At 59.2% G+C, this 172335-nt stretch carries 136 protein-coding genes, 1 tRNA gene, 1 other RNA gene and 6 pseudogenes (1 of these 144 running past the window's edge); 68 read left to right on the forward strand and 76 right to left on the reverse strand.

Going from position 1 to position 172335, the window contains the following annotated elements:
• The 3 genes in view from G5533_RS02010 to G5533_RS02020 are tightly spaced (at most 11 nt apart) and all read right to left on the reverse strand, a layout consistent with a single transcriptional unit that may run on beyond the window.
• Nucleotides 1-756, reverse strand: the 5' portion of a protein-coding gene (locus tag G5533_RS02010) for an enoyl-CoA hydratase-related protein (protein WP_421309722.1). The gene continues 99 nt to the left of window position 1, outside the view; only the first 756 of its 855 coding nucleotides appear in the window; its start codon is at nucleotides 754-756; its stop codon lies off the left edge, out of view.
• 11 nt (nucleotides 757-767) lie between these two features.
• On the reverse strand, nucleotides 768-2369 hold the full coding sequence (locus G5533_RS02015; protein WP_421309723.1) for a carboxyl transferase domain-containing protein: 1602 nt from the start codon (nucleotides 2367-2369) through the stop codon (nucleotides 768-770).
• Entirely contained in the window at nucleotides 2366-3508 is a 1143-nt protein-coding gene (locus tag G5533_RS02020; RefSeq protein WP_421265763.1) for an isovaleryl-CoA dehydrogenase, read from the reverse strand. Before G5533_RS02020 ends, G5533_RS02015 begins: the two co-directional genes overlap by 4 nt.
• A 305-nt stretch (nucleotides 3509-3813) precedes the next feature.
• Here G5533_RS02020 and G5533_RS02025 point away from each other — a divergent pair, with 305 nt between their 5' ends.
• The 8 genes from G5533_RS02025 to ffs all read left to right on the forward strand — a co-directional run bounded on the left by G5533_RS02025 (nucleotide 3814) and on the right by ffs (nucleotide 11699).
• Nucleotides 3814-4971 carry an acyl-CoA dehydrogenase family protein gene (locus tag G5533_RS02025; protein ID WP_421309724.1) on the forward strand — a complete coding sequence of 386 codons (1158 nt, stop codon included), beginning with the start codon at nucleotides 3814-3816 and terminating at the stop codon, nucleotides 4969-4971.
• Between the two features lie 140 nt (nucleotides 4972-5111).
• Nucleotides 5112-5894 carry an enoyl-CoA hydratase gene (locus G5533_RS02030; protein WP_421230763.1) on the forward strand — a complete coding sequence of 261 codons (783 nt, stop codon included), beginning with the start codon at nucleotides 5112-5114 and terminating at the stop codon, nucleotides 5892-5894.
• A gap of 18 nt (nucleotides 5895-5912) precedes the next feature.
• Nucleotides 5913-7025, forward strand: a complete 1113-nt coding sequence (locus G5533_RS02035; RefSeq protein WP_441254370.1) for an enoyl-CoA hydratase/isomerase family protein — start codon at nucleotides 5913-5915, stop codon at nucleotides 7023-7025.
• A gap of 51 nt (nucleotides 7026-7076) precedes the next feature.
• Nucleotides 7077-7979, forward strand: a complete 903-nt coding sequence (gene mmsB, locus G5533_RS02040; protein ID WP_421309726.1) for a 3-hydroxyisobutyrate dehydrogenase — start codon at nucleotides 7077-7079, stop codon at nucleotides 7977-7979.
• A 52-nt stretch (nucleotides 7980-8031) separates the two neighbouring features.
• Entirely contained in the window at nucleotides 8032-8811 is a 780-nt protein-coding gene (locus tag G5533_RS02045; protein WP_224969948.1) for an SDR family oxidoreductase, read from the forward strand.
• Nucleotides 8812-9169: 358 nt separating this feature from the next.
• Nucleotides 9170-10606 (forward strand): arginine-ornithine antiporter, encoded by a 1437-nt coding sequence (arcD, locus tag G5533_RS02050; RefSeq protein WP_058057349.1) that lies wholly within the window; start codon nucleotides 9170-9172, stop codon nucleotides 10604-10606.
• A 105-nt stretch (nucleotides 10607-10711) separates the two neighbouring features.
• Nucleotides 10712-11500: a sulfite exporter TauE/SafE family protein gene (locus tag G5533_RS02055; RefSeq protein WP_219264012.1), complete on the forward strand. Its 789-nt coding sequence runs from the start codon at nucleotides 10712-10714 to the stop codon at nucleotides 11498-11500.
• A gap of 102 nt (nucleotides 11501-11602) precedes the next feature.
• Nucleotides 11603-11699, forward strand: an RNA gene (ffs, locus tag G5533_RS02060) — signal recognition particle sRNA small type.
• A gap of 320 nt (nucleotides 11700-12019) precedes the next feature.
• Here the strand turns inward: ffs and G5533_RS02065 are convergent.
• On the reverse strand, nucleotides 12020-13846 hold the full coding sequence (locus G5533_RS02065; protein ID WP_420939181.1) for an ATP-binding protein: 1827 nt from the start codon (nucleotides 13844-13846) through the stop codon (nucleotides 12020-12022).
• An 8-nt stretch (nucleotides 13847-13854) separates the two neighbouring features.
• Complete coding sequence (locus G5533_RS02070) at nucleotides 13855-14346, reverse strand: molybdopterin-dependent oxidoreductase (protein ID WP_421254768.1); 492 nt, start codon at nucleotides 14344-14346, stop codon at nucleotides 13855-13857.
• A 338-nt stretch (nucleotides 14347-14684) separates the two neighbouring features.
• On the opposite strand from G5533_RS02070, the gene G5533_RS02075 reads away from it, so the two are divergent.
• From G5533_RS02075 to G5533_RS02100, 6 genes are all read left to right on the forward strand, one after another.
• Nucleotides 14685-15035: an STAS domain-containing protein gene (locus tag G5533_RS02075; RefSeq protein WP_005333409.1), complete on the forward strand. Its 351-nt coding sequence runs from the start codon at nucleotides 14685-14687 to the stop codon at nucleotides 15033-15035.
• A complete protein-coding gene (locus G5533_RS02080; protein WP_019445317.1) occupies nucleotides 15032-15448 on the forward strand; it encodes a hypothetical protein in 417 nt (138 codons plus the stop codon). The genes G5533_RS02075 and G5533_RS02080 overlap by 4 nt, the downstream gene beginning before the upstream one ends.
• 18 nt (nucleotides 15449-15466) lie before the next feature.
• Nucleotides 15467-17572, forward strand: coding sequence for an SLBB domain-containing protein (locus G5533_RS02085; protein WP_441254371.1), 2106 nt, complete (start codon nucleotides 15467-15469; stop codon nucleotides 17570-17572).
• Nucleotide 17573: 1 nt separating this feature from the next.
• Entirely contained in the window at nucleotides 17574-18242 is a 669-nt protein-coding gene (locus G5533_RS02090; protein ID WP_005360129.1) for a tyrosine-protein kinase family protein, read from the forward strand.
• 23 nt (nucleotides 18243-18265) lie between these two features.
• Nucleotides 18266-19756 (forward strand): SpoIIE family protein phosphatase, encoded by a 1491-nt coding sequence (locus tag G5533_RS02095; RefSeq protein WP_441254372.1) that lies wholly within the window; start codon nucleotides 18266-18268, stop codon nucleotides 19754-19756.
• A gap of 80 nt (nucleotides 19757-19836) precedes the next feature.
• A complete protein-coding gene (locus G5533_RS02100) occupies nucleotides 19837-20838 on the forward strand; it encodes a glycosyltransferase family 4 protein (RefSeq protein WP_429115435.1) in 1002 nt (333 codons plus the stop codon).
• A gap of 293 nt (nucleotides 20839-21131) precedes the next feature.
• On the opposite strand, the gene G5533_RS02105 is transcribed toward G5533_RS02100, so the two are convergent.
• From G5533_RS02105 to G5533_RS02115, 3 genes are read right to left on the reverse strand one after another with little or no spacing between them, the layout of a single operon-like run.
• Nucleotides 21132-21767, reverse strand: coding sequence for a sugar transferase (locus G5533_RS02105; protein WP_005333398.1), 636 nt, complete (start codon nucleotides 21765-21767; stop codon nucleotides 21132-21134).
• Nucleotides 21764-22957, reverse strand: coding sequence for a glycosyltransferase family 2 protein (locus G5533_RS02110; protein WP_206901766.1), 1194 nt, complete (start codon nucleotides 22955-22957; stop codon nucleotides 21764-21766). Before G5533_RS02110 ends, G5533_RS02105 begins: the two co-directional genes overlap by 4 nt.
• A 31-nt stretch (nucleotides 22958-22988) precedes the next feature.
• A complete protein-coding gene (locus G5533_RS02115; protein WP_441254373.1) occupies nucleotides 22989-24140 on the reverse strand; it encodes a glycosyltransferase in 1152 nt (383 codons plus the stop codon).
• A 157-nt stretch (nucleotides 24141-24297) separates the two neighbouring features.
• Here G5533_RS02115 and G5533_RS02120 point away from each other — a divergent pair, with 157 nt between their 5' ends.
• From G5533_RS02120 to G5533_RS02130, 3 genes are all read left to right on the forward strand, one after another.
• Complete coding sequence (locus tag G5533_RS02120; protein WP_441254375.1) at nucleotides 24298-25713, forward strand: GumC family protein; 1416 nt, start codon at nucleotides 24298-24300, stop codon at nucleotides 25711-25713.
• A gap of 404 nt (nucleotides 25714-26117) precedes the next feature.
• Nucleotides 26118-27140 (forward strand): restriction endonuclease, encoded by a 1023-nt coding sequence (locus G5533_RS02125; protein ID WP_441254376.1) that lies wholly within the window; start codon nucleotides 26118-26120, stop codon nucleotides 27138-27140.
• Nucleotides 27141-27225: 85 nt separating this feature from the next.
• Nucleotides 27226-28014, forward strand: a complete 789-nt coding sequence (locus G5533_RS02130) for an HNH endonuclease (RefSeq protein ID WP_421204823.1) — start codon at nucleotides 27226-27228, stop codon at nucleotides 28012-28014.
• Between the two features lie 217 nt (nucleotides 28015-28231).
• On the opposite strand, the gene G5533_RS02135 is transcribed toward G5533_RS02130, so the two are convergent.
• Complete coding sequence (locus G5533_RS02135) at nucleotides 28232-29077, reverse strand: DUF1194 domain-containing protein (protein WP_216953720.1); 846 nt, start codon at nucleotides 29075-29077, stop codon at nucleotides 28232-28234.
• Nucleotides 29078-29244: 167 nt separating this feature from the next.
• Between G5533_RS02135 and G5533_RS02140 the strand changes: the two genes are divergently transcribed.
• Together G5533_RS02140 and G5533_RS02145 are read left to right on the forward strand one after the other, a co-directional pair.
• A complete protein-coding gene (locus G5533_RS02140) occupies nucleotides 29245-30012 on the forward strand; it encodes a hypothetical protein (protein WP_270658766.1) in 768 nt (255 codons plus the stop codon).
• Entirely contained in the window at nucleotides 29999-30445 is a 447-nt protein-coding gene (locus G5533_RS02145) for a hypothetical protein (RefSeq protein WP_429025999.1), read from the forward strand. The genes G5533_RS02140 and G5533_RS02145 overlap by 14 nt, the downstream gene beginning before the upstream one ends.
• Here G5533_RS02145 and G5533_RS02150 read toward each other — a convergent pair.
• The 4 genes from G5533_RS02150 to G5533_RS02165 are packed head-to-tail and all read right to left on the reverse strand — an operon-like array spanning nucleotide 30423 to nucleotide 35408.
• Nucleotides 30423-30896: a hypothetical protein gene (locus tag G5533_RS02150; protein WP_376887675.1), complete on the reverse strand. Its 474-nt coding sequence runs from the start codon at nucleotides 30894-30896 to the stop codon at nucleotides 30423-30425. The genes G5533_RS02145 and G5533_RS02150 overlap by 23 nt on opposite strands.
• Before the next feature lie 11 nt (nucleotides 30897-30907).
• Nucleotides 30908-33460 carry a hypothetical protein gene (locus G5533_RS02155; RefSeq protein ID WP_441254377.1) on the reverse strand — a complete coding sequence of 851 codons (2553 nt, stop codon included), beginning with the start codon at nucleotides 33458-33460 and terminating at the stop codon, nucleotides 30908-30910.
• On the reverse strand, nucleotides 33457-34656 hold the full coding sequence (locus G5533_RS02160) for a glycosyltransferase (RefSeq protein ID WP_441254378.1): 1200 nt from the start codon (nucleotides 34654-34656) through the stop codon (nucleotides 33457-33459). Before G5533_RS02160 ends, G5533_RS02155 begins: the two co-directional genes overlap by 4 nt.
• Nucleotides 34653-35408, reverse strand: a complete 756-nt coding sequence (locus G5533_RS02165) for an acyltransferase (RefSeq protein ID WP_368174096.1) — start codon at nucleotides 35406-35408, stop codon at nucleotides 34653-34655. Before G5533_RS02165 ends, G5533_RS02160 begins: the two co-directional genes overlap by 4 nt.
• A 299-nt stretch (nucleotides 35409-35707) precedes the next feature.
• Between G5533_RS02165 and G5533_RS02170 the strand changes: the two genes are divergently transcribed.
• Genes G5533_RS02170 through G5533_RS02185 form a run of 4 tightly spaced genes read left to right on the forward strand, consistent with a single transcriptional unit; the run spans nucleotide 35708 to nucleotide 40838 of the window.
• Nucleotides 35708-37027: a lipopolysaccharide biosynthesis protein gene (locus tag G5533_RS02170; protein WP_043819779.1), complete on the forward strand. Its 1320-nt coding sequence runs from the start codon at nucleotides 35708-35710 to the stop codon at nucleotides 37025-37027.
• On the forward strand, nucleotides 37015-38421 hold the full coding sequence (locus G5533_RS02175; RefSeq protein WP_441254379.1) for an O-antigen ligase family protein: 1407 nt from the start codon (nucleotides 37015-37017) through the stop codon (nucleotides 38419-38421). The genes G5533_RS02170 and G5533_RS02175 overlap by 13 nt, the downstream gene beginning before the upstream one ends.
• Nucleotides 38418-39689: a glycosyltransferase family 4 protein gene (locus G5533_RS02180; protein ID WP_441254380.1), complete on the forward strand. Its 1272-nt coding sequence runs from the start codon at nucleotides 38418-38420 to the stop codon at nucleotides 39687-39689. Before G5533_RS02175 ends, G5533_RS02180 begins: the two co-directional genes overlap by 4 nt.
• Before the next feature lie 12 nt (nucleotides 39690-39701).
• On the forward strand, nucleotides 39702-40838 hold the full coding sequence (locus G5533_RS02185; protein WP_441254381.1) for a glycosyltransferase family 4 protein: 1137 nt from the start codon (nucleotides 39702-39704) through the stop codon (nucleotides 40836-40838).
• A gap of 44 nt (nucleotides 40839-40882) precedes the next feature.
• Here the strand turns inward: G5533_RS02185 and G5533_RS02190 are convergent, their stop codons facing one another.
• The 4 genes from G5533_RS02190 to G5533_RS02205 form a co-directional block, all read right to left on the reverse strand.
• Complete coding sequence (locus G5533_RS02190; protein WP_441254433.1) at nucleotides 40883-41956, reverse strand: GGDEF domain-containing protein; 1074 nt, start codon at nucleotides 41954-41956, stop codon at nucleotides 40883-40885.
• A gap of 275 nt (nucleotides 41957-42231) precedes the next feature.
• Nucleotides 42232-45144, reverse strand: a complete 2913-nt coding sequence (locus tag G5533_RS02195) for an HD domain-containing phosphohydrolase (RefSeq protein WP_167556322.1) — start codon at nucleotides 45142-45144, stop codon at nucleotides 42232-42234.
• A gap of 239 nt (nucleotides 45145-45383) precedes the next feature.
• Entirely contained in the window at nucleotides 45384-47000 is a 1617-nt protein-coding gene (locus G5533_RS02200; protein WP_421254753.1) for a response regulator, read from the reverse strand.
• Nucleotides 46984-47343: a hypothetical protein gene (locus tag G5533_RS02205; RefSeq protein ID WP_069553965.1), complete on the reverse strand. Its 360-nt coding sequence runs from the start codon at nucleotides 47341-47343 to the stop codon at nucleotides 46984-46986. The genes G5533_RS02200 and G5533_RS02205 overlap by 17 nt, the downstream gene beginning before the upstream one ends.
• 30 nt (nucleotides 47344-47373) lie before the next feature.
• Between G5533_RS02205 and G5533_RS02210 the strand changes: the two genes are divergently transcribed.
• The 13 genes from G5533_RS02210 (at nucleotide 47374) to G5533_RS02270 (ending at nucleotide 63736) form a co-directional block, all read left to right on the forward strand.
• Entirely contained in the window at nucleotides 47374-47550 is a 177-nt protein-coding gene (locus G5533_RS02210) for a hypothetical protein (RefSeq protein ID WP_421222511.1), read from the forward strand.
• Nucleotides 47547-51575, forward strand: a complete 4029-nt coding sequence (locus tag G5533_RS02215) for an ATP-binding protein (protein ID WP_421254752.1) — start codon at nucleotides 47547-47549, stop codon at nucleotides 51573-51575. The genes G5533_RS02210 and G5533_RS02215 overlap by 4 nt, the downstream gene beginning before the upstream one ends.
• 954 nt (nucleotides 51576-52529) lie before the next feature.
• Nucleotides 52530-53663, forward strand: coding sequence for a hydrogenase 2 small subunit (hybO, locus tag G5533_RS02220; protein WP_047435203.1), 1134 nt, complete (start codon nucleotides 52530-52532; stop codon nucleotides 53661-53663).
• A 2-nt stretch (nucleotides 53664-53665) separates the two neighbouring features.
• Entirely contained in the window at nucleotides 53666-54712 is a 1047-nt protein-coding gene (gene hybA / locus G5533_RS02225; protein WP_159143598.1) for a hydrogenase 2 operon protein HybA, read from the forward strand.
• Entirely contained in the window at nucleotides 54705-55892 is a 1188-nt protein-coding gene (gene hybB / locus G5533_RS02230) for a Ni/Fe-hydrogenase cytochrome b subunit (RefSeq protein WP_421208417.1), read from the forward strand. The genes hybA and hybB overlap by 8 nt, the downstream gene beginning before the upstream one ends.
• Nucleotides 55893-55900: 8 nt before the next feature.
• Nucleotides 55901-57604 carry a hydrogenase 2 large subunit gene (hybC, locus tag G5533_RS02235; RefSeq protein ID WP_421254872.1) on the forward strand — a complete coding sequence of 568 codons (1704 nt, stop codon included), beginning with the start codon at nucleotides 55901-55903 and terminating at the stop codon, nucleotides 57602-57604.
• Nucleotides 57604-58134: a HyaD/HybD family hydrogenase maturation endopeptidase gene (locus tag G5533_RS02240; protein WP_407958744.1), complete on the forward strand. Its 531-nt coding sequence runs from the start codon at nucleotides 57604-57606 to the stop codon at nucleotides 58132-58134. Before hybC ends, G5533_RS02240 begins: the two co-directional genes overlap by 1 nt.
• On the forward strand, nucleotides 58116-58646 hold the full coding sequence (gene hybE / locus G5533_RS02245; RefSeq protein WP_421208419.1) for a hydrogenase-2 assembly chaperone: 531 nt from the start codon (nucleotides 58116-58118) through the stop codon (nucleotides 58644-58646). The genes G5533_RS02240 and hybE overlap by 19 nt, the downstream gene beginning before the upstream one ends.
• 140 nt (nucleotides 58647-58786) lie before the next feature.
• Complete coding sequence (locus tag G5533_RS02250) at nucleotides 58787-60409, forward strand: ABC transporter substrate-binding protein (RefSeq protein WP_441254383.1); 1623 nt, start codon at nucleotides 58787-58789, stop codon at nucleotides 60407-60409.
• Nucleotides 60394-61404: an ABC transporter permease gene (locus G5533_RS02255; protein ID WP_213389499.1), complete on the forward strand. Its 1011-nt coding sequence runs from the start codon at nucleotides 60394-60396 to the stop codon at nucleotides 61402-61404. Before G5533_RS02250 ends, G5533_RS02255 begins: the two co-directional genes overlap by 16 nt.
• Entirely contained in the window at nucleotides 61394-62209 is an 816-nt protein-coding gene (locus G5533_RS02260; protein ID WP_227340654.1) for an ABC transporter permease, read from the forward strand. The genes G5533_RS02255 and G5533_RS02260 overlap by 11 nt, the downstream gene beginning before the upstream one ends.
• Nucleotides 62203-62994 (forward strand): ATP-binding cassette domain-containing protein, encoded by a 792-nt coding sequence (locus G5533_RS02265; protein WP_227340653.1) that lies wholly within the window; start codon nucleotides 62203-62205, stop codon nucleotides 62992-62994. Before G5533_RS02260 ends, G5533_RS02265 begins: the two co-directional genes overlap by 7 nt.
• A 100-nt stretch (nucleotides 62995-63094) precedes the next feature.
• Complete coding sequence (locus tag G5533_RS02270) at nucleotides 63095-63736, forward strand: ATP-binding cassette domain-containing protein (protein WP_441254384.1); 642 nt, start codon at nucleotides 63095-63097, stop codon at nucleotides 63734-63736.
• Nucleotides 63737-64154: 418 nt separating this feature from the next.
• On the opposite strand, the gene hypB is transcribed toward G5533_RS02270, so the two are convergent.
• On the reverse strand, nucleotides 64155-65033 hold the full coding sequence (gene hypB / locus G5533_RS02275) for a hydrogenase nickel incorporation protein HypB (protein WP_441254435.1): 879 nt from the start codon (nucleotides 65031-65033) through the stop codon (nucleotides 64155-64157).
• On the opposite strand from hypB, the gene G5533_RS02280 reads away from it, so the two are divergent.
• Entirely contained in the window at nucleotides 64920-65324 is a 405-nt protein-coding gene (locus G5533_RS02280; protein WP_441254385.1) for a hypothetical protein, read from the forward strand. The two genes, hypB and G5533_RS02280, sit on opposite strands and share 114 nt — an antisense overlap.
• Here G5533_RS02280 and hypA read toward each other — a convergent pair.
• From hypA to G5533_RS02370, 18 genes are all read right to left on the reverse strand, one after another.
• Nucleotides 65302-65643, reverse strand: coding sequence for a hydrogenase maturation nickel metallochaperone HypA (hypA, locus tag G5533_RS02285; protein WP_005301911.1), 342 nt, complete (start codon nucleotides 65641-65643; stop codon nucleotides 65302-65304). The genes G5533_RS02280 and hypA overlap by 23 nt on opposite strands.
• A gap of 69 nt (nucleotides 65644-65712) precedes the next feature.
• A complete protein-coding gene (gene hypE, locus G5533_RS02290; protein ID WP_421309819.1) occupies nucleotides 65713-66717 on the reverse strand; it encodes a hydrogenase expression/formation protein HypE in 1005 nt (334 codons plus the stop codon).
• Nucleotides 66714-67826: a hydrogenase formation protein HypD gene (gene hypD, locus G5533_RS02295; protein ID WP_421254747.1), complete on the reverse strand. Its 1113-nt coding sequence runs from the start codon at nucleotides 67824-67826 to the stop codon at nucleotides 66714-66716. The genes hypE and hypD overlap by 4 nt, the downstream gene beginning before the upstream one ends.
• Nucleotides 67820-68071, reverse strand: a complete 252-nt coding sequence (locus tag G5533_RS02300) for a HypC/HybG/HupF family hydrogenase formation chaperone (RefSeq protein WP_043819819.1) — start codon at nucleotides 68069-68071, stop codon at nucleotides 67820-67822. Before G5533_RS02300 ends, hypD begins: the two co-directional genes overlap by 7 nt.
• A gap of 5 nt (nucleotides 68072-68076) precedes the next feature.
• Nucleotides 68077-70515 (reverse strand): carbamoyltransferase HypF, encoded by a 2439-nt coding sequence (gene hypF / locus G5533_RS02305; protein WP_441254386.1) that lies wholly within the window; start codon nucleotides 70513-70515, stop codon nucleotides 68077-68079.
• Nucleotides 70512-72407, reverse strand: a complete 1896-nt coding sequence (selB, locus tag G5533_RS02310; protein ID WP_421254745.1) for a selenocysteine-specific translation elongation factor — start codon at nucleotides 72405-72407, stop codon at nucleotides 70512-70514. The genes hypF and selB overlap by 4 nt, the downstream gene beginning before the upstream one ends.
• 4 nt (nucleotides 72408-72411) lie before the next feature.
• A complete protein-coding gene (gene selA, locus G5533_RS02315; protein WP_441254387.1) occupies nucleotides 72412-73890 on the reverse strand; it encodes an L-seryl-tRNA(Sec) selenium transferase in 1479 nt (492 codons plus the stop codon).
• Between the two features lie 315 nt (nucleotides 73891-74205).
• Nucleotides 74206-74297, reverse strand: a tRNA-Sec gene (locus G5533_RS02320).
• Nucleotides 74298-74510: 213 nt separating this feature from the next.
• Nucleotides 74511-75002, reverse strand: a complete 492-nt coding sequence (gene hycI, locus G5533_RS02325; RefSeq protein WP_139435284.1) for a hydrogenase maturation peptidase HycI — start codon at nucleotides 75000-75002, stop codon at nucleotides 74511-74513.
• Nucleotides 75002-75415, reverse strand: coding sequence for a formate hydrogenlyase maturation HycH family protein (locus G5533_RS02330; protein ID WP_187268520.1), 414 nt, complete (start codon nucleotides 75413-75415; stop codon nucleotides 75002-75004). The genes hycI and G5533_RS02330 overlap by 1 nt, the downstream gene beginning before the upstream one ends.
• The gene (locus tag G5533_RS02335) at nucleotides 75408-76223 is read right to left on the reverse strand and encodes an NADH-quinone oxidoreductase subunit B family protein (protein WP_441254388.1); all 816 of its coding nucleotides are present in this window, start codon (nucleotides 76221-76223) and stop codon (nucleotides 75408-75410) included. The genes G5533_RS02330 and G5533_RS02335 overlap by 8 nt, the downstream gene beginning before the upstream one ends.
• Complete coding sequence (locus G5533_RS02340; RefSeq protein ID WP_441254389.1) at nucleotides 76223-76780, reverse strand: formate hydrogenlyase complex iron-sulfur subunit; 558 nt, start codon at nucleotides 76778-76780, stop codon at nucleotides 76223-76225. The genes G5533_RS02335 and G5533_RS02340 overlap by 1 nt, the downstream gene beginning before the upstream one ends.
• 9 nt (nucleotides 76781-76789) lie before the next feature.
• Nucleotides 76790-78508 (reverse strand): hydrogenase large subunit, encoded by a 1719-nt coding sequence (locus G5533_RS02345; RefSeq protein WP_441254390.1) that lies wholly within the window; start codon nucleotides 78506-78508, stop codon nucleotides 76790-76792.
• A gap of 79 nt (nucleotides 78509-78587) precedes the next feature.
• Entirely contained in the window at nucleotides 78588-79541 is a 954-nt protein-coding gene (locus G5533_RS02350; RefSeq protein ID WP_441254391.1) for a respiratory chain complex I subunit 1 family protein, read from the reverse strand.
• Between the two features lies 1 nt (nucleotide 79542).
• Entirely contained in the window at nucleotides 79543-81414 is a 1872-nt protein-coding gene (gene hyfB / locus G5533_RS02355) for a hydrogenase 4 subunit B (protein ID WP_441254392.1), read from the reverse strand.
• Nucleotides 81414-82079 (reverse strand): 4Fe-4S dicluster domain-containing protein, encoded by a 666-nt coding sequence (locus G5533_RS02360; protein ID WP_441254393.1) that lies wholly within the window; start codon nucleotides 82077-82079, stop codon nucleotides 81414-81416. The genes hyfB and G5533_RS02360 overlap by 1 nt, the downstream gene beginning before the upstream one ends.
• Nucleotides 82080-82676: 597 nt before the next feature.
• Nucleotides 82677-84545 carry a low affinity potassium transporter Kup gene (gene kup / locus G5533_RS02365; protein WP_368192362.1) on the reverse strand — a complete coding sequence of 623 codons (1869 nt, stop codon included), beginning with the start codon at nucleotides 84543-84545 and terminating at the stop codon, nucleotides 82677-82679.
• Nucleotides 84546-85159: 614 nt separating this feature from the next.
• Nucleotides 85160-86092 (reverse strand): hypothetical protein, encoded by a 933-nt coding sequence (locus G5533_RS02370; RefSeq protein WP_441254394.1) that lies wholly within the window; start codon nucleotides 86090-86092, stop codon nucleotides 85160-85162.
• Between the two features lie 1039 nt (nucleotides 86093-87131).
• Here G5533_RS02370 and G5533_RS02375 point away from each other — a divergent pair.
• From G5533_RS02375 to fdhD, 5 genes are all read left to right on the forward strand, one after another.
• Nucleotides 87132-87731 carry a 4Fe-4S dicluster domain-containing protein gene (locus G5533_RS02375; protein ID WP_209298639.1) on the forward strand — a complete coding sequence of 200 codons (600 nt, stop codon included), beginning with the start codon at nucleotides 87132-87134 and terminating at the stop codon, nucleotides 87729-87731.
• A gap of 46 nt (nucleotides 87732-87777) precedes the next feature.
• On the forward strand, nucleotides 87778-89922 hold the full coding sequence (gene fdhF / locus G5533_RS02380; protein ID WP_081376060.1) for a formate dehydrogenase subunit alpha: 2145 nt from the start codon (nucleotides 87778-87780) through the stop codon (nucleotides 89920-89922).
• A gap of 252 nt (nucleotides 89923-90174) precedes the next feature.
• Entirely contained in the window at nucleotides 90175-90417 is a 243-nt protein-coding gene (locus G5533_RS02385; RefSeq protein WP_234784138.1) for a hypothetical protein, read from the forward strand.
• Between the two features lie 417 nt (nucleotides 90418-90834).
• On the forward strand, nucleotides 90835-92997 hold the full coding sequence (locus G5533_RS02390) for a sigma 54-interacting transcriptional regulator (protein WP_441254395.1): 2163 nt from the start codon (nucleotides 90835-90837) through the stop codon (nucleotides 92995-92997).
• Between the two features lie 20 nt (nucleotides 92998-93017).
• A complete protein-coding gene (gene fdhD, locus G5533_RS02395; protein WP_441254396.1) occupies nucleotides 93018-93851 on the forward strand; it encodes a formate dehydrogenase accessory sulfurtransferase FdhD in 834 nt (277 codons plus the stop codon).
• 105 nt (nucleotides 93852-93956) lie between these two features.
• Here the strand turns inward: fdhD and asd are convergent, their stop codons facing one another.
• The 4 genes from asd to G5533_RS02415 all read right to left on the reverse strand — a co-directional run bounded on the left by asd (nucleotide 93957) and on the right by G5533_RS02415 (nucleotide 98595).
• Complete coding sequence (gene asd / locus G5533_RS02400; RefSeq protein ID WP_040065702.1) at nucleotides 93957-95069, reverse strand: aspartate-semialdehyde dehydrogenase; 1113 nt, start codon at nucleotides 95067-95069, stop codon at nucleotides 93957-93959.
• 352 nt (nucleotides 95070-95421) lie between these two features.
• Nucleotides 95422-96717: a D-amino acid dehydrogenase gene (locus G5533_RS02405; RefSeq protein ID WP_257687000.1), complete on the reverse strand. Its 1296-nt coding sequence runs from the start codon at nucleotides 96715-96717 to the stop codon at nucleotides 95422-95424.
• A gap of 193 nt (nucleotides 96718-96910) precedes the next feature.
• Complete coding sequence (locus G5533_RS02410) at nucleotides 96911-98431, reverse strand: cryptochrome/photolyase family protein (protein ID WP_441254397.1); 1521 nt, start codon at nucleotides 98429-98431, stop codon at nucleotides 96911-96913.
• Nucleotides 98431-98595: a DUF2256 domain-containing protein gene (locus G5533_RS02415; RefSeq protein ID WP_438369405.1), complete on the reverse strand. Its 165-nt coding sequence runs from the start codon at nucleotides 98593-98595 to the stop codon at nucleotides 98431-98433. Before G5533_RS02415 ends, G5533_RS02410 begins: the two co-directional genes overlap by 1 nt.
• Before the next feature lie 460 nt (nucleotides 98596-99055).
• Here G5533_RS02415 and G5533_RS02420 point away from each other — a divergent pair, with 460 nt between their 5' ends.
• The gene (locus tag G5533_RS02420; RefSeq protein ID WP_421352278.1) at nucleotides 99056-100441 is read left to right on the forward strand and encodes a tryptophanase; all 1386 of its coding nucleotides are present in this window, start codon (nucleotides 99056-99058) and stop codon (nucleotides 100439-100441) included.
• A gap of 133 nt (nucleotides 100442-100574) precedes the next feature.
• On the opposite strand, the gene cdd is transcribed toward G5533_RS02420, so the two are convergent.
• The 3 genes from cdd to G5533_RS02435 all read right to left on the reverse strand — a co-directional run bounded on the left by cdd (nucleotide 100575) and on the right by G5533_RS02435 (nucleotide 102696).
• Nucleotides 100575-101459 (reverse strand): cytidine deaminase, encoded by an 885-nt coding sequence (gene cdd / locus G5533_RS02425; protein WP_337072188.1) that lies wholly within the window; start codon nucleotides 101457-101459, stop codon nucleotides 100575-100577.
• A 197-nt stretch (nucleotides 101460-101656) separates the two neighbouring features.
• Nucleotides 101657-102343 carry an LrgB family protein gene (locus G5533_RS02430; RefSeq protein ID WP_337072189.1) on the reverse strand — a complete coding sequence of 229 codons (687 nt, stop codon included), beginning with the start codon at nucleotides 102341-102343 and terminating at the stop codon, nucleotides 101657-101659.
• Nucleotides 102340-102696 carry a CidA/LrgA family protein gene (locus tag G5533_RS02435; protein WP_005333279.1) on the reverse strand — a complete coding sequence of 119 codons (357 nt, stop codon included), beginning with the start codon at nucleotides 102694-102696 and terminating at the stop codon, nucleotides 102340-102342. The genes G5533_RS02430 and G5533_RS02435 overlap by 4 nt, the downstream gene beginning before the upstream one ends.
• Nucleotides 102697-102861: 165 nt before the next feature.
• On the opposite strand from G5533_RS02435, the gene G5533_RS02440 reads away from it, so the two are divergent.
• Complete coding sequence (locus tag G5533_RS02440; protein ID WP_421309798.1) at nucleotides 102862-104571, forward strand: glycoside hydrolase family 36 protein; 1710 nt, start codon at nucleotides 102862-102864, stop codon at nucleotides 104569-104571.
• 77 nt (nucleotides 104572-104648) lie between these two features.
• Here the strand turns inward: G5533_RS02440 and G5533_RS02445 are convergent, their stop codons facing one another.
• Both G5533_RS02445 and sbcB read right to left on the reverse strand, forming a co-directional pair.
• Complete coding sequence (locus G5533_RS02445) at nucleotides 104649-105149, reverse strand: hypothetical protein (RefSeq protein WP_005360277.1); 501 nt, start codon at nucleotides 105147-105149, stop codon at nucleotides 104649-104651.
• 155 nt (nucleotides 105150-105304) lie between these two features.
• Complete coding sequence (gene sbcB / locus G5533_RS02450) at nucleotides 105305-106732, reverse strand: exodeoxyribonuclease I (RefSeq protein ID WP_421309797.1); 1428 nt, start codon at nucleotides 106730-106732, stop codon at nucleotides 105305-105307.
• A gap of 295 nt (nucleotides 106733-107027) precedes the next feature.
• Here sbcB and G5533_RS02455 point away from each other — a divergent pair.
• Nucleotides 107028-107447, forward strand: a pseudogene (locus G5533_RS02455) (hypothetical protein); the annotation flags it as partial.
• Nucleotides 107444-108106: a site-specific integrase gene (locus G5533_RS02460; RefSeq protein ID WP_441254398.1), complete on the forward strand. Its 663-nt coding sequence runs from the start codon at nucleotides 107444-107446 to the stop codon at nucleotides 108104-108106. The pseudogene G5533_RS02455 and the gene G5533_RS02460, both read left to right, overlap by 4 nt.
• 115 nt (nucleotides 108107-108221) lie before the next feature.
• Here the strand turns inward: G5533_RS02460 and G5533_RS02465 are convergent.
• Both G5533_RS02465 and G5533_RS02470 read right to left on the reverse strand, forming a co-directional pair.
• A pseudogene (locus G5533_RS02465) lies at nucleotides 108222-109261 on the reverse strand (IS481 family transposase).
• A gap of 135 nt (nucleotides 109262-109396) precedes the next feature.
• Nucleotides 109397-109541, reverse strand: a pseudogene (locus G5533_RS02470) (IS5-like element ISAs34 family transposase); the annotation flags it as partial.
• 220 nt (nucleotides 109542-109761) lie between these two features.
• Between G5533_RS02470 and G5533_RS02475 the strand changes: the two are divergent.
• The 5 genes from G5533_RS02475 to rplY all read left to right on the forward strand — a co-directional run bounded on the left by G5533_RS02475 (nucleotide 109762) and on the right by rplY (nucleotide 117055).
• Entirely contained in the window at nucleotides 109762-111039 is a 1278-nt protein-coding gene (locus tag G5533_RS02475) for an HD domain-containing phosphohydrolase (RefSeq protein WP_421254680.1), read from the forward strand.
• Nucleotides 111040-111160: 121 nt separating this feature from the next.
• Nucleotides 111161-111583 carry a CBS domain-containing protein gene (locus G5533_RS02480; protein WP_421208468.1) on the forward strand — a complete coding sequence of 141 codons (423 nt, stop codon included), beginning with the start codon at nucleotides 111161-111163 and terminating at the stop codon, nucleotides 111581-111583.
• 240 nt (nucleotides 111584-111823) lie between these two features.
• Nucleotides 111824-115723 (forward strand): ATP-dependent RNA helicase HrpA, encoded by a 3900-nt coding sequence (hrpA, locus tag G5533_RS02485; RefSeq protein ID WP_421309795.1) that lies wholly within the window; start codon nucleotides 111824-111826, stop codon nucleotides 115721-115723.
• 95 nt (nucleotides 115724-115818) lie between these two features.
• A complete protein-coding gene (locus G5533_RS02490; RefSeq protein ID WP_421223400.1) occupies nucleotides 115819-116652 on the forward strand; it encodes a hypothetical protein in 834 nt (277 codons plus the stop codon).
• A 115-nt stretch (nucleotides 116653-116767) separates the two neighbouring features.
• Nucleotides 116768-117055, forward strand: coding sequence for a 50S ribosomal protein L25 (gene rplY, locus G5533_RS02495; protein ID WP_441254399.1), 288 nt, complete (start codon nucleotides 116768-116770; stop codon nucleotides 117053-117055).
• A 106-nt stretch (nucleotides 117056-117161) separates the two neighbouring features.
• On the opposite strand, the gene G5533_RS02500 is transcribed toward rplY, so the two are convergent.
• Nucleotides 117162-117554: a MerR family transcriptional regulator gene (locus tag G5533_RS02500; protein WP_441254400.1), complete on the reverse strand. Its 393-nt coding sequence runs from the start codon at nucleotides 117552-117554 to the stop codon at nucleotides 117162-117164.
• A 122-nt stretch (nucleotides 117555-117676) separates the two neighbouring features.
• Between G5533_RS02500 and G5533_RS02505 the strand changes: the two genes are divergently transcribed.
• The gene (locus G5533_RS02505) at nucleotides 117677-118852 is read left to right on the forward strand and encodes a thiolase family protein (RefSeq protein ID WP_441254402.1); all 1176 of its coding nucleotides are present in this window, start codon (nucleotides 117677-117679) and stop codon (nucleotides 118850-118852) included.
• Here the strand turns inward: G5533_RS02505 and G5533_RS02510 are convergent.
• From G5533_RS02510 to G5533_RS02560, 11 genes are all read right to left on the reverse strand, one after another.
• On the reverse strand, nucleotides 118849-120072 hold the full coding sequence (locus G5533_RS02510; RefSeq protein WP_441254403.1) for an EAL and HDOD domain-containing protein: 1224 nt from the start codon (nucleotides 120070-120072) through the stop codon (nucleotides 118849-118851). The two genes, G5533_RS02505 and G5533_RS02510, sit on opposite strands and share 4 nt — an antisense overlap.
• A 116-nt stretch (nucleotides 120073-120188) precedes the next feature.
• Nucleotides 120189-121445, reverse strand: a complete 1257-nt coding sequence (locus G5533_RS02515; protein WP_441254404.1) for an OmpP1/FadL family transporter — start codon at nucleotides 121443-121445, stop codon at nucleotides 120189-120191.
• Nucleotides 121446-121697: 252 nt separating this feature from the next.
• Nucleotides 121698-122966 carry an outer membrane protein transport protein gene (locus tag G5533_RS02520; protein ID WP_421310139.1) on the reverse strand — a complete coding sequence of 423 codons (1269 nt, stop codon included), beginning with the start codon at nucleotides 122964-122966 and terminating at the stop codon, nucleotides 121698-121700.
• Nucleotides 122967-123368: 402 nt separating this feature from the next.
• Nucleotides 123369-124148, reverse strand: coding sequence for a DUF3379 domain-containing protein (locus G5533_RS02525; protein WP_421310138.1), 780 nt, complete (start codon nucleotides 124146-124148; stop codon nucleotides 123369-123371).
• Complete coding sequence (locus G5533_RS02530; RefSeq protein WP_005333245.1) at nucleotides 124141-124740, reverse strand: sigma-70 family RNA polymerase sigma factor; 600 nt, start codon at nucleotides 124738-124740, stop codon at nucleotides 124141-124143. The genes G5533_RS02525 and G5533_RS02530 overlap by 8 nt, the downstream gene beginning before the upstream one ends.
• Nucleotides 124741-124753: 13 nt before the next feature.
• A complete protein-coding gene (locus G5533_RS02535; RefSeq protein ID WP_441254436.1) occupies nucleotides 124754-126265 on the reverse strand; it encodes a hypothetical protein in 1512 nt (503 codons plus the stop codon).
• Between the two features lie 20 nt (nucleotides 126266-126285).
• Nucleotides 126286-127737: a VWA domain-containing protein gene (locus G5533_RS02540; protein WP_441254405.1), complete on the reverse strand. Its 1452-nt coding sequence runs from the start codon at nucleotides 127735-127737 to the stop codon at nucleotides 126286-126288.
• Nucleotides 127728-128720, reverse strand: a complete 993-nt coding sequence (locus G5533_RS02545; RefSeq protein ID WP_441254406.1) for a VWA domain-containing protein — start codon at nucleotides 128718-128720, stop codon at nucleotides 127728-127730. The genes G5533_RS02540 and G5533_RS02545 overlap by 10 nt, the downstream gene beginning before the upstream one ends.
• Nucleotides 128717-129256, reverse strand: coding sequence for a DUF4381 domain-containing protein (locus G5533_RS02550; RefSeq protein ID WP_227342814.1), 540 nt, complete (start codon nucleotides 129254-129256; stop codon nucleotides 128717-128719). Before G5533_RS02550 ends, G5533_RS02545 begins: the two co-directional genes overlap by 4 nt.
• A complete protein-coding gene (locus tag G5533_RS02555; RefSeq protein WP_421208476.1) occupies nucleotides 129241-130143 on the reverse strand; it encodes a DUF58 domain-containing protein in 903 nt (300 codons plus the stop codon). The genes G5533_RS02550 and G5533_RS02555 overlap by 16 nt, the downstream gene beginning before the upstream one ends.
• Nucleotides 130134-131084, reverse strand: a complete 951-nt coding sequence (locus tag G5533_RS02560; RefSeq protein ID WP_201902410.1) for an AAA family ATPase — start codon at nucleotides 131082-131084, stop codon at nucleotides 130134-130136. Before G5533_RS02560 ends, G5533_RS02555 begins: the two co-directional genes overlap by 10 nt.
• A gap of 182 nt (nucleotides 131085-131266) precedes the next feature.
• On the opposite strand from G5533_RS02560, the gene fadI reads away from it, so the two are divergent.
• On the forward strand, nucleotides 131267-132577 hold the full coding sequence (gene fadI, locus G5533_RS02565; protein WP_335854363.1) for an acetyl-CoA C-acyltransferase FadI: 1311 nt from the start codon (nucleotides 131267-131269) through the stop codon (nucleotides 132575-132577).
• Nucleotides 132577-134724, forward strand: a complete 2148-nt coding sequence (gene fadJ, locus G5533_RS02570) for a fatty acid oxidation complex subunit alpha FadJ (protein WP_441254437.1) — start codon at nucleotides 132577-132579, stop codon at nucleotides 134722-134724. Before fadI ends, fadJ begins: the two co-directional genes overlap by 1 nt.
• A 165-nt stretch (nucleotides 134725-134889) precedes the next feature.
• On the opposite strand, the gene G5533_RS02575 is transcribed toward fadJ, so the two are convergent.
• The 4 genes from G5533_RS02575 to G5533_RS02590 all read right to left on the reverse strand — a co-directional run bounded on the left by G5533_RS02575 (nucleotide 134890) and on the right by G5533_RS02590 (nucleotide 142145).
• Nucleotides 134890-136410 (reverse strand): SpoVR family protein, encoded by a 1521-nt coding sequence (locus G5533_RS02575; RefSeq protein ID WP_040065652.1) that lies wholly within the window; start codon nucleotides 136408-136410, stop codon nucleotides 134890-134892.
• A 9-nt stretch (nucleotides 136411-136419) separates the two neighbouring features.
• Nucleotides 136420-137691, reverse strand: a complete 1272-nt coding sequence (locus G5533_RS02580) for a YeaH/YhbH family protein (protein WP_421249828.1) — start codon at nucleotides 137689-137691, stop codon at nucleotides 136420-136422.
• A gap of 23 nt (nucleotides 137692-137714) precedes the next feature.
• The gene (locus G5533_RS02585) at nucleotides 137715-139637 is read right to left on the reverse strand and encodes a PrkA family serine protein kinase (RefSeq protein ID WP_005333223.1); all 1923 of its coding nucleotides are present in this window, start codon (nucleotides 139635-139637) and stop codon (nucleotides 137715-137717) included.
• Nucleotides 139638-140228: 591 nt separating this feature from the next.
• Entirely contained in the window at nucleotides 140229-142145 is a 1917-nt protein-coding gene (locus G5533_RS02590; protein WP_421310131.1) for a RecQ family ATP-dependent DNA helicase, read from the reverse strand.
• A gap of 355 nt (nucleotides 142146-142500) precedes the next feature.
• Here G5533_RS02590 and sstT point away from each other — a divergent pair, with 355 nt between their 5' ends.
• A complete protein-coding gene (gene sstT / locus G5533_RS02595) occupies nucleotides 142501-143751 on the forward strand; it encodes a serine/threonine transporter SstT (RefSeq protein WP_439983862.1) in 1251 nt (416 codons plus the stop codon).
• Nucleotides 143752-144301: 550 nt separating this feature from the next.
• Here sstT and G5533_RS02600 read toward each other — a convergent pair.
• The 3 genes from G5533_RS02600 to pabB all read right to left on the reverse strand — a co-directional run bounded on the left by G5533_RS02600 (nucleotide 144302) and on the right by pabB (nucleotide 147709).
• Nucleotides 144302-145600 (reverse strand): serine/threonine transporter, encoded by a 1299-nt coding sequence (locus tag G5533_RS02600; protein WP_005345325.1) that lies wholly within the window; start codon nucleotides 145598-145600, stop codon nucleotides 144302-144304.
• A 216-nt stretch (nucleotides 145601-145816) separates the two neighbouring features.
• Nucleotides 145817-146383 (reverse strand): CoA pyrophosphatase, encoded by a 567-nt coding sequence (locus G5533_RS02605; protein WP_005351753.1) that lies wholly within the window; start codon nucleotides 146381-146383, stop codon nucleotides 145817-145819.
• Nucleotides 146384-146425: 42 nt separating this feature from the next.
• The gene (gene pabB / locus G5533_RS02610) at nucleotides 146426-147709 is read right to left on the reverse strand and encodes an aminodeoxychorismate synthase component I (protein WP_441254408.1); all 1284 of its coding nucleotides are present in this window, start codon (nucleotides 147707-147709) and stop codon (nucleotides 146426-146428) included.
• A gap of 294 nt (nucleotides 147710-148003) precedes the next feature.
• Between pabB and G5533_RS02615 the strand changes: the two genes are divergently transcribed.
• Nucleotides 148004-149530 (forward strand): fumarate hydratase, encoded by a 1527-nt coding sequence (locus tag G5533_RS02615; RefSeq protein WP_005351759.1) that lies wholly within the window; start codon nucleotides 148004-148006, stop codon nucleotides 149528-149530.
• A gap of 204 nt (nucleotides 149531-149734) precedes the next feature.
• On the opposite strand, the gene G5533_RS02620 is transcribed toward G5533_RS02615, so the two are convergent.
• The gene (locus G5533_RS02620) at nucleotides 149735-150313 is read right to left on the reverse strand and encodes a PhnA domain-containing protein (protein ID WP_441254409.1); all 579 of its coding nucleotides are present in this window, start codon (nucleotides 150311-150313) and stop codon (nucleotides 149735-149737) included.
• Nucleotides 150314-150496: 183 nt separating this feature from the next.
• On the opposite strand from G5533_RS02620, the gene G5533_RS02625 reads away from it, so the two are divergent.
• Both G5533_RS02625 and G5533_RS02630 read left to right on the forward strand, forming a co-directional pair.
• The gene (locus G5533_RS02625; RefSeq protein WP_201988045.1) at nucleotides 150497-151717 is read left to right on the forward strand and encodes a methyltransferase; all 1221 of its coding nucleotides are present in this window, start codon (nucleotides 150497-150499) and stop codon (nucleotides 151715-151717) included.
• A gap of 306 nt (nucleotides 151718-152023) precedes the next feature.
• Nucleotides 152024-153487, forward strand: coding sequence for a chitinase (locus G5533_RS02630; RefSeq protein ID WP_421204879.1), 1464 nt, complete (start codon nucleotides 152024-152026; stop codon nucleotides 153485-153487).
• 125 nt (nucleotides 153488-153612) lie between these two features.
• Here the strand turns inward: G5533_RS02630 and G5533_RS02635 are convergent, their stop codons facing one another.
• The gene (locus G5533_RS02635) at nucleotides 153613-154167 is read right to left on the reverse strand and encodes a porin family protein (RefSeq protein WP_337072204.1); all 555 of its coding nucleotides are present in this window, start codon (nucleotides 154165-154167) and stop codon (nucleotides 153613-153615) included.
• A 371-nt stretch (nucleotides 154168-154538) separates the two neighbouring features.
• On the opposite strand from G5533_RS02635, the pseudogene G5533_RS02640 reads away from it, so the two are divergent.
• Together G5533_RS02640 and G5533_RS02645 are read left to right on the forward strand one after the other, a co-directional pair.
• Nucleotides 154539-154895 (forward strand): annotated as a pseudogene (locus G5533_RS02640) (GFA family protein); the annotation flags it as partial.
• A gap of 35 nt (nucleotides 154896-154930) precedes the next feature.
• A pseudogene (locus G5533_RS02645) lies at nucleotides 154931-155512 on the forward strand (histidine phosphatase family protein).
• Nucleotides 155513-155529: 17 nt separating this feature from the next.
• On the opposite strand, the gene smrB reads toward G5533_RS02645, so the two are convergent.
• A complete protein-coding gene (gene smrB / locus G5533_RS02650) occupies nucleotides 155530-156054 on the reverse strand; it encodes an endonuclease SmrB (RefSeq protein ID WP_441254410.1) in 525 nt (174 codons plus the stop codon).
• 82 nt (nucleotides 156055-156136) lie between these two features.
• Between smrB and prmB the strand changes: the two genes are divergently transcribed.
• Both prmB and aroC read left to right on the forward strand, forming a co-directional pair.
• The gene (gene prmB / locus G5533_RS02655) at nucleotides 156137-157072 is read left to right on the forward strand and encodes a 50S ribosomal protein L3 N(5)-glutamine methyltransferase (RefSeq protein ID WP_005345333.1); all 936 of its coding nucleotides are present in this window, start codon (nucleotides 156137-156139) and stop codon (nucleotides 157070-157072) included.
• Between the two features lie 12 nt (nucleotides 157073-157084).
• Nucleotides 157085-158173, forward strand: a complete 1089-nt coding sequence (gene aroC, locus G5533_RS02660; RefSeq protein WP_201951171.1) for a chorismate synthase — start codon at nucleotides 157085-157087, stop codon at nucleotides 158171-158173.
• Nucleotides 158174-158285: 112 nt separating this feature from the next.
• Here aroC and G5533_RS02665 read toward each other — a convergent pair whose 3' ends face one another.
• Nucleotides 158286-159116, reverse strand: coding sequence for a substrate-binding periplasmic protein (locus G5533_RS02665; protein ID WP_441254412.1), 831 nt, complete (start codon nucleotides 159114-159116; stop codon nucleotides 158286-158288).
• 358 nt (nucleotides 159117-159474) lie between these two features.
• On the opposite strand from G5533_RS02665, the gene G5533_RS02670 reads away from it, so the two are divergent.
• Entirely contained in the window at nucleotides 159475-160842 is a 1368-nt protein-coding gene (locus G5533_RS02670; protein ID WP_421235798.1) for a DEAD/DEAH box helicase, read from the forward strand.
• A gap of 113 nt (nucleotides 160843-160955) precedes the next feature.
• Here G5533_RS02670 and G5533_RS02675 read toward each other — a convergent pair whose 3' ends face one another.
• Nucleotides 160956-161342: an MAPEG family protein gene (locus G5533_RS02675; RefSeq protein ID WP_441254413.1), complete on the reverse strand. Its 387-nt coding sequence runs from the start codon at nucleotides 161340-161342 to the stop codon at nucleotides 160956-160958.
• A gap of 219 nt (nucleotides 161343-161561) precedes the next feature.
• Nucleotides 161562-162119 carry a hypothetical protein gene (locus tag G5533_RS02680; protein ID WP_106843351.1) on the reverse strand — a complete coding sequence of 186 codons (558 nt, stop codon included), beginning with the start codon at nucleotides 162117-162119 and terminating at the stop codon, nucleotides 161562-161564.
• A gap of 485 nt (nucleotides 162120-162604) precedes the next feature.
• Here G5533_RS02680 and G5533_RS02685 point away from each other — a divergent pair, with 485 nt between their 5' ends.
• Complete coding sequence (locus G5533_RS02685) at nucleotides 162605-163123, forward strand: transcriptional regulator (RefSeq protein WP_181222411.1); 519 nt, start codon at nucleotides 162605-162607, stop codon at nucleotides 163121-163123.
• Nucleotides 163124-163206: 83 nt separating this feature from the next.
• Here G5533_RS02685 and G5533_RS02690 read toward each other — a convergent pair whose 3' ends face one another.
• Together G5533_RS02690 and cra are read right to left on the reverse strand one after the other, a co-directional pair.
• Nucleotides 163207-164400: an aromatic amino acid transport family protein gene (locus G5533_RS02690; protein ID WP_441254414.1), complete on the reverse strand. Its 1194-nt coding sequence runs from the start codon at nucleotides 164398-164400 to the stop codon at nucleotides 163207-163209.
• A 558-nt stretch (nucleotides 164401-164958) separates the two neighbouring features.
• A complete protein-coding gene (gene cra, locus G5533_RS02695; protein ID WP_421249832.1) occupies nucleotides 164959-165945 on the reverse strand; it encodes a catabolite repressor/activator in 987 nt (328 codons plus the stop codon).
• A gap of 296 nt (nucleotides 165946-166241) precedes the next feature.
• Here cra and fruB point away from each other — a divergent pair, with 296 nt between their 5' ends.
• The 3 genes from fruB to fruA are packed head-to-tail and all read left to right on the forward strand — an operon-like array spanning nucleotide 166242 to nucleotide 170052.
• A complete protein-coding gene (gene fruB / locus G5533_RS02700; protein WP_441254415.1) occupies nucleotides 166242-167342 on the forward strand; it encodes a fused PTS fructose transporter subunit IIA/HPr protein in 1101 nt (366 codons plus the stop codon).
• Nucleotides 167342-168331, forward strand: coding sequence for a 1-phosphofructokinase (gene pfkB / locus G5533_RS02705; RefSeq protein WP_441254417.1), 990 nt, complete (start codon nucleotides 167342-167344; stop codon nucleotides 168329-168331). Before fruB ends, pfkB begins: the two co-directional genes overlap by 1 nt.
• A complete protein-coding gene (fruA, locus tag G5533_RS02710) occupies nucleotides 168328-170052 on the forward strand; it encodes a PTS fructose transporter subunit IIBC (protein ID WP_441254419.1) in 1725 nt (574 codons plus the stop codon). The genes pfkB and fruA overlap by 4 nt, the downstream gene beginning before the upstream one ends.
• A gap of 101 nt (nucleotides 170053-170153) precedes the next feature.
• Here fruA and G5533_RS02715 read toward each other — a convergent pair whose 3' ends face one another.
• Nucleotides 170154-170405: a DUF1289 domain-containing protein gene (locus tag G5533_RS02715; RefSeq protein WP_216953548.1), complete on the reverse strand. Its 252-nt coding sequence runs from the start codon at nucleotides 170403-170405 to the stop codon at nucleotides 170154-170156.
• A 149-nt stretch (nucleotides 170406-170554) separates the two neighbouring features.
• On the opposite strand from G5533_RS02715, the gene mltA reads away from it, so the two are divergent.
• A complete protein-coding gene (gene mltA / locus G5533_RS02720; RefSeq protein ID WP_421173214.1) occupies nucleotides 170555-171706 on the forward strand; it encodes a murein transglycosylase A in 1152 nt (383 codons plus the stop codon).
• Nucleotides 171707-171804: 98 nt separating this feature from the next.
• Here mltA and G5533_RS02725 read toward each other — a convergent pair.
• Nucleotides 171805-172335 (reverse strand): annotated as a pseudogene (locus G5533_RS02725) (IS3-like element ISAs31 family transposase); the annotation flags it as partial.

Here is a 172335-nt window from a genome sequence, read left to right on the forward strand (position 1 = left end):
GATGGTCTCGACGGTTTTTTCTTCGTGCAGGCGGGAAGGATGGGCTTCTATCGCCGCCAGCAGCCGTTTGGTCTCTTTCATTGCCTCCGGCCCGTTGCGGCACAGACGAAGGGCCTGCGCCCGCCCCTCCGCCAGCAGTTGATCCGGTTTGCAGAGTTGGTGTGCCACATTGAGCCGACAGGCGGTAATGGCATCGAACGGCTCGGCAGTGAGCATGTAGCGGCGCGCCTGACGCATCCCCATAGTGCGCACCACGTAGGGGCTGATCACCGCAGGCGCCAGACCCAGGCTCACCTCTGAGAGGCAGAAGCGGGCATCATCGCTGGCCAGCACCAGATCGCAGGCGCAGATAAGGCCGAGCGCCCCGCCATAGGCGGCCCCCTGCACCAGAGCTACCGTGGGGAAGGGGAGCTCGTCGAGGGTCTGCATCAGCCGGGCCAGTACCCGGGCGTCTTCGCGATTGTGTTCGAAATCGGCGTGGGCCAGATTACGCATCCAATTGAGGTCGGCGCCTGCGCAAAAGTGTTTTCCCTCGGCACGTAGCAGCAGGGCGTGAGGACGTTCGGCGAGATCATGACCATGGAGATGGGCCAGGTCATCGAGGCAGTCGAGCAGCCCCAGCATCAGGTCGGCATCAAAGGCGTTGTGACGGGCCGGGCGCGACAGCACCAGCTCGGCCAGCGGGCCATGCCGCTCCAGCCGAAACGGGCCCTGTGTTGAAGAGCCAAGTGCTGAGGAAGTAAGTGGATCTGACATAGGTTTGCTCCTTACATCCGGAAGATGCCGTACCGCTCGGGTTCAATGCGGGCACCCTGACAGGCGGCGAGCGCCAGCGCCAGCACGGTGCGGCTCTGGGCCGGGTCAATGACGCCATCATCCCAGAGGCGGGCGCTGGCGTAGTAGGGGTGACCCTGGCGCTCATACTGCTCGATCACCGGGGCACGGATGGCGGCCGCCTCCTGCTCGCTCAAATCTTTGCCCTCGGCAGTCAGCTTGTCCCGACGCACCTGCACCAGCACTCCGGCCGCCTGCTCGCCCCCCATGACGGAGATGCGGCTGTTGGGCCAGCTAAAGAGAAAATCGGGTTCATAGGCGCGGCCACACATGCCGTAGTTGCCGGCACCAAAGCTGCCGCCGACGAGCAGGGTGATCTTGGGCACCCGGCTGCAGGCCACCGCGGTGACCAGCTTGGCGCCGTGCTTGGCGATCCCCTCCTTTTCTGCGCTGCTCCCCACCATAAAGCCGGTGATGTTCTGCAAAAAGAGCAGCGGGATGGCGCGGCGATTACAGAGCTGGATAAAGTGGGCCCCCTTCTGGGCGCTGTCGCTGTGCAGCACGCCGTTGTTGGCTAGGATCCCCACTTCCATGCCGCAAATACGGGCAAAGCCGGTCACCAGAGTGGTGCCGAACAGCGCCTTGAATTCGTCAAAGTCAGAGCTATCCACCAGTCGTGTAATTAGTTCGCGGGCGTCGTAAGGGCGTTTGAGACTGGTGCCCACCAGACCATAGAGCTCCTCGATCGGGTAGCAGGGGGGCTCGTAGCCGGGGCTGCTCTCTATCGGCTCGTTACCCAGATGAGTAACCAGCGTGCGGGCGATGGCCAGCGCATGAGCATCGTCACGGGCCATATGATCAGCAACGCCGGAGTGGGCGCAGTGTACTTCGGCGCCACCCAGGGCTTCGGCGCTGATCTCCTCACCGGTGGCGGCCTTGACCAGCGGCGGACCCGCCAGAAAGATGGTGGCTTGCTCCCTGACCATGATGGATTCATCAGCCATGGCGGGCACATAGGCGCCGCCAGCGGTGCAGAGCCCCATCACCACTGCCAGCTGGGGAATGTTCTGGGCCGACATGCGGGCCTGGTTGTAGAAGATGCGGCCAAAGTGATCCCGGTCGGGGAACACCTCGTCCTGCATCGGCAAGAAGGCGCCGCCGGAATCTACCAGATAGAGGCAGGGGAGGCGCAGCCGCTCGGCGATGGCCTGGGCGCGCAGGTGCTTTTTCACCGTGAGCGGGTAGTAGGTGCCGCCTTTCACAGTGGCATCGTTCACCACCAGCATGCAGAGCCTGCCCGAGACCCGGCCGATGCCGGTGATGATACCGGCGGCGGGCACCGGCTCGTCATAGACCTGCCAGCCAGCCAGCGCCGAGAGCTCGAGAAACGGGGAGCCCGGGTCCAGCAGCTGATTGATGCGCTCGCGGGGCAGCAGCTTGCCTCGAGCCTGATGGCGGGCGTTGTTGGCCGCACCGCCGCCTTGGGCGATCTCGGCAATGCGGGCATTAAGATCATCGACCAGCCCCTGCATGGCGGCTCGATTGGCCGCATATTCCGGGCTCGCCGTGTCGAGACGGGAGTGGATACGACTCATGCATTTTCTCCCATCAGCTCGCGGCCGATGAGCCAGCGGCGGATCTCCGAGGTGCCGGCGCCGATCTCGTAGAGTTTGGCGTCCCGCAGTAGGCGGCCAGTGGGGTATTCGTTGATGTAACCGTTGCCGCCGAGCAGCTGGATAGCGTCGAGGGCCATCTGGGTGGCGTTTTCGGCGGCAAACAGTATGGCTGCGGCGCAATCTTTGCGGCTGGTGCGACCCTGATCGCAGGCGCTCGCCACCGAGTAGACCAGCGCCCGGCTGCTGGCGAGGCGGGTATACATGTCGGCGAGCTTGCCCTGCACCAGCTGGAACTCGCCGATGGCTTGACCAAACTGCTTGCGCTCGCGCACATAGGGCAGCACTACATCCATGCAGGCCTGCATGATGCCAAGGGGGCCCGCAGCCAGCACTACCCGCTCGTAATCGAGCCCGCTCATCAGCACCTTGACCCCGCCGTGCAGGGTGCCCAGCAGGTTTTCCTGCGGCACTCGGCAGTTGTCGAACACCAGCTCGCAGGTGCTGGATCCGCGCATCCCCAGCTTGTCGAGCTTCTGGGCGGTAGAAAAACCGGGAGTGCCGGCTTCAACGATAAAGGCAGAAATTCCTTTGGGGCCCGCACTGGTATCTGTCTTGGCATAGATGACTAAGGTGTCGGCATCGGGTCCGTTGGTGATCCACATCTTGTTGCCGTTTAGCACGAAGTGATCGCCCTCGCGCTCCGCGGTGAGGCGCATGCTGACCACATCGGAGCCTGCGCCCGGCTCGCTCATGGCCAGTGCCCCCACATGCTCGCCACTCACCAGCGGTGGCAGGTAGCGCGCTTTCTGTTCCGCCGTGCCGTGGCGGTGGATCTGGTTGATGCAGAGATTGGAGTGGGCGCCATAGGAGAGGCCGACCGAGGCGCTGGCGCGGCTTACCTGTTCCATCACCAGCACGTGGGCCAGATAGCCGAGATTCACCCCGTCATACTCCTCCGCCACCGTGATGCCGTGCAGCCCCAGTTCACCCATCCGGGGCCAGAGATCACGGGGAAAGGCGTTGCTCTGATCGATCTCGCTGGCGCGCGGGGCGATCACTTTCTGGCAGAAGGCCGCAACCTGTTCGGTCAGGGCATTCAGGGTCTCATCCATCTGCATCCATGCTCTCCTTACGGATATGACAGTCGGTTTGGAAGGTTGGTTCGACCGGCTGACTCGGCGTTACGGCTGGCAGTGGTCGGTCCATTTTGTACTTCACTTCTGCCACAAGTTTACGTTAGCGTAAACGTAAATCAATTGTTAATCTGTTGTGTGTCGATAAAGCGGTGGTAGTGAAAGAGTCATCAGCTACCACGACAACAGCGCCATAGTGGCAGATCCGACTGACGCAGCGTGTGGGCGCCGCGTCATAAAGCGCTAACTCAGGAAAATAAGCGCGGGGCAACAAGGGAGCGAACGACAAGATGGATTTTACCCTGACCGATGATCAACAGGCGTATGTGGAGGCGGCCGCCGCCTTTGCCGATGAGGCGCTCAAACCTCATGCCGCGCGCTGGGACAAGGAGCATGAGTTTCCGATCCCGACCATCAAGCAGGCGGCAGAGCTAGGTTTTTGTGGCCTCTATACCCCGGAGCCGTTTGGCGGATTGGGGCTGCCGCGCCTCGATGCGAGCCTCATCTTCGAACGCCTCGCCATGGGCTGTACCTCGACCACGGCGTATCTGACCATTCACAACATGGTGAGCTGGATGCTGGGTAGCTGGTTGCCCACCGTGGTTGCCAAAGAGTGGGTTCCGAAACTGGCTAGCGGCGAATTGCTGGGCTCCTATTGCCTCACCGAGCCGGGGGCGGGTTCCGATGCTGCGGCACTCAAGACCCGGGCGGTGCGCGAGGGTGATAGCTACCTCATCGAGGGAACCAAGGTCTTTATCTCGGGAGCGGGCAGCACTGACGTGCTGGTGGTGATGGCCCGTACCGGTGGTGAAGGTGCGAAGGGGATCTCTGCCTTTATGGTGCCGGCAGATAGCGCGGGCATCGTCTATGGCAAGCCCGAAGAGAAGATGGGCTGGAACAGCCAGCCGACCCGGGAAGTGGCGTTCAACGGAGTGCGAATTCCCGCCCGCTACCGGCTGGGTGAGGAGGGGGAAGGGTTCAAGTTCGCCATGCAGGCCCTCGATGGTGGTCGCATCAATATTGCCACCTGTTCGGTGGGCACCGCCCAGCAGGCGCTGGACGATGCGCTGGCCTATGTGCAGCAGCGCCAGCAATTTGGTCACCCGATCAGTGAATTCCAGAGCGTGCAGTTTCGCCTGGCCGATATGGCGACCGAGCTGGCTGCCGCCCGCTTGCTGGTACGTCAGGCCGCCGACAAGCTGGATCGCGGGGCACCCGACAAGAGTGCCTGGTGTGCCATGGCCAAACGGTTTGCCACCGATGTGGGTTATCGAATCTGTGATGAGGCTCTGCAACTCTTTGGCGGCTATGGTTATATCCGCGAGTATCCGCTCGAGCGCTATCTGCGCGATACCCGGGTACACCGCATTCTGGAGGGCACCAACGAGGTGATGCGACTCATCATCGCGCGCCGCCTGCTGGCCGATCCCGGCTTGTCGCTGGGCTAACCGGTGGTCGCATCAAGGGTGTGTTGCCTGCCACCCGATTTGCACCATGCCATGCCGGTTTCGGCTTCGTGAGCCAGCCACAGGTTGGTGTCATTCAAGCCTGTCATCATGGCGGCAGCTTCATCGACAAGGACAATGTTATGACAAGGTTCAGACTCGAATATCATGGCCACGTGGCCTATATCACCCTCGACCATCCCCCTGCCAACACCTGGACTCTCGCCAGCCTGCAGGCCTTTTTGCAGATGATGGTGGAGCTCGACAGTCGTCCCGATGTGGTGGCGCTGGTGATCCGCGGGGCTGGCGACAAATTTTTCTGCGCCGGTGCCGACCTCAATATGTTTGTCGAAGGGAATGTCGAGCTGGCCCGCGAAGTAGCCGAGGCCTTTGGCAAGGCCTTCGAGGCGCTGGCCCGCTTTCACGGCGTCAGTATCGCCGCCATCAATGGTTATGCCATGGGCGGTGGCCTGGAAGTGGCGCTGGCTTGTGATATCCGCATCGCCGAGCAGCAGGCGTTGCTGGGACTGCCGGAAGCTTCGGTGGGCTTGCTTCCCTGTGCTGGTGGCACCCAGCGTTTGACCGAGCTGGTGGGGCCGGGCTGGGCCAAGCGGATGATCCTCTGCGGTGAGAAGGTGAGTGCCTCGCTGGCCTACGAGATGGGGCTGGTGGAGGAGGTGGTGAAAACCGGTCAGGCGTGGGAGGCCGCGCACCAGATGGCCCATCTGGTGGAGCGCCAGAGCCCGAGCGCCCTGCGCGCCTGCAAAACCCTGATCAATCAGGGCCGCAGTGGCCCGCGGGATGCAGCCTTGCCCCTTGAGCGGTCGCTGTTTCTCGATCTCTTTAGCGATGCCAACCAGCGTGAAGGGGTGGCCGCCTTCCTGGAGAAACGCTTACCGCGCTGGCAATATGGCCCAACAGAGTAAATCCATACGGAGCCGTTTATGAGTGAGCCGGTCAAGGTTAGCTGTTATCCCACCGAAGATGGTCATCAGCTCGGGGTGTTGACCCTCGACAGCCCTGCGTCTCTCAACGCATTGAGCCTGCCGATGATCCAGATCCTGCAACAGACGCTGACCCGTTGGGAGCAGGATCCCGCCATCGTCTGTGTGCTGCTGCAGGGGGCGGGTGAGAAGGCATTTTGTGCCGGTGGCGATATCCGCTCCTTCTATTACCGCAAGCAGGAGGCAAGCGGATCGGAACTGTTCGAATATGCCCGCGACTTTTTCGAGCAGGAGTACCGGCTCGACCACCACATCCACTCTTACCGCAAGCCCCTTATCTGCGTGGCTGACGGTATCTGCATGGGGGGCGGTATTGGCCTGTTTGCCGGTGCCGATTTTCGGGTTGTCACCGAAAAGAGCCTGTTCGCCATGCCGGAGGTAACCATAGGCCTCTACCCCGACGTGGGAGCGAGCTGGTTTTTAAGCCGGATGCCGGGGCGGCTGGGGCTCTGGCTCGGTCTGACTGGCGCCCGCTTCAACGGGAGTGATGCCATCGGTCTTGGGCTGGCGGATCACGCCATCGCCAGTGGCGAGCGCAGTGCGCTGTTGTCACGCCTCGCCGTGCTCGAGTGGACTGGCAGTGGTGATCCCCGTGAGCAGATCGATCTGCTGCTCAGGGAATTGCACAGCGAGGTGGCGGCTCGCTTGCCTGCGCCTGTGCTGCTACCCCATCAACAGAGAATCGATACCCTGCTGGCGGGGCGCACGTTGCAAGGGGTATTGGCGCGGTTGTTCGAGGCTCAGTTCGATGAACAGGAGGCGGTACTCAGGCAGGCGCAGCAGATCTGCCGCACCGGCAGCCCCATCAGCCGTGCCATTTTGTGGCGCCAATATTGGCAGGCTCGCCGCAACTCACTGGCAGAGGTATTTGCCGAGGAGCTGACCCTCTCGGTCAACTGTGTGCTGAAGGGGGATTTTGTGGAAGGGGTACGGGCACTGCTGATCGACAAGGATAAAGATCCCCGCTGGCAACAGTTGCTACCGGAGGGGGAGTGGCTGGATGAGTTCTATCGCTGGCCGCAGGGGAGCAATCCGTTGGCCTGCAAGGAATAACATCATGGCAACCGGCGGACGCCGCCATCAGCAACGCAAGGAGCAAGCGGGATGACAAGGATAGGGTTTATCGGGCTCGGCAACATGGGGGGGCCCATGGCGGCCAATCTGGCCAGGGCCGGGCACACGGTGCAGGTGTTTGATCTGGTTGCCCAAAACATTGAGCGCGCCATCGCCGCTGGCTGTATCGCAGCGGGGGATGCCCGAGAGGCGGTGACCGGCTGCGAGGTGGTGATCAGCATGCTACCCGCGGGGGAACATGTGCGCGATCTTTGGTTGTCTGAGGGGCAGGATCTGCTGGCTGCCCTGCCGGTTGGTGCACTGGTGATCGACTGCTCCACTATCGATGTCGACTCTGCCCGTCAAGTCGGGGAGGCGGCCCGCGCCCGTGGTTTGCGCTTTATCGATGCCCCCGTATCGGGCGGTGTCGCCGGTGCGGTCGCCGGGACGCTCACCTTTATCGTTGGCGGTGACGTGGCGGATTTCGAGGCGGCGAAACCCCTGCTCGCCAGAATGGGGCAGAACCTGTTTCACGCCGGGACGCTGGGCGCCGGGCAGATCGCCAAGATGTGCAACAACATGCTGCTTGCGATCCATATGGCGGGTACCGCCGAGGCGCTGGCCCTCGGGGTGAAGGAGGGGCTGGATCCCGCCGTGCTCTCCACCATCATGGGCAAGAGCTCCGGCAACAACTGGAGTCTGGAGCGCTACAACCCCTGGCCCGGGGTGATGGAGAATGTCCCTGCCGCCCGCAACTATCAGGGGGGATTTATGACTCGGCTGATGGTGAAAGATTTGGGGCTGGCCATGGCGCTGGCCGAGCATGGCCACAGCGCTGTGCCCATGGGGGCGCTGGCCCGCAACCTGTTCAACCTGCATGCCGCTCAGGGGCAGGGGAGCCGCGATTTCTCCAGCATCGTCGAACTCTATCTGGATAAACAGGATCCCGCCTGACGGGCCACCTCTCTTCAAGGCATCTCTCTTCGACCAGCTACAAGGAGCATTGATGGATATCAAAGATAAGGTCATCGTTATTACCGGCGCTGGACGTGGCTTGGGACGGGCCATTGCGCTGGCTCTGGGCGCACAGGGGTCGACGCTGGCGCTGCTCGACATCAATCGCGCCGATCTGGAGGCGACCGCCGCCATGGTTCACTGCCAGAATGGTCAGTGCGATCAAGATAGCCAGTGCGAGCTGTTTGTCTGCAATGTGGCGAGCGAAGCCGAGGTTGAGTCGGTTTTTGCTGGCATCAAGGAGCGTTTTGGCGTGCTGCACGGTCTTATCAACTGCGCCGGCATTTTGCGCGATGGCATGCTGATCAAGGTGAAAGAGGGTGAGCTGGTGGAGAAGATGACGCTGGCCCAGTGGCAGAGCGTGATTGACGTCAACCTCACAGGTACCTTCCTCTGCGGTCGCGAGGGGGCGGCGCTGATGGCGCAAGGGGGGCAGGGGGGCGTCATCATCAACATCTCCTCTATCGCCCGCGCCGGCAATATTGGCCAGAGCAACTATGCCGCCAGCAAGGCGGGGGTTGCCTCGCTGGTGGTGACCTGGGCGCGGGAGTTGGCGCGCCATGGCATTCGGGTGATGGGGATTGCCCCCGGGGTGTTTGCCACCGACATGACGGCGGCGATGAAGCCGGAGGCGATGGCGCGGATGCAGCAGGCCATTCCGGTCGGCACCCTTGGCGAGGCGCAACAGCTGGCCGAGACGGTGAGCTTTATTTTTGCCAACGACTATCTGTCGGGGCGGATGATAGAACTGGATGGCGGTTTGCGTTTATAGGGATTTACATAATGGGCCCCGGTGTTTCCACCGGGGCTTTTTTATGCAGATTATTTATACAGAGAGCGCCTGAATGGCGATGCATAGGAACCATGCGAGTCAGGTTGTGTTGGCAGAAAAATGAGAAATATCAATGGGTCTTGGTTAATTTGAGCCAGCTCACAGGCCATATGGGTCAGTGCTGTAAAATTGCGCGCGGTCAAGGCGGTGCATGATTGACGGGACGAGGGATTGCGGTCGGAATAGTCATGCAATATAGTTGCCGCCTTTTTCACGGGGTCAGGATTCCCAGCCCCTCCCATATTGCGCGCAGTATGAATACGGACGCTCTGCCGCCGCCTAAATAAACAGGATTGAAATGGACAAGAAACTAGGGCTGGGCGCCCTCATTTCGCTGGTGATCGGCTCCATGGTCGGCGCCGGGGTCTTCAGTCTGCCACAAAACATTGCTGCACATGCCAGTGCCGGGGCGGTCGCCCTGGGTTGGGCCATCACCGGTCTGGGCATGATCTGTCTCGCGCTGGTCTATCAGAACCTCTCCATGCGCCGCCCTGATCTCGATGGCGGTATCTTCAGCTATGCCAAGGCCGGTTTCGGCGATTTCATCGGTTTCAACGCCGCCTGGGGTTACTGGCTCTGCCAACTGCTGGCCAACGTCTCTTACGCCATCGTGGTGTTTAGCGCCCTGAGCTACTTCTTCGATACGCCGGACAACGTCATCTTCGGTGACGGCAATACGCCGGTCGCCATCACGCTGGCCTCCATCCTGATCTGGTCGGTGCATGCGCTGGTGCTGCGCGGGGTGCAGGTCGCTGCGCTGGTGAATATCGTCACCACCATCGCCAAGATGGTGCCGCTCATCGTCTTCTGTGTCGCGATCCTGCTGGCCTTCAACATGGATACCTTCACTCTGGATATCTGGGGCCAGAACAACATGGAGCTGGGCTCCGTGATGGATCAGGTCAAGTCCACCATGAAGGTGACCCTCTGGGTCTTTATCGGGATTGAAGGGGCCGTGGTGGTTTCTGCCCGTGCCCGTCATCGCAAGGATGTGGGCCGTGCTACCGTGCTGGCGCTGCTCGGCGCCCTGACGCTTTACGTGATGGTGACCCTGTTCTCGCTGGGTGTCATGAGCCAGCCGCAACTGGCGGCGCTTAAAAATCCTTCGACCGCCATGATCCTTGAAGCCGTAGTCGGCCCCTGGGGCGCCTGGCTTATCAACATCGGTCTGGTGGTGTCGGTGATGGGGGCGCTACTCAGCTGGACCGTGCTGGCCGCTGAAGTGCCCTACATCGCAGGCAAGACCGGCGTCTTCCCGGGCTGGTTTGCCAAGGAGAACAAGAACGGCTCGCCGCAGGTATCCCTCTGGTGCTCTACCTGTCTGGTGCAGATCTTCCTGATCATCATCTACTTCCAGAGCAGCACCTATCTGGCGCTGGTCAACATTGCCACCTCGGCGGCGCTGGTGCCCTACGTTTTCTCCGGTGCCTATGGCCTGAAGCTGGCATTGAAAGGGGAGACCTATCAGGGTCAACCCCATCAGCGCAAGCGTGACCTGCTGCTGGCTCTGGTGGCGACCGTTTACGGCTGCTGGCTGGTCTACGCTGCCGGTGTGGAGTACCTGTTGCTGGTGGCGCTGCTCTATAGTCCGGGCATCTTCATCTACTGGAAGGCGCGTCAGCATCACGGTCTGCGTGGCCTTAACCGGCTGGAGCAGGGGATGACGGCGGCTCTGCTCGGCTGTGCCGTGCTGGCCTTCTACAAGGTGATGGACGGTACCATTCCGCTGAACTGAGCGGCACAATGAAGAGATGGCCCTCGCGCCATCTCTTTTTTTTCATGCTGATATCCACTGTTGCCCGGCCGTGTTGGCCGTTTATCGTTCAAAACAGGAATTTTTATGCTGTTTATGGGTTACCTCCTGCTGGGCGCCTTTGCCGGCATGCTGGCAGGGCTGTTCGGGATTGGCGGTGGATTGATCATTGTCCCCGTGCTGGTCATGACCTTTCGCGCTCAGGGTATCGACCCTGAAATAATTACCCATCTGGCCCTCGGCACCTCGTTGCCCACAATGATCTTTACCGGATTCAGCTCGCTTAGAGCACATCAGGAAGCGGGTGCCGTCGACTGGGTGATGATCCGCAGATTGGGGGCGGGCATGCTGGTTGGTGCCTGGCTCGGTGGTATGACGGCCAATCTGCTCAGTACCAGCACCCTCAATATCATTATCGGCTGCTTCGCCTGGACTATGGCGCTGCAGATGGGGCTTAACCTCAAGCCCAAGGCGGAAAGACACCTGCCAGGAGCGTTCGGCACCGGCATTGCTGGCACAGTGATAGGCTGGATGTCCGCGCTGTTTGGCATTGGCGGTGGCTCGCTCACCGTCCCTTACCTGAGCTGGAACTCGGTGCCGATGCGCAATGCGGTAGCGGCCTCTGCAGCCTGCAGCATGCCCATAGCGCTGGCGGGGAGCCTCAGCTACCTCTATGCGGGTTGGGATCATGCCGATCTGCCCGAGTGGAGTGTGGGCTACATCTATCTGCCCGCCCTGCTGGGCATTGTGCTGACCAGTACCCAGTTCGCCCGCATTGGCGCCAAGCTGGCACACCGCCTGTCACCCACACGCCTCAAGCAGGCCTTTGCCCTGCTGATGCTGCTGGTGGGGGCGAAATTTATGCTGTTTAGCTGATTCATTCGGCAGATTGTTGAAAAATAAGGCAAACGATCTGTTGGAGGGTAGAAAGCCGTTGCATTGAACGCCCAGTTTGCCTATTCTCCTCGCCGGTGGTCCTATTGGTCCTCTCGCATTGATAACCCGTCGACCTGGTCAGGACCGGAAGGTAGCAGCCAAGGCGGGGGACTCGAGTGCCGGGATGTGGCTGGTAGGGCCACCACTTGTTTCTGCAATTCAATAAGTTAGCTTCCTAAAGCCCTTGGTCATCCACTTTGTGTGGACGACGAGGAGCTCATCGATGAATCTCTGGCTCAGTCCCCACGGCATCTGGTATTACCGGAAAGTCACCACGCTCCCCTGTGGTCGCCGCAAAGAGATCAAAAAATCCCTGCATACCCGAGATAAGCCGACGGCCCGTGCAGCTGTTGCGAAGCTGCTTGCCTGCGTGCGTTCCAGACCCAAGCCCATTCAGTTGCCTGCAGACGTCAATGTTGCCCCACATGAGCAATCAGTAGCCAGGAATCAGGGGGGGGATTATTGCTTGGTGACACGCAGGGTGGCGTTGTATTTGAGCCGCCCATGGGAAATATGTCTGTTTATCTCGCTCAGTAGCGTCTCTTTATTGATGGGCTTGGTGATATATCCATTCATGCCATGGGAGAGATAGTATTGCTTGGATTCCGGCATCGCATCCGCCGTCAGGGCGATGATGGGGATATCTGCCCAAGGCATCTGGGAGGTGCGGATCCGGGTGGTGGCCACCAGGCCATCCATCACTGGCATCTGGACATCCATCAACACCAGATCAAATTCGGTGTGACCCAGTTTCTCCAGCGCCTCTTCTCCCTGAACGGCCAATGTGACCTGATGGCCCACGGAGTCGAGCATGGCGCCGATCACCTTGCGGTTGGTGGCATTGTCATCAACCAGCAAGATGCGATAGCTCTCCTGATCCAGCGGCTTGGACGGCAGGCAAACAATCGAGGGGGTCGTGGCTCTAGCGGGCCAGATGTAGGTAAAAGTACTGCCATGTCCCTCACTGCTCTCTACCGAGATATCGCCGCCCATCAGGCGTGCGAGGTTACGGGATATTTCAAGTCCCAGGCCCGATCCGCCATATTGGCGGGTGATCGAGACATCCGCCTGGGCGAAACGTTGAAACAGGTTCTTTAGCTGACTTTTGCTCATGCCGATCCCGGTGTCCTGGATCGAGATGCGTATCGAGTGGCGATCCTGCTCCAACAGGGTGCTATCAACATGGATCTTTACTTCCCCCTGATGGGTGAACTTGATGGCATTGCTCACCAGGTTGAAGAGAATTTGGCGCACCCTCAGCGGGTCGATCATCAACCACTCCGGCGTATCGGGGGCAACAGCCAGGGTCAGTTTGATCCCTTTTGCATCGCAGTTGCTCTGCATCAGGGCCCGGATATCCTCCAGCAACTGGGGCAAGTGATGGGGGGCCAGTTGCAGCTCGATCTTGCCCTCTTCCAGCTTGGATACATCCAGAATGTCGTTAAGCAGACCGAGCAGATGGTTTGCCGATTCGCGCGCCGTCTCCAGATAGTCTCGCTCCCTCGGATCCATATCCCGGTCGGCCAGCAGTGAGAGCATGCCGAGAATGCCATTCATGGGGGTGCGAATTTCATGGCTCATGTTGGCCAAAAAGCTGCTTTTGGCTCTTGTGCCTGCCTCTGCCGCCTGATTTGCCCGCAGCAGTTTGTCATTGAGCTGCTGCATCAGTTTGTGTTGCAGAAACGAGATATTCATTTGCCGCCAGATCAGCAGGGCGAGCACAAAGAGCAGCGCAAATTGCAGGGTCGCGATGAGTGTCGTCGTGATGATCTGCTCCCTCACGCTGTCGCGACGCGCCACATCAAACAGGGTCGCCTGCTGGTTCACCTCCAGAGTCAGCTGATGGAGCAGGGGGAGCAGGGAGGCAAGCTGTTGGCGCAGCTCCTGATGGGCAAGATTGTCGAGCGGCTTGGTGGCTTCCGGGCCGAGCCAGATATCCGCCAGAGAGATGTAGGATCGAATGGCTTTGCTTGCCTGCTGGTAGATCTCTGTTTGCTGAAGCAGGCTGCGATCCTTGCTCTCCAGCACCAGATCCATGCGGCTGACCAGAATATCGTATCTGAGCTGGAAGGTCGGTTGCGACTCATGGAGCAGCGAGCTTTGAAAACGCAGCGCTTCGTTATAGAGCTGGAAATAGTTCCACATCACGTTGTCTTCGCCCTGGCTGGTACTGCGCTGCAGATCCTGAAATTGCCGGTACTGAATGGTACCAATACCGGCAAAGGCTAGGAGCAGCACACAAAGCACCACAAACAAGAAACGTTGACTGGCCGCCATGGAACGCATGATGGGATCTACTCCACTTTTATCGCACTGATCTGCCAGATAGCCCGACCGTAATAGAGCTTGTTTTGCAGTTCGGGATATTTATCGAACGGATAGACAAGGAACAGCGGCCCTTTGTCACGCACCGACAGTGGCTTGCCATTGATCGTGCGGGCGAGGATGACCCGATACTGCTCGGCATCGCTTGTCGGCACCTGTACCGAGTAGTCATTGAGCGCGGTAATGGTGAGCTGTTTGCCGGTTGCCCCGACCTTGGCCAATACATCTTGCAGCAGCGGGCCGCGAAAGGTCTTGGCTTCGTCATACCAGGGGGTATGGGTTTTGATTTCGTGTACCGGTAGTTGATCCAGCATGGCGCTGTCCCACAGGGCCAGAGCCTGATGAGTGGGGCTGCTGATGGCGCCTTCAACCTTCAATACGGCACTGTCAGGGGTGGGGGCTGCGTATGCGGTGCCGCAAAGGGCTACCAGCAGTGGTGCGATGTAAAGGCCTGCTTTCATGATCTCTCCTTCCTGGAAAATGGCGGCATGGGTGCCGGGCCAACGGTGGCTTGTGAGCTGTGTCTAAGGGCAAGCAATAATCGGGCCCGGTGTAATGGGCTTGAATTATCAGTCATTTAGCCTGTTATCGGGCGATCTCGGCCCAGGTGAATTGCAGTTTGCAACGTGCGGGGGAGGTTAATTGCAATTTGGCAATCAAAACGAGGAGTGGGTGTCGGTGAATAAGGCGCAAAGAGTATCATTTGGAGAACAAGAGCCGTGGCACTGCCCGGCATAACATTTGCAACGTGCTGAATGCCGTGACAGCAAATAGTCTGAGAATCGACAAGGAGCTAGCGATGGAAAGCATGACTTACACCCTTAATGATATCCAGGTAGTGGTACTGGAAAACGAGTTTGACGCGATGGCCGTCAGTGAGCTCCGCCCGTTGTTTGAAACCCTCTCGACCCACCCGGGAGATATCCTGGCCGATATCAGCGATGTTCATTTTATCGACTCATCGGGGATCGGAGCCTTGGTATTTCTCTATAAAAGATTGATTATGAACGGGCATCAGATGGCCCTTGTCTGTGGACCCGGTCAACCTCATGACCTGCTGGAAATGCTGCATATCGACCGGGTGATCCCCTGCCATGAGAGCATCAAGGCCTATATGCGTTCCCGTGGCATGATGGCCGCTGCATCATGAAACGCTTTGGTATCCTGCTCTCGTCCATTCTGCTGTCGGGTTGTGCGCAGTGGCCGCCACAGGGGTATGGCGGCATGGCAGAGGCAAGACCCACCCGTATTCCGGTCAATGAGGATGAACGGCGGGTCTGGTCTCGTTATGATGAGCGTCAGAAGGAACTCGACTTGCAGCTGACGGAATTAAAGCAAGCGAGTCTGCAGGGGTGTATGCCTGCCGAGTTGAAACGACTACAATCTCAACGTATTGATATCGAACGGGATATGCACGGACGGCTCTGGTCGGATGTAGCCTGGCGTCAGACCGTGTTGGCACAATCACTACAACAAGTACGTTTGCGGCTGCAACAGACAACAGCGGATGGCTGTCGTGCTGATTGGTCAGGGCTCCCCTTACGCCAATGGGGGCAGACGTAACAGACGAAAAGGATGTCTATGAAACGGGGCGCTCTCGAAGGATTGATCTGTGTTCTCTTGCTGTTGTTCACCTGCCCGTTACTGGCCTCCACCTTGTTGGCTCCCGGTGATCGGTTGGCCATAGTGCAGCCCGGTGAGCCTGCTTTTGATCAGCCTTTCCAGATCAACAAGCAGGGGGAGATTGTACTGCCTGAAGTCGGCAACGTCGTGGTGGGGGGGAAGACCCTGCAACAGGCGGATGAGCTGATCCGCACCGCCCTCAAACCTGTTTACAACAACCTCTCTCAATTGACCGTCACCTTGCTGGAGAAGCGGCTGCTGATCAGCGTGATGGGCTATGTCAAAAAACCCGGCAGTTATGATCTGGCGCCCGATGGCAACGTGCAGATGGCCCTCGATGCCGCTGGCGGTCTGGTGCCTGGTGCCCAGCTCAACAATATGCAGGTGCGGCGTGGCAGCACGGTCTCTAGCTTCGACTACAAGCGTTATCTCGATACCGGCGATGCCAGCCTGTTGCCGCCATTGCAATCCCTTGATGTGGTGTTCGTGCCAGCATCCCCTTTGATCGGCAACGTGCAAATAGATTTTGATGCGGCAACCCTGGCGGCAGGCGGGGATGGCGATACCGGCAAGGCGATCAAGGTATTTGGCGAGGTCAACAGCCCCGGCGCCTTCAGTTTCAAGAGTGGCAACTCCATCGTGGATCTGCTGATGCGAGCCGGTGGGGTGACCCGCTTTGCCGGGGTGGAGCGGATCCGGGTGATCAATGGTGATGCTCCCGAGCTGTTCGATCTCAAAGCCTATCTCGACTCCGGCAACAACAAGTTGCTGCCCAATCTGGCGCCGGGCGCCACCATCTTCGTGCCCAAGGATGAAGAGCAGATAAAACGGGGGGCACGTACCATCTACATCATGGGCGAGGTGTTCAAACCCGGCGCCTATGAGGGGCGGGAAGGGGACTCCTTCCTCGATATTCTGGCCAATGCCGGTGGCCCGACCCGCTATGCCGAGAGTCGCCAGATCCGTTTGCTGCGCACCGATGGCACGATCGACCCCATCGACTTGCAGGCCTATACCGAGGGGATGCAAAAGGCGCTGCCCCAAGTCAAACCCGGTGATGCCATCTTTGTGCCGGAAAAGACCGATATCAACGAGAAGTCCTGGTTGAAGGTGGCCCCCGGGCGGGCGGTGATGGTGATGGGGGCGGTGCGGATCCCGGGCCGCTATGAATGGTCTGACGAAATGTCGTTGCTGGATCTGATCGCCCACGCCGGTGGCCCCAACGAGCGGGCCGATATCACCAAGGTGCAGATCCTGACCGCCGAAGGGGGGCAGGCCACGCCGACCCTGTTTGATCTAGACAAGTTTCTCCATCAGGGGGGGGCGCTCGCCAGCCTGCCAAAGATCCGGGCCGGATTCACCATCATGATCCCCGAGCTGCCCACCGATCCCAGTGACAACAAGTCCCAGTGGGTGCGCCAGTCACCGGACAGTTCCATCTATATCTTCGGTCAGGTCGGGGCCCCCGGTCGCTATGCCTTCAATGAGCAGATGGGCTTTATCGACATCCTGTCGGCCGCCGATGGTCCGACTGCGGCGGCGGATCTGCGCAATGTGCGCATCGCCCATCGCAGTGGCAGCACTGCGCGGGTCAGCAAGCTCGACCTTGCTCTCTACTTTGAAACCGGCGATGAAACCTTGCTGCCCAAGGTGCTGCCCGGCGACTCCATCTACCTGCCGGAGAAGAATCGCCCCTGGCTCGACGAGCCCAAGGAGAACACCATTCGGGTGTTGGGGGCGATTGCCCGTCCCGGTCGCTACCGCTTTGACTCCTCCATGACCCTGCTGGATCTGCTGGCCGAGGCGGGGGGCCCGACCAGCAGCGCCTATATCAAGAAGATTGTGGTGATCAACATGGCCACCAGTGGTCAGGGGGATCAGGCCCGCAGCTTCGATCTCGACGGCTTTGCCAAAGAGCCCGACTTTAGCCAGTTGCCGGTGCTGCGCGCAGGGGACACCGTCTTTATCCCTGACAGCAAAAGCAGCAACTGGGCCATCTTCATGGATGGCATGCGCGACATCCTGACCACGATCTCGGTGGTGGCCCTGGTCGGGACGCTTTGATATGAGCATCCCCATTCAATATCTGGAGCTCGAATCCCTCTACGCGGCGACGGTCGCCCGGGGGATCCGCTCGCTGGCGGTCACCTCGTCGGAAGGGGGAGAGGGGGTGAGCTCCATCTGCGATGCGCTGGCAAGGCGCTCGGAGGCGGATGGGCTGCGCACCCTGCTGGTGGATCTCAATCTCTATCACCCCGGCCGCGCCACGGCGGTTGCCTGGGGTCCCAATGATGTGCCCGAGCCGGTGGCCACTGGCCGCTCCTTGTCCTTGCTCCCGGCGCCGGGCAAGGATCTGATGGCTTTTCGCAACAAGGATACCTTGCGTCAGCTGCTGGTTCGCTGGCTCGAGCATTACGATGTGGTGATCTTCGATACCTCACCGCTCACGGCCCTCAATCGAGGCAATATTCCGGCCGATCAGGTGTGTGGGGCCTGTGAAGGGGCGCTGCTGGTGGTACTGGCGGGGGTGACCCCGACGACCGTGGTGCAAAGCGCAGTGGATAAACTGACCCGTGCCGAGGCCAATCTGATTGGCGCTGTCTATAACGACAAGCTCAACCCGGGGCTGGCCAGCGAGATCCTGCGCGAGCTCAACCGGCTGCCCAGTAACCGGGTGACCGAATGGCTCAAGCGCTGGTGTCGGCGCAGTGCCTTGCTCAATTTCCGGATCTGATCGCCCGCTGATGGAGGCCCGATATGGATGACTGGTTGCGATCTGCTCCGGCAACCTTGCAGGCGGTGCGCGAACTGCGCAACCGGCTGGCGCAGGGACTCTCCCTGTTTCAGGTCTCCCCAAAGGATCAAGCCAACTGGCTGCTCTGTTTCAGTGAGCTGGCCACCAATAGCGTCAAACACACAGCGCCTCCCGCGACCCGGCTCTGGCTCACTCTGAAAGAGGATGAAACGGGTTTGAGTCTGATACTGGAAGATGATGGAGGCCCGCAACCCGGTCTTGCCAGTGCGCCGTTACCCGATGAGCTGCAGGAGGGGGGATACGGGCTGGTGCTGGTGCACCAGCTGTTTGCCGAGGTGCACTTCTCTCGCGACGGTGATCGCAATCGCGTGACCCTTCGCCAGCAGGGCCCGGTCAACCAGCTGCCGGTGATCGCGGTGATCGACGATGACAAGGTGATGCGTGCCCTGCTCACCGCCTACCTTCATGAGCACTACCGGGTTGAAAGTTATGCCGACTCCCATGCTGCCTTGTTGGCGCTCGGAAAGCAGCCCCCCGCGCTGGTGCTCTCCGATATCGAGATGGAGGGGATCGATGGCTTTGGGCTGCGCCAGCAGTTGATGAGGGATCCCAAGATGAAGGGGGTGCCCTTTATCTTCCTGACCGGTCATCAGGATCAGTGGACCCAGAGTCGGGCAGGGGCGCTGGGGATCGATGACTTTCTGGTCAAACCCATCACCAAGCAGGACCTGTTGCTGGCGGTTTCGCGGGTGCTGCAACGCTCGCAGCAGCTCAAGTCGCAATGGGGCGAGCAGCTGGACCAGCGCATGACCTCGGCGCTGCGCCCGTTATTGCCTGCCACCTCCATAGGGGGATACCAGCTGGCGTTGCAAACCCGGGCCGCCACCGTGGGGGGCGGGGACTTTCTGCTGGTCAAGGATCGGGTGTTGTGGCTCGGGGATGTGATGGGCCACGACGCGGAAGCCAAGTTCTTTGCCCATGCCTATGCCGGTTATCTGCGCGGCTTGCTGACTGCCCACGATCTGGAGCGTGCCCCCGCCCGTTTGCTGACCATCTTGTCCAATGCGGTTCACAGTGATCCGCTCCTTGGGGCTACCCTGCTCACCACCCTCTGCATTGAACTCGGCAACGAGGGGCGGGTGCAGTGGGCCAGCGCGGGCCACCCTGCGCCCTGGCTGGTCGGGCCTGGTACCATCCGTCAGGTCGGCGTGACCGGCCCCTTGCCCGGTTTGCGCCCGGATCCCCACTTCGTGACCAATGAGCGTCAGCTCAAGCCCGGCGAGATCCTGCTGTTCTGGACCGACGGCCTGCTCGATAGCCGTGATGCAGAAGAGCGCCAGCGCTGGGAGTCGCAGCTAAAAGAGATCTGCCTGACCTCGGGGCCCGGTCTTGAGCAACTGGCTCATCGCATTGCCCGCTGGTTTGATGAGCGCATCAATGATGCCGCCCTCGATGACATGACCCTCTTGCTGGTCGCCTGTCCCGGCGCCTGATCCTGCCCCTCTTTGCCTGACTGGCCCGCTCTATGCAGCGCCTCATTTCAGGTGGCATGGAGCCACGGGAGGAGGGCCTTATGTTACCCATGCAGCAGATCTGGCTGGCCATCGATGCGCGTCAGGTCGGTGGAATAGAAGTTCACATTATCCACTTGGCCAACGATCTGCTGGCCAGAGGATTTCGCCCCACCATAGTGCTGGTGAGCAACCACGGCATGACCCCCTTTACGACCCTGCTCAAACAACAGGGCTTGCCCTACGAGGTGTGCCACAACAGCCGCGACTTTATGCGCCGTCTGGCCCGCCAGCCTGCCTCTGTGCTGATCCATACCCACGGTTACAAGGCCGGGGTGCTGGGGCGGCTGACGGCCTGGTTCACCGGTAAATCGGTGGTTTCGACCTTTCACAGCGGGGATGACGGGGAGGGTTTGCTGAAGTTTTACAGCTGGCTGGATCGCACCACAGCGCGTTTTGCGAAGTGTATTGCAGTGAGCGAGCCCATCGCTCGCAAATTGCCTGTGCCAAGCACGGTGATCAGCAACTTTGTCCCCATGCCGGCGACGCCGGCTGCGGTAACTGGCAACCGGATTGCCTTTGTCGGCCGCCTCTCGCCGGAAAAGGGGCCGGAGGCATTCTGCCAGCTGGCTGCCTTCTGCCCGGACGGGGCGTTTCATCTCTACGGGGATGGCCCCATGAAAAGCGCCTTGTTGCAGCAGTATGGTGATCGCGTCCAACTTCATGGTTTCCAGAACATGGCCAATGAGTGGCACAACATCGACCTGCTCTGCATCACCTCCCGCTTTGAAGGGTTGCCGCTGGTGGCCCTGGAGGCGATGGCTCACGGCATACCGGTTTGTACCTTTGCAGTGGGGGGCTTGGTCAATCTGATCGACCATAAATCCAATGGCTGGCTGGTGGAGCCCGGCCATGTGCGGGATATGGCGGAGCTGGTCAACTACTGGCTGCGCAGCGATGGGGTGGTGCGCAGCAAAATGAGTCAGGCGGCCCGCAACACCATAGCCCGCGGGTACAGCGTCAACAACAGAGTGACCGATATTCTGGCTGTCTACGGCGCCTGAATCACGGAGAAACCTGTCAAAACGAGTGGCCGCTGGCTACTCGTTTTTTTATGTGCCGGTGTTATGGGGAGCAGGGGGCGGATTGCTTCGGTGATCACGCAACGCTTGGGTTTCTGCTGTTGGTAAAACTGGCATCAGGCCTTTGGATGGATGGGGCCAGATGATGGCGATCAGATAGCTGACTTCTTTGTGATCACCATTGATGTGCCACAAAGATGCGCCATAAAAAAAGGCCATTGCAGTGGCAATGGCCTGATGGGCGTTGAGATATCGTTGAGGTCGGCGCGGCGGAATTAGCGCCCCTTCTTGCCAACCATGATGGCGATCGTCTTGCCAATGATATGTACATCCTGCACCAGCCAGCGCCAGGGGTGGAGCAGGGCGACCGAGTAGGCCAGATCGAACGCCAGCTTGCTGCGCACATCATCGAGCGACTCGTCGTAACCCTGATTGACCTGTGCCAGACCTGTAATGCCGGGGGCCACTTCATAGGTGCGTTCGATAAAGTACGGCACCGCATCTTCCAGCCGGTTGGCGATCCCGGGTCGCTCTGGGCGGGGGCCGATCAGCGACATCTCCCCCTTGAGCACATTGATAAACTGCGGCAGCTCATCGAGCCGGGTTTTGCGCAGAAAGTCGCCGCTGCGGGTGATCCGGCTGTCCCCCTTGCCACACCAGACCGGCCCGGTGGCCGCCTCGGCGTCGGCGCGCATGGTGCGAAACTTGATCATGAAAAAGAGCTCGGTATGGGTGGCGTGGCTGCGCCCGATCCGCAGCTGACGAAAGAACACAGGCCCCGGGCTATCGAGGCGGATGGCCAGCATGATCAGTGGCCACAGCGGCAGCGTCAGCAGCAGGCCAAGAGTGGCACCTAGCAGATCCATGCTGCGTTTGACCACCAGGGTCAATCTTGGAATGGGGTGTGTCATACGGCTTTCTCCTGTGACATGAAACGTATGGGGGCGCGCAGGCAGTAGCGCAGGGTGCCCATGCCGTTGTACCAGTGTCCGAGTACCAGATAGTGGATTTTGCGAAACAGATTGGGCCAGGGGTGCACAGGGGTCAGCTGGATCAAGATGACCAGCAGATACCCCAGCAGTTGCAGCCCCAGCAGCAGCTGAAACAGCAGGGATTGGGTGGCCAGCGGGATGGCGCAGAGCCACAGCAGGGTCAGGCAGAGCGGCATCAACACCCGCAGCCCCTTGCCACTGGCAAAGTTGAAGGCAACCCAGCCGAACTTGGGGTGCAGCAGGGGCAGCAACCGCAGCAGCTGCTGGGTGTTGCCGGCCCCGATCCGCTTGCGCCGTGTCGCCTCCAGCACGGCATCGGAAACTTCCAGCTCCAGTGCGGCGCAGCGATTGTCATAGACCGCCCGATACCCCTTGGCGATGGCCTGCATCGGCAGGATGAAATCGTCGTTGATGGTATCGGCAGCCAGCGGGGTGAGGCACTCCCGGCGCATCATGTAAAAGGCCCCGTGAGCACCCAGCATGCCGCCAAGGGCCGATTCGCAGAGCTTGATCTGGCTTTGATAGTGCCAGTAACTCTCCTCGCCCTGTGAGCCCGGTTGCCAGAAGCGGTACGCTTCCCCAACTACCCCTACCTTGGGATCGGCAAAATGGGCGACCGCCAGCAGCAGGCTGTCGATGGGCAGCAGGGCCGAGACATCGGTGAGGGCTACCAGATCGCTGTGCACCCGGGTCATGGCCTCGTTGAGCACGGCGACCTTGCCGCGATTGCGCGGGTGATCAAACAGCCTGATCTGCAACTGCTGCAGGGCGGGATCACCGAGCTGGCTGAGCGCAATGGGGTAGCTGTTGTCGCTGCAGCCGTCGAAATGTACATGCACCCACAGCTTGTCGGCGGGGTAATCGAGGCTGGCGAGGTTTTGCAGTTTGGCCGCGATGGTCGCCGCCTCGTTGTAGACCGGCATCAGCAAAGTGATGGTCGGCAGCGCCTCATCGGTGGCGTCTGTTTTGAACCCCCGATCCAGGGGGCGGGGCGGATTGGCGACCTTGCGCGCCTGCCGACCACCAAATTTGAGCAGCAGGGGATAGCCGACATGGTGGTAGACCACCAGTACAGCGCACAGCCAGAATACGATCATGATCCATTCCATGGGATGCTCCTCTGGTCATCGGGTCGCTTGATCAGCGGCTGTAAAGCTGCTGATAGGCCTGAGCCATCCGGCTCAAGCTGCTTTGCTGGCACACAAACTCACGGGTGACGGCACGCAGGCTATGGCACTGCAGCAACCCTTGTGCCAGAAGCTGGGCAAGGCGGCCGGGATCCCGCTCCGACAGGATATGGCCGCTGGCCTGGCAGACGATCTCTCTGGCCGCCCCCACGTCGCTCATCACCACCGGCACCCCGCAGGCCTGCGCTTCCAGCACGCAAAGCGGCATCCCCTCCGCCAGTGAGGGGAGGCAGAAGAGATCCAGCCCCTGATAGAAGCGCGGCATGTTTTCGACCAGCCCCAGAAAATGGACTCGATGGGCGATCCCCAGCTGCTGACACTGTTGTTGCAACGCATTTTGCAAACTGCCGACCCCAGCCAACGCAAGATGCACCTCCTCCGGCAGGGCGCGGATCGCCTCCAGCAGCAAGGTGTGACCCTTGACCGACTCAAGGCGGGCGGCGCAGCCAATCAACTTGACCCCTTGTGGCAGCCCCATCTCCTGACGGGCGAGGGCGGCGGCGCCCGGGGCAAAACGCTGCTCATCGATGCCGTTGGGGATCACGGTTGGCGACAGCTGGCCCAGCTTGGCCAGCAGCTGGTTGGCCACCGGCGTGGCATCGGCCACCAGAATGGGTTTGAAGGCGCGCAGCCCCCACAGGGCCAGCGTGCGCTGATGGGGATCATCGAGATACCAGGCATCGTGCTCTGTGTGTACCAGGGTGGGCACCCGTGCCAGCCGACTGGCCAGGCCGCCATAGAGCATGGGCCCCAGATGGTGGGTATGTACCGCGACGGGCTTGAGTTGGCGCAGCAGTCGGGTGAGCCGCCAGAGGGTCGACAGCGACCAGCCCGCGGGCTTTTCCAGACAGTGAATGTGGCCAGCAAAGGGATGCAGAGCGGGCCACGCCCTTAGCACATCCCCTTTGCACCCTTCGAGGGAGATGATATGCACCGGTTGCTCGGCCGGGCTTGCCTGAGTGAGGTTGAGCACCATGGTCTCCAGCCCGCCGGGCTGCAGGTGCTGCACGATTTGTACGACAGGTTGCACGACAGACTGAACGACGGGCTGGGCGCTGGCGCCCCTGCGGGGATGGGGTCTGTGCGACGGGGTTGATGACAACATGGTTCGCGCTCCGGCAAGGGAAGGGGTGACACCCCGGATAGCGGGAGAATGCGAATCTTGTACCACTCTTGCTATCTGCCCACAGAGGCGATCAGCTCCTGTAGTGGCACTGCCTTTGCATCGTGCCGGGGGAGGGCTTTTCTCAGGGAGTGATGCCATGCCTGTTCAGTTCTATTACAACCTCTACATCATTCTCTTTGCCGCCTGGCGCCGTCGTTATCTGCTGGTGATCCCGGTACTGGTGATGCCGCTGGTGGGCGTGACGGTCGGCCTGCTCACCCCCAAGGAGTATGAGAGCCGCACCACCTTTATGGTGCCGCAAGATGCCAACCAGACCCCGACCCTCAAGGATCTGATCACTCAGGAGAGTCTCAAGGATCGCTTTGCGGTGCTCGAAGCCCTGCTGCGCAGCCGCTATGTGCTCGATGGAGTGGCGCGGGATCGCGGTCTGGTCAATGACGAGACCCCGCCAGCCCAGCGCGATGCCATCATGGACTGGCTCTCGAGTGCCGTCTCGCTGCGGCTGATTGGCGATGAGGTGATCGAGATAAAGGTCAAGGCGGATTCGGCGGCCAACAGCGCCGGTTTGCTCGAAGCCATTTCACGACGTTTTTTCTTCAACCTGCTCAGCAAGGGGCGCCAGTCGGCGGAGTCGTCCGAACGTTTCCTGCAAAGCCAGCTCGACAGCCGCCGCAGCGAACTGCAAGCGGCCGAGCAGCTGCTCGCCGATTTTAAACGGGAGCATGCCAGCGCCTTGCCCCAGCAGCAGAGTACCAACGTCGCCCGTCTCTATGGTTTGCAGGAGCGTTATGCCGAGAGCCTGATCACCTTGCAGCAGGCCAAGGCACGGGTCGATCAGCTATCGCTGGGGCAAGAGAGCCAGCTGGCCCGCCAACTGGATGAGAAGCTGCAACTGATGCGCACCGAGCTGGTGTTGCTGCGGGCCCGCTACAGCGACGAGCACAGCGAGGTGCAGAGTCTGCGCTATCAAATTGATCAGTTGCAGCAGGAGTTCGAGCAGCTCAAATCCCAACCGGATATGGCCCGCGGGCCCGAGTGGCAGTTGGCCCAGACGCAGCTGACGGAGGCGGAGCAAAACACCGCCGGCCTGAAGAGTCAGCTGGATGGGCTGGACAAGGTGGTCGACTCCCAGGGAGATACCGAGCGCCAGCTCGCCGAGCTGGAGCGGGATCTGGCGGTCAAGCGCACCCTCTATCAGGATTTGCTGCTGCGCTATGAGAAGGCCAAGGTGACTGGCGATCTGGGCAACTTCGAGCAGGGGGAGCGGATCAAGGTGATCGACAAACCCTTTGCCCCCAGCAAGCCGAGCAACTACCCGCTCTGGCTGTTTCTGCTGGCTGGCATTGTTGGCGGGCTGGGGCTGGGCTGCGGTCTGGCGCTGGTGGCCGAACTGGCGGATGCCAGCCTGCGCCGCTCCGATCAGCTGGCCGCCCTGGTCAAGGCACCGGTGCTAAGCCGCATTCCCTACTGCGAGCCGGTGCTGGACTATCCATCCAATAGTGATCATGCGCTGGATGGGCAGGTGCTGCCCTTGTCACCAGAGCCGGGGTGATTGCCGTCAAAGCAGGCTGCCAGCCGGAATCTGGATATTTCTGAAAAGGCCTTGTGATAAGGCCTTTTTTATATCTCACAGATGGCTAACTATTTATTGTTACTTGCCTATAACAGATGGGTGTTGCTTTATATTACATACTGCAACTTATCTTATTATTTCTTGGCAAGGGTGATAGATGTTGCATTTTCTATTTTAGTTTCTTGACTGTAGCCTTACCTAATGGTAGTGGTAAAGCTAATGCAACTTTTATTTGCTCATGAACAAACTATGAGCTGATTGGCTCTGAAATCGTTATTTAAGTTATTTATTGATGTTGGTAAGACACTGTTTTGGTGAGGCTAGATGTAAGGGGTTGCTTACATATTTATAGTTTTTCTAATCAATTCTCTAGGTAAATAAAAATGGGTAAATGGGTAACAACAAATACAGCGTTCACTTCGTTTTTAAGTGACCGCGTTGGATACAAATCTGGATTGGCTCTTTCGAGAGACGAAATGGTCGATCTTTTAGATAAGAGTGATCCTTTGTTGAACATTATTAAAAATGATAATGAAAAACTTGTGCGTATACCGACAGATCAGATTGAAGATTCCTTTCAGATTATCTTGTGCCGATTGGGGGTCATAGAACAACCATTTGTTGGGCATGGTCCCACACTTCTCAAGTTTGAGTTTCTCAATAATCCTGAGCAGCAATTTTTACTTCAACAAGTGCTCCAGCATTTGGGTGAAAACCACTTCGATAGAGGCCACAAATCCATATTTGATAACTTTGACGAGCAACAGTTTTTTATAAAAATAAAAGAAAAATATGGGGTTATGGCATGTTCTATTAGCCAAAGATTGGTAAAATTGATAAAGGATAGTGAGGAAGCTAGTCCTTGGGATTGGCTTAGTGCAAGAGTTATGGAATGGAAATCTCCAATTGAACTAAAAGAGTTGTTTGAAAGTGAGTCTCTCAACGCACTGTATGGACGTTTTCTGGATCAGAGGTATATAAATTATCTGGCAGAGAATCCAGACAAGTTATCTAGTATGAATTGGAGAAAATTTGAGGCTCTAACTGCAGAGTACTTTGAAAGGTCTGGTTACAGAGTAGAGATTGGTGAGGGAAGAAATGATGGGGGCGTTGATATTAGGGTTTGGGGTCAGGTCGATAATAAAAGTCTCGCTCCTGTAACCTTAGTCCAATGTAAGCGTACTAAGTCTAAAATTGATAAAGTTCTTGTTAAATCATTATGGGCTGATGTTGTGGATGAAAATGCAAGTAGTGGGGTGATTGTTACTACATCATATTTTTCTCCGGGAGCAAGCCAGGTTTGCAAGGCCAGAAAATATCCAATTCGCGAAGCCAATAAAGATACAGTAATGAGTTGGCTGAAAGAGCTTAAAAAAACAGGCCGTGGTGTATTTATGGGGGAGTGATTCACCAAAAATACATTAAGAGTAATCGCTAACTCTTGATATTGTTAGCTCCTTGGCTGTAGGTTATAAGTGTAGAGGGATGTGTATGAATATATGGCGTCTGATAGCGCATCACCAAAATGCATTAGAATCAATCGAGCTCATGAAAGATGTAGGTTGTATTGCAATTGGTTGGTCGGATATTGGAGATCTATCGGAGATTAACCCAGGCAATCAAGCAGAAATAACAAATTTAATTAATATGAAATATCCTGAGTTAGGTAATGCCCATTTAGGTGGGCCAAGTCTATGGCATCTTTATAGAAAAATGGAGATAGGTGACTTTGTTATAGTTAATGCTCATAGTCGGCGTAATTGTGTGTTTGAGATATCAGGGGATTACTTTTTTAATATGAATGAACCTATCCTTGGATATATGCATCAACGTTCGGCAATTCTTACTGAAATCGATGCTGAAAAATTGTGGCAAGAATGTGGCGCAAATGTGCAGAAGGGGCAAAACATTCGTTGGACACTAGCAAGTTGTCATTTATCTACTAGTGCTGGGGAAATGATACTTGTTGAGGGTGCACGAGTTTCAGTATCATCAACAGCGATCGAGCGTAACCCAATAGCAAGGCGAAAATGCATCGAGCATTACGGATATACCTGTGCTGCTTGTGGGATTAACATGGAAAGAAAATATGGATTTATCGGTAAAGAATACATACATGTACATCATCGATCAGACTTAGCATTGAAGAATGGGGTTCATACAGTCGATCCGATCGAAGATTTAATTCCATTATGTCCTAACTGTCACGCAATGATTCACAGAGAAGTACCAGCAATGCCGTTAGAAAAACTTAAAAAAGCACTCACAGGAAATTCTTAGTATATGTCTCGAAAGGAATTTCAACGTGTAGCGTTCCTAATTCACAGTAGCCAAAGTGGTTCTTGTGTTGGGGGAGATATGTAGGCACCTTATCGACAATAACTTAGTTGTCAGATAGTGATCACTCAGGTTTTGATCATTTAGGATAGACAGGCCTTAGCCTCGGCAAAAAATCAGGGAGCCATAGCTCCCTAATCGCGACACACGGGGTGATAAATCAGCCGATGGCGGGTGCCAGTTGCCCGTTGGCGGGCTGCAGGCGTCCCTGATTACGGCGTTGATAGCGCCAGGCCAGCAGTAGCGGCATACCGAGCAGCAGCTGGGCGGCCAGCGGGATCTCCTCGATGGGGGCGGCCAGTGCACCTTCCGGAATAATGCCCCCCTCAATTTCGGCCGCCAGTTTGAGCTCCAGCGCATTGCCAAAGTCGGCGAAGGTGGTGGCATTGATCACAAACGCATCCTGACCGCCCGCCACGTTCTCCACATACCACTCTTGCAGCACCCCATCGGCATAGTCCTGACCTATGGTGATGCCGTTGATGGTATCGATGCCGGAGGCGAGCAGTTGATCCCGCACGGTAGAGGTATCCAGCCCGTTGTTCTGGATGCCGTCACCCGACACATCCATCACCTGGCGGGCAGCGGTGAAGTTGTTGGTATCAAACTGCTGGGCACCAAAGGCCATGGCCGAACCGGGGGCCGTCATCCCCGCATAGGGACGCACCAGGGCATCCAGGGTGGCGGCGAAGTTGTTGATGGAGGTCATGTCGTAGAGGTGGAACCAGTCGGTCATCAGACTTTGCTGGTTGCTGCTGCTCCACATGATCATCTGTACGGCGATGGACCCGAGTTTGCCGCCGCTGGTGTCGAGGATGGCGCTCTGTACATCCTGACTGTAAAAGGCGTCCACATAGCCCTGTAACTGCAAATTGAATTCCGATGAACTGACGCTGCCCGACACATCCATCAGCAGTTGCAGTTCGGTATCGACTTCGGTCAAGGCGTATGCGGGGGAGGTTACCAACAACATCCCCAGCAGCCCTGCCAACGGTTTGAGTTTCATTGCTCACTCCTTCTCCCTGGCGCTAGTGCCAGAAGGGGGAATGAATAAAGCGTGCCAGTTTTGTTGCATCCTCAGACTTGGCTTGATCCGGGTGAGGCCGGGCAGGCATGGAACTTGCGAGAACTTGCGACAGAGGTCAAAAGCGCTGATAACCGGCAGGAGTTGCGATGGAGATCCGTCCCTGGCAGTGGGCACCCAACTGGCTGCTACTTGGTTTGGCCAATCAGTGGGGCATGGTGTGGCTCAATATGGGCCACTTCAACTTGCTGGTGGTGTTGCTGATTGCTATCTGGTGGCAAATTGCATCGCGGGTTGCGCCGAGCTGGCGCCCGCATCCACTGGCGCTCGCCCTGTTTATCCTGCTGATCCTGATCCCCAGCGCCAGTTGCAAGGCGCTGGCCTGTCTGTTGCTGGTGGCCTCGCTATGGCGCCGTCATCAGAGTGGCGATGAGCGGGCGGTGTTGCAGATTGTGCTCGCCTTTACCGTGGCGGTGTTGTGGGGGCAGCAGGTGTTTGCCCTGCTCTCTGGCCCTGTGCTGGCGCTTGATGCCTGGGGGGTAGGCCAGTGGTTGCAGCTGCTGGGCTGGGAGACTCGCCTTGATGGCAATCGCATCGAGCGGTTGGGGGGCCATGCCCTGATTGTGCTCAAGGGGTGCTCCTCGTTTTCTCAACTCTATCTGGTGGTGCTCTCCTGGCTGGTCTCCTGCTGCTGGCTGGCGCCGGAGCGCCCCCTCTACCGGCAGTGGCCCATGTTGCTGCTGGTCTGCCTGCTCTATATCGGGGCCAATCAGCTGCGGTTGGTGCTGATGAGCCTGGATCTGCGCTGGTATGGCTGGCTGCATACCGGTTCGCTGGCCCAGCTCTACCAGTGGGCCATCATGTTGCTGGTGATGACCATCCTGTTTCTAAGGGGGCGCCATGATGCGTCTATCTAGGGGATATCTGCTGCTGTTGCTGGTGGCGCTGAGCAGTGCTGCCGCCATGGGCTGGCGTTATCAGAACCGGACGATCAATGAGGGGGCCAAGCCCATGCTGATGGAGCTGGTCCAGCTGGGATGGCGCTTGCGGGTGGCTACGCCGGTACTGGGCGGCACCTATGTCAGCTATCAGCTGGCCCATCCTCGTTGTGATGGTCTGCTGCAGGCCATGCTGGTGGCGCCGGATCGGGAGGCGATGTCAGTGACGCTGGCGGGTGAAGGGATGAGTCAGGGGGTGATGTTTTTAGGCGAGCTGCACCAGAGCCCGCCGCTGCTCTCGTACCGTCTGACCCAGGGTTGGCGCAAGTTGTGGGGGCTGACCCCTTATCCCCTCTATCGGGTGGCCTTGCCGACTTCTTGCATTGACCTTATTGCGCCGCCGCTGGGGTGACTGACCCCGGTTCACCGTTTGGCAGAATGCGGATCAGCAAGGTATTGGGGGCCAGCATGGGGTCATAGCGGGGCTCCAGTTCAATGGCGCGAGCTCCCAGCAAGCGGGTGAGTGCGGTCAGCCGCACGCTCGCCATCCGCGCACTCTCCAGCATGTCGGTTTGCAGCCCGGGGCCGCTTACCAGCGCAATCCGGGCCGGATCCTTGCGTCCCAAAAACTGATGCAGCAGTTGCTCCTGATCCGCTGGCAGTTGTGTCTCCGCTTGCTGGTACTGCAGTTGCAGCTGGGGCTGTTCGGCCATTTGCTGTTCCCGCAACTGGTTGAGGATCGGCAGGGTCTCATTGACCGGCTCCTGACGGGCGCAACCGGTGAGCAGCAGCGGCAGCATCAGGGGCAACAGGCGGCGCAGGGCGCTGTCTTTGGCTGTGGCGGGGGGAATCTGGTTGGCCATACGCAGTCACTTCAGGAGGATGAGTTGGCACCAGTTTGCAATGTTTTCAATCCCTTGGCCAGTTGTTCAATCTCGCGGCGCCACTGGATCCAGGCGGCAGAGGGCAGTTGCTCTGCCACCTGCCAGCGGGTCGGCAGCTGATCGCGCAGGCGCTCCAGCAGAAGGGCAGCCTCCACCTGATAGCGGGCCTCCTGCTCCAGCCAGGCGAGCCAGCGCAGATCTTCGATGGCTTGCTGCAACAGCAGCAGATCGTGGGAGAGGCGGTGCGCCTCGCAGGCTTGCGGGCCGAGCAGCATAAAGTCGCTCTCCCGCCCATCGGTGGGGTCATAGGGCAGGGCGGTGGGCATGCGGCCATGCCACTGCAAATAGCCCTCGGCGCCGCTTTGCCACAGATAGAACCCGGCGGCTCTCGGGGTGCCCAGATTGTAAAACCAGGGGGTGACCTTGTGCTGGCGTACCCGCGCCACATCGGCCTTGTCGGCGCCAAAGCCTGCGTTGATCAGGGCAATCTCCACCTCTGCCAGCAGACCAACCTGACCCGGATGATTGAAGTGACCTGCGCGGATCACCGCCGGATCCCGCCGTTTCATCTCCCGCGCCAGGGTGGTGATGGCGGGCAGGGTGGCAAGATCGGGCTCATCAAAGAGGCTCCATGCCAGCGGGGGCAAGCCGCTGGCGGTCAGCCCCTGTTGCCGGGCCTGCCACTGATCAAGCTGGCTGGCAGGGTCGCCCCCCCAGCGTTTGAGCGGGGTATAGGCCAGCAGGGGCGGCACAAAGCCGAGCCCGGCCGCCTCTCCCATGATCTCCCGCATCCCCGCTTCATCCTGTGGCAGGGCGGGTGAGAGGCCGCTGATCCCGAGTTTGGCAAGCCGCTGCAGATCGCAGCGACTGGCCTCGGCGATCTGCTCTTTTAACGCCTCGGGGTTGGGGCTCAGCCAGTTCAGATAGGGAGGCGCTTCGACATAGATGCCGACCGGCTTGTTGGCCGCGGGCAGAGTCATCGGCAGCACCTCGATAGTCAGCGGTAACTGCACCAGTTGCTGTTGGCTCAGCAGCTGAATATTGCCCAGATAGCGCCCCGCCGGCGCATCGCGGGGGATGGTGATCTGCAGCACCAGACGCCGAGGTACGTCTGCCAGCAGGGTGAGCCCGGCGATCCCCTCGACCAACTCCTGATCCGAGGGAGCCAGCAGGGTGCCGCTCGCCTGCGGGCGAACCAGATGCCACTTGCCGTAATAGGGGGTCAGCGCCAGCGGCGATCCTGCCTGCTCGGGGGGCTGGATCACCAGCAAGGGGGCCGGATCGTCGGTGGCGGCGTGGATGGCAAACTCCAGCAACAGCTGGCTGCCACGGGCGGCCAGCACGGGTTGCGCAGCCTGCTGCAACGCATCGGCCGCAGATAGCGGGGCGATCTGCAGGGTTGGGGCGGCATCCGTAATCGGCGTGAGGCTCAATTGCTGCGCAGCTGGGGCTGGGGCTGGGGCTGGGGTTGGGGAATAGGGGGCCAGAGTCCACTTTTCCAAAAACAGCTGGCGCTGCTTGGTCAGCACGCTTGCGGTAGCGTCAGCCAATACGGCGAGATCTTTTCCACTATTCGGGAGAGCCTCTTTGCGGGTGCTGGCCGGATAGGGGGCAAGCAGCAGCCCCGCCAGGTATTTGGCATCCGGTGAGTGACCCACCAATGTGATAGTGAGCGGGCCGCCGGGGTGGTTCAGGGTGACATGGACCGGGCCGCCCTGTCGTGCCCCGAACAGCTGCCAGGGATCCGGATTTGGCAGTGCCTCGCGAGATTGCCCCGCCAGATAGCGCCGCGTTAGCCACTCCTGCGGTTGCCACTGCTCGGCCCAGATGGGCTCGCCATTGACCAGCACGCTGCGCTCGAAGGGGTGGGGCAGGTACTCCCATTCACCTGGGTCATCCAGCCAGAGGGTGAGCTGGTAGCGTCCTTTGGCCAGGTCCAGCCGCACCCCGTCGAGATTGCGCAGCCCATCGCGCACAAGGGCATCGCCGGAGGGACGCAAGATGGGGGTGGGGTGGCCAATCAGCCGGGGATCCCCCGGGCTCAGGGGCTCAAAGCCGGTAAAGCGGGGCGCAGCCGCCGCCCCCAGATCCAGCGCAATGGTGCCCGCAGGCAGGGTCAGACCGGGTTCCCAGTACCAGCGGTGAATGGTCATTGAGGGGGCGTTATCGGCCATAAAGAGATAGAGCTTGGTGAGTTTGTCCAACGCCAGTGCTCTGGGCTGGCTGGTGCGCCACTCGCTCAAGGCAAAGCGCTGGGTGAAGGGGCCGGGTGCGACAATCCGCTCCAGATTGACCCGGCTGCGGTAGTTGACCGAGGCGTTATCGTCGATACGCAGGATCAGGGTTTGCGGGCGGGCGCTGGGGTTATGGCCCTCGATCACCAGTTCATCATCGCTGCCTATTGGCCAGTTGTGGGTGCTCAGATCGAGCCGCTGGGGTGTCTGGTTGTCTGTCAGGGGCAGCGGGGTCTGCCCCTCCAGCCGGGTGGTGGCCATTGCTGCATGGCAGCAGAGCAGGATAACCAGCCAGAGCCCTCTGCTCATCCGGGCAGCCCCTTCAACCAGTTGTTCAGCTCGGCAGCCTTGTGATCCCAGCTTTGCAGGGCAACCTGCTGTTGGCGTGTGTGGCGCCCTTCGCTGCGGGTGAGCCCCTCCCAGCCACTCTCCTGAAACCAGCCAGGATTGGATTGATCAAAGGCGGCCCGATTGATGGCCTGGGCCAGGCTCTCCCCATCGTGGGGGAGCTGGATCTGATCCCGATAGCCATCGAGGGCCGGAAAATCGGTGCTGACGATGGGTCGCCCTGCGGCCAGATACTCGCGCAATTTCAACGGATTGCAGGCACGGATCTGGGCGTTGTCGACAAAGGGCAGCAGACTCACCTGCCAGTGCTGGGCATAGGCCGCCAGCGTGTGATGGGGACGGGGCCCCAGCAGATGGATATTGGGGAGCCCCTTGAGGGGGGAGATATCGGTCTGGACCGGGCCAATCAGCACCAGATCCCAATGGGGCAGGGCGGCAGCCGTCTCTGCCAGCAGGGGGATATCAATCCAGTCGCTCAGGCTGCCGTAAAATCCGGCAATGGGACGGCCGGAGGGGAGATCCGCCGGACGCTCTCTGGGGGGCATAAACAGTTCGAGATCCACGCCGTGGCTGAGGAGCCGGGTTTTATGAGGGGGAAAGCGGCTGGCCAGCGCGGGGCTGGCGGCCAGAATGAGATCGGCTTTTTCCACCAGTCGGGCTTCGCAGTGAGCGATGGCTTGATGATCCACCCCCGCCAGCGCCGAGAAGTCATCGCCGCAGTAGTAGATCACCGCCCGCTCTTCGAGCTTGCCAATCAGATCGACGGCGCTGGGCAGGGAGATCCAGAGCAAGGGGCGATCCAGCTCGGGCAACTGGCGCCGGATCTGCGCCGCCAGCCAGTGGCCATTGATCTTGCCCGCCAGACGACTGCCCGGCAGCGGCAAGGCGAGCGGCGGCAGTACCCGAGGGCTGCTGACCTCTGATGGCGCAACCGACTGGCTGCCAGCATGGCGCGCACCGCGCAGCACGGCCCCCAGTTTGCGGACGATGCGGGTGAGATCATGAAGGGTAAAGCGGGGACAGCGCATGCCGATGGAGTTGACCCAGAGCACTTGATAATCGGGCATCAGACGCTTGATCAGGTGCTGGGTGCTGGAGGGGTGCTGGCCCCAATCCTCGCCCAGCACCACCAGTTGCGGCAGTGAGTGTGGTTTCATGCAAAGGTCTCCGAAGCGTGTGCGGGGTCGCTGTGATCCTGTGGCTGCAAGGTTCGCAGTACGGTGGCCGGTACACCCGCTGCCAGCACACCTGCAGGCAGATCCCGGGTGACGACGCTGCCTGCGGCGACAATGGTACCGGCGCCTATGGTGACACCGGCCATCACCATCACCCCGGTGCCAAGCCAGACATCCTGCTCCAGCACAATGGCCCCCACCTGTTCATCGCGATCCGGTTTGCCAAGGGCGCGATCGCGGGCGTTGATCGGATGCCCCGGGTAGCCCGCCAGAAAGGCACGCCCTGCAATCCGTACGTTATCCCCCAGCACTATCTTGCTGCCCACCGCCAGGGTGGTCTGCCAGCCAATCCCGACATTGCGGCCAATCACCAGCCTTGGCGTCTGGCTCGATGCCCGGCCGCTGATGGTCATGGCGGCGCTGAGGCGGCAGTCGGCCCCAATTTCGATGGTGACCGGACCGCTGATATAGGGGATGCCGCCATAGAGATAGAGGCGCGGGGCGGGGGCCGTCAGGCGAGATTGAAACAAGGGGGTCCACCAGAGGGTGCGGGTCAGGGTTGCCAGCGCGTTGCTGCCCAGCAGATAGAGCCGATAAAGCAGCCGATGCAGGGGAGGGATCACGGGGAATGACCAGTGGCGGGCACTTTTGGCCAGTCGCCATACCCGGCGAGCCAGTGGCGTTTCCCCCTGTTTGGCCCAGCTTTTCATCCGGTGCAGGTTGATGGTGTTCATGGCGACCTCTCCCTCTGGTGCAGTCCGTTGCTCGCTAAGCAGGAAGCAGGGATCGGGCCAACAGGACGGCCCCAGCTAGATCGGGCCAAATGGGGCTAAGAGGTGGGGCAGATTGCGCCGGTCGGTGCAATTTGCAGCCAGCGTTGTGCAAAACGCAAATGCCAGTCTCATTCTGGGCCTGTTTTGGACGGTTAAGCCGCACAGAGGGGCTATCGCTTCAGGGCGGGAGTGAGTGGCGTGGGCTTTGCATTAGCGGTAGCTGACCCGAAGCGGGATGCTTCGGGTGGCTGGGAGGCCCTATGAAACTTGGTGTGAACCAGATTGCCATGCTCTATTACGCCGGCGGCTTGCTCCTGATGAAGGGGATCTCCCTGCTGATGCTGCCGGTGTTGACCCATCAGCTGCTGCCTCGTGAATACGGCCAGCTGGAGGTGCTGCTGACCCTCATCAATCTGGGTTCCCTTATTTTGGGCTTCGGGCTGGTGGATGCCCTCTACCGCTTTGCCGGATTGGCGAAAGATGAGCAGGAGCGCCAGCAGGTGGTGGCCCGCATGTTTGGTCTGGTCTGGCTGATCGCCCTGGCCAGTCTGGTGCTGCTCTGGCTGCTGGCGCCTGTGGTGCAAGCCTGGCTGCCAGTGGAAACCCGCCTTGCGGATGTGCGCTGGGTGCTCTGCGCCCTGCCGTTTGAAGGGGTGATCGGCGTGCCGCTGGCATGGCTGCGGATGCGCAATCAGGCGCGGCTCTTTTTCGTGGCGACCGCAGGCAAGGCGGTGATCCAGTCGGTGCTGACCGGCTGGTGGCTCTGGCTCGGTTGGGGCGTGAGCGGGGTGCTGGCCTCCGGCACCCTGACCTGCGTTGCACTGGCGCTGCTGCTGAGCCTCTGGCAGTGGCGAGATAGCGGGATCCGCTTTGACTGGCAGCACTATCGGCCGCTGCTGCGCTATGGATTGCCCCTGGTGGTGAGCGGGCTGGCAGGTTTTGCCCTGAGCGGACTGGATCGCTGGCTGCTGGCCGATGTGGTGGGTGAGGCGCTGCTTGCCTACTACGCAGTGGCGGGCAAGCTAGCGTTGGCAGTGGGGTTGTTGCTGCAACCCTTTGCCCTCTGGTGGTATCCCCGCCGTTTCATGCTGCTGCGCGAGCCGGATGGACTGCGGCTCAATGCCCACTACAGCGTGATGGGGTCGGTACTGGGGTTTGTCACCGCGGGGATTGTCGGGCTCACTGCTCCCTTGCTCATTCGCTGGCTGACCCCGGAGAGCTATCACGGGGCGATCGCCTATATTCCGCTGCTGGTGCTGGGTATGGCGGTGCGCAATGTTTCGGACTTGCTCAATGTCGGCTGCTTTAGCGGCGAGAAGAGCAATGCCCAGATGGTGATCAATCTGGGCTGCAGCGCCCTTGGGGTCGCAGGCTTTCTGCTCGCCATCCCCCCCTTCGGGGTTGCCGGGGTGATCTGGACTCTGCTGCTGGTCTATCTGGTGCGGGCGCTCGCCTTTTATCTGGTGAGCCAGCGGTTGCTGCCACTGCCGTATCGCCTCTCGACCCTCTGGGCCAGTTCGCTTGGGGCGCTGGCGATGGTCTGGCTCGGCCAATGGTGGGCAGGATCATGGCTCGTCTAACGCCAGCCATCTGGGCAAGCGTCATCTGTCTGGTGCTGGCTCTACTCTGGTGGCGGCTGCCCCATCCCTTGCTGCTGCCGGTGCTCGGCCTTGCCATTCCCGCCATCTGGTTTGCCTTGCGCTGGCCCTTCTTGATGGTGCTGGGGTTTGTCACCTTCTCCTTCTTTCGACTGCATGAGGTGTTCCCCCAGCTCTATCCCCTCAAGATCCCGCTGCTCTTCTCGCTGGCCGCCATCGGCGCACTGGTCTGGCACATTTTGCTGACCGGCCGGATCAAGCCCTACTGGAGTCCAGCGCTGAGCTGGCTGACGGCTTTCTTTGTGATGGTCTCCATCGGTGTGCTGTTTGCCAGTAACCGGGGTGAGGCGATCGCCACCTGGACCGGCAGCTACAGCAAGATCTATCTGATGACCCTGGCCACCGCCTGGCTGGTGCGCACTCCGGGGGATTTTGCGCTGGCGGTGCGCACCTTCGTGGTAGCGGGCTGTCTGGTGGCGCTGGTGGCCCTCTACAACAAGGCGAGCGGGATCGGGCTGGTGGAGGGGACCCGGGTGACCATAGGGCGCGAGCTGGGCTCTGTGCTGGGGGATCCCAACGATCTGGCGCTGGTGCTGCTCTTTCCTGCCGGCTTTTCACTGAGCTTGCTGCTCAATCAGGGGAATGGGGGGGGGGGGCGTTTGCTGGGGGGGCTTGGCTTTGCGCTGACCGCCGCCGCCATTATCGCCACCCAGAGCCGCGGTGGTTTGCTTGGTGTGTGTGCGGTCAGTGGCCTGTTTGCCTGGCAGCGGGTGAAGTCGAAAATCCTGTTGATTTCGATGGGGATGGTCGCGCTGCTGGTGCTCTTTGCCGCCGCCGGGATCAGCGATCGGGCATCTGGCGGCGCCGCCGAGAGCGGGGTCGATGCCTCGGCCATGGGGCGGATCTACGCCTGGCAAGCGGCCTGGGGCATGGCGTTGGGCCATCCGCTGGTAGGGGTGGGCTTGTCCAATTTCTATTACAACTATTTCTTCTACAGCCCCCATTGGGATGGACTGAATCATGCGGTGCACTCCACCTGGTTCGGGGTGCTGGCTGAAACCGGCTTTGTCGGGTTGGCGCTGTTTATCGGCATGGTGACGGTGACCCTGCGCAGTTGCTGGCGTTGCCAGCTTGCTGGCATGCCTCCTGCAGTGATCACGGCGATGCAGGGGGTGATGGCCAGCATGGTTGGGTTTGTGATTTCGGGATCCTTCCTGACCCAGGGCTTTACCTGGCCCATCTATCTGGAATTGGCGCTGGCCGTCGCCGCCATCAAGTACGTGCAGCAGGCGGCCACAGAGGTGAAGGCCACCGCTGAGGATCATCAGGAGGCAACCCGGTTGCCGGCAGTGCCACCCAAGGGAGCAAGAGGATGAACGCAACCCCTGTTTTGCTGGTTCACTACGGAGAGGACTGGATCCGCGGCAGCGAACGCTGCCTGCTGGATCTGCTGGCCCACCTCGATCGCAGCCGGTTTACGCCGTTGCTCTGGTGCAATAGCCCAACGCTGGCGGCAGAGGCGGCCACCCTCGGGGTAGAAACCATGGTCGAGCCGTTCAGCCTGCTGCTGGGATGGCAGGCGCCCCGTTTTGATCTTGCGGCCCATCGGCGCCTCTCCCGGCGAGCCAGAGAGCTCATCACCGAGCGGCAGATTGGGCTGGTGCACGCCAACAGCGCGGCCCCTTGTCAGTGGCTGGTGGGTGTCTGTCGAGTGTTGCAGGTGCCGCTGGTGTGCCACCTCCATGCCCGTTACCAGCCAAGAGACAGGTTCAGCCTGCGGGTTCATCAGGCAAGCGTGCTGATCGGGGTGAGCGAGCCGGTGTTGACCGGCTGGCGCCAGGATGGCTGCGCGGCCGATCGGCTGATCCGGGTACCCAACGGGGTCGATGCCGCTCGCCTGAATGGCGGTGCTCACTGGCCGGTCGTCGGCATGCTGGGCTTGCCCCCGGGGGATATGATCATCGCCACCATCGGCTCCCTGATCAAACGCAAGGGGATTGATCTGCTGATCCGCTCGCTGGCTGCCCTGATGGCATCGGGGGAGGAGGCCCAATTGCTGATCATTGGCAGCGGCCCGGAGCGGGAAGCATTGATGGCGTTGGCTGTCGAACTCGGGGTGGCCGAGCGGGTCCACTTTTTGGGCGAGCGGCCGGACAGTGCCGCTATCTTGCGGGGCGGGGTGGATCTGCTGGTCTCCGGAGCCCGTGAGGAGGTGTTTGGTCTGACGTTGGCGGAGGCGAGCATGTTGGGGCTCCCGGTCAGTGCCTATCGGGTGGGCGGCATCCCCGAAGTGGTGGAGGAGGGGGGGACTGGCTTGCTGGCAACCCCGGGGGATTGGGCCGAGATGGCTGATCACTGGCGGCAATTGAGCAATCCGCAGCGCCGATGTGAAATGGGGCGGGCCGCTCAGTTGCGTGCCGCACAGCTGTTCACTGTGGCGCGCTACGTTGACGGGGTCACGGCGGTGTGGGACGCCGCGCTGGCTGGTCGTTGGCACGCAACGGCCCCCACACCCTTCCGACCACTCATTCATTGGGTGGGACAACGACTCCTTGCCAGAGGTCGCAATATGCTGGCGAGTGGGATGGCAAGAGTGGCGCAAAAAGTGCAACTGGGGTTTGGCCGCCGCAAGGTGCCAGAGTAAGGGAGCAGCAAGATGAGCATGCAAACTGAGCCGGTGTTTGGAAAGGTCATCGTCGTTGATCCCATCCCGTTTCGCGGGGGCTCCAAGGTTGCGACCGAAGTGCTGCTCGATGAGTTGGCCAAACGGATGCCCGGGCTCACATGCCATGTGTTGACCCAGGATCCCGACTCCTGGCGACGTTGTCAGCATCATCCCCTTTGGCTGCCCCACATATTGAAGGGGCGTGAGTCCGGCATCGGCTATCTGCTAAAACAGGGGTGGCAGACCCTGCTCATCCTCTGGCTGGTGTTGCGTCTGGGGGAGGTGAAGTGCCTGGTGGCGGCGTCCGGGCCGGGGGTGGATCTCTGCTGTTACTGGGCGGCCCGCTGGTTGCGGTGCCGGGTGGTTCAGCTGATCCATGGCCCTGTGGGGTGCTCGGGGCTCTCTGCTAGAGCATTGCAACGGGCGAGTTTTGTATTTTATCTCGAATCAACCCGCAGCTCCCTGGCGGCATTGCTGGCCCGGCTTGGCGAGACCGAGTTCCCGTCACACTGGCAGCCATTTACCAATGGGTTGAGCGAGATTGATTGGCCCAAAGCGACCCTGGGGGGGCCCCGTATTTTGTGGGCGGCCTCGTTGCTGCGCTGGAAGGGGCTGGAGACCATGCTGGCCGCCCATCAAATGATCCCTGATGCTCGCCCCGAGCTGATGGTGTGCTATCTGCAGCCCAAGGGCACGCTGCAACCCTGTAGCCAGCCTCAGCCACAGCTGCCAGACACGCACTGGTATGCCAACCCCGCCAATCTTGACGAGATCCGAGCTCAATGCGGTATTTTTGTCTCCACCAGTCATCAGGAACCGTTTGGCCTCTCCATTCTGGAGGCTATGGCGGCAGGATTATGTGTAGTGATCCCGGCCGATGGCGCCTGGTGGGACCGACACCTCACCGATGACGTGAATTGCCGCAAATATCAGCCAAACGATCCCGGCGATCTGGCGCGGGTGCTGGCCAGCCTCAATGCGATGCCCGACGTGGTCAAGCGACTTGGCCATCATGCTCGCCTGCATGCCATGGTCCATTACAACGCGGCAGATACCTATCAAAGCACACTGGATCAGTGGGAAGGCATGTTGCGATGGGATGCGTTGAGCCTTGCCGTGCATGGTTAGCGCGCAGTGGTTCCCCACGGGGAGGATGGTGGCGTATGAGGGACTTATGGGCAGACTGGTTGCGGGAGGCTGGGTGACTCCGCCACTCTGATGCAGTTACGGCCGGATGATTTGGCGGTGTAGAGCGCAGCATCAGCCAGTTTTACCAGTTCAGATGGCTGCCAGTGACTCGATGGTCTGAGGCTGGCAACACCCATGCTAACGGTCACCAGACCGGTGGCATTTTGTGCGTGTGGCTGCGCGAGTGCAAAAATCAGCCGCTGGATATGTTGGGCAATTTCATAGGCGGATTGACGCTCGACATGTGGCAACAGGATGACAAACTCCTCTCCGCCGTAGCGGGCCACCAACTCCCCCGAGCGGCGCCCGGATTGCGCCAGGGTATGGGCCAGCAATCGAAGGCACTCGTCACCGGCAACGTGGCCATAGAGGTCGTTGAACTGCTTGAAATGATCGATGTCGAGCATGATGAGCGCAATCGGCATCTCTGTCTGAATACAGCGCTCCCAGGCCTGGTTCAATGAGTTGTCGAACAGACGACGGTTGCCGATATTGGTTAGCCCGTCGGTATTGCTGAGCGCTTCCAGTTTCCGGTTCGCTTCCGCCAGCTCCCTGGTTCTGAGCTCGATAATGAGCTCCAGCTCATGTTGGCGCTCCTCCAGACTGGTCATCGGGTAAATTTCGCTTTCCCGAGCCGCACTGTAAGGGATGGAGATACTGCTGTGAGCAATTTTCCACGCCATGGCTTCGTGTCGAAAAATCAATACCAGTCTGGCGGTTCTGCGGGAGAGGATAGGTTCTGATTTCGGTAGATGGATATGAAAGAAGGCGGTGACCGCCACCACATCCGCGGCCAGATCTTGCAGGGTCACATTGAGTGTTTCCAGGCGGATCCTGCCCGGGATCTGGGCAAAATCGCGGCGGGTTATCCGGATCCACTCATCCCTATCGGTAACCAGAACATCACTGCTGCCGGCAAAACCGCTGAAATTGTCGCTAAACCGCGTGGTGAGCCGATCATCCCGTGATGAATACAGCTCGATGTACTCATCAAACAGTGAGCGGATCAACTGTTCCCGTTCAGTGGTCATTGCGCTGGGCCCATGAGAAGTGGCCACGTTTTTCAAACGTTCGATTGAACTATAGTCAATAATGTCATTTCATTTGGCTATCTATCTTGATTTTTATCGTTTTTTTATTCGATTACCGTTATTGGCAAGTGTCCGTAAGGTCAGTCAGAACAAGGCGCCATGGAGAGGATTAGCATGGCTGTCCGGTGCATATCCTCCCCATCTCTATTACGCATCGGGGTGACCACCGGTGACAAGACAGCGGGTCTGCATGCAGATCCCCAGACTGCAGGCATCAGGTAACCCAGAGTGCCTCGCGGCGATCAATGGCTGGCGAGATAGGGGCTGATATCCACCTCGTCAATGAGCTCCGGGCTCATGTAACGCTTGGCATAGCGCAGGTAGACGCCAGAGCGGAGAAAGAGCGCAAACAGCTCGGGGTCGATATGGTGATCCTGTTGCATGAATCCCATGATGCGGATGGCCTCCGAGAGAGATTTGGCTTTCTTGTAGGGGCGATCGCCGGCGGTCAGCGCCTCGAAGATATCGGCGATGGCCATCATCCGGGCAGGGATGCTCATCTCGTCCCGTTTCAGCCGCTTGGGATAACCAGTGCCATCCATCTTCTCATGGTGTCCCCCTGCGATTTCCGGCACCTGTTTCAGGTTGGCGGGGAAGGGGAGTTTTTCGAGCATGATGATGGTCTGGATCATGTGCTCGTTGATCTTGTAGCGCTCCTCATCTGTGAGGGTGCCCCGGCGGATGGCGAGGTTGTAGAGCTCGCCGCGGTTATAGAGGTATTCAGGGGTGTTGACCTGAAATCCCCAAGGGTTGTCAGGGGCAAGGCGGTCGCGGTTGCTGCGGGTGAAGAGGTGATCCGGGCGATCGGCCAACAAGGGTTCGGTGACCGGCAGCGGTGACTCCGCGGCCCGCTGCTTGCGCGCCAGTTCATCCTGAGAGATCCCAATCCGATCGGAGAGCGTGCGCTGCCAGGTGCGGCCCGCGATCTGCTGCAGCCTTGCAATATCCTCTGTGGCCATAAATTCGCCCCCTTCGTTGCAACGGGCGATAAAGGCAAACTCCTCATCCAGCTGTTGCCACTGCTGTTGCAGCGTGGCCTGTAACGCGGCCTCATCACCCCCATGGAGACGTGCCTGCCAGTAGGCAATCTCGGCATCCCGTTTCAGCACTTCAAAGCGCATCCTGACCTCGTGAATGCGATCGCACAGGGTTTCCAGCTTGGTGGCCTTGTCGACCACAAACTCCGGAGTGGTGACTTTGCCGCAATCGTGCAGCCAAGCCGCGATATGTATTGCTTCCCACTGTTTTTCATCGAGCGAAAAGTGTTGGAAGGGGCCCTCCTTGGCCTCACATGCCGCTTCTGCCAGCATCTTGGTCAGTTCGGGGACTCGCTGACAGTGGCCACCGGTATAGGGGCTCTTGGCATCGATGGCCCCTGCGATGAGCTGGATAAAGGCCTCCAGCAGATTGCGCTGCTCCTCCAGCAGCCGCTGGGTGGTGAGTGCCACGGCGGCGGTGGAAGAGAGCGCGTTGACAAATGCCATCCGCTGCGGGGTCAGGGACTTCTTCCGTTCATCGATCAGAAACACCAGGGTGCCGAGCAGTTGGCCATCACGGTTTTTCAGGGCAATCGGCCAGAAGGTCAGCGGCGTGTCGCTCTCCTCAATGTAGGGAAACAGGATCTGCAATTCGCTGGTGACCAACGCAACGGGTTCCAGTTCTACTCCTTGCAAGCTCTGGAACAGTGGATGTTTTGGCTGATTGAGGGTTCCGATACTGTGGATCGGCGTTTGCTCCTGCACCTCGCCATTCCAGCACAACCCTGCCAGATCCAGCGTCTTGTTGCCGCTATCGGAGAGGTAGAGCATGCAGCCTGTTGCACCGGTCAGTTGCTGCATTTCGGTGAGCAGCCGCACCAGCAAGCGGGGGAAACTGGTCTCGCTGGAGAGGGAGGTGGAAAGCTGCAAAAAGCGCTGAATGGTCGATTTCATGTCGCCCATGGCTCGGGAGAGATCGATGATTTCGGCAATATAGGTGTTGACCCTGACCGGGTCGTTGAAGTCGAAGCTGGCAATTTTCTCCGTCTCTTGCGTCAGGGCATCGAGGGGCCTGGCGGCGGTTCTGGCCAGCACGATGGCGGCGAAGAGGGCCAGGATCAGAAAGATCCCTGACAAAAAGAAGGTCTGATTGCGAATGGTGAAGGCGGTGGCCAGCAACTCATCGACAGGTGCTGCAATCCAGAGGGTTAATTTTGACCCATCGGCTTCCGGTAAAGTGATACGCATTCCTTGCCAATCATTGCCCTCTGATTTAAAGGAAAGACTATCTGCCTTCTGATTCTGACTGGCATTCATCAAGTGTTGGATCATAGGCAGGTCGGCTTCGGTCACTCTTGCAAGTCGATAAGCGCCATTTTCATGAATCACCATCCCACCTTTATGACTTGTCATTAGCTCGCCCTGCTCATTGACGATGGCTAGACGCATATTGGGGGTTATCTTGGCGGATTTGAGCAGGCGCTCGATAGCTCGGAGGTTCAGGCTCATCCCTATGACGCCAGCCCCATTTTGCATTGGTTCGGCAAAACTCAGGTACATCTCCTGAGTATCGTGCGAGATATAGAGAGGGGATTGCACCAGCTGTCCACTCTGCTTGGCCTGAATAAACCATGGATGCTCTATTGGATCAAAAAATTGTCCTGATTCCTCTTGCCGTTCAATGATGGTGAGATTGTCGGCCAGCGCGAAGGTCTCCGTAAGAGTGGTTGCCTCTTGATGCCGGATGCTCTTCACGATCCAGCGGGTATTGGCGGGCGGCGTTAGGTGTTGTACCTCGGTGTCGGCAGGCCAGCGCATGAGCCAGAATAGATCGCCGTTGTTGTAACCGGCATACACCGCGTTGGCAGAAGGTTGTCCTTTGAGCAGGGTTGTCATGTAGGGAAGGCTGGCCATTCGCTCTGACAGGGTCTTGGCTTCGGTCAGGCGCTGTTGGGCGAGCAGATTGACGCTTAAAGCTGAGGTGCTGAACAGCCCTTCTAAAGCCTGAGTGGTGATTTGGCCAATCAGGGTGAATCTGTCTTCCGCCTCTTTCATCAGCATGGTTTTGGTTTGCCGATATTGGTGACCAAGAGTGATCAAGGCAAACACCAGCAATAAACCCAGAAAAAGATGGGCAATATGAACATACAAGGGGATAACGCGGCGAATGAGACTCATGTTATCTCCTTAAATGGATGGGTTTGTTGAGTGGGGTATAAATGAGATAACCCAACAGGATAATGGGTAGCTTCATGGTGTTCGCCCTTGCTGCTTGCATTAAAGAGACCCCGTTGCGTAAACCACCAGATGACGATAAATGGAAAGGGGTGATAAATCCTTTTGTTTATTCACCCATCGCAGTAGCCAAAAATGATCCACGGCGATGTTACCGCAGAGTTCTGTGATCGTGATTCTTTTCACTCTGGATATGGATTGAAACCCTCTTTTTGTGGGAAGTACGCCGAGATATTCAGCAGCCTGGTTTCTTCATCCAGCGATACAGTAACGGTAGCGCCATGGGCTTCCAGCATGATTTTGCCATGATAGCCATTGTGACTGTGTGCTTCTTTGTTGTTATTAGAGGATGGGAATCTGTCGAACAGAGAGAGGACATTGTTGATATCCAGCAAGGTCGAGCTATCAATATTTAAAATAATGCTGTCGGGGAATTTCAGACAGACAATTTCCACGCAGGAGGAGGGCGCCGCATGCTCACAAGCGAGCCGTGTCAATATTTGAAACGCGGAATAACAGAGAAATTCGTCACCTGCGATGAATAGCTCGTCATAAAGGTAATTTTTGGGTTTGGTCAGCTTGATATCGAGCTTTTTCCCGGCATAGAGATTTTTGAATTGCACCGAAAGCCGGTTGAAAATATTAAAGAGCTGGACTTTACCCGCTTTCAAAACAAAGGTGCCGGTTTCAATCTGGTAAATCTCGCTGGCCAGCCGGGTCAATGCCAGCGCATCGCCTACAGATTTTCTGGTGATGGATAGCTGGGTTTTTTGGAGCATGTTGAGCGATGAGTCGGCCGCCAGCTCTTCCAGCAGGTGTAGCGCGTTGAGCAGGGGCTCCCGAATTTCATAGCGGATATTGAACTCGAGGCTCTCTTTGAGCGCATTGAGCTCAAGCATCTGATCGAACTCTTTTTGAAGATCTCTTCTGGCATGCACCAGCCGCATCAGATTGGCAATGCGAAAACGCAGCATCTCGATGTCGATCGGCTTGGTGATAAAATCGACGGCCCCCAGTTTCATCGCCCGTTTACGGGAATAGATATCATCCAGTGCCGTCATAAAGACGATGGGGATGTGCTCAGAGTGGGGATGTTCACGCAAAATTCTGGCGACATCGAATCCGTTCAGGTTGGGCATCATGATATCGAGCAGCACCAGATCGGGTGGATTATCCGATTGGCAGATCCTGATCGCTTTTTCGCCATCCTTGACCAACTTGAGATGAAACTCTTTGCGAAATACCGAGGTGATCAGCATCAAATTATCTGGAACATCGTCAACCACCAGAATGGTTGGACTATCCTGATTGCTGGCGACCAGATCGCTGTTGGAAAAACGGTGCAAACGACCGAATTCAAATTGTGAAAGTGGTGGCTGCGACTGGCTGGTTGCCAACAGTAGCCGAGTAATCCTGGTTTTAAGGGTATCGGGCTTGAGCGGGGTCAAGATAATGTCAGAGACTTTCGCCTGGACAAATTGTTCGATCAATGGGCGATCTGTCCCTGAGGTCAGGGTCAAAAAAGGCAGTGTGTGATGAGGTGCCCTACTGCGAATATTTTTCAGCAGCGTGAGCAAGTTTGCCGAATCGAGATCGATATTGCAGATGATCATGGCGGCAGGGCCATCAGCCACGCAACGTTCCAGCGCCTCGACACTCTCCACCACCGTAATCTGGCTTATGCCAATGGCTCGTAACTGATTGCATAGCGCATCGCTGTGCACATTATCTTTTTCCAGTACCAGCGTGGGGCCGGAAATTATTTTTGCTATGTCCATATGGCTATCTGATGTGCCCATCTGTCGCTGTATCCTGCCAGCTCATTTTGAGCATGATAATATAGGGTGCATGACCCTGGTCAACCGATACCTCTGCTACCTTGCGCTGGAAATATAAATCTGCAAGCTGGCTCATGACCCAACGTGATAAAGAGAGCAATCCGATATCATCATACCGTTGGTGCTGACCCATCTTCTGATGGTGTACAACCGCCATTACCCCATATCCACTTTTTCTTGTATCCGATTTATCCCTTGTGAGTTGCTGGCTCCTGTCGGGTTGTGCGCACATTTCAACCGGGTTGTCATGGCTGCCTGTCGGGGGATCCGTTATGGTGTGAGAAAGGTTGGCAGGGGTCGCCATCCTCCATCTTGGCAGGGAGAATCACGAGATATGGAACATCTTGCCCCGAGCGCGGCTCATCCTATGGTGCTGCTGGTTGATGATAAGAGTGGCTGCCACAATTTGATGAATACGCTGCTCGGTGAGTGCCTTTTATTGCACGTCTTCTCCTGTGAGGCGGTGCTGATGATGGTCAGGCAGAACGATGGAGCATGCTGTCAACCATGAAATCGCGTCTCTGGCACATTACTGCCGTGCTGTTGCTCTCCCTGATGTTGGCCACGCTGGTCGATGCCTTCTATCTGGAGCTGGAGCGGCAGGAGTATCGCCAGTCGCTGGATACCCGCATTCAGCGCGAGGGCGACAATCTGCAGCAACTGACCCTCTCAAGCAAGGGGATGGGGGCGGTGCAACTGGCTGGCCGCCTCAACCGCGAGATCCAGCAATCGTCACTGCTCGAGCGGGGGGAGCTGAGCCCGAGCGAAGCTCTGCAGGTGTTGGCGCAGGGGGTGAAGGCCAATCATGCCTTTGTTACCAATAAAGCAGGGGTGATTGTCCGTGATTGGGATGCGCTTGGCCGCCATGTCGTCGGGCAGGATGTGTCGTTTCGCTCCTACTTCAGGCAAGGGCTCAAGGGGCTGGAAACAGTAGATGCCGGGGTTAGCCTCAATACCGGCAAGCGGATGATCTATGTGGCGGCGCCAGTCTCTCACGATCGGGCGCAAGGAAGCGACATTACTGGGGTGGTGGTGGCGCGTTACGAGATGGCGCTGCTCGATACCTTTCTGGCCGGGTGGGGCGATACCATCGGTTTGCTGGTCTCGCCAGATGGAGTGGTGATGGCCAGCAACAAGAGCGATTGGCAAATGGCAGTGGTGGGGCCAAACTCTGCCGCCAGGCAACAGCAGCTCTTTGCCTCTCGCCTATATGGACACTACTTTGCCCCGGATCGCAAACCGGTGATCCTGCCTGCACTCGATGGCAGTGAAGTTCGGATAGGGAAAGATAGCTATCTGGTGAGCCGCATGCCTATCGAGTGGCACGATGCCAAAGGGCAGTGGACGCTGCTGCTGTTGGGCAATGTGGAACAGGCCGTGTCAGGATGGCGGCGAGTGGCCTTGTTCGGCACCGCCCTGTTGATATGTCTGAGCTCGGCCCTGCTCTGGCAGGGGCGGATGTTGCGTCGCCGCAGCATTCGCGAGCGCAACGAGCAGTTTGCCTTCCAGCAGGCGTTGATCGATACCCTGCCACATCCTCTCTTCTATACCGACAATCAGGGGCGCCTGCTGGGGGTGAATCGCGCCTTTACCAGCGCATTTGGTGGCGCCCGGCCGGTCGAAGGCAAGCGGCTGGCGGAGTTGCCGCAACTGGCCGGACTGGATGCGGTGGATGAGGGTAACACCTTGCAAAGGGTGGCGGGCAGTCAGGCCAGAACGCAGCATGAGGTGCGCCTGTTTTCGCCGGATGGCCGTCCTCTGGACATGCTCTATTTTCTCTCGGGGATCGAGCTTGCCGAGAGCGAGCGAAGCGGTGCGGTCGGCAGCTTGGTCGACATCACCCCGATCCGTGCCGCCGAGCAGGCCATGCGGGAGGCTCATGACCGGATAGCGGCAGATCGCCAGCGGCTGCACGAGAGCGAGCAGCGGATCCAGTCCATGGTGCGCAACGTACCGGGTATGGTCTATCGCTGCTTGCCTCATCATCCCTGGACCATGTTGTTCGTCAGCGACGAGGCGGAAAAATTAACTGGCTATCCCGCCAGCGATTTTGTCGATAACAGCCGCGATTTTGGTGACTTGATCCATCCTGATGACCTCGAACTGAGCAACCGCAATACCATCGATGCCATTGCCGAACATCGGCAATACATCAACGAGTACCGCATCTTCGATCGCTGGGGTCAGCTCCGCTGGGTCTACTCCATCGGACTCGCCACCTATGATGCCGAGGGTAAGGCCATCTATCTGGACGGGATCATCTTCGATTTCAGCGACCGCAAGCAGGCTGAGGCCGCCATGCTAGAAGCTAGGCAGATCGCCGAAGATGCCACCCGAACCAAGAGCGAATTTTTGGCCAACATGAGCCATGAGATCCGCACGCCAATGAATGCCATCATCGGCATGGCCCATCTGGTGCTGCAAACCAGCCTCTCCCCCGAGCAGCACAACTATGTGAGCAAGATAGACAGAGCGGCGAACAACCTGCTCGGGATCCTCAACGACATCCTTGACTTCTCCAAGATGGAGGCGGGCAAGCTGCAACTGGAACAGGTGGATTTCCGGCTCAACGAGGTGTTCGAGTGGCTGGCGGATCTTACGGCGTTTCGGGCGCGGGAAAAGGGGCTGGCGCTGCTGTTCGATCTGGCCGGTGATCTGCCTGACCGTTTACGCGGTGATCCCCTGCGACTTGGCCAGATCCTGCTCAACCTGACCAGCAATGCCATCAAGTTCACCGAGCAGGGAGAGGTGATTGTCCGGCTGGCACGCAGTAACGAGCGAGATGGCAAGATTTGGCTGCAGGGCAGTGTGCAGGATAGCGGTATCGGCATGACAGCCGAGCAGTGCCAGCGTCTCTTCCACTCCTTTGAACAGGCTGACAGCTCGACCACCCGCAAATATGGTGGCACCGGTCTTGGTTTGGCCATCACGCACAATCTGGTGCAACTGATGGACGGTGAGATCCGGGTGGAGAGCGCCCCGGGGCAGGGCAGCGAGTTCCACTTCCGTATCTGTCTCGCCACCCTGGCGGATCAGGGTAAGGAGAAAGAGCAACGTGTAGCCATGCCGCTGGCGCCGCAGCGTCTGCTGTTGCTGGAGTCGTGTCCTGCTTCGCGAGCGGCCATTCTCCACCAGTTGGCGGCGCTGCCTGTTGAGCTTGTCTGCGCGGACGAGCCCGCCGCGCTGCTGGCACTGCTGCATCAAGGCATCGCGGCGTGCAAGCCCTGTGATCGAGTTGTGCTGGGCTGGCTGGAGGGGGAGAGCTGGTTGTCAGAGGTGCTGCAGGAGGTTGGCACGCTGGCAGCGCCGCCCGCGATCTTGCTGATCACCTCGGGCGATCCCGCACCGCTTGCCAGCTATGTTGCTGCGCTGGGGTTGGCGCCGTGTGATGTGCTGGCCCATCCGTTTACCCCGCAGGCACTGTGTCAGGCATTGTGTAAGGCGCAGGGGGGCGATGCCGTGGGACGAGAGGCGTTATCGGATGCAAGCCCCCATCATCAGGTTGCGCTGCCCGCTCATGGGCTGGCGGGTGCTCGTCTGCTGTTGGTGGATGATAACGACATGAACCGGGAGGTGGCGCTGGCCCTGCTGGGCAAGGAGCAGATCTCCCTGGTCTGTGCTTGCGATGGGGCACAGGCGCTCGCCCTGCTGGCGCAAGATCGCGGGTTTGACGGCATCCTGATGGATTGCCAGATGCCGGTGATGGACGGGTACACCGCGACCCGGTTGATCCGCGCCGATCCGGCGCTGGCCCGGATCCCCATTATCGCCATGACAGCCAGCACCATGGTCGGGGATAAAGAGAAGGCGCTGGCGGCAGGCATGAATGACCACATCGCCAAACCCTTGAATATGCCGCTGTTGCTGGCGACCCTCTCGCACTGGATCACACCCGCCAGACCTCTGGCTGCCGCCAGCAAGTTGCAGGTGACTGACGATGCGACCCCTTGGCAAGGCGTGCCCGGCCTTGACGTGCAGCGGGGCATGGCCGTGATGGGGGGCGACAGTGCGCTCTACCGCAATATGTTGCAGCGCTTCTGTAACGGGCAGCAGGGGTTTGAAGCCAGTTTCCACTCGGTGTGGGTATCGGATGACAAGGTCACGGCCCGACGTCTGGCTCACACCCTCAAGGGCAGTGCCAGCACCATAGGGGCGACCGGTGTGGCGGATCAGGCGGCGCTGCTCGAGCAAGCCTGTGAAGAGGGGGATGATGCAGGGGTCGCAACCCGCTTGCCATCCCTGATGGCCGAGCTGAAGCCCCTGCTGTCTGGGCTGGAAGCCGCGCTGGCAGTGTCCCCTGTGACGATGGGCGCTTCCCGAGGCATCGATGCCGGGATGCTGGCGGCGCAACTCCAGCAGTTGGGGGCCTTGCTGGCACAGAGCGATGCCCAGGCGTTGGCGCTTTGTCAGCAGATTGAGGCTGATCTGGCTGGCAGTGCATTGCCGCTGCGTGCTGCATTTCAAGAGGTGAGTCGGGCGGTCAACGAGTTCGAGTTCGATAAGGCGCTGCAGTTGCTGGTACCACTGCTTGGGTGATGGTTAACACCCTTATCGCTTGTCATGTTCATCGTCATCCCAACTCATTTTTTAGGGTTGCCATTGAACAAGAACAATTATCATCTATATCGATAGAGATGGATATTTACGCTCTGGTTAATTACGCAGGGTGACGTGAAGGTAAATAGTGTGAATACGTGCAGTAACATCTGTAACCGGATGAGCGAATGTATCGCGAGTTAAATATGATCACTATGTTGAAGGCAGCCTTCCACCTTGCCTTTTCTCTTACCATTAATTTGAATGCAGATTCACGATGATGCGTAAACATATCCGTGAGTGCGATATTTTACTCACCAGCATCCAAGACAATAAAGAGTGGGGGGGAGCGTATTGATATGCATACCTCTGCGGCACCTTTTCATTAAGCGGTGTTAAACGGCAGGGAGGCCAAGCAGGGTTGTACTGCGTGGGCTAGCAGGAGCAATCATCGCCCTTCAGCGCAGGCAAGATGCAAGCAGATATCAAGCGACAGCAGGTAAATCGTGCCGTGCAGGCCGTGCTTGCTACCGGTGGTAGCTGGCCGTGAGACAGTTCTGGTATGGGGAGGCAAGTCAGGAGGTTGTCCCGTGGAGACTGTATGGAATATGCAATGAGATGAGTAAAGATATATTCAATGGATCATTTATTGGTGGGCATCAGTATTGTTAAATGAGCGGTATAGCCAAGATTTCAATCATGTTAATTTGGCTCACAGAGAAAGAGAGGATATGCGGTGATTAATTATTTACTATCCAATTAAGTTCATAAAATTTACGGGGCTGCTAAATATCTCTTTGGGGGTAATTAATTTCATTTGTGATGTGGCTCGCTATGAAAATAGGGGGGAGTCGGTCGAAATTGATAGAGATCAATACTGCAGGGTGGGTGAGTCCTTAGCATTTCCGCTATTAAGCATTTATCAAACAAGTGCTCACTACGGGAATAAGTAGAATGGTCGAGGATAATTTTTTATCGGCTCATGGGATTAATCGCCGTGATTTTATGAAATTGTGTGCCGGGATGGCCGCAACCCTGGGATTAAGTCAGCATGCCGTCGCCAAGATGGCCACTGCGCTCACCAGCCCCGAACGGCCGCCGGTGATCTGGATTGGGGCGCAGGAGTGCACCGGTTGTACCGAATCGCTGCTGCGCGCCACCCACCCCACCATCGAGAACCTGATCCTCAACACCATTTCGCTGGAGTACCACGAGGTACTCTCGGCGGCCTTTGGTCATCAGGCGGAAGAGAACAAGCACAACGCCATCAAGCGCTATAAAGGCAAGTATGTGCTGGTAGTGGATGGCTCCATTCCGCTCAAAGATGGTGGTGTCTACTGCATGGTGGCCGGTGAGCCTATCGTCGACCATATTCGCCGTGCCGCCAGTGATGCCGCTGCCGTCATCGCCATCGGCTCCTGCGCCGCCTGGGGCGGTGTGCCAGCCAGCGGCGGCAACCCGACCGGTGCCGTCAGTCTGGAAGAGGCGCTCGGCAATATCGGCACCCCGATCATCAATATCCCGGGATGCCCGCCCAATCCCCACAACTTCCTCACCACGGTTGCCTACTACATCACCTACGGCAAGCTGCCGGCGCTGGATAGCAAGAAGCGTCCGCTGTTTGCCTATGAGCGGCTGATCCACGAGAACTGCGAGCGCCGTCCGCACTTCGATGCAGGGCGTTTTGCCAAGGAGTTTGGCGATGAGGGCCACCGGCAGGGCTGGTGTCTCTACCACCTGGGCTGCAAAGGGCCGGAGACCTACGGCAACTGCTCGACCCTGGAGTTCTGCGATGTGGGCGGCGGCATCTGGCCGGTCGGCATCGGTCACCCCTGTTATGGCTGTAACGAGCAGGGGGTCGGTTTTAGCAAGGGGATCTTCCAGCTCGCCAAGGTAGAGAATCCGACTCCGAGGGTGGATAAACCCGATGTGAAGATCCAGGAGGGGGGCTATACCTCGCCCACCGCGACTGGCCTGATCGGTGGCGCCCTCGGGGTGCTGGTGGGGGTGAGTCTGATGACGGTGCGTGAACTCGGTCGCCAGCAGAAACGCCACGAAGCCGGGCAGCACCCATCACGGGAGGAGTAGCCGTGAACAGACGAAACTTCCTCAAATTTGCCTCCGTCGGTGCGCTGGCGGCGGGCACAGCCGTACCCGGCACCGCACTGGCGGCGGCCAAGAACAAGCCGCCCATTCCCGGCGCGCTCGGTATGTTGTATGACTCTACCCTTTGCGTCGGCTGTCAGGCCTGTGTGGCGGAGTGTCAGCGCCTCAACGGCAACCCGACCAACCCAGCCGGGGCGCAAACCTGGTCCAACAACGACAAGCTGACCCCTTACACCAACAACATCATTCAGGTGTGGAAGAGCGGCACTGGCGAGCACAAGGATCAGCTGGTGGATGGCTACGCCTACATCAAGAAGCAGTGCATGCACTGTGTCGATCCCAACTGCGTCTCTGTCTGTCCGGTGCAGGCTCTTAAAAAAGATCCCAAGACCGGCATTGTTCACTACGACCCGAGCGTCTGCACCGGCTGTCGCTACTGCATGGTGGGTTGCCCGTTCGATGTGCCCAAATATGACTATGACAACCCGCTGGGGGCGATCCACAAGTGCGAGCTCTGCAACCAGAAAGGGCTTGAGCGGATCGATCAGGGGAAATTGCCCGGGTGTGTCGAGGTGTGCCCCACCGGCGCTGTGATCTTCGGCACCCGCGAGGAGCTGATGGCCGAGGCCAAGCGTCGCCTGCTGGCGACCCCGGGCAGCGCATATGCCTATCCGCGCCAGACCCTCTCTGCCAACGACCCTTACCTGCACGAGGTACCCCACTACCAGCCTTACGTCTATGGCGAGAAGGAGGGGGGCGGCACCCAGGTGCTGGTGCTGGCCGGGGTGCCCTATACCAAGCTCGATATGCCCGATCTGCCGGAGCTCTCCTCCGGTGCCCGCTCCGAGCATATCCAGCACACCCTCTACAAGGGGATGGTGCTGCCCATGGTGGTGCTGACCGGCCTTTCGGTGCTCATTCGCCGCAACACCAAGAATGGTCACGAACACCATCATGACGATGGCCATGATCAGGGGAGTGCGCAGATCAAGGATCAGGGCACCACAAAGGGAGGCAAGGATCATGAGTAATCACAAGGCGTATCCCCTCGGTGGCAAGCTGGTCAGCTGGCCTGTACTGGTGCTGGCCCCCTTTGCCGTGCTGTGCGGCATGTTGATTTTAAAACGCCTCGTCTTCGGGCTGGGCTCGGTCACCGATCTGAATGGCGGCTACCCCTGGGGGCTCTGGATCTCGTTTGATCTCTTGATCGGTACCGGTTTCGCCTGTGGCGGCTGGGCGCTGGCCTGGGCTGTCTATGTGTTCAACCGGGGCGAGTATCACCCGCTGGTGCGACCGGCCCTGTTGGCGAGCCTGTTTGGCTACTCGCTGGGCGGCCTCTCCATCACCATTGACGTCGGCCGTTACTGGAACCTGCCGTACTTCTACCTGCCCGGTCACTTCAACACCTCCTCGGTGCTGTTCGAAACTGCGGTCTGCATGACCATCTATATCGGGGTGATGGCGCTGGAGTTCGCTCCCGTGCTGCTGGAGAAGTTCGGCTGGAAGGCGTCACTTATTCGCCTCAACAAGATCATGTTCTTCGTGCTGGCGCTGGGGGCGTTGCTGCCCACCATGCACCAGTCCTCGATGGGCTCATTGATGATAGTGGCAGGGGAGAAGATCCATCCGCTCTGGCAAAGCTACGAGCTGCTGCCGGTCTTTTCGCTGCTGACCGCATTTATCATGGGCTTCTCCATTGTGGTGTTTGAAGGATCCCTGGTGCAGGCCGGATTGGCGGGGCGGGGCCCCAACGAGAAGTCGCTCTTCTACAAGCTGACCCAGGTGATCGATATCTTCCTGATCCTGTTTGTGGCGCTGCGTTTTGCCGAGATCGTCATCCACGACAAGTCGGCCTACCTCTCCGAGTTCAATCGCTACTCCATCATGTTCTGGAGCGAGATTGCGCTGATGATCTTCCCGTTGCTGGTGTTCCACTGGGACAAGAGCCGCCGGGATTCGCGCATGTTGTTCCTGGGGGCCCTCAGCATGCTGCTGGGCGCCGCCCTCTGGCGGCTGGATTACTCCCTGCTCGCCTTCAACCCCGGCAATGGCTACCACTACTTCCCCTCTGCGGAGGAGGTGCTGATCTCCCTGGGCTTTGTTGCCATCGAGGTGTGTGCCTATTTGCTGTTGATCCGGCTCTTGCCGGTACTGCCATCACTTGAACGTGTTCACCAAGATTATCAGGCCCGAGGGAAAGCCAACGTATGAGCCAACGTATGAGCCAACGTATCACCATAGACCCCATCACCCGCATTGAGGGGCACCTGCGTATCGACTGCGAAATCGAAGGCGGTAAAGTGACCAAAGCCTGGTCGTCCGGCACCATGTGGCGCGGCATGGAGGAGATCGTCAAGGGCAACGACCCGCGCGATGCCTGGATGATAGTGCAGCGCATCTGCGGGGTATGTACCTCCATTCACGCCATCGCCTCGGTGCGGGCGGTGGAGAACGCCATTGGCGCCAAGGTGCCGGTCAACGCCCAGTACATCCGCAACCTCATCATCGCGGCCCACAACATCCACGATCACATCGTCCACTTCTACCAGCTCTCCGCGCTGGACTGGGTGGACATCACCGCGGCCCTTGAGGCCAATCCGCAAAAAGCGGCGGACATGCTCAAGGGGGTATCAACCTGGTCCCTCAACAGTGCCGATGAACTGACCAAGGTGCAGGACAAGATCCGCGCGCTGGTGGCGAGCGGCCAGCTCGGCATCTTTGCCAACGGTTACTGGGGTCACAAGGAGATGAAGCTGAGCCCGGAGGTAAACCTCATCGCCGTGGCCCACTACCTGCAGGCGCTGGAGTGCCAGCGCGATGCCAACCGCATTGTCGCCATCCTCGGTGGCAAGAGCCCGCACATCCAGAATCTGGCGGTGGGCGGCGTGGCCAACCCCATCAATCTGGATGCACCTAGCGTGCTCAACCTGGAGCGGCTGCTCTATGTGAAGAGCTTTATCGACCGGCTCGGCGAGTTTATCGAGCAGGTCTACAAGGTGGATGCCGCCATCATCGCCGCACACTACCCCGAGTGGCTGAACCTGGGGCAGGGTGCCAAGCACTACCTGAGCGTGCCGGAGCTGCCCACCGATGCCAACGGCGGCAGCTTCCTGATGCCGGGCGGCTATATCGAGAATGGCAATCTGGCGGGTTATCGCCCCATCGAGAGCCATCAGGATGGCTGGCTGATGGATGGCATCGCCGAGAGCAACAAGCACGCCTGGTACAAGGATGACGAGCCCCTCAAGCCGTGGGAGGGCAAGACCGAGCCCGACTACACCGGCTGGCAGGATGACGGCAAATACTCCTGGGTCAAGTCCCCCACCTTCTACGGCAAGGTGGTGGAGGTGGGGCCCCTCGCCGATTTGCTGGTGAAGCTCGCCGCCAAACACCCGGAGACGGTGGCGCACTTCGATCAGCTGAACGGCCTCTACAAAACGCTCACCGGTTCTGCCATCAAGACTGAACAGCTGCACTCGACCCTGGGCCGCATCATCGGCCGCGCGGTGCGCTGCTGTGTGCTCAAAGACACCCTGTCTCATCAGTGGAAGGCGCTGGTGGACAACATCGGCAAGGGGGACACCACCGCCTATATCAAGGCGGAGATCCCGGCGGACAAGGAGTTTCGCGGAGTGGGCTTTGAAGAGGCTCCGCGCGGCATGCTCTCCCACTGGATCGTCATCAAGGGGGGCAAGATCGAGAACTATCAGGCGGTGGTGCCATCGACCTGGAACTCGGGCCCGCGCAACTTCAATGACGAGCCCGGCCCCTACGAGCAGGCGCTGGTGGGCACCCCGGTGGCCGATCCGGCCAAACCGCTGGAGGTGGTGCGCACCATCCACTCGTTCGACCCCTGCATGTCCTGCGCGGTCCACGTGGTGGATACCCAGAATGGCGAAACGACTCAGGTGAAGGTGTTGTGATGAATACCCTGATCCTGGGCGTAGGCAACCTGCTCTTGAGCGACGAAGCCGTCGGTGTGCGCATCGTCGAGGCGCTGGGGCGTGAATACCGTTTCGCCCCCGGCATCGAGCTGCTCGATGGCGGTACCGCCGGCATGGAGTTGCTCGAAGCGATGGCCAGTCGCGATCACATCATTCTGGTGGATGCGGTGCGCAGCGGTAATCCGCCGGGCACCGTCGTGACCCTGAAGGATGAGGAGATCCCGACCCTGTTTGGTCGCAAGATATCCCCGCACCAGCTGGGGCTGGCGGACGTGCTCTCGGCGCTGCACATGACGGGGGAGTCGCCCAAGCGGCTCACCCTGATCGGGGTCGAGCCTGAATCCCTCGAACCCCGCATCGGCCTCACTCCTGTGGTGGCTGCTGCCATGGGGGAGGCGACGGATCGGATTTTGACTCTGCTGGCCGCCGTTGGCGCACCCGCCATCCCGCTCTCTGAGCAGGAGAAAGCTGAACAAGCACGGGAGGGTCTATGGCGCAGTCCCATTTAAGCGAGGCTGAGAGAGTGCTGGAGATAGTACCGGAGACGGCGCAGGAGTTTGCCGGTTTTGCTAGCGATCCCGCGCCTCTGCTGGTAGCCCAGTACGAGCGGATCGCTCGCGAAGAGATGCAGGCGTTGCCTTTCTATCACCCGGACATGCCTATAGTGGCGGAGTGCACGTTGTTTGAAGGTCAGTGGCTCGGCTGCGTGCTCACCCCCTGGATGTTGAGCGTGGTGGTGTTGCCGGGGCCGGATCAGCTTTGGCCGGTTCGCAGCAGCATCGATCGGCTCGCCCTGCAGCTCCCCTGCGGCAACATGACCTTTATGGTGGGGGAATTGCCCGAGACGGGACAGCTGCTGGCTTGCTCCCTGATGTCGCCGCTCGATCCCCATCTCGGTGCCGGGGAGGGGCGGGCGCTGGTGAGCAGCACCCTCAAGATGCTGCTCTCCTTGCCGGTGCAGCAAGGGGCTGGCGGCGTGGATCTGGGTCGCAGACGGCTATTCGGTGCCCGGCGCGGTTAACCGGCATAGTCGCTAGGTTTCACGCGAAATCAAGTTTAGAATAGGGGGCCATTTTGGCCCCTCACTCCCATGTTCAGACACGCATTTCGCCTCTTTTTTGAGTGATGATCCGTGAGTGGTACAAAACAAGAAGGATCCCCATGACTGTTTCTCGCAATTCCCTTCTCCATTACGCTAGATCCAGCGCGAGCGTCCTGTTGACTCTGCTGCTGGGCACTGCCTCTCACGTGGCTCTGGCCGCTGCCCAACCTGTGCCTGCCGAGCTCAAGCTCGCCATCGGCAGTGAGCCCACCGAAGGGTTTGACCCTCTACTTGGCTGGAGCCACGGCAGCTACCTGCTGCTGCACAGCCCGCTGCTCAAACAGATTGCTGGCGATAGTGCCGATCTCAGTTGGCAGAATGTACTTACCCAAGCGGTGACCCCAAGCAAGGATGGCAAGGGGTGGCTCATTACCCTCAAGCCTGACCTGAAATTCTCCAACGGCGCGCCGCTCACCGCCGAGGATGTGGCCTTCACCTACAACAGCGCAGCCAAGGGCGGCGGCAAGATCGACATGGGCAACTTTGTCTCGGCCAAGGTGCTCTCGCCCACCGAGGTTGCCATCACCTTGAGTGCCCCCCAGAGCACCTTCGTCAACGTGCTGGGATCTTTGGGGATAGTGTCGAAGAAGGATTACGACGCAAAAGCATATGCCCAAAAGCCGGTCGGTGCCGGCCCTTACCGGCTGGTGAGCTTCCTGCCCGGTCAACAGCTGGTGGTGGAGGCGAACCCCTATTACGCCGGTGGCAACAATGACTTCAAACGGCTGGTCTTTGTCTTTATCGATGAAGAGAGCGCCTATGCCGCCGCCCAGAGCAGCCAGCTCGATGTGGTGCGCATTGCCCCGTCGCTGGCGCCCACCGTGCCTGCCTCCCTCAAGCTCTGGGTGCGGCCGAGCGTGGAGAACCGCGGTATCGTCTTCCCCATTCCTCCTGCGGGTAAAAAAGATGCCAAGGGTTATCCCATCGGCAACGACGTGACCTCGGATGTAGCGGTGCGCCGCGCCATCAACTACGCCATCGACCGCAAGCTGCTGGCCGATCAACTGCTGGAAGGGCACGCCATCCCCGCCTACAGCGCGGTGGAAGGCTTGCCCTGGCTAAACAAAGCCACCGCCTTCAAGGATGGCGATGCCGCCCACGCCAACACCCTGCTCGACGAGGCGGGTTGGAAGATGGGCAGTGACGGCATTCGCCACAAGGGCAATCTGCGCGCCGCTTTTACCCTCTGGTACACCAGTGGCGACAGCACCCGCCGTGATCTGGCGGAAGCGGTGCGGGCCATGCTCAAACCCATCGGTCTTGAGGTGAGCCTCAAGTCCGGCAGCTGGGAGCAGGTGGAGCGGGAGATGCATGCCAATACGGTGCTGATGGGGTGGGGGAGTCTGGATCCCATGGAGCTCTATCACCACTACCAGAGCGGCTCAGGTGGCGTGGAGTTCTACAACCCGGGCTACTACAGCAACCCTGTGGTGGATAGCCACCTCAAGCAGGCGCTGGATGCCCCGAACTGGCAGGCGGCCGTGCCGTTCTGGCAGCAGGTGGAGTGGGATGGCAAAACGGGCGCCGGAGTGCAGGGAGATGCCGCCTGGGCATGGCTGCTCAATGTGCAGCATACCTATCTGGCCAACCGTTGCATCGATCTTGGCAAGGGGGCGCCGGAAATCCACGGTAGCTGGTCCCTGCTCAACAACCTGCAGGATTGGCGGTGGACGTGCCGTTAAGTTCGCCCTTGAGTCACTCCGGTTATCTGTTGCTAAAAGCCCTGCTGCGTCTGGCAGGGTTGTTATGTTTGGTCTCGGTCGCCACCTTTGTGCTGCTGAGTTACTCCCCCATCGACCCCATCAAGGCCTATATCGGCAACGACCTGCTCCATGTGCCGCCGGAGCAATACGCCCGCATCGCAGCCCGCTGGGGGCTGGATCAACCGCTCTGGCTGCGCTACTGGCACTGGTTTACCCAAGTGCTGCAGGGGGATCTCGGTTACTCCATGCTCTACAACGCGCCTGTGGGTGAGGTCATTGGCCAGCGTTTTGCTGCCTCCTTCCTGCTGCTGGCGGGCGCCTGGCTGCTCTCCGGCTTTTTCGGGATTTTGCTGGGCCTCTGCGCTGGTCGCTATCTCAACCGCTGGCCCGATCGCCTGATTTGCCGCTTTGCCTACCTGCTCGCCTCCCTGCCCACCTTCTGGGTCGGCCTGTTGCTGCTCGCCCTGTTTGCGGTGCACTGGCCGCTACTGCCGGTCTGCTGCGCCTGGACGCCGGGGCTTGCTGCCGATGAGGTGGACTGGGCCATGCGGCTGCGTCATCTATTGCTGCCGGTGACGACCCTGGCGCTGCTCGGGGTGGGCAACATTGCCCTGCATACCCGGGGGCGGGTGGCCGAGGTGCTGGAGAGCGACTTTATCCGCTACGCCCGCGCTCAGGGGGATGGCGGCTGGCCCATGCTGCGTTTTCACGTGCTGCGCCACGCCCTGACCCCGGCGCTCTGCCTGCAGTTTGCCTCCCTTGGCGAGCTGATTGGCGGATCGCTCTTGGCAGAGAAGGTCTTCTCCTACCCGGGGCTCGGCCAGGCCACCGTGGATGCGGGGCTCAGGGGCGATATCCCCCTGCTGATGGGAATCGTGCTCTTCTGCACCCTGCTGGTCTTTATTGGCAACACGGTGGCCAGTTTGCTGCTGGCCCGCATCAATCGGGGCTGGGAGGGTGAGCATGCTGTTTAATCCGCTTCCCTCCATACTGCGGCTGGGTTTTGCCCTGCTCGGATTGGCGCTGCTGGCCACTTACGGCTGGAGCCTATCTCATCAGGATGTGCCGATGGATCTGCTGACGCGCCAGCAGCCCCCCTCGCTGGCCCACTGGTTCGGCACCGACCAGATGGGGCGGGATCTCTGGTTGCGTGCATTTCAGGGCACCCTCACCAGTCTGGAGCTGGGTATCAGCACGGCGCTGTGCAGCGGGCTGCTCGCCATGGTGGCGGCAAGCGTGTCGCTCATTCATCCCAGATGCGATGTGGCGGTGCGGCTGCTGATCGATGCCATGCTGGCGCTGCCCCATATGCTGCTGCTGATCCTGATCTGCTTTACCGTGGGGGGCGGCATGCGCGGGGTGATCCTGGCGGTGGCGCTCACCCACTGGCCCAAGCTGGCGCTCATTCTCTGCGCCGAGGCGCGGCGGATCGCCTGCAGCGACTACGTGGTGCTGGCCCGCTGTCAGGGGATGGGGGCGCTGCGTCGCTGGCGCATCCACCTGCTGCCGGGGCTGTTGCCCCAGTGGTTTATCGGCACCTTGCTGATGTTTCCCCATGCGGTGCTGCACAGCGCGGCCTTGAGCTTTCTCGGTTTTGGGCTGGCGGCCCACGAGGCCTCGCTGGGCCTGCTGCTGGCCGATGCCCTGCGTTATCTGGCCGGTGGCGGTTGGTGGCTGGCGCTCTTCCCCGGCCTGATGTTGCTGCTGCTGGTTCTGCTGTTTGATCAGGCTACCCGCGCCTTGCAACAGCTGTTGTGGCACAGGAGTGAACCATGCTGAGTTTTGATCAGGTGACCATAGAGGCGGCCCACTACTCCTGGCTGGGGCGGCGCAGCTGGCAGCCTTTGCTGACCGATATCAGCCTGCAACTGGCGCCGGGGGAGATAGTGGCGCTGGTGGGGGGGAGCGGTGAGGGCAAGAGCCTGCTGCTGCAAAGCGCCCTGACATTGCTGCCGGACAATCTGCGGATGCGCGGCGCCATCTCTCTTGATGGCACTCCTCTGTGCGATGCCAGCCGGGCCCGTTTGCGCGGGCACACCCTCTGCTATGTGCCGCAGGGGGTAAGCGCCCTCAATCCATTGCTGACGGTGGAGCGTCAGCTGGGACGTGCGGCACGCCTCTGCGGCCAGAGCGGTTCTCGCGAGCGGCTCGGCGAGCAACTGCTGCGCTACCAGCTGCCCGCTGCCACTCTGGACCGCTATCCGCGTCAGCTCTCCGGGGGCATGGCCAAGCGCATTCTGGCCTGCACTGCGGCGCTCGGCGGTGCCCGCTTCATTCTGGCAGACGAGATCACTGCCTGGCTCGAAGAGGGGCTGGCCTGTCTGCTGCTCGGCCAGTTGCGTGAATTGGCCAATCAGGGCAGCGGTATCCTCTGGGTGACCCACGATCTGGCGCTGGCGGCTCGCTTTGCCGATCGCATTGTGGCGCTGCATCAGGGGCAGGTGAGCGATACCTTGAGCTGCCACCATCTGCGCCAGGGGCAGGGGAGCGAGATGCTCCGTGCCCACTGGCAGGCGCTGCCGGAGTTCAATGCGCTCTTTGCTGCTACGTCGGAGATCTCCTGATGATTGAGTTGCAGGAATGGATCGTCTGTCTGGTTGCGGGTGTTCAGTGGCAGGCACTGCCGGAATTCAACGCGATCTTCTCTGTGCCGGAGGTTTCCTGATGTTGGAAGTACGAAATCTCACTATCGCCCAGGGGGAACGCCCCCTTTGGCAGGGATTGTCGCTGACGGTGAAAGCGGGCGAACGGCTCGGTATCTCCGCCCCGAGCGGTTATGGCAAGACCACGCTGGGGCGGGTATTGGCGGGTTGGCAACCGGTTGGGGCCGGCGGGCAGATCCTGCTGGATGGGCAGCCAGTACCTGAACAGGTAAAAGGTTATAACCCCATCCAGCTGGTGCCCCAGCACCCGGAACTCACCTTCAATCCCTATCGCACCACCGGGCAGGCGTTGTGGGATGTATGGCGCCCCGATGACGCCATACTGGCCCGCTTTATGGTCAAGCCCGAATGGCTTGGCCGTAAACCCGGTCAGCTCTCCGGTGGCGAGCTGGTCCGCATCGCGTTGCTGCGCGCCCTCGATCCCCGCACCCGACTGCTGATTGCCGACGAGGTGACTGCCCAGCTGGATCCGCAAATTCAGCGCCAGCTCTGGCGGGAGTTGATGATTGAGTGCGAACAGCGCCGGCTTGGTATGGTGATCTTCAGTCACCAGCAGGCGCTGTTGCGCCAGATCTGCCATCGGGTGCTGCGCTTTGGTGAGGTGCCTGCGGAGCAGGAGGCGATGGCCCGTAGCGTGGCCTGAGGATTGGTGTTTCCCCCCTCATCCCCAGCCCTTCTCCCGCAAGGGGAGAAGGGAGTTGAAGGTGCCATCTCAATACGCTCAGGGTTTAGGGTTTGGAGAACCTTGGGGTTTGAAAATATGGCTGGTTGTTATGCTCGAAGCCTCCCTGAGGGGGTTGAGGGAGTCGTATTGTTGCAGCATATTGCCTGTATCCACGAATAGGTTCCCTTTTCCATGTTGAGACGGGAACGGAATGCGGCATCCACGAACCGGTTCCCTCTCCCTGGGGAGAGGGCCTGGGTGAGGGGACGCGAGTGTGAGGCGCTGGCCATTCGAGACAGATAGCACGGCCGACAAGGTCTACAGATAAAAGAGAGGGAGGCATCAGCCTCCCTCTCTTGCTATCCGCCGTTGGTAACGGCATTTAACCGGTTCTGGTTCAGGCTGTAGCCAGCCAGTTGAGCCAGGCATCCATCCCTTCGCCCGTGGTAGCGCTGACCTGGATCACCTGAATATAGGGGTTGACCCGTTTGGCGTTCTCGATGCAGCGGGTCACGTCAAAGCTGACGTAGGGCAGCAGATCGATCTTGTTGATCACCATCAGCTGGGCGGCGGCAAACATGTCCGGGTATTTCAGCGGCTTCTCTTCCCCCTCGGTGACGGAGAGGATCGCCACCTTGTACTTCTCACCGAGATCGAAGCTGGCGGGGCAGACCAGATTGCCCACGTTCTCGATAAAGAGGATACCCCCTTGATTGGCGGGCAGCTGGTGGCAGGCGTCGTGAACCATTTTGGCGTCCAGATGGCAGCCCTTGCCGGTGTTGATCTGCACGGCAGGGACGCCGGTGGCGCGGATGCGATCCGCATCGGCGCTGGTCTGCTGATCCCCTTCGATCACGGCGCAGGGGCGTTTTTCGGCCAGCAGGCGCAGGGTTTCGCACAGCAAAGTGGTTTTGCCTGAACCCGGACTAGAGACCAGATTGAGAACCAGCTGGTCGGCAGCTGTGAAGTGCTCGCGGTTGTGGGCGGCCAGCGCATTGTTCTTGGCCAGCACATCCATCTCAATGGCGATCAGCTGACGCTGCCCCATGCCCGGAACCGACAATCCCGCTTCCCCTTTGCCATAGTGCAGATCACCCTGCTGGTGGTCATGGTCATGGTCATGGTCATGGTCATGGTCATGGTCATGGTCATGGCTGTGATCATGGGGATGTGCGTGGGAATGGCCGTGGTCATGAGAGTGGGCGTGATCATGATGATGGCTGTGGGGGTGATCATTGTGGTGCTCATGGGGGTGATCATGACCCTCGTGGCTTATGGGAGCTCGCACCCCGTGGTAGTGGTGATGGACATCTCCCTGATGGTGATAGTGGTGGTGAATGATCAGGGTTCGCGGCGCACTCTGCTCGTGGTCATGATGGTGATGGGCGTCATGAGCATGATGATGGCCATGCTCATGCTCATGCTCATGCTCATGCTCATGCTCATGCCCATGTTCATGGTGATGTTCATGTTCGTGATGATGCTCATGATCGTGCTCATGGCCGGCGATCCGCGCCTGGCCGCATCCGCATACGCTACACATATCAACTTACCTCGATGTCGGTGATGCGCAGGCTATCACCCTGCGCGACTCGTAATTTGTATCCGCCACATTCGGGACAGGCCTGCCCGCGTTCGGTGAGGGTGACCGTCTGGTTGCAGTCGTAACACCAGGCCTCTGCCGCTTGGTGCTGAAAGTGCAGTTGGGCCCCCTCGACGGCGGTGCCCTTGGCGGCCGCCTCGAAACAGAAGGCAATGGTGTCCGGGTCGACGCAGGAGAAGCTGCCGACCTCGAGCCAGAGGGCGGTCACCTTGTTAAAGCCCCGCTGGGTGGCCTGCTCGGCCGCCAGATCGATGGCGGCCATGGCCAGAGACATTTCGTGCATGGTGGCTCCTTAACCGATATGGGGAGGAGCAGTGACTCCTCCCTGTAATTGACGGAACGGCATGGCCGATCAACAGATCCGCGGCAGCAGCTCCCCTTGCGGTAGCTCCAGATAACGGCGGCTACCCCAGGGGTTGTTGAGGATCACCTTGTGACGATCGCTTGCCTGCACCACGCCGATCTGGCTGGCAGCGGGGTTGAATTGCCGCAAGATGCCCAGCGCGTCCTGTGCCTGTTCGGCAGGCAGGGCCAGCACCATGGTTCCCTCGTTGGCGAGATCATGGGGCTCGAAGCCATAGAGCTCGCACAGGCCACGCACCGGATCGCACACCGGAATGGCGGACTCCTCCAGCTCGATGGCAACGCCGGAGGCGCTGCTCCATTCGTTGAGCACGGCGGCAAGGCCACCGCGGGTGGCGTCGCGCAGGGCGTGAGGGGTAAGTCCCGCCTGCAGCAGCGCTTCTACCTGCGGCCAGAGGGTGGTGCAGTCGCTCTTGAGATCAGATCCCAGTTGCAGGGCGTCGCGGGCCATCAGGATGCAGGCGCCGTGGCTGCCGATATCCCGCGACACCAGAATGGCGTCACCGGCCTTGAGGTTGCGTACCGAGATGCCCCGGCTCTGCTCAGGCAACGGGAAGGTGCCTACCCCACTGGTGTTGATAAAGATCTTGTCGGCCGCTCCCTTGGGTACCACCTTGGTGTCGCCGCAGACGATGCGGGCGCCGCTCTTGGCAAGCTCCGCGGCCATCGACTCGACGATGCGGGCGAGATCGGTGTAGGGGAACCCCTCCTCGATGATAAAGCTGCAGCTCAGATACTCGGGCTTGGCCCCCATCATGGCGAGATCATTGACCGTGCCAGCGATGGCCAGCTTGCCGATATCACCCCCCTCGAAAAAGAGCGGCGAGACGGTAAAGCTGTCGGTGGTGAAAGCAACGGGGCCGTTCACCGGCAACAGAGCGGCATCTTCACCGCGCAGCAGGATCTCGTTGCCAAAGTGGCGAAAGAAGAGCTGGTTGATCAGCTGGTTCATCTCCACGCCGCCGCCGCCGTGGCTTAACTGAATTTCTCTCATTGGATCCCCATATATCGGTAGTAGGCATTGCAGGCCCCTTCGGAGCTGACCATGCAGCTGCCCATGGGCTGGGTCGGGGTGCAGCCCCGGCCAAAGACTTTGCACTGGTTCGGTTTGGCCAGGCCGCGCAGGATATCGGCGCACTGGCACCCCTTGTGGTCATCGATGGGTGTCTGACTGAGCGCAAAGTGACGCTCCGCATCGCGCTTGGCAAAGGCATCGCGCAGGCGCAGGGCGGAGGCGTTGATATCCCCCAGACCTCGCCAGCGAAAGTGCTCGCGGGTCTCGAAAAAGCGCTCGACCAGCCGCTGGGCGGCTTTATTGCCACTGGCGGTGACGGCGCGGCTGTATTGCACCTCCAGCGCGTAGCGACCCTCCACCTTCTGGCGCACCATCATCAAGAGCGCCTCCATCACATCCACTGGTTCGAAGCCACTCACCACCACAGGCACCTGATAGCGATCGACGATAGGCAGGTAGATATCGGCGCCGGTGATGACGCTGACGTGGGAGGGGCCGATAAAGGCGTTCACCTTGGCAACCCCGTCGGCCATCACCGCATGAATGGCGGGGGGCACCAACACATGGTTGATATGAAACAGCAGGTTCTCAATCCCCTCAGCTTCAGCCGCAGCCAGCAAGGCGGCGGTCATGGGGGTAGAGGTCTCGAAACCGATGGCGAAGAAGACCACGGTTTTGTCCGGGTTCTCACGGGCGATACGCAGGGCATCGAGGGGGTCATAGACCGGGCGGATATCGCTCCCCTTGGCCCGCTGTTGGGCCAGCGTGCCCCTGGAGCCCGGCACCCGGATCATGTCCCCAAGGGTGACCAGAATGACGTTCGGTTGGCAAGCCAGCTCGATGGCCTGATCGATGCGCTCTTTGGGCATGATGCAGACCGGGCAGCCGGGGCCGTGGACGAACTCGATGCTGGCCGGCAGCAGCTGGTGCAGGCCGTACTTCATGATGGTGTGGGTATGGCCGCCGCACACCTCCATCACCCGCAGCGGCTCGGGCAGATCTTTGGCAAGCTCGGTAATTTGGGCGGCGAGGGCGCGGATCACCTCGGGCTGGCGAAAGCCCTGAAACAGGTCATTTAAGGTCAGCATGGCAAGATATCCTGTTTGGGCATCAGGGCCACCATCTGGCGGAAGCTCTCGAGGCTGGCCTGCGCCTCCTCTTCGTCAATCTTGCTCATCACAAAGCCGATGTGGAGCAGCACATAGTCGCCAATGTTGAGAGGCTCTTCGAGCAGCATGCAGCTGACGCGCCGCTGCACCCCCAGGGTATCGACGGTGACGCAGTTATCTTCGGGGTGCAGCTGCACCACCTGAGAGGGGATGGATAGACACATGGATTTCAGGACTCCGACAAGGTGGTACAACCGGTGGTGACAGGCTGATGCGTGGCAAGATGGTGGATGGCAAACCAGAGCTGACCGGCGGCGATGCCACCGTCATTGAGCGGCAGGGTTTCGCTGGTCAATACCTGCCGACCGGCGGCTTCGAGCGCGGGCACCAGCTGATCCATCAGCACCCGGTTTTGAAAGACGCCGCCCCCCAGCGCCACCGGATAGCCGGGGAAGCGCTCGGCCAGAGCGATGACCAGAGCGCTGATGGCGCGGATAAAACCGGCGGCCAGGCTGGCGGTGGAGGTGCCTTGGCGCCGCTCGTTGATAAGGGTATTGATGAGCTCGGCCCACTCGATCTGCAGCGGCCCTTCCGCTGATTGGCTGAGATCAAAGGCAAGGGATAAGGGCTGTTCATCGGGGGCCAGCTGCAAGGCGGCCGCCTCCAGCAGGAGTCCCGCTTCGCCCTCGTAATCCGGGGTGTTGATCACCCCCAAGAGCGCCGCCACCGCATCGAACAGCCGACCGATGGAGCTGGAGTAAGGGGCGTTGCGACCCAACTGCCAGAGCTGGTGCAGGTTGCGGATCCGTTCAGCGGGCAGTTGCTTGATCAAAGGAATATCGAGGGCGCTGATCTGCTCAGGGCTGTACGATTCAAACAGCAGCCCCAGTAGCTGGCGCGCTGGCTCGCGGATGGCCGCTTCGCCGCCGATCAGCTTGAAGGGGGCAAGGTGGGCAACCCGCTCAAATCCCTGAACGTCTGCGATCAGCAGCTCGCCGCCCCAGAGGGTGCCGTCATCGCCAAGGCCGGTGCCATCGAAGGCAACACCCAGCACCGGGCCCGTGATGTTGTGCTCGGCCATCACCCCCAGCAGGTGGGCGTGATGGTGCTGCACCTCGAGGTGGGTGGCACCCTGATTCTGGCAATAGCTTCTGGCCCACTGATGGCTGAGATAGCCCGAGTGGCGATCCGAGACCAGCAGTTCGGGGTTGAGATCGTAGAGTTCGCGAAAGGTCGCCAGGGTTTGCTCGAAGTGCTCCTGCATCGGCAGGCTGAGCAGATCGCCGATATAGGGGCTGTAGATGCGCTGGCGGCCGAAGGCGAGCGCCAGCTGGTTCTTCTGCTGCGCTCCGACTGCCAGCAGTGGCGCCTTGACCGCCTCTTGCAGGCTGGGAGTGCAGGGAACATAGCCCCGGGCGAGGCGCAACGTCTGGCGCCGCCCGCCTGCCCACTGCACCAGACTGTCGTCACACGGGTGCAGGATGGGGCGGTTGTGATCCAGGATGCCGTCAATCTCGCGGCCGAGTTCCCTGACCACCGCCTCGCACTCGATAAGGATTGGGCTGCCGCGACCATTGGCGCTGGTGGCCACCAGCGGCATGGCGCAGGCGTCCAGCAGCAGCTGATGGAGCGGGGTATAGGGGAGCATGACCCCAAGGTAGGGGATGCCGGGGGCGATCCCCTCGGCCAGCGGCGCAGTTGTCAGTTGGGATTCTGAGAGCCGATCATCGTTTTCGCGCTTGCGCAGCAAGGCGATGGGTCTGGCCTGAGAGGCGAGCAGTTGCCACTCGTCTTTGCTGCCGGTGACATGCAATTTGGCCTCGGCAAGGGAGCCCATCATCACCGCCAGTGGTTTGCGTTCGCGCCGTTTGAGCATTCGTAATCTGGCAACACTCTGTTCATTGCGGGCATCACACATCAGGTGATAGCCCCCCATCCCCTTGACCGCGATAAGCTTGCCTGCTTGCAGGGCGCTTGCAGCTTCTTGCAGGGCATCCTCGCGCTCGGCCAGCGTATCGCCATAGCCATTTCGCCAGCTGAGATGGGGCCCGCACTCGGGGCAGCTCACCGGCTGGGCGTGGTAGCGTCTGTCCAGCGGGTTTTCATAGGCCGCCGCGCAGCGCGGGCACATGGCAAAGCCCGCCATGGCGGTGTGGGGGCGGTCGTAGGGGAGGCGGCGGATGATGGTGTAGCGCGGGCCGCAGTGGGTGCAGTTGGTAAAGGGGTAGCGATGGTGGCGATCCGCGGGGTTGGCCACATCCCGGGCGCATGCCTCGCACATCCCCTGATCCGGCGAGATGGCGACCGTGGCCGCGCTCTGCTGCTGGCTCGCTTTAATTCGAAACTGGCCATGAAATTGGTCATCGAAGTCGGGATCATGAGCAAGGGGCAGTTCCCGCTCGCTGAAATGATCGATACGGCTCAGCGGCGGCGCCAATTCCCGCAGTTCGCGGGCAAAGGCGGCCAGCTGCTCAGGCGATCCTTCGGCACCTATGGTGACGCCGTTGGCATCGTTCAACACATAGCCGGCAAGGCCGTGGCGCAGCGCCAGCCCATAGACGAAGGGGCGAAAGCCGACCCCCTGAACTATGCCGTCGATATGAAATTCGCGGCGCAGCCGGTTGGCCACTGGATTGGAAGAGCCAGAGGGGGCGATGGTGGTGCTCATGCCGGCTCCATCTCATCTTGAGTCTGCGGCAAACGCAGCACCCGGCGCTCGTTCTCCTCGCGCCGTACCCAGCCATCCATCTCCATGCGCAGGCAGAACGGAATGGCGTATTTGCGCGACAAACCGGTGATCTCCTTGAGGGATGCCATGTCGATCAGATCTCCCACCTGCTGGCCCGCCAGCACTTCGGCGACCATCTGGTTGTAAAGCTCGGCGTCGTAGTAGATGGGGCCATCGAGCTGCACCAGATACTTGAGTCGCGCCAGATTGCGCAGTTGCTTTTGCAACGCGCCTTTTTGCTGCAAGCCCTGCTGCAGGGCGGCGGGCAGCTTGCGGGTGATAAAGGGATCCAGCTCCACGCCGCCGGGGCCCAGTTTACCGGGCTCGTAACCCTCCTTGCCTTGATCTCGCACCACCTTGAGCACCAGCTGTGCTTCTTCCCCCAAATCATCTTCTGACTCGCCGCTGCCTTGCTGCCACTTGTCATGGTGCAGGCGTATCAGCTGCTCGCTCTTGAGCTGCTGGAGCAGGGCCTGAGTGACCGGCAGGGCGATGCCGAAGCGGGTTGCCAGCTCGGCGGCACTCAGCGGTTCGCTGGCCAGCGTGCCGAGCAGCTGGTCGCGGCTCTGGGCCAGCCAGCAGTTATCCAGCAGCCACTCACCGAGGGGGGTGACCTGCTCGGGCCGCTGGTCAAAGCGGCTGGCCAGCACATAGCCATTGAGGCCAAGCTGCAGGGTGGCCGGGTTGTAGTGCTCGAGCTCATCAGGCAGCTCACCAAGCAGGGTGTGCAGCGCCTTGCGTCTGGCGGGATGGATGTCGCCGCACCAGACGATGCGGGCGCCGTGCAGCAATTCGCTGCTGCCGTGGCGAATGATGGCGAGCGGCTGGCCAAAGAAGCAGGGGATGGGGCTGGCAAAGATCAGCCGCGCCAGCCGGGAGTCCTTGATCGGCACGAAACGGGCCCGGCCATGCCAGCTGCCGAGGGCTACTTCGACCTCCTTGTTGTGCAGAGAGGGGCGTAGTGCCTTGCCGCTCAGGCTCTCGGCGTTGAGTCGCACGATAAGGTGGGTTGCCGCCTCGCACTGGCCAGCGGCGTTGGTAAGGCAGTGACCGCGGGCCACCTCCTTGTGGGGCACTTTTTTCAGGCCCACTGCCACCCGGCAGACGGCGCCGATCTCGTCGACGCTCTGGTGATAGGCCTGCAGGGAGCGCACCTGCACCTCCCGATCGGCGGGGTAGAGGCGCAGCTTGTCCCCCACCTTGAGGCGGCCCTGTTGCAATGTGCCGGTCAGCACGGTACCGGTGCCATTGGCGGTAAAGACCCTGTCTACATACAGTCGCGGGGCGCTCTGCTCGCGGGCAGCGTGTGAGGCAGGTAGCTCGGCAAGCTGGCGCACGATGGCGGTGTGCAGGGCAGCCATATTCTCGCCGGTTTTGGCGCTGACGCTGACGATATCGGGCACCATGCCGCTCTCGTCCATCACCCGCTCCAGCAGGCTCTCCTCCAACAGCAAAAGCTCGTCGGGGGAGACCAGATCGCACTTGTTGATGCAGACCAAGAGACGCGGCACCCCCATCGCCTTGAGCAGGCGCAGGTGATCGCCGGTCATCGGCATCCACCCCTCGTCGGCGGCGATGACCAGCAGCACCAGATCCAGACTCCAGAGCCCCGCCACCATATTGCGGATATAGCGCTCGTGGCCGGGCACGTCGATGACGCCTATGGCGTTGCCCTGACCGTCGTCGAAGTGGGCAAAGCCGAGATCCTGGGTCATGCCGATGGCCTGCTCATGGGCGCGGGCCGTAGTGATGCCGGTAAGGGCCTTGATCAGCAGGGTCTTGCCGTGATCCACGTGGCCGGCAAGACCGATAACGGCGCGATAGGGGGTCATGGGATCAGGGCTCCTCGGTCGCATTTGTTGCATTGAACGGGGCGGGCAGCAGCAACTCCCTGAGTTGGGCGATCAACAGCTCCATCTCGGTCGGCAGCAGGGTCGCCATATTGAGCAGCACCTTCTGCTGGCGCACGGTGGCGATGACAGGGACGGGGAGTTCGCGCAGGGCGTCGAGCAACTGCTGGGCCGGGCGCGGGTCGGTGCATTCGAGCGCAGGGGCCGGGTAGAACTCGTCCGGCAATGTGCCGCCGCCCACCACCAGCTGGGCGGGAACCGGCACAAAGGAGCCGGGCAGGGCGGCCATCAGCTGATCTGCGCGGGCCTGCATGGCGGCAGGGTTGCTCAAGGTGCGCTGGGCAATACCCTCGCCGATGGGAGATTTGTTGAGCTTGTGGATGAGCAGGCGTTCGAGCAGGGAGTAGACGATGCGGCTCGGGCGGAAGGTACGCATCATGGGGTGTTTTTCCAGCCGCTTGATAAGGTCGCTGCGGCCACTGATGATGCCCGATTGCGGGCCACCCAGCAGCTTGTCGCCTGAGTAGCAGACCAGATCCGCCCCCGCCTTGATGTACTGGCGCACCGAGGTTTCATCCGGTGCAAACTCTTCGGTGGTCAAGCCCGAGCCCTGATCCACCGCCAGCACCACGTGCTCGGGCAGGGCGCGGGCCACCTCGCCGATATCGGGGGATTCGGTAAAGCCGCGAATGGCGAAATTGGATCTGTGCACCATCAGCACCAGCGCGGTCTGATCGGTGATGGCATCGAGGTAATCTTTGGCGGTAGTGATATTGGTGGTGCCCACCTCCACCAGTTTGGCGCCGGAGAGGGCCAGAATGTCGGGGATGCGAAAGCCGCCGCCAATCTGGATCTGCTCGCCGCGCGAGACGATCACCTCGCGCCCCTTGGCCACCTCCTGCAGCAACAGGAAGAGGGAAGCGGCGTTGTTGTTGACCACCAGCGAATCTTCGGCCTGGGTGAGGCAACGGAGCAGGGGGGCGATCAGCCCCTTGCGCCCGCCGCGCTTGCCGGTGGCGAGATCCAGCTCCAGATTGTTGTACCGGGTGTTGAGGTCGCGCACCTCGTCCCACAGATCGGCACTTAGCGGTGAGCGCCCCAGATTGGTATGCACCAGGGTGCCGGTGGCGTTGATCACCCGGGTCTGACGCTGGCGCAGCTGCTGTTGGCAGCGTTTGGCAATCAGCACCTCGATCTGCTCGGGGGCGACGCCATGCTGGCGAAAATCTTCGCTCTGGCGCAGCTCGCTCAGGGTATCGCGCACAGCCTGAGTCACCAGCGGGCGGCTCAGCGCCTCGATAAAACCGGCGAGAAAGGGTTGCTGCAGCAGCTGTTCCACTTGCGGCAAACGGCGCGTTTGTTGCTGGCTGGGCTGTTGCTGTGAATTTGGCAGTGAATCGTCGGCAGCCGTACCTGATGCGGGCTGGCGGTGGGGGATAGCTGACGCGTGAGACGAGTTCGGCATGGGATTACCAGTGCAGTGCGTGGGTTCGGGATGCGCACCGGTTTGCCGATAGAGAGACCGAGCTGACGGGTTATGGCACTGCTGGCGATTTGCGGATAACTGCAAACTGGGTGCATCAATGATGCGGGTATAAATTAATGCTGCATCGATGCTGATAAATTAATTTTTGGCCAGCGAGATAACCTGAGTTCGGATTATATTGGCAAGCGGCAAGCACCTTTTTTAAGGTATTACTTAAAACATATTGAACAAACAATGGAAATAACATCCAGGCCGAAAAATTCAGCGGGAGAGTATTTGTTCAATAGATAAATTTGGCGGAAGAGGCAGGAATCGAACCTGCCAAAGCCTTCTCGGCTCACATCGGTTTTGAAGACCGAGGAGGCCACCAGACCCCATCAACTTCCGTAACGGTCGCCATTTTGTGGCAAATTTCTGTGACTGGCAACGCTTTTTTTGTCATAAAAAAGCGAGAGTTAGCGATTTTTTGAAAAAATCAAAGAACCTTGTTTTATATCAAGTTCAGCACAATTAGCCCGATGTTTTTAATTTAACATCGGGCCTTGATCACATTGCCGTAACCGTCGGTCAATAACGGTCGTTAACAACTCGATAAATAATCACCGGCTGGCGTTGGCAATATTCCACTGATCCAGTTTATCTATTAACAGACTGGTGTCACTGGCGGCATCAAGATGCTGATAAAGATAATCCATCGCCTCGCTCACCATCTCGGTCATCGGGAAGGAGAACGCCACGATGGCCGGTTGTACCCCGACAAAGATCACCTCGGGGACAAAGGTCTTGAGCTCGTCGATCAAAAAATTGAGCGGCATATTGTGGGTCGAGAAGATAAACATCTCGGCGATGGTCTCGGGGGGGATCACCTGCAGGGTTCCCGCCTTCTCGCCGATCTCGGCGGCATCCACCAGCACCACTCGCTCCGGTTGCAGCTCCCGCACCTTGTAGACCACATTTTCCGGCGCGATGCCGCCGTCGATATGGATCCAGCCGGGCAGAGGGGCGGCTTGCAGTTTGTCGGCAAGATAGGGGCCGGCACCGTCGTCCCCCATCATGGCATTGCCCACGGTCAACACGAGATTGCAGCCCATCAGCGGCTCCTTACCATCAGGTACATATGGGGGTCGTTATAGAGGGCGGTGAGCTGATCCATAAAGGTGTTGGTCCAGCCCAGCTCCTGCTCATCGAGCAGATTGTCGGCTTTGCGCAGTCGGTCGAAGGCGCAGGCCAGCATATGGCAGTGCTCGCGATAGATGGTGATCTCGCCAAAGGTGAGAAATCCCTCCATCTTGCGGCGCGCTTCGCTCCCCTCTGGCAGCTTGGCCACCCAGTCGCGATAACCGGTCAGCGAGCAGACCAGGTCTGCTCGCAGGCAATCGACGATGCCGAGGTGGTGGCCGATGGCGAGGCTGTAGTACATCACCTCTTTGGCCTCTTCCGGCACGTCGAACTGCTCGTCGACGAACTTGCGCGAGAGGCGATAGAAGAAAACCTCGTCAGCCATGCACTGCCTCTCCCTTGCCGGCTGCCCGGTTGAGGCAGGCGTTTGCGAGGTTGTTGACGATCTCCGAGAGGCGCGGATCGTCGTGCTGATCGAGGTAGCTCTGGATGCGCAGATCCACATCCTGCTGGGTCGCCCCTTCGAGCAGGGCCATGAACTCGTCGGCGATGGTCCGTCCCTGACGATAACCGGCCATGCGGCGCGCTTCGCGCTCGATCATCACCCGGATTTCATTGGGGATGCCGGTGTGGCGCAGTTCGACCCGCTCACCCGGTTGCACCTCGTGGCTGGTGGCTTTGAGTTTCTGCTCAAGCAGGCCGAGCGCCACGGCAAAGCCGTAGATGGTGGCCGCCGGTGTCGGAGGGCAGCCCGGAATATAGACATCTACCGGCACTATCTTGTCGGTGCCGCCCCAGACGCAGTAGAGGTCGTGGAAGATGCCACCGTCACAGCCGCAGGCGCCGTAGGCGATGCAGATCTTGGGATCGGGCGCTGCCTCGTAGGCGCGCAGGGCTGGCACCCGCATCGCCCGGGTCACCGCGCCGGTAAAGAGCAGGATGTCGGCGTGGCGGGGGGAGGCGACCACCTTGATGCCGAAACGCTCGGCATCAAACAGCGGGGTGATGGTGGCGAAGATCTCGATCTCGCAGGCGTTGCAGCCGCCGCAATCGACCCGGTAGACATAGGCCGAGCGGCGAATGTCCTTGAGCAGGGTCTTCTTGAGTTTGGTGATCTCGGGATCCTGTGCCAGCGGCACGGCGCGGGTATGGGTATGGCCGACAACCGGTTCTATGCCTTTGATCTTGCTCATCACATCCACTCCTTTTGTGCGGCCATCGGTGTGGCTATCGGTGTGATCAGGGCCGAGTCAGGCTGGCTCAGCATGCTCTGTTTTCGTTTGCAGTCGGGGCAGTGGTGCAGCCGCTCCGGGGTCGCGAGCGGTGTGCCCGCCTGCTTGAGGGTGTCCTCCACCAGTGCCACCAGCTTGCTCGGGGCAAAGTAGGTGCCGCACAGGGTGCAGGGGGCCAGCGCGAAGCGGGCCTCCTCATAGAGATCCGCCTTGTTGGTCACCGCCAGCTCGAATTCGGGGGAGAGGGCGATGGCGCGGGTCGGGCAGACCTCCTCGCAGCGGCCGCAGAAGATGCAGCGCGCCATGGAGATCTCCCAGCGCCGTTCGCCGGTCTCCATGTCCACTTCCATCACCAGCGCATTGGCCGGGCAGGCCTTGGTGCAGGCGGCGCAGGCGATGCACTGATCCGCCTGATAGTTCGGTTTGCCGCGAAAATCCCGGTTCACATCAATAGGTGCGAAGGGGTACTTGGCGGTCGGGGTGCCAGCCTTGAGGATGGTCTTGAACAGCTTGATCATGATGACCCCTTATTTCAGCGGAGAGTTTTTGCGATCGATGCCGTAGCGCTCGATCTCCTTGTAGGAGACCACGGTGGATTTGCCCTTCCTGGGGTCGACCAGGGTGACCCGGTCGGTACAGGAGTAACAGGGATCCAGACTACCGATGATGAGCGGCGCATCGGCCACGGTATTGCCGCGCAGCATGTAGCGCAGAGCAGGCCAGTTGGCGTAGGTGGCGGCGCGGCAGCGCCAGCGGAACAGCTTCTGGTTATCCCCGGTCATGCTCCAGTGGACGTTCTCGCCGCGGGGCGCCTCGGTAAAGCCCAGCGCAAACTTGCACGGCTGGTAGGTGAACCCTTCGGTCAAAAGCGGTCCTTCCGGCAGGTGCTCCAGGCCGAACTCAATCATGTCGAGGGAGTTGTAGAGCTCGTGGATCCGCACCAGCACCCGGGATTGCACGTCGCAACCCGCCTTGGTCTGGATCTCCATCGGCAGCTCGCGGTAGCCGGCAAAGTCGTGAACCCGACGCACGTCGCGCTTGAAGCCGCTCGCCCGCACCATGGGGCCGACGCAGCTGAAATCGCGGGCAATTTGCGGCTCGAGCTTGCCGATACCGATGAGGCGGGAAGAGATGTTGGCGGTATCCAGCAGCATGGCCACCAGGGGTTTGAGCTCATCACGCAGCTCCCGTACCAGCTGGGCACCCTTGATGCGATCTTCCTTGAAGATGTCGCGGCGTACCCCGCCAATCAGGTTGAGGCCGTAGGTCTTGCGGGCGCCGGTCAGCAGCTCGGCCAGGGTCATGGATTTCTCCCGCACCCGGAAGAACTGCATAAAGCCGGTGTCGAAACCGGTGAAGTGGCTCGACAGGCCGATGTTGAGGATATGGCTGTGCAGGCGCTCCACCTCCAGCAGCACGGCGCGGATCATCTTCGCCCGCTCGGGTACCACAATACCCATGGCGTTCTCCACCGAGGTGGTGTATGCGACGCTGTGGGTAAAGCCGCAGATGCCGCAGACCCGGTCGGTCAGAAACGCCACTTCGTTGTAGCCCATCCGGGTTTCAGCCAGCTTCTCCATGCCGCGATGGACATAGAAGAGGCGGTAGTCGGCATCGATGATGTCTTCGCCATCGACGAACAGACGAAAGTGGCCCGGTTCATCGGAGGTGATGTGCAGCGGGCCGACCGGCACGATGCGGTTGGCATCACTGCCGAGCTCGTTGACGAAGGGGTAGGTCTCGGTGTCGGTGGTGGGCATCGGGCGCTGGCGATAATCCATGGCATCCTTGCGCAGGGGATGGATATCCTCCGGCCAGTCATCCGGCAGCACCAGACGACGTTCGTCCGGCAGACCGATGGCGCGCAGGCCGTACATGTCGCGGATCTCCCGCTCGCCCCACACCGCCGCCGGAATGGTCGGGGTGATGGAGGGGTACTCCTGGGTATCGGCATCCACCAGCACCTTGACGGTGATCCAGCACTTGGTGTCGCCCTCCATGGAGAAGACGTGGTAGACGGCGAAGTGGCCGTTGAGGCTGCGCTCGTCATTGGCAAAGGAGAGCGGAAGCCAGCCCCCCAGCTGATGGAAGATCAGGCTGGCCGTCTCGACCAGACTGGTGGGCTTGACGGTGATGGTGGCCTGATCGGCGGTTTGCCACTCCTCGTCAATGATGGCGTGGGGCAGTTGGGCTCGCACCTGCTGGATGTAGTCGCAGCCGATGCGATCCGAAATGGCGATGGTCATGCAGTTCTCACTTTAATGTTCGGGAATGAGCATTCACAAATGATGAAATCGGAAAAATTGCTGTGCTGGCGGGCATGGCTCAGATCCTGACCAGATAGGCGAGCAGCGCCAGCAGGGCCAGCCCCAAGCCATAGCGAGTGAGCTTGTGGGTGCGCACGAACTGGGTACGGGCCATGGCGTTTTCGATGATGCCGGCCAGTAAAAAGGCCACCAGCAGCTTGCAGGCGAGGATCAGCGCCGCACCGATGAGCGCAGGTAGACTCCAGTTGGCCGCCTTTCCGAAGGGGAGGAAGATCACCAGAAAGAGCTGCACCACCACCAGCTGCTTGAGGCCGATGGAGAGCTTGAGCAGGGCCAGGCCCGCACCGGAATACTCGGTAAGCGGCCCCTCCTGCAGCTCCTGCTCGGCTTCGGCGCAGTCAAAGGGCAGCTTGCCCATCTCGACAAATACCGCGAAGGCGCAGGCGGCACCGGCCAAGAGTGTGGCAACCGGCGCGGCCAGCGGCTGGGTCGCCACATAGTTGCTGATATTGCCCAGATCCGAGCTGCCCACCATCATCGCCATGATGAAGCAGGCGAGCACCAGAATGGGCTCCACCAGAATGCCGAGGGTCAGTTCGCGGCGGGCACCAATACCTGCAAACATGCTGCCGCTGTCGAGCCCCGCCAGCGAAAAGAAGAAGCGGAAGATGGCGAACAGATAGATGTCGGTGATGAGATCTCCGGCGATGGGGAAGGGGGACTCGTGGGTCAGGGTTGGCAGCGCCATCGCGACCAGCAAGAGGGCGGCGATGAGCAGCGCAGGCATCAGGTTGAAGATAATGCCGGCAGGCTCGGGGGTTACCTCCTGGCGGCGCAGGAGCTTGGCGATATCCCGGTAATCCTGCAGCAGGCCCGGCCCCTGACGGGAGTGCATCTTGGCCCGCAGCACCCGGTTGAAACCGGTGGCGAGCGGCGCCAGCGCCAGCATGGCGATGGCCTGGGTCAGGGCGAGGGCTACCATGCCCCAGCTCGGCATTTCAAGAACAGGCATATCAGACTCCTACAGCCATCAGGATAAAGAGCGCCAGCACAATGCCGTGCAGCAGCCAGCCGGTCGTCCCGCTGGTATCGCTCACCCCGTGCAGGGCGCTGGTCAGATCGAGCTGCGGCTGCTTGCGATAGAGCGGCGCGCAGAGTTGGCGCAAGGTGTGGGTGACACCGCCGGAGGTAAGGCTCATGCGCTCCTCATAGGCGTAACCACAGGCCCAAGGGGTGCCGGCGTGACGACGACCGAGCTTGGGCCCCTTGAAGATGGCCAGTACCAGCAACGGGATGAGGAACAGACCCAGCAGGGTGATGGCGATAACGGGTGGGGAGAGGATTGCCTGGCTGCTATCGAGTGGCAGCAGGGTGGCGCCGGTGGCGACACTCATTTGGCTGGCAACCAAGGCTTGGCCATAGCTGGCGATATGGGGGGCAATCCAGGGGGCGCCCAGACCCAGCACCAGACAGACCGCGGCCAGCAGCAGGGTGCCTGCCACCATGGCGCCCGGCACTTCGCGGGCGTGGCTCGCTTTCTCGCTGCGCGGTGCGCCGCAGAAGCAGATGCCGTACACCTTGACGAAACACATCACCGCCATGGCGCCGGTCACCGCCAGCATCACTACCGCGAGCGGCGCAACGACAGAGGTGCCGAGTTTGGTCATGGAGAGCAGGGACTGGTAGATAAACCACTCGCTGACAAAACCGTTGAGCGGCGGCAGCGCCGAAATGGCCATGGCGCCGATGAGGAACGCCAGCGCGGTCCAGGGCATCAGCTTGGCGAGGCCACCCATCTTGTCCATGTCGCGAGTGTGCAGGCGGAACATCACGGAGCCGGTACCCATAAAGAGCAGGCTCTTGAAGATGGCGTGGTTGAGCAGGTGATAGAGGGCGCCGAGCAGCCCCAGCACTACCAGTGCCGGTTGCTGGTTGGCGATGCCGATCATGCCGATCCCCATCCCCATCAGGATGATGCCGATGTTCTCCACCGTGTGGTAGGCGAGCAGCCGCTTGAGGTCGTGCTCGGCCAGCGCAAACAGCACCCCGAGCACTGCCGAACAGGCACCGAAGATCAGCACCACATAGCCCCACCAGAGCTGGCTGGCACCGAGAAAATCGATGCTGACTCGCAAGATGCCAAAGAGACCCAGCTTCACCATGACGCCGGACATCAGCGCCGAGATATGGGACGGCGCAACGGGCTCGGCCACCGGCAGCCAGCCGTGCAGCGGCACGAAACAGGCGCGCAGGCCAAAGCCGCAGAAGCTGAGCAGGAACACCAGGGAGGCCAAAGCGCCCGCCAGATGGTGCTCACGCAGCGCGGCGAACTCCAGCGAGCCGCTTTCGCGGCAGAGCAGCCAGAAGGCGATCAGCACCAGCGCCATGCCGATATGGTTCATCACCAAGTAGAGACGGCTCTGTTTGGCGGCCTCGGGGTTGGTCTTGACCAGCCAGTAGGTGGTGAGGGTCACCAGCTCGTAGCAGAGCAAGAAACCGAGTGCGTTGTCGGCCAGTACCATGCCCACCATGGCAAAGAGGAAGAGGTTCATCAGCGCGCCGATGGCCACATCCCCCTTGCCCTGATATTCGCGGATATAGGCAAAGGAGTAGAGGGCGACGGCGACGCCGACGGTGCTAATCACCAGCAGCATCAGCGCGGAGAGCATATCGAGGTGCACCGAGCCCAGCAGCCAGAGCTGGCCGTCGACGGGGGCGCCTTGGGCAAAGATCTGGATGGCGGCGACCAGGCCCGCGAGCGAGCCCAGCAGGGCAAAGCCACTGTTGAGGCGGTTGGCCAGTGCGGGCAGCTTTTGCAGCAGCAAACAGGCGGCAGCGCCCAGCAAAAAGAGCAGGAGCGTGGCCATAACAAGGGGGGACAACATCAGCACGCTCCCTCTGTGGTGGATAAATCGGATGCAGGGAGCGCCGTGGCGGGCGCCGAGAAGGCAGAGGCCCCCTGCGGGTTGGTGTCGGCCGCTTGCTGGCGACGGATACGGGCGGCGCGTTCGGTGTCGCCGTCATTGACCAGCTTCAATGCCTGGGAGGGACAGGCATCGACACAGGCTGGCCCTTCGGCGCGAAACTCGCACAGATCGCACTTGACCGCGATGCTGCGCACCCCCGGCTCCCAGCTCAGCAGGTCCTCGCCAAAGCAGCGCAGGCCGGCGGAGGTGGAGGGGTTGCTGGAGCGGATGGAGCAGGGGATATAGGTGTCGTAACTGGTGGCCACGGCCACCGGACGGCTGCCGCCGCTCTGGATGGCGCCAAAAGGACAGGCCACGGCGCAGAGATTGCAGCCGATGCAGAGCGACTCGTTGAGTTGCACGCAATCGCCGGTCTGGCGAATTGCCTCGACCGGGCACACCTTGATGCAGGGAGCATCGTCACAGTGACGGCACTGAACCGGCATGGTCGCCTGCTCGTGTCGCATAACGGTTAAACGGGGGGCTTGCTGCAAACCTTGCGCCTTGTGTACCTCGCTGCAGGCCGCCATACAGGTGCCACAGCCGATACAAAGCTTGGGGTCAGCGATAACGAAGCGGTTCATAGCCTACCTTGTCGTGTCGCGAACGGAGAAAGTAGGGGCAGGTTGGCAAGATACGGGCCAGATTGGTTTTTGCAGCTAAATTGGTTTTAAGTGGCTGTTTTTAAATAAATAAAAATCTTCGTGTGGGTGAGTGAACGCGCTGATGTAGCTGTCGAACTGTGACGTTCGTCACTTGTGACGAAGCCGCCCGGAGGGTTCGTCACCTTGGAAAACGCAGCATAAGTAGGGTGCAAAGAACGCAGTGAATTGCACCGCTTTCAAATATGTTCGCGGTGCACGGCGCTGCGCTTGTTGCACCCTACGGTGGGATGTCTGAGGGGGCGATGTGGTTTGCTCCCTTCTCCCCTTGCGGGAGAAGGGCTGGGGATGAGGGGGGAGGTCAGCCATATGTTCGCGGTGCACGGCGCTGCGCTTGTTGCACCCTACGGTGGGATGTCTGTGGGGGGCGATGTGGTTTGCCCCCTTCTCCCCTCGCGGGAGAAGGGTTGGGGATGAGGGGGCCGGTAACTGAGTTAACGGAAACAAGAGAGGGAGGCCCATGCCTCCCTCTCTACTTGCTGAGGTTTTCTATGCCTTTAAGAGGCCATCAACCCGCCATCAGATATCCACCTGGGATCCCAGCTCGATGACCCGGTTGGGCGGGATCTCGAACTGATCCGGGGCGCGCAGGGCGTTGCGCTGCAGCAGCATAAAGAGCTTGCCGCGCAGATAGAGATACCAGGGGCGGTCTTTCATAATGAGCGACTCGTGGGCCATAAAGAACGAGGTCTCCATCATCCGGCAGCTCAGCCCCTCGGCGTTGCAGCGGTGGAAGATCTCCTCCACGTTCGGGGTTTCGCGCCAGCCGTAGCTGGCCACCACCCGCCAGAAGGTGGGGGAGAGCTGCTCGATGCAGACCCGGCGCACATTGTGGACGTAGGGCACCTCTTCCACCCGCAGGGTGAGCAGGATGATCCGCTCGTGCAGCACCTTGTTGTGCTTGAGGTTGTGCAGCAGCGCATGGGGGATCACATTGACCACCCGCGACATATAGACGGCAGTGCCGGCCACCCGGGTCGGCGGGGATTTCTCCAGCGAAGCGATCATCGGCTCAAGGGAGTTGCCGTGCTCGTTCAGGCGACGAATAAGCTGGAAACGCTCGCTCTTCCAGCTGGTCATCACGGTGAACATCACCGCGCCCAGGGTGAGCGGCAGCCAGCCACCGGAGAAGATCTTGGCGAGGTTGGCGGCAAACAGCGGCACGTCGATACAGAGCAGCGCGGCAAACAGGATGGCCACCAGATATTTGTTCCAGTGCCAGCTGTTCTTGGCCACCGAGCAGGAGAGGATGGAGGTGAGCACCATGGTGCCGGTCACCGCGATGCCATAAGCGGCCGCCAGATTGCTGGAGTGCTCGAAGCTCATGATGACGATCACCACCGAGATATAGAGCATCCAGTTGATGACCGGAATATAGATCTGGCCGGACTCCTGCTCGGAGGTATGAACGATGCGAATGGGGGAGAGATAACCGAGCCGCACCGCCTGCCGGGTCAGCGAAAAGACCCCGGAGATCACCGCCTGCGAGGCGATCACCGTCGCCATGGTTGCCAAGAGCAGCAGCGGCACCAGCGCCCATTTCGGCGCGAGCAAGAAGAAGGGGTTGGCAATGGCGGCGGGGTTACTCAGCAGCAGCGCACCCTGACCGAAGTAGTTGAGCACCAGAGAGGGCAGCACCACGATAAACCAGGCGAGGCGAATTGGATTTTTGCCGAAGTGGCCCATATCCGCGTAGAGCGCCTCCACCCCGGTGATGGCCAGCACCACGGCGCCGAGGGCAAAGAAGGAGGTGGTCTGGTACTGGATAAAGAAGCGCACCGCCCAAACGGGGTTGAGCGCACCCAGCACCTCGGGGTTGTGGATGATGCCGCGCAGCCCCAGCACCGCCAGCGTCATAAACCAGATCAGCATGATGGGGGCAAACAGCTTGCCCACCATGGCGGTGCCATGTTTCTGGATGGCAAACAGCAGGGTCAGCACCAGCACCGAGAGAGTGACGATATAGGGGTCGAGGGCGGGGGTGAGAATGCTCAGACCCTCGATGGCCGACATCACCGACATCGCCGGGGTGATCACCACCTCACCATAGAAGAAGCTGCCGCCAATCAGGCCGAGGATGATCAGCAGCGGCGTCCAGCGGGTGGAGGCGTTGCGGGTCGCCAGCGACATCAGGGTGAGAATGCCACCCTCGCCGGCGTTGTCGGCCCGCATCACAAAGGAGAGGTACTTGACCGACACCACCAGGATCAGCAGCCAGAAGATCAGCGAGAGAAAGCCGAGAATGGAGGCCGGCTCGACGCCGAACCCGAATTGACCTGACAGGCACTCGCGCAAGGTATAGAGCGGGCTGGTGCCGATATCGCCATAGACTACGCCAATCGCCGCCAGCATGACGCCGGACATGGCTTGTTGTTTATCACAGTTCATGAGTTCATCTTGTCAGTTTGATGTTTACACGTTTGCCACAGCAGATCGCCCCGAACACATCAGGTATGTGTGGATACAACATCGGGGGAAATCAAAGGATTGCGATGGGAAGGGAGCTAATCGGATATAAAGATGCGTTTCATGGGACACAGTCTGTTCATCTGTCGTTAAGCTTATAATGACACACACTCTGCGGGTTCATGCTCAGGTATAAATAATCAAAACGTCCTTTTGAGTAAGGTTATTAATTGGCCGTTGATTGAAATATTCACCCGCTCTGCGGGCAACCGTTTGTTTTATCTGAGGAAGTGCTTTGGCCACTATTTTTTATCGGGCTGAGTGAAAAACAGACGATAAAATAGTGACTAATTAATTGCGGGCAGGATGGCAGAGGATTGGGTAGCAATAGAGTCTTTATTTGCTAAAGGAGAAAAATGTAGGGTGCAATGAACGAAGTGAATTGCACCAAATATTGAAAGAGGTAAGAGGTAAGAGGTAAGAGGTAGCAATGCTACGATGTGATGTGAAGATGTGACCGTAATAAATACGGTCACAATAAATCAATAAAATAAAGGAGTTCAATTTAATGACTATGTAGAGCCATCCTGAACAGTTTAAGCATTATCACCTATAGTTTTTCTTTCTTCTTCATTAAATAAATCTTTAAGATCAGGATCAGTGTTGTTTATTATTTTTAATCTCATTCTATCCTGAACTTCTTTATCAGCACCAGTACATGGCTGTTTGATTGATTCAAGAATCATTTTTTTAATTTTATCTATATCTACTGATGACTTTTCTTTAGAAAGCAAAAACTCATAACATGCAATATTATATGTGACAACAGGTGTTTTACGGTATTCATTCAGACGTTTTAAAATGTCAAGAGCATCTTGATATCGTTTTAAACGCTTTAAAAAACATCCTCGCAGCACCATTAACTCATAGTCTTGAGAAGGATTATTATATTTGGCAAGGATTTTAATCGCATCATCGCAACATTCTTTTGCCTCGCTAGAATCTTCCTTCAGATTGTTTAATCTCATGAAGTTCATTTTTGCTTTAAGTCTGTCGACCTCTCTAGTCATTTTCTTATTTTCATCATCGACATCTTGTTTAACTTTTTCTAAATCTTGTTGAATCACTTTGCTCGCCAAGTTATCTAGCATTGCGGAACCAATATAAGAGGAAAGCCCCGAGATAGATATCAGCATCAAACTATGTTCTATAAATTTTGAAAAAACTAGCTTTGTGCCATTATCAATATCTTGCCCCAGCATCGATAGTTGAAGCGATGAGTAGTCTAATTTTACGAAAGAAGCTGTGAAAGGCACGGCGATGAAAGCAGTAGATATACCAAGGAGTATTTTAATCTTTTCATTTCGACCATCACGTTTGGCAACGCTACCAAAAAAGCCACCAATAGTGATCAAAAAAATGACATATGCAGGGTCAAGAATCTGGAGTAAAAAAACAGTAATATCAGCTATAGACCATTCTGAAATTTGCAAATTCCATAAAATGAAAGGGCTGTAGTGCAATTGCATAATCATCTCGTTTTATAATTAAAAAGCGAGCTTTCGCTCGCTTGAATATAAAGTATGGAGTTAAAAAATAGGCCATTCATCAAGTTTTATAAATGCGTTCATATTTTTCTCCAACATAATAAAATAGTAGATATCAAAAAGTATAATCTCATGTAATTAATAGGCTATATAAGCCACTTGTAATCATATATTTTTTTTGAAAAAAATGCAAGTGTTGATTCGTAATATAAATAACATTGTCGCTTTGATTGTTCAAGAGACGGTAGCTATTAGAGTATCTTGTATATTAATACAAGCAGTTTACGGATATATTATCATGCTGAAGTTATTCTAAAGTGTGCTGTGAATAAAAAGATGACCTAAACGGCCAAAACGACAATTTATACATAAATATTTTTAATAAAATTATCTACATATAGCTATAGAATCAAAATCTGCAATTTTAGCTGTGTATAAAGTTGTTTTGATCAGAACAGGTTGCCAACTGGCACATATTAACCGGAGGGATAGAAAACTGAAGGGGCAGGGGCCTAAAACCGGCTCTGGCTCAACAAATTAGTCAATAATTGGCTCATTTTTGTTCGGTGTTACTTGATAATAGCCTGCTAGCTCGACAGTAAAACCAAACAACTTGTCATCGCCTCAAGCTGCTTTGGTGTGCTGCGCAGCCCATTTTTGGCCCTTGGTATGGTTTTTCTCCCGGGATTTCGTTGCTCCGCTTGCCCGGTTTGGGGCGGCCGATCCTGGCTGCCAACTCCTTCGAATGGTTCCGTCACACGGCTGGGGCAGATGCTGGTCAGCCGGTGTCGAGCTCGTCACTTTTGTCGTGTCGATCACACTTCCCACCCCGTCGTCACTCTCGTCAGTAGTGGCATTCAGCACGCATCTCTTTCTGATTACTCCTTTATTTTCAAGTTGTTGTGAATTTTTATCGCACCCTTTGCCCGTTTTGGTCTGATAAATGCTTTGTGGGGGGCTGGCCGCCTCTTTGCCTGTCGGCGGGCGGCCCGGTGTAACGAACCATTTAGGATCCCTCTCTATGAACAGCTTCGTGATTGCAGATCCCAGTCTCTGTATTGGGTGTCGTACCTGTGAGGTGGCCTGCGCCGTTTCACACCAGTCAGGGTCTTGCAGCGGGACCCTTGAGCGGGAGGGCGGCCTGCATCTTGCCATCGAGGATGGACATCTGGTCTCCAAGGACAGCTATTTTCAGCCGCGCCTGAAGGTGATCGTGGGCAGCAAGGTGACCACGCCGGTGCTCTGCCGCCAGTGTGAAGACAAGCCGTGCGCCATGGCCTGCCCGAACAATGCCATCGTCAGCGAGGATGGTTGCGTCAAGGTGTTGCAGGAGCGCTGCATCGGCTGCAAGTCCTGCGTGGTGGCCTGTCCTTACGGCGCCATGGCGGTGGTGCTCAAAGAGGTGCCCCCGACTGCCGATTCGCTCTTCAAGCGTCCGCAGACCAAGGCGCAGGCGCTCAAGTGCGATCTCTGCCGTCACCGCGAGGCGGGCCCGGCCTGTGTCGAGGTGTGTCCGACCCAGGCGCTGCGGCTGGTCACGCCGGAGCATCTTGAGACCCTGAACCGGCAGAAACAGCTGGCCAGTGCCGAGGCACTGCTGGCGATGCCGGCGCGGGTGTGAGCGGGCTTGCCGAGCCGTTTTTCGTTAACAAACAAGAGTGTGAGTCATGAAAAAAGTCATTACCGTGTGCCCCTATTGCGGCACCGGTTGCAAAATCAACCTGCTGGTTGAAAACGACAAGGTGGTGGGGGCCGAAGGCGCCAACGGCCGGACCAACGAGGGGCAGCTCTGCCTCAAGGGCTATTACGGTTGGGATTTTTTGAACGACACCAACCTGCTGACCCCCCGTCTCAAGAGCCCGATGATCCGCCGCGAGCGCGGTGGCAAGTTCGAGGCAGTCTCCTGGGATGAAGCGATCGAGTTCGCCAGCAGCCGTCTCTCCGCCATCAAGGCGAAATATGGCCCGGACGCCATCATGACCACCGGCTCTGCCCGTGGCCCCGGCAATGAAGCCAACTATGTGATGCAGAAATTTGCCCGTGCGGTGATTGGGACGAACAACGTCGACCACTGCGCGAGGGTGTGACACGCACCCTCAGTCTCCGGTCTGGAGACAACTGTAGGCAACGGCGCCATGAGCAACGCCATTCCCGAAATTCAAGAGACCAAGTGCCTGCTGGTGTTTGGTTACAACGCTGCTGACTCTCACCCCATCGTCGCCCGCCATATCCTCAAGGCGAAGGCAAACGGGGCCAAGGTGATTGTGTGTGATCCCCGCATGGTGGAGACCGCCCGTATCGCCGATCAGTGGCTGCCGCTCAAAAACGGTTCCAACATGGCGCTGGTTAACGCCTTCGCCAACGTGTTGATCAATGAAGGGCTCTACAACAAGGCCTTTGTCGCCAACTACACCGAAGGGTTCGAGACCTTCAAGGCGACGGTGGCCAAGTACACCCCGGAATATGTGGAGGGGATCACTGGTCTGAAAGCCGCCGATATCCGCGCCGCCATTCGCACCTACGCCGAGTCGCCTGCTTCCATGATCCTGTGGGGCATGGGGGTGACCCAGTACGGTCAGGCGGTGGACGTGGTCAAGGGGCTCGCGGGTCTGGCGCTGCTGACCGGCAACTTTGGTCGCCGCGGTACCGGTTGCGGGCCGGTACGTGGTCAGAACAACGTGCAGGGCACCTGTGATATGGGGATGCTGCCGCACCAGTTCCCGGGTTATCAGTCGGTGGCCGATCCCGCCATCAGCGCCAAGTTCGCCAAGGCGTGGGGCGTGGAGTCGCTCTCCCAAAAGCCCGGCTATCGCCTGACCGAGCTTGGCCACAAGGTGGAGGAGGGCAAGTGCAAGGCCTTCTACATCTTTGGTGAAGATCCGGCCCAGACCGAGGCTGACTTGGGTCAGTTCCGCCGCACTCTGGCGGGGATGGAGCTGGTGATCGTGCAGGATATCTTCATGACCCAGACCGCCGAGATGGCCGACGTCATTCTGCCCGCCACCAGCTGGGGCGAGCATGAAGGGGTCTACAGCTCGGCGGATCGCGGCTTCCAGCGCTTCTACAAGGCGGTGACGCCCCCCGAGAACGTGAAGCCGGACTGGGCCATCTTCTCGCTGATGGCGACCGCCATGGGTTATCCCATGGAGTACCACAACACCGAAGAGATCTGGGACGAGATGCGTGCGCTCTGCCCGCTCTACGCCGGGGTCAGCTACGACAAGATGGCCGATCTCAAGAGCGTGCAGTGGCCCTGCCCGACCGAGGATCACCCGGGCACCAGCACTCTGTTCGAGGGGAACGTGTTCACCACCCCGAGCGGCAAGGGTCAGCTGATTGCCTCCGAGTGGCGGCCGCCGCTGGAGCAGCCCTGTGCCGAGTACCCGCTGGTGCTCTCCACCGTGCGCGAGGTGGGTCACTACTCCTGCCGCTCCATGACCGGCAACTGCTCGGCGCTGCAGACCCTGGCCGATGAGCCCGGCTATGTGCAGATCCACCCGAGCGATGCCAAAAAGCTCGGGGTGAAGGATCAGGCGCTGGTCTGGATCTCGTCGCGCCGTGGCAAGGTGATCACCCGCGCCAACTACAACGACCGGGTCAACGCCGGGGTGGTCTACATGACCTACCAGTGGTGGATCGGGGCCTGCAACGAGCTCACCATCGAGCACGTCGATCCCGTCTCCCACACGCCGGAGTACAAGTACTGCGCGGTGAAGATCGAGCGCATTGACAATCAGCCTGAGGCGGAAGTGTACGTCCAGACTGAATACAGCGCGCTCAAGGCGAAATTGCGCAGCGCAGCCAAGGGCTGATCGCCCTAAAAACGAGGTTCTGCACAAATAAGGGAACCCGACTCGGATTTATCGAGTCGGGCACCCTTTTATTACCCAAAAAAAGGGGAGTAAATGATGCAACATGAAATTGGTCGCTTATTCGGACTTTTCTATATTGGCACCTATCTGGCGGCGATATTGCTGGGAATAGGTTGCTATATTTGGCGCGACGAGATGATATTTCTGCTGGGCTTCGGTTTTTTCGGCTGTTTTATGGCAGCAAGGCTCGCCATGAGCAGCGTATTTTCTGCCTTGAGTATTTCCAGTGCCTGGCTGATCGGGTTTATCTCCACCACCTTGATCAACGGCCTGCTGTTAGGGGTGATCACCCTGCTGATCTACCTCACGCACCAGAGCGTCACCGCCGAGCTTGCCGACAACGCCAGCTGGCTGCTGATGGCCTTCCAGAGCTTGTCGGCCCTCTTTATCTTCGGTGGCCTGAAGTGCTGCCACAGCCGGATCATCACCTCGTAAATTGCCGATGGATGGGCAGCAAACGCCATCTTGAAACCCGCAGCCAGCGAAGAGGAAAGGGCAGATCTGACAGTTGACGGCGGCCCACTTTTCAGGCGCCTTAATTGAGATCAAGAACTGATGAAATAACCGGTTAAATATGGCCATCAGATATATTGAATCGGATTGTAATGAAATTTGAGCTCATCTATGATGAGTCGCCATTCCAATATATCCCCCGATAACGATGTTACTTTTTGTTGTCGTTCGTTAATAACAACTCTGGAATTGCAACATGCGACAATTTCCGTCACCGCTTTTCTTATTGGCAGCCGCTTTTACGGGCTGCGGCTATTTATTTTGGTGACGAGTGCTTGTCGTGATGCGATGGCATGGACAGCCTGACTGGTGACTAAATCGATATAACGTGAGGCCGCAATGCTAAATGTGAGTGCCATCCCCCTGGACGAGATCTCTCCCATCTGGGACGACGGTTTTCTCCTGCTCTCCAAATCCCTCCTGTCGGCCGTGACGCTCGATGATTTTATCCACAAACTCAACAAGATAGATGCCAGCTTCGGCGGCGTAACCCGGGTCAACCTGATCCTCAACATGGGTGCGGACGAGGAGGCCATCTTCTACTTCATGGGACATTCCGGCCCAAAGCATCTGGTCTGCCCCAAGGCAGAGCTTCACCTCTCCCCCCGTCCCACTAAAGAGACCCCGGAACAGGCCATCATTCTCGCTGCCGCCCGCTTTGAGAATCGCTGCCCGGCGCTGGATCGCGAAGGGGTCTACGGGGGGCTGCGCTCCTACTGCCAGCTCCCCATCACCACTGCCCGCAGCCACCTTGGCGGGGTCGAGTTTATCAACACCCAGCTCGACAGCTTCACCATGGAGACCCTCGCCAAGCTGACCCAGCTGGCGGCCATTATCGCCATTGCGCTGGAGAACGTGCAGGACAAGGAGCGCACTCTGGAGCAGGCCAACTCCCTGCGCCTTGAGCGCGACAGCTGCAAAATTCTGGTGGATGTGACCAACGCGGTGATCAAACTGGTGCGCATCGCCGAGCTGCCCAAGAGCCTGTTTGCCATCCTGCACCACCACTTCGGCATCAGCAGCTTGTGTCTGGCGGAGTACAACGCCACCTCCGACAGCTTCAAGAGCTATCTGGTCAATCAGCACCAGAGCGATCAGCCGGGCATCATCGATCACTCCTGTTTTGAAAAGAAGTGCCTGCAGGGGGCCCTTGGCCACAGCGAGCCGTTTTTTGTCTATCGCGAACATAGCCACGGTTGCAGCAATCGCTGCCGTTTTACCTCCCAGATCCTGCCGCCCGAGGCCGACAGCTCCTGCATTTTGCCGCTGCGCTATCGGGGCAACCTGCTGGGGGTGTTGATCCTCTCGCACCCCAACGCCGACTTTTTTGCCGATATCGATATCTCCTTGCTGGAGCAGGTGGCGGCGCGCACGGCGATTGCCATGAACAACGTGCAGGCGCAGCAGGAGATCTCCAACACCAACGGCGCAAAAGAGAAGACCATTCGCATCAACGAGCCGCAGATGCAGGGGGAGTTCCCCCACATCATCTACCAGAGCGCGGTGATGGAGAGCGTGCTGGAGAAGGTGCGGCTGGTGGCCGAGAGCGACAGCACCGTGCTGATCCTCGGCGAGACCGGCACCGGCAAGGAGCTGATCGCCCAGGCCATTCACGCCCTGAGTGCCCGCCACGACCACGAGATGGTAAAGGTGAACTGCGCCGCCATTCCCACCGGCCTTATCGAGAGCGATCTCTTTGGCCACGAGAAGGGGGCCTTTACCGGCGCCCTCACCCAGCGCATCGGCCGCTTCGAGCGGGCCCACAAGGGCACCCTGTTCCTCGACGAAGTGGGGGATATGCCGCTGGACTTGCAGCCCAAACTCTTGCGGGTATTGCAGGAGCACGAGCTGGAGCGGGTCGGCAACAGCAACCCCATCGCAGTGGATGTGCGGCTGGTGGCCGCCACCAACTGCGATCTGCTCACCATGGTCAAGAACAAGCGTTTCAGAAGCGATCTCTACTACCGCCTCAACGTCTTTCCCATCGAGCTGCCGCCCCTGCGCGAGCGGCGTGAGGATATTCCGCTCTTGGTCAACTTCTTCATCAAGAAAATCGCCAAGCGGATGCGCCGCACCATCACCTCCATCCCGGCCGACGCCATGAAGATGCTGGTGTCGCTCCCCTGGTACGGCAACATCCGTGAGCTCGAAAACATCATCGAGCGGGCGGTGGTGATGACCCGCGGCCACGTGCTCAACCTCTCGCCGGACGAGCTGCTGCCCCTCAAGGGCTTTCACAAGATAGAGACCCTGGTCTATGACGAGCCGGCCCGGGAGCTGTTCCGTGAGCCGCTGCCCGCCTTGCCGCAGGGGGAAGAGGCTCAGGGGGAGGATGAGCGAGTCAGCATCATCCGGGCGCTGAAGGCGTGCAACGGCATCGTTGCCGGCGAGCGGGGCGCCGCTCAGCGCCTCGGCATGAAGCGCACCACCTTGCTGTCGAAAATGAAACGGCTCGGCATTTCGGCCAGAGATCCCGAGAGCATTGACGGGGTCGCACCATGAGAGAGGCCATAGAGCTTGAGATGCGGAGTGAGCAGAGAGAACAAAGCGAGCAGAGCGAACTGGCACGCTGCGCCATCCATCGCGAGGTGGTGCACTACCGCGCCGATACACTGACCTGCGACAGCGAAATGGCGCTCCCCTCCGAGACGCCGGTGGCGCTGGTCTACAACGGCATCGCCCACAGCGTGATGATGTGCTCGGCCTCCGATCTGGAGGATTTCGCCATCGGGTTTTCGCTATCCGAGGGGATCATCGACAGCCTGCTCGATATCCACGATATCGAGCAGATCGACGGCTGTCAGGGGATTGAGCTGCATATCACGTTGGCCAATCGCTGCGTCCATCGCCTCAAAGAGAAGCGGCGCACGCTCGCGGGGCGCACCGGTTGCGGCATCTGTGGCAGCGAGAGTTTGGAGCAGGTGATCCGCACCCAGCCAAGCTTGCCCGACAGCCAGCGTCTGGCGGTAGGGCATATCGACAAGGTACTGAGCGCGCTGCGCCCGCTCCAGCTGCTGGGCCAGCGCACCGGCGCCACCCATGCGGCGGTGCATCTGGACGGGGAAGGCAACATTCTCGCCATTCGCGAGGATGTGGGGCGCCATATTGCGCTGGACAAGCTGGTGGGTCATCTGCAACGCAGCGGTCGGCGGGATGGCGCCATTCTGGTGACCAGCCGCGCCAGCTTCGAGATGGTGCAAAAGTGCGCCAGCGCCGGGGTGGAGATCTTGCTCGCCATCTCCGCCGCCACCGAGCTTGCGGTCGAGCGGGCCGAGCAGACGGGGCTCACCCTGGTGGGCTTTTGCCGCCCCGGGCGGGCCGAGATCTACAGCGGCTGTCAGCGTATTCTGCTTTAAGTGACTGCAAGAGTGAGAGCCTGCTAAAGGGCTTATAAAAACTGGCAATAAAAAAGGGCGGGGAGTGTGACTCCCCGCCCTTGTTGTATCTGCTTCTGTGGCGGATCAGCGCGCCAGCAGGATACGCAGCATGCGGCGCAGCGGCTCGGCGGCGCCCCACAGCAGCTGGTCACCCACGGTAAAGGCGGCCAGATACTCAGGGCCCATATTGAGTTTGCGCAGACGACCCACCGGAATGCTGAGGGTGCCGGTAACGGCCGCCGGAGTCAGCTCGCGGGCTGTGATATCGCGATCGTTGGGGATCACTTTCACCCAGTCGTTGTGGGCGGCCAGCAGGGCTTCGATCTCCGCCAGCGGCACATCCTTTTTCAGCTTGATGGTAAACGCCTGACTGTGGCAGCGCAGGGCACCGATCCGCACACAGAGACCATCCACCGGAATGACGGCGTTCTCGATACCCAAAATCTTGTTGGTTTCGGCCTGACCTTTCCACTCTTCACGGCTCTGGCCGTTGTCGAGCTTGGTGTCGATCCAGGGAATGAGGCCACCGGCCAGCGGTACGCCGAAGTTGTCCACCGGCAGGGTGCCGGAGCGGGTCTTCTCGGTGATCTTGCGCTCGATGTCGAGGATGGCGGAGGCAGGGTCTGCCAGCTCGACCGCCACTTCGTCACGCAGCATCCCCATCTGGGTGACCAGCTCGCGCATATGGCGGGCACCGCCACCGGAGGCGGCTTGATAGGTGGCCACGCTCACCCACTCCACCAGATCGGCCTTGAACAGGCCACCGAGGGCCAGCAGCATCAGGCTGACGGTGCAGTTGCCGCCAACGAAGGTCTTGATGCCATCGTTTAGGGCCTGCTCGATGACATCGCCGTTGACCGGATCCAGAATGATGACGGCATCTTTCTCCATCCGCAGGGAGGAGGCGGCGTCAATCCAGTAACCCTGCCAGCCAGCGGCTTTCAGGCGCGGATAGACATCCTTGGTGTAGTCGCCGCCTTGCGCGGTGATGATGATATCCTGCCTGGCCAGCGCCTCGATATCGAAGGCGTCCTGCAGAGTACCGGCATCGACGCCGAAGTTGGGGGCGGCCTCACCGGCCTGGGAGGTGGTGAAGAATGTGGGTTGAATATGGGCGAAATCCTGCTCTTCCTGCATCCGGCTCATCAGAACCGATCCCACCATGCCACGCCAACCGACCAAACCTACTTTTTTCATATTGTCCTACCCTGGATTGCTGCTAAAGAAACTTGCGATGACACCCGTAACCCCTTGTCTGGCGACGCCTGTTTACAAGCGGTTTACAGGCCATTTAAAAAATATGCGCTGCGAAAAATGCGTCTATCCACATTACGGATTGTGACGGCTTGCGCAAGTCGAATTGCGCAATATTCTGTGCCGTTTGCTGCATTAACCGGCAGCCAGAGCACCGCTCAGGCAGACGGGGAGGGAGAAGGTCAACATCAGACGAAAAGGCCACCGTTTATGGCGGTGGCCTGTCAATAAAGCGGTTGAGGACGTCCTCTGCTGGGCGTAGTTGGCGAGTGAAACAGCCCGACAGCTTGGGTGCTTAGCCGTAACGAGCCAGAGTGAGCCCCTCATCGCTGATGGCGGGTTCGCTGCCGCTGATAAGATCGCACAGAAGCTGACCCGAACCGGCCGCCATGGTCCAGCCCAGGGTGCCGTGGCCGGTATTGAGCCAGAGGCCGGGAATGGGGCTTGGTCCCACCAGCGGGGTGCCGTCCGGCGTCATGGGACGCAGGCCGGTCCAGAACTCGGCCTTGCTGATATCGCCCCCTTCGGGGAAGAGATCGCCCACCACCATCGCCAGGGTGTCGTGGCGTCTGGGGTTGAGAGCGAGGTTGTAGCCCGACAGTTCCGCCATGCCACCGACCCGGATCCGCTCGTCGAAACGGGTGATGGCCACCTTGTAGGTCTCGTCGAGCACGGTACTGCGCGGTGCGGCCTCGGCGTTGATCATCGGCAGGGTGAGGGAGTAGCCCTTGACCGGATAGACCGGCAGCTCCAGCCCGAGCGGGCGCAGCAGCGGCCGCAAAAAACCGGTGGCATAGCTGCCGAGCGCACAGACGATGGCATCGGCGCGATAGCGCTGCTCGCCCGCCCGCACCGCCACGGCGCGGCCGCGGGCTTGCTCAATCTCGTCGATATCGCAGTTGAAGACAAACTTGACCCCGAGCTTCTCGGCTTCAAGGGCAAGGGCCTTGGTGAAGCGGAAGCAGTCGCCGGTCTCGTCGCCGGGCAGGCGCAAGCCGCCGACGATTTTGCCGCGCACCCGCGCCAGCGCAGGCTCTGCCGCTTCGCAGCCGCTGGCATCGAGCGACTGGTAGGGGACGCCATACTCCTCCAGCACCTCGATATCGCGCTGACTGGCATCGAGCTGGGATTGGCTGCGAAACAGCTGCAGGGTGCCGAGCTGGCGCCCTTCGTAATCGATGTTCAGCTCGTCGCGCAGCAGCTTCATGCAGTCGCGGCTGTATTCGGCCAGACGCACCATGCGCCCCTTGTTGGTGGCATAGGCGGTCGGGGTGCAGTTGGCGAGCATTCTGAGCATCCAGCGTAGCTGGAAGGGGTCGGCAGTGGGGCGCACGGTGAAGGGGGCATGCTTTTGCAGCATCCACTTGGCGGCCTTGAGGGGAATGCCGGGGGCCGCCCAGGGGGCCGCATAACCCGGGGATATCTGCCCGGCGTTGGCATGGCTGGTTTCAAGGGCGACGCCACCTTGTCGCTCCAGCAGGGTCACCTTGTGACCCGCTTTGGCCAGATACCAGGCGCTGGTTACCCCAATTACGCCGCCACCGAGAACCACTATCTCCATATCGTCTTTCCTTAGACTCGTTTTTCTGATGTTTGGTTGATGGAAACCTTGATGTGGCCACCACCATAATCAGCCGCCACAGGATATTCAACCGCTCTGCGCAGGATTGGGATCTCCGTCTGCCTGCCAGTCACAGGCTGGTGTTTGGTGCGATGACGTGCCTGATTGCCAGGGTAAATCGCTGCGCTGTTGTCATGGGTATGTGTCAGGGGGCATGGTCCGCTTACAGCTGCTCCAGCTGGATCAGATAGTGCTCCGCCGTCGCCAAAATGGCCTGCTGTTGTTCTGCGGCTTGGCCATCCCAGTTGGCATAGGGGAGGGCGAGGCGGGGATTGCCGCCCAGTTTGTCCCGATTGCGCCAAAGAAAGTGCCAGTAGAGGCTGTTGAAGGGGCAACTTCCGTCGCCGTGGCGGGCTTTGACCTGATAGTGGCACCCCTTGCAGTAGTGGCCCATCCGCTCGAGATAGGCGCCGCTGCTGGCGTAGGGCTTGCTGCCCATCAGGCCGCCATCGGCAAACTGGCTCATGCCGCGGGTGTTGGGCAGCTCCACCCACTCGATGGCATCCACATAGATGCCGAGATACCACTGATCCACCTCGTCAGGATCAAGCCCCGCCAACAGGGCAAAGTTGCCGGTCACCATCAGCCGCTGGATATGGTGGGCGTAGCCATGCTCGAGGGACTGGCGAATGGCGTGTCGCACGCAGGCCATCCTGGTTTCGCCGCTCCAGAAGAAACCGGGCAGCGGCCGGTTGGCCCCGAGAAAATTGATCTGCTGATAGCCCGGCATCTTTTCCCAGTAGAGGGCGCGGACAAACTCGCGCCAGCCGAGGATCTGGCGAATAAACCCCTCCACCTGTGCCAACGTGATGGTGGCCTGATTGGCCTGCCAGTGGGATTCGGCGGCCCGAATCACCTCAAGCGGATGAAGCATTTTGCTGTTGAGGGAAAACGACAGTCGGCTGTGAAACAGACTCCAGCCCCGCTCGCTCATGGCATCCTGATAGCGGCCAAAGTGGGGCAGGCAGTGGGCCAGAAAATGGGCCAGCAGCTCGCGACTCTGGCGCCTTGTGATGGGCCAGGGCAGCCCGCTGGCATCTGCCTCGCCGATGGTACTGACCCCGTGGCGGGTCAGCATGGCATCAATCTCGATCACCTCGTTGGCAAAGGTGAGGGGTTCCGGGATCGGCTGACGATCCGGCAGTTTGGCGCGGTTCTCGTCATCAAAATTCCAGCGCCCGCCAAGGGGTTGGCCGCGCTCATCGAGCAGCACTCGGTATTGCTTGCGCAAGGAGCGGTAGAAGAACTCCATCCTGCTGTGGGGATAGCGCTGCCAGCCATCGCGGGGGGTGAGAAAATGTTCGCTATCCACCTCGGTAGCAGGGATGGCCAGGCCCGCCGCCCAGCTTTTCAACTGGCTGGCGAGGCGCCACTCATCCGGGCTCTGCCAGGCAAAGCTGCTGGCCTGATGTGCTTCGAGCTGAGCCTCCAGCAAGCCGGGCAAATTGGGCCAGCGGGCGCTCTCATCAAGGGTCAGGTAACAGACGCGGTGGCCCGCCTTGCCAAGGGCCGCTGCGAAGGCGCGCATGGCGGCAAAGAAGGCCAGCACCTTCTGGCGATGGTGGCGGCAGTAGTCGGTCTCCTGGCGCAGCTCCGCCATTAGATAGCAGGTTGCCGGATCCGGGGTGCGAAACCAGCTGTGAGCGGCGTTCAGCTGATCGCCGAGGACAAGGCGCAGCTCCATCAGACTGGCTCCCCCTCAGGTTGCTGGCTGCGGTGACGAGCGTGGCGACAGCGCTCGCTGCAGTAGCGAACCTCCTCCCAGCTGTGCGCCCACTTGCGCCGCCAGCTGAAGGGGCGTTGGCAGACGGGGCAGATCTTCTCGGGCAGATGGGGTTTGCGATGCATGAGGGTTTCCGGCCTTGGCTGATGGGGGATGTGGCGTGTGGGTAGGGAGAATAACGAACCGGGGGCGTGGACGGATCAACCTCACTGCCGATTTGCCGCGCAGATGCCCACTTTGTGAGCGGGCGCACAGCCCGTCGGTGCACCCCTTGTTTGCAAATTAACCAGCCGTTAACGTGGCGAGGCTGCCCGTTGGCAGCATCCATCTATGGATCTTGTTGGCCACCGACTGTCTACAACCGATATGGAGGGGAGTGATGCCAATCATGACAGCTACGCCCCGGGCAGCTTGCCTGCTCGCCCACTGGTATACCCGGGATCCCATTCTCACCTTCGACTTTCCTCACCGCTGATTGGCGGCACCCGCCGTTTGAATTTGTCAGCCGGACGACCCTGATCGCCCCGGTTTCTTTGCCAATTCCAATTTCAAACACACTGGCCTTGCGCCGGTGAGGAGTCTTATATGCGTCGTATACCCGAGCCGTTTCGTATCAAGATGGTCGAGCCCATCAAACAGACCACTGGCGCCGAGCGCCGCGCCGCCCTCGAGGCCGCTGGCTGGAACCCCTTTCTGCTGTTGGCCGAGGATGTCTATATCGATCTGCTGACCGACAGTGGCACAGGTGCCATGTCCGACCGTCAGTGGGCCGGCATCATGATGGGGGATGAGGCCTATGCGGGCAGCCGCAACTTCGTCGAGCTGGAGCGCACGGTGCGCGACATTTTTGGTTACCAGCATGTGATGCCCACCCACCAGGGGCGCGGGGCCGAGCAAATCCTCTTCCCCGAGCTGGTCAAGCGCTGCAAGGGCAAGGCACCTGTCTTTATCTCCAACTATCACTTCGACACCACCAAGGCCCATGTGGAGTTGGCTGGCGCGCGGGCCATCAACCTGCTCACCCCGAAAGCGCTCGACACCACGGCCCCTTATGCCTGGAAGGGGGATTTTGATCTCCCTCGCCTGAGCGACACCATCGAGACCCTGGGGGCCGACAACGTGGCCGGCATCATCATCACGGTGACCTGCAACAGCGCTGGTGGCCAGCCGGTCTCCATGGCCAATATGGAGGCGGTCTCCGAGCTGGCCCGTCGCCACCATATTCCGGTGGTGATCGACGCCGCCCGCTTTGCCGAGAACGCCTGGTTTATCAAGGAGCGGGATCCGGCCTATGCCAAGTGCAGCATCAAGGAGATAGTGCGCCAGATGTTCGCGCTGGGGGACATCTTCACCATGTCGGCCAAGAAGGACGGGCTGGTCAATATCGGCGGGCTCTGCTGCTTCAAGGAAGATCTCGACCTGTTTCGCGCGGTGCAGGTGCGCTGTGTAGCGATGGAGGGGTTTGTCACCTATGGCGGCCTCGCCGGACGGGACATGGCGGCGCTCGCTATCGGCCTGCGGGAGGGGATGGATGAGGAGTATCTCACCTACCGTATCAGTCAGGTGGCTTATCTCGGCGAGCGGCTGGCCGAGGCGGGCATCCCCATCCAGACCCCCACCGGCGGTCATGCGGTGTTTGTGGATGCCAAAAAGCTGCTGCCCCATATTCCGGCCGAGCAGTTCCCCGCCCATGCGCTCGCCTGCGAGCTCTATCTGGAAGGGGGCGTGCGCGGGGTGGAGATTGGCTCCCTGCTGCTCGGGCGCGATCCCGCCACCGGCAAGCAGGAGGCGGCGGACTTCGAGCTGTTGCGCCTCACCATTCCGCGGCGGGTCTACACCCGGGATCACATGGACTATGTGGCCGACTGCCTGATCGCGGTGAAAGCGCGGGCCAGCGACATTCGCGGGCTCACCTTTGATTACGAGCCGCCGCTGCTGCGCCACTTCACGGCGCGGCTGAAACCTGTCTGATCAGCAACCGGTTAGATGTGCTAATCAACCGCGCCAAACCGTGAAGATCACCGGTCGCTCCCGGTTAAACGGCCAAGTAAAAAGCCCCCGCACCAAGGTGCGGGGGCTTTCGTTTATCGAAGCAAGGCCGGGGTCAGACCGCCTGATACTCCAGCTCGACGGAGCCCAGCGCCTTAAGAGTGGACTGGGCGGAGTCACGCTGGCTGATCTGGCCGTTTTTGTTCTCCAGCAGCACGGCGCGGCGGATGGTGGCGAGATCTTCACCGTTCAGCACCGCATGGGCGCAGGCCATCTGCATCGGCGGCAGGCTGGGGTTGAAGGCGGCGTTCTCGGCGTAGCGGCCAGAGAAGATGCGGCCATCGGCAAATTGCAGCGCCACCGCGGCATAGCCCTGACTGTAGGGGGCGTAGCTTTGACGGGCGGCGGCCAGCGCGGCTTGCCACAGCGGGTCTTCGCTTTGAAGCTCGAGCTCGGCGTGATCCTGCGGGCTCATCAGCGCATCCGTGATATCGAGGTCCGCCGGCCCAAACGAGTGGGGCAGGAAGGATTGCAGGGCGCTCAAGTCATCGGGCAGAGAGACTTTCAGGATCTTGGCGGTGCTCAGCTCGTTCATGAACTGACGGCAGTGGCCGCAAGGGGTGTAGTTGACGGTGATTTCGCTGATCCCGGTCTCGCCACCCAGCCAGGCGTTGGAGATGGCGGACTGCTCGGCGTGGACCGAGTGGAACAGACCTTGCCCCGCGAACTCCATGTTGGCACCGAAGTACCAGGTGCCACTCAGGCCGCAGGCGATGGCACCGACATAAAACTTGGAGATGGGCGCTACCGAGCAGGCGGCGGCCAGCGGCAACAGGGCGAGGCGCAGGGCGCGATCATCGAGACCTGTGGCGGCTTTCAGCGTGGCGACTTGCTCCGGCGTGAAGCGGGCGGTGAAGTCGGCACTATCCAGCATGGGCTGCACGGCTGCTTTGAGCGGGGCAGAGAGGGTATCGAATGGCTTGGCAAAACGGGGATGCATAGTGTGTCCTCAAAGGCCAATTGGGCGGCCATTGTAGGGAGCAAGCTCGGGTAAATGTGTGAGCAGGCTCACGCCCTGACGGGCAAACGGAGGGGGATGGTAATGGAAACGTTTGTCTTGTGCAAATTGTGCGGCAGGTCGCACCCCGAGAGGCCAGCAGGCCCCCCGGAATGGTCAACAGATGGTCAATGGGGTCATCAGAGCAGCCAGTGATAGATGGCAAACAGCAGCGGGGCGACGGCAGCGGTGAGGATCCCGCATACCACCATGGCGAGCGATGCAAAGGCCCCCTGGGTGATCCCCTTCTCGGCGGAGGTGGCGGTGCCGATGGCGTGGGCACAGGCCCCCATCGCGAGCCCTTGCGCTTCCGGATCTGTCACTTTGAACACTTTAAGCAGCGGGTAGCCGATCAGGGCACCGACAATCCCCACCACCACTACCACAGCGGCCGCAATGGCGGGAATGCCGCCGATAGACTGGCTGACGCTCATGGCGAGCGGGGTGGTGATGGATTTGGTCGCCAATGAGGCGAGTAGCGCCGGATCTGTGCCCATAAAATGACCGATCAGCAGGGTTGTGCACACCGAGATCAAGACGGAGGCGAGGGTACAGATTAGGATGGGCTTGAGCTTGGCCTGGATCTGGCGCGCCTGTTGATAGAGCGGCAGCGCCAGTGCCACTACTGCGGGTTCCAGCAGCATGGTAATGGGGCTGCTGCCGTGCTCGTACTGCTCAAGGGGTAGATCGAGCCAGAGCAGCAGGCCGATGATCACCGCGGTCGGCACCAGCACCGGATTGATGATGGGCCAGGGCAGGCGTCGATAGAGGGCGCGGGTGGCGAAATAGAGCGCCAGGGTCAGAGGGATCGCTAGCCAGAAGATCATTTGTTCATCCTCTGGTAGAGCCGACCGACGGTGGCGAGGATCAGCACGATACCCAGCACGATGCAGAGCATGATGACGCCGAAGGATTGGCGCAATGGCTCAAGCCAGGCCACCAGTCCGACTGCAACCGGCACGAACAAAACGCCCATGTGGCGCAGCAGCAGGCCAGCCCCCAGCTCGACCCAATGAAGCTTGATCAGTTGCAGGGAGAGCAGCACAAACAGCAGCAGCATGCCGATGATGCTGCCGGGAAAGGCAAACGGCAGGATGGCTGCCACGGATTTGCCTGCCAGCAGGCAGGCGACGATGACCATAAAGTCACGAAAGTACAGCAAGGCGCGTTGCGCGATCACGTGAACCTCATCGACTGGGAAGAAAAATCGCAGTTTACCAGAGAGGCCTGGTCGCGGCATTAAAACAATAACAACTGAAATCAGTTCGTTTGAAGCTGATTTGTATGCAGATTATCTGTTGAACATCGTCTGATAGAACCCTTTTTCGAACTACAAGGAGTAGTGATGACATCCCTCTTGTCCCGAGTTCGCCAGCTGGCGAACGATACTGCGTTGCCACCCCATCTGTTGCAAACCCGTCAGTGGGAAGGGCCTCTGTGCCGGGTGCGACTCGACAACACCGGTTCTGATGCCACCCCGGTCGAGCGCTGGGTGCTGTTTGACGGCAAGCTTGGCCTGCCGGTGGAGAGCGCCATTTATGGCGAAGGATTCCAGATGCTGGCCCAGACCATGGGTAGCTGGCAATCACCGCAACATGTCGGCCGTTGTCCCGATGCCAGCGTTTATCGCATCACTGATGACAATGACTATCACACCATTCACAACCTGTTGCTGGTGGAGCATGGCAAGGGGTGGCTGCTGCTCGCCTTTGCCAGCTGCCACCGTTTTGGCGGGGAGTTTCGCCTCTACCCCGATGGTCGCTTGCAGATCCTGATGAACTGCGAAGGGCGAAAACTTGCGGCCGGTGAGCATTGGCAGAGCGAGGCGCTGATCTGCCTCGAAGGAGCTGAGCGCGAGGATCTGCTGGCCGAACTGGCACAGCTGATCGAGGTCGAGCACTGCTCGCTGATCGGCAAGGTAATTGAGCGCCCGAGCGGCTGGTGCTCCTGGTATCACTACTACGCCGAGGTGAGCGCTGCCGATATTCGCGAGAACCTGCAGGTGCGTGCCGAGCGTTTCCCGGCCCTGCGTTATGTGCAGATCGACGACGGCTATCAGGCCAAAATGGGCGACTGGCTCACCCCGTCGGCCAAGTTCGAGCAGGGGGTGGCATCACTGGCTGAGGAGATCAAACAGGCTGGCTGCGAGCCTGCCCTCTGGGTCGCTCCTTTTATTGCAGAGCCCGGTTCGCAGGTGTTTCAGGATCACCCCGACTGGTTTGTGAAGGGGGATGATGGCCTGCCGCTCCCTTCCGAGCGGGTCACCTATGGCGGCTGGCGCTGCACCCCCTGGTATGTGCTGGACGGCACCCACCCCGAGGTGCAAGCGCACCTTGAGCAGGTGTTTCGTACCCTGCGCGAGCAGTGGGGCATCCACTACTTCAAACTCGATGCCAACTTCTGGGGCGCCATCCACGGTGGTCGTTTCCACGATCCGGCCGCCACCCGGGTCGAGGCCTATCGGCGTGGTATGGCGGCCATCCTGCGTGGTGCAGGTGAAGGCGCTTTCCTGCTCGGTTGCAATGCCCCCATATGGCCGAGCCTTGGGCTGGTGCACGGCATGCGGGTGAGCGATGACGTGGAGCGCAATGGCCACCGCTATCGCCAGATTGCCCGCGAGGCCTTCTGCCGCGCCTGGCAGAATGACAAGCTCTGGGCCCTCGACCCCGACTGCATTTGCCTGCGGGATCTACCGAGCCAGCAGGCAAGTAAAGCTGAATACAGTTTCCATCTGGCGGCGTTGGTGGCGAGCGGCGGCATGATGCTGGCTGGTGATCGACTGCAAGATCTCGATGAGGAGCAGGCGGCGCAACTGCATAAGCTGCTTGCGCTCTGCGCAGCCCGAGCACCCTCTGCCCGTTTCGAGTCGATGGACTTTGCCTGCGGAGAAGTAAGCCTGCCCGAGGGCGGCACTCTGCTCTGCCTGTTCAACTGGGAGGGGCAACCACAGGAGTTTCTGCTGCCGGAAGGGGGAAGCGATTTTTGGCTGGGACAGGCAGTCGGCACGGCTGTGACCCTGCAAGGGGGCGAGGGGCGGGTGATCCGCTACACCTGATCACTGCGTCACCAAACAATTCAGGCTCCATCATGGAGCCTGAATTGTTTCAATCAGCGGTTATCAGTCACGTTTTTTCAGTAACGCCACTCAAAGCCGACGGCGTATTTGGCTGAGCCATAGCCCGGGATGTCACTGCCGGAGGCGATCGCCTTGAGGGTCAGCAGCGGGGTGATGGGCACCCCCAGACCAAAACCGATGGCCAACTGATCATTGGGGTTCCCCATCAGATCGACCCGCATCACCCGATAGAGGGACATATCCTCGCTCAGGTGCATATAGGCTTGCGAAGCGCGGTTATAGACCTGACCAAACACCTCCAGCTGGAAACCTGACTGGGCGCTGATGGCCAGCGGTACCCCGACAAACTTGTAGAGATGGGAACCGTTGAAGTAGCTGTTGGTGATCAGAGGAGTGAAATCAGTCTGCTGATAAAGGGTGTTGAAGTTCTGTTCTACGATGCGATAGGTCTGCTCGGGCAGGCGAGCAAGATAATCCGGTACATCGAACCGGTATGCGGCGTTGGCTGCCAGCGGCAGCAGGGCCAGTAATCCGAGCAGTGCGTGGTGACGAGGCATCAGCAAATGGCTTCCGTTCGGCCAAAGAGATCTCTTGCTTGTGAGACATCCGCTCAGGATGTTGCAAGATATTGGTTTTTGGGGAAATCCCCTTCGTCATTATGACCTGAAGAAGGGGATGAGCGGGGAGGATTTATTGTGAAACTACTCACAACTCATAAATCTTCCAGATAGTGATAGAGACTCTTTAGAATCGCGAAGTTCCGTTCGTTACTCTGGTTCTGCTCGGCCAGCGCCTCGAGACGGGGCACATAGTCCGGCAGACGGCGGCTGAAGTAGTCGCTGCAGTGCAGGCGCCAGCGTTTCTGCTCTGCTTCGCTCAAGGTGTGTGGCCAGTTGCGGGCGCGGTAGCGGAACAGCATCTCCGGCAGCCGCGCGTCGGTAAAGGCAAATTCCCGCTCACCCAGCAGATCCGCCGGGGTGGCGCGCACCAGATCCATGGTGGACTTGTCGCCGTGGCCAAAGAATCCGGCGTAGAGCTGGGTATCGGGGTCGCTCTCATTGCTGCCGGCGAACTCCTGATTGAACACTTCCACCAGTTTTTCCCGTACCTCGGGGTGGGCGCGCAGCAGATCCAGGCTCTTGCGGCACTGCTCCCGATTGATGCCGAGCTCGTCGGCCCGTTCCGCCGTCAGGGTGGCGGCCGGCGCCAGCACCGGGCACTTGTTGATGTGCACCAGTTTCACCGGAATGCCCGCCAGATCCCCCAGCTCCTCTTTTTTGGTATAGAGGCGCTCGCGGATCTCCTCGCTCGTGAGCTCTATAAGCGGGGTGGGGTCGCGGGTCAGGTCGACCATGATCACCGCGTTCTGGTTGGTGGGGTGCCAGGCGAGTGGCGAGACCCAGCTTGCACAACCTTGCCAAGGAGAGAACATGCCGGAGACGTGCACCAGTGGCTTCATGGTCACCACGTCAATCAGCGCTTTCACCTTGTTTTTGTTGCGAAGGTCAAAGAGATAACCAAACAGCTTGGGTTGGGCCTTTTTCACCAGCTTGGCCATCTCGATGGTGGCCAGTACGTCGGAGAGCGCATCGTGTGCATTGGCATGGGCGACGCCGTTGGCGACTGTCAGCTTCTCCAGCCGGAAACTCGGTTTGCCTTCATCATCAAACGCCCACTCGATCCCCTCCGGGCGCAGGGCGTAGCAGGCCCGCAGCATGTCGAGAATATCCCAGCGGGAGTTGCCGTTCTGCCAGCTGTAGGCATAGGGGTCATAGAAGTTGCGATAGAGGGTATAACGGGTCACTTCATCATCGAAGCGGATGCTGTTGTAGCCAAGCACACAGGTATTCGGCGTGGCGAACTGCTCGTGGATCTGGCGAATGAAATCCGCCTCGCACAGCCCATCCTTCATCGCCTTTTGCGGCGTGATACCGGTAATCAGGCACGCCTCCGGATCCGGCAGGTAGTCTGCCGGAGGCTTGCAATAGATGACCAGTGGCTCGCCAATGAGGTTGAAATCCGCATCGGTACGAATACCGGCAAACTGCGACGGCCTGTCCTTGGCGGGGCTGATGCCGAAGGTCTCGTAGTCGTGGAAGTAGTAAGTGGGCTGGGTGGTCTGCTTCGCTGATGTGCTCATGTGTTCTTGTGTGTTCGCGCTTCTGATTGATTTTTCAGGGTTTAGTGCCGTTCTGGTGAGGTGAAAATTCCGAAGACACTTTCATCGTTCACCCAAACCTGACGTTGTTCAATGGCCTGCTGGTACATTATCTGGTACAAAATACCCCCATGAGAGTGGTACAAAATTTTAATGGGGTAGCAATGGCGTTATCAGATAGCTGGCTTCGAGGGGTGAATGGTAAACCATATGCTGGCCCGAGCGAAGTGAGCGACGGTGATGGGTTGAGTGTCCAGGTCTCACCGAAGGGGTAGTTGCGTTCCAAGTTCGGCATGTGGTCGACGGGAAGCGGGTTCGGACCTCTCTTGGTCGGTACCCGGTTCTGACCTTGCGAGAGGCCCGGATAAAGGCCGATAAGCTCAAAAGCGGTGTTGCGCGGATCAGTGCCTCGGGCGACGAGCCTACGCCTGCAGCCTTGTTTGATGAGTGGTTCGAGAAGTACGTGATGCGGGAGTGCCGAGAAGGCACCCAGAAATACTATCGCTATACCTTCTCGTCAGTGAAGAACCGCTTGCCTGACCGGCCAATCAACCAGATCACCATGGACATGTGGTTGAGCTATTTCGATACCATCAGTGAGCGGGCACCAGGGGTAACCCGGGCTGTGATCACGGCATTGAAGGCGTGCTTCAACTGGCAGGCTCGCCGCGGCACGATCTACATGCCCAACAGATGAGTCTGCGGGCCAGGGATGTTGGCGCTCCCGCTAAGACCGGTCACCGGGTGTTGACGGTGCCAGAGGTTGCGAAGATCTGGCGGGCCATTGAGGCCAGTCGGACTGGCACCGGCAACAAGGTGATTCATCTGCTCTGCCTGGTCTATGGGGGCAGGCTTTCCGAGGCCAGAACGCTCAGGCGTCAGGACCTGGATTACGAGTCTATGGTCTGGACCGTGCCGGCGGAGATCAGCAAGACCGGCAGGCCTATCCGCCGCCCCATCACATCGGTGGGCAAGCAATTGTTCGAACGAGCCGCCATGGCGTCGGTGGACCCGGTCTATCTGTTCCCCGGTCAGGGGGAGGGGAATGGTCCGCTAGAGATCCACTCATGTAATCGGTTGGTGAGCCGCTTGCGCAGCAGCCTGGGGATCCCCCATTGGCGGATTCATGATGCTCGTCGAACGCTGTCGACCAGGCTATCGGAATTGGGGGTGTCGCCCCATATCACCGAAGTGATGCTGGGGCACACCCTGACTGGCGTGATGGCTGTTTACAACAAACATGACTGGCTTGAGGATCAAGCGGCTGCCTATGAGCGCTGGTGGACAGTGATCCAGCGGGAGCTAGGCGTTGCCACTGATCCGGTTGTGGCTGTCAATCCAGGCCATGATGTGTGACTTTATCCAGCGCAGTGGCTGGTGGTCGATGGGTTTGGGAAAGGTGGTATCCCTCATGCGCAAGTGTGTACAGATCTAGTTATCACCTGACACCGGCCTCAAGCCGGTGTCTTGTTTACGCTACTTTAGAGCGCACTTCCTTCGGTATCAATTTCAGACCCTTCTTGAACATGCTGTAGGGCGTCAGTCCCTCCATCATCCTGCCCTGATGCGGCCGCTGGGTGTTGTAGTGCGCCAGGTAGCTACCCAGGTCTGTCTGCATCTGCTCTATCGACTCATACCAGGTCGTCCTCCCCTTGATACGGAAGTGTTCATCCAGCAGTGTGCGATGCAGCCGTTCGATAAAGCCGTTGCTCTGCGGCCTGCGTACCTTGGTTGTCCGGTGCTCAATCCCCTCCAGTTGCAGGAACAGCTCGTAGGGATGATGGTCTGGGCGCCCACAGAACTCGCGCCCGTTATCCGACAGAATGGTATAGACCCGTGCCTCGTGGGCCTCGGAAAACGGCAGTACCGTTTCATTGAGCACATAGACCGAGGTCACCGGCAGCTTGCTGATGTAGAGCCGTCCCCAGGCGTGGCGGCTGTAGCAGTCCAGCACGGTTTGCTGATACACCTGCCAACCCCTTGGATCGCGCCGACGAAGAAGGTGTCGACAGCCACCAGTTCTCCGGTGTAGTGGACCTCAATCTGACGTTCTCGAAACTCTGGGCTGAGACGCTCGAACAGGCGAATTTACTCGTCATTGAGCTCAATGGTCAGCTCCCGGTGTGTTTTCTCAAGGCGCAGCAAGCGGTCGTGTTTGGAGAGCAAGTCGTGCCGTTGCCACACGCCACGCACACCGCCCGCACTGACGTTGATGCCTTGCAGAGCCAGTTCTTGTGCGACCCGCTGCGGGCCATGAGTTGGTCTGGTGAGGGAGTAATCGAGGATGGCCTGTTCACTCTCGGGCGCAACCCGGTTGGGATGAGCCCCTTTACAGCCGGGCAATTTGTCGAGCAATCCCTCGGCGCCATAGGTCTGGTAATTACGGCGAATTTCGTAGAACTGCTGACGGCTGTAGCCGATGAGCTTGCAGGCTTTGCTGACATTATTGAGCTCTTTGGCAAGCTCTAGCAGGCTGAGTTTACGACGTGCTACTTTCTCGTTGGTGGTCATATGGTGACTCAAGATAACACGGTAGGGGTACCGTTTTGTTATCCGGTTTGAAGCCGTATGACCACTCCCTTTTGTGGGCAACTGTCAGGTGAATACCATTTCCATACAGCATAACCTCTCGCCTGTTTTTCATATCTGAAACCTCTTCAGCCATCCGAAGCACCGCGCGACTGCATTTAGCTGCAATAACGAGCTTTGTTTAACACCAGTGTGCGGAACCTTATGGTGTCGCGACTGCTCGCACATGCTGTGCGATGATCGCTTTTATCCTTCTACGCCGGTTGGGTGTATCCCGGCAATGCCATCGAGCAGCAGGTCTTGTTCGCGTGAAAGAGGCCCGGTTGAGCGGTAGTAGGGATACAAGGGCTCTATAAGCCTCTTTGCACTGCTTTTTGCAAAACCGTGATGAGGTAAACCATGGGATTAATGACTAGATTTATCAGTAGCAAGGAGTAAAACGACACCCTTGCATCATCACAAAACAGCATGGGACAGGGATCATGAACAAAGCGCAGGAAGCCGGTTCGTGCTCGCTTCAGGTGGATCTCAGACAGGTCGTTTATGCCTTGTCTGCGTCACTGGATCTGGTAGGAATTGGCGATGTGGCCCATGGTAAACGGGTCGGGATCATGGCGGCCGAGTGTGGTCGGGTATTGGGGCTGGATACAGCTGAATGTTGTTTGTTGTTTGAGCTCGGCGTGCTGCACGATATTGGTGTCTCCTCGACCATCACCCATCACCATCTGGTTAGTGAGTTCGATTGGGAGTCCTCCCAGCGTCACTGCGAGGTAGGATATCAGCTGCTCAAGGATTTCCGCTTGCTGGCCCCGTTGGCACTGCCTATCCGTTATCATCATACCCACTGGCATCTCTTGCGCGAGATGGCCGATGTGGACCCCCGGGTTGCTCGTCAGGCCAACCTTATCTTTCTGGTGGATCGTTGCGATGCGCTGGCTGCCCCATTCTATGGCGATGGCTCATTGTTAATGCATACACACGAGATCCGTGCACGCCTGCAGGATTGCCGTGACGAGTTCTTTGCCACCGATCTGTTGGATGGTTTTCTCCAAGCCTCCCGCTCGGAGGCGTTCTGGTTGCAACTGGAGGCGCGAGCCATCAATGATTACATGCACGAGATGCTGAGGCAGCGGGAGTCCTGCATCACCGATAATGGTGAGCTAAAAGCGTTGGCCAGGATCTTCTCGGGTATCGTTGATGCCAAAAGTCCATTCACTATGACACACTCCCTCGGAGTGAGCCGTCTTTCGCGTGCCCTGGCTGAGCGGCTGGGGGTTAGTAGTGTCCATTGTGACATGCTCGAAATTGCAGGGCTGTTGCATGATCTCGGCAAGTTGAGGGTTCCTGATGAAATATTGGACAAACCTGCCGGCTTGACGCCGGAGGAGCGGGCAATCATCAATACCCACAGTTTCGAAACCTACCAGATCCTGCGTCATATCGAAGGGTTTGAGGAGATAGCCTGCTGGGCGGCCTATCACCATGAGGAGCCTGACGGGGAGGGCTATCCGTTCCATCTGCCGGCATCCGCCATGGCGCTCGAAGCGCGCATCCTGCGGGTAGCCGATATTTTCCAGGCCATGGTGCAGGACAGACCTTATCGACGTGGGCTGCCTGCTCGTGATGCTCTGGCCTTTATGCAACAACTGGCGGCTCAGGGTCGGGTAGATCCTGTCGTGGTGGCGACGTTAGCGGATCATCTGCCACAGATGATGGCTGCGGCCATGCCGGCCAATGAAAACAGATATGCAATCGGTTGATGGGGGAGGAGAGGCTGACCCATCCGGCAGTGAGCCAGCTATGCTTGGAGCAAGCCGTGCGTGGTGCCGGTACTGACGCGCAAGACGCCAGCCTGATTGGACTATGGATAGGGGAATTGATATGGAATCGCTAAAAGCCAGGGATTATATGCAGAGCAGACCCATTACCTTCACTGCAGACATGATGGTGCAGGCTGCGGTCGAGAAATTTCTGAACAGTCATCAGCTCGGTGGCCCGGTGGTGGATGGGCAGGGCCATCTGATTGGCTGGATCTCCGAGCAGGATTGCATCGCAGTGCTGCTTAAAGAGGCCTATCACTGCGAACAGGTGGCGCAGGTCAAGGATGTGATGCGCAAGGAGGTGTTGTCGGTGGGACCCGATACCAGCATTTTGAGTCTGGCGGAGATGATGATGGGGCAAAAGCCGAAGATCTATCCGGTAGTGGAGGAGGGACGCCTGCTCGGTGTCATCAATCGCCACAACGTCATGCAGGCCATTCACGCCCAGCTCACCACCTGTTTTGTCCATCATTCCCACGGTTAACCCTGTTTTTCTCTCTCCCAAGGCAAGCTTCGGCTTGCCTTGGCTATTTAATATGCTGCCATTTATTCATGTTATGCCATCTTACAATGGTTGTTTTGTCATGTTTGAGGAGCGGCCAATCTCTCTGTCTTCCCATATATAACGCTACGTTAAGGCTTGCACCGCCCCCGCTCGCTCTTTAGGATCGCTCCCAGCTTATCGATATGGCCCCTTTGGGCACCTATTTAAGGAATTCGTACCTTGTCTCTCTCTATCGAGGCGCTGCGCCGCCGTCTCTCTGCCTGCATGAATCTCGACGCCCGCCGCCTCTCCAGCCGTCTGCACGGGGTCAAGAAGCTGCCTGAAGGCAAACAGGCCGCCGTACTGGAGACCATCGCCGCTGATTTGGCCGTCGCCGAAGTGCGTTATCAAACCCGTCTGGCCGGAGTGCCCAAGGTCACTTATCCTGACAACCTGCCAGTGAGCCAGAAGCAGGCGGAGATCGCCAAGGCCATTCAAGAACATCAAGTGGTGATCATTGCAGGGGAAACAGGCTCGGGCAAAACCACCCAGATCCCCAAGATCTGTCTGGCGCTTGGGCGCGGGGTGAAGGGCTTTATCGGCCACACCCAGCCGCGCCGTCTGGCGGCCCGCACTGTGGCGGCCCGTATTGCCGAGGAGATGGAGTCCGAACTCGGTCACTACGTGGGTTACAAGGTGCGCTTTACTGATCAGGTGAGCGAGCAGACCCACATCAAGCTGATGACTGACGGTATCCTGCTGGCCGAGATCCAGAACGACCGGATGCTCACCCAGTACGACACCATCATCATCGATGAGGCCCACGAGCGCAGCCTCAATATCGACTTCATCCTGGGCTATCTCAAGCAACTGCTGCCCAAGCGCCCCGATCTCAAGGTGATCATCACCTCGGCCACCATCGACCCGCAACGTTTCTCCCGCCATTTCAACAAGGCGCCGGTGATCGAAGTGTCAGGTCGCACCTATCCGGTGGAGGTGCGCTACCGCCCACTCGTCAGTGACAAGAGTGAAGGGCTGGAAGAGCGCGATGAGCTGCAGGGGATTTTCGATGCGGTGGAAGAGCTGGCCCGCGAGGGTTTGGGGGATATCCTCATCTTCATGAACGGCGAGCGGGAGATCCGCGATACCGCCGATGCCCTGCGCAAACTCAACCTGCGCGATACCGAGGTGCTGCCGCTCTATGCCCGCCTCTCCAACGCCGAGCAGAACAAGGTGTTCCAGCCCCATGCAGGGCGACGCATCGTGCTCGCTACCAACGTGGCGGAGACCTCGCTGACGGTGCCAGGCATTCGCTACGTTATCGATCCGGGCACCGCCCGCATCAGCCGCTACTCCTGGCGTACCAAGGTGCAGCGCCTGCCCATCGAGCCGGTCTCCCAAGCCAGCGCCAACCAGCGCAAAGGGCGCTGCGGTCGGGTGGCGGACGGCATTTGTATCCGCCTCTACTCGGAGGAGGATTTCAACGGCCGCCCTGCCTTCACCGACCCCGAGATTCTGCGCACCAATCTGGCATCGGTCATCCTGCAGATGCTGGCGCTCGGCCTTGGCAACATGGAGGCGTTTCCCTTCGTCGAGCCACCAGAGTCCCGCCATATCAAGGATGGCCTGACTCTCTTGAAAGAGCTGGAGGCGGTGCGCGAGCTGCCCGCCACCGGCGAGCGCGAAGCCAAGTTGCAGCTGACCGAGACCGGTCGCCAGCTCTCGCGCATCCCCCTTGATCCGCGTTTGGCGAAGATGGTGATCAGCGCGGCGCAAACTGGCTGCCTGAGCGAGGTGATGGTGATCACCGCGGCCCTCAGCATTCAGGATCCCCGCGAGCGGCCCATGGAGAAGAAGCAGGCCGCCGACGAACAGCACAGGCGCTTTGAGGACAAGGATTCCGACTTCCTCGCCTTCGTCAATCTGTGGAACTACCTGAAAGAGCAGCAGGATGCCCTTGGCAGCAACCCGTTCCGCCGCATGTGCCAGAAGGAGTTTCTCTCCTATCTGCGGGTGCGCGAATGGCAGGACATCCATTTCCAGCTGCGTCAGACGGTCAAGGAGCTGGGTTTTAAAGCCAACCATGAACCGGCGGATTTCAAGACGGTGCACTGTGCCCTGCTGACCGGCCTCTTGAGCCACATCGGTAACAAGGATCTGGAAAAGCCCGAGTTCCTTGGTGCTCGCAATGGCCGCTTCCACCTGTTCCCGGCCTCGGGTCTGTTCAAGAAGCCGCCCAAGTGGGTGATGGCCGCCGAGCTGGTGGAGACCTCGCGTCTTTACGCCCGCATCAACGCCAAGATTGAACCCGAGTGGGTGGAGCCGCTGGCAGGTCACCTCATCAAGCTGCACCACAGCGACCCCCACTGGTCGAAGAAAAACGGTGCCGTGATGGCCAAGGAGAAGGTGACCCTCTATGGTCTGACTCTGGTCAATGAGCGCACCATCAACTTCAGCCGTATCGATCCGGCGCTGTGCCGCGAGCTGTTTATCCGCCGCGCACTGGTGGAGGGGGATTTCGAGACCCGTCACCGTTTCTTCAGCGATAACCGCAAGCTGTTGACCGAAGTGGAGGCGTTGGAGCACAAGTCCCGTCGGCGCGACATCCTGGTGGATGATGAGGACTTGTTCCGCTTCTACGATGCCCGTTTGCCGGAGGAGGTGATCTCCGCCCGCCACTTCGACAAGTGGTGGAAAGAGGTGCAAAAGCAGGATCCCGAGCTGCTCAACTTCGAAAAAGAGATGCTGATGAAGGGGGATGCCGCTCACATCAGTGATCTCGACTATCCCAACTTCTGGCAGCAGGGACGCCTCAAACTCAAACTGACCTATCAGTTCGAGCCGGGGGAGTCCGCCGATGGCGTGACCCTGCATATTCCGCTGCCGCTCTTGAATCAGGTGGAGGTGAAGGGGTTTGAATGGCTGATCCCGGGGTTGCGTCATGAGCTGCTGGTCGCCCTGATCAAGTCGATGCCCAAGCCGATGCGCAAAAACTTTGTGCCGGCGCCGAACTACGCCGATGCGCTGCTTGCCAGCATCAACCCCGAGCAGGGGCCGCTCTTGGACGAGATGGAGCGCCAACTGCGCCGCATGACCGGCGTCACCGTACCCCGCGAATCCTGGGACTGGGCTGCGGTGCCCGATCACCTGAAACTCACCTTCCGGGTGGTGGATGACAAGCACAAGAAGGTGGCGGAAGGGAAAGATCTGGAAGCCTTGAAAGAGTCGCTGCGTGGCAAGGTACAGGAGACCCTGTCGCAAGTGGCGGACGATGACATCGAGCAGTCCGGCCTCACCCTGTGGAGCTTTGGCGAGCTGCCGCAGGAGTACAGCCAGAAGCGCCGCGGCTTCGAGGTGAAAGCCTATCCGGCGTTGGTAGACGAGAAAGATTCGGTCGCCATCCAGCTGGTGGAGAGCCCGGTGGTGCAACAGCAGCTGATGTGGGCCGGTCAGCGCCGGCTGGTGCTGCTCAACGTGCCATCGCCCATCAAGTATCTGCAGGAGAAGCTGCCCAACAAGGCCAAGCTCGGGCTCTATTTCAACCCGTTTGGCAAGGTGGCGGAGCTGATTGACGACTGCATTGCCTGTGGCTGCGACAAGCTGATCGAGCAGCATGGCGGGCTGGCTTGGGACGAGGCCGGTTTCGAGGCGCTCAAGGAGTATGTTCGCGCCGAGCTCAACGATGCGGTGGTGGAGGTGGCCAAGCAGGTGGAAGCCGTGCTGACGCTCTCCCATGAGATCAAGAAGCGGCTCAAGGGCAAGATGCAGCTCGACACCGCCTTTGCCATGTCAGATATCCAGCAGCAGCTCGGCAACCTTATTCACAAGGGCTTTGTCACCGAGACCGGCTGGCAGCGGCTGCCTGACTTGCTGCGTTACCTGCGGGCCATCGAGCGACGTCTGGAGAAGCTGGCCATCGATTCCAACCGGGATCGGGTCTACATGCTCAAGGTGCACAGTGTGGAGTCGGAGTACAAGGCGCTGCTGGCCAAGATCCCCAAATCCCAGCTGGTGCCCACCGAGGTGGCCAATATCCGCTGGATGATCGAGGAGCTGCGGGTGTCGTTCTTCGCCCAGAATCTGGGCACCCCTTATCCGGTCTCCGATAAACGGGTGCTTAACGCCATCGCTCAGTGCTAAGCTGCTATCTAACTGTTTTAACAGCATGATAGCGCGTGATAAGAAGGGGTTGCCGGTCAGGTAGCCCCTTCAAACCGCAAGTCAGGGAGGCAAGGATGCTGGGGGTCTGGTTGAGTGTGGCGCAGGTGGTGATCAGCGGTTATCAACCCATTGCGGAACAAACCTGGGTGCAGTTGAACCCGGAATATTACCCGCTGGCGCGCACGCCACCAGCGATGTTTGTGGCCTGGCGTGGCAATCAGTTTCCGCCGCTGGCCCAAAAGCAGAAGCATGGTCGCTGGCAGATCCTCTTTCCCGCTCGGCTGGTCCCCCCTTTCGATCTGTTCGAGGGGGAGGCGCAGCTCTCCAAAACCTATCTGGCAAGATTGCGGCGCATCGACGAGATGGCTTACGGGGTCGCCCCCGGCCAGGTCGCTGCAACCGTGCAGCATGGCAGTGTTTCACCTTTTGAGCCATCGCAACTCATAGCGCCCTTTATCGCCGAGTTCAACGTTCCTCGTGCCATGCCGGTTCAGTTGGCGGTCGCCCCCCGCTACGAAGCAGAGCCATTGCTGGCGTTGCTTGGTGCCGCAGTTGGCGAGAGGGGGAGTCGCAGTGATGGTCTGCTGGCGGCCAGCGTGTCATCTGATAGCACCACACTGACACTCTCTGCGCCGGCGGTTGGCGAGGGGCGCTCAGTGTGCCATCGGGTCGCGGCGGGTGAGACGCTGTGGCGCATCGCCAATCAGCTATCCAGCAGGGTGGGGGCAGATACTTACAGCTATCTGCTGGCCTTGGCCGCAGAAAACAGGGCGGGCCTCGGTAACAGTATCCGGGTCAAAACCGGGGAGGGGCTCTACTGTCCTCGCGCCGAGACGCTTGCGCAGTTTGATGCGTTGAGTCCGGCCCAGCGGCAACAGCAATTTGCTCGTCTTGAGCAGGGGCGTTAAAGCGCGGGATGAGCCTTGTATCCGCTATTGGCCCATGGTAGTATTCGCGCTCGTTTTGCGAGGTGCTGACCGGTCGCAGTTTGCACCATACATTCCTTTAAAAGAGATACATACTATGTCTTTCGTATTCCAAGCTGAAGTCCGTTCTGACCTGGGGAAAGGTGCGAGCCGCCGCCTGCGTCAAGCTGACCAAGTTCCTGCCATCGTTTACGGTGCAGGCAAAGAAGCCCAGTCCATCACTGTTGACCACAAGAAATTCATCCTGGCCCAAGAAAAGCCGGAATTCTATGAGTCCGTACTGACTCTGGTTATCAACGGTGAAGAAGTTAACGTTAAAGTGAAAGCTATCCAGCGTCACCCGGTACGTTACAAGCTGATCCATCTGGACTTCGTTCGCGTTTAATTGCGAACCGTCAGGTTGAAGAAAAGCCACTCTCAGGAGTGGCTTTTTGCTATCTGGCATCTTGTGAGCGGGCTGAAAGGACTTACCTGATAAGCCAACGAGGCGGTTATCCCAGCTGGCTAAGGGCCTGTTGGCAGCGCTGCTCGGCAGCATCCAGCTCCAGCAGCACCATCCTGATATCTTCCATCTGCTGTTGCAGTGTCTCCCGTTTCGCCTCAACCAGTCCCAGCATGGTCTGTAACTGGGTGCGGCTGCTCTTGTCGGCATCATAGAGATCAAACAGCTCGCGGATCTCGGCCAGACTGAACCCGAGTCGCTTGCCGCGCAGGGTGAGCTTGAGGCGAACCCGATCCTGCTTGCTGTAAATGCGGGTCTGTCCCTCTCTGGCGGGATTGAGCAACCCCTGATCCTCGTAGAAACGGATACTGCGCGTCGTAATATCAAATTCCCGGGCCAGCTCACTGATGCTGAAGCGCCGTCCTTCATCCTTGTTGTTCATACAGACTTCTTGGCGAACTAAATCCTGTCTGCACCTTACCTAAACGTAAACTGCACTGCAACTCTTGTTCCATCGCGTCAGAACCCCTATGTTATGGCCATGTAACAAACAGAGGCAGGCAAATGGATATTGCAATTGTGGCGGCAAAACGGACTCCGATGGGGGCGTTTCAGGGGGCATTGGCAGAGGTCACTGCGCCTGAGTTGGGAGCCTGTGCCATCGAGGCGGCACTGCAGCAAAGTGGGCTGCGTCCGGAGCAGGTCGATGAAGTGTTTATGGGCAATGTGCTGGCGGCGGGCGTGGGGCAAGCGCCAGCCCGGCAGGCGTTGTTGAAAGCAGGGTTGCCAGAGAGTGTGCCTGCTACCACGGTCAACAAGGTGTGCGGATCCGGCATGAAAGCAGTGATGCTGGCGGCGGATACCATCCGCCTTGGTGACAACAGGGTGGTGGTGGCAGGGGGGATGGAGAGCATGAGCCGTGCCCCCTATCTGCTGGATAATGCTCGCAGCGGCTTTCGGATGGGGCATCAAAAGGTGCTGGACCACCTATTCCTCGACGGTTTGCAAGATGCCTATGATGGCCAGCTGATGGGGATACATGCCCAGCGCAGCGCCAATCAGGCCGGTTTGACCCGCAGTGCCATGGATGAGTTTGCTCTTGCATCGTTGCAGCGTGCGCGCGATGCGCAGCAAGCCGGCGCGTTTGCATCCGAGCTGGCAAGTGTCTATCGCGGTGATCGCTTGTTGCTGGCCGAAGACGAGCAGCCCGGCAAGGGCAGACCGGAGAAGATCCCTACCCTGAAGCCAGCATTTGGCAAGGAGGGCACCATTACGGCAGCCAATTCGAGCTCTATCTCGGACGGTGCGGCGGCGCTGATATTGATGGATGGCACCATGGCGCAAGCCTGGCAGGTACCAGTGCTGGCACGGATCGTCGGTTATCAGAGCCATGCAGCATTGCCCGCCGAGTTTACCTCTGCGCCCATTGGCGCCATTTCACGCTTGCTGGCGCGTTTTGCATGGTCGGTGGAAGAGGTGGATCTATTCGAGATCAACGAGGCCTTCGCCATGGTCACCATGCTGGCCATGAGCGGGGTCGGCATCCCTCATCACAAGGTCAATGTGCATGGAGGGGCCTGCGCGCTCGGTCATCCGTTAGGGGCGAGTGGCGCACGCATTCTGGTGACGCTAATTGCCGCGCTGCGGCAACGGGGTTTGCGGCGAGGCGTGGCCGCGCTCTGTATCGGGGGCGGGGAGGCGACCGCTATCGCGGTCGAAGTGAATGACGAGGCGAATTAATTGGTGGCTTCCATCGCCAGCAGTTGTTCCGTGACCCAGGTGGTGGCGGCCAGATAGAGGTGACTCACCTTATCCTCGCTCAGCCCCAGGCGGGCTGTTCTGGCCGTTACCCGTGACCAGTTGGCGCTCTCGTAATCTTCACAAAACGCGAGGTAGAAACCCAGATTGCCTTTTCGCTCCAGCAGCGCCAGCCGAATATCGTCGATAAGAGGGATAGTGCCGAGCAGTTTGTCCATCGGCTGTTCCATCAGTACATCCAGCAGGGAGAAGAGACCGGTGATAAAGGCTTGTTGTGCCTGCTGGCTCGGGGCGTGGGCGTGGGCCAGCAGTTCACAGAATCGGGCTCGGATCATCGACATCTGGTAGAGCTCGGCGCTCTTGCCCTTGCCGGCGCTGGTCGCGGCTACCAGCGAAACAAAGCGCTTTAGCTGGGTGTTCCCCAGATAGATGGCAGCCTGGCGAAATGACGAAATAGGGTTGGTGTGACCTTTGAGATGGTTGACATAGCGCAGCAGCTTGAGAGAGAGGGAGATATCCTGACCGAGTAGCTGCTCAATCTTGTTGATATCAGGCTCTGCCTCGTTGACCACGTTGAGCAACTGCATCACCACGACTTGCGCCGGCTCCATGGTGGCTTGCTTGACCATCTCGGGTCGACTGAAGAAAAAACCCTGGAACAGCTGGATCCCCAGCTGTTTGACCCGCTCGAACTCCGCCTTGTCCTCTACTTTTTCTGCCAGATAGGTGAGCCCCAGCGTCTGATGCCGCTGGATAAACACTTTGATCTGCATCAGGGGGGTGGCACGAAGATCAAACTTGATGATGTGGATAAAGGGGAGGAAGCGCTCCCAATCCGGTGACATGGTGAAGTCATCGAGTGCCAGTTGATATCCCAGCTTGTGCAGCTGTCTCACCTTTTCCAGCAGGGCATCATCCGGTGGGGAATCTTCCAGGATCTCAATCACCACTTTTTCGGGCGGCAGGCACTCTGCCAATCCCTCCAGCAGCAGTGAGTGGGGGAAGTTGATAAAGCAGGGGCGGCCGCCCAAGAGCTGATCGATATTTTGTTGCAGGAACTGTTCGACCACCAGGCGTGACGTCGCCTGTTGGGAGGAGATGCTCGGGAAGACATTATTCAGACTATCGCGAAAGAGCAGCTCATAGGCATGAGTTTTGAGGTCTCTGTCGAGGATCGGCTGTCTGGCTACGTAGGAATACATGCCTTGCTCCAGTATGGGTACTGGGTTGATTTTATGGTGTTGCAGAACACTATGCCAGTTTTGACCCTGTTCGGTAAGGCAATAATTGGCATAGTGTTTTTCTGCAGGGAGGGAACTTAGAAGAGATAACTCATTTGGGCGCCAGCCAGCCAGGCATCTCCCTCGGAGGTGCCCTGGAAGGTGGAGGTGCTCTGCGGGTTGCCCGGTTGCAACTCCATTTTTTCAGTAACATCAACCTTCTTGCCATCGATCAGGGTTAACCCCAGATCCATGGTCAGGTTGGGGGTGAACTGATAACCCATCCCCAGGCTGTACCAGATCCGGTCGGCATCAGGAATGGAGATAGTACGGCGATCCGCTGGTACCGGGCTCGCATCGTAAGCAACTCCCGAGCGCAGCTGCCACTGGGGAGTCAGTTGATAGGTCATCCCGATCGCATAGCGCCAGCTATCTTCCCAGTGTTCATCCTTGATATGCATGTTGGGCAGTGTATCCAGATCGGCTTCCAGCTGGACAAATTTGCTCCAGTTGGTCCAGTTCAGGCTGCCGTGGAGAGCCAGCTTGTCAGTCAGCTGATGAAATGCAGCAAGCTCTGCCGTTGCGGGTAGCGGAAGATCCAGAGAACCTGTGTCTTTTAGCTCCTTGCCGTTGGGCAGGCCAAGAATGGCATCTCCCGAGAGGGTCAAAGTGACATCGTGACGGTAGGATAGGCCAATTCGGGTTTGTTCGGACAACTCCAGCAAGGTGCCGACATTCCAGCCCCATGCCCAGCCATCCCCTTGCAAATGTTTTGCGATCAGGTTGCGAGAAGGGAAGGTGCCACCGACTTCCCCTTCGCCCTGAATAGCAGAGATCCCGGCACCAATTGACCACATCTCATTGATGCGATAGGCGAGTGAGGTACCCAGATCCATGGTCTTGATATCGGAGACATTGCCAAAGTGTCCCGCACTGTAGTTATCCGGCATCTTGACGCCAAGGCCGTAGTAAGAGGTTGCCGAGAAGCCGAGTCGCCACTGCTCGTTGAGTGGAATGATGAGATAGGCGTTGGGTACCCAGGCTGAGGCGGCGATATCGTGTGCACTGGCATCGGAGGTGACGATACCGGCTTTGGTCGGCAAGCGGGTGTTACCTTCAATATTGACGTCAGGACTGACATAGATGACTCCGCCAGAGAGTGCCATCTGATCGAAGCGGGTCATGGCTGCTGCATTGCGGGAGAGCACACTGGCATTATCCGCGATGGCGGCCTCACCGGCAAAGGCGCGTCCCAGTCCTGTAGCGGACTGTTCAGCCAGCTGGAACCCGGCGGCATGAGTCTGACCCGCGATCACCAGCAGGGCGATGGCGGACGGTTTGATGATGGGATGCATGGCAAAATCCTTGCTGTTACCCGAAGGTTCAATCGGTCATATGAATGGAGGCAGGATTTTATATGGTATGACCAGTAAGGCAACGGTAATGGCCAGTATCTGGATAAAACAAGATTAAATGCTGGGATGATGCACTCTAATAGCTTGATTAGAAAAGAAAAATAAACACGTGTGCGCTACATGTGTGCGCTGAGATGGTTTTGTGGGATAAAAAAAGAGCGCCTGTCGGCGCTCTTTTCGGTGGCGTTCTAATCAGAACTTCATATTGAACTGGGCAGAGGCCAGGAAGGCATTGCCGTGGGAGGAGCCTTTCCAACGCAGGCTGTCGGAGTGGTTACGCAGACCTTCGTTGACATCAACCTCTTTACCATCCAGATAGGCCATACCAAAGTCAACGTTCATATCAGTATTGATATGGTAGGTGGCGCCAGCGCTATACCAGACACGGTCAGAATCCGGGATGCTCAGGCTGCGGTATTCGGGCTCGATTGGGCTGTTGTCATAGGCAAAGCCAATACGCGCTTCCCAAGCCGGGTTGATATACCAGGTACCGCCGATTGAGTAACGAGTAGAGTCTTTAAACTTCTCATCCTTTTGCAGACATACGCCGCCAGCGCATTGGCCGCTGGTTGCTTTCAGCTCCTGGAAGGCACTCCAGTCAGTCCAGTTGACAGAGTAGTGAACGGCGAATTGCTGATTCAAACGGTGATAACCGGCAAACTCGGCCTGAGCAGGGAGATCCAGTTTCAGATTGCCATCAACAGTGCGGTTCCCTGAAGTGAGCCCCTGGAAGTCACCATCAAAGCTCATATCGACCTGTGAACGGTAGGTCAGAGCAAAGCGATGGTTCTCATTGACTTCGTACAGAGTGCCAACGTTCCAGCCAAAGCCCCAGGTGTCGCCTTTCATATGAGCGATGCGTGCGTCACTGTTCTGACCAATTGCAGGGCCCAGCAGACCGGCATAGCGGTTGAGTTCGGCGGCACCGTAAACGGCGTTGATACCGGCACCCACACTGAAGTGCTCATTGATACGATAGGCGATGTTCGGGTTGATATTGAGAGTCATCAGCTCGGTATCACCGGCACCGGCACCAGCCGGGAAGGTTTTGGAGTACTCGGTGGAGAGGCCGTAGTTGGAGAAGAGGCCGATACCCCAAGCCCATTGGTCGTTCAGCGGCTGGATAAAATAAGCGGCAGGAACGAATGCTGACGGAGCAATGCCACTTTCGCTGGCTGGAGCCATTTTGTTCGCGCCCGCGTAAACAGCACCATCCACATCCACATCCGGTTTGATGTAGGTGCCGGAGACAGAAACTGCCATCTTGTCGAAGGTGGTCATAGCGGCCGGGTTACGGGCCAGCACGGAGGCGTTGTCGGCGATAGCCGCTTCACCGGCATAGGCGCGACCCAGACCGGAGGCCGAGTGCTCGTTCAACTGGAATGCCGCGGCATGGACTTGACCGGTGGCCAGCGCGATGGTGGCGGCAATCAGGCTCTTCTTGAAAATAGTTGTCGTCATGGTGTTCTCTCTTGTAGGCAGATTTTTTTGCCGATATTGGCTGCACGTTCAATGCAAACCTCGACAAAATCCGTTTTTATTTCAGCTTCTTCCCAATCAATTCTGGCGTGATTCTATGGATCTGGTAGGAGGTAAGAAATCAGACCAGTGACAGCAGAATACATAAAAGTGATCGATGTGTTAATCATTTGTTTTAACTTGCTGTTTAATTCATCATTTTCAGGGTCTAAAGGCGGAATATTGACCTGGATTGCCGATCTCCGTCACAAAAATAATTTTGTCAATTTTTCGAAATCTTGAGGCAAATGAGTGACAAAGGGGAGTAAACAGGGAGGGAACAGGCAGCGGCTCGTGACCGCCGCCTGCTATTGAGGATGGCTCTGAGGTTGTTAACCAGCGATGTTAAATGTCCCACTGCAGACGTGACTGCAGGGCGTTGGCAACAGGGGCAAGTGGCTCTTTCATCTCGCCAATCAGTACCATATTGGCGCCTTTGAGCTGGACTATCTCCCCTTTGAGGGTGCCATCATCAAAGGTGTCCTGTTGCAGGGTTAATGGCACATGTTTGGGCACTAAAAAGAGAGTGACTGGCCCCATCTTTCCCTGGATCACCATGTGCAAGGCCGGTCCCTGATAAAATGAGCAGTGATTGACATAGGTCACCTTGAGTCCATTCATCCCGCTTAAGGTGGCGCCATACTTCTCCATCTTGGCATTGATGCTATGCAGATTGACCTGCTCATCGACACCTTCAATAAAGGGTTCTTCACCATAGACATGAGCCATCGCCACCTGTGCGAGGGAGAGGGCCGCAGGAGCCGTTTCTGGCAGCGTGATCCAGCGGGTGCTCATTCCCAGCAGGAAGGCGACCGATGCAGCCAGGGCGATCTGGCGCCAGGATGTCGATGTCCGGATCTTGACCGGCGCCGTGCCAAGGGGGCGGGATGGCGGCATATCATCTGGCGCGTCACTGTCTTGCAGCATGGCTTGCCTGAGCAGGATCCGCTCGGCCAGCCCGGCGGGAACCTCTACCTGCATGGTGCGCTTGAGGCTTCTGTCGAACTGCTTCATCTCGTCGAGGTAGTTCCGATTGGCCTGGCTTGCTTCAGCAGTTTTGAGAAAGTCCGGTTGTTGATCGTTGGGCTGGATCATGGCGTTGCGGCGAAATTCGAGTTCATCCATGTCCGTGTCCTCTTGCTTGGTTCTTCTGCTCCATCGCCTCCTTGATCTGGTTGCGGGCGCGAAACAGTCGGGTCATAACGGTGTTCTTGTTGAGGCCGAGCATCTCGGCAATCTCCTCACCACTGAATCCTCCCACGACTTGCAGCAGCAGTGGCTCCTGATACTCCTCGGGCAACCGGGCGATGTGACGGTGCAACCACTCGTTCTCCATCTCCTGTTCGCTGTGCAGCGCATCGTGCTGGGGTTGAGGGTGATCGTCGAGATCCACCAGCTCCAGCTGTTTACGTTCAAAGCGGCGGGCGTTTTCCCGTCTGAGGATGGTGATCAGCCACCCTTTGGCCGCCTTGTCATCCTGCAGGGTGTCGATAGCCTTCCATGCACGCAGAAAGGTCTCTTGCACCAGATCTTCCGCCACGTTGGGATCCCGGGTCAGCCAGTAGGCATACCGATAGAGATCGCCATGCAGCGCATGAACCAGTGCTTCAAATTTGGTTTGTTTGTCAGCCATGGGATCAGAGACCGGCGAAGTGGCCGGATCATTTCCACCAATATGCTGCTGAGCACGTTTTTTTCTAAAAAACAGCAGTGCCATAGGGCAATCCTTGTCAGGGCGCGTAGCGGCGGGAGCGGGAACTCCCGTGCGCCAGCAGGTAAATCAGATGCGCAATACCGGCCGTTTCATCAGACCTGAGGGTACGCGCCAGAGCGCGCCACTCGATGGGCAGGCCAGAAGAGGGCAGTGCAAAACAGGCTCGCTCGAGTGTGGCGAGCGCGTTGCCGAGCCGATTATGCCCAGCGTCAGGCAACTGGCCTAATTGATAATAGGAGACCTGCCAGCGCATGGTCGCCCACTTGATCAGCGCCTTGCGACTGGCATCCGGCTGGTGTTGGGCAAGGGCACTTTGCAGTTGATAGAAGGCGCGCCAGCGGGGCCAGTGGCGCCATAGTGCACGTAGCGTTATGGCCAGCACGACCCACCAAAGGCTCTCTCGCAGTGCCACCTGCGATGTCTGCTGATCAGGTTGCCGATTTGTCGTTGCCTGAAACGTCAGCGTGGTGGCAGGCAGGCTGGCCTGCTCAATCCGGCCGCTTTGGGTATTAAACCAGGGCAGATCAATGGGGGGGAGCTGATAGTCGCCGCTCTGATCCGCGACCAGAGTCTGGCGCCACTGTCGCTCAAACAACAGCTTGCCATCACGGTAACGCTCCTGCTGTTGCTCGCCATCGGGATGTGCCTGTATGCCGCTTGGCAGTTGATGGGCCATCAGGGGGGCAAGCTGGATCTGGGCACTGTCACCATTTTCCATGGTCAGGGTGAGGATCCGGATCAGCGGTTCACCCACTTCCCCCGTGGTGGCCGGTTCAAGTCGTTGACTCAGGGTCAGCCGGGTGGCCACCGGCGTGGCGGGGGCCTTGTCAACCCTTACCTCGAGCGGTGCCGCGCGGGCCGAGAGTTTTTGGGGCTTGCCCCCTTTCTGCGTGAGCTGCCCCTGCAAGCGGGGCGAGTCGAGGTGCCAGAGCCCAGGCGCTTTTGCCTGAACGAGCCAGCTGCGGGTGAGCCTGCCGGGCAGACCAGCCTGAGCGGGGGCGATCCACTCGTCGCGACCGAGGCGACGGATAGTGAAGTGGGCAGAGCTGAGTTCGCTCAGGGCCGGGTTTTGCATACTGGTGGGCAGCCATAGTGTCAGCCGGTAGATCACCGGCTGGCCGGGATAGAGCGGGCCCTGATGATCAAGGCTGGCCTGCATCTCGAGGGGCGAGGGGGCTGCGGGTTGCGGCAGCGCCGCTGTTTTCACCTCTCTCAATGGCAGGGTGAGCGAGGGAGTGAACTCATTTCCCAGCTTGAGCGGGGCAATCACCACCTCGGTATTTGCGGTTGAATTGCTCTGGTGCAGCGGGATCTGCCAGCGAGTCAGTTGTTGTACCGGGGTCGTGACCCGGCTCATGGTCACTCTGCCCACTGCAAATTGGCGCAGTAGGGGGGAGATCTCCAGCTCGTTGCTCTGGCGCTCGCCATCCGCTTCGATGATCAGCAGCCAATCGCTGGGGTCAGCCCCCGGCAGCAGCTCTGCCCGGGGGGGTAAGGCCCAGCAAAGTGGACTCGCCAGTGCGAGCAACAACCCCCATCCTGCCCGCGTCACCAGGGCTCCTCCACCTTGATAAGATCCCGGCGCAGCGCCTCTTTACGCAGTCGCTGCTCCAGTAGCAACACCGGGGGAGAGGAGGGCAAGGGCATTGCCGTCGCCTGCTGAGCTGCCGATGGTTCGGGCTGCTTGCTGTTGCTGGTATCGGGAGCGGCCGCCGCTGTGCCCTGTAACAGAGAGAGGTTATAGAGCGCATCTTCATGGCCGGGTTCCAGTGCCAGGGCCGCCAGATAGGCCTCCTTGGCCGCGGCAAACTCCCCCAGTTGCAGCAGGGCATTGCCGCGGTTGTAGTGGGCGGTGGCACTCGCCGCTTCCAGATAGGCTGAGATGGCTTGCCGGTAGGCACCAGCTCGATACCAGGCGTTGCCGCGCCAGACTGGATCGTTGAAGGTGCGGGCTGCCCGCTGAAAATCCCCCTCTTGATAAGCCTGCATCGCTTGCAGGTCTCCCCTCTCTGCCGCTTGCAGGTCTTGTGGCGCAAGCAGCTGAGCACCCACCATCAGCGCCATCATCAACCGGGCGCCGACTCTGGCCAGCAAGGCCAGTGGTAACAAGGGGATCAGCAGCCAGGGGCCAAGATCCAGTGGTGCCGGGGTGAGGGCCGAGGTCGTGGTGGGGAGGGAAGCAAAGCGGGGTGTGTTGCTGCCAAGCCACTGCAGCTCACCGCCGAGGCGATTGGCCAGTGCGGCAATGGCCTGACTATCGGGGGCGGGCAACTGCGCGGGCATGCGGGCGGCAAACCCCAACTCATTGGCCGGAATGGCGGGCATGGGGGCCGGTTGACCACTGCTGGCAAGCAGAATATCGAGGCGTGCCGACTGGGTGTCGCGGCAAAGAAGGCGTTGCTGGCAGGGCCACAGGGCGGCGATTTGGGTCATCTGATTCCGGGTGAGGTCGTCGGTGATCAGCAGCAGACGCGCTTGTTCTCCAGGGGCCAGCTGCTTCATGGCAAGTTCCACCGCCCGTGCCGGGTTGCTGCCCTGCAGCGGCATGATATCGGGGCGCAAGTCGGGCAGCAGCAGCGAAAGGGCTTGATGATCCCGGGTGGGCGGCATGGCGAGGTAGGCATCGCCTGCGTAGAGGATCAGCGCGATGCGCTCGCCCTGAGCACGGCTCAGCAGTTGCTGCAACTGCCACCTGACCCGGGTCGCCCGATCCGGTTTGAGGTCGGTGGCGGTCATCGAGCGTGACAAGTCCAGCAGCCAGATATCGAGCGGCGCTGCAGGCTGCTGTTGCAGCTCGCCGCGCAGTGCCGGTCCGCTCAGAGCCAAAATGACGGGCAGTGTCGCCAACCAAAGCCAGGGGCGTTGAGGGGGGGATGCTGGCAGCAGATAAGCCTGCATCGCAGGTGCGAGCAGCGTGGGCTTGCGACGACGGCGCCACCCTTGCCAGAGCCAGGGGATGAGTGCGATCAGCCACAGGGGGCGGAGCAAGATCAACTCCATCTGCGCGCGCCTCGTGCCAGCCAGTTACGCACCATGCGAAACTCCAGTCTGCCGTGCCCTGATGGCAGAAGCAGCAAGCCACAAAGCAGTGCCAACGGCCAGGGGTAGAGCTCGATCACCGGCTGGTACTGGGCAATCGGCATGGGGGCAGGTTCAAGGGCATTGAGGGTCGCGTTGATGGCATCGAGATCGCTTTGGGTGCGTGCCCGAAAGTAACGCCCCTGGCCTGTCTGTGCCAGCTCTTTCAGGAGCGGCTCGTCCAGTTCGCTGCTGGGATCGGCCTGACCGCTGCCCGCCTCATCGTAGGATTGAATAAAGGTATCGGGATCGGCCCCGACCCCCAGCGTGTAGATCCGTATTCCCTGTGCCGCGGCGAGTTTGGCCTCCTGCAGCGGGTCGGCATTGCCTGCGGTATTGCGGCCATCAGTGACCAGCAGCAGGGCGGTGGGGTGACCCGGATCTCCATGCTGACGTGCCAGCTGGATGGCTTCGCCAAGGGCGGTGGTTCGGCCGACAAGATCAAAATCGAGCTCGTCGCTCAAGGTCAACAGCGCCGGGATCTCCTGAGTGAGGGGAGAGAGCAGGTAGGCGTGATCGGCAAAGACAATGAGGCCCACCCTGTCTCCGGCCCGTTTGGCGATCAGCGTCTTGATCTGCTGGCGCACCGCCGTTAGCCGTGCTTGCTGCTCGCCGTTATCGAGCATATCAGGGGTGCGCATGCTGTCTGACAGATCCACCGCCAGCAGCAGATCCCGACTCCCTTCATATTGAATAACCGGTTCTCCCCACCACTGGGGGCGGCAGAGGGCGAGGATAAGGGCGCACCAGAGCAGCATGGCGCGCCAGAGCGGTAATCCGGCCTGAGGACGCAGCAGCGCAAACCCGGGGTGAGCCAGATAGCCGCGGCGCAGGGGCGGCAAGCCGAAGCGCACCAGCAAGGGCAGTACCAGCGCCAGCGCAAACCAGGGCCAGGCCAGGATCATGAATGCCTCCGTGCGGTTTTACGCCCCGAGCGGGGAGAGCGTTGCAAGAAGAGGGTCTGACCCCAGCGGCGATAATGTTGCCGCAGTTGTTCGCTCTGCTCGCGAGTCGGGTTCTGGCTGCCATAGAGCCAACTGCTCCAGTGAGACGAAAACTGGCTAAAATTGCTGCCGCCGTGACGATCGACGAAGGCGAGCCACGCCTCTCCCTGCAATTGGCGCGCCTCGGGCCAGCGTTGCAGTGCTTCATGACGCAGGGCCTCCTGTATGCGTGCCACCAGCAGCGCCGGATCTCCCTCCAGCTGATGACACCAGCGGCGGTAACGTATCACTCTCCGGGCAATCAAGACGATCAGCAGCAGCAATAACGCTGTGATCAATAGCCACAGTAGCGCCTGCACTCTGGGATCAAGACTCTGTTCAATCAGATCAGGTCCCGGGTGGATGTCGCGCATCAGGGCGGCCAGCGGCGGAGTGATGGCGTCGGAGGCTGGACTGGCGCTGTCGAGTTCGGCGGGCGAGATCATCCCTGATGACATAGCCCCTCCTGCCACTGCTGTTGCAGCGTCTGGCTGTTATCGAGCAGATAGAGGCGCTGCACCAATGGCAACAGCAACTGCTTGCCGTGGGCCAGCTGCTGCTCGGCGGCATGCCGGTAGCGCTGGGAGAAACAGGCATGGCTCCCATCCAGCCAGCCCTGATAGTGCTGCCCTGGCCGATCGATAGCCACTGGCAGCTGGCCGTCAGGGGGAAGGGCTGCCTCGAGGGGGTCACGGATCTGCCAATAGTGAATATCGTGGCGGCGGGAGAGCAGTTGCAATTGCTGACAGAGCGCCGACTCGCAGGATCTGTGATCGGTGATGATCGTCAGCTTGGCACCGTGAGGCAGCTTCACGCCGGACAAGGTGTCGGCCAGCGAGTGAGAAAGCGCCCGGCGGGCCAGCCCTTGCTGATAGTGATGGCAGAGGGATTCGAGCAGGGGCAGCACGCTGCCGCGCTGGTTCTGGTGATGGGGGATAAGCCCGTGGCAGATTAGGGTGTTGTGCTGCTTCTCCCCTTGCCAGATCAAGGCTGCCGCCAGCTCGCAGGCGAGGCGCGCCTTGAGCTGCAGTGTGGAGCCGAAATACATGGCGGGAGAGAGATCGAGCAGCAGCCAGTGCGCCTGATCCAGCTCCTCGCTATAGAGGCGGGTATAGGGACGACCGAGGCGTGCGGTCACTCGCCAGTCGATATGGCGTACCTCGTCACCAGCCTGATAGGCGCGCAGCTCGCGAAAGGTGAGCCCGGGAGAGCGGCCCGGTCTGCCGCGTTCGCTGCTGCTTCTGCCCGCGTGAGGTGGCTTCCTGGCCTTGGCCCATAGCCGGATACTGAGCAGCCGTGGCAGCGACAGGACGATATCGGGATGCAGACCGGGATCTAGGGGCATGGCACCTGATCCAGCAGTTGGGCGATCAGGATATCGTTATCCAGATTGTCGGCCAGTGCCTGATAGCTGGGTATAAGGCGATGGCGCAGCACAGGATAGGCTTGCAGCTGGATATCTTCCGGCAGCACATAATCTCGTCCGGCAAGCCAGGCTCGGGCGCGGGCGGAGCGAGCCAGCCCCAGCGTAGCCCGAGGGCTGGCCCCCACGGCAATCAATGGCTCAAGGGCAGGGCAAAGACCACTGCCCGGGCGAGTGGCGCAGACCAGCTCCACCAGATAGTGCTCCAGTCTGCTTTGCATGGTCACCGCCAGCACTTCGCTGCGGGCATGCTGCAAGCTGGTCTGACTCAGTGTCACCGGCGCCGCGCCAAGCTGTTCGCCGCTGGCGTTGAGCTGCAAGATGGCGAGCTCCATCGTGGGGCTCGGGTAATCCACCATCAGCTTGAGCAGAAATCGGTCGAGCTGCGCCTCCGGCAGGGGATAGGTTCCCTCCTGCTCGATGGGGTTCTGGGTGGCGGCGACCATAAAGAGAGGCGGCAGTCGCCAGCTCTTTTTGCCTACGGTGATCTGGTGTTCAGCCATGGCTTCCAGCAGCGCTGATTGTACCTTGGCTGGCGCCCGGTTGATCTCGTCTGCCAGCACCAGATGATTGAAGAGGGGGCCTGGCTGGAATACAAAACTGGCATCCTGCGGGTGAAACACCTCGCTGCCGGTGAGATCGGCGGGAAGCAGGTCGGGGGTGAACTGGATACGGGCAAAGCGCCCCTCGACAGCGCCAGCGAGCGCCTTGACGGCGCGGGTTTTGGCCAGCCCGGGAGCCCCTTCGATTAACACATGTCCTTCACATAACAGGGCAATCAGGAGCCCTTCTATTAGCTCCTCCTGCCCCAGGATCTGACTGCCAAGATAGTCCCTAAGTGCTCTGAACTCGGCCGCTGCCATGCGATAAACCCGTTGTTTTTATGGAAGTTGATCTTTTTATACTCCAGTTGCTCCCCAAGGGCGAGCAAAGGGGCCTTGCCGTGCTTAATTTAGTTTCAATCAGCTGTATGAAACTTGTGATTGGATTGTTAAGATGTGGCGCAATGAGGTCAGACCTCTGCCTTTTAAACCAAGGAGCCAGGATGAAACAGCCATTGAAACTGACGACTCGCCAGGGCGAACGGATTGCCGTCGTGGCGGGGCTGCGTACCCCCTTTGCCAAGCAGGCCACCGCCTTTCATGGCGTGCCTGCAGTCGATCTCGGCAAACTGGTGGTGAGCGAAATGCTCGCCCGTACCGATCTCGATCCCAAGCTTATCGACCAGCTGGTGTTTGGTCAGGTGGTTCAGATGCCGGAAGCCCCCAACATTGCCCGTGAAATCGTGCTTGGCACCGGCATGAGCGTCAATACCGATGCCTATAGCGTCTCCCGCGCTTGCGCCACCAGTTTTCAGGCGGTGGCCAACGTCACCGAATCCATCATGGCCGGTACCGTAGACATCGCCATCGCCGGCGGTGCTGACTCCTCCTCCGTGTTGCCTATCGGGGTGAGCAAGAAGCTGGCCCGCGCCCTGGTGGATCTCAACAAGGCGCGTAATCTGCAGCAGCGCTTCAATATTCTGCGGACATTGAGGATCAAGGATCTGCTGCCGGTGCCGCCCGCTGTGGCGGAATATTCCACCGGCCTCTCCATGGGGCAGACCGCCGAGCAGATGGCCAAGAGCCACCAGATCAGCCGCGAAGCGCAAGATGCGCTGGCGCACCGCTCCCATACCCTGGCCGCGCAGGCCTGGGCTGATGGCAAGCTCAGCGGTGAGGTGTTTACCGCTCATGTACCGCCTTACAAATCACCGCTGGAGCGGGACAACAATATCCGTGAAAGCTCGGATCTCGCGAGCTACGCCAAGCTCAAGCCGGTGTTTGACCGGGTCCATGGCACAGTGACGGCGGCCAACGCCACGCCGCTGACCGATGGCGCCGCTGCCGTGTTGCTGATGCGCGAAGGTCGGGCGAAAGAGCTGGGACTCGAACCGTTGGGTTATATCCGCAGCTTCGCCTTCTCGGCCATCGATGTCTGGCAAGACATGCTGATGGGCCCCTCCTATGCCACGCCGCTGGCGCTGGACAGAGCCGGCATCACGCTCGGTGATCTCACCCTGATCGACATGCACGAAGCCTTTGCCGCCCAGACGCTGGCCAACCTCAAGATGTTTGCCAGTGCCGATTTTGCCCGCGACAAGCTGGGCCGCGATCAGGCCATCGGCGAGGTGGACATGGAGAAGTTCAACGTCCTCGGCGGTTCGCTGGCCTATGGCCACCCCTTTGCCGCGACTGGTGCGCGGATGATCACCCAGACCCTGCACGAGCTGCGTCGTCGCGGTGGGGGACTGGGGCTCAACACCGCCTGTGCGGCGGGTGGATTGGGCGTGGCTATGGTGTTGGAGGTTGAATGATGAGCGCTAAGACTTTTTCCCTGGATGTTCGCAAAGATGGCATCGGCATCCTCACCATGGATGTGCCGGGCGAGAGCATGAATACCCTGAAGGCCGCCTTTGTGGAGGAGATCCGCACCGTGCTGGCCGAAGTGAAACGCAACAAAGATTTGATCGGTCTGGTGATCACCTCCGGCAAGAAGGACTCCTTCATCGCTGGTGCTGATATCACTATGCTGGCCGCCTGCACCAGTGCCAAGGATGCCGAGACCCTGTCACGAGAAGGACAGGAGATCTTTGCCGAGATCGAGGGGCTGACCATTCCGGTGATCGCCGCCATTCACGGCCCCTGCCTCGGAGGCGGGCTGGAGCTGGCGCTGGCCTGTCATGGTCGGGTGGTGACCGATCATGGCAAATCTGTGCTGGGATTGCCGGAAGTTCAGCTCGGCCTGCTGCCGGGCTCTGGCGGTACCCAGCGTCTGCCGCGCCTTATCGGGGTGGCCAAGGCGCTGGATCTGATGCTGACCGGCAAGCAGGTCCGGGCCAAACAAGCCAAAAAACTGGGGCTGGTGGACGATGTGGTGCCGCCGTCAATCTTGCTGGATGCTGCCATCAAGCTGGCCAAGAAGGGCAAACCGCGCCATCAGTTGAAACGGGATCTGCAGGGCAAGGTGCTGGAGACCAACAAGCTGGGCCGCAAGGTGTTGTTCGATCAGGCCAGCAAGGGGGTGAAAGCCAAGACCCGCGGCAACTATCCGGCGCCGGAGCGGATCCTGGACGTTGTGCGCATCGGCGTGGAGGAGGGGATGAAGGCCGGCCTGGCTGCCGAATCCCGTCACTTTGGCGAGCTGGTGATGACTGCTGAGTCTGCCGCCCTGCGTTCCATCTTCTTTGCCACCACCGAGATGAAGAAAGAGGTCACCTATCAGGGGGCCGAGCCGCGCAAGGTGGGCCACGCGGCCGTGCTGGGCGGTGGTCTGATGGGGGGCGGCATTGCGTTCGTCACCGCCACCAAGGCGGGCGTACCGGTACGGATCAAGGATGTGGCAAGTAGTGGCATCGGTAATGCCATGCGCTACAGCTACGACATTCTGGCCAAGAAGCTCAAGCGTCGTCACATTCTGCGCAGCGAACTGGAAAAACAGATGAGCTTGCTGACCGGCACCCTCGACTACTCCGGTTTCCACCGGGTCGACATGGTGGTGGAGGCGGTGTTTGAAGATCTCGCGCTCAAACACCAGATGGTGAAGGACGTGGAGCGTGAGTGCGGTGAGCACACAGTGTTTGCATCCAACACCTCCTCCCTGCCCATCAACCAGATTGCGGCAGAGGCGGCGCACCCGGAGCGAGTCGTGGGGCTGCACTACTTCAGCCCGGTGGACAAGATGCCGCTGGCGGAGATCATCCCCCACGCTGGCACCAGTGCCGAGACGGTCGCCACCACTCTGGCCTTTGCCCGTGCTCAGGGTAAAACGCCTATCGTGGTGAAGGACGAAGCCGGTTTCTACGTCAACCGCATCCTGGCGCCCTACATGAATGAGGCGGCAAGACTGGTGCTGGAAGGGGAGCCGGTGGAGGTGCTGGACAGCGCGCTGCTGGACTTTGGTTTCCCGGTTGGCCCCGTCACCTTGCTGGACGAGGTGGGGATCGATGTGGGCGCCAAGATCTCCCCCATTCTCGAGAAAGAGCTGGGCGGCGAGCAGTTCCAGGCGCCCAAGGCGTTCGACAAGCTGCTGCAAAATGATCGCAAGGGACGCAAGAACGGCAAGGGCTTCTATCTCTATGGCAAGGCGGCACCGCGCAACAAGCTGACAGGCAAAGAGGGCAAGAAGACGGTGGACGAGAGCGTCTATGGCGTGCTCGGCATCAAGCCGTCTGCCAAGCTGGCTCGCCAGGAAATCGCCGAGCGCTGCGTGTTGCTGATGCTCAACGAAGCGGCCATGGCGTTGGATAGCGGTGTGGTGGCTTCGGCCCGTGATGGCGATATCGGCGCCATCTTCGGCATCGGTTTCCCGCCTTTCCTTGGCGGCCCGTTCCGTTATATGGACACGCTCGGGATCGATCATCTGGTTGGCCGTCTGGAGTATTACCAGAAGCGCCACGGCGACCGGTTCGCCCCCTGTGCCCGTCTCAAGGCGATGGCCGCAGAGCAGCAGACCTTCTACTGATAATCGCTGCAGAGTGACCGCAAGACAACGAGGCCCGCACCCATGCGGGCCTCTTTCTATGTTGTGGTTTGTTCGGGTTATTCAGGTAGTGCTGCGATGATGCAGGCAGAGGCGAAGGCCGAAAAAATGGCCCACCGAAGTGGGCAATTTGCGAGGTAGCATGGTTCAGATACCCGGCTTACGCTCCGGGCAGCGGCCGATAATATCGGGTGGCAGTTCACCGTTGTCCTGCTCCAGCACCACGTCGAATCCCCACAGTTGATGGAGGTGCTTGAGCACCTCATGGCGAGAGTCGCCAAGGGGGATGCGGTTGTGGGGCACATAGCGCAGGGTGAGGGAGCGATCCCCCTTCACGGCGACGTTGTACACCTGAATATTGGGTTCCAGATTGCTGAGGTTGTACTGGGCCGACAGAGTATTGCGCACCTGACGGTACCCCTCGTCATTGTGGATGGCGGAGACCTTCAGATAGTTCTTCAGATCGTCGTCATCAATAGCGAACAGCTTCATATCCCGCATCACTTTCGGGCTTAAGAACTGGCTGATAAAGCTCTCGTCCTTGAAGTTCTGCATGGCAAAGTGGAGGGTGTCGACCCAGTTGCTGCCGGCATAGTCGGGGAACCAGTATCTATCTTCCTCGGTCGGGTTCTCGCAGATGCGGCGCAGGTCGGTAAACATGGCAAACCCCAGCGCATAAGGGTTGATCCCCGAGTAGTAGCGGCTGTTGTAAGCAGGTTGATAAACCACGTTGGTGTGGCTATGCAGCACCTCCATCATGAAGCGATCGCTCAGCTTGCCCTCGTCATAGAGGTGATTGAGGATGGTGTAGTGCCAGAAGGTGGCCCACCCCTCATTCATCACCTGAGTCTGCTTTTGCGGATAGAAATACTGGCTTATCTTGCGCACGATGCGCACCACTTCCCGCTGCCAGGGCTCCAGCAAGGGGGCATTCTTCTCGATAAAGTAGAGAATGTTCTCCTGGGGTTCGGCGGGGTAGCGCCTGTCCTCCACACCAGCGGCTTTATGCTGCTTGGGCAGGGTTCGCCACAGCTCGTTGACCTGAGTCTGCAGATAATCTTCCCGCGCCTTCTGACGCCGCTTCTCCTCAGCCATCGAGATCTTCTGTGGACGCTTGTAGCGATCCACCCCGAAGTTCATCAGGGCATGGCAGGAGTCGAGCAGCTGTTCCACCGCCTCGATGCCATGCTTCTCTTCGCACTGGGTGATGTAGTTCTTGGCGAACAGCAGGTAGTCGATGATGGAGGAGGCATCGGTCCAGGCCTTGAACAGGTAGTTGTTCTTGAAGAAGGAGTTGTGGCCGTAGCAGGCGTGTGCCATCACCAGCGCCTGCATCGGCATGGTGTTCTCCTCCATCAGGTAGGCGATGCAGGGATCGGAGTTGATGACGATCTCGTAGGCCAGCCCCATCTGGCCGCGCTTGTAGTTTCGCTCGGTATGGATAAAGCGCTTGCCGAACGACCAGTGCTGATAGCCGATGGGCATGCCGACGCTGGAGTAGGCATCCATCATCTGCTCGGCGGTGATCACCTCGATCTGGTTGGGGTAGGTATCCAGCTTGTAGAAACGGGCGACCCGGGCGATCTCCTGGTGATAGGTCTCCAGCAGATCGAAGTTCCAGTCTGGTCCGTCATCCAGTGGCGCTACACGTTTTTCTGTTTCGATCATGTGACCTCCTCACGCCGCTTGTTTCTTGAACAGCTCGCGGAACACCGGATAGATATCCTCGACCTTGCGAATGTGCTCCATCGCAAAGTGGGGGAACTGGCTGGCTACCGACTCATATTCGTGCCACAGGGTCTGGTGGGCACGGGTGGTGATCTCGATGTAGGAGTAGTACCTCACCCTTGGCATGATGTCCCGCGCCAGGATCTCCCTGCACTGCGGTGAGTCATCAGCCCAGTTGTCACCATCCGACGCCTGCGCCGCATAGATGTTCCACTGGTTGGCGGGGTAACGCTCGTTGATGATGTCATTCATCATCTTGAGCGCACTGGAGACAATAGTGCCGCCGGTCTCCTGGGAGTAGAAGAACTCGTGCTCGTCCACCTCCTTGGCCTGGGTATGGTGGCGGATATAGACCACCTCGACATTCTTATAGGTCCGGCTCAGGAACAGATAGAGCAGGATATAGAAACGCTTGGCCATCTCCTTGGTGGCCTGATCCATGGAGCCCGATACGTCCATCAGACAGAACATCACCGCCTGACTGGAAGGGACGGGCCGTTTGACGAAGTTGTTGAATTTGAGGTCGAAGGTGTCAATAAACGGCACCGCGTCTATCCGTCGTTTCAGCTCCCTGATCTCCTTCTCGAGCAGGGCTATTTCGGCAAAGTGCTCGTTGGGATCGGTGGCCAGCAGAGCCAGCCGCTCTTCCAGTTGGTGCAGTTGGCGTTTCTTGCCCGCTTGCAGCGCCATGCGCCGCGCCAGCGAATTTTGCAGGGAACGCACCACGTTGATGTTGGCGGGCACCCCGTTTGAGGTGTAGCCCGCCCGATAGGTTTTGACCTCCATCAGCTGATTGAGCTGGGTTTTCTGCAGCCTGGGTAGCTCCAGATCTTCAAACAGCAGATCGAGATACTCATCCTTGGAGATCTGGAACACGAAATCATCGGCCCCTTCACCCTGATTGGATGCCTGTCCCTCGCCGGAACCCTGTCCACCGCCCCCTCCTTTGGGGCGGTCAATCTTGTCGCCGGAGACGAACTGATCATTGCCGGGATGCACCATCTCCCGTTTACCGCCGTGCCCCTGATGAAAATGGGGCTCGCCGATATCCTTGGTCGGGATGCTGATGCTCTCACCCTTGTCTACGTCCTGAATGCTGCGCTTGGAGACAGCATCCGAGACCGCTTGTTTTATCTGCTTCTTGTAGCGGCGGATGAAGCGCTGCCGATTGACAGCGCTTTTGTTTTTGCCGTTGAGCCTGCGGTCGATAAAATGCGCCATAACTCCCCCTTGAACAGTCAGGGTCAGGATGACTTGCGTACCCTGAGATACCATTCGGAGAGCAGTCGCACCTGTTTACGGGTGTAGCCTTTCTCCATCATCCGTTCGACAAAGTTATCGTGCTTCTTCTGCTCCTCGGCCGAGGTTTTGCTGTTGAAGGAGATAACCGGCAGCAGCTCTTCCGTGTTGGAGAACATCTTCTTCTCGATCACGGTGCGCAGCTTCTCGTAACTGGTCCAGTTGGGGTTACGGCCTGCATTGTTGGCCCGGGCACGCAGCACGAAGTTGACGATTTCGTTGCGGAAATCTTTCGGGTTGCTGATCCCGGCGGGTTTTTCAATCTTCTCCAGCTCGCTGTTGAGAGACGCTCTGTCAAACAGCTGGCCGGTTTCGGGGTCACGGTACTCCTGATCCTGGATCCAGAAGTCGGCGTAGGTGACGTAGCGATCGAAGATATTCTGGCCGTACTCGGAGTAGGACTCGAGATAGGCAGTCTGGATCTCCTTGCCGATGAACTCCACATAGCGTGGGGTCAGATAGCCCTTGATGAACTCAAGGTAGCGATCGTGCAGCTCTTGCGGGAACTGCTCGCGCTCGATCTGTTGCTCCAGCACATAGAAGAGGTGCACCGGGTTGGCGGCCACTTCCGCGTGGTCGAAGTTGAAGACGCGGGAGAGGATCTTGAACGCAAAACGGGTAGAGAGACCATTCATCCCCTCGTCCACACCGGCGTAGTCGCGATACTCCTGATAGCTCTTCGCCTTGGGATCGGTGTCTTTCAGGCTTTCGCCATCATAGACCCGCATCTTGGAGTATATGCTGGAGTTCTCCGGCTCTTTCAGCCGTGACAGCACCGAGAACTGGCCCAGCAGCTCTAGGGTACCCGGGGCGCACTTGGCTTCGGTCAATTCGCTGTTGATCAGCAGTTTTTCGTAGATCTTCACCTCTTCCGAGACGCGCAGGCAGTAAGGCACTTTGACGATGTAGACCCGGTCGAGGAAGGCCTCGTTGTTCTTGTTGTTTCGGAACTGCTGCCACTCGGATTCGTTGGAGTGGGCCAGCAGAATGCCGTCAAAGGGGAGGGCGGAGAGCCCCTCGGTGCCGTTGTAGTTACCCTCCTGGGTTGCTGTCAGCAGCGGGTGCAGCACCTTGATGGGGGCCTTGAACATCTCCACAAACTCCATAACCCCCTGGTTCGCTTTACACAGCGCACCTGAGTAGGAGTAGGCATCGGCGTCATCCTGGGCGAAGTGCTCCAGCATGCGAATGTCGACCTTGCCGACCAGTGAGGAGATGTCCTGGTTGTTGTCATCACCGGGTTCAGTCTTGGCGATGGCGATTTGATCGAGGATGGAGGGGTTGACCTTCTCCACCTTGAACTTGGTGATGTCGCCACCAAACTCGTGCAGACGCTTGGCCACCCAGGGGGACATGATGGGGCGCAGATAGCGGCGCGGAATGCCGTACTCTTTTTCCAGAATTTCGCCATCCTCTTCGATGTCAAACAGACAGAAGGGGTGATCGTTGACCGGTGAGCCCTTGATGCGATAGATGGGCACCTTCTGCATCAGGGATTTGAGTTTTTCTGCCAGCGAGGATTTACCGCCGCCAACGGGGCCCAGCAGATAGAGGATTTGTTTCTTCTCCTCTAGCCCCTGGGCGGAGTGTTTGAGGTAGGAGACGATCTGTTCGATAGCCTCTTCCATCCCGTAGAAATCCTTGAATGCCGGATAGCGTGCCACGACGCGGTTGGAGAAAAGCCGGCTCAGTCTGGGGTTGGCTGAGGTGTCTACCATCTCCGGCTCACCGATGGCGGTCAGCAGACGTTCGGCTGCGGAGGCGTAGCAGGCTTTGTCCTGCTTACACATATCCAGGAACTCCTGGATGGTATATTCCTCTTCTCTCGCTTTTTCATATCGCTGTTGGTAATGCTCGAATATGCCCATAACTTTGCCCTCGTTATAGTCGCTTACCCTGAAAAAAGTAGATGACTGCTTTTGTGTTGTGCGCTTTTAAAGCCTAGTCAACAGACTCCAGTAATCCATCACGGTTGATAGGTTAAATTCTGAAGAAACCTGCCCGATCCTTGTGCGGGGAGGGTCAGTCAACAACACCGCTATGTTACTGACTGTTAAATTATTTTTGCCACGATAGCGAGGTAAATGTCAAAGACATAAAAAATAAATGTTTATGGGAAACAGGGAACTTATTGCGAAAAGATTAAGGGGTTTGACGAAAGGCAATGGGGCTGCGGGTTGGCGGGGTTATGGATGAGAATGTCATTACGTGAACGTCAACGTAAATCACTTTGTTTGGAGTTTTGGCTCTAATTTTTACATTGACGCTACATTTTGAGTGCCCTAGATTGGCGATGTGTGAGCAGCAAGATGCTTTAGCAAGAGAGTTGACTGTTGCCTCACCAAGCTCTGTTTAAGCACGTTTCCGTTGGCTTGACCCTCGCAACCGCGAGGGTCTTCTTTTTCTGCGTCTGTAAACGCTTGTTACTGCTGGTGGCTATTGACGCAGCCAGCACTCACCTAGCAAGGGTAGGCTTGTTGCACGGCCGCCAGGACGCGGGCAAACGGGTGGGCGGCCAACTGGCCTGCGCCCGCCAGCGATTTGGCCTTGACCCGGCTGGTCAGCGGTGTGGCGATACCGCACAGGAAACGGGCCAGAACACGCGCATCCACGGAACCGGTCTTGGCAATCAGCGGATCGCACCAGGCGCGGATCCCCGCCTCGTTTGGCATGGTCAGTGAGGGCAGGGGCGGGAGATGCGCCACCTCGCCGCGACAAACCGAACAGTGGCCACAATGAACCGGCGCCACCTCATCGGCAAAATAGCGGGCGAGGCGGTGGCTCAGGCACTCATCCGAGGTGAAAAAGTCGAGCATGGCTTGCAGTCTGGCCAACTCACTCTGCTCTTTTTGCAAGAAGAGCGCATGGAGCGCGTTAGCCTCCTGCTCGTTGTCCCACCCCTGACGGGTGATCCGGTAGACCTCGGTCATCTGTTTGCTTTCAAGCTCGATCCAGCCTTGCTGCTGCAGGTAGTCGAGCGCCGCAACCGCCCGCTGTCGCTCCCCCTGATAGCCCTGCCAGAGGGCGTCAAAGTCCATGGTGCACCAGCTGCGGGCTTGCGGGGCGCAGGCGAACAGTTGCTCCAGAAACTGGCGACGATCCGGATTGAAGCGGCTCACTATCTCGCCTTTATCCAGCACAAACTTGAAGCGGTAGTCGGCGTAGTAGCTGTAGGCCGGTGTGATGATGCCTGCCATCTCCAGATAGACCAGCAGGGTTTTAAGGGGCAACTGGCGGATATTGGTGTCGTTGGAGAGACGCAGCAGGGTGAATTCCCACTCGCTCCCGCTCTGCTTGATGATGGCAAGGAGCTGGAGGATGGCACTCAAATCCGGCGTATCGCCGTAGACGAAGTTCTCCAGCACCGGCAGCTGGCTCTGGTTGGCCAGCACGATACAGCGCGATGGTTGGCCATCCCTTCCGGCGCGGCCAATCTCCTGGCTGTAGTTTTCGATGGATTTGGGCAGATCGTAGTGAATGACCCGCCGGATATCCGCTTTGTCGATCCCCATCCCAAAGGCGATGGTGGCGACGATGCAATCCACCTTGCCCGCCATGAAGTCGTGCTGGATCTGACTGCGCAGCACCGAGTCGAGTCCGGCATGATAGGCGCGGGCGTTGATCCCTTCTCTAATGAGTTGCTCGGCACAGGCTTCTGCGGTGTGTTGCAAAGTGACGTAGACGATGGTGGGGGCCGCCGGATCGTTGGCCAACTCCTGCGCGAGCCAGCTATCCCGCGCGTCGGGCGACAGGGGAATGACCGCCAGATCAAGATTGGGGCGGTAGAAACCGGTGACCACGACCCCCTCCGGCGCGATGCCGAATTTGGTCTGCATATCCTGAATCACCGCCGGTGTGGCGGTGGCGGTGAGCAGCAATACCTGCGGGATCTTCAGATCATGGCAATAGCTCGGCAGCTTGAGGTAGTCGGGGCGAAAGTTGTGGCCCCACTCCGAGATACAGTGCGCCTCATCGACGACCAGCAGCGAGAGCGGCACTTGCTGGATAAAGCGGCGAAAGCGCTCGTTCTTGAGTCGCTCCACCGAGATCATCAGGATCTTGAGCTGGCCATCCAGCGCCTGCTGCATCACTCGTCGGCTCTCCTCCGGGCTCTGGCTTGAGTCGAGGGTAGCGGCGCTTATTCCCTTGCTTTTAAGGAAGGCGAGCTGATCGTGCATCAGCGCCAGTAGCGGCGAGATAACTAGGGTCAGGTGAGGCAGGGCGAGGGCCGGCAGTTGATAACAGAGGGACTTGCCGGAGCCGGTGGGAAAGATGGCGGCGGCACTCTGACCTGCCAGCACCCGGCTGATCACCGCTTCCTGACCTGGCCTGAGTGCGGAGAAACCAAAATATTGGTTGAGCAGGGATGGGATCATGGCAAGGCTCCGCGGCAAATGGGGGATGATAGCACAGCGATGCCGGTCACGGGTGACACAGGAATGGTCGTGAGGGTAAGGGCAGAGAGTGTCGATAAAACGTACAAAAATGGGTGGTTGCGCTGTGGTTAAGGTTTTGTTGCGGTTTTTTGTGATGGAAACGGGATATTTTTTGGTGAGTCTCTGGAAAAAAAAGATGGCGAATGGGATATTCCGTCATGCAATCCGGTGACTGGCGGATCGGCCCGGCAGAAGGCTGGCCACAGACACCACATTCGGGCGACAGGGGTCTCCCGATGAGTGGTTGCAGACAGGACTCATGATTCATGCACTACGGTGCTTAGGGACTTTTTTGATGACACAACAACACCCCCTCCTTCGGCTGGTCAATAGCACCAGCCTGGTCAGCCAGATCCTGGTTGGTCTGGTATTCGGTATCTTGCTGGCACTGTTTGCGCCCGAGTGGGCGAAAACGGCAGGTCTGCTTGGCAGTCTGTTCGTTGGTGCACTGAAAGCGGTAGCTCCGCTGCTGGTATTCGTACTGGTGATGGCGGCCATCATTGGTCACAAGCAGGGTCAGAAGACCAATATTCGCCCGCTGCTGGCGCTCTACCTGTTTGGTACCTTCTCTGCGGCCGTGGTCGCGGTGATTGCCAGCTTCCTGTTCCCCTCCAACCTCCATCTGGTGGCCAATACTGCCGAGATCACCCCGCCCGGCGGGATCACCGAGGTACTGCAGACCCTGCTGTTCAACGTGGTGACCAACCCGGTCAAGGCGTTGATGGATGCCAACTATATCGGGATCCTGGCGTGGGCCATCGGTCTGGGTATCGCCATGCGCCATGCCAACGAGAGCACCAAGGCGCTGATCACTGACCTGTCTCACGGTGTCTCCGCCATCGTGAAAGCGGTGATCCGCTGTGCTCCGCTCGGGATCCTGGGTCTGGTTGCCTCCACTCTGGCAGAGACCGGCTTTGACGCCCTGTTTGGCTATGCCCAACTGCTGGTGGTGCTGATCGGCTGCATGCTGTTTATCGCCTTTGTGGTCAACCCGTTGATCGTCTTCTGGAAGATCAAGCGCAACCCCTATCCGCTGGTGCTGACTTGCCTCAAAGAGAGCGGCGTGACCGCCTTCTTTACCCGCAGCTCTGCCGCCAACATTCCGGTCAACATGGCGCTGTGTGAAAAACTGCGCCTGCCCAAAGATACCTACGCGGTCTCCATCCCGCTGGGTGCCACCATCAACATGGCGGGTGCGGCCATCACCATCACTGTGCTCGCCATGGCGGCGGTACATACCCTGGGGATGGAAGTGGACATGGCAACGGCCGTGCTGCTCTCTGTGGTAGCCACCATCAGTGCCTGTGGCGCGTCCGGTGTCGCCGGTGGCTCTTTGCTGCTGATCCCGCTGGCGTGCAGTCTGTTTGGCATCAGTAACGACATCGCCATGCAGGTGGTTGCTGTCGGCTTTATCATCGGTGTGTTGCAGGATTCTGCCGAGACAGCGCTGAACAGCTCCACCGACGTGCTGTTCACTGCCGCAGCTTGCATGGCCGAAGATGAAACCTTGCTGGATGTGGCTCCGATACCGAGCCGCGAAGCCTGATCTCGTAACGCTCAGTTTCGCAACACACTTGCGCCCTCTTCGGAGGGCGCTTTTTATTGTTGGCTTTGCTCTCTTTTCCTCCTTGATCAATCTCATTGGCTGATGTGCCGGACATTCTGTCGCCCTTGTCCAGGGCGCTGCCTTATCTTTATCCCTTTGAGTCGTGCTTCCTCCTTCTGTTGTGCGTTACACATCTTTGTCTGTTCTGCTAACAGCCGGTTGCTATGGCTTACCTCAGATCTTCAGGACAATCACAGCATCACAGAAGAACGAAGATGGCTGGCTGCGGCAGATGAGCCCGTCCTATCAGACACGCCATCATGGTTTGGTGAGGGGGAGTAAACGTGTTGGCGATATTGAGCTGCGGGCAGGGGGGCGTCATGTTGATATCCGAAGTGCTCTGCCATGGCGCTGGTGAGCATGCAGATATCCAACAAGGTGAGGAGAGTAATAAGGAGAGAGCAGGGCAATCGCGGATGCACAGATTGCAGAGATAAAAAAGCCAGCCGAGTGTTCGGCTGGCTTTTTGCTATCAGCGGCAGGTAGGGGATTAACCGACCAGCTGATAGAGGATGGCGGAGATGGCGATCATCCCCATCACAGCGACAAATACGTTGCTGATATGACCCTGATACTTCGCCATGGCCGGTACGCGCTTGATGGCGTACATCGGCATGATGAACAGGATGGTGGCGATGATCGGGCCGCCCAAGGATTCAATCATGCCCAGGATGGAGGGGTTGGCAATGGCAGTGCCCCACAGGGTCAGGATGAAGAAGGCGATGATGAACATCTCGACTTTCTTGGCGTTTGGCTCTTTGCCTGACTTGCGCATGTTCTGCACGATCATCCCCTTCAGTCCTTCACGGGCACCCAGATAGTGGCCGAAGAAGGAGGAGACGATGGCCACGAACGCAACCAGCGGACCGAAGTAGGAGATGATGGGGCTAGCATGCTGGTTGGCCAGATAGGAGAGCACGGCGATGTTCTGAGCCTTGGCTTCTGCCAGCTGAGCCGGAGTCAGGCTCATGACGCAGGAGAAGACGAAGAACATCACGAAGCCCAGCAGCACCATGGCGGTACGCTTGAGGATGGCATCGGCTTTCTCGACAGCCTGATCACCGTGGTCGCGGCGCTGGGCCAGAGAGAAGCTGGAGATGGCCGGGCTGTGGTTGAAGGAGAAGACCAGTACCGGGATGGTCAGCCACAGGGTAGTGGCGAAATCCTTGGCAGAGGGCACTTGCTCCAGCGCGGCTCCGGTCCAGTCCGGAATGAGGTACAAAGAGATGCCGGCCAGAATGGCGATCAGCGGATAAACCAGCAGCTCGGTCACTTTCAGCATCAGCTTCTCACCGGCCAGCATTACCGACATCATGCCCATGATCAGCACGATGGAGAGGATCCAGCGCGGCGGGGCACTCATCTGCAGCTGGTTGACCATGAAGCTTTCCACGGTGTTGGTGATGCCCACGCCGTAGATCAGCACGATGGGGTAGATGGCGAAGAAGTAGAGCAGGGTGATTAATTTACCGGCACCCACGCCAAAGTGCTCTTCCACCACTTCGGTGATGTCTGCGTTTGGCTTTTTGGAGGAGAGCACGAAGCGGGCCAGACCACGGTGGGCCAGATAGGTCATGGGACCTACCAGCAGCGCCATGACGACCAGCGGCCAGAAACCGCCCATACCCGCGTTGATCGGCAGGAACAGGATCCCCGCGCCAACTGCGGTCCCGAACAGACTGATGACCCAGGTAGAGTCGCGTTTTTCCCAACGAGTGGTTTGAGTAGAGCTGATCCCTTGCTCTGTTGACGCCGCAACTCCCTGCGTGCCAGTGACTGTGTTTGACATCTATCTCACCCCGAATGTGTGGTTCTTATTAAGTCGGCGCAAGGATACGGTTTTTCTAATCAAAAATGTTGATCAAATTCATCTTTACGGCACGAAAAACCGCACTTTCTTATGGAAATGTGATCAAAACAAGAAAAATTCAATTATTGTTTATCAATTGGCACGTTATTTTAGTGTTAATGATTAAATCTCGCTCAGTCAAATGTAGGTAAATTGTTATTTTGCGAGATGCTGGGCTAGCTGGTTGATCATGCTGGCGGTAGCCCCCCAGATAAAGTGCTGTTGCCAGGGGATCCAGTAGATGGTGTGCGCTTTCCCCCCTCTGGAAAGGGTCAGGGGGATGTGGTTGCGCCGATCCAGCAGATGGGTTAGCGGCACTTCGAAGGCGTGATCCACTTCATCCGGACTCAGAATGAGGGGATAGTTGCCATCGAGCAGCCCCAGCACAGGCAGCACCTCGAATCGTGACACCGTATTGAGCGGGTTGAGGGTGCCGATCACTTCAATCAGCCGGGCCGGAATGCCGAGCTCCTCTTCGGTCTCCCGCAGCGCCGTGGCAATCAGGTTTTCGTCGCCGGGATCCTGTCGTCCGCCGGGGAAGCTGATCTGCCCCCCATGATGACGCAGCCGTGGGCTGCGCCGGGTCAATAACACGCTGAGCCCCTCATCGCGCATCACCACCGGGATCAACACCGCAGCCGGACTGAGCCCGCCAATGGCGAGGCGATGGGCCGGGGCGGGTCGCTGCAACTGGAAGCGGGTCAGCAGTTCGTGGCGATCCATGGCGGGGAGCTCTCCTGTGCGTTGGCCTGACTGTGGGGAGGGTTACAGCGCCGACAGCGGCGGCAGGATGCGGGCGACCTTGTCATAAGTCTCCTGATATTCGCTGTCGGCGTCGGAGTCGGCGATGATGCCGCCACCGGCCCAGCAGTGCAGACGACCCGCTTCGGCGATCAGAGTGCGAATGCAGATGCTGGTATCCATCCGGCCATGCTGGCTGAGATAGCCGATGCTGCCGCAATAGGCATTGCGGCGCTGTGGCTCCAGCTCTTCGATGATCTCCATTGCCCGGATCTTGGGGGTGCCGGTGATGGAGCCACCCGGGAAACAGGCGCGCAGCAGATCGACCCCTTGCCAGCGTGCATCTAGCTCACCGTGGATGGTGGAGACCAGATGATGTACCGCCGGAAACGACTCCACCGCAAAGAGATGAGGCACGCTGACCGAGCCAGGCCGGCTGACCCGACCGATGTCGTTGCGCAGCAGATCAACGATCATCAGATTCTCTGATCTGTCCTTGTCGGCCTGCGCCAGCTCCCGCGCGACTTGCCGATCGGTGGCCGGATCAGGGTGGCGAGGGCGAGTGCCTTTGATGGGTTTGGTTTCGATATGACGGCCATCGAGCAGCAGGAACCGCTCGGGGGAGAGGCTCAGCAGCGCGCTCTCCGGCAGGCGGATAAAGGCTGAGAAGGGGGCCTTGTTGGCGGTTGCCAGCAGGCAATAGGCCTGCCACTCATCCCCCTGATAGGGGGCGCTGAAACGCTGGGTCAGGTTGATCTGGTAGCAATCCCCCGCGGCGAGATATTCCTGAATGCGGGCAAACTTCTCGCCATACTCGGCGCGGCTCATATTGCTCTGCCACGCCCCCAACAAGGCAAAAGCAGGGGCCGGTTTGGCCTGCTGCTGTTCAAACCAGGCCAGCCGGTTGGCAAGGCCTGCTTCATCCCCCCAGTGCACCAGCTGCCAGTCGCCGGTCGCCACATTGCGCAGCAGCGCCCAGTCGTAGATGCCTACCGCCATGTCCGGCACCGCGATATCGGCGGCGGCCTGCACCGGCAGTCGTTCGAAGCGGCGGCCGAGATCATAGCCAAACAAGCCGAGGGCGCCACCAATAAAGGGCAGGTGAGTGGCGCACAGTTCCAGCTCCCCCAGCAACTGTTGCTGGGTATGGGCCAGCAGGGCGAGGGGATCTTCGTGGTGTTTGCTGATATTCGCCCCGACACGCAGAGTGGTCACTTCGCCACGGGTTTCGAGGGTCGCCAGCGGGTCGGCAGTGATGATATCAAAGCCGTTATCGGCGCCGAGTGGCCCCGCCGATTCCAGCAACATGGCCCACGGCTGATGTTGCAGGCGGGCAAAAAGCTGATGGAGCTCAGCACTATGGTCTAGATGATGGATATGAAGTGTTGGCGTCATTTTATGTTACACAGGCAACAGTTTGGTTCCCGAACCCTAGTCGGTGCTGGTGGGCAAGCGTATCATAGGTGTCGGTGACTTAAGAAAAAACTGCCGTGTCGTTCGTTTTTTGCTGGTTGATAGTTTTTAGCCAGCACGTCAGCACGGCCCATCATATGGAAGCCCTTGCCCTGCTCCGTGGCAGAGACAAGGACCAGTGAGGATGATATGAGCATTATAAAAAAACAGGATTTCATCGATTCTATCGCAGATGCCCTCCAGTACATCTCCTATTACCACCCGTTGGATTTTGTTCAGGCTGCCAAAGCGGCGTATGACCGTGAGGCCAACCCGGCCGCCAAAGATGCGCTGGCCCAGATCCTGATCAACTCCCGCATGTCCGCCGAAGGTCATCGCCCGCTCTGCCAGGACACCGGCATCGTGACCTGTTTCGTCAAGATCGGCATGCAAGTCCAGTGGGACAGCGACATGACGGTGCAGGAGATGGTGGACGAAGGGACCCGTCGTGCCTACACCAATCCTGACAACCCGCTGCGCGCCTCCGTGCTGGCCGATCCGGCCGGCAGTCGCAAAAACACCAAAGACAACGCCCCTGCCGTGGTGCATATCGACATGATCCCCGGCAACAAGGTGGAAGTGAGCATCGCGGCCAAAGGTGGCGGCTCCGAGAACAAATCCAAGATGGTGATGCTCAACCCCTCTGACGATATCGTCGAGTGGGTGCTGAAAACCGTGCCGACCATGGGCGCAGGCTGGTGCCCGCCCGGCATGCTGGGCATCGGCATCGGCGGTACCGCCGAGAAAGCGGCGGTGCTGGCCAAAGAGGCCCTGATGGAGCACATCGACATTCAGGAGCTGATCGCCCGTGGCCCGCAAACCACCGAAGAGAAGCTGCGGGTCGAGCTCTACGACAAGGTCAACAAGCTGGGGATCGGTGCCCAGGGTCTGGGCGGCCTCACTACCGTGCTGGATGTGAAGGTGAAATCTGCGCCGACGCATGCCGCTTCCAAGCCGGTGGTGATGATCCCCAACTGCGCCGCCACCCGCCACGTTCACTTCGAGCTGGATGGTTCAGGCCCTGCCGAACTGACCCCGCCGAAACTGAGTGACTGGCCGGAGATCACCCGTGAAGCGGGTGGCAATGTGCGCCGCGTCAACGTCGATGGCATCACCAAGGCCGAGCTGGCCAGCTGGAAGAGCGGTGATACCGTGCTGCTCTCCGGCAAGATCCTCACCGGTCGCGATGCCGCCCACAAGCGTATCGCCGACATGCTGAAAAATGGCGAAGGGCTGCCGGAAGGGGTCGATTTCACCAACCGCTTCATCTATTACGTTGGCCCGGTCGATGCGGTGCGTGACGAAGTAGTTGGCCCGGCTGGCCCCACCACCTCCACCCGGATGGACAAGTTCACCGACATGATGCTGGGTGAAACCGGCCTTATCGGCATGATCGGCAAATCCGAGCGAGGCCCGAAAACCGTCGAGAGCATCAAACAGCACAAGGCCGTCTATCTGATGGCCGTCGGTGGCGCAGCCTATCTGGTGGCCAAGGCTATCAAGAAGGCGCGCGTGGTGGCCTTTGCCGATCTCGGCATGGAAGCGATCTACGAGTTTGAAGTGGAAGATATGCCGGTGACCGTTGCCGTCGATTCCGAAGGCAACAATATCCACGAAACCGGCCCGGCCTACTGGTCGGCCAAGATTGCTGAGCTGGACGGCAAACTCTCCTCCTGAGTGACCGTTTCCGCTGCCGGTTAACGGTATCGGCCCTGTAAAGAAGGCGCGTCCATCCGGATGCGCCTTTTTGCTTTGGCTGGCCTGTTATGGGCTCAAGTTGGCCGTTTGCGGCAAGCGGGTATAAAAAAGGATGGCGTGACGCCATCCTTTTTCGTTGTGCTTGTGCTCTGGCAGCAGACAGCAGAGCAATCGCCCTTGGCTTTAGGCCTTTTTCAGGTAGGCAGCAACCAGTACGATCTGCACGCCGTTGACCTTGCCTTCGATATGGAGCGGGTTGTTGGTCAGACGGATGCCCTTGACCAGGGTGCCGCGCTTGGCGGTGAAACCGGCGCCTTTCACGTCCAGATCCTTGATCAGGGTAACGGAGTCGCCCTCTTGCAGCACGGCGCCGTTGGAGTCAACGGTCGGTACGCTGTCGTCATCTTCGTCAGCAATACCAGCTTCAGCCCAGGCCTTGGCTTCGTCTTCCATGTACATCATATCCAGCAGATCCTGAGCCCACACTTCACCCTTGCCGGAGAGTGCTTTCAGCTGGCGCCATGCCATCACCTGCACCGCAGGCACCTGGCTCCACATGCTGTCGCTCAGGCAACGCCAGTGGTTGACCACCAGGGTATCCGGTTGTTCCAGCTGACCACGGCAGGTGTCACAGATAGTAACGCTGTGATCATCGTCACTGGCGGGGGAGTGAGGCACCACGAAGGCGGTCAGCGCCTGCTCGGCGCTGCACAGTTCACACTTGGCGCCCGCGCGCGCTTGCAGAATGGCGTTGATGGTCATGTTGTTGGTCCCATAGCTAGTGATAAAGCGTCCCGCGTTGGCGGGGCGCGTGAAAGAGGGGGCGGAATATAGCATAAAACCCCGTACTTTGTCAGGTCTGCCCTGGCTCACAAGGTTGGCTGTGCTGTTGCGCGGCGCTGATCGTTTGGTATTGAGAGTGCAATTTGAAGCGGGATCGCTAGAATGAGCCTCCTTTATGACTGCAAGGCAGGGGCATTCGTGCTGGCTCAACGTTTTCAACACCTGGATCGACTGCTCACCCGCTACCGACGCTGGTGGCAGTATCAGCCATATCATCATCTGACCATGGCCTTTGCCGATGAGGCGCCCGAGCTGGCGGTACTGCTCAATGGGCTGACGCTCGTCCAGTTGGCAGAGCTCGATGCGGATATGGATGCCCTCAGCAGTCTGCTTGCCCCCTGGATTGCCGAGGGAGCCGAGCTGCAGCAACTCAGTCAGCTTGCCCCGTTTACCCCTGAGCCAATCACTTGCAGCAAGGAGATGGCGCTGCATATGCCGGGGCGCAAGCAGGCCCAGATCGAGTCGTTCACCGCCTGTCTGCCTGCCCATCAGGGCCCCTATCTGGAGTGGTGTGCTGGCAAGGGACATCTTGGGCGGCTGGTGTCACTTCATCGACAGGCTCCTATCCTCAGTCTGGAGCTGCAAGGACAGCTTTGTGACGAAGGTCGGCTGCTGGCCGAGCGGGATGGCGCCAATATGACCTTTACCTGCGCCGATGCCTTTGCCCCTGAATCGGCGGCGCTGATCGCCCCCGAACATCACGCCATGGCACTCCATGCCTGCGGCGAGCTCCACACCCATCTGCTGGAGCGGGTGGCCGAGCGCGGTGCCCGCGGAGTGACCATCTCTCCCTGTTGTTACCACCTGATCCGTACCAGCCACTATCGCCCGCTGTCGGCCGCGGCCAGCGCCAGCGAGCTGGTGTTGAGCAAAGCGGATCTCAAGTTGCCGCTACAGGAGACGGTCACCGGCGGTGCGCGGATCGCCCGCCTGCGCGAGCAGGAAGTGGTGTGGCGGCTCGGGTTTGACTGCCTGCAGCGTCAGGTGCGCGGGGTGGATGAGTATCTGCCGGTGCCCAATATGCAAAAGAGCCTGCTGACCGGCACCTTCGAGGCATTCTGCGTTTGGGCTGCTGAACGCAAAGGGATTGTGCTGCCCGCCGGGCTCGACTATCCCGCCTGGTTGGAGCACGGGGAGCGTCGCTTTGGTGATGTCGCCCGCATGGAGCTGGTGCGTCATCTGTTTCGCCGTCCTCTCGAGATCTGGCTGGCGCTGGATCGCGCGCTCTTTTTGCAAGAGCAGGGTTATCGGGTCGAAGTGGGGGAGTTCTGTGCCAAACCCATGACCCCGCGCAATATCCTGATCCGTGCCGTGCGCGCCTGACACCGAGCTCTTTGTGAGCGTGATTTGAACATTGTTGATGGCTGACTGGTGAAGCGGGTCAGCCATTTTTTTTGCCACGAATAATTAATTGGTGACAGATCATCTGATCGTCTTTCGCCTCCCCATACGGGTGGCAAAACAGGCCAAAATGGTCATCGTTTGAGTTCTTTTATGTCGTTTTAGCTGCGTTGAGTAGCACAAGGTGAAATGGTTCACAAATTACGCGCATTTCTTAATTTTCATCGTGAATTTAGTTGTTGGAACACCTACTCTTGGAGCGCATTAATTCAAACAAGGACGATAAACATGTTCAAACCCAAGCGTTGTGCCTGGCTGATCGCTGCCGCTTGCACATTGCCAAGCTATGCCGTAATAAGTGCAACCATGAATATTCAACCCGATCCGCAAAATGTGGGTGGATATGTGATTGCGGCCCCGGATCTGGCCGCGGTGGAAAAGGCCAAGACGGCCAACCCCATGTATACAATATGGGCCAAGGCACTGGCCACCCGGTCAAATAAAATAGTCGATGCCATTGAACCGGGTCTGGCAAGCAATCCTGACAACGTAAAACGGGTTGAACGGGTATTTCCCCAATCTGAATGGGAATATTTAACCCAGATGGCCGCGCCGGAATATACCTATGTCCGCTTCTTGCGGGCCATCGGTAAATTTCCTGCGTTCTGCGGCGAATATACCGACGGGCGCGATTCTGATGCGATCTGTAAAAAATCCATTGTGACGGCCTTTGCCCACTTCTCTCAGGAGACCGGCGGCCATATTGCCAAGGAGAACGTCTCCGATAACCCGCTGGGGCTGGAGGAGTGGCAACAGGCGCTGGTGCATGTGCGGGAGATGGGCTGGTCAGAGGGACAGACCGGTTATACCACCGGCTGTGGCCAGAACGACTGGCAGAACAAGAAGTGGCCCTGCAGTACCGGACAAGGTTACTTTGGCCGCGGCGCCAAGCAGCTTTCTTACCACTTCAACTACGGTGCCTTCTCCGAGGCGATGTTTGATGGCGATGCCTCAGTGCTGCTCAACAACCCGGGGCTGGTGGCGGACTCCTGGCTCAACCTCGCTTCTGCCATCTGGTTCTTCCTCACCCCGCAGGCCCCGAAACCGGCCATGCTGCACGTGATTGATCGCACCTGGGTACCCTCCAAACGGGAAGCTGACGCCGGTATCGGCTATGGCTTCGGTACCACCATCAACGTCATCAACGGCGGTATCGAGTGTGGTGAACAGAACAAGGACAAAGGGCAGCCGGTCAATCGCATCCGCTACTGGGAAGGGCTGGCCAACCACTACCAGATCCCGGTCAAGGCGGATGAGAAGAACACCTGCTGGCAGCAGACTCCCTATGGCAGCCTCAATCTCAACGGCGCTACCGACGTGCTCTACACCAACTGGGATGGCAACTGGAAGTACTATCCTGATCGCCCGGGCGGTTACTCCTTCGAGTGTGAGCTGGTGGGCTTCCAGACCGCTTATTCTGCGCTGGTGCCGGGTGATTACGAGAAGTGCGTGACCAACTTCTACGGTTCCCACGCCAACTGGCCGAAAGTGCGGATCGTCGCCAAGCTCGATCCTGCCCCGGTCGATCCGGTTGACCCGCCCATTGATGGCCAGCCTGCCTGGGAGGCCAGCAAGGTCTATACCGCGGGCAACAAGGTGAGCTACAAGGGCGCCGTCTATCAGGCCAAATGGTGGACGCAAGGGGATGATCCCGCCAAAGGTGGCCCCTGGGCTGTGGTGGTGACCAAATAAGGTTGCCGTTGGGATCATGGTCAATCACCATGATCTATCGGTAGTGGAAACAAGCAGGCAGCAGGGAGGAGATATCTCCCTGCTTTTTACCCGTTATCGGCCTGTTGTCGCCCCATCAGGCGGGATCAGAAACGGTAGTTGAGACCGACACTGACCCCTTTGACATCGAGTCGAGGCATGGGGATATATTGGTACTCTGCATTGAGTCCGATACCCGAATCAAAGCGATATTGCCAACCCGCAGCGCCATACAAACCGACCCCGGAGTTGCTCTGATCTTCCTTGTTGATGGTGTATTCGACTCTGTGGGCGTTGGCACCCAGTTTGGCATAAAAGCTGTTGCCGGAAGAGACCGGGAATTGTGCATACAAGGCAGAGCGGATCCCTTTGTAATGGATATCTTTTACGTCATTGAGGGTTGCATCGAAGAGGGCGCTGACTACGCCACCGGTACCAAACAATATTCCTGAATCGATACCGATATAATCGTTGAACATATAACGGTAATAGAGATCGGCAGTCATATTGTCACCGCCATCGGCCTGATCCCCATTTTGTGCTTTGAATGACTGGGTGCCATAGCCAAGGGTGGCGCCGACGATATGGGGAGAGGGGGTTGCTATCGCCACGGAAGAGAAGATCGCCGTGGCAACCACCAGGGGAGTGAATAACTTCATCATGCAGGTTCCAATTAAATAGCGTGGAATATGGCTGCGACGAACAGATTTATATGGGCTCGGGTGAGCTTGTCTTATATTCGCAGGCCAGTAGTGAGTGGCAATATCTCATATTGTCAGGGGGATGAATAATCAGAGCCCCCATAGTTGTTATGATGGGAGGTGAGAGTGGTTATCTTCTGTCTGAACAATGGTGAAATGTGTCAATCCTATCTGAAATGAGCGCTGATAAATCGCAAATTTCATTGGTTTTCTGCACTAATCAACTTAGTGTAACGGGATGTTAGGCTGGCAATATATGCCTTCAAACGTGGACTGGATGGTAAACAAGATGGTGATTTCTCGTAACGGGATATTAGAGGGGGGGTTGCCATTGTGGTGCAATCCGCTACAAGGTGCTAGCTGCTCCCTTTGCTACCGATTTTTGCCACTGCCGGGATTGTCAGCGCACGACCGGCGCCTGGATGGATTTTCGGGTGAAACAGGTGCAATGGCTATGCGGCGTATTGACTGAGTACGCCTCGTCGGAGGCGATTCGACGCGGCTTTTGTGCAACCTGTGGCGCCACCCTCAGCTATCGCAGCATTCAATACCCCGAGTACCTGACGCTGGCTATTGTCTCACTTGATAACCCCGAAACGGTCGCACCAACCTATCACATCCATACCGTCAGCCAGCTCTCCTGGTTGCCGATCCAGGACGATCATCCCCGTTATCCGAAAGGGAAGTAGTTTTGCGATATTCCACGTAGAAAGAGGAGTAAACCATGGAGCTGATAGTGATCCGCCATGGAGAGACCCAAGCCAACGCCGAGGGGTGCTATCAAGGGGCGTTGGATATCGGGCTTAACTAAGATGGCGCGCGGCATATATGCTGGCTGGCCGATGAGATAGCGACCACACTGGCCCCTTTCGATCGGTTGCTGGCGTCGCCCCTGCTGCGAACAAGAGAGAGCGCCGCGATCTTCTCACGTCAGTTGGGCTTGCCTGTGAAACTTGCTCCGGACTTTCGTGAACGGCATGTCGGCCTAGAGGCCAAGGCGCGTTATCCCGAGTTGTGGGTGCGCAACATCACCCGGCGCTGGGCGGAGGCTCCGCTTGGCGGTGAGAGGCTGGATGAGGTGATTGCCTGAGTCTCGCAGGGACTAACGGCACTGGCCTCGACCATGCAGGGGGAGCGGGTATTGCTGGTGGCGCACGGTGTGGTCGCCAAGGTGACCCGCGCCCTAACGACCGCCGGATTTGATGACTTCTTCGCGTGGCAGTTGCCCAACGGCGGCATGCTGGTGGTCAATCTTGACTCCTCTATATCACCATTGCGATTCAATCGACCGGTTGGGCAGAGTTAGTTTGTGCGCTGCTTTTTCTACTCTTCGATATCCAGCAACACCAGAATGGCGCTGTCGCCGCCCCATTCGCGGGGAGCCTGATGGAAGGCGCGAACATTGGGGTGCTGGGCCAGCCAGCTGGGAATGCGCTGCTTGAGAATATGTTTGCCGATGCCGTGCATCACCGAGGCGACGTGAATGTTCTCTTTCTGGCAGAGGGTGAGCAGGGCGGCCAGCTCCTGTTTTGCCTGCTGCTGGTTCATGCCGTGCAGATCCAGGTAGATATCCGGCGGATAAATGCCCCGCTTGAGCTTTTTCAGCTCAAATTTTGACACATCTTCCCGCACGTAACGGGTCGGCCCATCATCGTCGAGATGGGGCTGATACTCATCGCTGAAATAGTGGTCAACCCCAAGCTTTTCGCGGGTTTCGCGCAATTCGCGTTTCTGCTTGACCGGGCGTAACTCGGCCCTTATGGTATCTTGCTTGATTTTCCGGGTACCTTTTATCGCATCGCGGAACAGCAGGGTTTCCTCGTCTGTCGGTGAGGGCGTTTTTTTCATCAGATGCTCATGTATTAGGAATGCGTCTTGCCCGCAACGTAAACGGGGCTCGGGCCGGATATTACTCGACTTGGAGGTGGATTTGGACAAGATATTTATCGATGAGGTGGTTGCCGAGATGCACACCATCCAGGACATGTTGCGTTGGGCCATGAGTCGTTTCAACGACGCCGGGATTTTTTACGGTCATGGAACCGACAACGCCTGGGATGAAGCTGTGCAGCTGGTACTGCCCGCGTTACATCTGCCACCGGATGTAGACCCGGCCATGCGCCACTCCCGTCTCACCAGCAGCGAGCGTCACCGCATCGCCGAGCTGATTATCCGCCGTGTACAGGAGCGGGTACCGGCCGCCTACCTGACCAACAAGGCCTGGTATGCCGGTTGGGAGTTCTACGTGGACGAGCGGGTGCTCATTCCCCGTTCCCCTATTGCCGAGATGGTCGCCAACCGTTTCGCGCCCTTCCTCAAACATGAACCGACCCGGATCATGGACTTGTGCACTGGCTCCGGCTGTATCGCCATCATCATGGCCCACGAGTTCCCGGAAGCGGAAGTGGATGCCATAGACATCAGCATCGATGCGCTGAACGTGGCCGAGCGCAATATCAACGATCACGGGCTGGAGCAGCAGGTCATTCCGATCCGTTCCGATCTGTTCCGCGATCTGCCAGCGGGCGACAAGTACGATCTCATCGTCTCCAATCCGCCCTATGTGGACTCCGAAGATATGTCGGATCTGCCGGACGAGTTCCGTCACGAGCCTGAGCTGGCGCTGGCGTCCGGCTCCGATGGTCTCAAGCTGACCAAGCGTCTGCTGGCCCATGCCGCCGATTTCCTCAAGGATAACGGTGTGCTGGTGGTTGAAGTAGGCAACAGCATGATCCATCTGGAAGCCCAGTTCCCCGAGATCCCCTTTACCTGGGTTGAATTCGAAAACGGCGGTCACGGCGTCTTTGTGATGACCCGTGAAGAGCTGGTGCAGTATCAGGATCATTTCGCCATCTACAAGAACTAAGCAGGAGCGCGCATGGCAGGGAACAGTTTTGGTCAACTCTTTCGGGTCACCACCTTTGGCGAGAGCCACGGCCTGGCGCTGGGCGCCGTGGTCGATGGTTGCCCGCCTGGGCTGGAGATCAGCGAAGCGGATCTGCAGGGGGATCTGGATCGGCGCAAGCCCGGCACTTCCCGCTACACCACGCCGCGCCGCGAGCCGGACGAGGTGAAGATCCTCTCCGGGGTGTTCGAGGGCAAGACCACCGGCACCTCCATCGGGCTGCTCATCGAGAATACCGATCAGCGCTCCAAGGATTACTCCGATATCAAGGATCTGTTCCGGCCGGGTCATGCTGACTACACCTACCACCAGAAGTATGGTCAGCGGGACTATCGTGGCGGTGGTCGCTCATCTGCCCGCGAGACCGCGATGCGAGTGGCGGCGGGGGCGATTGCCAAGAAGTACCTGAAACAGGTACATGGCATCGAGATCACCGGTTTTCTCTCCCAGCTCGGCCCCATCAAGGCTGAGGCGTTTGACGCGGCGCAGATTGAGCAGAATCCCTTCTTCTTCCCCGATGCGGGCAAGCTGGAAGCGCTCGATCAATATATGCGCGACCTGAAAAAAGAGGGCAACAGTATCGGTGCCAAGGTGCAGGTCATTGCGCGCAATGTGCCGGTGGGCCTGGGTGAGCCGGTGTTTGATCGTCTCGACGCCGACATTGCCCATGCCATGATGGGCATCAATGCGGTGAAAGGGGTGGAGATCGGTGATGGCTTTGCGGTGGTGGAGCAAAAAGGCTCCGAGCATCGCGACGAGATGACCCCGGCGGGCTTTGCCAGCAACCATGCGGGCGGCATTCTGGGCGGCATCTCGTCGGGTCAGGATATTGTGGTGAGCATGGCGCTCAAACCGACTTCCAGCATCACTGTGCCGGGCAAGACCATCAATACCGAAGGCGAGGCAATCGAGATGATCACCAAGGGGCGTCACGATCCCTGTGTCGGCATTCGCGCCGTGCCCATCGCCGAAGCCATGCTGGCACTGGTGTTGATGGATCACCTGCTGCGCCATCGTGCCCAGAATCAGGGGGTGTTGACCCATACCCCGCAGCTGCGCTGATCGGCGCTGTAGCCTATCGACTGAGCGCGCCCTGTTCAGGGGGCTGGCTCTACAAACACATCAAAGGCGACCTCCGGGTCGCCTTTGTTATTTCTGGTCATTGCTTATTCCGTCAATGCGTGCGGAGGGTGCGAGTCAGCAGATCCGCTGCCCCCGGATCGGCATCGAGGCGGCAACTGGGTGGAGAGAACTTGCTGTGGTGCTTGGGCAAGGCCTCGATGGCCTTGTTGATTTTGAGGAGCTGCGCGTCACTCACGCTATTTTTGGCAAACATCAGGCTGACCGGCTGGTGATGCAGTAATAGCTGGCAGCTGATAAATCCCTCGGCACCCAATTGGGAGAGCCGATAGCGTGCATATTGCCACTCCATAATGATGCCATCGAGACGGCGGGCCAGCAGCAGTTCGATTAGTCGATCATCGGCATTGTACTCGGTCGCCCCCTTGAGGGCAGGACACTCGTCCATTTGATGAATGGGGCGAGTACCGCGCAGTTTGCCAATTTTGAGCTCCTTGTTGTGGCACAGTTTGGACAAGGTATCGAGCTTTCCCCAGCGATCCTGATGGCCTGGAATCGGGTTATTACTCAACAGCACATAGGCGCTCTGGCGATAGGGTGCAGAGAAGCGGGCATACTTCTGCCGCTCCGGCAGGGGGAGGGCGGCCATCGCCACATCCAGCTGATCGTGCTCCACCAGATGGAGTGCCCGCGCCCAGGGGATCTCACGAAATTTGGGGGCAAAGCCCGCCTGGGTGAGGATCTGGCGAGTCAGGCTGACATCCAGCCCGTCCAGCTCACCCCTGTTGTTGATTTGACTGAAGGGGGGCCAGTGGCTCCAGGCCACGGTCAGGGTCTGACTGGCCTGCAGGGAAGGGGTCAGCAAAAGCAGCAGCAGGCAGAGCTTGGCCTGCCAGTTGCCGTGGGGACGATATTGCGTGCTCATAGCTTAACCTCGTTATTCTGCTTTTTGTTCTCTGCTATCCCGTGCGCCTGCGACCCGCGCATCACGATGGCGGGACAGGTAATAAGTTGTCAGTTAATAGTGTGGTGCGTGCTTCACTGGTCAACGGGATTATTCGGTGGAGAGCAGAGGGCTTTTCTGTGCGTGCTGGGAGGAGCATCACATTTTTCTCGTTTATCCGGCACAACTCCGTTAGACTGCGCCCCTATTCTTTCCCCTTTGCTCTGCTCCCCGGGGAAATCGTTGTGTTCTCAACAGGCCCGAGTCTGGCGAGATGGCATCGGCTCAGCAGAGGAGCCCCATCCCGGATTGTCGGCGCCCCTATCCCTAGCAGGTAACTATGAGTTTTACTTCCCTCGGTCTGGCCGAACCCTTGTTGCGTGCCGTTGCCGAACAAGGCTACGACACCCCGTCTCCCATTCAGCAACAAGCGATCCCCGCCGTTCTGGCTGGCCGCGATCTGATGGCGGCGGCCCAAACAGGGACCGGCAAGACCGCAGGCTTTACCCTGCCGATGCTGCAACGTCTGATGGAGAGCAAGCGCAAGGTCTCTCCGAACCGCGTCCGTGCGCTGGTACTGACCCCGACGCGCGAGCTGGCCGCCCAGGTGGGCGAGAGCGTGCGCAACTATGGCAAGCATCTGCCCCTGCGCAGCCACGTGGTATTCGGTGGCGTGAGCATCAACCCGCAGATGATGGCGACTCGCCGTGGTCTGGACGTGCTGGTGGCCTGTCCTGGCCGTCTGATCGATCTCTACAACCAGAATGCCGTCAAGTTTGACGAAGTGGAGATCCTGGTACTGGACGAAGCGGATCGCATGCTCGACATGGGCTTTATCCGCGACATCCGCCGCATCCTGACCCTGCTGCCGAAGAAGCGCCAGAACCTGCTCTTCTCCGCCACCTTCGCCGATGAAATTCGCGAGCTGGCCACTGGCCTGCTGGACAACCCGGCTGTCATTGAAGTTGCCCCGCGCAACAGTACCGCCGAGCGTATCGAGCAGCTGGTGCACCCGTGCGACAAGGCCAACAAGATTGCCCTGCTGAGCCACCTGATCTCCAGCAACAACTGGCAGCAGGTGCTGGTCTTTACCCGTACCAAGCACATCGCCAACCGCGTTGCCGAGAAGCTTGAAAAAGACGGCATCAGTGCTGCCGCCATTCACGGCAACAAGAGCCAGGGCGCCCGTACCCGCGCGCTGGCCGGTTTCAAGGATGGCAGTGTGCGCGTGATGGTGGCGACCGACATCGCGGCCCGTGGCCTCGATATCGACAAGCTGCCGCAGGTAGTGAACTTCGAGCTGCCGAACGTGGCGGAAGATTACGTGCACCGTATCGGTCGTACCGGTCGTGCCGGCGCGGCCGGTCACGCCATCTCCCTGGTTGCGGCCGATGAAGGCAAACTGATCAAAGCCATCGAGCGTCTGACCAAGCAGAACATCCCCTGCGAGCAGGTGGCTGGTTTTGAAGCGTCCCGCGAGACCCTCGACAACATCGCCCGTGGTATCGGCGCGCCGCTGCGCAAAGAGCCCCGTGATCCGAGCGAGCAGCGCCGTGCGCCGCGTCCGCAAGGTCAAGGCCAGCGTCAGGGTGCCGCTCGCTCCGGCAACGGCGGCAAGCCCAAGCCCCAGGGGGGTCAGCGTCCGGCTGATGGCGCCGCCAAGCCGGCTCAGGCCCGTCGCCCCCGTCGCGCCAGCCATAACCAGTAAGGGCAAGGAGAGCCACTCTCCCACCCTGATCGGTTAAACGAAAAGCCCTGCCATATCGGCAGGGCTTTTCTATTTCTGCTTCTGCGGCTCCGCGTTTGGCTGACCTGCTCTGGTCAGGAGAGCAGGGCGGTGATCAGGAGACAGGCCGCACTCAGCAAAATGACGGTGAAAGTCAGCCCCATTCCCAATATTCGATAGCGGAAATTCTCCGGCGTGCGGCTCATGCCGAAGGCGTGACAGAGGCGACCAAGCAACAGGGCACTCCCTAGCAGATGAACCAGCCAGGGGGCATGGCTGCCGGTTTCGACGAAATAGATGAGCAGCAGGGCGAGGGGGACATACTCGGCAAAGTTGGCGTGTACCCGCATGGCGCGCAACATGGCGGGGTCATCCCCATGCCCCAGCGCCACCTTGCGGCTATGGCGGGTGCGAATGGTACGAATGCTCAGCAACACAAACAACAGGGCGAGCAGGGCCGCGTAAACAGGCAGTATGGTCATGGTATCTGGCTCCTTGTGTGATGATAACGAGTGGCTGGTGTTCAGAGACGCGATATTGCTCGGCATCTCAATGGCTTGCCTTGAGGGTAGCAGCAAACTGCCTTAGCACGACCGTCATCCACTCACTCGCCATCTGCCAAGCGCAGGCGCAAACAAACAGCCCTGCCGAAGTGGCAGGGCTGTATTTTGACCGTGTTGATGGTGGGCTGCGCCCCGTCATTACCCCTCGTAAGGGAGGGAGGAGTGGTGCAGCACGATGCGCACCTTGCCATCATCCCCCTTCTTGAAACCCCAGGTCTTGTCGACAGTGGTCTCCTTGTTATCTCGATCTACCAGATGTACCTTGCCCATGGTCAGCGCCATGTCGCCGTTGATATAGACGGCGGCATTGTCATAGCGATAGCTCTGCCAGTTTTTCAGGGCGAACCCTTTGTCGGTGGGGTAGGCGCTGTTGTTGCCGACAAAGTAGGCCAGCGCCCCCTCGCGGTTGGTGCGGAAGGTCTGCTCGCCACCGGCAAGAGTGGGTTTGAACAGCACCGGCCCCTGCTGGTAGCCATAAGCGCTGTCGAGCACCGACTCGGCAGTCGCCTTGGCGCGCTCAATCCCACCGGCGCGATAGTCATCGCTGATCTTGATAAGCGCCGTGCCCCAACTATCCTGCGCGGCCTTGATCTCCGCCTCGGTAATATTGTTGTTGGCGATTTCGGCGGCGCTAAGTGCGCCGCTGGCGGCAAGCAGGATGAGGGCAAGGGTGCTCTTCTTGAGGTGCAACATCATTGTTTTCAAACTCCTGAACGCGATAAACGAGCGGGCAGTGTAGCGAAGGGGCATGAACGGTTTTTGAACTGATTATTCAGGGTCGGGTAGTAAAAAGGTCGGTATATAGCTGAAGGTTTGGGGGGGGCATGGCTGATGGAGGGGTTAAGAGCTGGTGTTAATGTGCTTGCATATTCTCATTCGCTCCACAGCTGATTATTATCAAAAGACTGAACGAAACCAGCATGACAAATAACTTTTCACTCACTAAGCTGATATGCGTTTGATATAATCCCAGTCAAAATATAATGATGTTGAGACTCGGTAAATTACAAATAGATAACATTATTATTGGTTGCTATGAGGTATTGTTGGCGTTTTTGTGATATGAAGTTTTTGATAGCAAATCAATCATAACGAGAAAAATGGAACCATCTTGGCTTTCCAATATTTAGTGGGTATTAAATGGTATTTTTAACTAACTTTAAAAATTGGAGATTGGGTAAATGGCTTGGGAAGATACACCACCTGAAATTTTGCGACTCGCAACATTCTTGAATGATTTTTATAAAGAGTCTGATAGAGGGGCTGTGTTGATGGCAGGCTCTATTCTTGATGAGGTGCTCGCGGGTATGATTTCTGCCTTTCTTATAGACTCTACAGAAAGTAAAAAATTACTTGAAGGATTTAATGCTCCTTTAGGTACATTTAGTTCTCGCATTCTGGCCGCGTATTCACTTGGACTAATAGAAGAACAAGAGTTTTCTGAAGTTGAGGCAATACGGAAAATTCGAAATATGTATGGACATGCTTGGAATGGCATTGATTTTAATCATCCTAAGGTAATGGCCCAGCTTGAAAAGTTACCTTTTAGTGATGAGACCGCTCGTGTGCGACTAAATCATACCGTAGCTAATTTATTGGGTGATTGGTTATGGCGAGAAAGTTACATCATAGAAGAGAAAAGGAAGATGCGTACTTGGCCAAATAAATCCGGTTTTGGACGTCACCATTCGAAAAAATGAATTAAATGGAGTTAGTTGAGTGTAAAAAGCCCCGCCAATCAGATTGGCGGGGCTTGGCTATTTGGGGCATTCAGTATCGGGGATTACAGCGCTGGCAACATTCCAAGGCTGACGCTGATCTGGACGCCAACAATCAGCACGCCCATGGCGGCGGCCACTCCCAGCGCCACTACGCCACCCGGGGCGCGGTAGTGATGGGCAGGCGCCTGCTTGCGGCTCTGCCATACCAGCGCCACCGGCAGCAGTACCGCGAGGATCGCCAGCGCAATGGCAGCGTAGCCGAGGGCCATGATAAAGCCCTGCGGGAAGTAGAGGGCAAACAGCAATGGCGGCACAAAGGTGATAAGGCCAGTCTGGGTGCGGCCCTGCCAGTTGTCCTTGCGGCGGGTCACCTTGGCCATAAAGTCAAACAGTCCCAGCGTTACCCCGAGGAAGGAGGTGGCGAGCGCCAGGTCGGCAAACAAGTGCATCGCCTGATTAAACACAGGCCAGCTCACCAGTTTGCCGACGTTTGCCAGCAGGCTGTCCAGCGCACAACCGGTTTGCAGCAGGGCTTGTTGGCCGAGCAAACCAAGGATCGCTACCTGCCACAGCACGTAGAGGATCAGTGGCAGGGCTGAGCCCCAGACAAAGACCCGACGCAGCTGTTTTGGGCAGTCACCGAGGTAGAGCATCACGCTCGGAATGGAGCCGTGAAAGCCAAACGAGGTGAAGATGACCGGCAGGCCCGCCAGCAACAGGCCCTGACCCAGCGGCATCGAGAGCAGATGCTGCCCTTCGGTGCGGGGCAGCAGCAACGCCAGCACCACCACCATGATCACCAGTTTGACGGTGAACATCAGTCGGTTGAGGTAATCCACCGAGCGGGTGCCGACACAGACCATGCCACCAAACAGCAGGGTAAAGGCCCAAGCGGCCTGCTCCTGGCTCAGGGTGATGCCGGCATCGGCCAGCGCCTGTGCCAGCAGGCTGCTGCCGCCGCTGATGTAGGCGGAGGCCAGCGAGTAGAACAGCATCAGGATACAGAAGGAGGCGATACGCTTGCCCCAGGGGCCGAGCAGATGGTCCGCCAGCTGGTGCAGGTACCATTTGCCGGTGTTTAGGCTTGCCTCTACTTGCAGCATGGCGGTAAAGGCCATCAGGGCCCAGAGGCCGACCATCAACATCAGGGTGGCGGGGCCGCCGAGGGAGGAGGAGGCCAGCGGCAGGGCCAGCATGCCGGCACCTATGGTGGTGCCGGCAATCAACAGGGTACAACCCAGAGTTTTGGTATTCATGTTATCCATCCGAACATAGCGGTATCAGTGCAAACAGGCGATGTCAGCAGTGACGTCAACAAGAGGGGGCCGATTGGCGTTATCAGAAGGTGCCTCCGGTGATAGGGCCGGAGGCTAGCAATATCGGAACGGGAACATCTGTACCTAAAACCTGTCAGTTGTAAAAGATGGTTGCCACGTTAGCGGATCAAAATAGCGGAAACAACCCCCTTTATACGGATATTGTGCTGGCTTGTAGCAATAAGTGGAAATAAATAATGACAGTGATGGCTAATTGCAGAAAAAAGCACCGAGAAAATGACTGGCAGGGGCTCATTGATACAGGTCAGCCAAGTGGTTGCAGCACGGATGGGGGAGTGCCTTGTCGTGGCGTTGGCGTTTAGTTGCGGGGTGAAAGGAGTGTGGAGGCCGGTTGTTTAGTCGGCCAGACGGTAGAGAAAGCAAAGCGGGCGGGTAGGGTTGTGGGGGAAAACAATAAAGCTGCCGATGCCGGCAGCCTTATTGTCATCTGTTCGCTTTACCACCCATTGACAGCAAATCGGGTCTGCTGCGGTCAGGTTAGCGACGGCGCTTGAGGGTGCGGCTCACATAGTGCAGCCCGTTCTGGTAGTCGCCATTCACCGCCTTGAGTGCCAGCTCCAGCGCCTGGCTCGCCAGCGCGTCGTGCTGCTGGGGCAGGGAGTTGATGCCAAAGGGGAGGAAGTCGAGCAGGCGATCGTCCCCGAAGGTGGCCATGGCAAGCTTGCTCATATCGATCTCTTGCTCCAATAGATAGTCCAGCACCCCCTCCATCAGGATATAGGAAGTAGTGATCAGCGCTTCGGGCAGCTGACCCAGCTGCTGATGCAGATCCTTGATCAGGCGATACCCCTCAAGGCGGGAGAAGTGATCCCCCTCGCACAGGTGGCGAGTCGCGCTATGACTGGCGACCGCCTGCTCGAAACCGGCTTTTCGCTCCTGACTGATCGTAAGTGCTGGCAGCGCGGTGATCAAGGCGATATGGCGTAAGTTCGGGGTGAGCAGGGAGCTGGTGAGATCAAAGCTTGCCTTCTCGTTTTCACTGGCGACGGTGACGAACTTGTCGGCTGCCATCGCCCGGTCGATGGCGAGGATTTGGCTGCCTTGCGCCTGCAATTTACCGTAGAAGGGGTCGTCCGGCGGCAGGCAGCTGGCCACCAGCAGGGCATCCACATGACGGCTCACCAGCATCTGGGCCAGCTCTTTTTCGGTAGCGGGTTCATCTTCAGAGCAGACGATGAGCAGCTGATAGCCCTGCGCCCGCGCTCCCTGCTCCAGCCGCTTGGCCAGCTTGGCGTAACTGGCGTTCTCAAGGTCGGGCAGGATAAAGCCGAGGGTCTTGGTCTGGCCGCCACGCAGGGAGGCGGCGCGGCTGTCCGGCTGATAGTTATGGGCGGTGACAACGGCCATCACCTTGTCGCGGGTGGCCTGACTGATGCGGTATTGGTCGGCCTTGCCATTGATCACATAGCTTGCCGTGGTGCGCGAGACACCGGCGAGGGCGGCGATTTCATCCAGTTTCATCATATTGGCTCTGTTTGAGTTGCAAGGCCCACGGTCACTGCCGGGTGAGGGCACCGAAAAGTGTGCGCGGGATCATATCATTGAAAAGCACTCTTTGTGGGTACTTGATCAATTCGCTGAAACGATTCAGTCTGAGTGTAAGTGAAACGATTCAGCCTGTCAGCAACGAAGAGACCCAGTGGCCTGAAAATCAGGCCCCGATCACAGTGAACCGTGTTCAGGTCTATTGTCAGCTGGCGAGTTATCCGAATGTTCAATTGTGACGTACCGGCGTGGCCGGAACCTGATGGAGAGTCTCTATGTTGAAGTTGGCGCGAGAGCAGATCTTGCTGGGGCAGTCGGTGGCGACCAAGTCGGACGCCATTGCCCTGCTGGCAGGCAAACTGACCGAAGCCGGTCTGGTGGAAGCGGGCTATGTGGATGGGATGCTGGCCCGTGAAGCGCAGCATGCCACCTATCTTGGCAGCGGCATCGCCATTCCCCACGGCACCACCGATACCCGTCATCTGGTGAAGAGCACCGGCGTCATGGTGGCCCAATTCCCTCATGGCATCGAGTGGGACGAGGGGCAGATCGCCTACGTCGCCATCGGCATCGCCGCCAAGTCCGACGAGCATCTGGGCATTTTGCGCCAGCTCACCCATGTGCTGGGTGACGAGCAGGCGGCTGCCCAGCTCAAAGAGGCCACCGATGCCGACACCATCATCAACATCCTGACTGGCGCCACTGCCGCCAAAGAGGTGCAATACCTTAGCCTGGCTGACTTCCCGGCCGATGATCGCGACCAACTGCTGCTGGGAGCAGCCGCCCGCGCCAAATCGGCGGGCTGGGGCGATGCCGCCATGGTGAGCGCGCTGCTGGCAAGCGATCCCGCCTATCTGGGCGAGGGAATCTGGCTGGCCCGGGCGCAAGCGGCCCAGACTGGCTGGGTGTTGGCAACGCCCAGCAGCGAACTTCGCGCAGGGGAGCTGCCGGTCAGCGCCATGCTACTGCTGTGCGCCGCAGATAGCGGCCATCTGCCGCAGCTGGAGAATCTGGCCAAACTGGCGGCTGCTGGTCAGCTGGCGACGCTGGCGGGCGGCGAGGGACTGGCCATGCTGCAAGCAGGCCCCGCGAGCGGTCTTTCCGAAACCTTCACCATCATCAATCCCCACGGCTTGCACGCTCGTCCCGGCGCCATGCTGGTCAAGGTGGCCAAAGAGTTTGAATCCGACATCCGGGTGGCCAATCTGGATGGCAGCGGCGAAGCGGTTTCCGCCAAGAGCCTGATGAAAGTGATCGGTCTTGGGGTCAAATGCGGGCACCGTCTGGAGTTTCGCGCCGAAGGGGCTGATGCCGAAGCGGCTCTCAAGGGGATCGGTGAGGCCATCGCCGCTGGTCTCGGCGAGGGGGCGCATTGATGAAGATTGTTACCATCACCCTCAATCCGGCCCTTGATCTCACTACTCGCCTCGAGGCGATGAGCCTGGGTGAGGTCAATCTGGTGAGCGAGGCCAACCTGCGTGCGGCGGGCAAGGGGATCAACGTCGCCATGGTGCTCAAGGACTTGGGCCGCGCGGTGGGCGTTACCGGTTGGCTTGGCGCAGACAATGAGCAGAGCTTTGTCTCCCTGTTTGCAGAGCGGGCGCTGGATGATCACTTTGTCCGTGTCGCGGGCAGCACCCGCATCAACGTCAAGATCTCCGAGCAGTCCGGTCGGGTTACCGATCTCAACCTGCCGGGGCTCACCATCCAGCAAGGGGAGGTGAGCGCGCTGGAGCAGGCCATCGACCAATTGGCTACGCATGCAGAGTGGTTCGTGCTGGCGGGCAGCCTGCCCAAAGGGGTGGCCCCCGATTACTGCGCCCATCTGATCCACCTGCTCAAGGCCAAGGGCAAGCAGGTGATCTTCGATTGCAGCGGCGCGGCCTTAAGCGAAGGGATCAAGGCGGCGCCGACCTTGGTCAAACCCAATCTGGAGGAGCTGAGCCAGTGGGCGGGCCGCCCCATCAAGACTCTGAGCGAGCAGGCCGAGTGTGCCCGCGCGCTGCAGGCAAGCGGCATCCCCAACGTGGTGATCTCCAACGGCGCCGATGGCCTCATCTGGTTTGCCCCGGATGCCGTCTGGCAGGCCATTCCGCCGCGCATGCAGGTGGTCAGCACGGTCGGTGCTGGCGACTCCCTGGTCGCCGGTCTCGCCCATGGTCTGAGCCTTGGCTGGGCGCCGGAGCAGACCCTGCGGCTGGCCACCGCCGTCTCGGCCTTGGCGGTCAGTCAGGTGGCGGTCGGCTTTGACGATATCAATATGCTCAACCCCTTACTTGAACAGGTGCGCGTAGAGCGTCTGGATGCGCTGGCACCGGTTCAGTGCAATACCCCCTCAATGGAAAACTCAGGAGATGCCCAATGAAAGCAATCTTGGTTACGGCTTGCCCGGCGGGCATTGCCACCAGCTTTCTCGCTGCAAAACGGATAGAACAGCAGGCCAAATTGGCTGGCTGGGAACTCACCCTCGACGTCGGCTCCAGCGTGCAGCCCCGCCAAGTACCGAGCAAGGAGCAGATTGCTGCCGCCGATCTGGTGCTGGTTGTCGCCAGTGCCCCAGTGGATCTCGCTGCCTATGATGGCAAGCGAGTCTATCAGGGCAGCATGGATGTCGCCCTGCAGGATCCCGCTGCCTTGCTGGAAGCTGCCACCAGCGGTGCCAGCGTCTATCGTCATCAAGCCGCGCCCGCTGCCGCCAAACCGGCCGCCGCTGGCAAGCGCATCGTGGCGGTGACTGCCTGTCCGACCGGGGTGGCTCACACCTTTATGTCGGCAGAAGCGCTGGAGACCATGGCCAAACAGCTGGGTTATCAGATCCGCGTCGAGACCCAAGGTTCGGTCGGTGCCCAGAACGCCCTGACTGCCGAGGAGATTGCATCTGCCGATCTGGTGTTCCTCGCCACCGATATCGAGGTGGACATGGCCCGTTTCGACGGCAAGCCGGTCTATCGCACCAGCACAGGGGCGGCACTGAAGAAAACCCGCGCCGAGCTCGACAAGGCGTGGAACGAGGCGACACTCTATCGCCACAGTGGCGCCAGCCAGCCCAAGAAAGAGGAAAAAGCAGGCCCCTACAAGCACCTGCTGACCGGTGTCTCCTTCATGCTGCCCATGGTGGTGGCGGGCGGTCTTATCATCGCGCTCTCGTTCGTGTTCGGTATTGAGGCGTTCAAGGTGGAAGGCACTCTGGCCGCCGCCCTGATGAAGATCGGTGGTGGCTCCGCCTTTGCCCTGATGATCCCGGTGCTGGCCGGCTACATTGCCTACTCCATCGCTGACCGTCCGGGTCTCGCCCCCGGCATGATCGGCGGTATGCTGGCAAGCTCGCTGGGCGCCGGTTTCCTCGGCGGCATCGTGGCCGGTTTCCTGGCCGGTTACAGCGCCAAGTACCTGAGCGACAAGGTGCGCCTGCCGGTGACCCTGGAGGCGCTCAAGCCGATCCTGATCATTCCGCTCTTTGCCAGCCTCTTTACCGGTCTGGTGATGATCTACGTCGTAGGTGGCCCGGTGGCCGGCATCATGAATGCCATGACCACCTTCCTCAACAACATGGGCTCTGCCAACGCCGTGCTGCTGGGGGTCATCATCGGCGCCATGATGTGCTTCGACATGGGTGGCCCGGTCAACAAGGCAGCCTACGCCTTCGGTGTCGGCCTGCTGGCCTCCAAAACCTACGCCCCGATGGCTGCCGTGATGGCCGCCGGTATGGTGCCGGCACTGGGCATGGGGATCGCCACCTTCCTGGCCCGCACCAAGTTCATCAAGGCGGAGCAGGAAGCGGGTAAAGCCTCCTTCGTGCTGGGTCTGTGCTTTATCTCCGAGGGGGCCATTCCGTTTGCCGCCAAGGATCCGATGCGGGTCATCCCGGCCTGCATGGTTGGCGGCGCCCTGACCGGTGCGCTCTCCATGTTGTTTGGCTGCGAGCTGATGGCACCTCACGGCGGTCTGTTCGTGCTCTTTATCCCGCATGCCATCAGCAACGTCATGATGTATATCGTGGCGATTGCGGCAGGATCGCTGCTGACCGGTGTCTCCTACGCCATGCTCAAGCGCGGCGAAGAGCAGGCCAAGCTGGCCACGGCATAAGCCTCGCCACCCGGCAAGACGTCATAACCAAGAGCGGCCTGTGGGCCGCTTTTTGTTTTGTCGGGAGGATAGGTAACCTGTGAGGGGAAGATAGGGAGTGGTTAAAACTCCCAGCCTTGTTGTTCTGGCAACTGGGGTTGCGCTCCTTCCAGCGCTTTGCGCCGCGCAGCCTCAACCCGCGCCTTGCGGGCGCGACACAGACGCATTACATCCTGTTGCTGGGCCGGGCTCATTTTCTGCCAGTTGAAACGCTCCTCGCGATTGCGCAGGCATCCTTTGCAATAGCCCTTGTTGTTCACCTCGCAGACCCCGATACAGGGGCTCTGCAACGGGAATATTTCGAGCTGTTCCATCCATTACCTCGCATATCCTGTCACCTTGTTATAACCCAGCATCCTCCCTTTGGAGAAATCTCTCTTCAAGTGATTGATGTCGTTTGCTTTCCCCCTGCAAATTTGGCATCTTGCCGCCGAGCAGGACTCTTGGTGTTAAATGAGGACATATGAACAAACACGGATTCTGGCTGACCGCGATAGTGCTGGGGTTGGCCGGGTGTGCGGGTAACTCTGACAAAGCAGAGGTGCCAAAAAAACAGACTGATGACAGATGTTTTCTCAACTGCGAGGTGCCGGAAAATCTGGGCAAGCAGTATCTGGACGGTACCTTGCCGGGGGATCTGGTGCGGGTCGAGCGGGTCAACAGTCGTGCCAGTGCCGATTACAGCAAGTTTGGCCCCCAGAGTCGCATTGTCATGCAGCGTTCAGGGCGGATGGCGAGCCGTTATGGCGAGCTCTATCACCAGCTCTCCCGCTGGGTGGCGGGCGGCGGCAATCCTGCCGACATCACCCGTTACGGTATCAGCCTGGCTCAGCTGGGCGGCGCCGATCGCATGGGTAACGTGCTCTTTACCGGCTACTACTCGCCGGTGCTGGAGGTGCGTCACCGCCCGGATGCCGAGTATAAGTACCCCATCTATGCCATGCCCAACTGCGGCAGCCGTTGTCCGACCCGGGCACAGATCCACCAGGGCGCCCTTGCCAACCGCGGGTTGGAGCTGGGTTACAGCAAATCCCTTATCGACAACTTCCTGATGGACGTGCAGGGATCGGGCTTTGTTCACTACGGTGACGACGATAGGCTGCAATATCTGGGTTACAGCGGCAAGAACGGCCACGGCTATGTGAGCATTGGCCGGGTGCTGATTGACCGCGGTGAAGTGCCCAAGGAGCAGATGTCGATGAAGGCCATCAAGGAGTGGGCCAACCAGCAACCTGAGCACAGGGTCAAGGAGCTGGTAGAGCAGAACCCCTCCTATGTCTTCTTCGAGCGTCGCCCGACTAATGATGTGATCGGTGCCGCCGGTATCCCGCTGCTGCCGCTGGCGGCCGTCGCTGCCGACAAGACCCTGCTGCCGATGGGTACCCCGATCCTGGCCGAAGTTCCCTTGCTCGATAAAGAGGGCAACTGGACCGGCAAGCACCAGCTGCGCTTGTTGATTGCGCTGGATGTGGGCGGGGCGGTGAAGAAGGGTCACCTCGATCTCTACCACGGCATGGGTGAGAAGGCAGGTGTCGCGGCCGGTCACTACAAGCACTTTGGCCGTGTCTGGAAGCTGGGCCTGCACCACGGGCCGACTGCTGCCCCCTGGTTGTAATACTCTGAGGGTTTGGGCGTCTGTAATCGGGCGCTCGAGCAAAGATGAATATCTAGTCCTGAAATAGGTTTACACATTTTCAACTAGCATTTCTCTACTCAGAACCCCCTATGTACCGCATCGGGGGTTCTGTATTTCAACGCATGATGCGGCCGCTCCTCGTTGTAAATATCCACCGCCTCACGCACCATTTCCCGCGCTTGCGCCAAATCCTGCGGGCTTTGCAACAATAACTCTCCTTTCAAAATCCCGTTCACCCGCTCCGCTAACGCATTCTGGTAGCAGTCATACCCATCCGTCATCGAGCATTTCACCCCGTACCGTTCATGTAATGACTGATACAGTCCCGAGCAATACTGTACGCCGCGGTCAGAGTGATGGATGAGTTCACCGCCGCCACGCCGTTGCTTCAGTGCTTTCCTGAACGCCATCGCCACCGACTCGGCATGCATTCCTTCGTGTACGTGGTGGCCCACTATCTTGCGTGAGTACGCATCCGTCACCAGGCTCAGGTACAGCGGCCCGCTCCTGGCTGGCAGATAGGTGATATCAGCGACCCAGACCTGCTCCGGGGCCACCGGTGTGACCTGCTCTGGCCCCGCCTTGAGCAAGTTGGGATGACGGTAGAA

The sequence above is a fragment of the Aeromonas sp. A600620 genome (assembly GCF_029479985.1).
GTDB classification, from domain to species: Bacteria; Pseudomonadota; Gammaproteobacteria; order Enterobacterales; family Aeromonadaceae; genus Aeromonas; species Aeromonas veronii_A.

What these genes read in the sequence shown, in the direction of transcription:
- G5533_RS02015 (WP_421309723.1), bottom strand. Translation starts at nt 2,369, where the DNA reads ATGAGTCGTATCCACTCCCGTCTCGACACGGCGAGCCCGGAATATGCG.
- G5533_RS02020 (WP_421265763.1), bottom strand. Translation starts at nt 3,508, where the DNA reads ATGCAGATGGATGAGACCCTGAATGCCCTGACCGAACAGGTTGCGGCC.
- G5533_RS02025 (WP_421309724.1), top strand. Translation starts at nt 3,814, where the DNA reads ATGGATTTTACCCTGACCGATGATCAACAGGCGTATGTGGAGGCGGCC.
- G5533_RS02030 (WP_421230763.1), top strand. Translation starts at nt 5,112, where the DNA reads ATGACAAGGTTCAGACTCGAATATCATGGCCACGTGGCCTATATCACC.
- G5533_RS02035 (WP_441254370.1), top strand. Translation starts at nt 5,913, where the DNA reads ATGAGTGAGCCGGTCAAGGTTAGCTGTTATCCCACCGAAGATGGTCAT.
- mmsB (WP_421309726.1), top strand. Translation starts at nt 7,077, where the DNA reads ATGACAAGGATAGGGTTTATCGGGCTCGGCAACATGGGGGGGCCCATG.
- G5533_RS02045 (WP_224969948.1), top strand. Translation starts at nt 8,032, where the DNA reads ATGGATATCAAAGATAAGGTCATCGTTATTACCGGCGCTGGACGTGGC.
- arcD (WP_058057349.1), top strand. Translation starts at nt 9,170, where the DNA reads ATGGACAAGAAACTAGGGCTGGGCGCCCTCATTTCGCTGGTGATCGGC.
- G5533_RS02055 (WP_219264012.1), top strand. Translation starts at nt 10,712, where the DNA reads ATGCTGTTTATGGGTTACCTCCTGCTGGGCGCCTTTGCCGGCATGCTG.
- G5533_RS02065 (WP_420939181.1), bottom strand. Translation starts at nt 13,846, where the DNA reads ATGCGTTCCATGGCGGCCAGTCAACGTTTCTTGTTTGTGGTGCTTTGT.
- G5533_RS02070 (WP_421254768.1), bottom strand. Translation starts at nt 14,346, where the DNA reads ATGAAAGCAGGCCTTTACATCGCACCACTGCTGGTAGCCCTTTGCGGC.
- G5533_RS02075 (WP_005333409.1), top strand. Translation starts at nt 14,685, where the DNA reads ATGGAAAGCATGACTTACACCCTTAATGATATCCAGGTAGTGGTACTG.
- G5533_RS02080 (WP_019445317.1), top strand. Translation starts at nt 15,032, where the DNA reads ATGAAACGCTTTGGTATCCTGCTCTCGTCCATTCTGCTGTCGGGTTGT.
- G5533_RS02085 (WP_441254371.1), top strand. Translation starts at nt 15,467, where the DNA reads ATGAAACGGGGCGCTCTCGAAGGATTGATCTGTGTTCTCTTGCTGTTG.
- G5533_RS02090 (WP_005360129.1), top strand. Translation starts at nt 17,574, where the DNA reads ATGAGCATCCCCATTCAATATCTGGAGCTCGAATCCCTCTACGCGGCG.
- G5533_RS02095 (WP_441254372.1), top strand. Translation starts at nt 18,266, where the DNA reads ATGGATGACTGGTTGCGATCTGCTCCGGCAACCTTGCAGGCGGTGCGC.
- G5533_RS02100 (WP_429115435.1), top strand. Translation starts at nt 19,837, where the DNA reads ATGTTACCCATGCAGCAGATCTGGCTGGCCATCGATGCGCGTCAGGTC.
- G5533_RS02105 (WP_005333398.1), bottom strand. Translation starts at nt 21,767, where the DNA reads ATGACACACCCCATTCCAAGATTGACCCTGGTGGTCAAACGCAGCATG.
- G5533_RS02110 (WP_206901766.1), bottom strand. Translation starts at nt 22,957, where the DNA reads ATGGAATGGATCATGATCGTATTCTGGCTGTGCGCTGTACTGGTGGTC.
- G5533_RS02115 (WP_441254373.1), bottom strand. Translation starts at nt 24,140, where the DNA reads ATGTTGTCATCAACCCCGTCGCACAGACCCCATCCCCGCAGGGGCGCC.
- G5533_RS02120 (WP_441254375.1), top strand. Translation starts at nt 24,298, where the DNA reads ATGCCTGTTCAGTTCTATTACAACCTCTACATCATTCTCTTTGCCGCC.
- G5533_RS02125 (WP_441254376.1), top strand. Translation starts at nt 26,118, where the DNA reads ATGGGTAAATGGGTAACAACAAATACAGCGTTCACTTCGTTTTTAAGT.
- G5533_RS02130 (WP_421204823.1), top strand. Translation starts at nt 27,226, where the DNA reads ATGAATATATGGCGTCTGATAGCGCATCACCAAAATGCATTAGAATCA.
- G5533_RS02135 (WP_216953720.1), bottom strand. Translation starts at nt 29,077, where the DNA reads ATGAAACTCAAACCGTTGGCAGGGCTGCTGGGGATGTTGTTGGTAACC.
- G5533_RS02140 (WP_270658766.1), top strand. Translation starts at nt 29,245, where the DNA reads ATGGAGATCCGTCCCTGGCAGTGGGCACCCAACTGGCTGCTACTTGGT.
- G5533_RS02145 (WP_429025999.1), top strand. Translation starts at nt 29,999, where the DNA reads ATGCGTCTATCTAGGGGATATCTGCTGCTGTTGCTGGTGGCGCTGAGC.
- G5533_RS02150 (WP_376887675.1), bottom strand. Translation starts at nt 30,896, where the DNA reads ATGGCCAACCAGATTCCCCCCGCCACAGCCAAAGACAGCGCCCTGCGC.
- G5533_RS02155 (WP_441254377.1), bottom strand. Translation starts at nt 33,460, where the DNA reads ATGAGCAGAGGGCTCTGGCTGGTTATCCTGCTCTGCTGCCATGCAGCA.
- G5533_RS02160 (WP_441254378.1), bottom strand. Translation starts at nt 34,656, where the DNA reads ATGAAACCACACTCACTGCCGCAACTGGTGGTGCTGGGCGAGGATTGG.
- G5533_RS02165 (WP_368174096.1), bottom strand. Translation starts at nt 35,408, where the DNA reads ATGAACACCATCAACCTGCACCGGATGAAAAGCTGGGCCAAACAGGGG.
- G5533_RS02170 (WP_043819779.1), top strand. Translation starts at nt 35,708, where the DNA reads ATGAAACTTGGTGTGAACCAGATTGCCATGCTCTATTACGCCGGCGGC.
- G5533_RS02175 (WP_441254379.1), top strand. Translation starts at nt 37,015, where the DNA reads ATGGCTCGTCTAACGCCAGCCATCTGGGCAAGCGTCATCTGTCTGGTG.
- G5533_RS02180 (WP_441254380.1), top strand. Translation starts at nt 38,418, where the DNA reads ATGAACGCAACCCCTGTTTTGCTGGTTCACTACGGAGAGGACTGGATC.
- G5533_RS02185 (WP_441254381.1), top strand. Translation starts at nt 39,702, where the DNA reads ATGAGCATGCAAACTGAGCCGGTGTTTGGAAAGGTCATCGTCGTTGAT.
- G5533_RS02195 (WP_167556322.1), bottom strand. Translation starts at nt 45,144, where the DNA reads ATGAGTCTCATTCGCCGCGTTATCCCCTTGTATGTTCATATTGCCCAT.
- G5533_RS02200 (WP_421254753.1), bottom strand. Translation starts at nt 47,000, where the DNA reads ATGGGCACATCAGATAGCCATATGGACATAGCAAAAATAATTTCCGGC.
- G5533_RS02205 (WP_069553965.1), bottom strand. Translation starts at nt 47,343, where the DNA reads ATGGCGACCCCTGCCAACCTTTCTCACACCATAACGGATCCCCCGACA.
- G5533_RS02210 (WP_421222511.1), top strand. Translation starts at nt 47,374, where the DNA reads ATGGAACATCTTGCCCCGAGCGCGGCTCATCCTATGGTGCTGCTGGTT.
- G5533_RS02215 (WP_421254752.1), top strand. Translation starts at nt 47,547, where the DNA reads ATGAAATCGCGTCTCTGGCACATTACTGCCGTGCTGTTGCTCTCCCTG.
- hybO (WP_047435203.1), top strand. Translation starts at nt 52,530, where the DNA reads ATGGTCGAGGATAATTTTTTATCGGCTCATGGGATTAATCGCCGTGAT.
- hybB (WP_421208417.1), top strand. Translation starts at nt 54,705, where the DNA reads ATGAGTAATCACAAGGCGTATCCCCTCGGTGGCAAGCTGGTCAGCTGG.
- hybC (WP_421254872.1), top strand. Translation starts at nt 55,901, where the DNA reads ATGAGCCAACGTATCACCATAGACCCCATCACCCGCATTGAGGGGCAC.
- G5533_RS02240 (WP_407958744.1), top strand. Translation starts at nt 57,604, where the DNA reads ATGAATACCCTGATCCTGGGCGTAGGCAACCTGCTCTTGAGCGACGAA.
- hybE (WP_421208419.1), top strand. Translation starts at nt 58,116, where the DNA reads ATGGCGCAGTCCCATTTAAGCGAGGCTGAGAGAGTGCTGGAGATAGTA.
- G5533_RS02250 (WP_441254383.1), top strand. Translation starts at nt 58,787, where the DNA reads ATGACTGTTTCTCGCAATTCCCTTCTCCATTACGCTAGATCCAGCGCG.
- G5533_RS02260 (WP_227340654.1), top strand. Translation starts at nt 61,394, where the DNA reads ATGCTGTTTAATCCGCTTCCCTCCATACTGCGGCTGGGTTTTGCCCTG.
- G5533_RS02265 (WP_227340653.1), top strand. Translation starts at nt 62,203, where the DNA reads ATGCTGAGTTTTGATCAGGTGACCATAGAGGCGGCCCACTACTCCTGG.
- G5533_RS02270 (WP_441254384.1), top strand. Translation starts at nt 63,095, where the DNA reads ATGTTGGAAGTACGAAATCTCACTATCGCCCAGGGGGAACGCCCCCTT.
- G5533_RS02280 (WP_441254385.1), top strand. Translation starts at nt 64,920, where the DNA reads ATGGGGATGTGCGTGGGAATGGCCGTGGTCATGAGAGTGGGCGTGATC.
- hypA (WP_005301911.1), bottom strand. Translation starts at nt 65,643, where the DNA reads ATGCACGAAATGTCTCTGGCCATGGCCGCCATCGATCTGGCGGCCGAG.
- hypE (WP_421309819.1), bottom strand. Translation starts at nt 66,717, where the DNA reads ATGAGAGAAATTCAGTTAAGCCACGGCGGCGGCGGCGTGGAGATGAAC.
- hypD (WP_421254747.1), bottom strand. Translation starts at nt 67,826, where the DNA reads ATGCTGACCTTAAATGACCTGTTTCAGGGCTTTCGCCAGCCCGAGGTG.
- G5533_RS02300 (WP_043819819.1), bottom strand. Translation starts at nt 68,071, where the DNA reads ATGTGTCTATCCATCCCCTCTCAGGTGGTGCAGCTGCACCCCGAAGAT.
- hypF (WP_441254386.1), bottom strand. Translation starts at nt 70,515, where the DNA reads ATGAGCACCACCATCGCCCCCTCTGGCTCTTCCAATCCAGTGGCCAAC.
- selB (WP_421254745.1), bottom strand. Translation starts at nt 72,407, where the DNA reads ATGACCCCCTATCGCGCCGTTATCGGTCTTGCCGGCCACGTGGATCAC.
- selA (WP_441254387.1), bottom strand. Translation starts at nt 73,890, where the DNA reads ATGCCGAACTCGTCTCACGCGTCAGCTATCCCCCACCGCCAGCCCGCA.
- hycI (WP_139435284.1), bottom strand. Translation starts at nt 75,002, where the DNA reads ATGGGCTGCAATCTCGTGTTGACCGTGGGCAATGCCATGATGGGGGAC.
- G5533_RS02330 (WP_187268520.1), bottom strand. Translation starts at nt 75,415, where the DNA reads ATGGCTGACGAGGTTTTCTTCTATCGCCTCTCGCGCAAGTTCGTCGAC.
- G5533_RS02335 (WP_441254388.1), bottom strand. Translation starts at nt 76,223, where the DNA reads ATGAGCAAGATCAAAGGCATAGAACCGGTTGTCGGCCATACCCATACC.
- G5533_RS02340 (WP_441254389.1), bottom strand. Translation starts at nt 76,780, where the DNA reads ATGATCAAGCTGTTCAAGACCATCCTCAAGGCTGGCACCCCGACCGCC.
- G5533_RS02345 (WP_441254390.1), bottom strand. Translation starts at nt 78,508, where the DNA reads ATGACCATCGCCATTTCGGATCGCATCGGCTGCGACTACATCCAGCAG.
- G5533_RS02350 (WP_441254391.1), bottom strand. Translation starts at nt 79,541, where the DNA reads ATGCCTGTTCTTGAAATGCCGAGCTGGGGCATGGTAGCCCTCGCCCTG.
- hyfB (WP_441254392.1), bottom strand. Translation starts at nt 81,414, where the DNA reads ATGTTGTCCCCCCTTGTTATGGCCACGCTCCTGCTCTTTTTGCTGGGC.
- G5533_RS02360 (WP_441254393.1), bottom strand. Translation starts at nt 82,079, where the DNA reads ATGAACCGCTTCGTTATCGCTGACCCCAAGCTTTGTATCGGCTGTGGC.
- kup (WP_368192362.1), bottom strand. Translation starts at nt 84,545, where the DNA reads ATGAACTGTGATAAACAACAAGCCATGTCCGGCGTCATGCTGGCGGCG.
- G5533_RS02370 (WP_441254394.1), bottom strand. Translation starts at nt 86,092, where the DNA reads ATGCAATTGCACTACAGCCCTTTCATTTTATGGAATTTGCAAATTTCA.
- G5533_RS02375 (WP_209298639.1), top strand. Translation starts at nt 87,132, where the DNA reads ATGAACAGCTTCGTGATTGCAGATCCCAGTCTCTGTATTGGGTGTCGT.
- G5533_RS02385 (WP_234784138.1), top strand. Translation starts at nt 90,175, where the DNA reads ATGAGCAGCGTATTTTCTGCCTTGAGTATTTCCAGTGCCTGGCTGATC.
- G5533_RS02390 (WP_441254395.1), top strand. Translation starts at nt 90,835, where the DNA reads ATGCTAAATGTGAGTGCCATCCCCCTGGACGAGATCTCTCCCATCTGG.
- fdhD (WP_441254396.1), top strand. Translation starts at nt 93,018, where the DNA reads ATGCGGAGTGAGCAGAGAGAACAAAGCGAGCAGAGCGAACTGGCACGC.
- asd (WP_040065702.1), bottom strand. Translation starts at nt 95,069, where the DNA reads ATGAAAAAAGTAGGTTTGGTCGGTTGGCGTGGCATGGTGGGATCGGTT.
- G5533_RS02410 (WP_441254397.1), bottom strand. Translation starts at nt 98,431, where the DNA reads ATGGAGCTGCGCCTTGTCCTCGGCGATCAGCTGAACGCCGCTCACAGC.
- G5533_RS02415 (WP_438369405.1), bottom strand. Translation starts at nt 98,595, where the DNA reads ATGCATCGCAAACCCCATCTGCCCGAGAAGATCTGCCCCGTCTGCCAA.
- G5533_RS02420 (WP_421352278.1), top strand. Translation starts at nt 99,056, where the DNA reads ATGCGTCGTATACCCGAGCCGTTTCGTATCAAGATGGTCGAGCCCATC.
- cdd (WP_337072188.1), bottom strand. Translation starts at nt 101,459, where the DNA reads ATGCATCCCCGTTTTGCCAAGCCATTCGATACCCTCTCTGCCCCGCTC.
- G5533_RS02430 (WP_337072189.1), bottom strand. Translation starts at nt 102,343, where the DNA reads ATGATCTTCTGGCTAGCGATCCCTCTGACCCTGGCGCTCTATTTCGCC.
- G5533_RS02440 (WP_421309798.1), top strand. Translation starts at nt 102,862, where the DNA reads ATGACATCCCTCTTGTCCCGAGTTCGCCAGCTGGCGAACGATACTGCG.
- G5533_RS02445 (WP_005360277.1), bottom strand. Translation starts at nt 105,149, where the DNA reads ATGCCTCGTCACCACGCACTGCTCGGATTACTGGCCCTGCTGCCGCTG.
- sbcB (WP_421309797.1), bottom strand. Translation starts at nt 106,732, where the DNA reads ATGAGCACATCAGCGAAGCAGACCACCCAGCCCACTTACTACTTCCAC.
- G5533_RS02460 (WP_441254398.1), top strand. Translation starts at nt 107,444, where the DNA reads ATGAGTCTGCGGGCCAGGGATGTTGGCGCTCCCGCTAAGACCGGTCAC.
- G5533_RS02475 (WP_421254680.1), top strand. Translation starts at nt 109,762, where the DNA reads ATGAACAAAGCGCAGGAAGCCGGTTCGTGCTCGCTTCAGGTGGATCTC.
- G5533_RS02480 (WP_421208468.1), top strand. Translation starts at nt 111,161, where the DNA reads ATGGAATCGCTAAAAGCCAGGGATTATATGCAGAGCAGACCCATTACC.
- G5533_RS02490 (WP_421223400.1), top strand. Translation starts at nt 115,819, where the DNA reads ATGCTGGGGGTCTGGTTGAGTGTGGCGCAGGTGGTGATCAGCGGTTAT.
- rplY (WP_441254399.1), top strand. Translation starts at nt 116,768, where the DNA reads ATGTCTTTCGTATTCCAAGCTGAAGTCCGTTCTGACCTGGGGAAAGGT.
- G5533_RS02500 (WP_441254400.1), bottom strand. Translation starts at nt 117,554, where the DNA reads ATGAACAACAAGGATGAAGGACGGCGCTTCAGCATCAGTGAGCTGGCC.
- G5533_RS02505 (WP_441254402.1), top strand. Translation starts at nt 117,677, where the DNA reads ATGGATATTGCAATTGTGGCGGCAAAACGGACTCCGATGGGGGCGTTT.
- G5533_RS02510 (WP_441254403.1), bottom strand. Translation starts at nt 120,072, where the DNA reads ATGTATTCCTACGTAGCCAGACAGCCGATCCTCGACAGAGACCTCAAA.
- G5533_RS02515 (WP_441254404.1), bottom strand. Translation starts at nt 121,445, where the DNA reads ATGCATCCCATCATCAAACCGTCCGCCATCGCCCTGCTGGTGATCGCG.
- G5533_RS02520 (WP_421310139.1), bottom strand. Translation starts at nt 122,966, where the DNA reads ATGACGACAACTATTTTCAAGAAGAGCCTGATTGCCGCCACCATCGCG.
- G5533_RS02525 (WP_421310138.1), bottom strand. Translation starts at nt 124,148, where the DNA reads ATGGATGAACTCGAATTTCGCCGCAACGCCATGATCCAGCCCAACGAT.
- G5533_RS02530 (WP_005333245.1), bottom strand. Translation starts at nt 124,740, where the DNA reads ATGGCACTGCTGTTTTTTAGAAAAAAACGTGCTCAGCAGCATATTGGT.
- G5533_RS02540 (WP_441254405.1), bottom strand. Translation starts at nt 127,737, where the DNA reads ATGGAGTTGATCTTGCTCCGCCCCCTGTGGCTGATCGCACTCATCCCC.
- G5533_RS02545 (WP_441254406.1), bottom strand. Translation starts at nt 128,720, where the DNA reads ATGATCCTGGCCTGGCCCTGGTTTGCGCTGGCGCTGGTACTGCCCTTG.
- G5533_RS02550 (WP_227342814.1), bottom strand. Translation starts at nt 129,256, where the DNA reads ATGTCATCAGGGATGATCTCGCCCGCCGAACTCGACAGCGCCAGTCCA.
- G5533_RS02555 (WP_421208476.1), bottom strand. Translation starts at nt 130,143, where the DNA reads ATGCCCCTAGATCCCGGTCTGCATCCCGATATCGTCCTGTCGCTGCCA.
- G5533_RS02560 (WP_201902410.1), bottom strand. Translation starts at nt 131,084, where the DNA reads ATGGCAGCGGCCGAGTTCAGAGCACTTAGGGACTATCTTGGCAGTCAG.
- fadI (WP_335854363.1), top strand. Translation starts at nt 131,267, where the DNA reads ATGAAACAGCCATTGAAACTGACGACTCGCCAGGGCGAACGGATTGCC.
- fadJ (WP_441254437.1), top strand. Translation starts at nt 132,577, where the DNA reads ATGAGCGCTAAGACTTTTTCCCTGGATGTTCGCAAAGATGGCATCGGC.
- G5533_RS02575 (WP_040065652.1), bottom strand. Translation starts at nt 136,410, where the DNA reads ATGATCGAAACAGAAAAACGTGTAGCGCCACTGGATGACGGACCAGAC.
- G5533_RS02580 (WP_421249828.1), bottom strand. Translation starts at nt 137,691, where the DNA reads ATGGCGCATTTTATCGACCGCAGGCTCAACGGCAAAAACAAAAGCGCT.
- G5533_RS02585 (WP_005333223.1), bottom strand. Translation starts at nt 139,637, where the DNA reads ATGGGCATATTCGAGCATTACCAACAGCGATATGAAAAAGCGAGAGAA.
- G5533_RS02590 (WP_421310131.1), bottom strand. Translation starts at nt 142,145, where the DNA reads ATGATCCCATCCCTGCTCAACCAATATTTTGGTTTCTCCGCACTCAGG.
- sstT (WP_439983862.1), top strand. Translation starts at nt 142,501, where the DNA reads ATGACACAACAACACCCCCTCCTTCGGCTGGTCAATAGCACCAGCCTG.
- G5533_RS02600 (WP_005345325.1), bottom strand. Translation starts at nt 145,600, where the DNA reads ATGTCAAACACAGTCACTGGCACGCAGGGAGTTGCGGCGTCAACAGAG.
- G5533_RS02605 (WP_005351753.1), bottom strand. Translation starts at nt 146,383, where the DNA reads ATGGATCGCCACGAACTGCTGACCCGCTTCCAGTTGCAGCGACCCGCC.
- pabB (WP_441254408.1), bottom strand. Translation starts at nt 147,709, where the DNA reads ATGTTGCTGGAATCGGCGGGGCCACTCGGCGCCGATAACGGCTTTGAT.
- G5533_RS02615 (WP_005351759.1), top strand. Translation starts at nt 148,004, where the DNA reads ATGAGCATTATAAAAAAACAGGATTTCATCGATTCTATCGCAGATGCC.
- G5533_RS02620 (WP_441254409.1), bottom strand. Translation starts at nt 150,313, where the DNA reads ATGACCATCAACGCCATTCTGCAAGCGCGCGCGGGCGCCAAGTGTGAA.
- G5533_RS02625 (WP_201988045.1), top strand. Translation starts at nt 150,497, where the DNA reads ATGAGCCTCCTTTATGACTGCAAGGCAGGGGCATTCGTGCTGGCTCAA.
- G5533_RS02630 (WP_421204879.1), top strand. Translation starts at nt 152,024, where the DNA reads ATGTTCAAACCCAAGCGTTGTGCCTGGCTGATCGCTGCCGCTTGCACA.
- G5533_RS02635 (WP_337072204.1), bottom strand. Translation starts at nt 154,167, where the DNA reads ATGATGAAGTTATTCACTCCCCTGGTGGTTGCCACGGCGATCTTCTCT.
- smrB (WP_441254410.1), bottom strand. Translation starts at nt 156,054, where the DNA reads ATGAAAAAAACGCCCTCACCGACAGACGAGGAAACCCTGCTGTTCCGC.
- aroC (WP_201951171.1), top strand. Translation starts at nt 157,085, where the DNA reads ATGGCAGGGAACAGTTTTGGTCAACTCTTTCGGGTCACCACCTTTGGC.
- G5533_RS02665 (WP_441254412.1), bottom strand. Translation starts at nt 159,116, where the DNA reads ATGAGCACGCAATATCGTCCCCACGGCAACTGGCAGGCCAAGCTCTGC.
- G5533_RS02670 (WP_421235798.1), top strand. Translation starts at nt 159,475, where the DNA reads ATGAGTTTTACTTCCCTCGGTCTGGCCGAACCCTTGTTGCGTGCCGTT.
- G5533_RS02675 (WP_441254413.1), bottom strand. Translation starts at nt 161,342, where the DNA reads ATGACCATACTGCCTGTTTACGCGGCCCTGCTCGCCCTGTTGTTTGTG.
- G5533_RS02680 (WP_106843351.1), bottom strand. Translation starts at nt 162,119, where the DNA reads ATGATGTTGCACCTCAAGAAGAGCACCCTTGCCCTCATCCTGCTTGCC.
- G5533_RS02685 (WP_181222411.1), top strand. Translation starts at nt 162,605, where the DNA reads ATGGCTTGGGAAGATACACCACCTGAAATTTTGCGACTCGCAACATTC.
- G5533_RS02690 (WP_441254414.1), bottom strand. Translation starts at nt 164,400, where the DNA reads ATGAATACCAAAACTCTGGGTTGTACCCTGTTGATTGCCGGCACCACC.
- cra (WP_421249832.1), bottom strand. Translation starts at nt 165,945, where the DNA reads ATGATGAAACTGGATGAAATCGCCGCCCTCGCCGGTGTCTCGCGCACC.
- fruB (WP_441254415.1), top strand. Translation starts at nt 166,242, where the DNA reads ATGTTGAAGTTGGCGCGAGAGCAGATCTTGCTGGGGCAGTCGGTGGCG.
- pfkB (WP_441254417.1), top strand. Translation starts at nt 167,342, where the DNA reads ATGAAGATTGTTACCATCACCCTCAATCCGGCCCTTGATCTCACTACT.
- fruA (WP_441254419.1), top strand. Translation starts at nt 168,328, where the DNA reads ATGAAAGCAATCTTGGTTACGGCTTGCCCGGCGGGCATTGCCACCAGC.
- G5533_RS02715 (WP_216953548.1), bottom strand. Translation starts at nt 170,405, where the DNA reads ATGGAACAGCTCGAAATATTCCCGTTGCAGAGCCCCTGTATCGGGGTC.
- mltA (WP_421173214.1), top strand. Translation starts at nt 170,555, where the DNA reads ATGAACAAACACGGATTCTGGCTGACCGCGATAGTGCTGGGGTTGGCC.